A 228,432-nucleotide genomic window follows, 5' to 3' on the forward strand; every position below is an offset into this window, starting at 1 on the left:
CGCTTGAACAACCCCCCCACGCCAATGGCCGCCGGCGTGTGGGGGTTGTTCAAGCGATGAGGCCTTCAAAAACACCACCAATGCCTCTAGGCTAGCCCCAGCCCATCTTGAGGAATGCCCATGTCCACCATGACCCTGTTCCACAACCCCGCCTCACCCTTCGTGCGCAAGGTTCGCGTCCTGCTGATCGAAACCGGCCAGCAGGACCGCGTGGTGCTTCAAGCTTCCCTGCCGACGCCGATCCAGCCCGACCAGCAGGTGGTGCAAGGCAACCCTGTGGGCAAGATTCCGGCCCTGCGCCTGGCCGACGGCTCGATGCTGCACGACAGCCGGGTGATCCTCGACTACCTCGACCACCAGCACGTCGGCAACCCGCTGATCCCCCGCGACGGCTCGGCCCGCTGGCGGCGCCTGACCCTGGCTTCACTGGCCGACGGCATCATGGACGCCGCCGTACTGGTGCGCTACGAGACCGCCATGCGTCCGGTGGAGAAGCATTGGGACCTGTGGCTCGATGAGCAGCGCAACAAGATCCGTCGCGCCCTCGCCGAGTTGGAAGCGGATGCGATTGCCGAGCTGACCAGCCACTTCGACATCGCCGCCATCAGCGTGGCGTGTGCGTTGGGTTATCTAGATTTTCGCCATCCGGATATGCAATGGCGGTTGGATAACCCCCAGCTTGCGGCCTGGTATGCCGAGGTCAGCGAACGTCCTTCGATGCAGCAGACCCAACCCCCGGCCTGAAGTCCACCACTGTCCACTGTGGGAGGGGGCTTGCCCCTCCCACAGTGGCCAACGATGTGGTTGAGATAGTCGACAAGACTGGCCTTCATCTGCTGATCCTCGCGCAACCCGATCATTGCACCGCCTCCAGATCAAACTGCAACGGCTCCACCGCCTTGCGCTTGCCCACGCCATACCAATCCAGTTTGCGCGTCAGCACCATCACCGTGCCGAGCAAACCGAACAGCAGCAGCGAGCCCATCAGCAACGCGTAATCCTCGGCACTCAACAGCCCATACAACAAGCCATACAACGCTGCCAACCCCGCCGAAAACCCTAGCCCGTGGCGGACGCTGCGCAGCACGTGGCACACATAGAAGCCAATCAACAACACACAGGCACTGGCGGAAATCAGATAGGCCAGGGCAAACCCGATGTGCTCGGACAGCGACAACAGCAGCAGGTAGAAGAACGCCAGCGCAAAACCCACCAGGGCGTACTGCACCGGGTGCACCGCCAGGTTCTTGAGCACTTCGAACAGGAAGAAGCCGGCAAACGTCAGGGCGATGAACAGCAGCGCGTATTTGATCGCGCGGTCGCTCTTGAGGTACTGGTCCACCGGGTCGATGAAATTGACGCCGAAGCTGCGGTTGTTGAAGTCGTTGCAGCCTTGCCCATCGAGGCAGGTCTGCAGCGCCTGTTCGAGGTTGGTGGAAAAGAACGAGGTCTGCCAGTTAGCGGTAAAACCGCTGTCGGTGATTTCACGCTTGGCCGGCAGGAAGTTGCCGATAAAGCTCGGATGCGGCCAGTTGGAGGCCAGTGACACCTGGCTGGTCTTGCCCACCGGCACCACTTGCAGCTGTTCGGTGCCTTGCAGGCGCAGGTCGAACGCGAAGTTCACGACGTAAGGTTTTTTGCTGTCCTGTACCGGCAGCGCCACGTGCACGCCCTCCCCCAGCCAGTCCACCTGGGAACCCGGTTCGAAGTCCAACTGCTGGCCGCCCAGTTCCAGCTTCAACGCGTTCTCGATGCCGCGAATATCGCTGATGCCCACTGCGAGGAACGCCGGTTCGAAACGGTAGTCGGCAAAGTCTTCGGTAATGCCCAGTTGCGCCGGCAACTCGAAATGCCCGCTGATGCGGTTGTCGGCATGGAACAGCCGCGCCTGGTAGATGCCCCGTGCCCGCAGTTCGGTCTGCACCTTGCCGTCGAGGGCAAAACTGTCCGGCAGGAAGTACAGACGGCCGCGCTCTTCACGGGTGACTTCATAGCGTTTGTTGAGCTTTTCATTGAGCTTCCACTCGCGCACCGTCTTGCGGTACGGCACCACCATCACCGGGCCGGTGAGGCGCTGGGCGTAACTGGAGCTGCGGGCGATGTCCATCAATACGCCGTCGCGCAGGGCCTGACGGTCGCTGATGATGCCGTTGATCATCAACAATGGAATCAGCAACAACACAATCAACAGCGCAATTGCGCCAAGTTTGAAAAGCAGACTGCGGTTCATGGGACTCTCCCTGTTTGGTTGCAGAGAGTCTGGGCAGCCTGTGTGGGCGGTTTATGTGGGCAATGTGGAGACTGTGTGGAGAAGCAGCACCACTTGCACACCGCCCGGCACGTTGCCGATACGCAATGTACCGCCATGCAGCTTGGCCACTTCCTCGACAAAATTGAGGCCCAGCCCCGTGCTTTTGCGCCCGCTGGCCGGCCGTGGCAGCGAGTAGAAGCGCTCGCTCAGGCGCGGCAGGGCGTAGTCGGGAATCGGTGAGGCCTGGTTGAACAGGGTCACCTCAACGTCGTTGTGCTGCGTGTGCGCGCTGAACGTCAAGGTGCCGCCGGGCGGAGTGAAATCCAATGCGTTGTCGAGCAGATTGCCCAGGGCCTGGCGCAGCAGGAACGGCTCGCCGAACACCTGCACTTCAGCACCGATCGCCTGTTCGACGTGCAAGCCTGCGCCCTCGACCCTCGCGCACTGAGCCTTGAGCACATCCTCGACCAGCGCCGCCAGCGGGATGCTCACCTGCTCTTCCAGGCCCTGACGTTGCTCCACTTGCGCCAGGTTCAGCAGGCGTTCGATCAATTGCTGCAGGCGCGCGCTTTCGCTGTCGATATTGCCGACGAATCGCTGCTGTTGCTCGTGGCTCATGTCGCCTTGCAACAATTCTGCCGCGCCGCGAATCGCCGCCAGCGGGCTTTTCAATTCGTGGGTCAGGGTGTGCACGTAATGCTCGACGTAAGCCTTCCCTTCCAACTGCGTGCGCATGTGCTCCACGGCGGTGGACAACTGCTTCAGCTCGCCGCCCCGGTAATGCGGCAACTCGGCGCGCCGCCCTTCGCTGACGGCCTCGGCGTAGGCCGTGAGCCTGCGCAGCGCCACGCTCAACCACCACGACAACAAGGCGCCGAGCAACAGGCCCAGCACCACCAGCCCAGCGCCGTACCACAGCAGGCGCCGCTCGGTGCGGTCGACGTAAGGCTGCAACGAACTGTTGGGCTTGGCCACGGTGACCACGCCGATGATCTGGCCGTTGTCACGGATCGGCGCGCCCACGTGCATCACCGAGGAGGTGGCATCCTCGGCATCGCTGCGGGTAGAGCGGGCGCCGTATTCGCCGCGCAACGTCAGGTACACGTCGTTCCACTTCGAATAGTCCTGGCCCACTGCTTCGCCCGTGGAGTCGAGCAATACGGTGCCCTTGGCGTCGGTCACGTAGATGCGGTGGTTGACCTGGTTCTTGGGCAGGCCCCAGATGGTCGCGCCTGGCTGGCGATTGCCGTAGGCCTTGAGCAGTTCGGGCCAGTGGCTTTGGCCCAGCGTGTTGTTCTTCACGTCATCGCGCAGGATCTCGGCCAGCAGGTTGGCAGTGTCCACCAGGGTTTCTTCAGTGGACTGGCGCACGCCGGGGCGGATCTCCTTCATCACGGTGCTGAGCACGAAATAGCCGGTGAGGCCGATAAACAGCGCGTACACCAGGAAGATCCGCAGCCCCAGGCGCATCAGCTGCTGCCCGGGCTGTAGCTGTAGCCGAGGCCGCGATGGGTCTGGATGGGCTCGGCATCGGCGGCCACGCTGCGTAACTTGGCGCGCAGGCTCTTGATATGGCTATCGATATTGCGCTCGTAGCCGGCATCCGCCGCCACCCCCACCGCATCCAGCAGTTGCTCGCGGCTGAAGACACGCTCGGGCTGCTCCAGCAGGTTTTGCAGCAAGCGGAATTCGTGACGCGTGAGGCTCAGGGGCTGGCCGCGATAGGTGATCTGCATGCGCTCCAGGTCCACCTGGAACACCGAAGGGGCAACGCCCGGGCCAATGCGCTTGAGGATCGCCCGCACCCGCGCCGTCACTTCCCGTGGGCTGAACGGCTTGACCACATAGTCGTCGGCGCCGATCTCCAGCCCCACCACGCGGTCGATCTCGCCATCGCGGGCGCTGAGGAACATCACCGGCACTTCGCTGAACCGGCGCAGCTGCTTGCAGGTTTCAAACCCGGTGATGTCCGGCAGGCCGATGTCGAGGATGATCAAATCGGCCGGCGTCTGGCGCTGATGGGCCAGCGCCTCCTGGCCAAGACTCAGCCAGGTGGTGGTGAAGCCTTCGCCTTGCAGGGCGAATATCAGCGTGTCGGCGATGGCCGCTTCGTCTTCGACAATCAGGATGTGGGGCATGGGGCTCTGTCAGCAGTCCGGTTTGTCGGCAGTGTAACGGCGGGCCGGGTTTACCGCTGCGCCGAATTCACGCAGGGCCTTGGCGCCGATCAACAACGGGTAGTTGAAGCTGCTGCGGTCGGTGAGGTTGACCTCGACGGTGCGCTTGACGTCGCCCAGGCACATCTCCAGGTCGATCACTGGGCGCTTGGCCACGGCGGGTTCGTCCTTCTCGTCGTCTTCGTCGGCGCGGCTCTTGATCTTGCTGATGCGCGCCACCTTGTGTTCGTAGACCTTGTTGGACGCGTCCTTGCCGCCAAGGCGGAAGCGCACCCAGTCGTCGCCGTCACGGGTGAACGTCTCGATGTCGCGGGCCGACAGCGAGGCCGTGAGGGCGCCGGTGTCCATCTTGGCCTTGAAGGTTTCGCCGATCTCCGGCAACTGGATGTATTCATAGCGACCGTAGAGGGTCGGCTCGGCGGCCATGACGGGCAAGGCAGCCAGGGCGAGGGAGGCTAATAGCAGTTTCACGAAGTGATTTCCTCGGAAAGAAGTAGGCGGATTCTAGACCGCAAAGGCAGCGCTTAGTTAGCTCACCCCAGCATAACCGGCACATTGTGAAACATTCGTCCGGCGAATTCGGATTTGGCCTCTAGACTCAAGCTGCTTATCATGACCCGCCCACAGGATTCCAAGAGTTACTTATGCGCCGCCTGCTCACCGGCTGTTTTGTCTCACTGCTATTGTTGCTCAACACCCTGGTCCTGATCGGGCCGTTGATGGTGTTTGCCCTGCTCAAGCTGGTCGCGCCCGGACGGTACCGTGACTACATGTCCTGGGCGGTGATGTGGATCGCCGAGACCTGGGCCGAGATCGACAAGCTCATCTTTGCCCTGTGTATCCCCACCCAGTGGGACATTCGCGGCGGCGAAGACCTGCGCGGCGACACCTCCTACCTGGTGATCAGCAACCACCAATCCTGGGTCGACATTCCCGCGCTGATCCAGGCGCTCAACCGGCGCACGCCGTTCTTCAAGTTCTTCCTGAAAAAAGAGCTGATCTGGGTGCCGTTCCTCGGCCTGGCGTGGTGGGCGCTGGATTACCCGTTCATGAAGCGCTACACCAAGGCGTTCCTGGCCAAGCACCCGGAGCTGGCGGGGCAGGATCTGAAGATCACCCGGCAAGCCTGCGAACTGTTCAAGCGCCAGCCCGTGACGGTGGTGAACTACCTGGAAGGCACACGGTTCAGCGAGGCCAAACGCACGCAGCAGCAGTCACCGTTCTCACGGTTGCTCAGGCCCAAGGCGGGTGGCGTGGCGTTTGTATTGGCGGCGATGGGTGAACAGCTGGATGCGATCCTGGATGTCACCGTGGTGTATCCACAGGCGAGGATTCCGGGCTTCTGGGACTTGATCAGCGGCGCGGTGCCGAAGGTGATCATCGATATCCGCACCCGCGAGCTGGACCCGGCGTTGTGGCGGGGGGATTACGAGAACGATCCGGCGTTTCGCCAGACCGTCCAGAACTGGGTCAACCAGCTCTGGATGGAGAAAGATGCGCGCATCGAACACCTGCGCGCAGAGCAGGCTTAGCTGCCGGTGCCCCAGGCCTGGGCCAATTTGCCCAGCACCGAACTGCTGGCCCCCTCGCCGCCCAGGTATTGCAGGATCACCGGCGCAAACTGGCCGATCATGCCGCTGTCCATGCCCAGGGCACTGAACGCGGTGTTCAAATCATTGGTGTCCTTTACGTTACCCAGCAGGCCGTCCAGGCCGCTGGTCTTGCTGCCGCCGGTCTGGCCGAGCATGCCGCTCAAGGCGCCGAGGCTGCCCAACGCGTTGTTGCCCGACAATTGGTCGAGGCCCGGCACGCTGTTGCCCAGTTGCGAGTAGTCATTGCCGCTCAGCTTGTTCTTGGCCAGGCCCAACATGGCGCCGGTGCCGCCAATGGCTTGCTCTGGGGTGATATTGAGTTGTGAGGTCAGCGCGCCTAGCAGGCCGGCCGTCTCTGACGACGGCGCGGCGGCAGCGGCTTTGTTGCTGCCACCCTGCATGCCGGAGATGGCATTGGCGGCGTCGCCAAGGCTGAAACCTGCGGCGAACGCCGGGCCGGCCGCCAGGGTCATCAGGCAGGAAAGGGCGAAACCGCGTGAAATCTTCATTGGAACAACCTCTGGGAATAGGTGCGAAAGCAGGCGTTGGACTGAGTATCCAGCACATTGTTCCGGGGCTTGCGAGGAACCCGATGCCCGGGTCGCAGTCCATGAAAGGCTTTCAATTTCTGCCAGGAACCACCCCATGAGCGCCACCCGCCACACCGTGCCCGAGCCAAAGCCGCCGTTCTGGAACCCGCCCCGCGTATTCATCGGGGTGTGCCTCGCCATCGTCGCCGGCCTCGGCGGTGCGCTCTACACCCAAGACAACGTCAAGTCCGCCGCGACGCTGGTGACAACCGCCCAGCAACCGGCCGCGCAGTTGATGGCGCACAAGGATTACCTGGAAGTTGAACCTATTGCGACCACTGCGCCAGAGCCGGATCGCAGCCTGGAACTGTGGGCAATGCCCGAAGGCAAGGCGCCGGTGTCACTGGGACTGTTGCCGGAGGACGGCAAAGGCATCATCGGTTTGAACCCGCGCCAGCAGGAATCCATCAGCAAGCCGGTGGAGTTGATGGTGAGTTCGGAAACCAAGGGTGGGTCGGTGAGCAAGCAACCGACGGGGCCGACGGTGTATCAAGGCGCGCTGGCCTACCGTTGATCCTCCAGACGCCAAAAAACAATGTGGGAGGGGGGCAAGCCCACTCCCACACTTGGATCTCTGTGTATCCGGGATTTATGCAGCGCTGAAGAGCTTGTGCGGATCGATCACAAATTTCTTCGGCACGCCGGCATCGAACTCGCCGTAGCCTTTTGGCGCATCGTCCAGGCTGATCACTTGCACGCCCACGATCTCGGCGATGTTGATACGGTCCCACATGATCGCTTGCATCAGCGCGCGGTTGTATTTCATTACCGGGGTCTGGCCGGTGTGGAAGCTGTGGGATTTGGCCCAGCCAAGGCCGAAGCGGATGCTCAGGCTACCCATCTTGGCGGCAGCGTCGACGGCGCCCGGGTCTTCGGTGACGTAGAGGCCCGGAATACCGATCTTGCCTGCAACACGCACCACCCCCATCAACGAGTTGAGTACGGTGGCCGGGGCTTCGGCCTTGACGCCGTCGTGCCCGTGACCGCGAGCTTCGAAACCTACGCAGTCAACTGCGCAGTCCACTTCAGGCTCGCCCAGCAGTGCAGCGATCTGTTCGTGCAGCGGCGTGTCCTGGGACAGGTCGACCACCTCGAAACCCTGGGCCTTGGCGTGGGCCAGGCGGACCGTGTTGACGTCGCCGATGATCACCACCGCCGCGCCCAACAGGCGTGCCGAAGCCGCCGCTGCCAGGCCGACCGGGCCCGCACCCGCGATGTACACCGTGCTGCCAGGGCCAACGCCCGCCGTGACGGCGCCGTGGTAACCGGTTGGGAGAATGTCCGAGAGGCAGGTCAGGTCACGGATTTTCTCCATGGCCTTGTCGCGGTCCGGCAGCTTGAGCAGGTTGAAGTCGGCGTAGGGCACCAGCACGTATTCGGCCTGGCCGCCGGTCCAGTCGCCCATGTCGACGTAGCCGTAGGCGCCACCGGCACGCGCCGGGTTGACGGTCAGGCACACGCCGGTGTGTTGCTCCTTGCACGAGCGGCAGCGGCCGCAGGCGACGTTGAAAGGGACGGAAACCAGATCGCCGATCTTCAGGTTCTCGACGTCGCTGCCCTTCTCGATCACCTCACCGGTAATTTCGTGACCGAGCACCAGGCCGGTCTGGGCAGTGGTACGGCCGCGCACCATGTGTTGGTCGGAGCCGCAGATGTTGGTGGAGACCACGCGCAGGATGACGCCGTGCTCGATCTTCCTGCCACGGGGGTCCTGCATTTTGGGATAGTCGATTTTCTGTACTTCGACCTTGCCGTTGCCGAGATACACGACACCACGATTACCAGACATGCTTTCACCTCGCTGTTGTTTTTATGGACCCGCGCTGCCCTTGGGTGGGTAGCGCGTTAAATGCTCGGGTACAGATGCTGTTTCTTGTGTTGTTTGTCAGGGCCTCATCGGGGGTAAGCCCCCTCCCACATTTTGACCGCGCCGCCAATCACGTGTGGGAGGGGGCTTGCCCCCGATGGCGTCACGTCAGTCAGAGCACCACCGTTCTATTGGCGTTCAGGAACACCCTTCGCTCAATGTGATACCCCACCGCCCGGGCCAGTGTCAGCCCTTCGATATCGCGCCCCTTGGCAATCAAATCCTCGGGGTAGTGGCTGTGATCCACCACCTCCACGCCCTGGGCGATGATCGGGCCTTCGTCCAGGTCGTTGTTGATGTAATGCGCCGTGGCGCCGACCAGTTTCACACCCTTGTTGTACGCCTGGTGATACGGCTTGGCGCCCTTGAACCCTGGCAACAGCGAGTGGTGAATATTGATGGCCTTGCCATCCAGCTTGCGGCACAACTCCGGCGACAGCACTTGCATGTAACGCGCAAGGATCACCAGTTCCGCACCGGTGTCTTCCACCACCTGCCACACCTGACGCTCTTGCGCCGGTTTGTCATTGGGGTCGAGGGGGAAATGGTAGTAGGGAATCTGGTGCCAGTCGGCCAACGGTTTCAAATCGGGGTGGTTGGACACCACCGCGACCACGTCCATCGACAGTTGCCCGATGCGCTGGCGGTACAGCAGGTCGTTGAGGCAGTGATCGGCCTTGGAGACCATGATCACCACTTTTGGCCGGTAGTTCGGCGCCGTCAGTTCGAAGATCATGCCAAAGGCTTCTCCGCGCGTGGCCAGGCCATCGCGGAAACCTTGCTCGTCGAAACCGTCGGGCTGACGGAATTCCACGCGGATGAAAAACCGGCCGGACAGCCGATCATCGAACGAGTGGTGTTCGGTGACGTAGCAGCCCTGCTCGAACAGGTAGCGGGTGACCGCGTCCACCGTGCCGAGCACGCTGGGGCAGTCGGCGGTCAAAATCCATGTATCGGGTGCGCGGCTCATGGGTCACTCCTCAGGCTTGGACACTCAGGCCGAATTCGGCAGACGCATCCTGCAACCACAACCACCAGTAGTCCGAGAAGCTGCGACGAATCAGCAGTTCCCAGGTGTCTTCAGCCGTGTGGCGGATCACCAGTTGCGACTTGGCGAACACCGTGCCCACGGCCTTGCCCACCGGGAAGTTGTCGGGGTGCACGTCGTAGCTGGTGGATTTCATCAGCACGTCGCGCACGTTCGGGCCGCTGAGTTCGAGAATCTGCTGGCCGCCGCTTACATTGACGACCTGGATATGCAACTCACCCAGGGCTTCGCGCAGGCTTTTCTCGGCGGCGAATTCTTCACCGCTCGGCACGATCAGCAACCACTCATCCGGGCCAAGCCACTGCAGGCTGGTTTCACCCTTGACGATCACTTGCAAAGCGCCCGGCAGTTCGATGCCCAGCGCCTTGTGCACGCCGGCGGCGAACGCCGCGTCATGGCCGTCACCCCGAAGGGTCAGGTGGCCGAGGAGTTTCTTTTCACGCACGGTCACGCCGGCGTTCTTGCGGCCCTTGCCGACCAGGCTGGCGAGGTCGGCATGGTGCAGCGACGACTCGGCCTTGGCGCCGGTGGTTGGGCGTTGTTGGTAAACATTGGCTGCTGTCATAAAGCACCTGTTCTGAATTCGGTGGTGTCTGTTCTGGCCTCATCGGGGGCAAGTCCCCTCCCACATTGACTGCATTTACACATGTTGATTTGTGAACACATTCAAGTGTGGGAGGGGCTTGCCCCCGATGCAGGCGACTCGGTCCATCAGATGTTCTGGCGATCGCCTTTCGGGTCAAAGAACACCGAGGACACAATCTCCGCCTCGATCACGCTGCCATCCGCTTGCGGTGAAAACACCCGCTCGCCGATGCGCTTCAAGCCACCCTTCACCACGCCCATCGCAAATGAATAGCCGAGGGAGTTGTGGGCATAGCTGGACGTGACGTGACCGACCATCTTCATCGGGATCGACTGCTTCGGATCCAGTACCAACTGCGCACCCTCCGGCAGCCACACCTTCGGATCGATCGGCTTCAAGCCCACCAGTTGCTTGCGTTCTTCACGCACGCAGTCTTCACGGTTCATGCCGCGCCAGCCGATCCACGAGAACGGCTTGGTACGACCGACGCACCAGCCCATATTCAGGTCGTCCGGGGTCATCGAGCCGTCGGTGTCCTGGCCGACGATGATGAAGCCCTTCTCGGCCCGCAGCACGTGCATGGTTTCGGTGCCATACGGGGTCAGGTTGTACTGCTTGCCGGCGTCGACGATTTTTTCCAGCACGCCCATGGCGTAGTCGGCCTGCACGTTGACTTCGTAAGACAGCTCACCCGTAAACGAAATCCGGAACACACGGGCCGGTACGCCGCCCACCAGGCCTTCTTTCCAGGTCATGAACGGGAAGCCGTCCTTGTCCAGGTCGATGTCGGTGACTTCCGCCAGCAGCTTGCGGCTGTTGGGGCCGGACAGGGTCATCGTGGCCCAGTGGTCGGTGACCGAGGTGAAATACACCTTGAGGTCAGGCCATTCGGTCTGCTGGTAGATTTCCAGCCACTGCAGCACACGCGCGGCGCCGCCGGTGGTGGTGGTCATCAGGAAGTGGTTGTCGGCGAGGCAGGCGGTTACGCCGTCATCGAAGACCATGCCGTCTTCCTTGCACATCAGGCCGTAGCGCGCCTTGCCCACGTCGAGCTTGGTCCAGGCGTTGGTGTAGATGCGGTTGAGGAACTCACGGGCGTCCGGGCCCTGGATGTCGATCTTGCCGAGGGTGGACGCGTCCAGCAGGCCGACGCTGTCGCGCACGGCCAGGCATTCACGTTTCACCGCGGCGTGCAGGTCTTCACCGTTGCGTGGGAAATACCACGGGCGTTTCCACTGGCCGACGTCTTCAAATTCGGCACCGTTCTTCACGTGCCAGGCTTGCAAAGCGGTGTAGCGCACCGGCTCGAAGATGTGCCCAACGTGACGGCCCGCAATCGCGCCGAAGGTCACCGGCGTGTAGTTGGGGCGGAACATGGTGGTGCCCATCTGCGGGATGGTCACGTTCAGCGAACGGGCGGCAATCGCCAGGCCGTTGACGTTGCCAAGCTTGCCCTGATCAGTGCCGAAGCCCAGCGCGGTGTAGCGCTTGACGTGCTCGACCGACTCGAAACCTTCGCGGGTGGCCAGTTCGATGGCTGCCGCGGTGACGTCGTTCTGCAGGTCGACGAACTGCTTCGGCGCCCGTGCGGTTGGTTTGTCGTGGGGCACCTGATACACCGCCAGCGTCGGCTCTTCCAGGCGGCTCAAGGCTTTTGGCAAGGTGCCTTCCACCGGTGCAAAACCGGCTTCGCTGGCGGCGCGCACGCCACCTTCAAAACCATCGGCCAGGGAATCACCCAGGCTGTAGACGCCGTTGATGCCACCGACACACACGCGTTTCTGCGGCGCTTCACCCGGTACAAACCCGAGGATGTCTTCGCGCCAGGTAGGCTTGCCGCCCAGGTGCGAGGCCAAGTGGACCACCGGGCTGTAGCCGCCGGAGCTGGCCACCAAGTCGCAGTCCAGCCACTCGCCCGGGCTGGTGACTTTGTGCGCTTTCAGATCGACCGCCGCCACACGGGCAGCGGTGACGTGCTTGCTGCCACGGGCCTCGATCACGGCGCTGCCGGTGAGGATGCGAATGCCTTTGGCGCGAGCCTCTTCAACCAGCGCGCCGCGTGGGTTGTGGCGTACATCGGCCACGGCCACGACTTGCAGGCCGGCATCGAGCCAGTCCAGCGCAACGCGGTAGGCGTGGTCGTTATTGGTGGAGAGCACCAGTTTCTTGCCCGGTGCCACGCCATAGCGGCGCACGTAGGTGGAGACCGCGCCCGCCAGCATGTTGCCCGGCACATCGTTGTTGCCGTAGACCAGCGGGCGCTCGCACGCGCCGGTGGCCAGCACCACACGCTTGGCGCGCACACGGTGGATACGCTGGCGCACCACGCCGATCGGCGCACGGTCACCGAGGTGATCGGTGAGACGCTCGTGGATGGTCAGGAAGTTATGGTCGTGGTAGCCGTTGACGGTGGCGCGGGGCAGCAGCACCACGTCAGGCAGGGCCTTGAGTTCAGCGATCACGCTGGCGACCCATTCCGCGGCCGGTTTCCCGTCGAGGCTCTCACGGGAATCGAGCAACGAACCGCCGAACTCTTCCTGCTCGTCGGCAATGATCACACGGGCACCGCTGCGTGCAGCCGCCAATGCCGCGGCGAGACCCGCTGGGCCTGCGCCGACCACCAGCACATCGCAGTGACGGTTGAAGTTGTCGTAGGTGTCCGGATCGTTCTCGGTCGGCGAGCGGCCAAGACCGGCGGCCTTGCGAATGTACTTCTCGTAGGTCATCCAGAACGATTGCGGGTACATGAAGGTTTTGTAGTAGAAACCCGGCGGCATCAGTTTGCCGCCCACCTTGCCGAGAATGCCCATCACGTCGGTGTTGACGTTCGGCCAGCCGTTGGTGCTGGTGGCGACCAGGCCTTGGTACAGCGCCTGTTGGGTGGCACGCACGTTGGGAATCTGGGTCGCTTCGGTGGCGCCGATCTGCAGCACCGCGTTGGGCTCTTCGGCACCGGCGGCGAAGATGCCGCGCGGACGCGAATACTTGAAGCTGCGGCCGATCACGTCAACGCCGTTGGCCAGCAGGGCTGCGGCCAGGGTGTCGCCTTCGAAGCCCTTGTAGCTCTGGCCGTTGAAGGTGAACGTGAGGACTTTGTTACGGTCGATCCGGCCACCGTTGGACAGGCGATTGGTCTGGCTCATACCTTCTCTCCAGCAGCCTTGGCGGTGAATTGCGGCTTCTCGCCGATCTTGTAGGTTTCAAGAATTTCGTAGGTCAGGGTGTCGCGGGTCGCGTTGAAGTACTGGCGGCAACCGGCGGCGTGAATCCACAATTCGTGGTGCAGGCCGCGTGGGTTGTCGCGGAAGAACATGTAGTCGCCCCACTGTTCGTCGGTGCAGGTATTCGGGTCCAGCGGGCGCGGGATGTGCGCTTGGCCGGATGCATGGAATTCCTCTTCGGAGCGCAGTTCGCCACAGTGAGGACAGAAGATATGCAACATAGGAAATTTCTCCTGTTAGTGGGCGACGGCCGCAGCGCCGTGTTCATCGATCAACGCACCGTTGTGGAAACGGTCGATGGAGAAAGGAGCGGCCAATGGGTGCATTTCACCCTTGGCCAGGCTGGCGGCAAACACGTTGCCTGAGCCCGGCGTGGCCTTGAAGCCACCGGTGCCCCAACCGCAGTTGAAGAACATGTTCGGTACCGGGGTCTTGGAGATGATCGGGCACGCATCCGGCGTGGTGTCGACGATGCCGCCCCACTGGCGGTTCATGCGCACGCGCGACAGCACCGGGAACATCTCGACGATGGCCTGGATGGTGTGCTCGATCACCGGGTACGAACCACGCTGGCCGTAGCCGTTGTAGCCGTCGATACCGGCGCCGATCACCAGGTCGCCCTTGTCGGACTGGCTGATGTAGCCGTGCACGGCGTTGGACATGATCACGCTGTCGATAATCGGCTTGATCGGCTCAGACACCAACGCTTGCAGCGGGTGGGATTCGACCGGCAGGCGGAAACCAGCCAGCGAGGCCATGTGGCCGGAGTTACCGGCGGTGACCACACCGACGCGCTTGGCGCCGATAAAGCCCTTGTTGGTTTCCACACCGATGCACACGCCGTTTTCCTTGCGGAAGCCGATCACTTCGGTCTGCTGGATCAAGTCCACACCAAGGGCATCGGCGGCGCGGGCAAAGCCCCAGGCCACGGCATCGTGACGGGCGACGCCGCCGCGACGTTGCACAGTGGCGCCGAGTACCGGGTAGCGGGTGTTTTTCGAGCAGTCGAGGTACGGGATCTCGTCGGCCACCTGCTGGGCGTTGAGCAGCTCGCCGTCCACGCCGTTGAGGCGGTTGGCGCTGACACGACGCTCGGAGTCACGGATGTCTTGCAGGGTATGGCACAGGTTGTAGACGCCGCGCTGGGAGAACATCACGTTGTAGTTCAGGTCCTGGGACAGGCCTTCCCACAGTTTCATCGCGTGTTCATACAGGTGCGCCGACTCGTCCCACAGGTAGTTGGAACGCACGATAGTGGTGTTGCGCGCAGTGTTACCGCCGCCCAGCCAGCCTTTCTCGACCACGGCCACATTGGTGATGCCGTGTTCCTTGGCCAGGTAGTAGGCGGTCGCGAGACCATGCCCGCCGCCGCCGACGATGACCACGTCGTAGACCTTCTTAGGCGTGGGCGTGCGCCACATTTTCTGCCAGTTTTCGTGGTGGCTGAGGGAGTGCTTGAAGAGGCCGAAGCCTGAGTAGCGTTGCATAGTCATTTACTCCAAAACCGCGCTCAGCGATAAACCGGGAAATCAGCGCACAGGGCAGACACGTGCTTGGCGACGTTGGCCTCGACATCGGCGTCGCCGAGGTTGTCGAGGATGTCGCAGATCCAGCCGGCCAGTTCGATGCACTGCGGCACTTTGAAACCACGGGTGGTCACCGCCGGGGTACCGATGCGCAGGCCCGAGGTCACAAACGGCGACTGTGGGTCATTCGGCACGGCGTTCTTGTTGACGGTGATGTGGGCGCGGCCCAAAGCGGCGTCCGCCTCTTTGCCGGTGAGGCCCTGACGGATCAGGCTGACCAGGAACAGGTGGTTATCGGTGCCGCCGGACACCACGTCGTAGCCGCGCTTGATGAACACCTCGGCCATCGCCTGGGCATTGTCGATCACTTGTTGCTGGTACGCCTTGAAGCCTGGCTCCAGCGCTTCCTTGAAGCACACGGCCTTGCCGGCGATGACGTGCATCAGCGGGCCGCCCTGGGCGCCCGGGAACACAGCAGCGTTGAGTTTCTTTTCGATTTCTTCGTTGGACCTGGCCAGGATCAGGCCGCCCCGTGGACCGCGCAGGGTCTTGTGGGTGGTGGTGGTGACCACATCGGCGTACGGCAGCGGGTTCGGGTACAAGCCAGCAGCAACCAGACCGGCGACGTGAGCCATGTCGACGAACAGCAGCGCACCGACCTTATCGGCGATAGCGCGGAAACGTGGGAAATCCAGGGTCTTGGAGTAGGCGGAGAAACCGGCCACCACCATTTTCGGCTTGTGCTCCACCGCCAGGCGCTCGACTTCGTCGTAGTCGATCAGGCCGGTGTCGGTGTTGATGCCGTATTGCACCGCGTTGTACAGCTTGCCCGAGGACGACACCTTGGCGCCGTGGGTCAGGTGGCCGCCGTGGGCCAGGCTCATGCCCAGGATGGTGTCGCCGGCTTGCAGCAGGGCCAGGTACACCGCGCTGTTGGCGGACGAACCGGAGTGCGGCTGCACGTTGGCGTAATCGGCACCGAACAATTGCTTGGCGCGCTCGATGGCCAGGGCTTCAACCTTGTCGACGTGCTCGCAGCCACCGTAGTAGCGCTTGCCCGGGTAGCCTTCGGCGTATTTGTTGGTGAGGCCGCTGCCTTGAGCTTCCATCACACGCTTGCTGGTGTAGTTCTCTGACGCGATCAGCTCGATATGGTCTTCCTGACGCTGCTCTTCGGCATTCATGGCCGCCAGCAGTGCGTCGTCATATCCCTGAATCTGGTCTTGTTTGCTGAACATCGCGTCTCTCCCAGCCTTTCGTATTGTTAAGGCCCGTGCAGGGCCCTTTGATGCGATGGTAGGGCTGGCGCCGCTGGATCAAATGCCTACGCACGCCACGCAAAGGTGCGTTTACGACATAGCAGGAACAACACTGGATAAATGTGGGAGGGGGTTTAGGGGATGGCCTGTCGGACGAGTAGCAACAGCAGGAAATGCAGGGGGTACAAGGTATAGGCCCATCGGCGCATAGGTAGTGGAGAGACGTTTTTGGCATGTCGCAGTAAGACAAGGCCGGCCAATGGCGCGATCAGGCATGTCGCCAGGCCCAACCGAGCCACCAGCGTGTCGTTATTGAGCAGAATCTGCCACTGGTTGGCAGCCACACAGACCAGCCCAGGCAACAGGCTGAAATACCAGGGCCTTGTGAACACCAGCAGCATCGCCAACGGCAACAACACACCAAAAAACCCGAACATCAAATGCGAAGAAAAAACAGCGGCGACAGTGACAGCAATCAACGCCAACCCCCGATCAACCGCGGCCTTCTGCTGCCATCCTCGCGCAACCAGCAGCCCCAGCGCCAAGGTCGGCAACACATTCAACGTATCGGCATCCTCGATAAACAGCCGATAGGGCACTTCGCTGATCACACTGAACAGCAGCAACCAGCCCAGGTAACGTCCGTTGAACGGGGTCTTGCCCACCCGGTGCAGATTCGCCGCGATTGCCAGGCAAAACCAGGGAAACGCCAGGCGCCCCGGCACGTACAGGCCATCCAGGCTCAAACCGACGTAACGCAGGTGATCGAGCACCATGCACAACAGCGCCAGCCACTTGAGCAAGTCCAGGGCGCCGTCTCGGACAGGTCCGACAGGCAAGGTGTGAGTCCCGTGCATAATTCCTCAACGACTTTGCATTTACAGTACGTGCGCAGGGCCAACATTCTTGGTTACAGTGCGCACCAATATCGACCACAGGAACGGGCCATGACCGACAAGAGCCAACAATTCGCCAGTGACAACTATTCCGGTATCTGCCCGGAAGCCTGGGCCGCCATGGAACAAGCCAATCAGGGCCATCAACGCGCCTACGGCGATGATGAATGGACCCACCGCGCCGCCGACGGTTTCCGCAATCTGTTCGAAACCGACTGCGAAGTGTTCTTCGCCTTCAACGGTACCGCCGCCAACTCCCTGGCATTGTCGTCCTTGTGCCAGAGCTACCATAGCGTGATTTGCTCGGAAACCGCCCACGTCGAGACCGACGAATGCGGCGCGCCGGAGTTTTTCTCCAACGGTTCCAAGCTGCTCGTGGCCCGGACCGAGAACGGCAAGCTCACCCCGGAGTCGATCCGCGAGATCGCCCTCAAGCGCCAGGACATCCACTACCCCAAGCCGCGCGTAGTCACCCTGACCCAGGCCACCGAAGTCGGCAGCGTGTACACCCCGGATGAAATCCGCGCCATCAGCGTCACGTGCAAGGAGTTGGGCTTGAACCTGCACATGGACGGCGCGCGTTTCTCCAACGCCTGCGCGTTCCTGGGCTGCTCGCCCGCCGACCTGACCTGGAAAGCCGGCGTAGACGTGCTGTGCTTTGGCGGCACCAAGAACGGCATGGCCGTGGGTGAAGCCATCCTGTTCTTCAACCACAAGCTGGCCGAAGACTTCGACTACCGCTGCAAACAGGCCGGCCAGCTGGCGTCGAAAATGCGCTTCCTCTCTGCCCCCTGGGTCGGGCTATTGGAGAACGACGCCTGGCTCAAGCACGCACGCCACGCCAACCACTGCGCGCAGTTGCTGAGCAGCCTGGTGGCGGATATTCCTGGCGTGGAGTTGATGTTCCCGGTGCAGGCCAACGGCGTGTTCCTGCAACTCTCGGAACCGGCGATTGCCGCGCTGACCGCCAAGGGCTGGCGTTTCTATACCTTTATCGGCAAAGGCGGCGCACGCTTCATGTGTGCGTGGGACACCGAGGAAGAACGTGTAAGAGAGTTGGCGGCGGATATTCGGAAAGTGATGGAAGCCTGAAAACACGGGCCTTCCAGCGCATTTTCAGAGACTGTTTGTACGTATTTCTGACAGTATCTATCTACCCCCTGCCTTGGATAGGATCTCGTCACCCCGAACACACGGACGCGTTTGTTCGGGGCTGACTGCCTGCCGAATTGTCGGCTGGAAAAGGACATCCTATAGAGGGCAACACTATGGAAATTCAGCGCTATACCACTGATTCGCAACTCCGGGACGACACCAACGCCACACTCGTCAACCTGGACGACCTGAGGAAGCTGGCAAATGTCGGCGACACCATCGTCGAGCCTTCCAGGCTCTTTACCGTCACCGGCAAAGAGTTTGAAATGACAGCATCCGGCGCGTACATCATCAACCTGTTTGTGCGCTAAGCAGTGAATGTGGGAGGGGCTTGCCCCCTCCCACATTTAGATCGGCGCTGTTAGTCAGAACTCGATGCGCACATCACCCTTCGGCACGCTGCAGCACGACAGGATGTAGCCCTCGGCTTCGTCCTCTTCGGTAATGCCGCCGTTGTGTTCCATCTCCACCTCCCCGCCCAGCTTCATCACCTTGCACGTGCCACAGATGCCCATGCCGCAGGCTTTCGGGATCATCAAGCCGAGCTTGGCTGCTGCTGCGTGCACGGTTTCGCCCGGTACCACGCGGATGCTTTTGCCCGAGGCAATGAATTCCACTTGATGCAAATCCGCCAGGTCGACTTCAGGCGCATCCGCCGCTTGTTCGGCTTGCTCCACCGCATCGGCACGGGCTTCTGGTGGCGTCGCACCGAAGGATTCTTCGTGATAACGCGTCATGTCGAACCCTGCCACTTCCAGCAGGCGCTTCACGGCATTCATGTAGGGTGTCGGGCCGCAGCAGAACACTTCGCGCTCGAGGAAGTCCGGCACCATCAGTTCGAGCATCTTGTGGTTCAGGTAGCCGCGATAGCCTGCCCAAGGTTCGCCCAGGCCGTGCTTCTCGCAGATCAGGTGCAAGCTGAAGTTGTCGATCCGCGACGCCATGTGTTCCAGCTCGCGGTGGTAGATGATGTCCTTGGGTGAGCGGGCGCTGTGGATGAACGTCATGTCGACATTGGCGTTGGTGTCGTAGAACCAACGCGCCATGGACATCACCGGCGTGATGCCGACGCCGCCGCTGAGGTACAGCACCTTCGGGCTTGGGAAGTCGATGGCATTGAACAGCCCCACCGGCCCGTGCACCGCCAGTTCCTGGCCTTCGTGCAGCGTGTCGTGCAACCAGTTGGACACCTTGCCGCCCGGCACGCGCTTGATGGTCACCGAGAAGCTGTACGGTACCGACGGCGAACTGGAGATGGTGTACGAGCGCATGATCGGCTGGCCTTCGATTTCCAGCTCCAGGGTGACGAACTGCCCGGGCTTGAAAAAGAACAGGATGGGTTGGTCGGCCATGAAACAAAAGGTGCGCACGTCCCAGGTTTCCTGGATGACTTTGACGCAACGGACGATGTGCCGACCATTGGCCCAGGTCTGGGTGGTTACCGGATTCAGGAAGCTGTTGGACATGCTGGTTCTCCACTGCCGATGTTCGGCTTTATGGTGGCGATTCTGCGTAACGCCGCAAACGCCCATTTACCTATCTGCGACATTCACATACTTATCGCGACCAGCCCCCAGGGACATAGGGTTGGGCGTCGGGAACAGATTGGGCCATGTCGCCCATGGATAAGGTTCGGCGCATCGGCGGCCCCACACTCGCTCCCAACACAGACGCTTTCTTTACGCCTTGCTGCAAACCTGATTAGCCACTTATCTCGGCCACACAGAATGGCCATGAGGACACACACGATGGACGTCACCGCAACCTTAAGCTTGGGCGATCCGCTGGAACCCGCACGCAAGGCCACCGCGCAAATGCTGCAAGAGCGCGAGCGTACCTTTTCGCTGCCGCAGCCGTTCTACTCTGATGAGCGGCTGTTTGATATCGATATGCAGGAAATCTTCCAGAAAGAGTGGTTGATCGCCGGCATGACCTGCGAGATCCCCACCAAGGGCAACTACATCACCCTGCAAATCGGCAAGAACCCGATCATCGTGATCCGTGGTGCCGACGGCGTGGTGCATGCGTTCCACAACGTCTGCCGCCACCGTGGCTCGCGCCTGTGCACCAGCGACAAGGGCAAGGTGGCCAAACTGGTCTGCCATTACCACCAGTGGACCTACGAGCTAGACGGTCGCCTGCTGTTCGCCGGCACCGAGATGGGCGCCGACTTCGACATGAAGCAGTACGGCCTCAAGCCGGTTAACGTGAAGACCGCGGGCGGCTACATCTTCATCAGCCTGGCTGAGAACCCGCCAGCCATCGATGATTTCCTGTCGACGCTGAACCATTACATGGAACCCTACGACATGGAGAACACCAAGGTGGCGATTACTACCACCTTGATGGAGAAAGCCAACTGGAAGCTGGTGCTGGAAAACAACCGCGAGTGCTACCACTGCAACGCCTCCCACCCGGAGCTGCTGAAAACCCTGCTGGAATGGGACGATGTCACCGACCCGCGTGCCGACCAGGCGTTCAAGGACCACGTGGCGGCGTCCGCTGCCGCCTGGGATGCCGAGAAGATCCCGTATGCCCACGCCAGCTTTGGCCTGCGTAACCGCATCGTGCGCATGCCGCTGCTCAAGGGCACCGTGTCGATGACCCTGGACGGCAAGCAAGGCTGCGCCAAACTGATGGGCCGCATCAAGAACCCGGACCTGGGCTCGATGCGCATCCTGCACCTGCCCCACTCGTGGAACCACTGCATGGGCGACCACATCATCGTGTTCACCGTGTGGCCGATCAGCGCGCAGGAGACCATGGTCACCACCAAGTGGCTGGTGCACAAGGACGCCGTCGAAGGCGTGGACTACGACGTCGAGCGCATGCGCCAGGTGTGGGACGCCACCAACGACCAGGACCGTCGCCTGGCCGAAGAAAACCAGCGCGGCATCAACTCCACGGCCTACCAGCCGGGCCCGTACTCCAAGACCTATGAGTTCGGCGTGGTGAACTTCGTTGACTGGTACAGCGAGCGCATGCTCAACAACCTCGGTGCCGCGCCAGCGCCGTACCTCAAGGGTGTGGCTGCGCACGAATAAATGCCCGCTTCAATCAAACGGTAAATGCAGGTGTGTGTGGGAGGGGGCTTGCCCCCTCCCACATTTAGAGCTGCACACTGTTCAAAATTTGAGCAACTGCCACCCAACCCTCCAAACCCCTGCCCTCCAGCCTTTCCCCAACAACTTATCCACAAAGCCACCCACAGCAAATGTGGGCAAGTACGCTGCCGTGTCGAAATTAAACCAAGAAAATCCGTGACTTATTCAACTTCACCGATTTGACCTATACCTGATCAATTATTGACCACATCTCTACACACCATGTGTTTCGTGGCCTGCAGCGGTACGCAAACACCTTATCCACAGAACCGCCAACAGAGTTTGGGTGTAACTTCGCCAGCGCTGTGGAAAACCCAGTCAAACCTTCACAAACCGGGGGTTTCAGCGCCTTTATGCTGTTTTCAGGGTGATTTGATTAATTTTTGATCAATCCTTTGCAAGCCTTAATTAACGTGGCCTGCAGACGATAGCAAACATCTTATCCACAGAAGCGCCAACAGACTTTGGGGGCAACTTTGCCTCACACCAACCCCTTATCCACACGAAAACTCGCGTGAAAACCGTGACTTAGCCTGGTTGTTTTTCGTACAAGGCTGCGCGAGCCTGTAAACACGTGGCCTGTGGACAACCACGAACACCTTATCCACAGCCTGGCTCACAGCGAATGTGGGTAACACCAACGACTGTACAAAAAACAACCTGCATCTACACTCACCTTTGCAATCAATTTCACTAGCCTGGGTTAATGCGGAAGTCCTTGGCGGGATGACAGGAGATAAAAAGGTGATGTGGCCGGCCAACCCCAGCCATCACTGCGCCAAAGGTTTTACGCTGATTGAATTGCTACTGACGCTGGCCCTGCTGGCCACACTCGCGACAGTCGCTTATCCGCTGACAGCGCTGATGGGTAAACGCGATCGGGAACTCGACTTGCAACGCTCGTTGCGGGAGATCCGTCGCGCCATTGATGCCTACAAAGAAGCCTCCGACGACGGTCGCATCGAAAAGAGCGTTACCGACAGCGGTTATCCACCCAACTTGAAAAGCCTAGTGGAGGGCGTGACGGATAAGACCGACCTGCAAGGCAACAAACTCTATTTTCTACGGCGCATCCCTCGCGATCCGGTATGCGAGTGCCCTGAACGTGCGTCCGAAAAGACCTGGCAACTGCGCAGCTACAAGAGCACTGCCGACAACCCACAAGAGGGAGAAGATGTATTCGACGTTTCATCCCGCAGCCCCCGGGAGAGTTTGAATGGAACGTTATACAGCCACTGGTAATCGGGGTTTTACCCTGATCGAGTTGCTGGTGGTCATGGCCATTATCGCCACCCTCATGACCCTGGTCACCCCACAATACTTTCGCCAGCACAGCAAGGCTCAGGAAACCGTGCTGCGTCATAACCTCTCGACCATTCGCCAGGCACTGGACCAATACCGCGAAGACCATGGCGCCAACCCCGAGTCCCTTCAAACCCTGGTAGATAAACGTTATCTGCGCGAAGTACCAAAAGATCCGGTCACCGGCAGCCGTGACACCTGGCAACTGCAAGCTTCCGACGAACAAGGCCTGGGCGACATACGCAGTGGCGCACCTGGAAATGCCCGTGACGGGAGCGCCTATGCAGACTGGTAAACAATGCCAGCACGGCTCGGTGTTCATGGGCATGTTGGTGACCGTGGCCGTGGTGGCCGTGATGCTGATGGAAGCAGGCACACTGTGGTCCAGCGTGCTGCAGCGCGAGCGTGAACTGGAGTTGTTGGCGCGGGGCAATGAGATTCGCCGGGCGATCGGGCTTTATTACGCAGAGGGCAACACCTTTCCCAAGAAACTCGAAGACCTGGTGCTCGATCGGCGCAAACCGACGATCAAGCGCTACCTGCGCAAAGTCTACGACGACCCGCTCACCGGCACCGCCGATTGGGGCGTGGTCGCAGGGCCGGGTGAAACCTTCATGGGTGTGTTCAGCAAAGCCAAGGGCACGCCATTCAAACAAGGCAACTTTGCCGTCATCAATCAAGGATTTACAGGGCAAGGCAGTTATCAAGGGTGGGTGTTTCTGCATGGCTCTGTGCAGAGTAATCCTGCAACCCGCATCGCTCCCGTGGGAGATCAACTGACCAATGACGGCAATTGAATAATCACCCTGATCGTTCCAGCAGTTCGGAACTTGTTTATCTGAATTGAAGGTGGACTAGAGCATGAAGAACTTACAGTTGTATGTGAAAAACTTGATCACTGGGATGCTGGCGGCGATGCTCCTGAGCCCTGCCTTGGGATGGGCACATGGGGCATTGGACTTCCCGCCAACCCGCGCGGTGAATTGCCAGGTAACCGGCGGCTACTGGAACCCTCCGATTGTCGATAAAGGTTGCCGAGAGTCGGCAAAAATATTTACTACCGATGCCGAAAAATCCTACCCCGCACAACAATGGAATGAGGTCGCCCACATTCCCTTTATTAACAATCCAACGCTGACACAGATACAAGCAATCATCAAAGACGGCCAGATTTGCTCCGCCAACGACCCCAAAAAGGCCAGTTTGGATCTCGCGTTACCTGACTGGACAAAAACCTCCGTGATTTCGGGCCAGCCGCTGACTATGCGGCTCATCGGGACAGCGCCCCACGTGCCCAGCAAGCTTTTCGCATTCATAACCAGGCCGGGTTTCAACACCGCCACGGACACGTTGAAATGGAGCGATCTGGTGCCCTTGGGGGGCGCGGAATCACTCACCGTCGCCAAGACAGTCTATCCACCCAATAACCCTCCTAAAATCTCTGGGGCCTGGGGCTACTTTGAAATCACGAGAACCATCCCGAGTGGCCTTTCGGGCAACGGTCTGATCGTGACTATCTGGGTCAGGAGCGACCCGGATGGAGAGTTCTTCATCGGCTGCTCTGATTCGAAATTCCAAGGCGGAGGGACGCCCGATCCGCTCACGCCCATCGGTCAATTCATCGGCACAGAGATGCAAGCGCTTAAACCGGACGACAAGGTGCACTACCGAATCTTTGACGGTGGCGGTGCCAGAACCGAGCTTGTCGATATCACTCATTTGATCACCGACAAAAATTTGGGCCCAGGCCAATGGGGCAAAGAACTTGCCGAAAAGGTCGATCGTTCAATCGCACAAGTAGGCGAGTTGCAATCTGATGGGACTGTAAAGTTCAACGCTGTAAATGCGTTGATGAATACCGTCTATGCCACGAGCCCGAGTTACACCGATGCAATGTCGATTATTGCAGGAGGAGGCCCGAGCCCAATTGATCCAACACCGCCCACCGCTCATATCACGGGGCCAACGTCTGTTAAATCCGGACAGGCCATTACCTTTAGCGGGGCTGGATCGTCCGCGAAAAATGGCACGCCGTTGTTTCAATGGACGTTCCCAGTACTACAAGGTCCGCAAGACGGAACTACCGCGAGCGGTACTGCTTTGACGGTCAACGCGCCCACCAAATTCCAGGCACGCCTCAATGTGCGTGATCCGAAAAACGGTAAAACCGATCAAGCAGCGTTTGAGTTCACCGTGACGCCTGCCAGCGGTGGAACCCACCCCGACTACGAAGAAGGCGCCCCCTACAAAGACGGCGATATCGTCACCCACAACGGCAAGAACTATAAATGCAAACCTCACCCTTTCACCGCCTGGTGCAGCGGTGCGGCGTGGGCCTATGCCCCTGGCGCAGGGACTGCGTGGCAACAAGCCTGGGAGCTGGTGCCCTGAAACAATGATGTACCCACGCATATTCACTTAGTGGATGTGCGTTAGCGCCAAACGTTATAGGGCGCCTTACGGCGCCTTATATCGAGCAACGCTACAGTTGAAGAGGTACTGGTTCCAACGCAGTTCTACCGGCGGTGCCCGTCTAAACAGCGGGCCGGGAGAGTTATACACAACCGCCTTACCTTGGCACTCCCACAGGGTATTTCCATGCGCGCTCGTACACTTGTCCACAGCACTCAACGCGGCTTCACCTTGCTGGAGCTGCTGGTCGTTCTGCTCATCATCGCCCTCCTTGCCGGCTACGTCGGCCCCAAGATGTTCGATCGCCTCGAACTGGCCAAAGTCCAAACCGCTCAGGGCCAGATGAAATCCCTCGCGGATGCCTTGAACCAGTACCGCCTGGACAACGGCAACTACCCCGACGAAACCCTCGGGCTGAACGCCCTCATCGCCCGCCCCGCCAACGCCGGCAACTGGCAGGGCCCCTACCTGAAGTCCCTGCCGCCAGACCCCTGGGGCAACCCGTATCTGTTCAAAAACCCCGGTGCACCGCCCAATGACGCAGACATCATTTCCCTGGGCCGTGACGGCAAGGCCGGCGGAGTGAACACCTACGCCGACATCGTCTACGGACTCTGACGTGCACACCCTGCGGCTGGCCCTGACCCTGTTGTGCCTTTCGGGCACCGTGCAGGCAACGTGCTGGCAGTCGGCGGCCAACCGCTATCACATCGACCCGCTGTTGCTATATGCCATTGCCAAGGTCGAATCGAACCTCTACCCCCACGCACGCAATATCAACAGCGATGGCAGCCAGGACATCGGCCTGATGCAGATCAACAGCCGCCACTTGCCCGCCCTTGCCCAATTCGGCATCACCGAACAGCACCTGATGACCCAGCCCTGTACCAGCGTGATGGTGGGCGCGTGGATTCTTGCCGGGTTCATTCGGGAAAAGGGCTACGGCTGGCAAGCAGTCGGCGCCTACAACGCTGGGGCAAAACCGGGGCGGGACCAACGCCGCGCACGTTATGCGAGGGCGGTGTGGCGCTACTACGGCGAGTTACTGCAACAGCGTCAGCGGCTGGCAAGGCAAACCCCATGATCGACATCGATGCCCGCATTATCCGCGACGGTCACCTGCAAACCCTGCGCTTGCAAGCATCGGACCTCACACAGGCGCGCCAACAGCTGATGGCCGACGGTGCCCAAATAATCTCGCTGAAGGCACGCCGCCAGTTCAGGTTGCCCAGCCGCCGCGCCACGTTCGCGCTGGGCCTGTTCATCCAGGAACTGGTGGTGTTGCTGGACGCCGGCCTGGTGCTGGTGGAGGCCGTGGAAACCCTGCGCGACAAGGCGCCTCCCGGTATCAACCGGCAAGTCATGAGCGACTTGCTGGTGTCGATGTACGAAGGCAACTCACTGTCCAGGGCCATGCAGCTCAAGCCGCAGACCTTCCCGTCGCTGCTGATCGCCACCGTGGCCTCCTCCGAACACAGCGGTCAACTGGCGGTGGCCCTGCGTCGCTACCACCATTTCGAAACGCATCTGGAAGCGGTGAAAAAACGCGTCAGCGGCGCGCTGATGTACCCCATGGTGGTGCTCAGCGTCGGCGCGGTGATCTTGCTGTTCCTGCTGTTTTTCGTGATCCCGCGCTTCGCCTCGGTCTTCGATGCCGTGGCCGAGTTGCCCGCCACCGCGCGGTTCATGGTGTGGTGGGGCGCGCTGGTGGACATTCGCGGCACCGAGCTGCTGATCGGCCTGGTACTGGCGATTGTCGCCCTGGTCCTGCTGTTTCGCAGCGCAGGGTTCAAGCGACGCGCCGCCGACCTGTTCTGGAAAATTCCCAGCCTGGGCACCCAGCGCACCTTGTTTATTCTCGCGCGGTTCTACCGCACCGCCGGGATGCTGCTGATGGGCGGGATGCCGGTGGTCACGGCGGTGGAGTTGTCCGGCGCGTTGCTGCCGCCCGAGCGTCAAGCCGACCTGCATCGCGCCATGACTGATATCCAGGCCGGCCAGCCGCTGTCGACGTCCCTGGCCCGCTATCAACTGACCACCGCAGTCGCCGAACGCCTGCTGCGGGTCGGCGAGCAAAGCGGCGAACTGGCGGCCATGTGCGAGCGCATCGCGCAGTTTCATGATGAAGCGTTGGAGCGGGCCATCGAGCTGTTCAGCAAGGTCTTCGAGCCCGTGCTGATGCTGGTGGTGGGCGGGTTGATCGGCTTGATCGTGTTCATGTTGTACATGCCGATTTTCGAGCTGGCGGGGTCTATCCAGGGGTAGCACATGAGCGAGCAGACACGCCAGTGGCAGGCGCTGGCAGCGCAACGGGGCATGAGCCTTCCCGAGTATTTGCTGGAGGTTCTGCGCAAGGCACCCGAGCAATTGGGCATCATCGCCCAGCCGTTGGGCCTGATCGCCATCGCCCCCGAATACCTGGGCGAGCACTGGCGGTTCGACCTGCTGCCCCTGCCCCAGGCCTTGATCCATAACGTGCTGCCCGTGGAGCACCGGGGCCAGGCGTGCCTCGTGCTGGGCGATCCCTTTACCTTGGCCAGCCGCTACTGGCTGCAATCGTCCAAGCTCTTGCGCCCGCTACCGCTGGCGATGAGCCTGCCGGATGCAGTCAAGGCCCAATTGAGCCTGGCCGAAGCCAGTCAGCGGGTCATGCAACCCTTTGGTGAAGAAGACGAAAACGCCCGTGTCGGCCACAGCGCCCAGGAAATTTCCCTGAGCAGCATCGCCCGCGACGACAACCCGGTGGTGCGCCTGGTCAACTCCATGCTGTTCGATGCGTTGCAGAGTCGCGCCAGTGATATTCACGTAGAGACCAACCCGGAAGGCCTGGAGATCAAGTACCGCATTGACGGTGTCTTGCAGAAGATGGGCAAGGCCAATGGCCTGGACATGGCCGAACAGGCACTGTCGCGCATCAAAGTGTTGTCTGAGCTGGACATCGGCGAACGTCGGGTGCCGCAGGATGGGCGTTTCAAAATGAAGATCCAGGGACGCGAGGTGGATTTTCGCGTATCGATCATGCCCAGCATCCATGGTGAAGATGCGGTGCTGCGGATTCTCGACAAGTCCCAACGGGGCGAGTCCCTGAGCCTGATGAACCTGGGGCTGAGCGCGGGTGTCATCGAGCAGATTCGTGTCTTGGCCGGCGAGCCTCACGGCATGCTGCTGGTGACCGGCCCCACCGGTAGCGGCAAATCCACCACGTTGTACGCCGCCCTGTCGGAGACCAACACCGGTGAGAAAAAAATCATCACCATAGAAGACCCGGTGGAATACGAACTGCCGGGGGTGCTTCAAATCCCAGTCAACGACAAAAAAGGCCTGACCTTCGCCCGCGGCCTGCGCTCGATCCTTCGCCATGACCCGGACACGATCCTGGTGGGCGAAATCCGTGACGCCGAGACCGCAGGCATTGCCGTACAGGCCGCGTTGACCGGGCATTTAGTGCTGTCAACGCTGCATGCCAACGATGTGTTCAGTGTGATGGCGCGCTTCCTTCACATGGAGGTCGACCCCCGCAGTTTTGTCGAAGCCTTGATAGGCGTGGTTGCCCAGCGCCTGGTCCGGCGGGTGTGCCCGGACTGTGCGGTCGACGCCCCGCCCGACCCGCAAATCGTCCGGTTGGCCAACCTGCCTGACGCCCTGTTCAAACAGGCGCGTTTGCGTCTGGGCACCGGTTGTGATGCCTGCCGCAACACCGGTTACAAGGGCCGACTGGCGTTGGCGGAAGTGCTCAGCGTCAACGACGCGATGAAGGAAGGGTTAATCAACCGCAGTTCCGCTGCAGCCCTGCGCGCGATTGCGTTGGGAAGCGGTCATCGATTCATGCGTGACATCGCCCTGGACGAAGTGATCAAGGGCCACACCACCCTCAAGGAGGTCCACCGTGTCATTTCCCTTTATTGAGCATGTGGTGTGGCTGCACAGCAGCGGTGCCGAATGGGCGGCACGCCAGCGTTGGCGCGGGGCAACGGTGTGGCAAGCGCAGCAATCCGGCGCCCCCTTGGGCGCGTGTGCCCAACTGCTGGAACAGGCGCCTCGGGGCCGCGTGGGTTTTCTCGACCGGGCCACGGTGTTGCTGGGTTTTCCCCATGTGCACTACCTGATGCTGCCGTGGCAGGGCGGCCTGAACCACGCCGCTGACTGGCAAGGCTTTGCCGAGGCCACGTTCAGTGACCAGGCCGGCGTCGACCCAGACCAGTACCACGTGCAGATCGCCAACAGCCGCTTCGGCCACGAACGCCTGGCGGTGGCGGTCTCACGCGAACTGCTGCAGGACCTGCGTGAGCTGTTCAAGCTGCACCACCTGCCACTGGTGACGTGCGAGCCGCTACTGACCGCTGTGGCACAGCGGTACTGGCGTCACTTGCCTGAGGAGTGCGTACTGGCCGTACTGGAAACGGAAGGCCTCAGTTGCCTCTACCAGCAACACGGGCAGCCCCATCGAGTCTGTGTGTTACCCACCCAACCCGGTAGTGATCTGGACGACAATTTGTTCACCGCCGACCTGCTGGCGCAGCAATGTTCGCCCACCACCCTGATTGTCGCCAATCGCCAGACCGAGCACTGGCTCGGCCCACTGCATCCGTGGCTGGGGGAGACGCCGGTATGACATTCGCCTGGCGCCAGCTGCGCGCACCTCGTGCACCTGCCGTGGATCTGCAGCACCCCGGCAAGGCTCATCGCCCGTTGGTGGCCGCGCTGTGGGCGATCGCCGTCGGGGTGTTGTTCATCACCTGGCAGCACTGGCAGCGCATGGAGCACCAGCAACAGCAGACCGATGTGCTTGAGCAGCAATTTATCCAACTGACCCGCCGTCAGGAACAACTGATCCAGGCCGCCATCCGACTATCGCCCCATCAAAAACAACAGATGGCCGCTTTCGCCCAGCAAACAGCCACGCCTTTTTCGTTGATGGACGCCGTGGGTAGGGCGTGGTCTGGCGAAGTCGCGCTGACGCGCGTCGAGGTGAACACCCTGGCCGGGCGGCTGCAACTGGAGCTGGAGGCCAAGCAACTGGGTGACGCGTTTCGCTTCGTGGAGCGGCTCAAGGCCCAACCCGGCGTGCACGTGAACCTGCAACAAAGCGCCCGCAAGGCCAACGACCCGCAGCACCCGGTGCACGTCACACTCACCGTTGGCGCGGGGTAGCCGAAATTGGACACCTTCACTCGTCACGTGCCCCGTTTGCGTTGGCAACTGATGCAATGGCAACAGCGCCTGGGTTTCTGGGGCCTGCTGGCGTTGGGGGCGATGGCGCTAGCGTTGCTCGTTGAAGTGGCGGTGATCCACCCCGCCAAGGTCGCCGACCATCAGCGCCGCCTTGAACTGGAAACGGGCATTGGCGAACAGCCGCAGGACGTGCACGTGACCGAGCCGGCCATGGTGGAAAACCTTCCGGCCGCGCACGACTTCCCGGCACGCCTGGAAAAGCTGCTCGCCGTTTTGACTCGGCGTGGTTTCATCATTGAGCAGACCACCCTCACCTACTCCGCGCCGGCCGATACCGGCCTGCAGCGACTGGATGTAGAGATCCCACTCGCCGGGCCCTACGTGCTGTTGCGCGACGCTTTGACCGATGCCGCGCCAGAACCAGCCGTGCGCATCGAAAGCCTGACGCTGGAGCGCAAGGACATCACCAGTGGCATGCTGACCATCAACCTCAAACTGAGCGTACTGGGGGTGGTGGAATGAAGCTGCCCTTGTACTTGCGCGTGTTGTTGCTGGTCACCCTGATCGGTTGCGGCTGGCTGTTCTGGCAAGACACACCCGAAAGCCCCACCCCTCTGCCCACGCCGGCGATCGCCAAACCCGATCCGCCCGCACCGAGGGCGACGCCCGAACCCGCACCGGTCGCCGTGACCGACCTGTTTCCCGCGCAAACCTGGACACCTCCACCGCCACCAGCACCGGTGGATAATTCGCCGCCAAAACCACCGCCGCTGCCCTTCACCGTCAGCGCGCAATGGCGCTACGAGCACCAGGCCAACATCGTGGTGCTCAACGGTAACGGCCGCCAGTACACCCTGTGCAACCGCTGCTCGGTGCCCGGCCGCATCGTCCCGGGCAAGATGCTCGACGCTCATTACCGCCTGGACAAACTCACCGACACCGCCGTGGTGCTGACCTACATGCCGCTCAAGCATGCCAGCACCCTGCGCCTCGACAAACGCTGACGCAGGAAGGACAGGATCATGACGCTACGCACGCTGATGCCCCTGAGCCTCGTCCTGCTGACGGCCAGCGGATGCGAAACCCAACGGGCGATCCAGGAGAGTGATGAACTGCGCCTCAAAGGCGACATCGTGCGTTCGGTGGAGGTGCTGCAAGCCGAAGCCAAGGACGATCCTGATGATGTTCAATTGCGCACCGCCCAGTTCAGCAAGCTCGAGCTGCTGGTCGCCCAATACAGCCGTGAAGCCAGTACCGCACTGATGCGCGGTGACGATGCTGCCGCCATCCGCGCCTTGGAAATCATCCTCAAATACGACCCCAGCAACCTCGGTGCCCGCCAGGAAATCCAGAGCATCCAGGCAATGAAGCAATTGCGCCCACAGCTGGCGCGGGCCTACGAAATGAAACGCACCCACCCGGTGGAAGCGCTGAACCTGGTGCGCCAGATCATCGCCCAGAAACCCAACTACCGGGAGGCCCTGGACTTTCGCAACACGTTGACCCGCGAACTGGTGAGTGCCGACTACCTCAGCGCGGACCTTTCCGATGCCATGCGCAAACCCTTGAGCCTGGAGTTCAGCGCCCAAAGCCTGAGCACCATCTTCGAGACCATCGCGCGCTTGTCGGGGGTCAATTTTGTCATCGACAAGGACGTCAATCCCAGTGCCGCCGCCAGCATGACGGCAAGCCGTACCACGGCTGAGGATGCGCTGAACCTGCTATTGACCACCCAGGGACTGGACAAGAAAATCCTCAACCAGAACACCATTCTGATCTACCCCCGGCGTCCGGACAAAGAGCGCGAGTACCGCGAACTGGCGGTGCGCACGTTTTACCTTAGCCATGGCGACGCCAAGATCGTGGCCGCCGAGATCAAGCAGATGCTCAAACCCAAGGAAGTGCTGGTGGACGAGCGCCTCAATGCAGTGCTCGTGCGTGATGGGTTGAGCACCTTGAGCGCCGTGGAAAAAATGGTCGAAGCCATTGATATTGCGCAATCAGAAGTGACCATTGATATTCAGGTGCTGGAGGTCAGCCTGGCAGACGAACAAAATCTCGGGATTCAGCTCCCGGAAAGCATCGGTGTGTCGGTGGGTAATCTCGGCCCTGGGATTGCGGGCACCCCGATCAGTGCATTGCGCGGAATCAACGGCGACAACATCCTGCTGGATACAGGCAGCACCTCGGCACGCATCAACATCCTGCAACGCAGCGGCAATACCGTGACGCTCGCCAACCCACGGGTGCGGGTGCGCAATCGCGAAGAAGCCCAGGTCAATATTGGTGACAAGATACCGGTGGTCAAGACCACCACCGCCAACCAGGTAACCTCCTCGGCAGTTGATTTTTACGATGTGGGCCTGAAGATCATCGTCCAGCCCACGATCAGTCTCAGTGATGAAGTCAATATGAAGTTGAAGGTGGAGATGAGCCACATCACCAAGCGGATTCCCGGCACAGAAAACGTGCCCGCCACGTTTGAGCTGGGAACACGGTCCACCGATACCTTGCTCACCGCGAGGAACAATGAGACTCAAATTGTCTCAGGGCTGATCCGCACGGCCGACATAGAGGAAGGTTCCGGGCTGCCGTGGCTGAGCAAGATTCCGTGGATCGGCAAGAAACTGTTCGGCACCCAGCAAAGCACTCAGCAGAAAACCGAAATTATCCTGCTGCTGACGCCAAGGATCGAACGCAACCTGGACTTGCCGATTTCGCAGATCAGCACCTTCCACAGCGGCACCGAGGCACGTAGTTCGACCGAGGGTATGATTTTGCGCGATACGACCGAGAAGATGATCCTCAAGCCCACCGGCGGCGACCCGACGCCAGCGATACCACCGCCAATGAACCCAACCGGGCAATGGGACCCGCTGCCACCGCCGCTACCGGATTTGGTGCCAAAGCCTGCGCCCGCAGCGTCAACCCAGACACCCCAGACACAATGAAGCCACCTCCCACAGTTAGGTTTTGTGGTGGTTTTTGAGTCAGCGCACTACGCCTTCCTCAACCAATAACTTGAGAATCGCCTGCGCGCCCTCCTCCGGGCTCACACCCTTGAGCACCTGCCCACCACCGCCACTGGCCTTGGCCGTCGCCGCCTTCATCCGGTCCGCGCCACTCTTGGCCTTGATCACCTTCAAACGCTTGGGCCGAGGCTTGGCCGGTTGCAGCACGGCGCCGGTGAATAACTCATCCTCTTCGACCTCCACCTCGTGGGCCGCCAACTCACCGCGCTGCCCAGGGCCGTAGGCACTTTGCCGTGGCTTGGGCGCGGCGTTGTCCACCGTCGCCAGAAACGGCAGACGCACCTTCAAGCGCCGTCGCTGCCCACGTGGCAAGGCTTGCAGCACCTGGGCCACGCCCGCATCGATGGACTCCACCTGCGCCAGCCCGACCACCAACGGCCAACCCAGTTGTTCGGCCAGCAGGTACGGCAACATGCCCGAACCTTCGCCGGTTTCCGCCTGGCTGCCGGCGAGCACCACCTGGGCGCCGGCGTCACGCAGGTACTCACTGAGCACCGGCAACGCATCGCTGCCTGCCGGTTGCTCCAGCACATGCAGTTGCGGCAGGCCCATGCCCAAATAGCTGCGCAGGGTCGGCTCGGCGATGTTGCCGGCGTGCAGCACCTGCAACCTGTCCCCGGCCATCTGCAAACCCAACTCGACGGCGCGCGCGTCCTGTTCGGCGCGGCGCGGGCGACCAGAAGTCGGGTGGGCGCCGATGGACACCAAGCTGATTACATTCGTGGTCATGGCCATCTCCTCAGGCGGCATCGCGCTTGGCGCCGTGGCGGAAGGTCTCGACCGCCGCGATCAGGGCTTGCAGAATCTCGGCGCTGTCGCCGATCACCGACAGGTCGGCACGCTTGATCATGTCGCAACCCGGGTCGAGGTTGATCGCCACCACCTTGTCGCAGGCACCGATACCTTGCAGGTGCTGAATCGCCCCGGAAATGCCAACGGCCACATAGACCCGCGCCGTGACCCAGATACCGCTGGCGCCGACCTGGCGATCACGGGCCATGAAGCCATCGTCCACCGCCACCCGCGAGGCGCCTTCAGTGGCGCCCAACGCAGCAGCCGTCTGGTGGAACAGCGCCCAGTCCTTCACGCCATTGCCGCCGGAGAAAATGAACTCGGCCTCGGCCATCGGAATCGCCGCCGGGTCCACGGCCACTGCGCCGAGGTCCTCGATACGCGGCAAACTGCGGGCCAGGGGTGTGGATAACTCCACCGGCAGGACTTCGTGTCGGGTGTCGCTGACCGGCTCGGCGCACTCTGCGGCGGCAAGGATCAGGCGCGACAACGGCCGCGCCAAGTCTTGCTGACCGGCGCCGGCACGGCCGATGCACTCGTCACCCTTGATCTGCCATACACGGGTGGCCGGGCGCTCCTTGAGGCTTGCGGCGAAGCGCCGCCCCAACTCACCGCCACCGCTGCGGCTGTCCGGCAGCAGCCAGTGGCGCGGGTTGAACTGCTGATCCACCGCCCGCAAACCTTGCACGCGTTGCTCCGGTGAATAACCGTCGAATGCCTGGCCTTCCAGCACCAGCAGGCGATCGACGCCGGCCGTGGCAAACGCGCTTTCCTTATGCTCGCCGAACACCACCGCCAGCACCGCGCCGTCGCTGCCGGCCAGTTGCCGGGCCAGGCCGAGCAGGTCGCGGTCGTGACTGCTCAAACGGCCGCCGACCATGTCCGGTACCACATTGATGTAGAACGCCGGCGCAGGCACCTGGTGCAGCGGCAGCTGCACGTCCACCGCTGCCGTGCGCTTGGCCGCGCCACCCTGCTGGGCGCCGCTGCGGTCGATGCGCTTGATGCCGTTGGGGCCGATAAAACCAACGCCATGCACGTTCTTGCGGATGACGCCGTTGGGGCCCATCCAGCTGTGTTGCACCGGTTGCATGGCCGCATGCAGCGGGTGCAAGCGGTTACGGGCGATCCACTCGGCGCGGGGATCGCGGCGGATAATGTCGCTCATCAGTGCACCTCCGCAGGTTCACGTTGGGTCGGGGCCTTGGCGGGCGCAGCGTCTTCAAGCAACGCGTCGGCCACCAGCTCGGCGATGTCCTTGATCAACGGACGCGGCTCAACCACGCCTTCGAGCATCGCCGTGCACTGCGGACAACCCACGGCTACCAGCTCGGCGCCGGTTTCGCGGATGTCTTCCATGCGCATGTCCGGGATCCGCTGCTTGCCGGGAATGTCGGTGATCGGCGCCCCGCCGCCACCGCCGCAGCAGCGTGAACGGAAGCCCGAACGTTGCATCTCCTTGACCTCGATGCCCAACGCCCGCAGCACGTGGCGCGGCGCCTCGTACTCGCCGTTGTAGCGGCCCAGGTAGCACGGGTCGTGATAGGTCACGCTGCTGCCCTTGTGCTGGCCCAGGTTCAGCGCGCCCTCGTCGATCAGCTCGGCCATGAAGGTGCTGTGATGCTGCACGAGGTAGTTGCCGTTGAAGGCGCCGTACTCGTTTTTCAACACATGGAAGCTGTGGGGATCGCAGGTCACGATGCGTTTGAAACTGTACTTGGCCAGGGTCTGGATATTGCGCGAGGCCAACAGCTGGAACGTGGCTTCATCGCCCAGGCGACGGGCCACGTCACCGCTGTCGCGTTCTTCCAGGCCAAGCACCGCGAAGTCCACACCGGCGGCCTTGAGTACTTTGACGAACGCGCGCAGGGTGCGTTGGTTGCGCATGTCGAACGCGCCGTCGCCGACCCAGAACAGCACGTCGGTGCTGCCCTTGTCGCTGAGCAACGGCAGGTTCAAGTCCGCCGCCCAGTTCAAGCGCCCGCCCGGTGCGAAACCGCCGGGGTTGTCGGTGGCGATCAGGTTTTCGAGGACTTCGGCGCCCTTGTTCGGGGTGGCGCCTTTTTCCAGGGTCAGATGGCGACGCATGTCGACGATGGCGTCCACGTGCTCGATCATCATCGGACACTCTTCCACGCAGGCGCGGCAGGTGGTGCACGACCACAGGGTCTCGGCGTCCACCAGGCCGTTGACGATGGGCTGATGCGGGTTCCCGCTGTGCTCGCCGATCGGTTTGCCTGGATAGGGGCTGCCGGCGAACTTGGCATCGGTGCCACCGGCCAGGCCGACAACCATGTCCTGGATCAGCTTTTTCGGGTTCAGCGGCTGGCCGGCGGCAAACGCCGGGCACGCGGCTTCGCATTTGCCGCACTGCACGCAGGCGTCAAACCCGAGCAGTTGGTTCCAGGTGAAATCCTTGGGTTTTTCAACACCCAGCGGCGCGGTCTTGTCGCTGAGGTCCAGCGGTTTCAACCCGGTGGAACGACCGCCGCCAAAGCGCTCGGCGCGACGGTGCCAGGCCAGGTGCAGGGCACCGGCGAAGGCGTGCTTCATCGGCCCGCCCCAGGTCATGCCGAAGAACATTTCGCTGACGCCCCACAGCACGCCCACGCCCAGTAGTGCAGCGAGCAACCAGCCGCCGAAGTCCGCCGGCAGGATCCCGGCCACCGGCAGGGTCACCAGGAAGAAGCTCACCGAAAACGCCATCAGGCTTTTCGGCAGGCGCATCCACGGGCCTTTGGACAGGCGTGACGGTGGGTTGCGACGGCGCAGGTAGACGAACGTGGCGCCGACAAACATCAACACCGAGGCCAGCAGCAAGGCGTAGCCGAGGATGCGGCTTTGCAGGCCGAAGCCGTGGACCAGGATGGCGAGCGCCGCCGACAGCACAAAGCCCAGCGCCGTAGCGACGTGGGTGTTGGCGATGTATTTGTCGCGGGCGACCACGTGGTGCAGGTCGACCATGTAGCGCTTGGGCATGGCCAGCAGGCCGCCCAGCAGGTCGACCTTGGACGCGCGGCCACGGCGCCACATGGCGACACGTCGCAGTGCGCCAAGGACGGCAAGGCCCAAGGCGGCAAACAGGAGAATAGGCAGCAAGGTGTTCAACATGGTGAAGCTCCCACAGACCACACAGGTCTACTGTGAAACTGGCCAGAACATGTGGGAGGGGGCTTGCCCCCGATGGCTGAGTGTCAGTTGATACAGCTGTAGCTGACCCACCGCTATCGGGGGCAAGCCCCCTCCCACATTTGGACCGAGTACACATTGGTTCAAGGCTGAGTCAGAAATCCTTGCACAGGCGCAGGGCGTCATAGATCGCGGCGTGGGTGTTGCGCTGCGCCACGCAGTCGCCGATGCGGAACAGCAAGTAGCCGTCACCCGCCTCGCTCAGGCACGGTTGTGGCTTGATCGCGAACAGCGCTTCAACGTCCATCTGGCCCTTGTTGCGCGAGCCTTCCTTGAGGGCGTAGTAGATCGCTTCGTCAGGACGCACACCGTTCTCGACCACGACCTGATCCACCACCCGCTCCTCTTTGGCGCCGGTGTATTCGTTCTCCAGCACCGCCACCAGCTTGTCGCCTTCGCGGTAGACCTTTTCCAGCATCATGTCGCCGGTCATGATCACTTCTTTCGGGTACATGCTGCGGTAGTAAGTCGGGAACGACGTACCGCCGATGGCCACGCCGGGCTTGATGTCGTCGGTGACGATCTCGACCTGGCTGCCTTTGTCCGCAAGGAAATCCGCCACCGACATGCCGGTGAATTCGCAGATGGTGTCGTACACCAGCACGTTCTTGCCCGGCGCCACCTTGCCGTCGAGCACGTCCCAGCTGCTGACCACCAGGCCTTCAGCCGCGCCCCAGTGTTCGTTCTGCTCCAGGAACGGATGCCCGCCTACAGCCAGCACCACGACGTCCGGACGCAGGTCCAGGACAGTGGCGGCATCGGCGGCCACGCCCAGGCGCAGGTCGACGTTCAGGCGTGCCAGTTCCAGCTGGAACCAGCGGGTGATGCCGGCGATCTGGTCACGCTGCGGCGCCTTGGACGCCGTGGTGATCTGCCCGCCGATAAATTCCTTCTTTTCGAACAGGGTCACATCGTGGCCACGTTCGGCGGCCACGCGTGCGGCTTCCATCCCGGCCGGGCCGGCCCCCACCACCACGACCTTGCGTTTGACCCCGGTGGTCTTTTCGATGATGTGCGGCACGCCCATGTATTCACGGGAGGTTGCGGCGTTCTGGATGCACAGCACATCCAGCCCCTGGTACTGGCGGTCGATGCAGTAGTTGGCGCCGACGCACTGTTTGATCTGATCGATCTGGCCCATCTTGATCTTGGCGATCAGGTGCGGGTCGGCCATGTGGGCACGGGTCATGCCGACCATGTCCACGTAGCCGCCTTCCAGAATGCGCGTGGCCTGGTTCGGGTCCTTGATGTTCTGCGCGTGCAGCACCGGGGCCTTGACCACTTCCTTGATACCGGCGGCCAAATGCAGGAACGGCTCCGGTGGGTAACTCATGTTCGGGATAACGTTGGCCAGGGTGTTGTGGGTATCACAGCCTGAACCCACGACGCCGATGAAATCGAGCATGCCGGTGTCGTCGTAGTACTTGGCGATCTGCTTCATGTCCTCGTGGGACAGGCCGTCCGGGTGGAACTCGTCGCCGCACAGGCGGATGCCCACGCAGAAATCCGGGCCGACTTCCTTGCGCACGGCCTTGAGCACTTCCAGGCCGAAACGCATGCGGTTTTCGAAGCTGCCGCCCCATTCGTCAGTCCGCTTGTTGACCCGCGGGCTCCAGAACTGGTCGATCATGTGCTGGTGCACCGCCGACAGTTCCACGCCGTCCAGGCCACCGGCCTTGGCACGCGCAGCGGCGCTGGCGTAGTTGCCGATAACCCGCCAGATTTCTTCCGGTTCGATGGTCTTGCAGGTGGCGCGGTGCACCGGCTCACGCACGCCGGACGGCGACATCAGCGTCGGCCAGTTGAAGCCGTCCCAGCGCGAGCGACGGCCCATGTGGGTAATCTGGATCATGATCTTGGCGCCATGCTTGTGCATGGCGTCGGCCAGGTTCTGGAAGTGCGGGATGATGCGGTCGGTGGACAGGTTCACCGAGCTCCACCATTCCTGCGGGCTGTCGATGGCCACCACCGAGGAGCCGCCACAGATTGCCAGGCCAATGCCGCCCTTGGCTTTCTCTTCGTAGTACTTCACGTAGCGGTCAGTGGTCATCCCGCCGTCGGTGGCATACACCTCGGCGTGAGCGGTACTGAGCACGCGGTTGCGAATGGTCAGTTTGCCGATCTGGATCGGCTGGAACATTGCTTCGAAAGCCATGGCACGGTCCTCGGCTTACAACGGCTTGACGGTGAACAAACCGTCATCGTGGCCCTCTTCGGAGCCTCCGTAGACTTGTTCGGCGACGGTGCGGATCTGGCTTCCACGCGCCTCAAGAATCTGGTCCATGGCGCCGGCGAACCAGCCGGTGAACATGTAGTCCACCTTGCGCCCGACCTTGCCGTACACGTACACAAAAGCCGAGTGCTCGAGCTTGACGCTGGCGGTGCCTTTGTCGAGGTCGATGTCCTGGATCTTGAACAGGCCCCAGCCGCGTTGCGACAGACGCTTCATGTAGTGTTCGAATACCGCGACACCTTCCAGGCCGTGGCATTCAGCTTCTTTCTCGCACCAGTGCCAGGCGGATTTGTAGCCGGCCTTGTAAAGGATCTCGGCGTAGGCGTCGGCGCCCAATACGTCTTCAATCCCCATGTGGTTGTTGACGAAGAAATGGCGCGGCACGTACAGCATCGGCAGGGCGTCGGAGGTCCAGATACCGGTTTCGCTGTCGACTTCGATAGGCAATTGCGGGGCGATCTTGGCCATGGAAACTTAACTCCAGAAAAATTCTTGGTAATGCCCCGGCCCGTCAGGCCAGGGTGGAAGATGCGGTGGCGGTGACTTACTCGCCCCAGACGTCCTTGAGGACGTTGACCCAGTTCTCACCCATGATCTTGCGCACCACGCGCTCGCTGTGGCCGCGCTTGAGCAGGGTCTCGGTGAGGTTGGGGAACTCGCCCACGGTGCGGATGCCCAGCGGGTTGATGATCTTGCCGAAGCTGGTCAGGCGGCGGGCGTAGCCCTTGTCATGGGTCAGCATTTCAAAGAAATCCTGGCCATGGCCCTGGGTAAAGTCGGTACCGATGCCGATGGCGTCTTCGCCGACGATGTTCATGGTGTATTCGATGGCTTCGGCGTAGTCGTCGATGGTCGAATCGATGCCCTTGGCCAGGAACGGCGCGAACATGGTCACGCCGACAAAACCGCCGTGGTCGGCAATGAACTTGAGTTCTTCATCGGACTTGTTGCGCGGGTGCTCTTTCAGGCCGGACGGCAGGCAGTGGGAGTAGCACACCGGCTTTTTCGATTCGAGGATGACTTCTTCGGAGGTCTTGGAGCCGACGTGGGACAGGTCGCACATGATCCCGACACGGTTCATCTCGCCGACGATCTCACGGCCAAACCCCGACAGGCCGCCATCGCGCTCGTAGCAGCCGGTGCCGACCAGGTTCTGGGTGTTGTAGCACATCTGCACCACACCGACGCCGAGCTGCTTGAAGATCTCGACGTAGCCAAGCTGGTCTTCGAACGCGTGGGCATTCTGGAAACCGAAGATGATGCCGGTCTTGCCCTGCTCTTTGGCGCGACGGATGTCGGCGGTGGTTTTCACCGGGATCACCAGGTCGCTGTTTTCACGGATCAGGGTCTGGCTGGCCACGATGTTATTGATGGTGGCCTGGAACCCTTCCCACACCGACACGGTGCAGTTGGCAGCGGTGAGGCCGCCTTTGCGCATGTCCTCGAACAGGTCGCGGTTCCACTTGGCAATAATCAGCCCGTCGATAACGATGCTGTCGGCGTGCAATTCGGCTGGGCTCATCAGGCGTCCCCTTATTGGCGATTCATGCGCCGAATCGTCTGCCGGCGCTTTGGGGCCAGCATATGCCCAGGGACATCCCGAGCCGGGTGCAAAAACGACAAGGGAATTGCCGAAAGCGTCAATCCACGACAAAGGCTGTTAAGACAGGTCTGACTCGTGGCTGTTCTTTGTCCTACTCTTGAGCCAGAATTCGGCCATCACCTGATATGAGACGGCGCAATGAAATCGATTTTCCTGGCTTTGGCACTCATCGCAACCGGCGCCCATGCGGCCGAAGACACCGACAGCACGCCGTGCGACGGCATTGAAAACGACAAGCAAACCCTGGAATGCGCCTCTTACAACAAAACCACCGCTGAGCAGCTGCTCAAGGACAACTACCAAGGCCTGCTTGAGCGAATGGCGTCCACCTACGGCAGCGACAAGACCCAACTGGCGGACATTACCGCCCGTCTGAAGGATGCCCAGCAGAAGTGGGAAAAACTGCGCGATGCCGATTGCGCCGTCGACACCTTCCCGGCGGTGAATGGCACCAAGGCCTATGCGATTGCGCAGAATGATTGCCTGGCGCGGATGAGTGATGAGCGGTCGGAGTTTTTGGAGTCGATCGGGCAGGAATAAGCGACAATCCCGGGCACTTTCTTTTTGAACCAAGGCCACTCATGACTATCTGCGGCATCGAAATCAAAGGCAGCGAAGCCATCATCGCCCTTGCCTCCCTGGACAACCAGGCGCTGACCCACGTCGCCCTGGCCACCAAGAAAATCGCCCTCGAAGACGACGACGAAGCGGCCAACGTCAAAGCCTTCGCCGCGCAGGTGAAGGCGTTTGTGCAGGCCAACGCCATCGAGCGTATCGCGATCAAGAAGCGCAGCAAGAAAGGCGAGTTCGCCGGTGGGCCGACCACGTTCAAAATCGAGGGTGTGTTTCAGCTGCTTGAAGGTGTGGAGGTGACGCTGCTGTCGCCGCAGACCATCAATGCGCAGAACAAGAAGCACAACTTCGAACTGCCGGCGACGCTGAACAAGTACCAGCATGAAGCCTACAAAGCCGCCTGCTCGGCCCTGCTGAAAAAATAAGCCACGCTGCAACCCTATGTGGGAGGGGGCTTGCCCCGATGGCGGACTGTCAGCTGATATAGGTGTAGCTGACCCACCGCAATTGGGGAAAGCCGATCAAACCAGCTCCCGTCGCCGGTCCTCCCGCGGACACTTCGCAAACCTCGCCCGATAGCTGCGGGTGAAATACGACGGCGATTCAAACCCGCACGCAATACTCACTTCCAGCACGCTCATGTCGCTCTGGCGCAACAGCTGCCGGGCCTTTTCCAGGCGCAGGCCGAGGTAGAAGTTGCTCGGGGTGTCGTTCAGGTGCAGGCGAAACAGGCGCTCCAGTTGGCGGCGCGTCACCTTGATCGCTTCGGCCAGGGCCAGGGTGGTCAGGGGTGGTTCGGTGTGTTGTTCCATCTCGCCGATCACGTGCACGAGTTTCTTGTTGCTGATGCCGTAGCGCGTGGCGATCTGCATGCGCTGGTGGTCTTTGCGTGGACGGATGCGGCCGAGCACGAATTGTTCGGAAACCTGCACCGCCAGTTCGGCACCGTGGGCCTGAGCGATCAGGTCGAGCATCAGGTCGATGGAGGCGGTGCCGCCGGCGCAGGTGATGCGGCGGCGGTCGATCTCGAACAGCTCCTGGGTCACGGTGAGCTGTGGATAAGATTCCTTGAACGCGTCGATGGCTTCCCAGTGCAGGGTCAGGCGATGACCGTCGAGCAGGCCCGCTTCCGCCAGCACACAGGCGCCAGTGTCGATGGCGCCGAGGGTGACGCCATCGTGATCGAGGCGGCGCAACCAGTGTTCCAGCGCGGGCGTGGTGAACTTCAACGGCTCGAAACCGGCGACCACCAATAACGTCGCCCCCTTCTTCAACGGCTCCAGCGCCGCGTCGGCATTCACTGACATGCCATTGCTTGCCAGCACTGCGCCGCCATCGGCACTCAGCACATGCCAGCGATACAGCTCGCCGCGAAAGCGGTTGGCCACGCGCAGCGGCTCCAGCGCAGAGATGAAGCCGATGGCCGAGAACCCCGGCATCAGCAAGAAGTAGAAATCCTGGGACATGGTGGCGCTCTCGTCGGGCGGGCAGCGTGGCACTGTGATACTCCCGTTCGCGGGTGGATTCAAGAGGACAGGTCGCTGCAGTGCAAGAGTCGGTCGCCGCCGTGCGTTTTGTCGCCGCTCAAGCTGCGTACCTTGGCTGCACGGTGCACAAAGACACCGGCACCCCACAATAACGACCTGCCGAGGGAACCACCATGAAACGACTGATGCTCGCACTCAGCGCCAGCGCACTCTTGAGCACCAACGCGATGGCGGCCGACGCGGCGTCCTGCCAGAACGTGCGCATGGGCGTGGTGAATTGGACCGACGTCATCGCCACCAGCGCCATGACCCAAGTGTTGCTCGACGGCCTCGGCTACAAGACCAAACAGACCAGCGCCTCCCAGCAGATCATCTTCGCCGGCATTCGCGACCAGCGCCTGGACTTGTTCCTGGGCTACTGGAACCCGCTGATGACCCAGACGATCACGCCGTTCGTCGACGCCAAGCAGGTCAAGGTTCTCGACAAACCGAGCCTGGAAGATGCACGCGCTACCCTCGCCGTGCCGACTTACCTGGCGGACAAGGGCCTGAAAAATTTCGCCGACATCGCCAAGTTCGAAAAGGAACTGGGCGGCAAGATCTACGGCATTGAGCCAGGCTCGGGCGCCAATACCCAGATCAAGGCGATGATCGCCAAGAACCAATTCGGCCTGGGCAAATTCCAGCTCGTCGAGTCCAGCGAAGCCGGCATGCTCGCCGCCGTTGACCGCGCTGTGCGCCGCAAAGAGGCCGTGGTGTTCTTCGGCTGGGCGCCACACCCGATGAACGTCAACGTCGCCATGACCTACCTCGGCGGCAGCGAGGACGCCCTGGGCCCGAACGAAGGCATGGCGACCGTATGGACTGTCACCGCGCCGACCTACGCCGAACAGTGCCCCAACGTGCACAAGTTGCTGACCAACCTCACCTTCACTGCTGCTGACGAGAGCCGGATGATGCAACCGCTGCTGGATCACAAGGACGCCCTCGAGTCCGCCAGGCAGTGGCTCAAGGACCACCCGCAAGACCAGGCGCGCTGGCTCGAAGGGGTGACCACCTTTGACGGCAAGCCCGCGGCGGCCAACCTGCAACTGACCCGCAAGTAACCCACTTCCAACCACCGTTTCGCGGTCGCTGTCGACCGCGAACGGCATCACCACGCCTGTAAGGAACCGCCCCATGAACCATGACGTCATCATCACCTGCGCACTCACCGGTGCTGGCGACACGACCAGCCGCAGCCCACACGTGCCGGTCACCCCCAAGCAAATCGCCGCCGCCGCGGTGGAAGCCGCCAAGGCCGGTGCCACCGTGGTGCACTGCCACGTGCGTGATCCCGAAACCGGCAAGTTCAGCCGCGACGTGGCCCTGTACCGCGAAGTGATGGAGCGCATCCGCGAGGCCGACATCGACATCATCGTCAACCTCACCGCCGGCATGGGTGGCGACCTGGAGATCGGCGGCGGCGAGAACCCGATGGCGTTCGGTCCCAACACTGACCTGGTCGGCCCCCTGACCCGCCTGGCCCACGTCGAAGCGCTGCTGCCGGAAATCTGCACGCTCGATTGCGGCACCCTGAACTTTGGCGATGGCGACACCATTTACGTGTCCACCCCAGCCCAGCTGCGCGCCGGCGCCAAGCGCATCCAGGAACTGGGTGTGAAGGCCGAACTGGAAATCTTCGACACCGGCCACCTGTGGTTCGCCAAGCAGATGATCAAGGAAGGCCTGCTGGACAACCCGCTGTTCCAACTGTGCTTGGGCATCCCGTGGGGCGCGCCGGCAGATACCACTACCATGAAGGCCATGGTCGACAACCTGCCTGCCGATGCGGTGTGGGCCGGCTTCGGCATTGGGCGCATGCAGATGCCGATGGCCGCGCAGGCGGTGCTGCTGGGGGGCAACGTGCGGGTCGGGCTGGAAGACAACCTGTGGCTGGACAAGGGCGTGCTGGCCACCAACGGCCAACTGGTGGAGCGCGCCAGCGAAATCCTCAGCCGCCTGGGTGCACGGGTCATGACCCCCGCAGAGGGCCGGGCAAAGATGGGCCTGACCCAACGCCGCTGATCAACAGGTGGGAGGGCGCAAACCTCCTCCCACAGGGGTACATCACATTATTCAGGATTTTCGCCAATGAGCTTTATCACCGAAATCAAAACCTTCGCCGCCCTCGGCAGCGGTGTCATCGGCAGCGGCTGGGTATCCCGCGCCCTCGCCCATGGCCTGGATGTGGTCGCCTGGGACCCGGCCCCCGGCGCCGAAGCCGCGCTGCGCAAACGGGTTGCCAACGCCTGGGGCGCCCTGGAAAAACAAGGCCTGGCGCCAGGTGCGTCGCAGGACCGCCTGCGCTTTGTCGCCACCATTGAAGAGTGCGTGAAAGACGCCGACTTCATCCAGGAAAGCGCGCCGGAACGCCTGGAAGTGAAACTGGAATTGCACAGCAAGATCAGCGCCGCTGCCAAGCCCAACGCACTGATCGGCTCAAGCACTTCGGGCCTGCTGCCCAGTGAGTTCTACGAGAGCTCAACCCACCCGGAACGCTGCGTGGTCGGCCACCCGTTCAACCCGGTCTACCTGCTGCCGCTGGTGGAAGTCGTCGGCGGCAAAAACACTGCGCCAGAGGCCATTCAAGCAGCGATCAACGTGTACGAATCCCTCGGCATGCGCCCACTGCATGTACGCAAGGAAGTCCCCGGTTTTATCGCCGACCGCCTGCTCGAAGCGCTGTGGCGTGAAGCGCTGCACCTGGTCAACGACGGCGTGGCCACCACCGGCGAAATCGACGACGCCATCCGCTTTGGCGCGGGGCTGCGCTGGTCGTTCATGGGCACTTTCCTCACCTACACCCTGGCAGGCGGCGATGCCGGCATGCGCCACTTCATGGCCCAGTTCGGCCCGGCACTGCAGTTGCCGTGGACGTATCTGCCAGCGCCGGAGCTGACTGAAAAATTGATTGATGATGTGGTGGATGGCACGAGCGATCAGTTGGGTACACACAGCATTTCGGCGCTTGAGCGCTATCGTGATGATTGCCTGTTGGCGGTGCTGGAAGCGGTAAAGACCACCAAGGAAAAACACGGTATGACGTTCGCCGAATGAACCAATGAGGGAGGGGCAAGCCCCCTCCCTCATTTTTGACCGAGTACACGCCATGCCTGCATTGACTACTTACACCACCAACATCCACCCCGACTGGGTCGACTACAACGGTCATCTGCGCGATGCGTTCTACTTGCTGATCTTCAGCTACGCCACCGACGCGCTGATGGACACGCTCGGCCTGGACAGCCAGAACCGCGAAGCCAGCGGCCATTCGCTGTTTACCCTGGAGCTGCACCTCAACTACCTGCACGAGGTGAAACTGGGTGCCGAGGTCGAGGTGCGCACCCAACTCATCGCCCATGATGCCAAGCGCCTGCACCTCTATCACAGCTTGCACCTGGCTGGCGGCGAGAAGGAACTGGCGGGCAATGAACAGATGCTGCTGCATGTGGACCTGGCGGGGCCGCAGTCGGCACCGTTTACCGAGGCGACCCTGCAACGGCTCGACGCCATCACGGCCGAACAAACCGACCTGCCGCGCCCCGCCCTGCTCGGCCGCGTCATCGGCATAAAAAAAGCCCCGATCAAGCCGTGACAGGATCGGGGCAGAGGAGGTTGTGTGAGCCTTGCTTCGTGAGGGTGACCAAACCTTCAGGTCGCTTGCTGGTGTTCAGTGTGCCCATTCGCGAGGCACGTAAATGGCCCGAAAACGACATGCCCATAGCCATCTGAGGCATTCCGGCGATCGGCTCTTGCCGACCGCTCGGGCGGCTACCAGAATCCAGATCAAACCCCGCTTCCCTAACAAGGATAAACGTCATGATGCACGCGGATTTGATTGACCAGGACGACCTGCTGAGCCAGCTGCGCTCCCTGGGTTTCGAAGTATCCAGCGGCGCCACGGCCGAGCAGGCTTGCGAGTGCGCGGTACGCGGCTTGAGCGCGGCGCGGGCCAAGGCGCTCAAGGGCATGGTGGAGCAGATGTACACCGGCAGCGCGACGATTTTGCCGGCGGTAAGGCAGGCGATCGATAAGCAGCTGTTGCCGGCGTTGGTGCAGTTCAAGCAGAGCTCTGGCGCCTGATAGAGTGCTATCGGGGGCAAGCCCCCTCCCACAGTTTGACCGCGTTCTCATGTTGACACTCGGTCAACGGTGGGAGGGGGCTTGCCCCCGATGCAGCCGACTCGGTCTAGAGCCTCACACTGGCAAAAGTCGACTCATTGCGCGCCTGGCTCAACGCGGACAGCGGCCCCGCCAACGGTGACAACACCAACGCCTGCGGAATCGGCATCATCGCCACTTGTTGCGTGGTGTTGGACCCGACGCGCTCATCCCGTGGCGGAATGCCGAAGTATTCGCGGTAGCATTTGGAGAAGTGCGGTGTGGAGACGAACCCGCACACCGACGCCACTTCGATGATCGACATCGGCGTTTGCTTGAGCAATTGCCGTGCACGGATAAGGCGCAACTTGAGGTAGTAGCGCGACGGCGAACAATGCAGGTATTTCTGGAACAAACGCTCCAGCTGGCGACGGGACACGGCGACGTACACCGCCAGTTCGTCCAGGTCGATCGGCTCTTCCAGGTTGGCCTCCATCAGCGCGACGATTTCCTGCAACTTGGGCTGGTTGGTGCCGAGCATGTGCTTGAGCGGCACGCGCTGGTGATCCTGTTCATTGCGGATGCGTTCGTACACAAACATCTCGGAGATCGCGGCGGACAGCTCACGCCCGTGATCGCGGCTGATCAGGTGCAGCATCATGTCCAGCGGCGCGGTGCCACCGGAGCTGGTGAAGCGGTTGCGGTCGAGGGTGAACAAGCGTGTGCTCATCGCCACGCGCGGGAAGGCTTCCTGCATCGACGCCAGGCATTCCCAGTGCACGCTGCAATCGAACCCATCGAGCAAACCGGCGCACGCCAGGGCCCAGCTGCCAGTGCACACCGCGCCGAGGCGACGGGACTGGCGCGCCTGGCTTTGCAGCCACGACACATGTTCACGGGTGACGGTACGCTGGATGCCCACGCCGCCGCACACGATCACCGTGTCCAGGACCGGGGCCTTGTGCATGGAAGCATCGGGGGTGATTTGCAGACCGTCGCTGGCCCATACCTGATTGCCGTCGACGCTCAGCGTGGTCCAGCGATACAGCTCGCGGCCGGACAGCTGGTTGGCCATCCGCAGGGGTTCAACAGCGGACGCCAGGGAAATCAGCGTGAAATTGTCCAGCAGCAAAAAGCCGATGGATTGAGGCGCACGGTTCTGGGGTTGGGCCCCGGAGTTGAACGACGTCATCGCGGTATCTCCTCACACAAGCGGGTGATGGCCTCAGGCGAGGCTCTTGTTATTGCGCTCTTCATCCCTGCCTGTGAAAACGCTGAGCGAGAGGCTTTGAATTGATAGAGCAATTGCCATGCCTAAAATTGAATGGCCAATCAATAAATCCTGAAAACGACCTATTGGGCTGTCTATCTGTGCGCGCAAGAGTCGCGCGGACAGGCCCGGAATCAGACGTAGGAATCGCACCGCTCGCGGGGTGTGAGCAGAACGGTAGCACTTGTGGGAAGGCGCTTTGCGGATGTAGGAGAAGTCTGTCACCCAGCGCACGGGCGACGGAAGGTCAGGCGGAAAATCGTTTGGGAGCTACTTATCTGTTTGCGACGCGCTAAAAGGTGGCGCTTTTGGTTTTGGTGTGCATTTTATGAGCAGTGGTGACTGGGCAATTGCTATCGGGGGCAAGCCCCCTCCCACATTTTGACCGCACTCTCATGCTGGAACTCGGTCAAGTATGGGAGGGGGCTTGCCCCCTCCTACATTTTGACCGCTCTCTCATGCTGGAACTCGGTCAAGTATGGGAGGGGGCTTGCCCCCTCCTACATTTTGACCGCTCTCTCATGCTGGAACTCGGTCAAGTATGGGAGGGGGCTTGCCCCCTCCTACATTTTGACCGCTCTCTCATGCTGGAACTCGGTCAAGTATGGGAGGGGGCTTGCCCCCTCCTACATTTTGACCGCTCTCTCATGCTGGAACTCGGTCAAGTGTGGGAGGGGGCTTGCCCCCGATAGCGGTGTCACTGACTCAACACTCCACGGCACTCACCGCCAACCCACCCCGCGATGTCTCTTTGTACTTGTCATGCATATCCGCCCCGGTATCGCGCATGGTGCGAATCACCCGGTCCAGCGAGATAAAGTGCTGGCCATCGCCACGCAACGCCATCTGCGCCGCGTTGATCGCCTTCACTGCTGCGATAGCGTTGCGCTCAATACAGGGCACCTGCACCAACCCGCCCACCGGGTCGCAGGTAAGGCCCAGGTTATGTTCCAGGCCAATCTCGGCGGCGTTGCACAGTTGTTCCGGCGTGGCACCAAGGATCTCTGCCAGTCCGGCAGCCGCCATGGCACAGGCTGACCCCACCTCACCCTGGCAACCGACTTCGGCACCCGAGATCGATGCGTTCTTCTTGCACAGGATGCCTACCGCCGCTGCGCCGAGCAGGTAGTCGACCACGTTGGCTTCGGTAACGTCTTCGCTGAACTTCATGAAGTAATGCAGCACCGCCGGAATGATCCCCGCCGCACCATTGGTGGGCGCAGTGACCATGCGCCCACCGGCGGCGTTTTCTTCGTTGACCGCCAGGGCGAACAGGTTCACCCATTCCATCGCGCTCAAGGTCGAGCCAATCACGTTAGGCTTGTTCAGCTCCTGCAGGCTGCGGTGCAACTTGGCCGCCCGGCGCCGCACGTTGAGGCCGCCGGGCAGGATGCCTTCGTGCTTGAGCCCCTGCTCCACACAATCCTGCATGGCGTGCCAGAGTGTGAGCAGGCCGCTGCGGATTTCTTCTTCGCTGCGCCAGACCTTTTCATTGGCCAGCATCAACTCGGCCACGCGCAGGTTGTGGGTCTTGCACAGCTGCAACAGCTCGGCAGCGCTGGAAAAATCATAGGGCAGCTCGGTGCGGTCCATGTCAGCCACACCGCTTTGCGCCTGGGCCTCATCCACCACAAAACCGCCGCCGACCGAATAGTAGGTGTAGCGGTACACCTCACCGTCATCGCCGAACACCACCAGGGTCATGGCGTTGGGGTGAAAGGGCAGGTTTTCGTCGAGCAGGCGCATGTCCCGCGCCCAGACAAACGGCACCGGCAAACGCCCGTCCAGCAGCAACGTGTCGGTTTCGCGCAGGGTGCTGATGCGGATACCGATCTGCGACGGATCGATCGCGTCGGGCCATTCGCCCATCAGGCCCATGATGGTCGCGGTGTCGCTGCCGTGACCGATGCCGGTGGCGGACAGAGAGCCGTAGAGCTGAACTTCGACGCGCCGCACTTGCTCCAACAATTCGCGTTCACGCAACCCTTGAACGAACAACGCCGCGGCGCGCATGGGGCCGACGGTGTGAGAACTCGAAGGCCCGATGCCGATCTTGAACAGGTCGAAAACGCTGATAGCCATTGCGGTAGAACTCCTCGATAAGCACGGCCAGGCTTGAACGAGGTGCTACGCTCAGATCGCCCAGATGGCCGCATCATCTAGCTTTTGGCGGCCCTCCCGGCGTCTCACACCGACGCACCCATGCTCACCAGCGTCGCTCCCGTGCGATGAGGCGTTTCGGCCGTTTTTTGCGGTGCAGATCGCGTGAAACACGCGATTTAAGCGTCAGGAAATCTGTAAGCGACGTCACCAACACTGGATACGACCATCCCTGTACTGGTTACGACGCCCCCTGTAGGCGTCAGATTTTCACTGGTACATGATCAGTCCCGACTCGTTTGCAAGGCACCGTGCCGCCGCTTGATCGCACGCTCCAACCGCAACACGCATAAAGCGCGGCGAATGCCGCCAGAAAAAACACAGGAGTCTAGCCCCATGAAAGCTTCATCCTCGTTGTTGTTGGCCGCCATGCTGAGTCTGCCAGCCCTGGCACACGCTGCTGAACCGGAACAATGCAAGACCGTCAATTTCTCCGATGTTGGCTGGACCGACATCACCGTCACTACCGCAACCACCAGTGAGATCCTCAAGGGCCTGGGCTACAAGCCACGCACCACGATGATCTCGGTACCGGTGACCTACAAGTCCCTGGCTGACGGCAAGAACATGGACATCTTCCTCGGCAACTGGATGCCGACCATGGAAAACGACATCAAGCAGTACCGAGATGCCGGCACCGTGGAAACCATTCGCGCCAACCTGGAGAACGCCAAATACACCCTGGCAGTGCCCGAGGCACTGTATGACAAAGGCCTGAAAGACTTCGCCGACATCGCCAAATTCAAGGATGAGCTGGGCGGCAAGATCTACGGCATCGAGCCGGGCAATGACGGTAACCGCACCATCCAGACGCTGATCGACAAAGACGCCTTCGGCCTCAAAACCGCTGGTTTCAAAGTGGTCGAATCCAGCGAAGCGGGGATGCTCTCCCAAGTCGAACGCGCCTCCAAGCGCAACCAGGCCATCGTGTTCCTCGGCTGGGAACCGCACCCGATGAACACCCGCTTCAAGATGAAGTACCTGACTGGCGGTGACGACTCGTTCGGCCCCAACTACGGCCAGGCCACCATCTACACCAACACCCGCAAGGGCTACACCCAGGAATGCAGCAACGTGGGCCAGTTGCTGAAAAACCTGGTGTTCACCCTCGACATGGAAAGCACCCTGATGGGCAAAGTCCTGGACGACAAACAGAAGCCGGACGCCGCCGCCAAAGCCTGGCTGAAAGCCAACCCGCAAGTCCTCGACACCTGGCTCGCCGGTGTCACCACCGTTGATGGCAAACCAGGAATCGACGCCGTTAAAGCCTACCTCGCCAAGTAATCCGCTATCCCCGGGGCGGTGCGCTGCCCCGGGATGTTTTCCCTCTTCGCATGTGGACATTCACTACCATGCTGACTGAACAGAAAATCCCACTAGGCCAGTACATCGCTGCCTTCGTCGATTGGTTGACCCAACACGGTGCCAACTACTTCGACGCAATCGCATCGACCCTGGAAACGATGATCCACGGCGTGACGTTCGCGCTGACCTGGTTCAATCCGCTGGCATTGATCGGTCTGATTGCGCTGCTGGCTCACTTCATTCAACGCAAATGGGGCCTGACGGTGTTTGTCATCGCCTCCTTCCTGCTGATCCTCAACCTGGGGTACTGGCAGGAAACCATGGAGACCCTGGCGCAGGTAATGTTCGCCACCCTGGTCTGCGTGGTCATCGGCGTGCCGCTGGGCATTGTTGCCGCGCACAAGCCGATGTTCTACACCATGATGCGGCCGGTGCTCGACCTGATGCAGACCGTACCGACCTTCGTCTACCTCATCCCTACCCTGACCCTCTTCGGGCTGGGTGTGGTGCCTGGGCTGATTTCCACGGTGGTGTTCGCGATTGCCGCGCCGATCCGCCTGACTTACCTGGGTATCCGCGATGTACCGCAAGAGTTGATGGACGCCGGCAAGGCCTTTGGCTGCTCGCGCCGTCAGTTGCTCTCGCGCATCGAACTGCCCCACGCCATGCCGAGCATCGCCGCCGGCATTACCCAATGCATCATGCTGTCGTTGTCGATGGTGGTGATCGCGGCCCTGGTGGGCGCCGACGGCCTCGGCAAACCCGTGGTCAACGCACTCAACACCGCCGACATTGCCCTGGGCTTTGAAGCCGGCCTGGCAATCGTATTGCTGGCCATCATGCTCGACCGCATCTGCAAACAACCCGACGCCAAAGTAGGGGGTGATGCATGAGCATTATCCGATTCGACAATGTCGACGTAATCTTCTCCAAAGACCCACGCGAAGCACTCAAGCTGCTGGACCAGGGCATGAGCCGTAACGAGATCCTGAAAAAGACCGGGCAGATTGTCGGCGTCGAGAAGGCCAGCCTGGACATTGAGAAAGGCGAGATCTGCGTGCTGATGGGCCTGTCGGGCTCGGGCAAGTCGAGCCTGCTGCGCTGCATCAACGGCCTCAACACTGTCAGCCGTGGCCAGTTGTTCGTGGAGCATGAAGGTCGCCAGATCGATATCGCTTCGTGCACGCCGGCCGAACTGAAAATGATGCGCACCAAGCGCATCGCCATGGTGTTCCAGAAGTTCGCCCTGATGCCTTGGCTAACGGTGCGCGAAAACATCAGCTTCGGCCTGGAGATGCAGGGCCGCCCGGAGAAAGACCGACGCAAGCTGGTGGATGAAAAACTCGAGCTGGTGGGCCTGACCCAATGGCGCAACAAGAAGCCGGACGAACTTTCCGGCGGCATGCAGCAGCGCGTCGGCCTGGCCCGTGCGTTGGCGATGGACGCCGATATCCTGCTGATGGACGAACCCTTTTCCGCCCTCGATCCGCTGATCCGCCAGGGCCTTCAGGATGAGTTGCTGGAGCTGCAGCGCAAGCTCAGCAAGACCATCGTGTTCGTGAGCCACGACCTCGACGAGGCGCTCAAACTGGGCAGCCGTATCGCGATCATGAAAGACGGCAAGATCATCCAGTACAGCGTGCCGGAAGAAATCGTGCTGAACCCGGCAGACGACTATGTGCGCACCTTCGTCGCCCACACCAACCCGCTGAACGTACTGTGCGGCCGCAGCCTGATGCGCACCCTGGACAACTGCAAGCGCGTGAACGGTTCGGTGTGCCTGGACCCAGGTGGCGACTCGTGGCTGGACCTGGCCGAAGGCAACACCATCCAGGGCGCGCGCCAGAATGGCGTGGTGATGAACCTGCAGAACTGGGCACCGGGGCAAGCGGTGGAAGGTTTGGGCCGGGTACCGACACTGGTGGACTCCAATATCGGCATGCGCGATGCGCTGCAGATTCGTTATCACACCGGCAACAAGCTGGTGTTGCATGACAACAACAAGGTGGTGGGGATCTTGGGCGACAGCGAGCTCTACCATGCCCTTCTAGGCAAGAACCTGGGCTGACAGACACTGCAAATCAAATGTGGGAGAGGGCTTGCCCCCTCCCACACTTAAAGCACTACCAGGCTTCAGCTATAGACCCGGCCAAGGAGCTGCCGATGGCTTTCAAACTGATCGAGCACATCCCGGGTGATCTGTTCCTGGGTGAAGCCCATCAGGTCGTATTCCTGAGGACCGTTGTGCAGGTAGACCTCAGCGCGGTAGTAACGGGTGCGCTCTTCCTCGGGCAGGTCGCTCGGTGCCGACGAGTAGGCATCCAGGCTCACTTCGTAGACAAACGGGTTACCCTCTTCCATCTCGATCCGCACGCCGATGCAGCGCTTGGACTTACCGAGCAAGGTCTGCACTTCCAGCCCTTGGTCCCGCAGCGTCACCGCTGCTTCTTCCAACGCCGGCGTTACGTGCTTGTCCATGAAACGCTGCACCGTGCCCTGGCTCGGTTGCAGGTCCAGTGCAGTCAAGCGCTCGCTGAACCCACGACGGCCACGCTCGGCCAATTGCGCCTGCTCCTGTTCGATCGCCGCATCCTGGCGCATGGCCTTGTGCAGGCCGAACATGAAGCACACCAGCACCACCGAGAACGGCAGCCCTGCCAACACCACCATAGTTTGCATGGCCTGGAAGTTACCCGCGAACAGCAGGCCGATGGTCACCAGCGTGATCACCGCCGACCAGAAGATCCGCAGCCAGTGCGGCGCATCTTCATCCACGTTGCCGCCCTTGCAGGAAAGGTTGGCCATCATCACCGCGCCGGAATCCGCCGGGGTCAGGAACAGCACGAAGCCCACAAAGATCGACACCCCGATGACGATTTTCGACGCCGGGTAGTACTCAAGCAATTGGTAGATGGCCATCGACGGTTGTTCCAGTGCCGTCTTGCCCAACTCCACCGCGCCCTGGTTCAGCACCAGGTCCAGCGCCGAGTTACCGAAGATCGACAGCCACGCCAGGGTAAAGCCCAGCGGGATCAGCAGTACGCCGGCCACCAGTTCACGCACCGAACGGCCACGGGAAATACGCGCGATGAACATGCCCACGAATGGCGCCCAGGAAATCCACCAGGCCCAGTAGAACAGGGTCCACAGGCCCATCCAGCCTTCGGTCTTGGCCGCATCGCCTTCATACACATACAGGTCGAAGGTCTTCAGCACGATACCGTTGAGGTAGTCACCGGTGTTCTGCACCAGGCCGTTGAGCAGGTGCAGGGTCGGGCCAAACAACAGCACGAAGATCAGCAAGCCACTGAACAGCACAATGTTGAGGTTGGACAGGCGACGAATGCCGTTCTCCACACCCGACACGGCGGCGATGGTTGCCACGGTGCTCATCACGATGATCACGATCAGCAGGTTGGTGTTGTTGTGCGCCATGCCGAACAGGTTTTCCAGCCCGGACGACACTTGCATCGCGCCAATCCCCAGGTTGGTCACCAGGCCCAGCAGGGTCACGAACATGCCAAAACCGTCCACCGCGTGGCCGGCCGCGCCCTTCACCCAGCGCTCGCCCACCAGCGGGTACAGCGCCGAACGCAAGGCCAGCGGCTGGTTGTGACGGTAGGCGAAGTACGCCACGGCCAGGCCGACCAAGGCGTAGATCGCCCAGCCGTGCAGGCCCCAGTGCAGGAACGTCAGTTGCAGCGCCTGGCGTGCAGCCATGTTGCTGGCGGCGGCGCCTTCGGGCGGGTTGAAGTAGTGGTCCAACGGCTCCGAGGCGCCGAAATACAACAGCGAGATGCCGATACCCGACGAGAACAGCATGCCGGCCCAGGCGCCGTAGCTGAAGTCCGGGGTGTCGTCCTTGCTGCCCAGCTTCAACTTGCCGTAGGACGAAAACGCCAGGCCCACCACGAACACCAGGTAGGCGGCAATGACCACCATGTAGTACCAGCCAAAGCTTTTCGACAGCCAGGCTTGCGCGACACCGAGCAGGCGCCCGGCCTCCTGCGGGGCGATGATCAGGATGGCGGTCAACAACAGAATCAACGCGGTGGAGGTGTAGAACACCCAACCGTTGACCCGCACCTTTTCTGGCGGGGTCTTTATGAGAGAGGCAGAACTCATGGCGCAGATGCTCCGGGCAGTGCGAAAGAGAAACACAAGGCAACGGTTATCCCGGGACATCGATTTTTCGGCAGTCGACGGACGGGTGTTATAAAGACACCCCGAAAATCCTTGGGCCCCGACGCAAGCGGTACACGGGGGGTTTCAAGGGTTTTTGCAGGTGTCAGATGCCACCGCCTATTTGTAGGAAATACCTGTAGGCAGCGACCATTTGTCGCAGAGCTTATTCTTTGTTGATTGAACGTTCAATCAAAACAAAATAGACTGGCCATCAAGCCGACGGACGTTTACGCCAGTCGGATGGCCTAAGGAGAGGTGCTACATGCCCAAGGTCGGTATGCAACCCATACGCCGCCAGCAGTTGATCGAAGCCACGATGACGGCCATCGATCAGGTCGGGATGGGAGATGCCAGCATTGCGCTGATCGCCCGTTTGGCCGGCGTCTCGAACGGCATCATCAGTCACTACTTCAAGGACAAGAACGGCCTTATTGCAGCGACGATGCGCTATTTGATGAACGCGCTGATCGACAACGTCCACGAACGCAGGCGTGCGCTGACGGACGACAGCCCACGGGCACATCTTCAGGTGATCATCGAGGGCAACTTCGACGCCAGCCAGGTCAACGGACCGGCAATGAAAACCTGGCTGGCCTTCTGGGCCACCAGCATGCACCACCCGTCATTGCACAGGTTGCAGCGGATCAACGATCAACGTCTGTATTCCAACCTGTGCTGCCAGTTCCGCCGAGTGCTGCCGCTGCCGCACGCACGCAAAGCAGCCCGAGGCCTGGCGGCCCTGATCGACGGTTTGTGGTTGCGCGGCGCCCTGTCGGGAGACGCTTTCGACACGGCGCAGGCGCAACGGATCGCTTACGAATACATGGATTTCCAATTGGCCAAGCAGGTGAGTTAGAGCACACATAACCGCTCAACCCCTGAACTGCTGTCGCTCAGTGTTGCCACACCCTTATGGCCCACTGTTCGGCGGTCAACGCCAACCACTTATGCACTTGCGAGGACTTTATGGCCCGTTTCGAACTGCAAAAACTCTACATTGACGGCGGCTACAGCGACGCTGGCAGCGATGCCACCTTCGAAGCCATCAACCCGGCTAACGGTGAAGTTCTCGCCCAAGTGCAACGCGCTACGAAAGAAGACGTTGAACGTGCCGTGGTCAGCGCTGAAAAAGGCCAGAAAATCTGGGCCGCCATGACCGCCATGGAGCGTTCGCGCATCCTGCGTCGTGCCGTCGACATCCTGCGCGAGCGCAACGACGAGCTGGCGGCCCTGGAAACCCTGGACACCGGTAAAGCCTTCTCCGAAACCAAATACGTCGACATCGTCACCGGCGCCGACGTGCTGGAATACTACGCCGGCCTGGTGCCGGCCATCGAAGGCGAGCAGATCCCGCTGCGCGACACGTCGTTCGTCTACACCCGCCGCGAGCCGCTGGGTGTGGTCGCCGGTATCGGCGCGTGGAACTACCCGATCCAGATCGCCCTGTGGAAATCCGCACCGGCCCTGGCCGCGGGTAACGCGATGATCTTCAAGCCAAGCGAAGTCACCTCGCTGACCACTCTGAAACTGGCCGAGATCTACACCGAAGCCGGCGTACCAGCAGGCGTGTTCAACGTATTGACCGGCAGCGGCCGTGAAGTCGGCACCTGGCTGACCGAGCACCCGCGCATCGAGAAAATCTCGTTCACCGGCGGCACCGACACCGGCAAGAAAGTCATGGCCAGCGCCTCGAGCTCCTCGCTCAAAGACGTGACCATGGAACTGGGCGGCAAGTCCCCGCTGATCATCTTCGACGACGCCGACCTGGATCGCGCCGCCGACACCGCGATGATGGCCAACTTCTACAGCTCCGGCCAGGTCTGCACCAACGGCACCCGCGTGTTCGTGCCCAAGCACCTGCAAGCGGCGTTCGAAGCCAAGATCGTCGAGCGTGTCGCGCGTATTCGCATCGGCAACCCGGAAGACGAAAACACCAACTTCGGCCCGCTGGTCAGCTTCGCCCACATGGAAAGCGTGCTCGGCTACATCGCCAAGGGCAAAGAGCAAGGCGCCCGCCTGCTGTGCGGCGGCGACCGCCTGACCGATGGCGACTTCGCCAACGGTGCCTTCGTGGCCCCGACCGTGTTCACCGACTGCACCGACGACATGGTCATCGTGCGTGAAGAAATCTTCGGTCCAGTCATGGCGATCCTGACCTACGAAACCGAAGAAGAAGTGATCCGCCGCGCCAACGACACCGACTTCGGCCTGGCTGCCGGCCTGGTGACCAAGGACCTGAACCGCGCCCACCGCGTGATTCATCAGCTGGAAGCCGGTATCTGCTGGATCAACGCCTGGGGCGAATCCGACGCGAAGATGCCGGTCGGTGGCTACAAGCAATCGGGTGTAGGTCGTGAGAACGGTATCAGCTCGCTGAACAACTTCACTCGCATCAAATCGGTACAGGTTGAGCTGGGCGATTACGCCTCGGTGTTCTAAGAGCCGAGTCTTGTATTGCCTGTGAGTGCCCTATCGCAGGCAAGCCAGCTCCCACATTTGACTGTGTGAACCCGATCAAATGTGGGAGGGGGCTTGCCCCCGATGAGGCCCTACCTGACCACACTTCAAAGAGGGTGCATCCAATGTCCCAAGAATACGATTACATCATTGTGGGTGCCGGCTCCGCCGGTAACACCCTGGCGACCCGTCTGACCGAAGACGAAGGCGTCACCGTTTTGCTGCTGGAAGCCGGCGGCCCGGACTACCGTCTCGATTTCCGTACCCAGATGCCCGCCGCACTGGCCTTCCCGCTGCAAGGGCGCCGCTACAACTGGGCCTACGAGACCGATCCAGAGCCACACATGGACGGCCGCCGCATGGAATGTGGTCGTGGCAAGGGCCTGGGCGGTTCCTCGCTGATCAACGGCATGTGCTACATCCGTGGCAACGCGATGGACTACGACGGCTGGTCGAAACTGCCAGGCCTGGAAGACTGGACCTACCTGGATTGCCTGCCCTATTTCAGAAAAGCTGAAACCCGGGACATCGGCCCCAACGATTGGCACGGCGGCGATGGCCCGGTCAGCGTGACCACGCCTAAAGCCGGCAACAACCCGCTGTTCCACGCCATGGTGGAAGCCGGCGTACAGGCCGGTTACCCGCGCACCGAAGACTTGAACGGCTACCAGCAGGAAGGCTTCGGCCCGATGGACCGTACCGTCACGCCGAATGGCCGTCGCGCCAGCACCGCGCGCGGTTACCTGGACACTGCCAAGAAGCGCTCGACGCTGACCATCGTCACCCACGCCCTCACCGACAAAGTGCTGTTCGAAGGCAAGCGTGCGGTTGGCGTGCGTTACCTGATCGGCGCTGCCGAAGAGCGCGTTGAAGCCCGTGCCCGCAAGGAAGTACTGGTGTGCAGCGGCGCAATCGCTTCGCCGCAACTGCTGCAACGTTCCGGTGTCGGCCCGGCCAAACTGCTGGAAAGCCTCGACATCCCGGTGGTCCACGACCTGCCCGGCGTCGGTGAAAACCTGCAGGATCACCTTGAGCTGTACCTGCAATATGCGTGCACCCAACCGGTGTCGCTGTACCCGTCGCTGCTCTGGTACAACCAGCCGGCCATTGGTGCAGAGTGGCTGTTCAATGGCACCGGCATCGGCGCCAGCAACCAGTTCGAAGCGGGCGGTTTTATCCGTACCCGTGAAGAGTTCGAGTGGCCGAACATCCAGTACCACTTCCTGCCAGTGGCGATTAACTACAACGGCAGCAACGGTGTGAAAGAGCACGGTTTCCAGGCGCACATGGGCTCCATGCGCTCGCCGAGCCGTGGTCGCATCCAACTCAAGTCGAAGAACCCGCGGGACTACCCGAGCATCCTCTTCAACTACATGGCCTCCGAGCAGGACTGGCAGGAATTCCGCGACGGCATTCGCCTGACCCGTGAAATCATGCAACAGCCGGCCCTGGACCCGTACCGTGGCCGCGAAATCAGCCCAGGTATTGAAGTGCAAACCGATGAGCAGCTCGACACGTTCATCCGCGAGCACGCCGAGACCGCGTTCCACCCGTCCTGCTCGTGCAAGATGGGCACCGACGAGATGGCGGTAGTGGACGCTGAAGGCCGCGTGCATGGCATGCAGGGGCTGCGCGTTGTGGATGCGTCGATCATGCCGATCATCACCACGGGTAACCTGAACGCGCCGACGATCATGATCGCCGAGAAAATCGCCGACAAGATCCGTGGCCGCCAGCCGCTGCCGCGCAGCACCGCCGACTACTACGTGGCAGGCACCGCGCCAGTGCGTGGCAAGCCGCTGCGTGAAGTGGGCCCGACCGCGCAGTAACTGATAGACCGCCATCGGGGGCAAGCCCCCTCCGACACTTGATCGGGTTCACACGGTCAAAAATGTGGGAGGGGGCTTGCCCCCGATGAGGCCCGAGCAGTCAATGCAAAATCCCTCCTTGATCAGCTACTCTGTCCGCCTGCCCGCGACGAGCCGCCCACAAGGAAGGCCCCATGTTCGATAAACACTCCATCCTCAAACAGCACTTCAGTGCCCTGCGCACCCGCGCCGAATTCTTCTCCCTGCGCTACGTGCGCGAATCCGGCCAACACCTGGCCGTACGCAAGAACGTCGCCGAACCGCCGCACCTGAGCCACGACGAAGGCGCCATGCTCACCGTGCGCCTCAACGGTGTGGAAGCCTACGCCGCGACCCACGATATTTCCCTTGCCGGCCTGCAAGCCGCCCTCGAGCGCGCCGAGCAGCAAGCCCGGCAGATCTTGCCCCACGCCCTCCTCGACCTGCGCGACCAGCCCGTTTCCAGCGATGTGGCCGATTACCTGTCGCCCAACCTCGAGCAGCCCTTCCCGTCCTTGAGCGACTGCTACCAGTTGCTCGGCAGCGAATCGGCCGCCGTGCCCAAGGACGAGCGCCTGGTGAACTGGGAAGTCAGCCTGGGCCTGACCCACGTCGAGCAAATCTACTTCAACACCGCCGGCGCAGAACTGCGCCAGGCCCAGCGCTTTGTGTTCCCCGGTGTCAATGTCACGGCCTACGACGGCAACGACAGCCAGACCCGCACCCTGGGCGGCAGCAATTTCGGCCAGCAAGGCGGTTTCGATGTGCTCAGCCGTTTCGGCCTGGCCGGTGCCGCGCCGCGCGTTGCCGACGAAGCCCTGCAACTGCTGCTCGCGCCAAATACCCCGAACGGCCCGCGCGACCTGTTGCTGATGCCCGACCAGATGATCCTGCAGATCCACGAGTCCATCGGCCATCCCCTGGAGCTGGACCGCATCCTCGGTGACGAACGCAACTACGCCGGCACCAGCTTCGTGAAGGCCAGCGACTTTGGCCACCTGCAATACGGCTCGCCGCTGCTCAACGTGACCTTCGACCCGGAGATCCCGGAGCAGCTCGCCAGCTACAGCCATGACGACGATGGCACCGCCGCCAGCAAGCAATTCCTGATCCGCGAAGGGCGGCTGCTCAAGCCGCTGGGCGGGGCGTTGTCGCAGTTTCGTTCGGGCATGAGCGGCGTGGCCAACAGCCGTGCCAGCAGTTGGAACCGCGCGCCCATCGACCGCATGGCCAACCTGAATATCGAGGCCGGCGACAAACGCCTCGATCAACTGATTGGCGGCATCGAACGCGGCGTCCTGATGTCCACCAACCGTTCGTGGTCCATCGACGATGCGCGCAACAAGTTCCAGTTCGGCTGCGAATGGGGCCAGTTGATCGAGAACGGCGAGCTCAAAGGCGTGGTCAAGAACCCCAACTACCGGGCTATTTCCGCGCAGTTCTGGCGCAACCTCAGCGCGGTCGGCGATGCCAGCACCTTCAAGGTACTGGGCACGCCAAACTGCGGCAAAGGCGAACCCAACCAAGTGATCCGGGTCGGCCATGCGTCGCCGGCCTGTGTGTTCAGCAACGTGGATGTATTCGGGGGAGATGCCTGATGAACACCTTCAAGGCATTGGTGGAGTGGCTCAAGCAGGCCATCACCGACAGTGAACAATTTCACCTGGGCTATGCGGCGGAATCATCGGAATTCGTGCGCTTCAACCACGCCCGGGTGCGCCAGGCCGGGCAGGTGCAGCAGGCCAGCCTCACCCTCAAGCTGATCAACGAAGGGCGCCACGCCGACCTGAGCATCACCCTGGCCGGCGAGCCGGAACTGGACCGCCAGCGCCTGGCCGACGGCCTGCAACAGTTGCGCGAAACCTTGCCGCTGCTGCCCCAGGACCCGTACCTGCTGCTCAATCACAACGCCTGGCAGAGCAACAACGAACAGGCGCAGCCGCTGCCGGAACTGTCCCGAGTACTCGAAGACATCAGCCAGGCCGCCGCTGGCGTGGACCTGGTCGGCTTCTACGCCGCCGGGCCGATCAGCCGTGGGTTTGCCAGTTCGTCGGGGGCGTTTGGCTGGCACCAGGCCAACAGCTTCAACTTTGATTTCAGCCTGTTCCACGCCAACGGCGAAGCGGTCAAGGCCAGCTACGCCGGGAGCACGTGGGACAGCGCCGAATTCGCCACGCGTTTCCAGCAGGCCCGCGAGCAGCTGGAGTTCCTCGGCCGTGCGCTGCACCCATTGGCGCCGGGGCAGTACCGCGCCTACCTCGCCCCGGCGGCAATGGAAGAAATCATCAGCATCATCACGTGGGGCGGATTTTCCGCCCAAGCCATCGCGAGCAAAGGCAGTTCGCTGCAAAAACTGTATGCCGGCGAGCAGTCCCTGAGCCCCTTGGTAACGGTCAGCGAGCAGGTCAGCGGCTCGCTGAGCGAAGCGTTTTCCGGCGAAGGTTACCCACGCGGCGACGTCACGCTGATCGACGCGGGCAAGGCAGCGGGCGAGTTGATCAACTCCCGCAGCGCCGCCGAATACGGCTTGAGCACCAACGGCGCCAGCAGTGACGAAGCGCCGAGCGCGCTGCAGATGGCCGCAGGCAGCCTGGCCCAGGCCGATATCCTCAAGCAGTTGGGCACCGGGCTGTACATCAGCAACCTGTGGTACCTGAACTACTCCGACCTGCCAGCCGCACGCCTCACCGGCATGACGCGGTTTGCCACATTCTGGGTGGAGGATGGCGTGATCAAAGCGCCAGTCAGCACGATGCGCTTTGATGACAGCGTGTACAGCCTGCTGGGTTCGCAGCTCGAAGCGCTGACGGCGGAGCGGGAGTTGCTGCTGTCGGCCAGTACGTATGGGCAGCGCAATACCTCGTCCAATCTGCTCCCCGGCGCCCTGATCAAACGCCTGACACTGACCCTCTAACTCTAAATCCAATGTGGGAGGGAGCTTGCCCCCTCCCAAGACACGTTGGGCACTGCCGCCGCCGACGCGGTGCACCGTGAATTGCTGGATTACCTGGTGGGAAAAGGCACGGCGGTTGGCGCATAATCGCCAACACATAGCCTGCTAACCAAAAGGGTTTCCATGCCGAATCGCGTCCCGCTCGATGCCAAAACCGCCCGCTGGCTCCCTTGGGTGGTGGCGATTGCCTTCTTCATGCAGTCGCTGGACGGGACGATCCTCAACACCGCATTGCCGGCCATGGCCCGAGACCTCGCGGAAAACCCGCTGCGCATGCAAGGCGTGGTGATTGCCTACATGCTCACCGTCGCCCTGCTGATCCCGGCGTCGGGCTGGATCGCCGACCGCTTCGGCACCAAGAAAATCTTTTTCGGCGCGATCATGCTGTTCAGCATCGGGTCGCTGCTGTGTGCGCTGTCCAGCAGCCTGAGCATGCTGATCGGCGCGCGGGTGGTGCAGGGCCTGGGCGGTGCGTTGATGCTGCCGGTCGGGCGACTGGTGGTACTGCGCGCCTACCCGCGTTCGGAGCTGGTGCGCATCATGGGCTTCATCACCATCCCCGGCCTGCTCGGCCCGCTGCTCGGCCCGACCATGGGCGGCTGGATGGTGCAATACCTGACCTGGCACTGGATCTTCCTGATCAACCTGCCGGTGGGCATGGTCGGTTGCTACGCCGTGTGGAAACTCATCCCCGACCTGCGCGGCAGCGAGCGCACGCGATTTGACAGCGTCGGCTTCCTGCTGTTTGGCGCGGCGATGGTGCTGATCACCATCGCCATGGAAGGCCTGGGCGAGTTGCATCTGCCGCACCTGCGGGTGATGTTGCTGCTGTTTGGCGGGTTGGCGTGTCTCGCGGCGTACTGGCTGCGGGCCGGGCATATCGATAACCCGCTGTTTTCGCCGGTGCTGTTCAAGACCCGCACCTTTGCCGTGGGCATCCTCGGCAACCTGTTCGCGCGCTTGGGCAGCGGCGCATTGCCGTTCCTGGTGCCGCTGCTGTTGCAGGTGGCGCTGGGCTATTCACCGTCGGAAGCCGGGATGAGCATGCTGCCGCTGGCGGCGGCGGCGATGTTTGCCAAGTCCGTGGCAAGGCCGTTGATCGAGCGCCTCGGCTATCGCGTCGTGCTCACCGGCAACACCTTGGCCCTGGGCCTCATGCTGGCCAGCATGGGGCTGGTCACGGAGCACACGCCCTACCCGCTGCTGCTGGGCATGCTCGCGGTGCTGGGGGCGATCAACTCCCTGCAATTTACGGCGATGAACACCGTGACCCTCATCGACCTGGACGACGCCCAGGCCAGCAGCGGCAACAGTTTGCTGTCGGTGGTGGCGCAATTGTCCTTGAGCCTCGGGGTGGCCTGCGCTGGTGCGCTGCTGGGCGGGTTCACTGCGCAAACCGGCAACGATGGCGTGGAAAGCATCCTCGGCGCGTTCCAGCTGACGTTTCTTACCGTGGGCATCATGGCCATGCTGGCGGCAGCGATCTTCCTGCAATTGTCGCCAAAAGACGGCAAACGGGTGGTCAGCCGCGAGCACGATATCGAGCACTGAGGCGGCTTCCCGTCTAGAACTTGCAAGGAAAGTCCTGCGAGACTGGTACACTGCGCAACATTTTGTTTTGCAGAGCCAGTCCCGTGACTACCATCGCCACCGCTTTTAATACTTTGCCCCTGTCCGCCGCCATGCTGGCTAACCTCGACTCGCTGGGTTATGTCGAGATGACGCAGATCCAGGCGCAAAGCTTGCCGGTGATCCTCAAGGGGCTGGACCTGATCGCCCAGGCCAAGACCGGCAGCGGCAAGACTGCCGCCTTCGGCATCGGCCTGTTGAACCCGATCAACCCGCGTTACTTCGGCTGCCAGGCCCTGGTGATGTGCCCGACCCGTGAGCTGGCTGACCAGGTCGCCAAGGAAATCCGTCGCCTGGCCCGTGCCGAAGACAACATCAAGGTACTGACCCTGTGCGGCGGCGTGTCCCTTGGCCCGCAGATCGCCTCGCTGGAACACGGCGCGCACGTCATCGTCGGCACCCCGGGCCGCATCCAGCAGCACCTGCGCAAGGGTTCGCTGGTGCTGGATGGCTTGAACACGCTGATCCTCGACGAAGCCGACCGCATGCTCGACATGGGCTTCTACGACGCTATCGAAGACATCATCAGCAAGACCCCGCCACGCCGCCAGACCCTGCTGTTCTCGGCCACCTACCCGGTGAGCATCAAGCAGCTGGCGTCCAAATTCATGCGTGCGCCGCAGCAGGTGAAGGCCGAAGCGTTCCACTCCGACGACCAGATCGAGCAGCGTTTCTACGAGATCTCGCCGGACGAGCGCATGGCCGCAGTGACCAAAGTACTGGCGCACTTCCGCCCGGCCTCCTGCGTGGCGTTCTGCTTTACCAAGCAGCAAGTGCAGGAAACCGTCGATCACCTGACCGCCAAAGGCATTTCCGCCGTCGGCCTGCATGGCGATCTGGAACAGCGCGACCGTGACCAGGTGCTGGCGATGTTTGCCAACCGCAGTACGTCGGTGCTGGTAGCGACCGACGTGGCGGCCCGCGGCCTCGACATCGACTCGCTGGACATGGTGATCAACGTCGAATTGGCCCGCGACTCGGAAATCCACATCCACCGCGTGGGCCGTACCGGCCGTGCCGGCGAGACCGGCTTGGCGATCAGCCTGGTCGCACCGTCCGAAGCGCACCGCGCCCAGGCGATCGAGCAGTTGCAGAAGACCCCGCTGAACTGGGACCAACTGGACAACCTCAAGCCACAAGGTGGCGGCCCGCTGCTGCCGCAGATGAGCACCCTGTGCATCGCGGCTGGCCGCAAGGACAAGGTTCGCCCGGGTGACATCCTCGGCGCACTGACGGGTGAAGCCGGAATTCCGGGCGCCCAGGTCGGCAAGATTGCGATCTTCGACTTCCAGGCGTTTGTGGCGGTTGAGCGTGGCATCGCCAAGCAGGCGCTGCAGCGCTTGAACGACGGCAAGATCAAAGGCCGGTCGTTGCGGGTACGTATCCTGTAACACGATCTCCAATTCATCGGAGATCCCATGTGGGAGGGGGCTTGCCCCCGATAGCGGTGTATCAGTAACAGGTGTACTGACTGACACACTGCTATCGGGGGCAAGCCCCCTCCCACATTTGATTGCATTTCAGATCAATATTTTTGTGAGGACACCGTTTTGCGCTCGACCGAAGTTGTGATCATTGGCGCCGGCGCCGCAGGCTTGATGTGCGCACTGACTGCTGCCGGGCGTGGGCGCAAGGTGATGTTGATCGACCACGCGAACAAGGCCGGCAAGAAGATCCTGATGTCCGGCGGTGGCCGCTGCAATTTCACCAATATGTACACCGAGCCGGCCAACTTCCTGTCGCACAACGCGCACTTCTGCAAATCCGCCCTGGCCCGCTATACCCAGTGGGACTTTATCGGGCTGGTGGCCAAGCACGGCGTGCCGTACCACGAGAAGAAACTCGGCCAGCTGTTCTGCGACAACAAGTCCAGCGACATTCTTGGGATGCTGCTCGACGAGTGCATCCAGAGCGGTGTGAGCCTGCACCTGGACACCTCGATCCAGGAAATCGCCAAAGTCGATGGCGGCTACCAGCTGCAGACCACCTTGGGTGAACTGCGCTGTGAATCCCTGGTGATCGCCACCGGCGGCCTGTCGATCCCAACCCTGGGTGCCACCGGATTTGGCTATCAAGTGGCCAGGCAATTCGGCCATGAACTGCTGCCAACCCGCGCCGGGCTGGTGCCGTTCACCATCACCGACCAGCTCAAGGATTTGTGCGGCGAACTGTCCGGCACTTCGGTGGATTGCCTGGTGAGCTGCAACGGCCAGAGCTTTCGCGAGAACATCCTGTTTACCCATCGCGGCCTGAGCGGGCCGGCGATCTTGCAGATTTCGTCGTATTGGGAATCCGGCGACACGGTGGAGATCAACCTGCTGCCCGACCATGACGCCCACGAATGGCTGCAACAGCAACAGGCCGAACGCCCCAACAGCGAGTTGAAAACCCTGCTGGGTGAGATCTTCACCAAGAAGATGGCCAATCTGCTGGCGGACACCTGGTTCGCGTCCAAGCCGATGAAGCAGTACACCCATGCCGAAATCGCCGACATCGCTTCCAAGCTGGGCAACTGGCAATTGGTGCCGGCGGGGACCGAGGGCTATCGCACGGCAGAGGTGACGCTGGGCGGAGTGGACACGCGAGAAGTGTCGTCCAAGACCATGGAGTCGCTGAAAAGCCCGGGCTTGTACTTTATCGGCGAGGTGCTGGATGTGACCGGTCACCTGGGCGGCTTCAACTTCCAGTGGGCGTGGGCCTCAGGCTACGCGGCCGCGCAATATGCCTGACTGAAGGATGCACCCGGTCAAAATGTGGGAGAGGGCACGCCCCCTCCCACAGTTGGTTTGGGGTGTATCTGGGCGATATTTTGCGAATTGATGTGATCACCACCCTTGCCGTGGCGTCCTTGATAGCTCAATTTAGCGGCATCGTCCCGGAAGACTCCAGCCTTCATGTCATCGACCTCGTTCAAGCAGTCCCTGCGCCGCCTCTGGGCGCTGGACAAGTTCAGCTACAGCATTCGGGTGTTCATCGCCCTCACCGGCAGCATGGCGCTGTGCTGGTATCAGGATGAGATGACCCTGCTGATCCCGCTGTTCCTGGGGATTATCGCCAGCGCGCTGGCCGAGACCGATGACAGTTGGCAAGGCCGCCTCAACGCCCTGGCGGTGACGCTGGTGTGTTTCAGCATTGCCGCATTGTCGGTGGAACTGCTGTTTCCCTACCCCTGGATCTTTGCGATCTCCCTGGCCCTGGCCACCTTCTGCCTGACCATGCTCGGCGCCCTCGGCGAACGTTATGGGGCGATTGCCTCGGCGACCCTGATCCTGTCGGTGTACACCATGATCGGCGTGGACCAGCGCGGCGGCGCGGTCAGCGATTTCTGGCACGAACCGCTGCTGCTGGTAGCCGGCGCCGCCTGGTACGGCGTGCTGTCGGTGCTGTGGCAGGCGCTGTTTTCCAACCAGCCGGTGCAACAGAGTCTGGCGCGGTTGTTCCGGGAGTTGGGGCGCTACCTCAAGCTTAAATCCTCGCTGTTCGAGCCGATCCGCCAGTTGGACGTGGAAGCGCGCCGCCTGGAACTGGCCCAGCAAAACGGCCGGGTGGTCGCCGCGCTGAACGCCGCGAAGGAAATCATCCTGCACCGCGTGGGCAATGGCCGGCCAGGCTCGAAGGTCAGCCGCTACCTCAAGCTGTACTTCCTGGCGCAGGACATCCACGAGCGGGCCAGTTCGTCCCACTACCCCTACAACGCCCTCGCCGACGCGTTCTTCCACAGCGACGTGCTGTTCCGCTGCCAGCGCCTGCTGCGCCAGCAAGGCAAGGCCTGCCAGGCGCTGGCCGAGTCGATCCAACTGCGCCAGCCGTTCATCTATGACGACAGTTTTGCCGAAGCCCTGGGTGACCTGAACGCGTCCCTGGAACACCTGCGCATCCAGAGCAACCCGGCGTGGCGGGGCCTGCTGCGTTCGTTGCGCGCCCTGGCGGCCAACCTGTCGACCCTCGACCGCCTGCTGGGTGACGCCAGCAACCCCGACAGCCTGGCCGATGCCACCGACAGCAACCTGCTGGACCGCGCCCCGCGCAACCTCAGGGAAATGTGGTCGCGCCTGCGGACCCAACTGACGCCAACCTCGCTGCTGTTCCGCCACGCCTTGCGCCTGTCCCTGGCGCTGACCGTCGGCTACGCCACCTTGCATGCGATTCACGCGTCCCAGGGCTACTGGATCATCCTGACCACGCTGTTCGTGTGCCAGCCCAACTACGGCGCCACCCGCCGCAAGCTCGGCCAGCGGATCATCGGCACGGCGATTGGCCTCACCGTGGCGTGGGCGTTGTTCGACCTGTTCCCGAGCCCGCTGGTGCAGTCGATGTTCGCCATCGCCGCCGGCATGGTGTTCTTTATCAACCGTACCACCCGCTACACCCTGGCCACGGCCGCCATCACCCTGATGGTGCTGTTCTGCTTCAATCAGGTCGGCGATGGCTACGGGCTATTCCTGCCACGCCTGTTCGATACCTTGCTGGGCAGCCTGATTGCCGGCCTGGCGGTGTTCCTGTTCCTGCCGGACTGGCAAGGCCGACGCCTGAACAAGGTGCTGGCCAATACCCTGACCTGCAACAGCATCTACCTGCGCCAGATCATGCAGCAATACGCCGCCGGCAAGAGCGACGACCTGGCCTACCGCCTCGCCCGGCGCAATGCGCACAACGCCGATGCAGCGCTGTCGACCACCCTGGCGAACATGCTGATGGAGCCGGGGCACTTCCGTAAGGAGGCCGATGTGGGCTTCCGCTTCCTGGTGCTGTCGCACACCTTGCTCAGCTACTTGTCCGGGCTCGGCGCACACCGCGATACCCAACTGCCGGCCGAAGTGCGCGAGCACTTGATCGACGGCGCGGGCAACACGTTGGCGGCGAGTATCGACGAGATCGCCAGCGGCTTGGCGAACAAACAGTCGATCGCGATCCAGAGTGATGCCGAGGAAGCGTTGGCAGCGGACCTGGAGCAGATGCCCGATGAGATCGATGAGGGGCAGCGCCTGGTGCAGACGCAGTTGGCGTTGATTTGCCGGCAGCTGGGGCCGTTACGGACGTTGGCGGCCCATCTGATCAAAGATACCAGCGCTGGATAGATCGCTATCGGGGGCAAGCACCCTCCCCCATTCTGGATGTGTGAACACTGTCTAATTGTAGGAGGGGGCTTGCCCGCGATGAGGCCCGCAAGACCGCTACAAACCGTGCTGTTTCAGCAACCGCGCATAACTGCCATCCGCCTTCATCCGGCCAATCTCCCGATCAAAGCCGGCCACAATCTGCGCATGCTCCGGGTTCTTGAGGCTCACCAGAATGTGCAGGCTGTTCTCGCTCAACGGCTTGGGCAGGAACTCGACCGCATTGCGCACGTGGGGTGATTCCCGCGCCAGGTAATAACGCGCCACGTATTCATCCTCCACCGTCAGCCGCACCCGCTGCGCCGCCAGCATGCGCACGGCCATGGCGAAGCTGTGCACCGGGACTTTCTGCAACTGCGTGTCGGCATCGAACGGTGGCGAGTACACATAGCCGCGCACCACGGCGATGGGGTATTCGTGCAGTTGCTGCAGGTTCTGAAACTCGATGGGGTCGTCGCGGCGCTTGATGAAGCGCACGCGATTGAGCAGGTACTCGCCGGAAAATTGCCCCAGCTGGGTGCGCGCGTCATCGAACCAGGCATTGACCAGCACGTCATAACGCCCGTCGCCCACGCCCATCAGCGCACGGGCCCAGGGCACCTGCTCGAAATCACTGGCATAGCCCGCGCGGGCCAGGGCGGTGCTGACAATGTCGGTGGCCAGGCCACCGTTGACCAGGGTGGCATCGGTAAACGGTGGCCATGCATCCGCGACCAGGCGCAAGCGCTGTGCAAGGGCAGGCTGGGACAGCAGCAACACTCCAATCAAAGCAACGGCACGAGCAAATCGCGGCATGCTTAATATCCTTGGCGGGCACCGAGGCTCTAACAGTAGTCCAGATTACACAAAGAATCGGGCGGTGCCTGCAGCCAATGATGGCAAATTGACTTCAGTCACACAATTTACCACTTTAGACACCAGCACCGGCCGGGCTTACTATCCAGCACCGGCATTCAGAAGAGAACACACCATGACAGTTGAATGGGTCTGCAAACACCACACGGACCTGGGCAAGGAACAGCTCTATGCCATCCTGCGCTTGCGCGGCGAGGTGTTTGTCGTCGAGCAGAAATGCGTCTACCAGGACATCGACGGCCAAGACCTGGCAGGCGATACCCACCACCTGATGGCCTGGCAAGGCGACGAACTGGTGGCTTACCTGCGCCTGCTGGACCCGGACACCCAGGGCGGTGACGTGGTAGTTGGCCGCGTGATCGTCGCTCCGGCTGCGCGCGGCACCGGGCTGGGGCATCAGATGATGGAAGAAACGCTGCGGCAGATTGCAGACATCTGGCCAGAGACGCCGATATTCCTGTCAGCCCAGGCGCATCTGCAAGGCTATTACGGGCGGTATGGGTTTACGGTTGAGGGCGAGGAATACCTGGAAGACGATATTCCACACATCGGTATGCGTCGGGCTTGAGACCGTCATCGGGGGCAAGCCCCCTCCCACACTCGATGCGTTTACCCATCAAAAGTGGGAGGCGGCTGGCACCCACCCCGTTCAGGGGTACCCCAACACCTGCTTGATCGACGCCAGGTTTGCCTCGATCCACCTCCGATCAATCGCCCCCCAATTGCGAATCTGATAATGCCCGGCATGGTTGCGGGCACCGTCCTCTTGCTCGAACTCACAGACGATATCCAGGTCAGCCAACGCCGCAATCGTGTCCTGCGCCGTGCGCCGGGGCATGCCGGTGGCGTCGGTCAGCGCCGGCACGCTGCTGGCCTGGCCGCTGTCGATCAGGTAGGCCACGTACAGTCGGCGGTAGAAGCTGCTCTTGGTCTTGCTCACATCCATGGTCATTGGCCTTGTGCGATCAGGGTTTGCCCTGCAGGTCGCGATACGTGAGGTACACCCGCAGGTCGAATTCCACCTGATGGTAGCCCGGCATCATGTATTCGCAGAGTTTGTAGAACGCCTTGTTGTGGTCCGACTCCTTGAAGTGCGCCAGTTCGTGCACCACGATCATGCGCAGAAATTGCGGTGCGGCTTCCTTGAACAGCGCCGCAATGCGGATCTCTTTCTTGGACTTGAGGTTGCCACCCTGCACCCGCGAGATCGTGGTGTGCAGGCCGAGGGCGCGGTGGGTCAAGTCCAGGCGGTTGTCGAACAGCACTTTGTCGATGGCCGGCGCATTGCGCAGGTGCTCCTGCTTCAGGGCCAGGGCATAGGCATACAGCGCCTTGTCACTCTGCACGGCGTGGCGTTCGGGGTAGCGCTGCTCCAGGTAGGCACCCAACTGGTCCTTGGCGATCAGTTGGCGCACTTGTTCCTGAAGGGCAGCGGGATAGGCCTGGAGGTATTTCAGCGCGGTCATGGGGTCTGCAACAGGGTTTGGATGGGCGCCAGTGTAGCGAATTCAACGCACCCGGGCGCGGGCCCAGTCGCCCATTTCCTCGGCGGTCAGCGGCGATGACGCCAACGGCCCCTGGATGAACGCGCAACCATTGGCCTTGAGCCACTGGGCCTGCTCGGGTGTTTGCACACCCTCGGCCACTACCTGAACCTCAAAATGCCCGCACAATTCGATGATGCTGCGCGCCATCGCTGCGTCCCTTGGCGAGCCCGGCAGGCGTGCCACCAGTTGCGGGTCGAGCTTGAGCGTGTCGAACGCCAGGTCACGCAGATGAGCGAGGGAGCAGTTGCCCGAACCAAAGTCATCCAGGGCAATCCGCACGCCGATCTCGCGCAACAGCTTGAGCTGCTTGGCGGACTCTTCCAGGTTGCTCATCAGGCTGTCTTCGCTGATCTCCACTTCCAACTGGCGCCCCTGCAACCCATGTCGCTCAAGCACCTGCTGCAGTTGGTAGACGAGGTTGGGCATCGTGAACTGGTTGCTGCTCAGGCTCACGCTCAACACCCAATCTTCATCAAAGGTGCCACACCATGCCTGCCGCTGAGCCGCGGCCTGCTGGTAGATCCAGGTGCTCAACTGGCTGATCAGCCGCGCTTCCTCCAGCAACGGCAAGAACAACCCCGGCGGCACGTCCCCCACACTGGGGTGCTGCCAGCGCAACAGCGCCTCGACGCCGCGCAGGCTGCCGTCGTCCAGGGCGATCTGTGGCTGGTACACGAGCGTGAAATCCTTGTTCTGGATCGCCGTGCGCACGCTGTCTTCGAGCATCAGACGTGAACGGGCGCGGCCGTTCATTTCCTGGTCGTAATAGCGATACTGCTGACGGCCGGCGCGCTTGGCTTCGTACATGGCGATGTCAGCTGCGCGCAGCAAACCGTTCAAATCCGCGCCGCAATCGGGAAAGGTGGCGATGCCGATGCTGACGCCGAGCACCACATCCAGACCGTCTACCTGCTGGCAAACCGACACGCGTTCGATCAGTTTTTCCGAAATCTTCGCTGCCTGCTCCGGGAATTCCAGCTCCAGCAACGCAGTGAATTCATCGCCGCCCATGCGCCCGAGAATGTCACCCGAGCCCAGACAACCCTGCAATTGGTCCGAGACCCACCGCAACACCCGGTCACCGGCGTCATGCCCCAGGGAATCGTTGACCCGTTTGAAGCCATCCAGGTCCAGATACAGCAGCACCCAAGACTGCTCACCCCGCTCGCTGCGCAGCAAAGTGTTCTCCACCGCCTGGTAGAACCCGCGTCGATTGAGCAAGCCCGTCAATGGGTCGGTGACCGCCTGGAACTCCAGTTGCTGATGCAGGTGGCGCACTTCGGACATGTCCAGCACGGTCACCACCATCGCCTTCTGCTCGGACGGCAAAGGAGCACAGGACAAGGCCACCGGGACCTGCTGGCCACGCCCGGTGCGCAAGATCGCGTCATGCAGGCGCCAGGTTTCAGTCTGGCGGTAACTCGCGTACATCTGTGAATCCAGCCACACCGGCACGTGGGGCTTCTGCAGGAAACCGAGGAATTCCTGACCCTGCAACTCGTCCGTCGTGGCATTGAGCAGGCGCGAGATTGCTGGGTTGGCGTACTGGATCACCCCATCTTCGCCCACCACCAGGATGCCTTCGGCCGCGTTGTCCAGCACCGAAGCGTTGAAGGCGCGGGCCGACTCCAGGTCATGGCTCAAGCGCTGCAAGGCTCGGCGATTGCGCTGATGCTCCAGCAATGCCTGGACCTTGGGCTTGAGAATATGCGGGTCGAAGGGCTTGAACAGGTAATCGATGGCGCCGCTGGCATAGCCTTCCAGCACGGCAGCGGGCGATTGGGCGTTGGCACTGAGAAAAATGATTGGCGTCATTCGCGTGCGTTGGCTGCCGCGCATCAGTCGGGCCACTTCAAAGCCGTCCATGCCGGGCATCTTCACGTCCAGCAGAACCAGGTCGACTTCATGCTGGAGCAGCAGGTCGAGGGCCTCCAGCCCTGAGCCGGCGGTGACCACGTGCCAGTCTTCGCGCTGCAAAAGCGCGCGCATGCTGAGCAGGTTTTCCGGGTAGTCATCAACCACCAGAAGAACCGATCTGCCATCGCCGTTGTGTGGAGCGCATTCCATGCTACGTCTCTTCCTTGGGAGTTACCGGTCACTTTTGGGAGAAAATCCGGCCAAACTCTGAGGCAACACTCTAGCCCTGCTTCTTGAAAATCAGAAGTCACGTCGATGCCATCATCACGCCAAACTTCAGGAAGCCGACTAACGGTCAGTCTCTACAGCCCACGATTCACGGGCAACATGGCTTTTTGACATTCATTTGGCGCCAAGAAATTGCCAGCAAATATTTAACAAGACAGTTAACACCCCCTATAAAGAACCTGTCTGGCCCACGGGCCAAAGCCTTCACCTTCTGTAAAAAAGGCACCTGCCATGATCGACCTTTCCACCTGGAACCTGAGCATCCCCGTTGGCTCGCCCCCGGCAACCATCGACACCCCCAGGCTGCTGAGCGGCTTCAACGACCAATACTTCCAGGCCGAAGGCAGCGACGTACAGTTCTGGACCCCCGTCACCGGCACCCGCACCGAAAACGCCATTTACCCGCGCAGCGAATTGCGCGAAACCTACGCAGATGGTCGCCTGCGCAATTGGACGTATCCGGACGCAGACAACTTTCTGCGGGCGACCCTGGCGGTCAATCAAGTGCCGTCCACCGGCAAGATCGTGATCGGCCAGATCCACGCCTACGACAGCCAGAAACCGTTGATCAAGCTCGAGTATCAGTTCAAGGAAAAAACCCAGACCGGCAACCTCGTCGCCAAGGTCCGCATGCGCCCCGACGACAGTGAAAGCCGGGTGATCATCGTCGCCTCCAATGTGCCGCTGGAGAAGCGCTTCACCTATGTCATCAACCTCAACAAAGCCGGGCTGCTGAGCGTCTATGCCGCGGACGGCGAATGGAACGAGCGCATCGGCGCGGCGTGGGGCGCCAAACCGCTGTATTTCAAGGCCGGGGCGTATGTGCAGGACAACAGCGGGAATACCAAGGAAGGCGCGCGGGTGACGTTTGCCAAGTTGGATATTGATCACGATTGAACATCGTGTAGGGCTTGCCCGCGATTGAACACCGAGGTTTTGATACGCCCAACGCCGCCTGATCAAACCCCACACACAAAAAAGCCCGCATCTCTGCGGGCTTCTTGTTTGAACAGCCAGGGCCTTAGTTGACCTTGGCGTTCAACTCACCTTTCAGGTAGCGCTGGTACATCGCTTCCAGCGAGATCGGCTTGATCTTCGAACCGTTACCGGCAGTGCCGAACGCTTCGTAACGCGCGATGCACACGTCGCGCATGGCCGTTACGGTGGCGCCGAAGAATTTACGCGGGTCGAATTCGCTTGGGTTGGTGGCCATCAGGCGACGCATTGCGCCGGTGGACGCCAGGCGCAGGTCGGTGTCGATGTTGACCTTGCGCACGCCGTGCTTGATGCCTTCGACGATTTCTTCAACCGGTACGCCGTAGGTTTCTTTGATGTCGCCGCCGTACTGGTTGATGATCGCCAGCCACTCTTGCGGTACCGAGGAAGAACCGTGCATCACCAGGTGAGTGTTGGGGATGCGCTTGTGGATTTCCTTGATGCGGTCGATGGCCAGCACGTCGCCGGTCGGTGGCTTGGTGAACTTGTAGGCGCCGTGGCTGGTGCCGATGGCGATGGCCAGTGCGTCAACCTGGGTCTTCTTGACGAAGTCGGCGGCTTCTTCAGGGTCGGTCAGCATCTGGCTGTGGTCGAGCACGCCTTCTGCGCCGATACCGTCTTCTTCACCGGCCATACCGGTTTCCAGCGAGCCCAGGCAGCCCAGTTCGCCTTCAACCGACACGCCGCAGGCGTGCGCCAGGGCGACAGTTTGCTGGGTTACGCGGACGTTGTACTCGTAGTCGGTCGGCGTCTTGCCGTCTTCGCCGAGGGAGCCGTCCATCATCACCGAGCTGAAGCCCAGTTGGATGGAGCGCTGGCACACGTCAGGGCTGGTACCGTGGTCCTGGTGCATGCACACCGGGATGTGCGGGAATTCTTCGATTGCCGCGAGGATCAGGTGACGCAGGAAAGGGGCGCCAGCGTATTTGCGGGCACCGGCCGAAGCCTGAACGATCACGGGGGAGTCGGTCTTGTCAGCGGCTTCCATGATGGCGCGCATCTGCTCAAGGTTGTTGACGTTAAAGGCTGGAACGCCGTAGCCGAACTCGGCTGCGTGGTCCAGCATTTGACGCATGCTGATAAGTGCCATTGTGTTGTCTCTCCCGGTCGAGGGTCGTTAATCGTGCAAGCCTGCCGTAGCGGCGGCTGCTATTCAAGTTATTGCAAGCCAGGTGATGCTTACCTGGCTTGCTGAATCGTTATTGCAGTATCCGGCTCAAAACTTATGTCACTTTGGAGCCCGATTTCATGTGGGAGGGGGCTTGCCCCCGATGACAGTGAATCAGCCAGTACACAGGTGTCTGACAGACCGCTATCGGGAGCAAGCCCTCTCCCACATTTGGATCTCGTTTATCTCGAGATCGTGTTCGTCTCACTGGGCTTTGCAGCCACGGCCAATCAGGTCGTCGGTGGCCACCCAGTAAACCAGGCCTTCCTCGCCTTTTGTGTGAAACGCCAATTGGTCGTTGGCGTACAGCACACCGGAGGCGGCCACCTCTTGCTTAAGCCGGTAAACCTGGTCGGAACCGCCGAGGCGCACATCCACCTCCGATTTGGCCGGGTTGGCAAAGCGCCAGTTGACCTCGGCCTTGCTGTCGCAGGTCCAGGTGGTCCACTTGTCGGCAGGCTCTGCCTGGCGACTAAACATGTTCATGCTGCTGCAACCGGCCAACAGAGCCAATGCAGCCAGGGCGAAAACGCCTTTCATTGCCAATCCTCGTGAGGCGGCCCGTGGCCGCCAGTTGATCAGACCCGTCAAGGGCAACCCTGTTCCTGACCGTTGGGCGCGGCGTCGTATTTCTCCAGCCGCTCATTGCCGATGCGCTTGTTGATCACCGGCATGGTCTCGGCTTGCCAGTCAGCCTGATAGCAGCTTTTTTTCTGCTGCACCCCAGGCTTTCCAGGTTCCGGCGTCGCGCTTGGCGTGCTGCCGCAGCCGGCCAGCAGGCCCGCTGCAATCACCAGTGCCAACGACTTGATCATGGGAATGCTCCTTTTCCTGATCATCGCGAGCCTCAGCCCTTGGCTCGGCTTTCCAACACTTCAACGGCGGGCAGCACTTTGCCCTCGACGAACTCGAGGAACGCGCCGCCACCGGTAGAAATGTAGGAGATCTGATCAGCCACGCCATATTTATCGATGGCTGCCAGGGTGTCGCCACCGCCGGCGATGGAGAACGCCGAGCTGTCAGCGATGGCCTTGGCCAGCACTTTGGTGCCGTTGCCGAACTGGTCGAATTCAAACACGCCGACCGGGCCGTTCCACAGGATGGTCTGGGAGGCCTTCAGCAGTTCGGCGAAGTTGGCTGCAGTTTGCGGGCCAATGTCGAGGATCATGTCGTCCGCCGCCACATCAGCGATCAGCTTGACGGTGGCCTCGGCACTCTCGGCAAATTCCTTGGCCACCACCACGTCCACCGGCAATGGCACGCTGACCTTGGCGGCAATGGCGCGAGCAGTGTCCAGCAGGTCCGGTTCGTACAGGGACTTGCCCACCGGGTGGCCAGCTGCGGCCAGGAAGGTGTTGGCAATGCCGCCGCCGACGATCAGCTGGTTGCAGATCTGGCTGAGGCTGTTGAGCACGTCGAGTTTGGTGGACACCTTGGAACCGGCCACGATGGCGGCCATCGGTTGGGCCGGAGCACCCAGGGCCTTGCCCAGTGCGTCCAGTTCAGCGGCCAGCAGCGGGCCAGCGGCGGCAACCTTGGCGAACTTGGCTACGCCATGGGTGGAGCCTTCAGCGCGGTGGGCGGTGCCGAACGCGTCCATCACGAACACGTCGCACAGCGCAGCGTATTGCTGGGCCAATTCGTCGCTGTTCTTTTTCTCGCCTTTGTTGAAACGCACGTTTTCAAACAGCACGATGTCGCCCGCTTTCACGTCAACACCGCCCAGGTAGTCAGCCACCAGCGGCACGTCGCGGCCCAGGGCCTTGCTGAGGTAATCGGCCACAGGCTTGAGGCTGTTTTCGGCGGAGAACTCACCTTCGGTCGGACGACCCAGGTGGGAGCAGACCATCACGGCCGCGCCTTTTTCCAGGGCCAGCTTGATGGTCGGCAGCGAGGCCAGGATTCGCGCATCGCTGGTGACAACACCGTCCTTGACTGGGACGTTGAGGTCTTCGCGGATCAGTACGCGCTTACCTTGCAGATCGAGGTCGGTCATCTTCAACACGGTCATGGGTCGCAGTTCCTGAATTACTGTTGAGGTTGTTTAGAGGCGATGTGCAGATAATGTTCCGCAACATCCAGCATTCGGTTGGCAAAACCCCATTCGTTGTCGAACCAGGCCAGGATGTTCACCAGCCGAGGGCCGGATACGCGGGTCTGGCTGGCATCGACGATCGCCGAATGCGGGTCATGGTTGAAATCGCAACTGGCGTGCGGCAACTCGGTGTAGGCCAGCAGGCCTTTGAGCGGGCCGTGGGTGGCGGCGTCGCGCAAAATCCGGTTGACCTCCACCGCGTCGGTGTCGCTGACGGTCTGCATGGTGATGTCCAGGCAGGACACGTTCACCGTCGGCACCCGTACCGCTTTGGCCTGGATTCGCCCGGCAAGTTCCGGCAACAGTCGCTCGATACCCCGCGCCAGGCCCGTGGACACCGGAATCACGGACTGGAACGCCGAGCGTGTACGGCGCAGGTCTTCGTGGTGGTAGGCGTCGATCACCGGCTGGTCGTTCATGGCCGAGTGAATCGTGGTGATCGACACGTAGTCCAGGCCGATCGCCTGATCGAGCAGGCGCAACAGCGGCACGCTGCAGTTGGTGGTACAGGAAGCATTGGACACCAGCAGCTCATCGCCGGTCAGGCAGTTCTGGTTGATGCCATAGACGATGGTGGCGTCGACGTCCGCCTCGCTGGCCATCGGTTGGGAAAACAGCACACGCGGTGCACCGGCGTCGAGAAAACGCTGGCCATCGGCACGGGTGTGGTAGACACCGGAACATTCCAGCACCAGGTCGACGCCCAGTGCCTGCCAGTCGATGCCTTCGGGGGTGGCACTGCGCAACACGTGCACGCAGTTGCCATTGATATGCAGACAATCGCCCTCGACCCGCACTTCGCCGGGGAACCGGCCGTGGGTGGAGTCAAAGCGTGTCAGGTATTCGATGCTGGCCATGTCGGCCAAATCATTGATCGCGACAATTTCAAACCCGGCCGCCGCCCCTCGCTCGAACAGAGCACGCAAGACGCAACGACCAATGCGGCCGTAGCCGTTGAGTGCAACTTTGAAGGGACGGGGTTGAGGCATGGGGTTCTCGCATTATGGGCGACACAAACCATTGTAGGAGCTGGCTTGCCAGCGATGAGGCCATCAGCTTCAACAGGGATGTTGGCTGGACGGACGCCATCGCTGGCAAGCCAGCTCCTACAAGGCATGCGGCGGCCAGTTGACCACCGCGTTCGCGCTTTAGTCTTCCAGCAGCTCTTCAGCCTGACCCAGGATGTTTTCCAGGGTGAAACCGAACTCTTCGAACAACGCTGGCGCCGGCGCCGACTCACCGTAGGTGGTCATGCCGATCACGCGGCCTTCCAGGCCCACGTACTTGTACCAGTAGTCCGCGTGAGCCGCTTCGATGGCAATCCGCGCGCTGACCTGCAGCGGCAGCACCGATTGCTTGTAGCTGGCGTCCTGGGCTTCGAACACGCTGGTGCACGGGATCGACACCACACGCACCTTGCGGCCTTGCTCGGTCAGCTTGTCGTAGGCCTGAACGGTCAGGCCGACTTCGGAACCGGTGGAGATCAGGATCAGCTCCGGCTCGCCGTCGCAGTCTTTGAGCACGTAACCGCCACGGGCGATGTCGGCGATCTGCGCATCGGTGCGCACTTGGTGCTGCAGGTTCTGACGCGAGAAGATCAGCGCCGAAGGGCCGTCCTTGCGCTCGATCGCATGTTTCCAGGCCACGGCGGATTCCACCGCGTCGGCTGGGCGCCAGGTATCCAGGTTCGGCGTGGTACGCAGGCTGGTCAGTTGCTCGACCGGCTGGTGCGTCGGGCCGTCTTCACCGAGGCCGATGGAGTCGTGGGTGTAGACATGGATCACACGCTTCTTCATCAGCGCGGCCATGCGCACGGCGTTGCGTGCGTATTCCATGAACATCAGGAAGGTCGCGCCGTAAGGCACCAGGCCGCCGTGCAGGGACACGCCGTTCATGATGGCGCTCATGCCGAACTCACGGACACCGTAGTACATGTAGTTGCCGCTGGCGTCTTCGGCGGTGACGCCTTTGCAGCCTTTCCACAGGGTCAGGTTGGAACCGGCCAGGTCAGCCGAGCCGCCCAGCACTTCCGGCAACAGCGGGCCGAAGGCGTTCAGGGTGTTCTGGCTGGCTTTACGGCTGGCGATGGTCTCGCCCTTGGCCGCGACTTCGGCGATGTAGGCCGAGGCTTTTTCCGAGAAGTCGGCAGGCAGGTCACCGGCCAGACGACGGACCAGCTCGTTGGCCAGCTCCGGGAACTCGGCGGAGTAGGCCGCGAAACGCTGGTCCCACTCGGCTTCGGCGGCCAGGCCTTTTTCCTTGGCATCCCACTCGGCATAGATGTCGGCCGGGATTTCGAACGGGCCGTAGGTCCACTTCAGCGCTTCACGGGTCAGGGCGATTTCCGCGTCACCCAGTGGGGCGCCGTGGCAGTCTTCTTTGCCCTGCTTGTTCGGCGAACCGAAGCCGATGGTGGTCTTGCAGCAGATCAGGGTCGGCTGCGCGCTCTTGCGGGCGGTCTCGATGGCGGTCTTGATCTCTTCAGGATCGTGGCCGTCGACGTTGCGGATCACCTGCCAGTTGTAGGCTTCGAAACGCTTCGGGGTGTCATCGGTGAACCAGCCTTCGACTTCGCCGTCGATGGAGATGCCGTTGTCATCGTAGAAGGCGATCAGCTTGCCCAGGCCCAGGGTACCGGCCAGGGAAGCGACTTCGTGGGAAATGCCTTCCATCATGCAGCCATCACCCAGGAATACGTAGGTGTAGTGATCGACGATGTCGTGGCCAGGACGGTTGAACTGCGCGCCCAGGACTTTTTCAGCCAGCGCGAAGCCCACGGCGTTGGCCAGGCCTTGGCCCAGGGGACCGGTGGTGGTCTCGACGCCTGGGGTGTAGCCGAATTCCGGGTGGCCCGGGGTACGGCTGTGCAACTGACGGAAGCTTTTCAGGTCGTCGATGGTGACGTCGTAGCCGGTCAGGTGCAGCAGCGAATAGATCAACATCGAGCCGTGGCCGTTGGACAGCACGAAGCGGTCACGGTCGGCGAACGATGGATTGGTCGGGTTGTGTTTCAGGTAGTCACGCCAAAGCACCTCGGCGATATCCGCCATGCCCATCGGGGCACCGGGATGGCCGCTGTTGGCTTTTTGCACGGCATCCATGCTGAGGGCACGAATGGCGTTGGCACGCTCACGACGGCTGGGCATCGCTGATCTCCTGGGGGTTGCTTAAAAGAAACGGAAAAAAGGACCGGCATTTTCCCTCAGCCACCGCCTGCGGGCAATGACAGATAGTCACTCGGAGGTGTTTTTCCTGCCGTTTGCGGCGCAATGCCTTGCAGATAAGGCCAACGAGTTCGTCTAAAGGTTATAGCCGCTGCTTATAACCGCCACTTATCGATCAATATCAAAACTTTTTGATATTGGCCTTGCGATGGCTCCCACCCGTCTCTAGACTGCTGGCCTTATGAACTTACCCGTGCCCTCCCTGCGTCCCGACGACGGCGATGAACTGGCAGCCTTGTGCAAGGCCGCTGGCGATCCGTTGCGCTTGAACGTATTGCGCGCACTGGCCAACGACTCGTTTGGCGTACTGGAACTGGCGCAGATCTTCGCCATCGGCCAGTCCGGCATGAGCCACCATTTGAAGGTATTGGCCCAGGCCGACCTGGTGGCTACCCGCCGCGAAGGCAACGCGATTTTCTATCGCCGCGCCCTGCCCCACACCGAGCTGCTGGGCGGCAAGCTGCACGCCGCGCTGCTTGAAGAAGTCGACGGCCTGGCCCTGCCCAATGCTGTGCAAGCGCGCATCGGCCAGGTCCACGGGCAACGTGCGGCGGCAAGCCAGGATTTCTTCGCACGGGTCGCCGAGAAGTTTCGCGCCCAGCAGGACCTGATCGCCGGGCTGGCCCAGTACCGCGACAGCGTATTGGCCCTGCTGGACAAGCTGAGCTTCAGTGATCAGGCCACGGCCCTGGAAATCGGGCCGGGCGACGGCGGCTTCCTCCCGGACCTGGCACGGCGTTTTCATCAGGTCATCGCGCTGGACAACAGCCCGGCGATGCTCGAACTGGCGCGCCAGCTCTGCGAGCGCGAAGCCTTGGGCAACGTGCGCCTGCAGTTGGCCGACGCGCTCAATGGCACGCCTGTGCAGGCCGACTGCGTGGTGCTGAACATGGTCTTGCACCATTTCGCCGCCCCTGCCGACGCCCTCAAACACATGGCCGGGTTGCTGCACCCCGGCGGTAGCCTGTTGGTTACAGATTTATGCAGCCATAACCAGAATTGGGCCAGGGAGGCCTGCGGTGATCTCTGGTTGGGTTTTGAACAGGACGATCTGGCCCGTTGGGCCACCGCTGCGGGACTCGTTCCCGGGGAAAGCCTCTATGTAGGTTTACGTAATGGTTTCCAGATCCAGGTCCGCCATTTTCAGCGACCGGCTGGCGACACTCACCATCGGTAAAATCAGGAAAACATCGAGATGAGCGAATACTCCCTTTTCACCTCCGAGTCCGTGTCTGAAGGGCATCCGGACAAAATCGCCGACCAGATTTCTGATGCGGTGCTGGACGCCATCATTGCTGAAGACAAGTTCGCCCGCGTGGCGTGCGAGACTCTGGTGAAAACCGGTGTAGCGATCATCGCTGGCGAAGTGACCACGACTGCCTGGGTTGACCTGGAGCAGATCGTCCGTGACGTGATCACCGACATCGGCTACACCAGCTCCGACGTCGGCTTCGACGGCGCCACCTGCGGCGTGATGAACATCATCGGCAAGCAGTCCCCCGACATCAACCAGGGTGTGGACCGCGCCAAGCCGGAAGACCAGGGCGCCGGCGACCAGGGCCTGATGTTCGGCTACGCCAGCAACGAAACCGACGTGCTGATGCCAGCGCCGATCACCTTCTCGCACCAGTTGGTGCAGCGTCAGGCCGAAGCACGCAAGTCCGGCCTGTTGCCGTGGCTGCGCCCGGACGCCAAGTCCCAGGTGACCTGCCGTTACGAAGGCGGCAAGGTCGTTGGTATCGACGCCGTTGTGCTGTCGACCCAGCACAACCCGGACGTGTCCTACGCCGACCTGCGTGAAGGCGTGATGGAGCTGATCGTCAAGCACGTGCTGCCGGCCGAACTGCTGAGCAAGGACACCCAGTTCCACATCAACCCGACCGGCCAGTTCATCATCGGTGGCCCAGTGGGCGACTGCGGCCTGACTGGCCGCAAGATCATCGTCGACAGCTACGGCGGCATGGCCCGTCACGGCGGCGGCGCATTCTCGGGCAAAGACCCGTCCAAGGTTGACCGTTCGGCCGCCTACGCCGGTCGTTACGTGGCCAAGAACATCGTCGCGGCTGGCCTGGCCGAGCGTTGCGAGATCCAGGTTTCCTACGCAATCGGTGTGGCTCAGCCTACGTCGATCTCGCTGAATACCTTCGGCACCGGCAAGATCAGCGATGACAAGATCGTGAAACTGGTGCGTGAAGTGTTCGACCTGCGTCCCTACGCCATCACCACCATGCTCGACCTGCTGCACCCGATGTACCAGGAAACCGCAGCCTACGGCCACTTCGGCCGTACCCCTGCGCAGAAGACCGTCGGCGACGACACCTTCACCACCTTCACCTGGGAAAAAACCGACCGCGCCAACGACCTGCGTATCGCTGCCGGCCTGTAATCGCGCGCAACACCCAAAGCCCTGCCGGGTCCGCCCGGCAGGGCTTTTTAATGCCCGCGTTTTTTTGCGCGACAACCTTCACGTTTTTTGGATCCAAACCTTGCAGGCAAAATGATGGCCCTCTAGAATCCGCGCCCTCTCGGGCCCGTCACCTACTTGGATATTGCCCTGCGCCAGCCCGGGAGCCACAAGCGCGCAGGCAATCGAACATTGAGGTTTTTAATGCGTATCTCCACGCTCGCCCCTGCCGCCCTTCTGCTCAGCCTGTTTGCCCTGCCAGCCCACGCGGCCGACCTGAGCGCATTGAGTGGTGCCCTGAGCTCCAAACTGGGTGGCGGCAACGCCGGCGACTGCCAGAAGCAGGCCAGCGACCTGCAAGCCAAGATCGATGCAGCCGAGGCCGAGAAAGACACGTTGAAAGTGAAGGCCTATAAAGCCGCACAAGACCAGATCAACAAAGGCTGTAACAAACTTGCCGAGTCCCAGGCCAAGGCCGACACCCAGGAGGCCAAGGCCGATAAACCTGACGCGGTGAAAGCGTTGGGCGGTCTGTTCAAGTAAGCCGAAACACCCGGTAAAAAGCCCCGCCATGCCGGGGCTTTTTTGTGGCCGCATGGATCCTTTAGGCTGGGCATCCTTTCCGAGCAAGGATGCTCATGATGCGTTTATGCCTGGTCCTTTTACTCAGTACACTCGCGCCTTTCTCATGGGCTGAAAACTGCCCCGACGAGGCCCGCACGCAAGTCGCCACCCTGGCCGCGCACATCAGCCAGTGGGACGACACCTACCACCGTCTCGGCCAGTCGCCGGTCAGCGACGAACTCTACGACCAGGCCCGCCAACGCCTGGCGCATTGGCGCGAATGCGTGCCAACCCTCATTGAAGCACCAGACAACCCACTGGCGACGTCACGGGGTACCCTGCCTCATCCGGTCGCCCACACCGGCCTGGAAAAACTGCTGGACGAGCCGGCGGTCGCGGCCTGGCTGGGCACCCGTCAGGACGTATGGATTCAGCCCAAGGTCGACGGCGTGGCCGTGACCCTGGTGTATCGCCAGGGTCGCCTGAGCCAGGTGATCAGCCGCGGCGACGGTTTGCTGGGCCAGGACTGGTCCGCCTCGGCGCGCAAGATTCCCGGCATCGTCCAGCAGTTGCCTGAGGCCATCGACCTGGTGCTGCAAGGCGAGCTGTACTGGCGCCTCGATGATCATGTGCAATCGGCACACGGCGGGCTCAATGCCCGCGGCAAGGTGGCCGGGCTGATGAATCGCAAGCGCCTGGACGACCACGACGCCGCCGGCATCGGCCTGTTCGTATGGGCCTGGCCCGACGGCCCCGGGGGGTTCACCGAGCGTCTGGCCACCCTGGCAGGTTGGGGCTTCGCAGACAGCCAACGTTTCAGCCAGCCCATCCAGACCCTCAGCGAAGCCGCCCACTGGCGCACGTATTGGTACACCCATCCGCTGCCGTTCGCCAGCGACGGGGTGGTGCTGCACCAGGCCTCACGCACGCCCGCCACACGCTGGCAGGTCGGCGCGCCGTATTGGGCGGCGGCGTGGAAGTACCCGGCCGCCAGCGCCCTGGCGCTGGTACGCAAGGTGACGTTCACGATCGGCCGCACCGGGCGTATCACGCCGATGCTGGAGCTTGCGCCGGTGCGGCTGGACGACCGCCAGATCAGCCGCGTCAGCGTCGGCTCCTTGAAGCGCTGGCAAACGCTGGACATCCGCCCTGGTGACCAAGTGTCCATCAGCCTGGCAGGACAAGTGATCCCCCGTCTGGACGAGGTCATCCTGCGCAACTCCACCCGGCAGGACGTACAGGAACCCGACCCGCGCAACTTCCACGCGCTGAGTTGCTGGCAACTGGACCCCGATTGCGAAGACCAGCTACTGGCACGTCTTACCTGGCTGAGCGGCAACCAGGGCCTGGCCCTGCCCCATATGGGCCGAGAAACCTGGAACGAATTGATCCAGGCCGGTCTAATCGCGGGCTTGCTCGATTGGTTGACCCTGGATGCGGCAGAGCTTGCTACCATTGATGGCTTGGGTGACCGCAGCCGGGATCGAGTGCTAGCCAGCCTCCAAAGCGCTCGGCAACGACCCTTTGCACAATGGCTCAAGGCCTTGGGCGTTCCGCCTGCGGCACGTAACAACCTGGAAGGTGACTGGCAGGCGCTGGTCGCTCGAGACACCCAGGCCTGGCTGGCCATCGATGGCATTGGCCCGGGACGCGCGGCGCACCTCAGCGCTTTTTTCCGCGACCCGCAAGTACAGGCCCTGGCTGAAACTTTACACGTGGCGGGCATCGACGGATTTTGACCCCTTCGCCCCCACCATCAGATTGCGACCCTGGAGCCCCACATGAAATTTCTAGCCCCTTTTGCCCTGCTGACCGTCGCAAGCTTCATGGCCACCCCCCTGCTGGCCGACGAGCAGGCGCCCCAACTCACAGGCTGCGCCGCCAAGCGCCAGGCCATCAGCCTTCAGATCGAGCAGGCCAAGGCCCACGGCAACAGTGCCCAGCAAGCCGGCCTGGAAAAAGCCCTCAGCGAAGTCACCACCCACTGCACCGACGCGTCCTTGAAAAAAGAGCGTGAAAACAAGGTGCTCGACGCCAAGCACGAAGTCAGCCGCCGTCAGGCCGACCTCGACAAGGCGATGAAAAAAGGTGACGCCGAGAAGATCAACAAGCGTAAAGACAAGCTCGCCGAGTCCCGCAAGGAGCTGCAGGAAGCCGTGGAAGAACTCGACCAGTAAAACCGGTCAGTGGTCCCGGAACTGTTTATGGCAGGCGCTGCAGGCATCTTCAACGTTCTGCACCGCAGGCCCCAGGTTGCTGGCCGTGTAGGGCTGGACCTGGCTGGCGGTCACCAATTGCGCGGTGGCCGCTTCCAGGTTGCGCGCCAATTGCTGGAATTGCGCCTGTTTCTGCCAGACATCATCCTTGGCGCTGGTGTGATCCTCTTCGCGCACACTCGGAAAATGCTTCCACGGCTCGTGGGACAACGCGTCCAGCTTGACCGCGCCTTCGGCGAATCTAGCGCCGTCGAACGGGATACGCCCGCGCAACATGCCGCCCAGGTCTTCGCCGGTCTTGAGCATTTGCTTGAAGATCGCCTTGCGCTGGCCCAGGGGCGAATTCGGGTCAACACCGCCACAGGCGGACAGGGTCAGGCAGGCCAGCAGTACAACGGTGAGTCGTTTGAAAGTCATGGTGGCTTCGAGGTCACGGGAAACGGCGGCCAGTATCCTCGCCCCGCCCGCAAAGACCAATAGCCCTATTAATAATAAGGATTGCCTGCAGACGCTACGGCGCGGGCAATCGCTTCAGGAAATGCTTGCATGAATGTCATCTCGAAACACTGGAGCCGCCGCCTGGTCTGGGCGCTGCCGATGATCGCGCTGCTGGCCGGTTGTGACGCGGGCAAGGATGCCGACACACCGGCACTCAAGCCCGAACCAGAGAAACCCCACGCCGTCGCCACCTACGTGAGCGCGCCATGGGAAGCCTTGCCGGCAGTGTCCGACGCCGACCTGCTGGCCGGCTTCGGTTCCTGGCGCAGCGCCTGCCAGCGCCTCAAGGCCGATCCAGTCTGGGGCGCGACCTGTGCCGCCGCGGCCACGGTGCCGGCCAATGCTCCCGCCGTGCGTGGGTTTCTCAAGGAGCGCCTGGATGTGTTTGGCCTGCGCTCGGCCGACAACACGCCGAACGGCCTGATCACCGGTTACTACGAACCTGTCTACCCCGGCAGCCTGACCCGCACCGCCAAAGCCAATGTGCCGGTGTACGGCGTGCCGGACGACATGATCATCGTCAACCTGGAAAGCATTTACCCAGAACTCAAGGGCAAGCGCCTGCGCGGTCGCCTGGAAGGTCGTGTACTCAAGCCCTACGATGACGCCGGCACCATCAACGGCCAGGGCTCCAGCGCCAAACCGATTGCCTGGCTCACCGACCCGATGGACCTGCAGTTCCTGCAAATCCAGGGCTCGGGCCGCATTCAACTGGCCGGCGGGCGCCAACTGCGCGTCGGATATGGCGACCAGAACGGCCACCCCTATCGCCCTATCGGCCGCTGGCTGGTGGAACAAGGCGAACTGAAGAAAGAAGACGTGACCATGGGCGCCATCAGCGCCTGGGCCAAGGCGCACCCGCAACGCATCCCGGAACTGTTGGCGAGCAACCCCAGCTATGTATTTTTCAGCGCGCGCCCCGACAGCAACGAAGGCCCGCGCGGCTCGCTGAACGTGCCACTGACGGCCGGCTACAGCGTGGCGGTGGATCGCAAGGTAATCCCATTGGGCAGCCTGTTGTGGTTGTCCACGACCAAACCTGATGGTTCACCGATTGCACGGCCCGTCGCGGCGCAGGACACCGGCGGCGCCATCACCGGCGAAGTCCGCGCGGACTTGTTCTGGGGCACCGGCAATGCCGCGGGAGAACTGGCGGGGAACATGAAGCAACAAGGCCAGATCTGGATGCTGTGGCCAAAAGGCACGGCATTGCCGCAAGTGCCGGATGCACCTGTAGGAAGCTGAAGAATAATGTCGAGCGGGTGTGGGAGCCGGCTCGACAACCTTCAGATCGAGACGAAGAAGAAACTCGCAATCAACACCATGCCCGCGAACCACACCAGCGACCGCAGGATCGCCCAATCGGCCACGTAACAGATGATGTACAACAGGCGGCTGGTGATAAACAGCACGGCCAACACATTGATGGTCACCAGTTCGGCTTCACCGGCCAGGTGCGCGATAATCACCGCCGCCGCAAAGGCTGGGGTGACCTCGAAGCTGTTGAGCTGGGCGTTGTGCGCACGGCGGGCGAACCCGTCGAGGTTGTCCAGGAATGCCCGCGGGTCATGATTCTGCCGGGGCCCGAACTTGCCGCCGCTGAACTTGGCCAGACCTGTGCACAGGTAAGGCAGGAAAATTGCGATCAACACACACCAGAAGGCCACCGTCATCACTGATTCCTTTTTTAGTTTTTAAACAGAAATTAGAGTTTTAGCACTAAACCTCACACGCCGCACCCACCGCTATGAACCGCTGCACGCCCAAAGGTTCTACCGGTCTTTTGCCCTGCGCCCTGCAACCTCGCGCCGTGGCTGCGGTCCACCCACCCGTTAATGATCCATCCCCCCCCAACTTCCAAGGACCCCGGATGCTTGAACTTGTCGCCGCTTTCATCTGCCTCACCACCCTGCTCACCTATGTGAACTTCCGTTTCATCGGCCTGCCACCCACCATCGGCGTGATGGTCACGGCCCTGGTGTTTTCCCTGATCCTGCAAGGCTTGAGCGTGCTCGGTTACCCGGGCCTGGAAGAGCGCATCCAGCAATTGATCGGCCAGATCGACTTCGGCGACCTGCTGATGAACTGGATGCTGTCGTTCCTGTTATTCGCCGGCGCCTTGCACGTCAACCTCAATGACCTGCGCAGCTACCGCTGGCCGATCGGCCTGCTGGCGACCTTTGGCGTGTTGATCGCCACCGTGGTGATCGGCAGCCTGGCGTATTACATCTTTGCCCTGTTCGGCTGGCATGTAAGCTTCCTGTACTGCCTGTTGTTCGGCGCGCTGATCTCGCCCACCGACCCCATCGCAGTACTCGGCGTGCTGCGTACTGCCAACGCCTCCAAGCCATTGAAGACCACCATCGTGGGCGAGTCGCTGTTCAACGACGGCACCGCCGTGGTGGTGTTTACCGTCTTGCTGGGTATCGCCCAGCTGGGTGAAACCCCCACCGTCGGCGCAACCGCCATGCTGTTCGCCCATGAAGCCATTGGTGGCGTGGTGTTCGGCGGGCTCATCGGCTACCTGGTGTACCTGATGATCAAGAGCATCGAGCAGCACCAGATCGAAGTGATGCTGACCCTTGCCCTGGTGATCGGCGGCTCGGCGATGGCCACCGAGCTGCATGTCTCGGCGCCGATTGCGATGGTGGTCGCGGGCCTGATCATCGGCAACCTGGGCCGCAAGCTGGCGATGAACGACATGACCCGCCGCTACCTGGACGGTTTCTGGGAGTTGCTCGATGACATGCTCAACGCCCTGCTGTTCGCGCTGATCGGCATGGAACTGCTGCTGTTGCCGTTCAACTGGCTGCACGTGTTCGCCGCCAGCCTGCTGGCGGTCGCCATCCTGTTGTCACGCCTGCTGACGGTAGCCCCGGCGATCCTGTTGCTGCGCCGCTGGCGGACGGTGCCGCGCGGCACCATCCGCATCCTCACCTGGGGCGGTTTGCGGGGCGGGGTGTCTGTGGCGCTCGCCTTGGCACTGCCATTGGGCCCGGAACGTGACCTGCTGCTGAGCATCACCTACATCGTGGTGCTGTCGTCGATCCTGTTGCAGGGGTTGAGTATCGGCAAGCTGGTCAAGCGTGTGACCCGGGACGAGCCCCAGGCCGCACCTGAACCTCACTGATCCTTGTCGAGGGACTGCGGATGCCGTGGGTCCGCAGTCTTCTTGCCCGGCAGGCTGCTTTCGCTGCGAATCTGCGCGTGGCTGATCAACGCGAAGATAAAACTGCCGCCGATGATATTGCCCGCCAGGGTCGGCCCGGCGAACACCAGCCAGAAATCCTTCCACGGCAACTCGCCGGCAAACACCAGGTAGGACACTTCCGCCGAACCGACGACGATGTGGGTGAAATCCCCCAGCGCCATCAGGTAGGTGATGAGGATAATGATCCACATCTTGGCGCTCTCCATGGACGGGATCATCCACACCATGGTGGCAATCATCCAGCCGGAAATGATGCCTTTGGCGAACATCTGGCCGGCGTCGTTTTCCATGATCTTGCGTCCGATCTCCAGAAAGGCCAGGTCGGTCTTGGTGTCGAAGATCGGCAGGTGCAACATCACATAGGCCACCAGCAAGGTGCCGCAAAGGTTACCCACCAGCACCACCGACCATAACCGCAGCAGTCGCCCCGCATTGTTCAGGGTGGGTTTGCTCATGACCGGCAGCACGGCGGTCAGGGTGTTTTCGGTGAACAGTTGCTGGCGCGCGAGGATCACCGCCAGAAAGCCCGCGCAGTACCCGAAGCTGGCAATCACTTTGAACCCTTCGCCCTCCGGCAACCTGGAGTTGAGCAACCCCATCGCCATCAACGACAGGCCCATGGTCAGCCCGGCCGCCAGTGCCGACCACCACAGCGCAGCGACACTGCGCTCCAGCTCCTGATCGCCCTGGGTGCGGATGATTTCATGCAGCACGGCCGCACGGGGTGGCTGATTCTTGTCCACATCCTGTTGCTCTTCCTGCGACAGGTTGGGGGTCTTGCCGTCTTCTTGAGTGGCCATGATTGATCAGAGTCCGAGAGGTGCCTGTAGCTACGACACGCCGCGACATTAGCTGTTCAATGGCCACGTATTTAAACCGGAATGCGCCAAGCCTTGGCCATTTCCACAGTCGTGGAGCTGAACGCGGTGTTCCACGGTTTATTGCGCGCCTTGTAGTGTTGAATGAGGTGGTCAAGCCCGGCATTGAACGCGTCTGGCGTGGTGGCTGCGGCCAGCTTGCGCTCGACATGTTGCAACAACTCCACGTTGGATGCCGGCTGGCCCGGCCGGAAAAGCGACGGATAAATCACCTCGCGGGTGAAATTCTCGGCCTTCACAGCAATGTCGCGCCGTTTCATTTCCGCCACGCCGCTGGCCATTACCCTGGACAGAGGCAAAGCCTCCGCCTCCTTGGCCGCCACCTGCAGCAATTGCTGGAAATTGGGAAATCCCGCCGCATTGAGACGTCGCCCCAGCCACTCGATCCGCTCAGGACTGCGGGCGAGTGCGTCCAGGTTGCGCAGTGCTGCGGCGAGTTTCGGTGTGATTGTCAGTGAATCGCTGGCTTGATTGGCATCGGCAATCGCAGCGTCCAGGGCCTTCAGCGCGTGCAGCGCATCCCTGCGAAACATCAGCACGTCCGCCGCAGCCGGGTCTTTGCGCAGCGGGTCCTGCACGCCGGCGAGCAGTTCATCGTCCATGGCCAGCACCGCTGCATCCAGGGAGTCAAACGGGTGGCTTTCAAGCGCCTGACTGCGCGCACTCAAGTGGGTCGCCACGGTTTTCTGGGCTTGTGCCTGCAAATGCAGTTTCTGCTCGGCGGTCATGGAGAAATTGAGGGTGCCGTTAAGCATGCCGCGAAAATCACCTTTTTCCGTGTTCAGCGGCAAAGTCACCTTCTGGTCGCTCAACGCTTCGAGCCGCTGCGTTTGATAGGCATTGGCCGCCGAGTGCGGTGTACCGGTAAGGGTGTCGACAATGGCGCTGAAAAAATCGCCGCTTGCCTTCGACGTTCCCTGCTCCGCCTCGAACTGGACGATCAGCGCCTCTGGCCGGCTTAGCGGGCTCGGCACAAACGAGCGCTCAATCGCACCCGGTGCAGGCGTATTCGCGAACAACCCACCGTCCTGGAAGCCCGTGACTTCGGCCAGCGCCTGAAACCCTAAGCCTTGCTCCTGCGGGCTCTTGAACAACACCGGCAGTGAACTTGAAATACGCGCAGCACGGGCGATGTCCATATCAGGGGTCAGGCTGGCATTGAACACCACCAACTGCGGACGGCCATCGAACATGCCTGTACCGGTGATGTTGAGTTGCTTGATCGCAGGGATATGTCGACTTAACACCTCAAGGTCACGAAACGTCGGTGCCGCTCCAGCGCTCAGCTTGTCGGCAATGTTCATGACGTCGGCGGGCCGGCGGGCCCTGGGCGTGTCCGCAATATGGGCAAGGATCGATTGGCGCGACTCGTTGCTCATCATCTCTTCGAGGAGCGTCGCCTCGGTCTGCAAGCGCGGCAATAGCGTCAACAATAATTGCGAGACACTGCCGGCTTGACCTGGCAGGTGCCCGGCCAGCTGGCCGAGCTGGGCGCTGATCGTTTGCAGCCAGGCTGTCACCGGGTCTTTGCTGTTGAGCAACGCTGGCATGTCGATGCTGTTGGACAGTTCGCCAAACGATTTGGCCCCCAGTCCACTGGCCAGCAACGCGGCAGAAATCGCCCCGGCGGACGAGCCGGAAATAACCTTCACGCCCTGCAGTTTCTCGCCCTCCTCCAGCGCCTGCACCACGCCAGGAAAGGCAATGCCCTTGGCACCACCGCCGCTGAGCACCAGGTGATGGGGCGGCGGCGGCGACAGGGTCACCTCCACGCGCCCATCGCTATTGCGCTGCAGGCTCAACTTTCGCGGGCCCACACCTGCGACCAGAGGCGTGTTCACGTCCTGGGGGGCAGTTTGCGGTGGCCGTGAAAGACCCTGAACAACCGAACTTGTTATTTTCATTGGCGAGGCGCTCTCTACAGGACGTAATCCTGAGTGATGAGAGAACCTCGGAAAGATCCACGCAGAATGATTTGGCAATGCAAATCATCCTGCGGCGCCGGTTATTCCTCTTGGAACTGGTCCTTCACGTACTTGATCTCGGTACGCCCGTGTGGCGCCGGCAGGCCGTCTTCGCCGAGATTGACGAAGACCATTTTTTCCACGGTGAGGATGCTTTTGCGGGTGATTTTGTTGCGCACTTCACACGTCAGGGTGATGGAGGTGCGGCCGAACTCAGTGGCGGTAATGCCCAGCTCGATGATGTCGCCCTGGCGCGAGGCGCTGACGAAGTTGATCTCGGAGATGTACTTGGTAACAACGCGCTGGTTGCCCAACTGGACAATCGCGTAGATCGCCGCTTCTTCGTCGATCCAGCGCAGCAGGCTGCCGCCGAACAGGGTGCCGTTGGGGTTGAGGTCTTCAGGTTTTACCCATTTGCGGGTGTGGAAGTTCATGGTCACTCCAAAGCGTCTTGCCGAATGATGGGCAACATCATGGCAGAGCCCGGGCCCAAGCTCTATGCGGCATTGCCTATCAGCCCCATGAACGATCTTCATCTGGCCGACAGAAAGGCTTGGGATGTGTGCCGCACACGGCTATAATCGGCGCCGTTTCAAAACGGTCATATCCACTTGTTACCGTTTTCCCGCCACCTGTCCGAGGGGCGCTGCAGCAGGTTCAACCTGTCAGGCTCGGATGGGGCGTTGTCCGGCCTGGTCCACCTGGCCTGATACTAAACGCACAACGGCGCCCATTCGCACACTACGAATGGAGGCTCTTCATGAGCGCTGTCAACACGCCTGCAGATTTCAACGACTACAAAGTCGCCGACATGTCCCTCGCTGCCTGGGGCCGTCGCGAAACCTTTATCGCCGAATCCGAAATGCCAGCCCTGATGGGCCTGCGTCGCAAGTATTCGGCTGAGCAACCGCTCAAGGGCGCGAAGATCCTCGGCTGCATCCACATGACCATCCAGACCGCCGTGCTGATCGAAACCCTGGTTGCCCTGGGTGCCGAAGTGCGTTGGTCGTCCTGCAACATCTTCTCGACTCAAGACCAGGCCGCTGCCGCAATCGCTGCTGCCGGTATCCCGGTATTCGCCTGGAAAGGCGAGACCGAAGAAGAGTACGAGTGGTGCCTGGAGCAAACTATCCTGAAGGACGGCGCGCCTTGGGATGCCAACATGATCCTCGACGACGGCGGCGACCTGACCGAGCTGCTGCACAAGAAATACCCAGCGATCCTCGACCGCGTCCACGGCGTGACCGAAGAAACCACCACCGGCGTGCACCGTCTGCTGGACATGTTGGCCAAGGGCGAGCTGAAAATCCCGGCCATCAACGTCAACGACTCGGTGACCAAGAGCAAGAACGACAACAAGTACGGCTGCCGTCACAGCCTGAACGACGCCATCAAGCGCGGCACCGACCACCTGCTGTCGGGCAAGCAAGCGCTGGTGATCGGCTACGGTGACGTGGGTAAGGGTTCGTCCCAGTCCCTGCGTCAGGAAGGCATGATTGTTAAAGTCTCCGAAGTTGACCCGATCTGCGCCATGCAAGCCTGCATGGACGGTTTCGAAGTGGTTTCGCCGTTCATCGACGGCCAGAACGACGGCACCGAAGCGAGCATCGACAAAGCGCTGCTGGGCAAGATCGACCTGATCGTGACCACCACCGGCAACGTGAATGTCTGTGATGCGAACATGCTCAAGGCCCTGAAGAAGCGCGCTGTTGTCTGCAACATCGGCCACTTCGACAACGAGATCGACACCGCTTTCATGCGCAAAAACTGGGCATGGGAAGAAGTGAAGCCACAGGTGCACAAGGTTCACCGCACCGGCGCAGGCGATTTTGACCCGCAGAACGATGACTACCTGATCCTGCTGGCCGAAGGCCGCCTGGTAAACCTGGGCAACGCCACCGGCCACCCAAGCCGCATCATGGACGGCTCGTTCGCCAACCAGGTACTGGCGCAGATCTTCCTGTTCGAGCAGAAATACGCCGACCTGTCGCCTGCCCAGAAAGCCGAGCGCCTGACCGTTGAAGTACTGCCGAAGAAACTCGACGAAGAAGTGGCCCTGGAAATGGTCCGCGGCTTCGGCGGCGTGGTGACTCAACTGACCAAGACCCAGGCCGACTACATCGGCGTGACCGTCGAAGGTCCGTTCAAGCCGCACGCTTACCGCTACTGATCGACCTGCAGTTGCCGGCTTCTGTGGGAGCCGGCAACTGCATCGATTGTGTATGCCTTCCAGGCTTTTGAGTTTCAAAGGGTATGACCATGTCCCAAGACCGTCGCTACAGCTTCGAGTTCTTCCCCACCAAGACCGATGCTGGGCATGAAAAACTGATGGCGACTGCCAAGCAGTTGGCCAGCTACAACCCCGACTTCTTCTCCTGCACCTACGGCGCCGGCGGCTCGACCCGTGACCGCACGATCAACACCGTGTTGCAGCTGGAAAGCGAAGTCAAAGTTCCCGCCGCTCCGCACTTGTCGTGCGTGGGCGACAGCAAGGACGACCTGCGCGGCCTGCTGACTCAATACAAGCAAGCCGGCATCAAGCGCATCGTCGCCCTGCGCGGCGACCTGCCATCCGGCATGGGCATGGCCAGCGGTGAGCTGCGCTACGCCAGCGACCTGGTGAGCTTCATCCGCGAAGAAAGCGGCGATCATTTCCACATCGAAGTCGCGGCCTACCCGGAAATGCACCCCCAGGCGCGCAATTTCGAGCACGACCTGCAGAACTTCGTGCACAAGGCCAACGCCGGTGCCGACAGCGCGATCACCCAGTACTTCTTCAACGCCGACAGCTACTTCTACTTCGTCGAGCGTGTACGGGCGATGGGCGTGAACATCCCGATCGTGCCGGGCATCATGCCGATCACCAACTACAGCAAGCTGGCGCGCTTCTCCGACGCCTGCGGCGCCGAGATCCCACGCTGGGTGCGCAAGCAACTGGAAGCTTACGGCGACGACGTCAAGAGCATTCAGGCGTTCGGCGAGCAGGTCATCAGCGAAATGTGCGAACGCCTGCTGCAAGGCGGCGCGCCAGGGTTGCACTTCTATACCTTGAACCAGTCCGAGCCGAGCCTGGCTATCTGGAACAACCTCAAGCTGCCACGCTAACGCGTCACTTGCGGTACCAAGGCCCTCGCCCGTGCGCGGGCCTTTTCGTTTCCAAGGCGCGTGCCAGAGCTTCTCTTTAAGGCACGAGCATCGTAACCTCAGGGCATGCCCGTCCTCCTGAAGCTGTTGACTGCCGCCCTCTTTGCTTGCCTGAGCCTGGCCGCTCACGGCGAGAAGTTGCGCATTGTCACCGAGCCCTGGGCACCCTATGTGTATGAAGAACAGGGCGTCATGCGCGGCCTCGACTATGAAACCACGGTGATCGTGTTCGAACGCCTGGGCGTGGAAGTGCAATGGCAATTCCTGCCGTGGAAACGCTGCCTGGCCATGCTCGACCAGGGCCAGGCCGATGGAGCACTGGATATTTTCCACAGCCACGACCGCGATGCCCTGCTGCTGTACCCCAGCGAACCCTTGTCGGATGTGGAGTTCGTGCTGTTCTACGCCAATGAGCGCCCGCACCCGGCCCAGACCCTGGACGACGCCCGCGGCCTCACCGTTGGCACCTCGCCGGGCTACCTGTATGGCCCCGAATTCAGCAATTCACCCCTGTTCAAGCGCGAACCGGCGCCCAGCCACGACGCCAACTTCGGCAAATTGCTGCTGGGCCGCGTCGACCTGGTGATCACCGACCGCCGGGTGGGCCAGCACGTGATCAAGGCAATGGGCCTGGAAGGCAAGGTCAGCCAGGCGCCGGCGGTGGTCAGCCGCCAACAGCAGTTCCTCGCGGTGCGCCGTGGGGCGGGCATGGACCTGCTGGTGCAGCGCTTTGCTGCCGAGCTCAAGCGCTTCAAACAGGAACCGGCCTACACCGCATTGAGCGCCAAATATGGTGGAATCCAGGCAAATACGGCCTCGGGAGGCACCGTTGAGCACCACGAAAGCAGCGCGCAGTGATTGCTCTGTTATACTCCGGCCTTTCCGCCAGGCTCACGCCCGGCCGCTGAGGTCTTGAAAAAGGCACCCAACCCCGCTACAGCGCAGCTTTCAGCCCGCGCGAGCCGGTGGAGTGCCCGCCAGACGCAGCAGGACCGGACGGGGTTGCGCTCCCCTAAGCGCCATTCACGCCCGGCAAGATTATCCCTTTGGGCCAAGCCCTAACTAAAACAGGATTACTCATGTCCTTTGCTTCCCTCGGTCTCTCCGAGGCTTTAGTCCGCGCCATCGAGGCAGCGGGCTATACCGAGCCTACTCCGGTGCAACAGCGGGCCATTCCCGCCGTGTTGCAAGGTCGCGACCTGATGGTTGCGGCACAGACAGGTACTGGTAAAACCGGCGGCTTCGCCCTCCCGATTCTGGAGCGGTTGTTCCCCAACGGTCACCCGGACAAATCCCAGCGTCACGGCCCGCGCCAACCGCGCGTACTGGTCCTGACCCCCACCCGCGAACTCGCCGCCCAGGTGCACGACAGCTTCAAGCTGTATGCCCGCGACTTGAAGTTCGTCAGTGCCTGCATCTTCGGCGGCGTTGGCATGAACCCACAGGTTCAGGCCATGTCCCGTGGCGTCGACGTACTGGTGGCATGCCCTGGCCGTTTGCTCGACCTGTGCGGCCAAGGCAGCGTCGATCTGTCCCACGTAGAAATCCTCGTGCTGGACGAAGCCGACCGCATGCTCGACATGGGCTTTGTCCATGACGTGAAAAAGGTCCTCGCGCGCCTGCCGGCCAAACGTCAGAACCTGCTGTTCTCGGCAACGTTCTCCCAGGACATCACCGCCCTGGCTGGCAAGCTGCTGCATAACCCGGAACGTATCGAAGTCACGCCGCCGAACACCACGGTCGAGCGTATCGAGCAGCGCGTGTTCCGCCTGGCGGCCAGCCACAAGCGTGCGCTGCTGGCGCACCTGATCACCGCCGGCGCCTGGGAACAAGTGCTGGTGTTCACCCGCACCAAGCACGGCGCCAACCGCCTGGCCGAGTACCTGGACAAGCACGGCCTCACCGCCGTCGCCATCCACGGCAACAAGAGCCAGAACGCACGCACCAAGGCCCTGGCTGACTTCAAAGCCGGCACTGTACGCATCCTGGTCGCCACCGATATCGCCGCCCGCGGCCTGGATATCGACCAGTTGCCACACGTGGTCAACTTCGAGCTGCCTAACGTCGATGAAGACTACGTGCACCGTATCGGCCGTACCGGTCGTGCCGGTCGTTCGGGTGAAGCCATCTCCCTGGTTGCACCGGACGAAGAAAAACTGCTGAAAAGCATCGAGCGCATGACCAAGCAGAAAATCGCCGACGGCGACCTGATGGGCTTCGATGCCAGCGCCGTGGAGGCCGAGAAGCCAGAAGCGCGCGAGCGTCCGGACGTGCGCAACCCGCGCAACCCACGTGGTCCGAAGGGCGATGGCCCGAACGGCGGCGGTGGTGGCGGTGGTCGTCGCGACAAGGGCAAAGACAAAGGCGGCAAGGAAAAAGCGCCTACCAACGGTCGTGGCGAACGCCCGGCCCGCGAGCAGAAACCCCGTGAAGGCACCCCGGCCCGCGAACAGCGCCAGCCGAGCCAGCCGCCACGCGCTGCTGCCGACCGCGCGCCGGACGAGTTCCTCGACGACGACGTGGATAACTTCGGTAACCGCGTCGACTATGTGCCGCAGGCCAAACCGGCTCAAGGCCGTGGCCGTCGTCCAGGTGCCCCGGCACAGGGCGCAGGCGCAGGCGCTCCACGTGGCGGTCAGCCACAAGGTGGTCGTCAGAATGGTCCACGCAACAGCAGCGGCGGCACCACCGGTACCCCGCCTGCCAAGCGCAACGGCCCGCGCAGTGGTGCACCACGTGATGGCCAGGCCCGCCGCGAAGACTCGCGCAGCAACAATCGTCGCCCAGCCCGCGATGACCAGCCGCGTTCGTCCGAGCCAGCGGTGCAAAACCCGCGTGGCGGCCCGGCGCCGAAGATCATCCACAAGGAGTCGAAGGCTGATCGCTTCCCGACACCTGAGCAACTGGATCAGTTGCCAGGCCGTCCTCGTGGTGAAAAACCAGCGTTGCTGACCCGCAACCGCTGAGTCTTTGTAGCCCATAAAAAATGCCCCGCCTCTTTCGAGCCGGGGCATTTTTTTTGACTCAACACAAATTACTTCTGCTTGACGCCTTCCAGCGAGATGTCCAGGTCAACGGTCTGCGACGTCGGGCCTGGGCCTTTGACGCCGAAATCGTTCAGGTTGACGGTGGTCTTGGCGTTGAAGCCAGCACGTTCGCCACCCCATGGATCCTTGCCTTCACCGTTGAAGGTAGCCTTGAAGACCACTGGCTTGGTCACGCCGTGGAAGGTCAGGTCGCCGGTCACGTCAGCGGTGTCTTTACCGGTGGATTTAACCGCGGTGGAGACGAACTTGGCGTCGGCAAACTTGGCAACGTCCAGGAAGTCTTTGCTGGCGATGTGCTTGTCACGCTCTGCGTGGTTGGACCACAGGCTGGCGGTTTTCACGTCGACCGCGATTTTGCTGGCCTCAGGCTTGGCGGCATCCCAGCTGAACGAGCCATCCCAGTCCTTGAAGGTACCGTGGATGAAGCTGTAGCCCAGGTGGCTGATTTTCCAGTCGATGAAGGCGTGCTGGCCTTCCTTGTCGATCTTGTAGTCAGCCGCCATTACCTGACCTGCAGACAGCAGGGCCGTACCGATTGCCAGAGCGGCGAGGGTCTTTTTCAACATGCTTTCTATTCCTTGTGAGTCGAGGTTGAACATCAGGCTTTGCGCCCCAGCATTCGCAGCAGGGTCACATCACGATCAATGAAGTGGTGTTTCAACGCAGCCACGCCGTGCAAGCCGGCGAAGACCACCAACACCCAGGCCAGGTACAGGTGCACCAGGCCCGCGTTGTCTGCCTGGTCCGGTAGCCCGGAAACCACGGCAGGAATATCGAACAGACCAAATACCGGGATACCGACACCGTCTGCGGTGGAAATCAGGTAACCGGCGATCATCACGGCGAACAGCCCGAGATACAGGAACCCGTGGCCCAACGCAGCCCCCAGTCGGGTCATGCGGCTGTAGCTCGCCAGCGGCGGCGGCGGCGGGCTGAGCAGGCGCCAGACAATACGCACCAGCATGATGGCGAACAGCGTGATGCCAATGCTCTTGTGCAGGTCCGGCGCGTCTTTGCGCCACGCGCTGTAGTAGTCGAGGCCGACCATCCACAGCCCCAGGGCGAACAACCCAAACACCACCAGGGCCACGCCCCAGTGCAAGACGATGCTGACCCAACCATAGCGGGCCGACGAATTTCGTAATTGCATGTTCCAAATCCCGTAAGAACTGCGCCCAAGACTAGCGATTTACCTATCGAATTAAAGCGCAAATTTTCGCTTTGAAATATCGAGAAATATGATCAAGAGACTATGCACAATAAGTTAACCAAGGATTAAGGACTATTCCCTGGAAACGTGACAGACCGTCCTGCCTTTACCCCCATTCACCGGTAATAGCTTGTGACACAGCCCACCATTGCATAGGCTTGCGCGATTGTTTTACCTGCGCCCCGCCGCAGGACCGCTTCGAGGAGAGAACCGATGGGCCTGAACAACCAGTGGATGCAGCGCGACCTGGCGGTGCTGTGGCATCCCTGCACCCAGATGAAAGACCACCAGCAACTGCCGCTGGTGCCGATCAAGCGCGGCGAAGGCGTGTGGCTGGAAGATTTCGAAGGCAAGCGCTACCTCGACGCTGTCAGTTCCTGGTGGGTCAACGTCTTCGGCCACGCCAACCCGCGCATCAACCAGCGCATCAAAGACCAGGTCGACCAGTTGGAGCACGTGATCCTCGCCGGCTTCAGCCACCAGCCGGTCATCGAGTTGTCCGAGCGCCTGGTGCAGATGACGCCCGAAGGCCTGACGCGGTGTTTCTACGCCGATAACGGGTCGTCCTGCATCGAAGTCGCGCTGAAAATGAGCTTTCACTATTGGCTCAACCGTGGCCTGCCGAACAAGAAGCGCTTCGTCACCCTGACCAACAGCTACCACGGCGAAACCATCGCCGCGATGTCGGTGGGCGACGTGCCGCTGTTTACCGAAACCTACAAGGCGCTGCTGCTCGACACCCTCAAGGTGCCAAGCCCGGACTGCTACCTGCGCCCCGAGGGCATGAGCTGGGAAGAACATTCGCGCAACATGTTCCTGGCCATGGAGCAGACCCTGGCGGAAAACCACGACACGGTCGCCGCTGTGATCATCGAGCCGTTGATCCAGGGCGCCGGCGGCATGCGCATGTACCACCCGGTGTACCTCAAGTTGCTGCGCGACGCCTGCGATCGCTACGGCGTGCACCTGATCCACGACGAAATCGCCGTGGGCTTCGGTCGCACCGGCAGCATGTTCGCCTGCGAACAGGCCGGCATCCGCCCGGACTTCCTGTGCCTGTCCAAAGCCCTCACCGGCGGCTACCTGCCGCTGGCGGCGGTAGTCACCACCGATGACGTCTACAACGCCTTCTACGACGACTACCCGACCCTGCGTGCCTTCCTGCATTCCCACAGCTACACCGGCAACCCGCTGGCGTGCGCGGCGGCATTGGCGACCCTGGATATCTTCGAAGAAGACAACGTCATCGAGAACAACAAGGCCCTGGCCCAGCGCATGGCGACGGCCACCGCACACCTGGTGGACCATCCCCACGTCTCGGAAGTGCGCCAGACCGGCATGGTGCTGGCTATCGAGATGGTCCAGGACAAGGCCACCAAGACCGCCTACCCGTGGCAGGAACGCAGGGGCCTGAAGGTGTTCGAGCACGCCTTGGCGCGTGGCGCACTGTTGCGGCCGCTGGGCAGCGTGGTGTATTTCCTGCCGCCTTATGTGATTACGCCGGAGCAGATCGACTTCCTCGCCGACGTGGCCAGCGAAGGCATCGATATCGCCACCCACAGCAGTGTCAGCGTTGCCGTGCCGAAAGATTTCCACCCAGGCTTTCGTGATCCGGGCTGATGGCCCGCACCCTTTTTTCAGAGAACAGAAATGAGATTGTCCCGTTTTTTCACCGACACCCCGCTGAGCATTGGCGATCACGAATTGCCCGAAGCCCAGGCACACTACATCAGCCGCGTATTGCGCATGGCCGAAGGTGACGCCGTGCAATTGTTCGACGGCTCCGGCCAGGAGTTTCTCGGCAGTCTGCTGGAGGTCGGCAAGAAACGCGTCACCGTGCAACTGACCGAAAGCTTTGCCGGCCAGGCCGAGTCGCTACTGCACATCCACCTCGGCCAGGGCCTGTCCCGGGGCGAGCGCATGGACTGGGCGATCCAGAAAGCCACAGAGCTGGGGGTCAACGCGATCACACCGATTTTCAGCGACCGCTGCGAAGTGCGCCTGAAAGACGAACGCGCCGACAAACGCCTGCTGCACTGGCGCCAGGTAGCGATCAGCGCGTGCGAGCAATGCGGGCGTTCAACGGTACCGGTGATTCACCCGCCGCTGCTGCTGGCGGAGTGGTTGAAGCAGACCGAAGCGGACTTGAAGCTGGTGCTGCACCCGGTGGCCGAGCCCATGGTCAGTCACGCCAAGCCTTCCAGCCTGGCGTTTCTGATCGGCCCTGAAGGCGGGCTGACCGACAACGAAGTCGACACCGCCCAAGCCGCCGGCTACCACGCCGCCCGCCTTGGTCCGCGCGTGTTGCGCACCGAGACAGCGCCGGTGGTAGCGTTGGCAGTCGCCCAACAGTTGTGGGGCGATTTCTAACGCCCTTCCGCTGCAACCCCAATCGACACTGAGGGAGCTGGCTTGCCTGCTCCCACTTGTTGAATGGGGTGATGATTTCATTACTCGACCGGGTCGCTCGTCGGCTCGGCAATGATCGCCTTCAACTCGCTGGTCATCGGGAATTCCAGGTTCAGCCCCTTGGGTGGAATCGGTGATTCAAACCAGCGCTGGTAGATCCCATTGATCTCTCCAGTGCGATACAGGTCGCCGAGCGTCTCGTTAACCACCGCCAGGAACTGCGGGTCATCCTTGCGCAGCATGCAGCTGTAGATTTCCCGCGACTGCTCCTGACCCACCACCACCCAGTTGTGCGGGTCGCGGGCCTTGGCGCGTTCGCCGTAGAGCAGCGCATCGTCCATGTAGAACGCCACTGCGCGGCCGGTCTCCAGCATCTTGAAGGCCTCGCCGTGATCCTTGGCACTGATCACCGAGATGTTGGCCTTTTGCTCCACGTTGTAGCTTTTGAGATAACGCTCATTGGTGGTGCCAGCGGTGGTTACCACGGTCTTGCCGTTGAGATCACTAAAGCCTTGGACACCGCTGCCTTTGGCCGTCAGCAACTGGCCTTTCACGTAGATGAATCCGTAGGAAAACGCCACCTGCTTCTGCCGCTCGGCGGTCACCCCGGTGGAGCCGCATTCCAGGTCCACGGTGCCGTTCTGCACCAGCGGGATACGCGTCTGGGAGGTCACCAGGTTGTACTTCACCCGCAGGTTGGCCACCCCGGTTTTCTGCTGGATGCGCTCGACGATCTTGTTCGCCAGGTCCACCGAATAGCCCATGGGCTTGCCGCTGTGGTCGCCCACGTAGGAAAATGGCACCGACGCATCGCGGTAGCCCAGGGTGATGGACTTCGTGCTGGCGATCTTGCCCAACACGCCTTCCGTCGCATGGGCCTGAGCCCCCAACAGAAGCCCCAGGGTGCAGCCAGTCAACAGGATTTTTTTCATTGTTATGCTCCGTTGGTTGATGACGCTTCAAGCAGCGCGGGGCGACAGGCCCTGCATATCGATGGAAGGTGCGCGCTGGCCGATCAGCTCGGCCAACAGTTGGCCACTGCCGCAGGCCAGGGTAAAGCCGAGGGCGCCGTGGCCCAGGTTCAGCCACAGGTTGCGATACACACTGGCGCCGATCAACGGCACACCGGTGGGGGTCGCAGGCCGCATGCCGGCCCATTCCACGGCCTGGGCGTAGTCGCCAGCCGCAGGAAATGTCTCCAGCGCCTGGCGCTTCATCAGCGCCAGGCGCTTGGGGTCAAGGCTGGCGTCGTAGCCGACGATGTCCACCATCGCGGCCACCCGCAGCTGCTCGCCGATGCGCGCGTAGACGATCTTGCGATCGTAATCGGTGATGCTCACGTTCGGCGCCTGATGCGGCGTGCTCACCGGCACGCTGAGGCTGTAGCCTTTGAGCGGGTACAACGGCAGCGACACGCCCAACTCGGCACTGCGATAGCCAGCCGCCAGGACCAACTGCTCGACCGGCATTACGTCATCCCCCAGCGCGATGGCCCGTACCGCACCGTCGAGGTGATGAATACCGGTAACCTGCCGCCCCAGTAAAAAGGTGCAACGCCCTGAAGACGCGAGGCGCGCCGCCAGGCGTTGGCAGAAGGCGTGACAGTCGGCCACTTCTTCATTGGGTGTGTAGATGCCGCCGACAAAACCATCCTGCGCCAGCGCCGGTTCAAGGCCCGCGCAATCTGCCGCCGTCAGCACCTGCTGCTGCACAAAATCGGTCACTTTGCTGCGCGCCCGCGCGAACGTGCCCGCGCTGCGAAAGGTCACCAACTTGCCGTTGCGGCGCCAGTCGAAGCCGTCGAGGTGATCGTCCTCGCGCCATTGCTGCAAGGTGTGCTGGCTCAAGGCGGCCAGGCGCAGCAAGTGGGCGGCATTGCGCTGGTTCACCGAGCCACGGCAGGCGCCGACGAAAGCCGCCATCCAGCGCCACTGCCGAGGGTCCAGCCGAGGGCGCAACTTGAGCGGCGACTCACCGCGCAGCAGCCAGCCAATCGCTTGCAGCGGCACACCTGCATCGGCCAACGGCGCGACGTAGCGGTACGACAATTGCCCGCCATTGGCGAAGCTGGTTTCACTGCCCAGGCTGTCGCGCGCATCGATCACCGTCACCTCATGGCCGGCCCGCACCAACGCATAGGCGCTGGTCAACCCGATCACCCCACCGCCAATGATGCACACCATCGCCGCCACCGCCGTTCCATTGAGAGGGCTCCAGCCTAGGGGCAGGTGACAGGCCGACGACAATGAATAAAGATGGCTCACCCATAAACAAAGGTTATGGACTTGCCATGCGCTTGCGTCATATCGAAATCTTCCAGGCCATTCGCCAGACCGGCTCCATCAGCGCTGCGGCGCAGTTGCTGCACGTCTCCCAGCCGGCAGTGACCAAAGTGTTGCAGCATGCCGAGTTACAGCTGGGCTTTCCGCTGTTCCTGCGGGTGCGCGGCAAATTGCAGCCCACGCCGGAAGCCCTGGCGCTGGAAAGCGAAGTCGAGAAAGTGACCGAGAGCCTGCAAGGTGTGCGGCGCCTGGCCAAGAGTTTGCGCCGCGCGCCGGGCCAAAGCGTGCGCATCGGCGCGATCCCGGCCCTGGCGTTGTCGCTGCTGCCGCCGGCGATCCTGGAGTGGAAACGCGATTACCCGGACATGGCCTGCGAGCTCTCCAGCGATCACAGCCGCGAGCTGGTGCACAAACTGTTGATGCGCGAGATCGACCTCGCACTGACCCTCAGCCTCTCCGGCCACCCGGGCTTGACCACCCAAGTGCTGGCCGACGGCGTGCTGGTGGCGCTAGCCTCGAAGGGTTATTGGCCCGACCCGGACCTGAGCAAGCCCTTGGCCCTGAGCGAGCTGGCGGGCGCGCCATTGATCGGCCTCTCCAGCGCCGACCCCTTGGCCGCCAAGCTCGACAGCTACCTGGAAAACGTCGACCCTGCGCCCCGAGTGACCATCAGCGTACAAACCTACTCCCTGGCTCGTGCGATGGTGGAGTCCGGCGCCGGCCTCACAGTGATCGACCCCTTCACCGCCCTCGGCGCCTCGACAGCCACCACGTGCATTCGCACGCTCACGCCGCCACTGCCAATCACCCTGTACGCCCTGACCCGCGCGGACGAGCCACCGCCGCATATGCTTGCAACGTTGCTGCAAATCCTCGGGCAGCGCGCACGAGAGCTGCTGGAGCGTTTATAGGCGGGAGCTGGCTTGCCTGCGATAGCATCGCCTCGGTTCTGCAGAAACATCGAGTCGCTTGCCTCGCAGGCAAGCCACACAGGGTTACAGCACGTAATGCATGACTGCCACAAAGTGCAGCAAACTCCCGCCGATCACAAACAAATGCCAGATCCCGTGGGAATGCCGCAACCGATCTTCCAGTGCGAAGAAGATGATGCCCACGGTATACAGGACCCCGCCGGCCGCCAGCCAGGTGAACCCGGCGGTGCCCAGCGCAGCCATCAGCGGCTTGACCGCCACCAGCACGATCCAACCCATCACCGCATAGATCACGATGGACAGGATGCGCGCCTCGGAACGCGGTTTGATTTCCTGCAATATGCCGATCACCGCCAGCCCCCACACGATCCCGAACAGCGTCCAGCCCCAAGGCCCGCGCAGGCTCACCAGGCAAAACGGCGTGTAGCTGCCGGCGATCAGCAGGTAGATTGAAAAGTGGTCGACCTTCTGCATGATCTCTTTTCGGCGCCCACGCACGCTGTGGTACACCGTGGACGCGCTGTACAGCACCAGCAGCGTAAAACCATAAATCGCCACGCTGACGATCTTCCAGGGGCTGCCATCCAGGCTCGCCACCACCAGCATCCACACCGCGCCCGCAAAGGCTGCGACGGCCCCGAGCAAGTGGCTCCAGGCGTTGAATCGTTCCCCGTGGTACATCTTTCCTCGACCTCCTGTGTCCGACATGGGCGGGCGGGTAAGCGTCCCGCCTTGCGCATAAGAGTGCAAGGGGCTTATGACGTTCCGAGGACGCCGGGCGGTTTTGCGGGCACAATCGACAGCCTTCGAACAAGAGCCCACGGCCATGCTGATCGACGAAGAGTTCACCCTCAAGAAGCTCGAAATCTTCCTGGCGTTCATGCGCACCGGTAACCTGGGCCGCGCTGCCGCCGAGTTGCAAACCAGTAACGTCAGCGTGCACCGCGCCATTCATTCTCTGGAAAACGCGCTGCGCTGCCCGCTGTTCAAACACGAAGGGCGCAACCTCACGCCGCTGGAAAGCGCCTACGTGTTGGAAGAACGCGCGCAGAAGCTGGTGGCTGATGTGGTCGACAGTGTACGCCTCACCCGCGAAGCGGCCGGCTTCTCCGCCGAACGCTTCAAGCTCGGCTCGCTGTATTCGCTCACGGTAAAGACCGTACCGCAGTTGATCATGGGCCTGAAGATCCGCCGCAGCGAGCTCAACATCGACCTCATCCTGGGCTCCAACTTCGACCTGCTCTACAAGCTCAAGAACATGGAGGTGGACGCGATCCTCATCTCCCTCGACGAGCACGCCAACGACCCGGACTGCGAACAGATTGCCTTGTTCTCCGATGACATCTTCCTCGCCACACCGGCGGATTCACCGTTTGACCGCGATCAGCAAATTGATCTGGCGGACGTACGCGACGCGACCTTCATCACCCTCACCCAGGGCTTCGCCACTCACCAGGATGGCAATCGCGTGTTCAAGCAGGCGGGGTTCGAGCCGAAGGTGGCGATGCAGGTGAACGACATTTTCACGCTGCTGAGCATGGTCAGCTCAGGCGTGGGCTATGCGCTGCTGCCGGGCAGGATCGCGGCGGTGTATGAGAACCGCGTGAAGTTGATACCGCTGCAACCCAGGTATCGGTTGCAGCAGCACATTGGCGTGGTGTTCTTGAAGGCCAAGGAGCGTGATCCCAACTTGCTGGCGTTGTTGGCGGAGTGCCGGATGTATGCCAATCGGCAGGTGCAAGCCTGACACACCGCCATCGGGGGCAAGCCCCCTCCCACACTGGATACGATTCCACGCCTGCATTTGGAATGCAGTCAAATGTGGGAGGGGCTTGCCCCCGATAGCGTCAGACCAAGCACCGCGAAAACTAACCGACCAACCCGCGCACGATGAAATAGAGCAACGAAGGCCCGAGCAAGCAACCCAACCCGGTATGGAACGTCGCCGTCAGCGCGCCATACGGCACCAACCGCCGATCCGTCGCAGCCAAGCCAGCAGTCACGCCGCTCACCGTGCCGGCCAACCCGCCAAACACCATCGCCGAACGCGGGTTATCCAGGCCCATCCAGCGCGCAGCGACCGGTGTGCCGACCATCACCAGGATCGCCTTGATCAACCCGGTGGCAATGGACAGCGCCATCACGTCCGACGTCGCGCCGATGGCTGCGCCGGTCACGGGGCCGACGATGTAGGTCACGGCGCCGGCACCGATGGTGGTCATGCTGATTGCATCGCGATAACCGAACGCCCAGGCCATGCACGCGCCGACGATAAACGGCAGGATCGTGCCCAGCAGCAGCGCAATCACGCCAATCATGCCGGCCTTGCGCGCCTCGGTGGCTTGCACTTCGAACGCCGTGGCGACAATGGCGAAGTCGCGCAACATCGCGCCGCCCATCAGGCCGATGCCGGAGAACAGCGCCAGGTCTGCCAGGCCTTTCTGGCCTCCCGTCACGGTGCCGCCGACCCAGGCCAATACCAGGCCGATAACGATCGCAATCGCCGAACCGTGGATGCGCCCGAAGGTCAGGCGTTTGGACAGCACCACGGAAATCCACATGACCACGCCCACGAAGGCAAACGCGGTGATCAGGCCGTTATGTTCCAAACCTTTTTCGATGAGCGCCCACATATCAGCGACCTCCCACTGGGGCAATCAGCGGCTCTTCATCGGGCAACGGTTCACCCCTGTGAGTGCGGCTGATCAGGGCGATGGTGCAACCACACACGACCACCGAACCAATCGCGGCGAGCACCGCCACCGGGCCACCGTGCAGCGCGGTTACCACGTTCTGCTGCGCAGCCATGGCGACCACCACGGGAATGTACATCGCACCCCAGAAGCCCACACCCATTTCGCATTCCTTGGTCATGCCGCCGCGCTTTTGCATCCACAGCCGCGCGCAGATCAGCAGGATCATCGCGATCCCCACCCCGCCCACGTTGGACTTTACGCCCAGCAACACACCGAGCATGTCGCCCATGATCACGCCCGCGAGCGTGCAGATCGCTAGCAATGCCACACCGTAAATTATCATTGTTGTTGTCCTCAAAGTGCTCGATCGAAATTGTTGTTTTTGTGCTTCGAAAGCCTTGGGTGAAGCTCTATCGGTGGCGGTTTTCCTCCTCTTGCAGCAGGGCCTGCAAGGTATCCAGGCGTGCGCCTTCACAGGCGATCACCGTGCCGTGTTCAAACACCCGGCGTGACAGGCCGGTGAGCACGGCGCCGGGTGGCAGTTCGATCTGCAGGCGCACACCGCGCTCGTAGGCGCTTTGCACGGTGCCGCGCCAGTCGACGATGCGGCACATGTTGAAGGCCAGGTCGTCGCGCAATTGTTCAGGGTTGTGGATCGGCCGCGCACGGGTGCTGCTCAGGTAGGTGATACGCGGCGCCTTGAGCGAGACGAAGGCTTGCGCCAGCGCCTGGGCCGGTTGCTCCAGCAATGCGCAGTGGGACGGCACGCTGACGGCCAGGCGCTTGGCGATGCCATTGCCCTTGATGCGGTGGGCGATGAGCTTCATGGCCTGATCGCTGCCGGCGATCACGGTCTGGTTGTCGGCGTTGATATTGGCCAGGTACACCGGAGTTTCGGGGCTGTGGATTTCGGCCAGTAGGCTTTCGACGGTGGATAACTCCGGGCCGATGATCGCGGTCATACCGTAGCCCTGTGGATAAGCATTTTGCATCAGCTCGCCGCGCAGACTGACCAGTTTGACGGCGTCGGCGAAATCCAGCGCACCGGCAATCACTGCCGCCGGGTAGGCACCGATGGACAATCCCGCGACGTAATCCGGGCGGTGTTGCAGCAGGCGGGCGTGGGCCACGCCGGCGATCAACAGGCAAAGCTGTACGGCGCGGGTGCTCGCCAGGGCGTGCGCCGAATCCAACGCGCGAACGTCTTCACCCAAGGCATCGCTGGCGTGTTCCAACACATCGGCCGGCAACGCCTGGAGCATGCCCGGCCGCTGGGCGCCCTGCCCCGGGAACACCAGAAGGCTGCTCATGCCACCGCCTGCCAAGGATCAACAACGAGGTGCGCACCGCTGGCGGTTTTCAATAGCACCCGCCGCGATGGACCGGCCCATTCGCGCAGGGCGATAGCGCCGAAAGGGGTTTGCAGTTGCATATCCACGGCGCACGCGGCTTTGTCCAAGGTTGCCAGCAAGTCGCGTGAATCGTTGCGATCCAGCGGCCCGGGCGTGTGCAGAATCAGGTCCAGATCGCTCTGGGCGTGCAGCGCTTCGATGCCCGTTGCCAGCTCAAAACCCGCGCTGCCGGTGACGCCCCAGTTCAATGCCGCCAGCACTGGGCGCAACTGTTCGAGTGCCTGCAAAGCCGGTAGATCGCGCATCGAGACCACGTCACGCAGCGCTTGCGGTATGACTCGCCGCTGCACAGCGGCAATCGGCATTTGGACGGCTAAACGCTGCTCGCGAAAACGCCCGCGCACGCCCACCGCGACCTGGCCCGGCGCGACGATTGCGCGTCGCACCACCACCGTGCCAATCGCCTCCACCGCCCACGCCGGAGCGTCAGCAGGCAGATGCGCCGGGGTCATGCCCCAGAGCAGGTCGTGGGCGTTCACCACTGTTCCCGCAGCAGTTGGCGCACATGGCTGGAAGCGGCGCGATGGGTCGCACCCAGGCGGCTGCTCAAGTCGGTGCTGCCAATATCCTTGATCGCACTGACCAGGCAATCGCTGACCCGCGCCACATCCTCCGGCGTGGGTTGTTCAATCTGGCTCACCGACAAGGTTTCCCACAACAAGCCCAGGCTGGCGTAGCTGTCGATGTCATAGGCCATGGGCGGCACGCTGGCGGCCAGGGCTTCCAATTCTTCGACGCTGCGCAGGGTCACCCGCGCGGCGGAGGCTTTGCCCATGGCATGCACCATCACGCCGGGGTCGCGCAGGGCGATCAGGCGGTTGGCTTGATACCCATGCGCGAGAAACGCGCCAGACATCGCCTTGCCGACCAACAGGGCGATCACCGGGTGCCCGGCCAGTCGAGCACGGGCGTAGCTGTCGGCGGCGGCGGCCAGTGCCTGGTGGATACCGAGTGCTTCTTCGCGACGGCCATAGGCTTGGCTCGGCACATCGACGATGGCGATGATCGGGCGCTTGTCGCCACGGGCGATGGCTTCATCGACGGCTTTCGCCAGACCCCAACCTTCCAGCAGGCCGACTTCGCCATGGCGTGCGCGGGGGAAGCGGTTTTGCGCGTCGGTGACCACGGCGATATAGCGCACGGGCTGTTCACCCAGCACACCATCAGCGGCCTTCAGCGAGTTTGGCAAACCCTCAACGGCTGTCGCTCCGCCGCTCAACGCATTGAACCACTGCAAACCTCTCATGAGCGTTCTCCTTGATACAGCTCGCGTACCGTTGCCGGGTCAATTTGTGGCGTAGCGTCCAGTTCGGCCAGGCGCGCCAGATAGTGGTCGGCCTGACGGCTGCGTTGTTGAGTGGGCAAGCCCTGCTCCAACAATGCGCCGACGGTCTGTTGAATCTCGGCCACATCATCAGCCACATAGCGGTCGGCCAAGCCGCTGTTGAAACGTTGCTCGCCGCCGGTGAGGCTCCAGATGAAAGGGCGGTCGCGGGAGTCGTACTCTTCCAGGCCAGCCTCTTGCTCGATCACTTGCGGGCCGTTCAACCCCAGGCGTGCTTCGCGGGTGACGACAAGGTAACTGCACAAACCTGCCGCGATGGACATGCCACCAAAGCAGCCGACACTGCCCGCCACCACACCGATCACTGGCTGGTACTGGCGCAGATCGACAATCGCCGCATGAATATCAGCGATGGCCGCCAGGCCCAGGTTGGCTTCTTGCAGGCGCACACCGCCGGTCTCCAACAGCAAGACGGCGCGGGTGGCAATGCCGTTACGGTTGTCTTCGGCCGCCAACTCCAGGGCGCCGGCGATTTTTGCACCGCCAACTTCACCCAGGCTGCCGCCCTGGAAGTTGCCTTCGATGGCGGCAATCACCACAGGCTTTGCATCGATGCTGCCCTTGGCAATCACCACACCGTCATCGGCCTGGGGCACCACGCCCTGGCGGCTTAGCCACGGCGACATGACGCGCTGGAACGGGTCGATCAATTCGCGGTAGGAACCGGCGTCCAGCAAGGCCTTGGCCCGTTGCCGCGCGCCCAATTCAACGAAGCTGTGCCTGGCGAGTAAGTCAGTCATGGCCGATCTCCTCGAAACCCTGTTCCAGACGCAAGCGCACCACGCCGGGGGTGGCGCCGAAGTCGTGGATATCAATGTTCAAGGCCGGTGGGGTCTGCTCCTGGAAGATCCGCTCGAACAGATGCTGCCAGCGTTGTTCGGCGCCATTCACCGAGGTCTGCACCCGAATGGTCAGCGTGCCCGGCGTGCCCGGTTCCAGCAGCACTTCCAGGTCACCCGAGCCAACGCAACCCACCAGCGCACGGCCTCTTGGCGGCTGCCCGGCGGGGAATTCAAAGGATAAGGTTTCCATCACAACGCTCCGTCGAGGCGGTCGATAAACAGGCAGGCGGCCAACAGGTCGGCGGCGCCGCCGGGGGAGGCATTCAGGGCCAGCAGTTGAAGGTCTAACGCATGCAGTTGGCGACGCCCGGCCAGCGTTGCGCTGCCACCGGCATCGAGTACCGCTTGAGCGCCCTGCTGCATCGCCAGCAACCCTTCGGGACCGGCGCGGTAAAGCACGCAGGTGTCGGCCAGCTCAGTCATGATGGCCAGCAAGGCATCCAGGCGTGCGTTCTGCTCACCGGCGTTTTGCTGGCGGCTTCTGTGCAACTGCGGCAGGCCGCGTTGCACCACCGAAGGGAAGCCAAGCTGGGCTTCCTCACGAGCACCACGAGCACCATAACGTTGTGCAACCTGAGCGCCGTGGCTCATGGGCTGTGGCGCGTAGCGGTCGTTGAGCAGCGCCAACCTGGCTGCATTCAGCGTGACGGCCCGCGGCTCCAGGGCGGCGGCAGCGGTCAGCAAGCCAAGGGCCCAGATCGCGCCGCGATGGGTATTCACGCCGTGGGTGGTGACGAGCATTGTTTGCTCACCTTCACGGCCTATGCGCCCCAGCGCTTCGCGCAGGGGCAGGCCGACTTCACCGAATTCAATCGCCGCCTCGGCCATCTCCTTGAACATCGGCCACAGCGACAGCGCCGAGGCGTGCATCAGGCCCAGGTGCAAATCGCTATGGGCGCCGCTGCCCCGTCGGTCGACCAACGCCGGTTTTGGCGACAAGTCCGCCTCGTCGATCAGCGCATCGACGGCCATGTCCGCCAGGCGATCTGCGAGGGTGAGTTCATGCAGTTTGAGGGCGCGCATTTACCAGCTCCTGAATTTGGCGGGCGGGTTGTACAAGCCATCGGACCAGTCCACCAGGTCGGCCACGCTTTTAGCGGCCAACCATTCGCGGGTGGCGTCGGTCCGGCGAATGCCCAAGTCTTCGGGCAAAGCGATCAAGCCTTCGCGGCGCATGCGCGCAGTGTCCTTGGGGTTATGACGCAGGCCGATGGCGGTCACCCCGGCGACAGCGGCGATCATCGCCTGGCGCTCTTCCAGGGAGCGCGCCTTGTACAGGTAGGCGATGCCTTCTTCGGTGAGCAAGTGGGTGACGTCGTCGCCGTAGATCATGATCGGCGCCAGCGGCATGCCGCTTTTGCGTGCGACTTCCACGGCGTCGAGGGTGTCGACGAAGGTGGGTTTGCCGCCTTCCTGGAAGGTCTCGACCATCTGCACCACGAGCTTTTTACCGCGTTCAAGCAGAGCCTGCGGCGCATCGTCGTGGCGCATATCCAGCCAGGCCGGCGTGCCATGGCGACGACCGCGGGGGTCATGCCCCATGTTCGGTGCACCGCCGAAACCGGCGAGGCGACCGCGGGTCACGGTGGAGGAATGGCCATCGCCGTCCACCTGCAGCGTGGCACCGATAAACAGGTCCACCGCGTACTGGCCGGCAAGCTGGCAGAACATCCGGTTGGAACGCATCGAGCCGTCGCGGCCGGTGAAGAACACATCGGGCCGTGCGGCGATGTAGTTCTCCATCCCCAGTTCGGTACCGAAGCAATGCACGCTTTCGACCCAGCCGCTTTCGATGGCAGGGATCAGCGTGGGGTGTGGGTTGAGGGTCCAGTTGCGGCAGATCTTGCCCTTGAGGCCGAGGGACTCGCCGTAGGTGGGCAGGATCAATTCGATGGCGGCGGTGTTGAAACCGATGCCATGGTTGAGCGACTGCACGTTGTGTTTTTCGTAGATGCCACGGATCGCCATCATCGCCATCAACACATGCACCGGCTTGATATGGCGCGGATCGCGGGTGAACAACGGCTCGATGTAGAACGGTTTGTCGGCCACCACCACGAAGTCCACCCAACTCGCCGGGATGTCCACGCGGGGCAAATCGGTGACGTCGCCCACCAACTGGTTGACCTGCACGATCACGATGCCATCGCTGAACGCGGCAGGCTCGATCAGCGCCGGGGTGTCTTCGGTGCTCGCGCCGGTGTAGATATTGCCGGCGCGGTCGGCCATGAAACCGGCGGAAAGCACCACGTTGGGGATCAGGTCCACCACCAGCCGCGCATAGAGTTCGATGTAGGTGTGGATCGCACCGATTTCCAGCAGGCCGTCTTCGAGCAACTGGCTGATGCGCAGGGATTGAGTGCCGGCGAAGGAAAAGTCCAACTTGCGCGCGATGCCTTTTTCAAACAGGTCCAGGTGCTCGGAACGGCCGACACTGGGCATGATCATGTGCAAATCGTGAAGCTTGGCGGGGTCGATGTTGGCCAGGGAGCGGGAGAGAAAATCCGCCTGTTTCTGGTTGTTGCCTTCCAGTACGACACGGTCGCCGGGCAGGATCAGCGCCTCAAGCGCCTCGACGATCTTGTCACTGGGCAACACCGCCCCGTCGGCATACTGCTTGACCAGCCCGAGCCGCCGCTGCTTCTCGTCGCGCCGCCGCGTCCAGCGAGAGTCGGGGGTGATTGTTGTTGTCATGGTCGCTCCACGGGTTTGCTGTCGTGGGGCTTACCTTAGGAGTGATTGAGGGGGCCATCAATCAAGCTGGGCGGTGGATCGTTACGGCTGGAGTAACAGAACACCAGCAAATGCTGGTTTTGACCGAATGAAGATCAAAATGTGGGAGCGTGGTGTTCAAACCAGCCGAGCTATCTTCACTCATGAACAGCAAACAAATTTTCCACTCTTGCGATCCGGCGGCTCAGCCTTCAAGCCGCCGCTACGTTGCAGATTCTCCAGGTTTGTCTTGTTGTCCATCCGTGGATTCCAGGGGGTCGCTCCCCATCAGGTTGATCTTGTCCTGCTGCACGACCCGCTGCACAAAACTGTTCCCGGCATTCCATTTGCCGATCCAGTCTTCAGGGGACGATCAAGTTTTAAGCCACTGGTGAAGGGGAAATCTGTTCCAGGGCCCGATCCACTAATAGCTGCCCCAACTCCGCCATTTGCTGAATCCCGAGCATGATCGCGCGCTGGGAGGTGTCCAGGTCGAACGCGAGATTGCAGGTCAGTGCGTTGAGGGAGGACAGGGTTTCGCTGGCGTTGACCAGCAGGAGCAGCCGGTGATTGAGCGGTTCGCGCGGATTGATTGAGGTTTACGGATTGTGGGAGGGGGCTTGCCCCCGATTGCGGTGGTTCAGGTATAGAAGTATCAACTGACAGTCAGCCATCGGGGGCAAGCCCCCTCCCACATCTTGATAGTCACTGGGATTGAGCATGAGGGGTCAGGCCAGGCCGGATTCGACCAATAGCGCTTCCAGCCCCATCAGGTCCGGCACCTTCGCCACATGCTCCCCCACCTGCACCGCCGCCAGTTCCAGCGGGCACAGCGGCACGTCGACATAACTCAACTCACTGTCGAGCTTGTACGACCGGGGAATCCCCTGAATCACCAGCGCAATAAACTTCAACGTCGACCGTCCACCCAATGCATTCAGCACCACGATGCGAGAGCGCTCGCCGGTCACGCTGGCCTCGCCGCACACCGCTTCAAAGCTGATCAGCGGGATTTGCCGATCGCGCCACGTCACCTGCCGCAAATACCACGGCGGTGCATCGCTGGCCGGCTCGCCGCGCTGGAAGTCGATCAGCTCGGCGATGGCCACGTTGGGCAGCACCAGGTGGCGGTCGGCCAGCGGCAGCAGCAGGCCGGTGAGTTGGCTGGTGCGGTGGTCAAGCATGGGACTTGCTCCAGTAGGCGATGCTTTCCAGCAGCACCGACTCTTGATACGGCTTGCCGAGGTAGTCATTCACACCAATGGCCATGGCGCGGTCACGGTGTTTCTGGCCGGTGCGCGAGGTGATCATGATGATCGGCAGCCGCATCAGCCGGGGGTCGTTGCGGATTTGCGTGGCGACTTCAAAGCCATCCATGCGCGGCATCTCGATGTCGAGCAGCATCAGGTCCGGCGTGTGTTCTTCCAGCACGGCAAGGGCGTCGATGCCGTCCTTGGCGGTGAGCACGTTCATGCCGTTGCGCTCCAGCAGGCGGCTGGTGACTTTGCGCACGGTGACCGAATCGTCCACCACCAATACCAGCAGCGGACGCTTCTTCAGCGGGTCGTTGAGGATCAGCGGCGCATCGGCCAACTGGGCTGGCAAGGCGGGTTGGCGCGCACGGATATGCGCCAGCAAGTCGATGATCAACACCACGCGCCCATCCCCCAGGATGGTCGCGCCCGACAGCCCCTGCACCCCGGCAAACTGCGGCCCCAGGCCCTTGACCACAATCTCCCGCGTCCCCGCCATGCCATCCACATGCACCGCCACGCGGCGTTCGTTGCACTGCACCAGCAGCACCGGCACCGGCACCGGCTGGTACTGGCCGAGCAATTTCGGCCGGCTCACGGTGTGCAGCAAATCGCCCAGATAAAACAATTCATAACGCTGGCCGGCGTACTCGTAACACGGCGGGTCCTGCTGATAATGCCCGGCCAACTCATGGGGCAGCACCCGCACCAGTCCTTCGATGGTGTTGAGAGGAATCGCGTATTGATCATCCGCGCACTGCACCATCAACGCACGGTTGACCGACACGGTAAACGGCAGGCGAATGCGAAAATGCACGCCGGCGCCCGGCGTCGAGTCGATAAACATCGAGCCGCCGAGCTGGCGCACCTCTTCGTGCACCACATCCATGCCCACGCCGCGCCCGGAAATCTGAGTGATTTTTTCCGCCGTGGAAAACCCCGGCTGCAGGATGAACTGCAGCACGTCGCGGTCGCTGATCTCTTGATTGGGGTCGAGCAAACCGCGCTTGATCGCCTTGCGCCGCACCGCGTCCAGCGGTACACCGGCGCCGTCGTCACGCATGTCGAAGACGATGTCGCCGCCTTCGTGGGTCAGGTCCAGGGTGATGCGGCCCTTCTCCGGCTTGCCCGCCAGCAGCCGCGCCTCGCGGGACTCCAGGCCGTGGTCGACGGCGTTGCGCAGCATGTGCTCCAGCGGCGCCGCCATGCGCTCCAGCACATTGCGGTCCATCTCGCCTTCGGCGTTGCCGACGATGAACTCGACGTCCTTGCCCAGCTCACCCGCCACTTGCCGCACGATGCGCTTGAGGCGCGGCAGCATGCGTTCGAACGGCACCATGCGCGTGCGCATCAAGCCTTGCTGCAATTCAGTATTGATTCGTGCCTGTTGCTGCATCAGGTCGTGGGCAGCCTGGTTGCGGCTGTCTAGCGTGTCCTTGAGGTCCAAAAGGTCCGACACCGATTCGGACAAGGCGCGAGACAGTTGCTGCAACTGGGAATGGCGGTCCATTTCCAGCGGGTCGAATTCTTCATACCCCAGGCGCTCGGCCTCGGCCTGCTGGCGGCTGAGGATGCGGCCCTGGGTTTCGCTGTCGAGGCGACGCAGTTGGTCGCGCATGCGTTCGAGCGTGGTTTCCATCTCGCTGAGGGCGATGCGTGCGTCGTTGACTTGCTGCTCGATACGGCCACGGAAGATCGAGGTTTCACCGGCCAGGTTGACCAGGTCGTCCAGCAGCTCGGCGGAAATCTTGACCATGTCGGCAGCCGGGTCGACCACCGTGTCCGCCTTGCCCGCTGGCAACGCCACCGGCAACACCGCCTCGTCGCTGGGGTGCACCAGGCTTTTGATGCGCTCGATCAGCTTGTCCACCGACCCTACCGGCACACCCTCCGCCACCGCGTCGATCATCTGCGCGAGGCGGTCGTGACAGCCCTGCAACAGCGCGAACAGTTCGGCGGACGGCGCCAGCAAGCCAGCGGACAACCCCTCGTAGAGAAACTCCAGTTCATGCGCCAGGTCGCCAATCGGCCCGATTTCCACCATGCGCGCGCCGCCCTTGAGGGTGTGCAGGTCGCGCAGCAGGGTTTCGACTTCCTGGCGGTTGCCGGGCTCGGCCTGCCAACGCGCCAGCGCGGCACTGGAGCTGTCGAGAATGTCGGCGGCTTCTTCCAGGAAGATATCCAGCAACTCGGGGTCGGCGCCTTGGGTGTGTGCGGGCGCAGCCGGGGCAGCCGGCGTGGTGTTCTGGCGCAGGGCTCGCACCTTGGCGACCAGTTCGGCGCTGTCGCTGAGGGGCTGCTGGTTCTGCAGTTCTTCGAGCTGCAGGGCCAGTTGTTCATGGCTGGCCATCAGCACCTGGGACAACTCGGCGGAGTAGCTGAAACGCCGGTCGACCAAGCCCTCGTACAGGCACTCCAATTCATGGGCCAACGCCGCCACCGGGCCAATTTCAGCCATGCGCGCGCCGCCCTTGAGGGTGTGCAGATCGCGCTGCAGCGACGACAGCGGCGCCGCGTTTTCGGGCTCCAGCAACCAGCGTTTGAGGGACTGCCCGGCGCTGTCGAGGATGTCCACGGCTTCTTCGAGGAAGATCTCGACGATCTCATCGTCCATCGCCGTTTCGTGACCCAACTGCGCCGTGGCCGCGCCTAGCTCGGAAATACTCAACGCGCGGCTGCCGTCACTCTTGATCAGGCCGGTGGCGGAGGGGTCCAGCGCTTCGTCCAGCAGCTCGCGCAGGGCTTCGACCCGCGTTGGCGCCGGGCTGATTTCCTGGCCGGCGGCCAGTTGGTCGAGCATGTTGATGAGTGCTTCATGGGCCTGTTCGGCCTCATGGAAGAAACGTTCGCTCACCGCCAGGCTGCTTTCTTCGACAGCGCCATACAGGTCAAGCAGGGCTTCACAGAGCTCGTCGATGGGGAGCAGGTCGGCGATGTGCGCGCCCTCCCCCAGGGTGGTCAGTTCATCCAGCAGTGCGGTGAGTTCCTGGCGCTCGCCGGGGTGCTGTTGCCAACGATGCAGCAGGCTGTCGGCGTCGAGCAGGATATCCATGCCCTGGGCCAGGAAGTTGGCGATCAGTTGCGGGTCGCGCTTGACCCGCAGGCCGGTGTTGGGCGCGTCGAGCAGCATGGCCAACTGCTGATCCAGCAGGGTCTGGGCGCGGTTGATCAGGTCTTTCGCGCCGTCGATAGGCGCCAGGGGGTCGCTGTCCAGCTGCCGCAGACCGCGCTGGAACAGCGCTTCGGCTTCCAGCAACACCTCCAGTTCGTCCAGGTCCAGTGCCAGGCGGTGCGCCTTGTACTCGCGGGTCAGGTGATCGAGTGGCCGCGCCAGCTCGGCGATGGGCAACACGCCGGCCATGTAGGCACTGCCCTTGAGGGTGTGCAGGGCGCGTTGCAGTTCATCGCTGACGTGCAGCGGCACGTGTTCGGCAGCCTGCTGCAGGAAGTGGTTGAGGCTGTCCAGGTGGCTCTGGGCTTCATTGCGGAAGATCTCCAGCAGCATCGGGTCGTGGGGTTCGGCGCCGCTGGCCAGGGCATGGGCGCGGGCGGCCAGGGCATCGACTTCGTCCCGCTGGCGCTGGTCGTCGGTGGCGAAATCGGCGATCAGTTCCGGCAACAGCGCCACGGCCTCATCCAGCACCTGCTGCACCTCAGGGCCTGGGGTGACGCTGCGTTCCAGCACCCGGTTGAGCAGGTTTTCCACCGCCCAGGCCAGCTCGGCCAGCACCAACGCGCGCACCATGCGGCCGCTGCCCTTGAGGGTGTGAAAGGCCCGGCGCATTTCGCCCTGGGCGGTCTTGTCGGCGCTGTCAGGCAGGTAGCGACGCAGGACGTCGAGGACTTCGTCGGTTTCTTCAAGGAAGACTTCGCGCAACTCGTCGTCGATGGGCGCTTCGTCCGCCGGTGGCGGCAGCAGGCTGCCGGGGCGTTGCAGGGCCGGCGGGTTCAGGCGCGAGGTCGGGCTGGCCAGGGCATCGAACTGGGATTGGCTGGGCGCGGTCTCACCGGACAGCGCGCCGTCCGGGGCCACCAGCGCCTGGCGCCAGGGTTTCTCGGCAGGCAGGTAGCCCAGCGCTGCCAGGCCTTGGGTAGCCCGTTCCAACACCCGCTCGCCCACCGCGTCCGGGTCCTGGAGCATGCGCTCCAGGTAGTATTCCAGGCTGCAGATCACATCGGCGAAGTGCGCCAGGTGCATCTGCGAAGGCGGCACATCGTCGACCATCAACACGTCATCGACGTAGTCGGTGCACCCGCGCATCAGGCTCGCTGCGCGGGGCAGCGGGATCATCGCCAACGCGCCGCGAACCTGGCTCAGCAGCTCGGGCAGGGACTCCAGGCGCTGGCGGTCCCAGTCGGCTTCGAGGCAGTCGATGACCAATTCCTTGGCCTGCTTCAAGCACTGGCAGGATTCGCGGATCACCAACTGATGAATCTGGGTCAGGTCGGTGGTGGGCAAGCGACTGTCTTCGCGACTTTCCGGTTCGACGGTGCCGACCATCCCCGCCAGCGTGGCTTCGACGTAGAGCAAGGCCCCGGCCACGTCCATCAGCACCGCGTCGTTGGGTTCGCGCTGGCCCTGGGCCAGGCTCAGCACCACGGCGAGCTGATCGATGATGACCTTGCGCGGCTGGCCAAAGCCCAGCACCGCCAGGGTATCGGCGATCTGCCGCAGCGGCGCGAGCAGGGTTTCCAGGTCGCGGGTGTGCTGGCGGTCGCTGCGCACGAACAGGTCGAGGCGCTCCTTGACCCGCACCAGCTCCTCACATAATGCGCCCAGCACCGAGCCCATGGCATTGCGATCCGGCCCGGCCAGCCGCGCGCGCTCGGCGTCGACCACCGCGCTGTCGGGCAAGGCTTCGTCCAGGCCGTAGCGCTCTTTCAAACTTTGCATGCGCGGTGTCGGGCGGGTGACCTTGGCGACGTAGAACAGCAGGCTCTTGAGCAACTCATCCGGCGCCGCTTGGTTGATCCCGCCAATGCCTTGGGCCAACAGGCGTTTGAGCTGCTTGCCACTGGCCTTGAGCAAACTGCGCAGCGCCGGACTGTTGGCGATCACGCCGGTGAGCATGCCTTCGACCAGCGCCGAGGTGACTTGCCACAGCGGCAATAACGGCGCGCCCTGGCACAGGGCCTCGAGACGTGCGAACACCCGTGCCATGTCTTCGAGGTTGCTGGGGCCGTGGTCTTCACGCAGCAACCCGGCCAGGGCCTGTTGCAAGAGCGTGTGCCACAGACGCAACTGTTCGTGCAGGTCGCGCGTGGCGCGCTGGGCCAGGGCTTCATCGGGCAGCGGCGCAATGGACAGCAATTGCGGGCTGAACAGGCTGGTTTCCGACAGCAGGCTTTCGCCGCGCGCGCTGCGCAGGTCGTTGAGCAGCGGCAGCACCACCAGCGGCAGGTCACGGCGGGCGCTGTGCACGCGGTCCAGGTACAGCGGCAGTTGGTTGAGGGCCTGTTGCAGCAGGCGGATGCCTTCGTCGCGCTGGCTGACGCCGCCGGCTTGCAGGGCCTGCGCCAGCTCTTCGATTTCCTCAGCCAGCAGGGCTGCGCCATAGAACTCGACCATTTGCAGCGCGCCATGCACTTGATGGACACACGCCAGGCACTCGCCGATGGCATCGCCGTCTGAGGTTTCGACATACGCATCGAGCGCCGAACGGGCCTGTTTCAGGGTTTCGGCAATGTCGCCCTTGACCCATTCGAGGGCCACGTAGTCGTGCCGGTCAACCATAACTGCTCCGCTTGGAATTCGTGGGTTGCTGGTGGTGCGAGATATCAAGACAGATAGAGGTCAAATGTGGGAGGGGGCTTGCCCCCGATGGCGGTGCATCAGTCAACGATTGGGTGACTGACCTACTGCTATCGGGGGCAAGCCACCTCCCACAGGTGGACTGCATTTCAATCATCAGCCTGTTTAACCGCTGGCAAGGTGAACCCCGACACCGACCTGCGCAACTGGCTGGCCATTTTCGCCAGGTTGCCGATGCTTTCTGCGGTGGCCGTAGAGCCCGACGAGGTCTGCGTGGTGATCTGCTGGATCACGTTCATGGTCAGGGAGATCTGCCCCGCCGAAGACGTCTGTTGCTGCGCCGCATTCGAGATGCTCTGGATCAGCGCCGCCAATGTCTTCGATACGCCTTCGATTTCTTCCAGCGCCACGCCTGCATCCTGCGCCAACCGTGCGCCGCGTACCACTTCGGTGGTGGTCTGCTCCATCGAAATCACGGCTTCATTGGTGTCGGCCTGGATCGCCCGCACCAGGGTTTCGATCTGCCGCGTGGCCGCCGACGAGCGCTCGGCCAGGCGTTGCACCTCGTCGGCCACCACCGCAAAGCCGCGGCCGGCGTCCCCGGCCATGCTGGCCTGGATCGCTGCGTTGAGAGCGAGGATATTGGTCTGGTCGGCGATGTCGTCGATCAGGCTGACGATGTCACCGATCTCCTGGGATGACTCGCCCAGGCGCTTGATGCGCTTGGCGGTGTCCTGGATCTGCTCGCGAATGTTGTCCATGCCGTGGATGGTGTTGTGCACCACCTCGTTGCCCTTGTTGGCAATCTCCACCGAACGCTCCGCCACCGCCGAGGATTCGGCCGCATTGGCCGACACCTGGTCGATGGACTGGGCCATCTGGTTGATCGCGGTGGACGCTTCGGCAATCTGCTGCGCCTGATGCTCCGAGGCCTGCGCCAGGTGCATCGCGGTGGCCTGGGTGTCCTGCACCGCACCGGCGACTTGCCCGGCGGTGAGGTTGATCGTGGCGACCAGGTCGCGCAACTGGTCGACGGAATAGTTGATGGAGTCGGCGATGGTGCCGGTGAAGTCTTCGGTCACCGAGGCCGTGACCGTCAGGTCGCCGTCGGCCAGGTCTTCGATTTCATCCAGCAGGCGCATGATCGCGTTCTGGTTACGCTCGTTCTTCTCGGCGGTTTCGTGCAGTTGACGATTGGTCTCGCGCACCATCACCAGGCCGATCAGGATGATCGACGCCAGCGCCAGCAGGCCCAGCACGTAGCCGCCAATGGTATCCAGGCTGCGCCCGCTGGCGAGGTTCTCGAACCCGGTGGCCAGGTGCGAGGCTTCGTCCAACAGGGTTTGCGACAGGTTGAAGATATTGCTCGCCGACGCCCGCACCTGGAACAGCTGCGGCGAGGTTTCGAGGATTTCATCCACGGAGCCTGAGACAAACTCGAACAGCTCGGCGATTTCCGCCAGCCGTGCGCGGGCGTCGCGGTCCTCGACCTGAGTGATGCGCAGCCCAGGGTTGCCGTTGAGCATGCCGTTGAGCACCTGGCCAAAGCGGTTGGCGTCGCGGCCAAAGGCATCGGCGGCTTGCACGGCGGTTTCGTCGCCGGCCAGCACGGTGTTCACCGCGCCCAGAATTCGCTCGGCCAGCAACGACTGGCGCTGGGCCAACGCCACCTGGCTGGCCGGCGCGCCGCGTTGCAGCAGGATGTCGACGACCTTCTCCGACTCCAACTGCAATTGCGGCACGGTTTCGGCGAGGGTCGCAGCCACTTGGTGCAGCGACAACACGGTCTGTTCGCTGGCAAGGATGGCGTCGGTGTTTTTCAGCAGGGCTTCCCAGTCGGTCTGCACCGCGCGCATTTCCGCGCGCACGGCACTGGGTGCGGCCGGCAGCCCGGTTTGCGAGTCACCTTTTTTCAGGTAGCCCCAGCGCTGGGCGAAGTCATTGCGCGCGTCCCCCAGCAACTTGAAGGCGGCGGCCTTGCCGGCGGCGGCTTCGGTGGCGTTCTTGGCGATGCGCTGGGACAGCACACGCAACTCACCGGCGTGGCCGATGTACTGCTTGTCGTAGGTGGACTGGGTGTTGAGGTACGCGAAGTTGGCGAACAGCAGCATGATGAACACAATCAACGCAATGAACAGCACGATGATCTGCGAGCGGCTGCGCGAGCCCGCCTGGGTCTTGGACGGGGTGACAGTGGTCATGCGGCGACATCCATGAAGCCTGGAGCCTGGGCCAGGGCGAAGGGGCTGAAGACCTGCCATTGCGGGTCACCGTCGAAGCAGCCCTGGATAAACGGCGCGGCTGGGGCGTCGCTGGGCAACAGTGCGTCTTGTGCAAAATGCTGCATGCCCATCACCTCATCCACCAGCAGCCCGACAAACAAGTCGTTGTATTCCACCACCAGCACGCGCCGTTGCTTGCGCGCGCGGGACAATGCCAGGCCGAGGAACGCACCCAGGTCCATCACCGGCAGCAGGCGCCCGCGCAGGTTGGCCACGCCCTTGACCCAGGCCTTGACCCCCGGCATCAAGGTGCAATGCGGTTCATGCAGGACTTCGGCGACTTCGCCCATGGGCGCCACGTACCAATGCTGGCCCAGGCGAAAACCGATGCCGCTCCAGCGTTGCTGGCGGGTTTCCTGGGACGGCAGGTCGGCGGCCAGCAGGCGACAGCGGCGGTCGATATCCAGCAGCAACTCGAAGGCGGTCTGCGACTCGCTCATGATGGCCTGCCGTCAGCCGGCCAGCACCTTGTTCAGCGTGGCGATCAGGGTGTCTTCGTCCACCGGTTTGGTCAGGTAGTCCTTGGCGCCCTGGCGCGCGCCCCAGATCTTGTCGGTTTCCTGGTCCTTGGTGGTGATGATGATGATCGGGATACCGTTGGTTTCCGGTTCCTTGGACAGCTGACGGGTAGCCTGGAAGCCATTGAGGCCCGGCATCACGATGTCCATCAGCACGGCATCGGGTTTTTCCTGACGGGCCAGGGCCACGCCGTCTGCGCCGTTTTCGGCCTTGAGGACCTGGTGGCCATGCTTTTCCAGCATGCCGGTGAGTTTGTACATTTCGGTCGGCGAATCGTCGACGATCAGAACACGTGCCATGGTTTTCCCCACTACTTTGGTAAACGCCGGCCCTTGTGAGGCGGCGTCAGTGTGCTTGTTCTGCTGCGGCGAACGCAGGCACGTAGGCCTTGATCGCGCCCAGCAGTTCTTCCTTGCTGAAAGGCTTGGTCAAAAACTGATCGACACCCACGATTCGGCCCTTGGCCTTGTCGAACAGGCCGTCCTTGGAGGACAGCATGATCACCGGGATCGACTTGAACGCCGGGTTGTTCTTCACCAGCGCGCAGGTCTGATAGCCATCCAGGCGCGGCATCATGATGTCGACAAAGATAATGTGCGGGTGATGGTCAACGATACGGGCCAGGGCATCGAAACCGTCGATGGCCGTGATGACGTCGCACCCCACGTTCTTCAACAAGGTCTCGGCGGTGCGGCGGATCGTCTTTGAGTCGTCGATCACCATCACCCTCAAGGCGTTGGAATGCTGTTCCATATCTGCTCTACCATCGCCACAGCGAATCGGTTTTCGGTGTGTACTGCCTGATGTTGCCCGGGACGAGCCCGCAAGCCTTGGAATTCAAAGGCTGCTGCGCCGTGGCAGTCTTTTTAGCACAGTCTCGGGGAGCAATCTATCGAGGCACCCGCCCGGTGGTTTTTCCTTGACCCACAACAGCCGCAGCGCCACTCTGACGCCACTTTTATGCGCCCCAATTTGCTAGAGGAAATCCCCCATGAGCGTTCGCGTCGGCATTGTCATGGACCCTATCGCCAGCATTTCCTATAAAAAGGACAGTTCGCTGGCCATGCTCCTGGCCGCCCAGGCCCGTGGCTGGAGCCTGTTCTACATGGAACAGCGCGACCTGTACCAGGGCGAAGGCCAGGCCCGCGCGCGCATGCGCCCGCTGCAGGTGTTCGCCAACCCTGAGAAATGGTTTGAACTGCAGGATGAAATCGACAGCCCGTTGAGCGACCTCGATGTGATCCTGATGCGCAAGGATCCGCCATTCGACATGGAGTTCGTCTACTCCACCTACCTGCTGGAGCAAGCCGAAGCCGCTGGTGTACTGATCGTCAACAAGCCGCAAAGCCTGCGCGACTGCAACGAAAAGCTGTTCGCCACCCTGTTCCCACAGTGCACGCCGCCGACCGTGGTCAGCCGCCGCGCCGATGTGCTGCGTGAATTCGCCGCCAAGCACGGTGACGTGATCCTCAAGCCGCTGGACGGCATGGGCGGCACCTCGATCTTCCGTCACCGCGCCGGCGACCCGAACCTGTCGGTGATCCTGGAAACCCTGACCGCACTGGGCACCCAGCAGATCATGGGCCAGGCCTACCTGCCAGCGATCAAGGACGGCGACAAGCGCATCCTGATGATCGACGGCGAGCCGGTGGATTACTGCCTGGCACGTATCCCGGCGGCGGGCGAGACCCGGGGCAACCTGGCGGCCGGTGGTCGCGGTGAAGCGCGCCCCTTGTCGGAGAAAGACCGCTGGATTGCCGCTCAGGTTGGCCCGACCCTGCGGGAAAAGGGCTTGTTGTTTGTAGGACTTGATGTAATTGGTGAGCACCTCACCGAAATCAACGTCACCAGCCCTACTTGCATCCGCGAGATAGACAACGCGTTTGGCACCAACATCGGCGACATGCTGATGGCGGCCATCGAGCGCAAGCTACAAGCCAAGTGACATAGAACAGCCGGACACAAACCAACATTGCGTTATCATGCGCCACCTGTGAAACGCGCGATGTTGGTTCCTTTGTCATGACACTCCCGTCCGATCTGCCCCCCGAACTCTCCCACAGCGGCGTGCGCCCGGCTGATCGGCTCGGATTTACCCTGTTCCTGGCCGCACTGGTTCACCTGGCCTTGATTCTCGGCCTGGGCTTCACCATGGTCGAGCCCAAGCAGATCAGCAAAACCCTGGAAATCACCCTGGCCACCTTCAAGAGCGAGAAGAAGCCCGAGAAGGCGGATTTCCTTGCCCAGGAAAACCAGCAGGGCAGCGGCACCCTGGACAAGAAGGCCGTGCCCAAGACCACCGAAGTGGCGCCGTTCCAGGACAACAAGGTCAACAAGGTCACTCCGCCGCCAGCACCCAAGCCCGAAGTCCGGCAGGCCGCGCCCAAGGCTGCCGTGACCACCGTCGCGCCCAAGCCGCAGAAAGCCCCGACCCAGCGCGAAAAGACCAAGACCGAACCCAAACCCGAGCCGGTCAAGCCGGCGCCGACCTTCGACAGTTCGACACTGACCGATGAAATTTCCAGCCTGGAGGCCGAACTGGCCCAGGAACAACAGCTCTATGCCAAGCGCCCGCGCATCTACCGGCTGAACGCGGCCTCCACCATGCGCGACAAAGGCGCCTGGTATAAGGACGAGTGGCGCAAAAAGGTCGAGCGCATCGGTAACCTCAACTACCCCGAAGAGGCACGGCGCCAACAGATCTATGGCAATTTGCGCCTGTTGGTGTCGATCAACCGCGATGGTTCGTTATATGAGGTGCTGGTACTCGAGTCATCCGGCCAGCCGCTGCTGGACCAGGCCGCCCAGCGCATCGTGCGCCTGGCCGCGCCTTTTGCGCCGTTCACCGGTGACCTGAACGACGTCGACCGCCTGGAAATCATCCGCACCTGGAAATTCGCCAAGGGTGATCGGCTTTCCAGCAATTGATGACAATTTGCCCGGGGCAGCACATCCCCAGCTTGTCAGTTCGCCCCTCCAACGCCACACTAGCGGACATGAAAAACGTCAGCCCGACCTACCTCAAGCACCAATTCCTGATCGCCATGCCCCATATGGCCGACCCGAACTTTGCGCAGACCTTGACCTACATCGTCGAGCACACTGCCAACGGTGCCATGGGGTTGGTGGTCAACCGCCCGCAAGAGCTGAGCCTGGCGGATATCCTTGAGCAGCTGCGCCCCGAAATCGACCCACCGGCCCGTTGCCAGGGCGTGCCCATCTATATAGGCGGGCCGGTACAGACCGATCGCGGGTTTGTGCTGCACCCCACCGGGCCGAAGTTCCAGGCCACGGTTGACCTGGAGGGCGTGTCGCTGTCCACCTCCCAGGACGTGCTGTTCGCCATCGCCGACGGCGTGGGGCCCGAGCAAAGCGTAATCACCCTCGGCTACGCCGGTTGGGAAGCAGGCCAGCTGGAGGCCGAACTGGCCAGCAATGCCTGGCTGACGTGCCCATTCGATGCCGACATCCTCTTCAATACCGCCAGTGAACAGCGCCTGGAAGCGGCCGCCGCCAAGCTGCGGGTCAACCTCAGTCTGTTGACCAGCCAGGCGGGGCACGCCTGATGGCTTTGCGTCTGATATTGGGTTTTGACTACGGCACCAAACAGATCGGCGTAGCAGTTGGCCAGGTCATCACCGGCCAGGCCCGCGAGTTGTGCACCTTGAAAGCCCAGAACGGCATTCCGGACTGGAACCAGGTCGAGGCCCTCATTAAAGAGTGGAAACCCGACGCCGTCGTGGTCGGCCTGCCGCTGAACATGGACGGCACCCCCAGCGACATGTGCCTGCGCGCTGAAAAGTTCGCCCGCCGCCTCAATGGCCGCTACAACCTGCCCTTCTATACCCACGACGAGCGCCTCACCACCTTTGAAGCCAAAGGTGAGCGCCGTGACCGGGGCGGGCAGAAAGGCAGCTACCGCGACAATCCTGTGGACGCCATCGCCGCCGCCCTGTTGTTGCAGGGATGGCTGGATGAAAACACCGCTTTATTTGAATCCTGAATTGCCGCATTGCTTTTTGCAGGAGCGAGCTTGCTCGCGAAAAACGTCAACGATTACGCGCGCATCCAGTGATGCACGCGGCGCCTGTGAGTTCTTCGCGAGCAAGCTCGCTCCTGCAGTGTCTTTTACGTTTGAGCCCGGACCTTGCCTGCGCCAAGGTCCTGAAGGAGCCACCATGAGCCTGCCGAACCCCGCCGAACTGATCAGCCAGATGGCCACCCGCCTCACGGCCCATCTGCAACACCGCAACATCAGCGAGCCGCGCTTCATCGGCATTCGCACCGGCGGTGTGTGGGTCGCCCAGGCGCTGCTGGAAGCATTGGGCAGCGATTCGCCCCTCGGCACCCTCGACGTGTCCTTTTACCGTGACGATTTCAGCCAGAACGGCCTGCATCCGCAAGTGCGCCCCTCGGCCCTGCCGTTCGAGATCGAAGGCCAGCACCTGGTACTGATCGACGACGTGCTGATGAGCGGCCGCACCATCCGCGCCGCCCTGAACGAACTGTTCGACTACGGCCGTCCGGCCAGCGTGACCCTGGTGTGCCTGCTGGACCTGGACGCCGGCGAATTGCCGATCAGCCCGGATGTGGTCGGCGCAACGCTGTCGCTTGCGCCCCACCAGCGGGTAAAATTGTCCGGTCCCACGCCGCTCGTACTCGAACTGCAAGACCTCGCCCTTTAAACCGCCTTGTAAAGAGTCCCCGCGATGACGCCTCTAGATGCCAAGCGCCCGCTGCAGCTCAATGCTCAGGGTCAGTTGCAACACTTCTTGTCCCTCGACGGTTTGCCCCGCGAACTGCTCACCGAAATCCTCGACACCGCCGACTCGTTCCTGGAAGTCGGTGGCCGCGCGGTGAAGAAGGTCCCGCTGCTGCGCGGCAAGACCATCTGCAATGTGTTCTTCGAGAACTCCACCCGCACCCGCACCACCTTTGAGCTCGCTGCCCAGCGGCTGTCGGCCGACGTGATCACGTTGAACGTGTCCACGTCGTCGGCGAGCAAGGGCGAGACCCTGCTCGACACCCTGCGCAACCTGGAAGCCATGGCCGCCGACATGTTCGTGGTGCGTCACGGCGACTCTGGCGCCGCGCACTTCATCGCCGAGCACGTGTGCCCGCAGGTGGCGATCATCAACGGCGGCGACGGCCGTCACGCCCACCCGACCCAGGGCATGCTCGACATGCTCACCATCCGTCGGCACAAGGGCAGCTTCGAAAACCTCTCGGTGGCCATTGTCGGCGACATCCTGCATTCGCGGGTTGCGCGCTCGAACATGCTGGCCCTGAAAACCCTGGGTTGCCCGGACATCCGAGTGATCGCACCGAAAACCCTGCTGCCGATCGGCATCGAGCAGTACGGCGTGAAGGTCTACACCGACATGGCTGAAGGCCTCAAGGATGTGGACGTGGTGATCATGCTGCGCCTGCAACGCGAGCGCATGGCCGGAGGCCTGTTGCCGAGCGAGGGCGAGTTCTACCGCCTGTTCGGCCTGACCACCGCGCGCCTGGCCGGCGCCAAGCCGGACGCCATCGTCATGCACCCGGGCCCGATCAACCGTGGCGTGGAGATTGAGTCGGCGGTGGCCGACGGCAGCCAGTCGGTGATTCTCAACCAGGTTACCTACGGCATCGCCGTCCGCATGGCCGTATTGTCCATGGCCATGAGCGGGCAAACCGCCCAACGTCAATTCGAGCAGGAGAACGCCCAGTGAAGCTCAGCATCCTCGGCGCCCGCGTTATCGATCCGGCCAGTGGCCTGGACCACGTCACCGATCTGCATCTGGAAGCCGGCAAGATCATCGCCCTCGGCGCTGCACCCGTTGGTTTCAGCGCGCTGGACACCATCGACGCCCAAGGCCTGGTGGCCGCGCCCGGGCTGGTGGACCTGAACGTCGCCCTGCGCGAGCCGGGCTACAGCCGCAAAGGCAGCATCACCAGCGAAACCCGCGCCGCTGCCGCCGGTGGCGTGACCAGCCTGTGCTGCCCGCCGCACACCAAGCCGATCCTGGACACCTCGGCCGTGACCGAGCTGATCCTAGACCGCGCCCGTGAAGCCGGCAACTGCAAGGTGTTCCCCATCGGCGCCCTGAGCAAAGGCCTGGAAGGCGAACAACTCGCCGAACTGATCGCCTTGCGTGACGCGGGCTGCGTAGCGTTCGGCAACGGCCTGGAAAGCTTTCGCAGCACCCGCACGTTGTTGCGCGCGCTGGAATACGCAGCCACGTTCGACCTGACAGTAATCTTCAATTCCCAGGACCGCGACCTGGCCGAAGGTGGCCTGGCCCATGAAGGCGCCGTGGCCAGCTTCCTCGGTTTGCCGGGCATTCCGGAAACCGCCGAGACCGTGGCCCTGGCCCGCGACCTGCTGCTGGTGGAACAAAGCGGCGTGCGCGCGCACTTCAGCCAGTTGACCAGCGCACGCGGTGTCGCCCTGATCGCCCAGGCTCAAGCCCGTGGTCTGCCGGTGACGGCGGATGTGGCGTTGTATCAGCTGATTCTGACGGATGAAGCGCTGATCGACTTTTCCAGCCTGTACCACGTGCAGCCGCCGCTGCGCACCCTGGGCGACCGCGACGGTTTGCGTGCGGCGGTCAAGTCCGGTGTGGTCTCGGCGATTTCCAGCCATCACCAGCCCCATGAACGCGATGCCAAGCTGGCACCGTTTGGCGCGACAGAGCCGGGCATCAGCAGTGTCGAACTGTTGCTGCCGCTGGCGATGACGTTGGTGGAAGATGGTTTGCTCGACTTGCCAACGTTGCTGGCACGCCTGAGCGCCGGCCCGGCCGAGGCCCTGCGTCTGCCGGCGGGTAAATTGGCGGTGGGTGCGGCGGCGGATCTGGTGCTGTTTGACCCGGCCAGCTCCACGGTTGCCGGAGAGCAGTGGCTGTCCAAAGGTGAGAACTGCCCGTTCATCGGGCATAGCCTGCCGGCGACGGTACGCTACACCTTGGTCGACGGACGCATCAGCTACCAGGCCTGATGCTATCAACACTGTAGGAGCGAGCTTGCTCGCGAAGAACGGATAGGCAACGCGGGCTACCTGATAGCGCTGCGTTATCGTTAACGTTCTTCGCGAGCAAGCTCGCTCCTACAGGTTATTTACCGCCCGTTATTGCGCTCGGCATTGCGGATCGAAATCTGCGTATTCAACGTCCAGAAGTCATACAGCACCCCCACCAGGAACAAACCGCCGGTCAGCAGGTAGATCAGGCCGGTGATCCATTTGCCTTGGTACATGCGGTGCACGCCAAACACACCGAGAAATGCCAACAAGACCCAGGCCACGTTGTATTCAATGGGCCCGGCGGTAAAACGCAGGTCGGCTTCACGGTCCATGGCCGGGATCAGGAAAAAGTCGATCAACCAGCCAATACCCAGCAAACCCAGCGTGAAGAACCAGATCGTGCCGGTGACGGGCTTGCCGTAATAGAAGCGATGCGCCCCGGTAAAACCGAAAATCCAGAGCAGGTAACCGATCACCTTGCTGTGAGTGTCTTGCTGCGGACCAATCTGCTGATAGGTGTTCATCGCGTACCTCTTTTGCCTCGATAGATAAATTTTTTCACTTTCTTTGTGACTTTTTTACGGGCGCCCGACGTACGGCAAATGGTATCTTCCCTGCCCTGAAAGCCTTATGCCACCTGACTTGTGTAGGACAATTCCGGCGATTCGTCGCGTTTTTCCTGATTTTGACGTCAAGGTTCAGTCGACAAACGGCCTGAGAACGACACAAAAAGCTGTTATAAAGTTGCGCGCAACCCACAAGAGCCACGCCTAATGCGACCATTTTTCAAGACATGGCTAACCATTTGCCTATTAATGCCACTGGCCGCCCACGCCACCAATCGTGAGCAACGACTTCCAAACGTCAACGGTTTCACCCCCAAGGTTCACAGCACCCCAGGCACCGCCAAAGCGGTGAAGCTGACCGTCAACCGCCCGACTCAACTGAGCAAGGCCCACAACGGCAAAGCAGTTTCCAGCCTGGTCGGCGTCAACACCAAGCAAAGCAGCAACGTCCTCAGCCGCGCCGTCAACGTGCTCGGTACTCCTTATCGTTGGGGCGGCAGCAGCCCAAGTAAAGGGTTCGATTGCAGCGGCTTGGTAAAATATGCGTTTAATGATGTTGCAGCAGTAGACCTGCCACGCACCTCCAACGCCATGGCTGCCGGCCACGGGCAGAAGGTTGATCGCAAGGATCTGAAGCCGGGCGACCTGTTGTTCTTCAAACTGAAGAGCCGCCAGGTGAATCACGTTGCTATCTACCTGGGCAACGACCGCTTCATCCACGCACCGCGCCGTGGCAAGTCGGTGAGCATCGACACGCTGAAGAAGCCGTTCTGGGACAAGAACTACGTGATTGCCAAGCGGGTACTGCCTAAAGAGCAGAATAACCTGCGAGTAGTCCAGCGCTGATTCCAAGCTGTAATGCGGTAAAAATATGGGAGGAGGCAAGCCCCCTCCCACATTTAATTGCAGGGTTCTTGAGCGTTATAGATCACCCGGCACCCTCGCCTTCTCCAGGGCGTCCTCCCGACTGACCACCCCCGCCCCGACCAAGCCCTTCAAACTCATATCCAACGTCTTCATCCCCAGCGCCCCGCCGGTCTGGATCGCCGTGACCATCTGCGCCACCTTGTCCTCGCGAATCAGATTCCGAATGGCCGGCGTGCCCAGCATGATTTCATGGGCCGCCACCCTTCCGCCGCCGATCTTCTTCACCAGTACCTGCGATACCACCGCCTGCAACGACTCCGACAACATTGAGCGGACCATCGCTTTTTCCCCCGCCGCAAACACATCCACCAACCGGTCCACGGTTTTGGCTGCCGATGAAGTGTGCAGCGTACCGAACACCAGATGACCGGTTTCTGCCGCCGTCAGCGCCAGGCGGATGGTATCCAGGTCACGTAACTCGCCCACCAGGATCACATCCGGGTCTTCCCGCAGCGCCGAGCGCAGGGCGGTGGCAAAACTATGGGTGTCGCGGTACACCTGGCGCTGGTTGACCAGTGCGGTTTTCGGCCTGTGGATAAATTCGATGGGGTCTTCCAGGGTGAGGATGTGCTGGCGCCGGTGTTGGTTGAGATGGTCGATCATCGCCGCGAGCGTGGTGGACTTGCCCGAACCGGTCGGCCCGGTGACCAGCACCAGGCCGCGGGGCAGTTGCGCGATACGCTGGAACACCTCGCCCAGTCCCAGGTTTTCGAGGCTTTGGACCTCGGAGGGGATCGTGCGGAACACCGCCCCCATGCCGCGGTCCTGACGGAAGACATTCGCGCGGAACCGCCCCACACCCGGCAGTTCGAAGGCAAAGTCTGTATCAAGAGATGTTTCGAAATCCTTTTGCTGGTGCTGATTGAGCAAAGGGCTCAACAAGTCCGCCACTTGCGGTGCTGAAAGCACCGGCCAATCCAGCGGCCAGACCTCGCCATCGACCCGCAGCATCGGCGCCAGACCGGCAGATAAATGCAGGTCGGAGGCGCCACGGCGCACGCTGGCCGTCAGCAGTTCAGTGATATCCATAGGGCTTTCCATTTCCAGTAGAATGCCGCGGACTCCATATCCACGGGCGCATCTTGAATGTCGACGATAGCAGACAACATCGACCTGGTTAGCCAGCGCATCCGCGCCGCAGCCGACGCCGTGCAACGTGACGCCAGCAGCATCCACCTGCTGGCCGTGAGCAAGACCAAGCCTGCACAGGCCGTGCGAGAAGCCTTCGCCGCAGGGGCCCGTGACTTTGGCGAAAACTACCTGCAGGAAGCCTTGGGCAAACAGGCCGAATTAACCGACCTGCCCTTGAGTTGGCACTTTATCGGCCCCATTCAATCGAACAAGACGCGCGCTATCGCCGAGAACTTCGACTGGGTGCATTCCGTGGATCGCCTCAAAATTGCACAACGCCTGTCCGAGCAACGCCCGGCCGACCTGCCACCGCTGAACATCTGCATCCAGGTCAACGTCAGTGGCGAAGCCAGCAAGTCCGGCTGCTCACCCGCCGACCTGCCGGCCTTGGCCGATGCCATCAGCGCCCTGCCGCGCCTGACGCTGCGTGGCCTGATGGCAATCCCCGAGCCAACGGACGATCGCGCCGAGCAAGATGCAGCGTTCGCCACGGTGCGCGTGTTGCAAGCCGGTTTGAACCTGCCGCTGGACACACTTTCCATGGGCATGAGCCATGACCTTGAGTCGGCCATTGCCCAAGGCGCCACGTGGGTGCGGATCGGTACCGCGCTGTTTGGCGCCCGCGATTACGGCCAGCCAGCAAATGGCTGACTTTTCACTGAATAAGGACCTGTCATGAGCAACACGCGTATTGCCTTTATCGGCGCCGGTAACATGGCGGCCAGCCTGATCGGCGGCCTGCGGGCCAAGGGCCTGGACGCCGCGCAGATCCGCGCCAGCGACCCGGGCGCCGAGACCCGTGCCCGCGTCAGCGCCGAGCACGGCATTGAAACCTTTGCCGACAACGCCGAGGCCATCCAGGGCGTCGATGTGATCGTGCTGGCGGTGAAGCCCCAGGCCATGAAGGCCGTGTGCGAAAGCCTGCGCCCGAGCCTGCAGCCGCACCAGTTGGTGGTGTCCATCGCCGCCGGCATTACCTGTGCCAGCATGAACAACTGGCTCGGCGCCCAGCCAATCGTGCGCTGCATGCCCAACACCCCGTCGCTGCTGCGCAAGGGTGTGAGCGGCCTGTTCGCGACTGAGCAGGTCAGCGCCGCACAACGTGATCAGGCTCAGGAGCTGCTGTCCGCCGTGGGTATCGCCCTGTGGCTGGAACAGGAACAGCAACTGGACGCGGTCACCGCGGTGTCGGGCAGCGGCCCGGCATATTTCTTCCTGCTGATCGAGGCCATGACCGCCGCCGGCGTAAAGCTGGGCCTGTCCAAGGACGTCGCCGAGCAACTGGCCGAGCAAACCGCCCTGGGCGCCGCGCACATGGCGGTGTCCAGTGAGGTGGATGCGGCCGAGCTGCGCCGTCGCGTAACCTCCCCGGGCGGCACCACCCAGGCCGCCATCGAATCGTTCCAGGCCGGGGGCTTTGAAGCCCTGGTGGAAACCGCACTGAGTGCCGCGGCGCATCGTTCGGCCGAAATGGCTGAGCAGTTGGGCAAATAGTCGTCCCTACAAGGAATCAAACATGCTTGGAATCAATGACGCTGCCGTATTCATCATCCAGACCCTGGGCAGCCTGTACCTGCTGATCGTGCTGATGCGCTTTATCCTGCAATTGGTGCGGGCGAACTTCTACAACCCGCTGTGCCAGTTCGTGGTCAAGGCCACCCAGCCACTGCTCAAGCCACTGCGCCGCGTGATCCCGAGCCTGTTTGGCCTGGACATGTCGTCGCTGGTACTGGCGCTGCTGCTGCAGATCCTGTTGTTCGTGGTGATCCTGATGCTCAACGGCTACCAGGCCTTCACCGTGCTGCTGTTGCCATGGGCGCTGATCGGGATCTTCTCGCTGTTCCTGAAGATCATTTTCTGGTCGATGATCATCAGCGTGATCCTGTCCTGGGTCGCCCCCGGCAGCCGCAGCCCTGGCGCCGAACTGGTCTACCAGATTACCGAGCCGGTGCTGGCACCGTTCCGTCGCCTGATCCCCAATCTGGGCGGCCTGGATATTTCGCCGATCTTCGCGTTCATAGCGATCCAGTTGGTGCAGAGCTGGGTGATTCCGCGACTGGCGTTCTATGCGTTCATGCCAAAAGAACTGTTTGGCCTGATCTGATTCACCGCGGTAAAAATGTGGGAGGGGGGGCAAGCCTCCTCCCACATTTTGTATCTGCTCACTGAAGCAGGCCTTTGCTTGCCGCTAGCGGCCCCGCTCTTTAGACTTACGCCTCATTTAAACGAGAGCAGGGTCGATGCCAGCTGCCTTTCCCCCCGATTCTGTTGGACTGGTCGTGCCCCACGTGGCGCACTTCAGCGAACCGCTGGCCCTGGCCTGCGGCCGTTCGCTGCCTGCCTATGACCTGATTTACGAAACCTACGGCCAACTGAACGCCACGGCGAGCAACGCCGTGCTGATCTGTCACGCCCTCTCCGGCCATCATCACGCCGCCGGTTTCCACTCGGCCGACGACCGCAAGCCCGGTTGGTGGGACAGCTGCATCGGCCCCGGCAAGCCCATCGACACCAACAGGTTCTTTGTGGTCAGCCTCAACAACCTTGGCGGTTGCAACGGTTCCACCGGTCCCAGCAGCCTCAACCCGGAAACCGGCAAGCCGTTCGGCGCCGACTTCCCGGTGCTCACCGTGGAAGACTGGGTGCACAGCCAGGCGCGTCTCGCCGATCTGCTGGGCATCAACCAATGGGCTGCCGTGATCGGTGGCAGCCTGGGCGGCATGCAAGCGCTGCAATGGACCATCACCTACCCGGACCGCGTGCGTCATTGCCTGGCCATCGCCTCGGCGCCGAAGCTGTCGGCGCAGAACATCGCCTTCAACGAAGTGGCGCGCCAGGCGATCCTCACCGATCCCGAGTTCCACGGCGGTTCGTTCCAGGAAGCCGGGGTGATCCCCAAGCGCGGCCTGATGCTGGCGCGGATGGTGGGGCATATCACCTACCTGTCCGATGACTCCATGGGCGAGAAATTCGGCCGTGGGCTCAAGAGCGAAAAGCTCAACTACGATTTCCACAGCGTCGAGTTCCAGGTGGAAAGCTACTTGCGCTATCAGGGTGAGGAGTTCTCCGGGCGTTTCGATGCCAATACCTACCTGCTGATGACCAAGGCCCTGGACTACTTCGACCCGGCCGCCAACCACAACGACGACCTGGCCAAGACTTTCGAAGGCGCCACGGCCAAGTTCTGCGTGATGTCCTTCACCACCGACTGGCGCTTCTCGCCGGCGCGTTCGCGCGAACTGGTGGATGCGCTGATGGCTGCACGCAAAGACGTCTGCTACCTGGAGATCGACGCTCCGCAGGGCCACGATGCCTTCCTGATCCCGATCCCGCGCTACCTGCAAGCGTTCAGCAACTACATGAACCGAATTACTTTGTGAGAACGCCATGAGAGCCGACCTGGACATCATCCAAGAATGGATCCCCGCCGGCAGCCGCGTGCTCGACCTGGGCTGCGGCGATGGCGAACTGCTGAGCTGGCTGCGGGACAACAAGCAAGTCACCGGCTATGGCCTGGAAAACGACCCGGACAACATCGCCCAGTGCGTGGCCAAGGGCATCAACGTGATCGAACAGGACCTGGACAAGGGCTTGGGCAACTTTGCCAGCAACAGCTTCGACATCGTGGTGATGACCCAGGCCCTGCAAGCGGTGCACTACCCGGACCGGATTCTCGACGAAATGCTGCGCGTCGGCCGCCAGTGCATCATTACCTTCCCGAACTTCGGGCACTGGCGCTGCCGCTGGTACCTGGCGACCAAGGGTCGCATGCCGGTGTCGGACTTCCTGCCGTACACCTGGTACAACACGCCGAACATCCACTTCTGCACCTTCGAAGACTTCGAAGCGCTGTGTGGCGAGCGTGAAGCCAAGGTGATCAACCGCCTCGCCGTCGATCAGCAGCACCGCCACGGCTGGGCGAGTAAACTATGGCCCAACCTGTTGGGCGAAATCGGGATTTACCGGGTCAGCAGTCCTGGCCTGACCGACCACAAGATTGCCGTCTAATCATCTTCACGAGGGACGTTCATGAGTCGTTTGGCTATTTTTCTACTGACTGCCTGCCTGGGCGCAAGCGCCATGGCCGCGGACACTATCGACGCTAATCGCAAGAAAGACTTCGGCGACATCACCGTTCACTACAACACCTTCACGTCCAGCTTCCTGCAACCGGAAACCGCCCAGGCCGTCGGCGTGGTGCGCAGCAAGAACAAGGGGTTGATCAACGTGACGGTGATCAAGGGCGTCACTCCGGTGGCCGCGCAAGTGACCGGCACCATCAAGGACCTGGGCGGCAAGAGCGAGATCCTGACCTTCAAGCAGATCAACGAGAAAGGCGGGATCAATTACCTCGCGCCCTACTCCGTCACGCAGCGTGAATACAAGACGTTTACCATCAACGTTGAAACCGGCGGCAAAGCCCATAGCTTCCAATTCAACCAAGAACTGTTCCCGGCCGAATAATGAACCTCACCCAACTCGTATTGGCCAGCCATAACGCCGGCAAACTCAAAGAACTCCAGGCCATGCTCGGCGACTCCGTGCAACTGCGCTCGATTGGCGAGTTCAGCCAGGTCGAGCCGGAAGAGACCGGCCTGTCGTTCGTCGAGAACGCCATCCTCAAGGCGCGCAATGCCGCACGCATCTCCGGCCTGCCGGCGCTGGCGGACGACTCGGGCCTGGCGGTGGACTTCCTTGGCGGCGCCCCTGGCATCTATTCGGCGCGTTATGCCGACGGCAAAGGCGACGCGGCCAACAACGCCAAGTTGCTGGAGGCCCTCAAGGACGTGCCGGACGCCGAGCGCGGCGCGCAGTTCGTCTGCGTGCTGGCATTGGTGAGGCATGCCGATGACCCGTTGCCAATCCTCTGCGAAGGCCTGTGGCACGGGCGCATCCTGCATGCGGCCAGCGGTGAGCATGGCTTTGGCTATGACCCGCTGTTCTGGGTGCCTGAGCGCAATGTGTCCAGCGCCGAACTGAGCCCGGCCGACAAGAACCAGATCAGCCACCGCGCCCGCGCAATGGATTTGCTGCGCCAACGCCTGAGCCTGAAATGACCCAGAACACCTCTGCGCAGCCGCTGATCCACGGCGGCGCGCAAACGCCGCGGGCGCCCCTGACTGTGTTGCCGCCCCTGGCGCTGTACATCCACATCCCGTGGTGTGTGCGTAAATGCCCTTACTGCGACTTCAACTCCCATACCGCCAGCAAGGTGCTGCCGGAAGACGAGTATGTGGACGCATTGCTGGCCGACCTCGATCAGGACCTGCATGCGGTGTATGGCCGCGAGCTGAGTTCGATCTTCTTCGGTGGCGGCACGCCGAGCCTGTTCAGCGCCGCTGCCCTGGGCCGCCTGCTCAAGGGTGTGGAAGCGCGCATCCCGTTTGCCAGTGATATCGAGATCACCCTGGAAGCCAACCCCGGTACGTTCGAGCAAGAGAAGTTCGTGGCGTACCGCAAGCTGGGGATCAACCGCCTGTCCATCGGCATCCAGAGCTTCCAGCAGCAGAAGCTTGAAGCCCTGGGGCGTATCCACAATGGCGACGAAGCCGTGCGTGCTGCCGGCATGGCACGCCAGGCCGGGTTCGACAACTTCAACCTGGACTTGATGCACGGCTTGCCCGATCAGTCCCTGGACGACGCTCTGAGCGACCTGCGCCAGGCCATCGCACTCAAGCCGACGCACTTGTCGTGGTATCAACTGACCCTGGAACCCAACACCGTGTTCTGGAACCAGCCGCCGGCGCTGCCGGAGGACGACACCTTGTGGGACATCCAGGAAGCCGGGCAAGCGCTGCTGGCCGAGCACGGTTACGCGCAATACGAAGTGTCGGCCTACGCCCAGCCCGGTCGCCCGGCGCGGCATAACCTGAACTACTGGAGCTTCGGCGACTTCATCGGCATCGGTGCCGGCGCCCACGGCAAGCTCAGCCACCCGGACGGGCGCATCGTGCGCTCCTGGAAGACACGGGCACCGAAGGACTACCTCAACCCGGCCAAAAGCTTTCAGGCCGGTGCGAAGGCGCTGACCAACGAAGAACTGCCGTTTGAGTTCCTGATGAATGCCCTGCGCCTCACCGATGGCGTTGACGCCACGCTGTACGCCGAACGCACCGGGCTGGACCTGGCCAGCCTGGACGAAGGCCGCCGCGACGCAGAACAAAGTGGCTTGATGCAGGTCGAACCGTCACGCCTGGCGGCGACCGACCGCGGGCAACTCTTTCTCAATGACCTGTTGCAGAAGTTTTTGAGCTGATCGCTCTAAGGAAATCGAATGGATTTGGTACTCGACCTGCTCGCCACCGTATCCCGCTGGAGCCGTAGCAACCTGTCGGAAATCTCACTGGCACTCGTGGGCTGCCTGCTGGTGCTGTTTGGCGCCGACATCAAGGGCTGGGTGGAAGCGCGCCTGGGCAGCATCGCGGGTGCGTTGCGCGTACCGCTGATGGCGCTGGTGTGCATGATTGGCAGCGGCGCGGCGCTGATCTACGCCACGCCGTGGATTGTGCGCGGGTTGAGCCAATTCAATAACTACAGCCTGGCGCCGGTGTTGGTGGTCGTATTGGTACTGATTGGCGTAGTAGCAGACCGCCGCTAACCCCAACTACACCACAAAACAAATGTGGGAGGGGGCAAGCCCCCTCCCACATTTTTGACCGCGTACTGTCAGTCGACTTTCTCGAATTTCAAATCCCACACCCCGTGCCCGAGTCGCTCGCCACGACGTTCGAACTTGGTGATCGGGCGCTCTGCCGGGCGTGGTACGCATTGGCCGTCTTCGGCCAGGTTGCGGTAACCAGGAGCGACGTTCATCACTTCCAGCATGTACTCGGCATACGGTTCCCAGTCGGTGGCCATGTGCAGGATACCGCCCACCTTCAGCTTGCTGCGTACCAGTTCCGCGAAGGAGGCCTGGACGATGCGGCGCTTGTGGTGACGGGCTTTGTGCCACGGGTCGGGGAAGAACAGCATCAGGCGGTCGAGGCTATTGTCGGCGATGCAGCGGTTGAGCACTTCGATCGCGTCGCAGTCGTACACGCGCAGGTTGGTCAGGCCTTGGGTCAGCACGCCGTTGAGCAGCGCACCCACACCTGGGCGGTGCACTTCCACGCCGATGAAATCCTGCTCCGGCGCAGCGGCAGCCATCTCCAGCAGGGAGTGGCCCATGCCGAAGCCAATTTCCAGGGAACGCGGGGCCGAACGGCCGAACACCTGGTCGTAGTCCACCGGCGCATCAGCCAGGGGCAGCACGAACAGCGGCGTACCTTGCTCCAGGCCTTTTTGCTGGCCTTCGGTCATGCGACCGGCGCGCATCACAAAACTCTTGATGCGGCGGTGCTTGGACTCGTCGCCTTCTTCTACGGTGTTCGGCGTTTCGTTTGATTCAGTCATCAATAGCTCTTACTTGATCAGACCATCCAGCGGCGAAGAGGCGCTGGCATAGAGTTTTTTCGGCATGCGACCGGCGAGGTACGCGAGGCGGCCCGCGACGATGGCATGTTGCATGGCTTGGGCCATCATGACCGGCTGTTGGGCATGGGCAATGGCCGAGTTCATCAGCACCGCGTCGCAGCCCAGTTCCATCGCGATGGTCGCGTCGGAGGCCGTGCCCACGCCCGCATCCACCAGCACCGGAATCTTGGCTTCTTCGAGGATGATCTGCAGGTTGTACGGATTGCAGATACCCAGGCCGGAACCGATCAGACCGGCCAGCGGCATGACCGCGATGCAGCCGATTTCCGCCAACTGGCGGGCGATGATCGGGTCATCGCTGGTGTAGACCATCACGTCGAAGCCTTCCTTGACCAGGGTTTCGGCGGCCTTGAGGGTTTCGATCACGTTGGGGAACAGGGTTTTCTGGTCGGCCAGCACTTCCAGCTTCACCAGGTTGTGGCCGTCGAGCAGCTCACGGGCCAGGCGGCAGGTGCGCACGGCTTCGATGGCGTCGTAGCAACCAGCGGTGTTCGGCAGGAAGGTGTAGCGGTCCGGCGACAACACTTCGAGCAGGTTCGGTTCGCCTTCGATCTGGCCCAGGTTGGTGCGGCGCACGGCGAAGGTGACGATCTCGGCGCCCGAGGCTTCGATGGCCAGGCGGGTTTCTTCCATGTCGCGGTACTTGCCAGTGCCGACCAGCAGACGGGACTGGTAGGTACGACCGGCCAGGACGAAGGGCTTGTCGCTACGAACGATGCTCATGGGAAATCCTCGAAATGGGGTGAGGTTCTGCAGAATTCAGAAAGCTGCGCGACTAGCCGCCGCCGATGGCGTGGACCACTTCGACCTGGTCGCCTTCGGTGAGCGCGGTCTGTGCATGCAGGCTACGCGGGACGATATCCAGGTTGAGTTCCACTGCGACGCGACGCCCGGTCAGGTCCAGACGGGTCAGCAGGGCCGCAACGGTTTCACCGTCGGGCAGTTCAAAGGATTCGCCGTTCAACTGAATGCGCATGCCACGGGCCGCCATCGTTTTTAGGGGCCCGCATTCTAGCCCGATTGACGTTGCCGGCCCAAGCCCCTTGGTCAGGCAGCCTGCAGGCGCCATGCCGCCAGGCCGAGGAAAAACCAACCCAGCAGGAACGCCAGCCCGCCGAAGGGTGTGATGATCCCGAGCTTGCTGAAACCTGTCAGCGTCAACACATACAGGCTGCCGGAGAACAGCAGGATACCGACGGCAAACGAAATACCCGCCCAATTGACCAACCGGCCAGGAATATGGGCCGCCAGCAGCGCCACGCCGAACAGCGCCAGGGCGTGCACCAGTTGATAAGTGACGCCGGTGTGGAAGATCGCCAGATAGTCGGCGCTCAGGCGGTTTTTCAGGCCATGGGCGGCGAACGCGCCAAGGGCCACGCCGGTGAAGCCGAAAAAGGCCGCCAACATCAGAAAGCCACGCAACATAAGGAACTCCAGTCAGACTCAAGGGGCCGGGTCTGTATAATGGCCCGCTCAACGGGTTCGGCCAAGCCATCTCTATGCTGCGTCTCCTCTTCAAACGCTTTCTCAACGTCGTGAAATGGTTTGCCATCGGCAGTGTGCTGCTGGTGCTGCTATTGCGTGTCGTCCCGCCGCCGTTCACGGCGCTGATGGTGGAACGCAAGGTCGAATCCTGGTTCGACGGCGAGCCCATCGACCTGCAACGCAGCTGGGTGCCGTGGGACCAGATCTCCGACGACCTCAAGGTGGCGGTGATGGCCGGTGAAGACCAGCGCTTTCCGCAACACTGGGGCTTTGATTTCGGCGCGATCCAGGCAGCCATCCTGCACAACGAGCGCGGTGGGTCGATTCGCGGTGCCAGTACGTTAAGCCAGCAGGTGTCGAAAAACCTCTTCCTGTGGGCCGGCCGCAGTTATTTGCGCAAAGGGCTGGAAGCCTGGTTTACCGGTTTGATCGAGGTGTTGTGGCCCAAGCAGCGGATTCTTGAGGTGTACCTCAATAGCGTGGAATGGGACGAAGGCGTGTTTGGCGCAGAAGCGGCGGCGCGGCATCACTTCGGGGTGAGTGCCAAGGGGCTTTCGCGGCAGCAGGCGAGTTACCTGGCGGCGGTGTTGCCTAACCCTCGGGTATGGAGTGCCAGTCATCCCACCGCGTATGTGGCGCGGCGCGCGGCGTGGATTCGCCAGCAGATGAGTCAACTCGGTGGGGATGGCTATCTCGTCGAACTGAACAACACCCGCAAAGCGCCCTGGTCAGACTGAAACAACGCAGAAACAAATGTGGGAGGGGGCAAGCCCCCTCCCACATGTTTGACCCAGTGTTGCCGGTTGGGTCAGGCAGCGATCGACAACTTCAGCTTGTTCATCGCGCTTTTCTCAAGCTGACGAATCCGCTCGGCCGACACGTTGTACTTCTGCGCCAGGTCGTGCAGCGTGGCTTTTTCTTCCGCCAGCCAGCGCTGGTAGAGAATGTCACGGCTGCGGTCGTCCAGCACTTCCAGCGCTTCGTGCAGGTTGTGGTTGGAGTTGTCGCTCCAGTCCGCATCCTCCAGTTGACGCGCCGGGTCATACCGGTGGTCTTCCAGGTAATTGGCTGGCGATTGGAAGGCGCTGTCGTCGTCCGCTTCGGCGGCCGGGTCGAAGGCCATGTCATGGCCGGTCAGGCGGCTTTCCATCTCGCGCACTTCACGGGGCTCCACGCCGAGGCTTTCGGCCACGCGGTGGACTTCCTCGTTGTTCAGCCACGCCAGGCGTTTTTTCTGGCTGCGCAGGTTGAAGAACAGTTTGCGCTGGGCCTTGGTGGTCGCCACTTTCACGATGCGCCAGTTGCGCAGGATGAACTCGTGGATTTCCGCCTTGATCCAGTGCACGGCAAACGACACCAAACGCACACCCATCTCAGGGTTGAAGCGTTTAACGGCCTTCATCAGGCCAACGTTGCCTTCCTGGATCAGGTCAGCCTGCGCCAAGCCGTAGCCGCTATAGCTACGGGCAATGTGTACGACAAAACGCAGGTGGGCGAGCACCATCTGCCGAGCCGCCCCCAAATCCTGCTCATAATAGAGACTCTCGGCCAGTTCACGCTCCTGCTCGGGCGTCAGCAATGGAATGCTGTTGACCGTGTGCACATACGCCTCCAGGTTTGCACCCGGGACCAGAGCATAAGCAGGTTGCAAAGAAGTGGTCATACGAAACCTCCGACTTACATAACTCGTGCAGTTCAGCACTGCGAAAATTGACCGGGAACCGTAGGACAAGTTCCCTAAACCACTGATACGGTCAATACAAACGAAACCACATTAAACTGACATTAACTACTTCGGCGCCAACTCACGTAAATGACGTGCCACCGCAATCCAGGCACCGATATAACCCAACAATACCGCGCCAAGCAAGAGACTCAGACCATCGGCTACCGGCACGCCGGCCAGGGCAAAATCACTGCCGTAGAGCCCGGCCAGCCCGACCACCGCATCGTTCAGCCAATCAAGGCCAAACGCCAGCACTCCCCAGGACAAAATCCCTGCACCGAAGCCATAGAGCGCGCCCATGTAGAGAAAGGGCCTACGCACATAGCTGTCCGTGCCGCCGACCAGTTTAATCACTTCTATCTCGGTGCGGCGGTTTTCAATATGAAGACGAATGGTATTGCCTATCACCAAAAGTAATGCAGACACCAACAGCACCGTCAACCCGAACACGAAGCGGTCGCCGAGCTTGAGGATCGCCGCCAGGCGCTCCACCCAGACGAGGTCCAACTGGGCCTGTTGCACCTTGGGCATCTCTGCGAGTTTTTGACGCAGGGCTTCCAGTGCGGGCTTGTCGACTTCATTCGGGGTCACCAGCACCACGCCCGGCAGTGGGTTCTCTGGCAACTCCTTGAGCGCTTCGCCCAGGCCGGATTGCTGCTGGAACTCTTCAAGGGCCTGGTCGCGGCTGATGTACTCGGCATCGGCCACGCCCGGCAGGTTCTTGATGTCATCGCGCAGCGACTCACCGTCCTTGGCGCTGGCGTCGATGTTCAGGTACAGGGAAATCTGCGCCGCGCGCTGCCAGGAACCGCCCAGGCGCTCGACATTATTGAGCAGCAACGACAAGCCCATCGGCAAGCTCAGCGCGACAGCCATCACCAGGCAGGTGAAAAAGCTGCCGATGGGCTGCTTGCCCAGGCGACGCAGGCTGTCGAGCAGGCTGGCGCGATGGCTTTCGATCCAGGCGCGCAACAGGGTGCTGAAGTCCGGGCCATCGTCATCGTGATCGTGTTTTTTCTTCTGCGGTTGCGGGTCGGCCGGTTTCGGCGCCACGCGTTCGGAGACTTTAGGGCTGCGTGTCGCACTCATACCCCGGCCTCCCCGTCACCGATCAGGCGGCCGCGTTGCAGGGTCAGCATGCGGTGGCGCATGCGGGCGATCAGCGCCAGGTCGTGACTGGCGATCAATACGCTGGTACCGAGCCGGTTGATGTCTTCAAACACCCCCATGATCTCGGCCGCCAGGCGCGGGTCGAGGTTACCGGTGGGTTCGTCCGCCAGCAGCAGGGCCGGGCGGTGCACGATGGCGCGGGCGATGCCGACGCGCTGTTGCTGGCCGGTGGACAGGTCGCCGGGGTAGAGATCGGTCTTGTCCGACAGCGCCACGCGCTCCAGGGCAGAATCGACACGCTTGGCGATCTCGGCCTTGGACAGCCCGAGGATCTGCAGCGGCAGGGCGACGTTATTGAACACGGTGCGATCGAACAGCAACTGATGGTTCTGGAACACCACGCCGATCTGGCGGCGCAGGTAAGGAATCTGCGCATTGCTGATGGTGGCCAGGTCCTGGCCCGCCAGCAGCAATTTGCCGGTGGTTGGGCGCTCCATGGCCAGCAGCAGGCGCAACAAGGTACTTTTGCCAGCCCCGGAGTGGCCGGTTACGAACAAGAATTCGCCGCGACGCACTCGAAAGCTCAGCTCATGCAAGCCCACATGCCCGTTGGCATAGCGTTTACCGACCTGTTCGAATCGAATCATGAACGCTCCCGCTCGGCGAAAAGTGCCTGTACAAAGGGTTCGGCTTCAAAGGTGCGCAAGTCGTCGATGCCTTCACCCACACCGATGTAACGAATCGGCAACCCGAACTGTTTGGCCAGGGCGAAGATCACGCCGCCCTTGGCCGTGCCGTCGAGCTTAGTCAATGCCAGGCCGGTGAGTTGCACCGTCTGGTTGAATTGCTTGGCCTGGCTGATGGCGTTCTGGCCGGTGCCGGCATCCAGCACCAGCAGAACCTCATGCGGGGCGTCTGCGTCAAGCTTGCCGATCACGCGGCGGACTTTCTTCAGCTCTTCCATCAGATTGTCTTTGGTGTGCAGGCGACCGGCGGTATCGGCGATCAGTACGTCGATGTTACGGGCCTTGGCGGCTTGCACGGCGTCGAAGATCACCGAAGCGGAATCGGCGCCGGTGTGCTGGGCGATCACCGGGATCTTGTTGCGCTCGCCCCAGACCTGCAACTGCTCAACCGCAGCGGCGCGGAAGGTGTCGCCGGCGGCCAGCATGACTTTCTTGCCCTCGGACTGCAGCTTCTTGGCCAGCTTGCCGATGGTGGTGGTCTTGCCGGCGCCGTTGACGCCCACTACCAGGATCACGAACGGCTTGTTCGGGGTGATCACCAGCGGCGCTTCCACGGGCTTGAGCATCGCGGCCAGTTCGGCCTGCAGGGATTTGTAGAGCGCATCGGCGTCGGTCAGTTGCTTACGCGCGACCTTCTGGGTCAGGCTCTGGATGATCACGGCGGTGGCTTCGACGCCCACGTCGGCGGTGAGCAGGCGGGTTTCGATGTCTTCCAGCAGTTCGTCATCGATGACTTTCTTGCCGAGGAACAGGCTGGCCATGCCTTCGCCGATGCTGGCGCTGGTCTTGCTCAGGCCTTGCTTGAGGCGGGCGAAGAAGCCGGTCTTGCTGGTTTCGACCGCCGCAACGGCAACAGGCTCGGGCTCGGGCTCGATAACCGCCGGCACAGGGGCTTCGGTCACCACGGCCACCGGCTCGACCAAGGCAGGAATCGGCGGGGCGATATGCTCGGCCTGCACGTCTTCAACCAGCGCCACCGGCTCTTCGGCCACTGGCAGTTCCAGCCATGGTTTAGGTTCTGGTTCTGGTGCTTGCTCGATTTCTGGCTCTGGCTCTGGCTCTGGCACAGCCTCGACCACCGGCTGCAACACCGGCTCGGCCATCGGCAACACCACCGGGGCCGGGGTTTCGGCAACCGGTTCGGCTTCTACTATTGGCTCAGGCGTCGGCTCAGGCTGAACCGGCGGCTGTTCCTCGACGGTTTCCTGCGGCTTTTTGCGCAGCCATCCGAACAGGCCTTTTTTCTCGCCAGCCGCAGCTGGGGTCTTCTTGTCGTCGTTGGAACCAAACATGGAGACGGCTATCTCAAGGTAGCGACGCGCCAGCAGGCGCGTCGGTAAATAAAATTCGATGCGTAACAGACTGTTTTTTAGCCAGCTCGTTCATGCGCAACATTTTGTAAGGCCTAAATAGGGCCCCGACAAGACTGCCGCAGTGGCCGTCCGTAAATCCGACCAGTATCCTAGCACCTCCTCGCCCGCCTACGCTAAGACCAAGCGGGCAGCCCAACAGGTTAAAAAACGAATGAATGCTCTAGCCCGCCGCGCCGCAGGCCTGCTGTTCAGCACAGTTTGTCTGCCTCTTTCAGCTTTGGCTGCCGACCCACAACCCACCCATGAATTCACCCTCGACAACGGCCTCAAGGTGGTCGTGCGCGAAGACCATCGCGCGCCGGTGGTGGTTTCACAGGTGTGGTACAAGGTCGGGTCGAGCTACGAAACCCCGGGCCAGACCGGTTTGTCCCACGCCCTGGAGCACATGATGTTCAAGGGCAGCGCCAAGGTCGGGCCCGGCGAAGCCTCGCTGATCCTGCGCGACCTCGGCGCCGAAGAGAACGCCTTCACCAGCGACGACTACACCGCCTATTATCAGGTGCTGGCCCGAGACCGCCTGGGCGTGGCCTTCGAGCTGGAAGCCGACCGCATGGCCAGCCTGCGCCTGCCGGCCGACGAGTTCAGCCGCGAAATCGAGGTCATCAAGGAAGAACGCCGCCTGCGCACCGACGACAACCCCATGTCCAAGGCCTACGAGCGCTTCAAGGCCATGGCGTTCCCGGCCAGCGGTTACCACACGCCGACCATCGGCTGGATGGCCGACCTGGACCGCATGAAGGTCGAAGAACTGCGCCACTGGTACCAATCCTGGTACGTGCCCAACAACGCCACCCTGGTGGTGGTCGGCGACGTCACCCCGGACGAGGTGAAAACCCTGGCCCAGCGCTACTTTGGCCCGATCCAGAAGCGTGACGTCCCACCCGCCAAGATTCCGATGGAACTGGCCGAGCCCGGCGAGCGCCTGCTGACCCTGCACGTGCAGACCCAATTGCCGAGCGTGATCCTGGGCTTCAACGTGCCGGGCCTCGCGACCGCCGAAGACAAACGCTCGGTCCAGGCCCTGCGCCTGCTCTCGGCGTTGCTGGACGGCGGCTACAGCGCGCGCATCTCCGAGCAACTCGAACGCGGTGAAGAGCTGGTTTCCGCCGCCTCCACCAACTACGACGCCTACACCCGTGGCGACACGCTGTTCATGCTCAGCGCCACCCCCAACCAGCAGAAAAAGAAAACCATCGCCCAAGCCGAAGCCGGCCTGTGGCGCCTGCTGGATGAGCTGAAAGCCAAGCCGCCAACGGCCGAAGAACTGGAACGCATCCGCGCCCAGGTCATCGCCGGCCTGGTCTACCAGCGTGATTCCATCACCAGCCAGGCCACGGCCATCGGCTCGCTGGAAACGGTCGGCCTGTCCTGGAAGCTGATGGACACCGAGCTCGCCGACCTGCAAAGCGTGACTCCGGAAGATATTCAGAAGGCCGCGCGCACCTACTTTACCCGCGAACGTCTCAGCGTCGCCCATGTCCTGCCCCAGGAGACCGCTCATGAGTGATCGCAACAGCAGCCGCCTGATTTTCCCCGGTCTCATCGCCGTGACCCTGATGGCCGCCAGCGCCGTGTATTTCCTGCGCCCGAGCGAGTCCGTCGCCAGCCCGGCGCTGGACAAGGCCAATAAACTGCAATCCCTCGCGGAGCTGGACGGCAAGGCGCCGACCAACCGCAAGCTCGACGTGCAGACCTGGACCACCGCCGAAGGCGCCAAGGTGCTGTTCGTCGAAGCCCACGAGCTGCCGATGTTCGACATGCGCATCCTGTTCGCCGCCGGCAGCAGCCAGGACGGCGACGTGCCCGGCCTGGCGCTGATGACCAACGCCATGCTCAACGAAGGTGTACCGGGCAAGGACGTGAGCCAGATCGCCCGCGACTTCGAAGGCCTGGGCGCGGATTTCGGCAATGGCGCCTACCGCGACATGGCGCTGGTGTCCCTGCGCAGCCTGAGCGCCGGCGACAAGCGCGACGCGGCCCTGAAGCTGTTTGACGAGGTGATCGGCAAGCCGACCTTCCCCGCCGACTCGCTCGCGCGGATCAAGAACCAGATCCTCGCCGGTTTCGAATACCAGAAGCAGAACCCGGGCAAGCTGGCCAGCCTCGAGTTGTTCAAGCGCTTGTACGGCGATCATCCTTACGCGCACCCGAGCGAAGGCACGCCAGAAAGTGTGCCGAAGATCTCCCTCGCGCAGATGCAGGCGTTTCATGCCAAAGCCTATGCCGCCGGTAACGCGGTCATTGCGGTGGTGGGTGACCTCAGCCGCGCCGAAGCCGAGGCCATGACGGCCAAGGTGTCGGCATCGCTGCCCAAGGGCCCGGCACTGGCGAAGATCGCCCAACCGACCGAACCGAAAGCCGGCCTGAGCCATATCGAGTTTCCGTCCAAGCAGACGCACCTGCTGTTTGCCCAACTGGGTATCGACCGCGCCGACCCCGACTACGCAGCCTTGTCCCTGGGCAACCAGATCCTCGGCGGCGGCGGTTTCGGCACGCGCCTGATGAGTGAAGTGCGCGAGAAACGCGGCCTGACCTACGGCGTGTACTCCGGTTTCTCGCCGATGCAGGTGCGTGGCCCGTTCATGGTCCAGTTGCAGACCCGCGCGGAAATGAGCGGCGGCACCCTGCGCCTGGTGGAAGACGTGGTGGCCGACTACCTCAAGACTGGCCCGACGCAAAAGGAACTGGATGACGCCAAGCGCGAACTGGCCGGCAGCTTCCCGCTGTCCACGGCGAGCAACGCCGATATCGTCGGGCAGTTGGGGGCGATGGGGTTCTACAACCTTCCGCTGACCTATCTGGAAGATTTCATGAAACAATCCCAGGCCCTGACCGTAGAGCAGGTCAAGGCTGCCTTGAACAAACACTTGAGCGCCGACAAGATGGTCATCGTGACCGCCGGCCCGACGACTGCGCAAAAGCCACTACCGCCCCCCACTGATAAACCCGCCGAGCAGCCGCTCGGGGTTCCGGAGCATTAATGGCCAGTTCATCTCGCCCGAAAAAACCCGTCCACAACGTCCACAACGGTGTGGGCCAGCTGCGCATCATTGGCGGCGAATGGCGCAGCCGCAAGCTGAGCTTCCCCGACGTAGTGGGCCTGCGCCCGACGCCAGACCGCGTGCGTGAAACCCTGTTCAACTGGCTCGCGCCCTACATCGCCGGCGCCAAGGTGCTGGACCCGTTCGCGGGCAGCGGCGCGCTGTTCCTGGAGGCGCTGTCCCGTGGCGCCGCCCTGGGACAGGCGCTGGACGCCAGCAACGTGGCGGTTTCCAGCCTCAAGGAACACTTGGGCACGCTGCGTTGCACCACCGGCCAGGTACAGACCGCCGACGCGCTGCGCTACCTGGAAACCCAGCCGGCCAGTGAGTTCGACGTGGTGTTCCTGGACCCACCGTTCAACCAGAACCTGCTCCCCACCGTGTGTGCCCTGCTGGAAGAACGCCAATGGCTGGCGCCCGACTCGTGGATCTACACTGAAAGCGAGACCGCCCCGTCCACCCTCGGCCTCCCGGCAACATGGCGCCTGCATCGGGAACAGAAGTCCGGGCGAGTGTATTACGCGCTGTGGCAGCGCTCGGTCGAAAGCGCCGCTTAACCTGTGGTGAGGGAACGTGCTCCCGCTGGGGCCGCTGCGCCACCAGCGCGGGACAAGCCCGCTCACCACGACAGGCCCGCCATAGCACCGAGAGTTACATGAAGCCCTCCACCCCGCTGTTCACTCCGGCCTTCGGCCTCGGCAACCCCCACCTGCAAACACTGTGGGGGCCGCTGTGGCGCGCGACCACCCACCTCGAGCGCCAGCGTGAACGCCTGTGGCTGGACGACGGCGATTTCCTCGACCTCGACTGGCACGGTCCTCACGATGCGCAAGCGCCGTTGGTGCTGGTGCTGCACGGGCTGACCGGCTCTTCCAACTCGCCCTATGTCGCCGGCCTGCAAAAAGCCCTCGCCGCCCAGGGTTGGGCCAGTGCTGCGCTGAACTGGCGGGGCTGTTCGGGCGAACCGAACCTGTTGGCACGCAGCTATCACTCGGGCGCCAGCGAAGACCTGGCGTCAGCGATTGCCCATCTGCGTGCCAAGCGGCCGTTGGCGCCGCTGTATGCCGTGGGTTACTCGCTGGGCGGCAATGTGCTGCTCAAACACCTGGGTGAAACCGGGGCGGCATCGGGGTTGCAAGGTGCGGCGGCAGTGTCGGTGCCGTTTCGTCTGGATCAGTGCGCGGACCGCATCGGGCTGGGCTTTTCGCGGGTTTATCAGAAGCACTTCATGCGTGAGATGCTGGCGTATATCCGCGTCAAGCAGAGCCGTTTCCTACAGGACGGCCGCGCGGACGGGCTAAAAACGCTGGAAGCTCTGGGCTCGCTGGAGAAAATGCGCACGTTCTGGGATTTCGATGGGAGGGTGACAGCGCCGCTGCACGGTTTCCTCAATGCCGAAGACTATTACCGCCGTGCGTCCAGCCGCTATTACCTGGGCAGTATCCGCACGCCCACCCTGATCATCCACGCCGCCGATGACCCGTTCGTGTTCGCCCACAGCCTGCCTGAGCCAGTTGAGTTGTCGGAGTGCACTGAATTTGAGCTGACAGCCAAGGGCGGACATGTCGGGTTTGTCGATGGAACCTTAAAGCGCCCCGGTTATTACCTGGAGCGCCGCATTCCCGCGTGGTTGCTCAGTCACCGGTAGCGATGGCCCGCGCGGGATCGGTAATCCACTCACTCCACGACCCCGCATACAACTTGCCCAACGGATAACCCGCCAAGCTCAGGGCAAAGAGGTTGTGGCACGCGGTCACGCCCGAGCCGCAGTACGCCACCAGTTCATCCGGCGAGCGCCCTTGCAAGTGAGCGGCGAAACGCTGCTTGAGCTGATCGGCCGGCAAGAATCGCCCGTCGCTGCCCAGGTTCTCGTTGAACGCCGCACATTGCGCCCCGGGGATATGCCCGGCGACTGGATCAATCGGCTCCACTTCGCCGCGAAAACGCGGCTGGGCGCGAGCATCGATCAGCGTCAGCCCCGGCTGGCCCAAGCGCTTTTGCAGGTGCTCCGCGTCCAGCAGCAGGTGGTTGTCCGGTGTACCCGCCAAGGTACCGACCTCCACCAGCGGCGCGTCCAGGCTTAACGGGAAACCTGCGGCATGCCAGGCCTTGAGGCCGCCATCGAGGATAAACACGCCCTCCCGCTTGCCCAGCCACGCCAGCAACCACCACGCCCGGGCGGCAAACGCGCCGGGGCCATCGTCATACAACACCACGTCGGTATCGTCGCTGATGCCCCACGCCCGCAATTGCTGAACCAAGGTATCTGCCGCCGGCAACGGATGACGACCGGTCACGCCTTTGGTCACTGGTCCACTGAGATGTCGCTCCAGGTCGGCGTATTGCGCACCGTCAATATGCCCTTCGGCATAGCTGCAACGCCCGTAGTCCGGGTCTTCCAAGGCAAATCGGCAATCCAGGATCACCAACCCGCCGGCCTTCTGGCGTTCGGCCAATTGCGTAGGGCTGATCAGTTGGGCAAGCGGCATGACGGACTCCTGTGGATAAATTCGGGAAAGGTCCTACTTCACTTCTTCCAGTGCCTGACTCAACGGCACGTAAAACTCTTTGAACAGCGCGTCAACTGCGTCCTTGGCCTGGGGGGTGACAAACCCCGCTTCCAGCACGAGGACCTGATACACCCCGCGCTTGATCGCTTCGGCGCTCAAGTGCGCGGAGTTTTCATTGGTGGTGCACAAAAAGCGCACCCACGAGGTGAGGATGATCCACGCGTTGAGGGTGAGGGCTTCGGTTTGGATCGGGTCCATATTGAGGATGCCCGCATCGACAAAACCTCGATAAATGGCATTGCCCTGGGTCAGGCAGCGCTGGGAAAAACGCCGGTAGCCGGTGGCCAGTTCCGGGTCGCTCTCCAGCAAGTGTTCGAGATCGCGGTGCAGGAAGCGATAGCGCCACATGCCCGCCAGCAGGGCCTGCAGGTAGAAACGCTTGTCCTGGACCGTGGCTGCACGCCCCTCGGGTGGGCGCAGGAAACTGTCCACCAAGGCTTCGTATTCACGGAACAGCACGGCGATGATCGCCTGCTTGTTGGGGAAGTGGTAGTACAGGTTGCCCGGTGAAATTTCCATATGGGCAGCGATATGGTTGGTGCTCACACTGCGCTCTCCCTGCTGGTTAAAAAGCTCCAGGCTGGTTTGCACAATGCGCTCGCTGGTCTTTACTCGTGGTGCCATAGGGGAATCAGCTTCTATACACGTGAAGGGGCATCTTACGGCCTATCCCGGCCGGGATAAAACAGCATGTTGCTGCAATGATATTTGACAACTTAGAGTAATAACTCTAAAAATCCAGGCAGACCTATAACAATCGGGAACTGCGCCATGTCTGCCAACATTGCCTACCTGCAAGATTCCCAGGCGCTGGATCAACTCCAGGACCTGTTCGACGCCCAGCGCCACGCCTACGCGGCCAATCCCATGCCGCCTGCAGCCCAGCGCCAGCAATGGCTCAAGGCGCTGCGCGAATTGCTCAGCGATGAACGCCAGGCACTCATCAGCGCGATCAGCCAGGACTTCAGCCACCGCAGCGCCGACGAAACGCTGTTCGCCGAACTGATGCCGAGCCTGCATGGCATCCACTACGCCAGCAAACACCTCAAGGGCTGGATGAAACCTTCGCGCCGCGCTGTAGGCATTGCCTTCCAGCCGGCGTCCGCCAAGGTCATCTATCAGCCGTTGGGCGTGGTCGGCGTGATCGTGCCATGGAACTACCCGCTGTACCTGGCCATCGGCCCGCTGGTCGGTGCGTTGGCGGCGGGTAACCGGGTGATGCTCAAGCTCAGCGAATCCACCCCGGCCACCGGCGAATTGCTTAAAAAGCTGCTGGCAAAGATCTTCCCCGAAGACCTGGTGTGCGTGGTCTTGGGCGAAGCCGAAGTGGGCATGGCGTTTTCCAGACTGCGTTTCGACCATCTGCTCTTCACCGGCGCTACCAGCATTGGCAAACATGTGATGCGCGCGGCGGCCGAGCACTTGACCCCGGTCACCCTGGAATTGGGCGGCAAGTCGCCGGCCATCGTCTCGGCCGATGTGCCCCTCAAGGACGCCGCCGAACGCATCGCCTTCGGTAAAGCGCTGAACGCCGGGCAAACCTGTGTGGCGCCGGACTATGTGTTGGTGCCGGAAGAGCGCGTGGACGCCTTCGTCGAGGCCTACACCCAGGCCGTGCGCGGGTTTTACCCCACGCTCGCCGACAACCCGGACTACACGGCCATCATCAACGAGCGGCAATTGGCGCGCCTGAATGCCTACATCAAGGACGCCATCGACAAAGGCGCCACGCTGGTTCCGCTATACGATCAAGGCCAGGCCCGGCGCATGGCCCACAGCCTGCTGCTGAATGTCAGCGATGACATGACGGTGATGCAGGACGAGATCTTCGGCCCGGTGCTGCCCATCGTGCCCTATCGCGGCATCGACCAGGCGTTTGCCTACGTCAACCAGCGCCCTCGCCCGTTGGCCCTTTACTACTTCGGCTACAACAAGGGCGAGCAGAACCGCGTGCTGCACGAGACCCATTCCGGCGGCGTATGCCTGAACGACACGCTGCTGCACGTGGCCCAGGACGATATGCCTTTCGGCGGTATCGGCCCTTCAGGCATGGGCCACTACCACGGGCATGAAGGCTTTCTCACTTTCAGCAAGGCCAAGGGTGTGCTGGTCAAGCAGCGCTTGAATGCGGCGAAGTTGATCTACCCGCCCTACGGAAAATCGATCCAGAAGCTGATCCAGAAGCTGTTTATCCGTTGATATCGCCACTCTCGGGACAATAAAAACAATGAACCCCAGCCTGACTGATACACCCGCGCTGTCACGGCGCGGCGTCCTGAAAATCGGCCTGTGCGCCAGCGCCTTCCTGGCCACCGCCGGGTTGGGCGCCAGCCTCAGCGGCTGTTCCAGCAGCACGCCGGCCAGCGGATTTGCGATGTTGCGCAGCAGTGACCTGCCGTTCCTGCGCGCGGTGATCCCGGTGCTGCTGGAAGGTGTCGCGAGCACCGAGGCAGTCGCCAGCGGAATCGAGGGCACGCTGAAAAAACTCGACTTCAGCCTGCAGCACCTGTCGCCAGAAATGTTCAAGCTTACCCAGCAATTGTTTGACGTGCTCGGCATGGGCATTACCCGAGGCCCGTTGACCGGGATCTGGGGCAGCTGGGAAAACGCCGAGCCCGAGCAGATCCGCAACTTCCTGCACCGCTGGGAGAACAGCTACCTGAACCTGCTGCGCATGGGCCAGGGCTCGCTGCTCAAGCTGGTGATCATGGCGTGGTATTTCCAGCCGGCATCGTGGGCCCACTGTGGCTATCCCGGCCCACCGAAGATCTAGCCTTGAAAACCTAATCAAATGTGGGAGGGGGCTTGCCCCGGATGGCGGTGTATCAGAAAAAATTTATTGCCTGACCCTCCGCTTTCGGGGGCAACCCCCCTCCCACATTGGCTGCCTATAACAACAAGAGTGCACACCTATGCCCGTACCCGATCTGTTCCGCGAGGGCCTGGCCCGCGGCTGGAAAACCCACAACGGCGCCGCCCTCGACAGCGACCTGACCCTGGAAGCCGACGTTGCCATCATTGGCAGTGGCGCGGGTGGCGGTACAACGGCTGAAATCCTCAGCGCCGCTGGCTACAAGGTGCTGCTGATCGAAGAAGGCCCGCTCAAGACCAGCAGCGACTTCAAACTGCTCGAAGACGAGGCCTACACCAGCCTCTATCAGGAGGGTATCGGGCGCATGAGCAAGGACGGTGCGATTACCATCCTGCAAGGCAGGGCGGTGGGCGGCACCACCTTGATCAACTGGACGTCGAGCTTTCGCACGCCCGACGCCACCCTTTCCCACTGGGCCAGCGAATACGCGGTGAAAGGCCATAGCAGTGCCGAAATGGCCCCCTGGTTCGAAAAGATGGAGCAACGCCTCGGCATCGCGCCCTGGGCCCTGCCACCCAACCCCAACAACGATGTCATCCGCAAAGGCTGCGAACAGCTCGGCTACAGCTGGCACGTGATCCCGCGCAACGTGCGTGGCTGCTTCAACCTGGGGTATTGCGGCATGGGCTGCCCGGTCAATGCCAAACAGTCGATGCTGGTGACCACCATTCCCTCCACCCTGGAAAAAGGCGGCGAGCTGCTTTACCTCGCCCGCGCTGATCGCCTCAGGTACAGCGGCGACACCATCAGTAGCCTCGAATGCGTGGCGATGGACGAACGATGTGTAGCGCCCACCGGTCGCAAGATCACGGTAAAGGCCAAGCATTACGTACTCTCCGGCGGCGGCATCAACAGCCCGGCGTTGCTGATGCGTTCGGACGCCCCCGACCCGCACTCGCGCGTTGGCAAGCGCACCTTCCTGCACCTGGTGAATTTCTCCGCCGGACTGTTCGACGAGGTCATCAACCCGTTCTACGGCGCGCCGCAGTCGATCTATTCGGACCATTTCCAATGGCAAGACGGCACCACCGGAAAAATGTCTTACAAGCTGGAGGCTCCGCCCTTACATCCAGCGCTGGCCAGCACCTTGCTCGGCGGATACGGCGCGCAGAACGCCCTGGACATGAGCCAATTGCCCAACACCCACGCCATGCTGGCCCTGCTGCGCGATGGCTTTCACCCGGACAGCGTCGGCGGCACTGTGGAACTGCGTGGCGATGGCACGCCGGTGCTCGACTATCAGGTCTCGGCTTACGCCTGGGACGGCCTGCGTCGCGCCTTCCACAGCATGGCCGAGATCCAGTTCGCCGCTGGCGCGCAGTCAGTCAAGCCACTGCACCACGACGCGCGCTACGTGAAAACCCTGGGTGAGGCCCGCGCGATGATCGATGGCCTGAACCTTGAGCTGCATCGAACCTGCCTGGGCAGTGCTCATGTGATGGGCGGTTGTGCGATGGGTGAAGACCCCAAAAATGCGGTGGCCGACAGCCTGGGTCGTCATCACCAGTTACGCAACCTGTCGATCCACGATGGCTCCCTGTTCCCCACCAGTATTGGCGCCAACCCACAATTATCCGTGTATGGATTAACCGCCCAACTGGCGACAGCATTGGCCGAACGTCTGAAAACGGCATGAAAAAACCCGGTCTATCGAGGCTTCTTCTGCATAAGTTGACTTGGCCGACAGGGATGGCTGCGATACCATCCGGTTCCCCAACGGACTCCGCCAGGACGACGCGATGAACCGAGTGTTGTACCCAGGTACCTTCGACCCGATTACCAAAGGCCATGGCGATTTGGTCGAACGCGCCTCTCGCTTGTTCGACCATGTGATCATCGCGGTCGCGGCCAGCCCCAAGAAAAACCCGCTGTTTCCACTGGAACAGCGCGTGGAGCTGGCGCGAGAGGTCACCAAGCACCTGCCCAACGTGGAGGTGGTGGGGTTTTCCACGCTGCTCGCCCACTTTGCCAAGGAACAGAATGCCAATGTGTTCCTGCGCGGGCTGCGCGCGGTGTCGGACTTCGAATACGAGTTCCAGCTGGCCAACATGAACCGCCAACTGGCGCCGGACGTGGAAAGCCTGTTCCTTACTCCGTCGGAGCGTTATTCGTTCATTTCCTCGACGTTGGTGCGTGAAATTGCCGCTTTGGGCGGCGATATCACCAAGTTCGTGCACCCGGCTGTGGCGGATGCGCTGACCCTGCGCTTCAAGAAGTAACCCCGCTCGATCGGCGCCCGCTCGCACTGCGGGCGCCAATGCGGCACAATTGCGCGCATTAGTTTTCCAGATGCCTTGGCTGACAGCCCTGGCAGGAGTTTCCATGTCCCTGATCATCACCGACGATTGCATCAACTGCGACGTCTGCGAACCCGAGTGCCCGAACGCTGCGATTTCCCAAGGTGAGGAGATCTATGTGATCGACCCGAACCTGTGCACCCAGTGCGTGGGCCACTACGACGAACCTCAGTGCCAGCAGGTCTGCCCGGTGGATTGCATTCCGCTGGACGAAGCCCATCCGGAGTCGGAAGAGCAACTGATGGAGAAGTACCGCAAGATTACTGGCAAGGCTTGAGGGCCTCATCGGGGGCAAGCCCCCTCCCACATTTGACCGGGTTCACAGCTAGCTGTTGGTGAATACAGTCAGTGTGGGAGGGGCTTGCCCCGGTAGCAATCTCAGCCCTCACACAGCAATCAGCGCTGGCACTTGGGGCAAAACACACTCGCCCGCTGCCCCAGCACCACATTGCGCAGTTCAGTCCCGCAGACCTTGCAGCCATCGCCCCCACGGCCGTACACGAACAGCTCCTGCTGGAAGTATCCCGGCTGCCCGTCGCCACCGATAAAGTCCCGCAACGTGGTACCGCCACGCTCAATGGCCGCCGCCAGTACCCGTTTGATCTCGATCGCCAGCTTCAAATAACGCGCCCGTGAAATGCCGCCTGCTGCGCGACGTGGGTCGATCCCCGCCGCAAACAGGGCTTCGGTCGCGTAGATATTGCCCACGCCCACCACCACCGCGTTGTCCATGATGAATGGTTTCACCGCCATCGACTTCCCACGGGACAGCTGGAACAGCCGCTCGCCATCGAATAGGTCGGTCAACGGCTCCGGCCCCAGGCGAATCAGCAGCTCATGGTTGTGCGGGTCCTGGCTCCAGAGCATCGCGCCAAAGCGTCGCGGGTCGGTGTAGCGCAGGGCCAGGCCCGACTCCAGTTCGATGTCCACATGCTCATGCTTGGCCGCCGGCAACCCGGCTTCCACCAGGCGCAGGTTGCCGGACATGCCCAAGTGGCTGATCAAGGTGCCCACTTCGGCATTGATCAACAAATACTTGGCCCGCCGCTCCACCAGCACGATGCGCTGCCCGGACAGGCGCACATCCAGGTCTTCCGGGATCGGCCAGCGCAGGCGCCGCTCTCGCACCACCACGCGGCTGACGCGCTGGCCTTCCAGATGCGGGGCAATGCCGCGTCGGGTGGTTTCGACTTCGGGTAACTCGGGCATGCATACCTCGTGTAGGAAGGGTCAGTGGGCGCCCAGTTCGCGGATCGACAGCTTCATGCTTTCGAAGTCGTAATCCGACAGGCCCACGTAGTCCAGCACCAGATGGCTGATGGCGTTCCACTCATGGTCCACCGCCTGGTTGCCCAGTACGCGGTAGGACGAGCAGATATGCTCGGCCATTTTCAGCATCGCCAGCAGGTTTTTCAGCTGCGGGTTGCGCGACGATTCATCGCTGAAGATCGCCAGGGCGTTGTGGTGGTTGGCGATGGCGTCGGTCACGTGTTCCGGCAGGCGCCAGGACTTGGCGGTGTAGTAGCCGACCACCGCATGGTTGGTGTTGAACGCGCGGTTCTCGGTGTCGACCACCCGGCAGTCAGGGCCGGCATTGGCGTAGGCTTCTTCGAGCACCGCCATGTAATTGGGGAAGCGCTTGAGCATCAGCGGCACGCCGCAGTCGTGGAACAGGCCCAAGGCATAGGCTTCGTCCACGGCCTGGGAGCCGGTGCGCTTGGCCAGGGTGAGGCAGGTCATGGCCACATCCTGGGCGGTGTCCCAGAAGCGGTTGAGGGTGACGATGGTGTCGTCGCTCATCTCGCCCTTGATCGACTGCGCGTTGATCAGGTTGATGATCGAGCGGCTGCCTAACAGGTTCACGGCGCGCTGGATCGAGGCGATCTTGTTGCTCAGGCCGTAGTACGGCGAGTTGACGATCTTCAGCAACGCGCCGGACAGGCCCGGGTCCTGGGCGATCAGCCGCGCGATCACTTCCAGGTCCGGATCGGGCATGTACTGCTCCATCTGCAAATCCACCATGATTTGCGGTTGGGGCGGCACGCTGATGCCTTGCAGGGCCTGTTGGATCTGTTCGGCGGATAGCTCTTGGGACATAAGTACTTACTCTGGACTAGGGTGCGATTCTACCCTCTTAGCAAACCTGACCGACACCTCAAAAACCCGAACGAAATAGGATCAAATGTGGAAGCGGGCTTGCCTGCAACAGCATCACCGCCGTACGTCTGATACACCGCGCCGTCTGCATCGCGGGCAAGTCCGCTCCCACATGAACCGCGCCGCAACAGGTATACTCCCGCTCTTTTTTCCGGAGCGACGTCATGTCCCTGCCAAGCCTGCGTCTCAAAGCCAACGCCGATCGTCGTTTGCGCAACGGCCACCTGTGGGTCTACAGCAACGAAATCGACGTGGCCGCCACCCCACTCCACGGCTTCCAGGCGGGCGACCAGGCTATCCTGGAAGCGGCCGGCGGCAAGACCCTGGGCATCGTGGCCATGAGCCCGAACAACCTGATCTGCGCGCGCCTGCTGTCGCGCGACATCAAGTTGCCGCTGGACAAGTCGCTGCTGGTGCATCGCCTGAACGTCGCCCTGTCCCTGCGTGATCGCCTGTTCGACAAGCCGTTCTACCGCCTGGTCTACGGTGATTCCGACCTGTTGCCAGGCCTGGTGGTCGACCGTTTCGGCGACATCCTGGTGGTGCAGATCGCCTCGGCGACCATGGAAGCCCATAAAGAAGACGTGATCGCAGCGCTGACCCAGGTGCTCAAGCCAAGCGGCATCCTGTTCAAGAACGACTCCGCCGCGCGCGACGCCGAAGGCCTCAACCGCTACGTCGAGACCGTGTTCGGCCTGGTGCCGGAGTGGGTTGCACTGGAAGAAAACGGCGTGAAATTCGAAGCCCCGGTGATCCAGGGCCAGAAGACCGGCTGGTTCTACGACCACCGCATGAACCGCGCCCGCCTGGCCCCGTATGCCAAAGGCAAGCGCGTGCTCGACCTGTACAGCTACATTGGCGGCTGGGGCGTGCAGGCTGCTGCCTTCGGCGCCAGTGAAGTGTTCTGCGTCGACGCCTCCGCCTTCGCCCTCGACGGCGTCGAGCGCAACGCCGCGCTGAACGGCTTTGCCGAGAAGATGACCTGCATCGAAGGCGACGTGTTCGAAGCGCTCAAAGAGCTCAAAGCCAGCGAAGAACGCTTCGACGTGATCGTCGCCGACCCACCGGCCTTCATCAAGCGCAAGAAAGACATGAAGAACGGCGAAGGCGCCTACCGCCGCCTGAACGAGCAAGCCATGCGCCTGCTCAGCAAGGACGGCATCCTGGTCAGCGCGTCGTGCTCCATGCACCTGCCGGAAGACGACCTGCAAAACATCCTGCTGACCAGCGCCCGCCACCTGGACCGCAACATCCAGATGCTGGAGCGTGGCGGCCAGGGCCCGGATCATCCGGTGCACCCGGCGATTGCCGAGACGCGCTACATCAAGAGCATTACGTGCCGTCTGCTGCCCAATAGCTAACCGACACCTGTAGGAGCGAGCTTGCTCGCGAAAAACGTATCGACGACTCGGGCTAACTGACAGCGCTGCGTCATCGTTGGCGATTTTCGCGAGCAAGCTCGCTCCTACAACCAGTGTTCGGGACATAGCTGAAAACACTGTTTAAGCGCCTATAAACGCCTAAGACTTCTACCGTTCTTCTTCCATCAGAAGAAGGGGACGAAGGAATGTCCAGCCAGCAAAACGCGCATCGGCTCCGTACCGGACGTTACTCCGAGACGGACCGGATTTACCTACTCACCGCCGTCACTCATCAACGCCTGCCAATCTTCAAGGATTGGCGTACCGGGCGCCTGCTTGTCAGCCAATTCAAAAATGCCCAGGAAGAAGGCGAGGCAACGTCTTTGGCCTGGGTGGTCATGCCAGACCATTTCCACTGGCTGGTGCAATTGCATAACGGCGATCTGCCAAGGCTAATGCGAATCACCAAGTCACGAAGTGCTCGTGCCATCAACCAGGCGAGGCACTCCTTCGGGACTATTTGGCAAAAAGGCTACTTCGACCAAGCACTACGCAAAGAGGATGACTTGAAGGCCATGGCCCGCTATATCGTGGCCAACCCGTTGCGAGCCGGCCTGGTGGAGCATATCGGCCAATACCCGCTGTGGGACGCAAGCTGGCTGTAGGAGCGAGCTTGCTCGCGAAGCACTCACAGGCAACGCGGGCTACCTGATAGCACTGCGTTATCGTTGACGATCTTCGCGAGCAAGCTCGCTCCTACAGGAAGACGGTGTAGAATCGGGCTATTCATCGCCAGTCATCCCCCGGCGGGTTTATGAGCTCAAGGCCAATGCGCACGGCGATCCCGTAACGTTTGCGGCAACTTCCGGACACCAGGGCCATTTTTCGGGTGCTCCAGACGTCAATAGAAGCTCACTCCCCTTTGCACCTGATTAGTAAGTGATTAGCCGCCCGGAGTGCTCCATGCCAGATTACCGCTCGAAAACATCCACCCACGGCCGCAACATGGCCGGCGCGCGCGCACTGTGGCGTGCCACGGGGATGAAAGATGACGACTTCAAGAAGCCGATCATCGCGATTGCCAACTCGTTCACCCAGTTCGTACCGGGCCACGTCCACCTCAAGGACCTGGGCCAACTGGTAGCCCGCGAGATCGAACGCGCTGGCGGCGTCGCCAAGGAATTCAACACCATCGCCGTGGATGACGGCATCGCCATGGGCCATGACGGCATGCTGTATTCCCTGCCGAGCCGCGAGATCATCGCCGACTCCGTGGAATACATGGTCAACGCCCACTGCGCCGACGCCATCGTGTGCATCTCGAACTGCGACAAGATCACCCCCGGCATGCTGATGGCCGCTCTGCGCCTGAACATCCCGGTGATCTTCGTCTCCGGCGGCCCGATGGAAGCCGGCAAGACCAAGCTCGCCTCCCACGGCCTCGACCTGGTCGACGCCATGGTCATCGCCGCCGATTCCAGCGCTTCTGACGAGAAGGTCGCGGAATACGAGCGCAGCGCCTGCCCGACCTGCGGTTCGTGCTCCGGCATGTTCACCGCCAACTCGATGAACTGCCTGGTGGAAGCCCTGGGCCTGGCATTGCCAGGCAACGGTTCCACCCTGGCCACCCACAGCGACCGCGAGCAGTTGTTCCTGCAGGCTGGCCGCACCATCGTCGAGCTGTGCAAGCGTTACTACACCGAGAACGATGAGTCGGTGTTGCCGCGCAACATCGCCAACTTCAAGGCGTTCGAAAACGCCATGACCCTGGACATCGCCATGGGCGGTTCCACCAACACCATCCTGCACTTGCTGGCTGCCGCCCAGGAAGCCGAGATCGATTTCGACCTGCGCGACATCGACCGTCTGTCCCGTCACGTACCGCAACTGTGCAAAGTCGCGCCGAACATCCAGAAGTACCACATGGAAGACGTGCACCGCGCCGGCGGGATCTTCTCGATCCTCGGCTCCCTGGCCCGTGGCGGCCTGCTGCACACCGACCTGCCGACCGTGCACAGCAAGTCCATCGCCGAAGGCATCGCCAAGTGGGACATCACCCAGACTGACGATGAAGCCGTGCACACCTTCTTCAAGGCCGGCCCGGCGGGCATCCCGACGCAAACCGCGTTCAGCCAGTCGACCCGTTGGGACACCCTGGACGACGACCGTGAAAACGGCTGCATCCGCAGCGTTGAGCATGCCTACTCGCAAGAAGGCGGCCTTGCCGTGCTGTACGGCAACATCGCCCTCGACGGCTGCGTGGTGAAAACCGCCGGTGTGGATGAATCCATCCACGTCTTCGAAGGTCGTGCCAAGATCTACGAAAGCCAGGACAGCTCGGTTCGCGGCATCCTCGCCGACGAAGTGAAGGAAGGCGACATCGTGATCATCCGCTACGAAGGCCCGAAAGGCGGCCCGGGTATGCAGGAGATGCTCTACCCGACGTCCTACCTGAAATCCAAGGGTCTGGGCAAAGCCTGCGCGCTGCTGACCGACGGCCGTTTCTCCGGCGGTACGTCGGGCCTGTCCATCGGCCACGCTTCGCCAGAAGCCGCTGCCGGCGGCGCGATTGGCCTGGTACAGGATGGCGACAAGGTGCTGATCGACATTCCGAACCGCTCGATCAACCTGTTGATCAGCGACGAAGAACTGGCTGCGCGCCGGGTCGAGCAGGACAAGAAAGGCTGGAAACCGGTGGAGAAGCGTCCGCGCAAAGTCACCACCGCGCTGAAAGCCTACGCCCTGCTGGCCACCAGTGCCGACAAGGGTGCGGTGCGTAACAAGGCCATGCTCGACGGCCTGTAAGCCCCGCCCATAAAAATGCCCCGCCCTGTGCGGGGCATTTTTTTGCCTGGCCCAACCCCCTGGAACACTGAAGTCAAATGTGGGAGGGGCGGTGCGACGTTTCGACTTGCCCACGATAGCAATGTGTCAGCCAACTAATCATGTGCTGATACACCGCCATCGGGGGCAAGCCCCCTCCCACAGTTGGCTGGGTTCACACATTTGTATCTGTGAACGCGGTCGCTGTGGGAGGGGGCTTGCCCCCGATGCGGTGTTACTGAATATCCTCTGGCTTGACGATCACCCAGTTCTTGTCCGCCGTCACCGGCAACCCTTCCTTGGCCTGCGCTGCCGCGTGCTTGGCCATCATGCCGTTGAGCTGGGTCATGTATTTGTCTTTGCGGTTGATCCACAGGTGCACGCCGCCCTTGGCCACGTCCACATCGTGGAACAGCATGTAGCCGTCACTGGTGGGGGTATCGCCGCCGACAATCACTGGTTTTTTCCATTCGTCGATGTAGGTGAGGATTGCCGCGTGCTTGCCGGCCATCCAGGTCGCCGGGGTCCACAGGTACGGGGTGAGTTCCAGGCCGAGGTTGGCCTTTTCGTCATACTTGCCGACGCTGATTTGCTTGCGCGCGGTGGTCAGTTCGCCGGTGGTGCGGTCCTTGAGCAGGGTGGTCACGCCGATGACGTTTTCGGGTTTGACGTTATAGCCGTACTTCGGGTCGGCGGCGACCATGCGCACCAGCTCTTCCGACGCGGCGGTCATTACGTACACCTCGATGCCGTTTTCCATCAGCTTGTTGTACAGCTCCTGCTGGCCCGTGAAAATTTTCGGCGGCTGCACTTCGGATTTCTTCACCGCATCGCCTTCGTAATAGCTGACCGGCACCGGCTTGCCGGACGCCATCAGCTCATCCACCTGGACCTTGAGCTCCTTGAGGGTGAAACCGGAAAACACCTGGGCGACCCACGGATAGCAGACCATGTCGTCCACTTCGCACAGGCGATAGTAATAGCTGAACAGGCTTTCTTTATGGTCGGCGGTGTCTTTGAACGGCATCAGCTTGAGCGAAGGGTCGAGGCTGTCGCGGGTGATCAGGCCCTTGTTTTCCATGAAGGGCAGCAGGGATTCTTCGAGGTCGTAGCGGTAACTGGTGTTGTCCATGTCGAACACCGCGAAGTTACCCTTGTTGGCGTTGGCGGCGATCATCGCGTTCAGTTGCTTGGCGGCCGGCGCTGGCCAGTGTTTCAACTCGGTGGCGGCCATGGTTTGACCGGCAAGGCCCAGGCACAGCGCGGCGGTGAACAGTTTCGAAGCGAGCTTCATCAGCGTTTCTCCCTGAGTGAAAGACACCGACGCTAACAAATCTGGATGACCATGACCTCCCGAGCGCGACCGCTTGCATCGTGATAACGCCAATGTCATACGCCTGGGCGCCAGTCGCTTATTCCAAAAACGACGGTCACCATTCCATCTTGTTATTAATTCATTAGATATCAAGCTGTTAGGCTTTCCGGTTCGCAATCGCCGGCTCACGCGATTGGCAGCCTCTGACGGAGCTTCAATGAATCTGCCCCTGATTCTCAACTTACTGGTGTTCGCGGCCCTGTTACTGGGCCTGGCACAAACTCGCCACACAAACTGGAGCCTCGCCAAGAAGGTCTTGTTCGCTCTGGTCCTGGGTGTCGCATTTGGCGTAGCCCTGCATACCCTCTACGGCGCTGGCAACCCGGTGCTCAAGGCCTCCATCGCTTGGTTCGACCTGGTCGGCAACGGCTATGTGCAATTGCTGCAAATGATCGTCATCCCGCTGGTATTTGCCTCGATCCTAAGTGCCGTGGCCCGCCTGCATAACGCCTCGTCCTTGGGCAAGATCAGCTTCCTGACCATCGGCACGCTGCTGTTCACGACGGCAATTGCGGCGCTGATCGGCATCGGCCTGACCAACCTGTTCGGCCTCACCGCCGAAGGCCTGGTGGCCGGCACTCAGGAAATGGCGCGCCTGCAAGTGATCCAGAATGATTACGCGGGCAAGGTCGCCGACCTGAATATCCCGCAGTTGCTGCTGTCGTTCGTGCCGGCCAACCCGTTTGCCGACCTGGCGCGCGCCAAGCCAACGTCGATCATCAGCGTGGTGATTTTCGCCGCCTTCCTGGGGGTTGCCGCGCTGCAACTGCTCAAGGATGACGTGGAAAAAGGCCAGAAAGTCCTTAACGCCATCGATACCCTGCAAGCCTGGGTGATGCGCCTGGTGCGCCTGGTGATGAAGCTCACGCCCTACGGCGTATTGGCGCTGATGACCAAGGTAGTCGCCGGTTCCAACCTGCAGGACATCATCAAGCTCGGCAGTTTCGTGGTGGTGTCGTACCTGGCCCTGGGCCTGATGTTTATGGTGCACGGCCTGCTGCTGTCGCTGGCCGGGATCAACCCGCTGCGCTTCTTCCGCAAGGTGTGGCCAGTGCTGACGTTTGCCTTCACCAGCCGCTCCAGCGCGGCGGCGATTCCGCTGAGCATTGAAGCGCAGACCCGTCGCCTGGGTATCCCGCAGTCCATCGCCGGTTTCGCCGCCTCGTTTGGCGCGACCATCGGCCAGAACGGTTGCGCCGGTCTCTACCCGGCCATGTTGGCGGTGATGGTGGCGCCCACCGTGGGCATCAACCCGCTGGACCCGCTGTGGATCGCGACCCTGGTAGCGATTGTGACTTTGAGTTCGGCCGGTGTGGCTGGTGTGGGCGGCGGTGCGACCTTTGCCGCGCTGATCGTGCTGCCGGCGATGGGCTTGCCGGTGTCACTGGTGGCGTTGCTGATTTCCGTGGAGCCGCTGATCGACATGGGCCGCACGGCGCTGAACGTGAACGGTTCGATGACGGCCGGGGCAATTACCAGCCAGGTCATGGGGCAGACGGATAAGGCGTTGTTGGATGCCGATGAGCATGCTGAATTAGCGCAGGCCTGAAGCCGAATCAACTGTAGGAGCGAGCTTGCTCGCGAAGAACGTCAACGATGACGCGGGCATGCTGAATGAACGCGGCGCCCTCAGGTTTTTCGCGAGCAAGCTCGCTCCTACAATCAGTTCCGTTCCCAGACTTCGAAGTGGTACGCCGGCTTGTCACCTTCAGCTGGATTCTCCAGATTGGAAACCAGCTTCCACTGGCCCCGATCAAACTCCGGAAACCACGCATCCCCTTCCGGACTCAACGCCACCCGCGTCAAATACAGGCGATCCGCCTGTTCCAACCCCTGCGCATACAACTGCGCGCCGCCGATCAGCATCAGCTCATCCACGCCCTGCCCCCGCGCCCATGCTTCGGCTCGCTCAACGGCGGCCTCCAGCGACGGAAAAACTTCCGCACCTTCCAGCACAAGATGGGTCTGACGGCTGACCACGATGTTCAAGCGCCCCGGCAGCGGTCGGCCCAGGGAATCCCAGGTCTTGCGCCCCATGATGATCGGCTTGCCAAGCGTGGTGGCCTTGAAATATTTGAAATCCCCCGGCAAATGCCAGGGCATGCTGTTGTCGACGCCGATCACGCGGTTTTCACCGAGGGCTGCGATCAGGCTTAAAGGGAGAGTTTTTTTCATGCCGACGAGAATACCAGAGCCCCGAGCCAGGGGTTATGCTCCAGGCTCACAAACACAACAGGACGGCGCGTGACTGCACTGAACCCCTTGCACAGACTCTGGCTGACGGAAACCGTGCGCCTGCGCGAAGAACACGCAGGCCCTCTGGAAGACCTGGAAGCCAACCGCCTGGCCCGCGCCGCTGGTGGCGACTTGCCCACGCGCATCCAGCAGCGTGCCCTGCACCTGGCCGAGCGCGATGGTCTCACTGCCGCCCTCACCCGCTGGCTGCAAGGTGCGCGACTGGCACTGGTGCTGCTGGCGATCGTGGCGGTGTTCAGCGGCGCCGGCCTGGCATTGGCTGCGCTGGGCAACGGCCTGACCCCAGTGAATGTGTTCTGGGCATTGGGCAGCCTGCTCGGCCTGAACCTGATCCTGCTGATCAGCTGGGCCCTGGGCCTGCTGTTCGCCGGGGAACACAGCGCCAGCCTGGGACGCCTGTGGTTGTGGCTCAGCGAAAAGCTCGCCCGCGACGCCAAGGCGGCCCAACTGGCACCGGCACTTTTAGTCTTGCTGCAACGCCAGAAGCTCAACCGCTGGGCCGTCGGCGTGCTGGTAAACGGCCTGTGGCTGCTCGCATTGCTCAGTGCCCTCGTGATTCTGCTGACGCTGCTCGCCACGCACCGCTACGGCTTTGTGTGGGAAACCACCATCCTCAGCGCAGACACGTTTGTCGCCGCGACCCAGGCACTGGGCAGCCTGCCGGCGCTGCTGGGCTTCAGCGTGCCGACCGTCGACATGATCCGCGCCAGCGGCGACGCCGCGCTGAATATCGAAAGCGCCCGCCAGGCATGGGCTGCCTGGCTGGTAGGCGTGCTGCTGGTGTACGGCCTGCTGCCGCGCCTGATCCTCGCGCTGTTGTGCCTGTGGCGCTGGAAACGCGGGCGCGCCGCCCTGCGCCTGGACCTCAACCTTCCCGGCTACAGCCCCTTGCGCGAACGCCTGATGCCCAGCAGCGAACGCCTTGGAGTCAACGACGCCGCACCCGAACAGTTGCACCACGTCACGGGCGGCGTCAGCGAATTGCACAGCGACGGCGCATTGCTGGTCGCTATCGAGCTGGACGACCAACACCCCTGGCCACCGAAATTGCCGGCCGGCGTCAACAACGCTGGCGTCCTCGACAGCCGCGAATCGCGCAACAGGCTGCTGGAACAACTCACCCGCTTCCCACCGGCACGCCTGTTGATCGCCTGCGACCCGCGCCGCTCGCCGGATCGCGGCAGCCTCGCGCTGATCGCCGAACTGGCCCGCAGCGCCACCGCCACTCGCGTGTGGCTGCTGCAAGCGCCGCCCGGCCAGGCGCTGGACGCCGAACGCCTGGGGGATTGGCACACCGCGCTGCAACAGCTGGAATTGCCTTTCGCCGACTGCGCGCCGCTGAACTGGCTGGAGACCGGTCATGACTAAACCGCTGAAACTCGCTGTGGTCGGCCATACCAATGTGGGCAAGACCTCGCTGCTGCGCACCCTGACCCGCGACGTGGGCTTCGGCGAAGTCTCCCATCGCCCCAGCACCACGCGGCATGTAGAGGGCGCCCGGTTATCCGTGGACGGCGAAGCCTTGCTGGAGCTGTACGACACGCCGGGACTTGAAGATGCCATCGCCCTGCTCGATTACCTCGAGCGCCTGGACCGCCCTGGCGAACGCCTCGACGGCCCGGCCCGCTTGGCACGGTTCCTCGACGGCAGCGAAGCACGCCAGCGTTTCGAACAGGAGGCGAAGGTGCTGCGCCAGTTGCTGGCGTCGGATGCGGGCCTGTATGTGATCGACGCCCGCGAGCCGGTGCTGGCCAAATACCGCGACGAGCTGCAAGTGCTGGCCAGTTGCGGCAAACCGTTGCTGCCGGTGCTCAATTTCGTCAGCAGCAGCGACCACCGCGAGCCGGACTGGCGCGAAGCCCTGGCGCGCCTGGGCCTGCACGCGCTGGTGCGCTTCGACAGCGTCGCGCCGCCGGAAGATGGCGAACGCCGGCTGTATGAAAGCCTTGCGCTGTTGCTGGAAAATGCCCGGCCGCAGTTGGAACGGCTGATTCTCGATCAGGAGGCTCAGCGCCAGGCCCGCCAGCACAGCGCCGCGCGGTTGATCGCCGAGCTGTTGATCGACTGCGCTGCCTGCCGCCGCAGTGTGCTCACCGAAGATGAACAACACGCCATCGGCGACCTGCGCAAAGCCGTGCGTCAACGCGAACAGAAATGCGTGGAAGCCCTGCTCAAACTCTTCGGCTTCCGCCCCCAGGACGCCGCCGCCAGCGACCTGCCTTTGCTCGACGGGCGTTGGGGCGATGACCTGTTCAACCCGGAAACCCTCAAGCAACTCGGCGTGCGCGTTGGCGGCGGCATCGCCGCAGGCGCAGCGGCCGGTGCGGGGGTGGATTTGCTGGTCGGTGGATTAACGCTGGGCGCCGCCGCCATCGCCGGTGCGATTGCCGGTGGCGCGCTGCAAACCGCCCGCAGTTACGGCAGCCGGTTGCTGGGCAAAATCAAAGGCCAGCGAGAGTTGACAGTCGACGACAGCGTGTTGCGCCTGCTTGCCCTGCGCCAGCGCCAGTTGCTCAAGGCCCTGAACCTGCGCGGGCATGCGGCGATGCACAGCATCAAGGTCGACACGCCGCAGGACAAGACCTGGCGCGAAGGCAAGTTGCCGGACGCCCTGCACAAGGCCCGCGCCCATCCGCAATGGTCGTCCCTCAACCCTCACGCCAGGTTGAGCCAGGCCGAGCGCCAGGAACAGGTCGAAGCCCTGGCCCAGCGCCTCGACGAAACCTAAGCCGCCAACACCTGCCGCGCCTTGGCCTTGAGGACCTCCAGGTCGAGCAGCGGCACGTGCATAGCCTTGGCCTGCTCGTCCCAATGACGCAGGCGCAGGCTCACCGCACACAGCGGGTCCTGTTCGAAGGCGTGGGCTTCTTCGGCGCTCATCACGCCGCCCTGATAGCCCAAGGTGCGGCGGCTGGCTTCGCTCAAACGCGCGTAGTAGTCCGGCTGGCAGAACGTCAGGTAGCGCTTGGCTTGCACGTGATATTCCACCAGCCTGGCCACACGCTCGCTGAAACCTGCGCGGCGCAGATAATCGGCCCCCAGGCGTTCATGGCTGACCACGCCATAACCGCCCATGTTCTCGTGGCCATCGCCGCACAGATGCCCGATATCGTGGAAGAATGCCGCCAGCACCACTTCATCGTCAAAGCCCTCGGCCATCGCGCACTGCGCGGCCTGGGACATGTGCTCGATCTGCGACACCGGCTCGCCGATGTAATCCGCCGCCCCGTAGCGCTCGTACAGGCCGAACACCTCGGCAATCGCGTGCTCGGGGCTGATCATGCCGCGCCCCACAATGCGTTGATATTGCGCTCGGCCAGCGCCGGCCCGACGCTCATGCCCACGCCGGTGTGCATCAACGCCGCGCTCACCCCCGGCGCGACACGCAGGAACGAAAACGGCCCCGGCCCGCGTGAGCCGTACACACCCTGCCAGCGCTCAACGACCTGAATGTTGCAACCCAGGGTCTGCTCGGCCAGTTCGATCATCCAGTCATCGACGTGCTCGGCGTTGAACGGCGACGCATCGCGGCCGTAATCGTGGGAATCGCCGATGATCAGATCGCCATGGGGCGTCGGGCTGATCAGCAGGTGAATGCCGTGTTCGTGCAGGTGCGGGGCTTCGCGCAGGATCTGTGCCTGCACCGGTGCAGCCTCGGGCAAATCGGCGAACGCGCCGTAATGCACGCAGCTGAGACCGGTGAGCAAGGCGTGTTGCAGGTTCAAGTTGACGGTGGGCCGCGCACGCAGCATTTGCAGGCGACAAATACTCGGGTTGAGTTCGGCCATCGCCTCGGCCAGCAGGGTTTGATAGTCGTGGCCGGAGCACACGATGATTTGCCCGCCGCGAAAGCTGCCCGCCGTGCTGTGCACCAGGCCCGGCTCGACGTCGCGCACCAGGGTGGAGAAATGAAACTCCACGTTCAATTCACTGCTCAGGTAGCTGATCAGCGCCGGGATCGCTTCGCGCGAATACAGCTGCTGGTCGTCCTTGCCGTGCAACGCAGCGCGATGATGGCGGAACTGGCCGCCATACAGATCCTTCATCGCCGCGCCTTGCAGCAGCTCGACGTTGTAGCCGTGCTCTTGGGCGCGACCGGCGCAGAATGCTTCGAGCAGGTGCTCTTCGGCTTCGGTGCGCGCGAACAGGTAGGCACCATTACGCTTGAGCTGCAGGCCGGCGACCTGGGCCCAATGGCCCCAGATGGCACGGCTTTCACGCGCCAGGTCGAGCATGGGTCCCGGTGGCTGGCCGGTGACCAGGGCCTGGCCGAAGTTGCGGACCGAGGCGCCGAGCGGCGTGGCGCTGCGTTCGAAGACCTTGACCTTGAGGCCGCGTTTGGCGGCGGCAAAGGCGTGGGACAGGCCGAGGATGCCGGCGCCGATGATCAGTAGGTCACTCTGTTGCGTCATGGATTGATGCTCTCCCCTGTAGGAGCGAGCTTGCTCGCGAAGCACTCAAGAACACCGCGTTTAACCAGACAGCACGCGTTATCGTTGACGTTTTTCGCGAGCAAGCTCGCTCCTACAGTGACGGTGATGAAGGTTATTGTTTTTCCGACTTGCCGTCATAGCGCTTGCGCCACTCAGCCAGAATGCTGTCGCGGTTCTTCGAGGCCCAGGCAAAGTCGTTCTTGATCAGGCGCTGCTCATAGTCCGCCGGCAATTCGGTCTGCGGCTTGGCGATGCCCGGCTGGGCGAGCACGGCAAAGTTGTCCTTGTACAGGTCCATCGCGGCGGCGCTGGCGGAGAAGTCCGCGAGTTTTTTCGCTGCGTCGACGTGGGCGGTGCCTTTCATCACCGCCGTCGCTTCGATATCCCAACCCAGGCCTTCCTTCGGCAGGATGATGTCCAGCGGCGCGCCCTGGCGCTTGAGCTGTACGGCCGGGTATTCGAACGAAATCCCGATCGGGAACTCGCCCGACGCCGCCAACTTGCACGGCTTGGAACCGGAATGCACGTACTGGCCGATGTTCTGGTGCAGGTCGTCCATGTACTGCCAGCCCTGCTTTTCGCCGTAGGTCTGCAACCAGGCGCTGACGTCCAGGAAACCGGTGCCGGACGAAGCCGGGTTGGGCATCACGATCTTGCCCTTGTACTCAGGCTTGGTCAGGTCCTGCCAGCTCACCGGCTTGGTCAGGCCCTGTTTTTCGGCTTCGACGGTGTTGAAGCAGATGGTCGCGGCCCACACGTCCATGCCGACCCAGGCCGGGGGGTTGGCAGGGTCACGGTAGTTCTTGCCGATCTTGTCCAGATCCTTGGGGGCGTAGTTGTCCAACATGCCTTGCTGATCGAGGATCGCCAGGCTGGAAGCGGCCAGCCCCCACACCGCGTCGGCCTGCGGACGGTCTTTCTCGGCCAGCAGCTTGGCGGTGATGATGCCGGTGGAGTCACGCACCCACTTGATCTCGATGTTCGGGTTGGCTTGTTCGAAAGCCTTTTTGTAGCTCTTCAACTGCTCGGCTTCGAGGGCCGTGTACACGGTGAGCTCGGTCTTGGCGAAGGCATTCAGGCTGAATGCGGTGAGTACGGCAGCGACCAGCGCCAGGGGCTTGAACATCTAACACCTCCTTCAAGGATGATTTATTGGCCTGGCGCGCTCTGGCGCCAGGCTTGGGAGCGGCGCAGCGCGCCACGTGAGGCCCACGCCAGCAGCAGCGAGACGCCGGCCGATGTGAACAGGATCAGGGTCGACATGGCCGCCGCGCCGCCGACGTTGCCGGCGTCGTCCATGTTCAGCACGGCGACGGCGGCGAGGATGGTGTCGGGGCTGTAGAGGAAGATCGCGGCGGACACGGTGGTCATCGCCGACACGAACAGGTAGCGCAGGATGTCCAGCAGCGCCGGCAGGCAAATCGGCACCGTCACCTTCAGGAAATGCCGGTAAAGCGGCGCCTTGAGGGACAGCGCAGCGGCTTCGAACTCGGCGTCCAGCTGGCGCAGGGCGGTGGTGGCGGTCATCTGCGCGGTGGTCAAATAGTGAGCAATGGTGCACACAACCAGCAGGGTCATGCTCCCGTAGAACACGTGCAGCGGGTTGCCGTTGAGGTTGAAAAAGAACACGTAGCCCAACCCCAGCACCAACCCCGGCACGGCCATCGGCACGAAACTGAGCAGGCGCAACGCCAGGTTGAGGCCTTTCTGGCCCTTGGTCTTCTCCATCAGGTAGGCGCCGGTGAAGATCAGCACGCTGCCGATCAACGCGGTGCACACGGCCAGCGTCAGGCTGTTGCGATAGGCCAACCAACCGCCGCCGGCGGTGTCTTCAAACTGATAGTGGTTCAGCGACAGCGACAGGTTGTACGGCCAGAACTTCACCAGCGAGGAATACACCGCCATGCCGAACACCAGCAGCAACACCGCGCAGATCAACAGCACGATGGCCAGGTAGCAGGCGTCCCTCGACCGCGACGGCAGCGGTTGGAAGACCTGGGCACGGCCGCTCATCGAACCGCCCTGGCGGCGGCGCAACCACGCATCCACGCCAAAGCTGAACAGCGCCGGTAGCAGCAAGACCATGCCGATCAACGCACCGCGGCCGAACTGTTGCTGGCCCACCACGGCTTTATAGGCTTCGAGCGCCAGCACCTGGTAATCACCGCCGACCACCACGGGCACGCCGAAGTCGGTGATGGTCAGGGTAAACACCAGGCAAAACGCGGCGAATACCGCCTGGCGCGTGGCCGGCCAGGTGATGCTGCGAAACGCTCGGGCCGGGCTGGCGCCCATGCTTGAGGCCGCGTCGAACAATCGCGCATCCGCCAGGGACAGCGCCGACAGCAGAATCATCAAGGCGTGTGGGAAGGTGTAGATCACCTCACCCAGCACAATGCCCCAGAAGCCGTAGATATTCTCCGAAAGCAGCCCGCGCAGCATGCCCTGGTTGCCGAACAGGTAGACCAGCGCAATGCCCGGCAACATCGACGGCGCCATCAACGGCAACAACGACAGGCCACGCCAGATAGGCTTGCCGGGGATCAGCGTGCGCTGCAAGGCGTAGGCGAACAGGTAGGCCAGCGGTACGACGATGGCCGCGACGCTGAGGGACACTTTCAGGCTGTTGCCGAGCAGCCAGTGGAAGTTGGCGCTGGTGATCAATGCCTGTGCGGCGACCAGCCCTCCGCCCTGCCCGGCTTCACTGCTGAAGCCGCGCCAGAAGATCGCCAGCAAAGGCAGCAACACCGCAAGGCCCAGCAACAACAGCCAGAGCACTTTGCCACCGACCACGAACACGCGGTCGCCCCATTCAGCGCGGGACACCGGACGTGCGGCAGGCAATGTCATGACCGCGGCCATCTCAGGCAAACACCTGCAGGCTGCGCGGCGGCAGGGCCACCCAGATGTCCTGGGCGCCCAGGCGTGGCATGGCTTCCGGGGCCAGTTCGGCCAACAGCGCGTGACCGGGCAGGTGCTCCAGCTCAAAACTCATGCGGCAGCGGTTGCCGAGAAAGGTGATCTCGCGGACCTTGGCCGGGAACAGGTTTTCCTCATGCACCGGCGGGTTGACGCTGATGGCTTCCGGGCGGCAAAAGAGACGCCCGGAGCTGGCCACGCCGGCATCGTCGGCCAGGCGCATGTTCATCCCGCCGACCTGGGCGTGACTGGCACTGTTGCGGCTGAACGGCAACCAATTGCCCTGGCCGACAAACTCGGCCACGAACGGTGTGGCTGGGCGGTCGTAGATTTCCTGGGGCGTGGCATATTGCTCGACCTTGCCGTTGTTCATCACCGCAATACGGTCGGCCATCAACATGGCTTCGTCCTGGTTGTGGGTGACCATCAGCGTGGTAATGCCCAGGCGACGTTGCAGTTGGCGCAGTTCGGTACACAGGTGCTCACGCACGCGGGCGTCGAGGGCCGACATCGGTTCATCCAGCAGCAACAACGACGGCGCGGGCGCCAGTGCGCGGGCCAGGGCGACCCGTTGCTGCTGGCCGCCGGAGAGTTGGCCGGGGTACTTCTTTTCGCTGCCGACCAGGCCGACCAGTTCCAGCATCTGGCCGACACGCTGGCGTACTTCATCGCGACCGTTGCCGATGAGGCCGTAGGCGATGTTCGCTTCGACGCTCAGGTTGGGAAACAGCGCGTAGGACTGGAACAGAATGCCGTAGTCCCGCGCCTGGGGTGGCAGTCGGGAAACGTCGCGGTTGCCCAAGTACAGCTCACCGCTGTCCTGGCGCTCCAGGCCGGCAATGCAGCGCAACAAGGTGGTCTTGCCACAGCCGGACGGACCCAGCAGGCACACCAACTCGCCGGCGGCGACGTCCAGGGACACGTTGTCCAGCGCAGTGAAGGCGCCGAAGCGCTTCTGCACGTTGCGCACCTTCATCGGCGCGCCGGGTTGGGTCAGGGCTGTGTTCATGGGGACACCTCATCAAACGAATGAGGGCCATGCTAGGGAGGGAATGCGTCGAGGGTGTGGCAGGAAGGCAAAAGGCAGTGATAGTGGTATTTGTGGATTTGGGTTGAGGTCACAAAGGTGTGGTGTGTGGACTACCGCTATCGGGGGCAAGCCCCCTCCCACATTTGACCGAGTTCCCACAGGGGAATGGGGTCAAAAGGTGGGAGGGGGCTTGCCCCCGATGAGGCCCGGAAGGCCACCCACCCCTTCAGATCGGCGACATTTCCTGCGCCAACCCCAGAAACGCCGCTGGCAGCCGCGCCGACTTTCGTTCTTTCAAGCAGTACAGATATTCCGCAATCTGCGGCGCATTTTCGATGGTCAACACCCTTAACTGTGGGTCATGGGGCACTTCCTGGCGGGCGATGATGCTGATCCCTATGTTGCGCAAAACCGCCTCACGGATTGACTCGCGGCTGCCGATTTCCAGCAACGGGCCGTAGCTCACGTTGGCGCTTTGCAAGAGCTCTTCGGTCAGGCGTCGCGTGGTTGAGCCTGCTTCGCGCATCAGCAGGGTGTGCCCGGCCAGCGCCCCCAGCGGCACGTGATCCAGCTTGGCCAACGGGTGATTGCGGTGCACCGCCAGCACCAGGGGATCGGTGCCTAATACACGGCGGATCAAGCGCGGGTCTTCCAGCAGTTGGGAGGACGCGGCGACATCGACGCGATAATCGTCCAGCGCCTCGAGCACCTGCTGGGAGTTGCCGATTTCCACCGACACTTCCACCTGCGGCAGGCGCTCGCGGAAGGCTTTGACCAGGTCGAGGATGTAATACGGCGCCGTCGCGGCAATCCTCAATGCGCCCTGGACCTGGCCGTTGTTGCGCAGGAAAAACTCGATGTCCGCTTCCTGCTGCAACAGTGCCTTGACCATCGGCAGCAGCCGCGCGCCTTCGTCGCTGACGGTGAGGCGGCGTCCGCCACGGTAGAACAATTCAACCCCGTACTGGCTTTCGAGGTTGCGAATCTGGGTAGTGACCGTGGGCTGGCTGAGGCCGAGTTTTTTCGCCGCCTGGGTAATGCTGCCCAGGCGCGCGACCATGAAAAAAGCCTTCAACTCGGCACTCAGCACACCCGTTCCTCATCGTCTATTTGCGCAACAGGCGCAGGCCATTGAACACCACCAACAGGCTCACGCCCATGTCCGCAAACACCGCCATCCACATGGTGGCCATGCCCAGAAAGGTGACGGCCAGGAAGATCGCCTTGATCACCAGCGCCAGGGCGATGTTCTGCTTGAGGATACTCGACGTTTGCCGCGACAGCCGAATGAATGCCGGGATCTTGCGCAAATCATCGTCCATCAGCGCGACGTCAGCGGTCTCGATGGCGGTGTCGGTACCGGCCGCAGCCATGGCAAACCCGATCTCGGCGCGGGCCAGGGCCGGGGCGTCGTTGATGCCGTCGCCCACCATGCCGACGCGGTAGCCCTGGGCGTAGAGGCTTTCGATGGCTTGCAGCTTGTCGGCGGGCAGCAGGTCGCCCCGGGCCTGATCGATACCGACCTGGGCCGCAATCGCCTCGGCGGTGTGGGTGTTGTCGCCGGTGAGCATCAGGGTCTTGATCCCCAACTCATGCAATTGTGCGATGGCTTCGCGGCTGCTGTCCTTGACCGTGTCGGCCACGGCGAACAGCGCCAGCGGGCCGGATTTGTCGAGCAGCAGCACCACGGACTTGCCCTGTTTCTCCAGGGCGAAGAGCTTGTCTTCCAGCGCCGGCGAGCACAGGCCGAGGTCTTCCACCAAGCGGTGATTACCCAGGTAGTAGGTGTCGCCGTTGATGTCGCCACGCACACCACGGCCGGGCAACGCCTCGAAGTTATCCACAGCGTGGTCAGCCAGGTTTTTATCCACAGCCGCGTTGGCAATCGCCACGGACACCGGGTGATCGGAACGCCCGGCCAAACTGGCGGCCAGGGCCGGCGCGCTGTCTTGCACGTTGGGGAACAGTGCCAGGTAATCGGTTTGCACCGGCTTGCCGTGGGTCAGGGTGCCGGTCTTGTCGAGGGCCAGGTAGTCGAGCTTGTAACCCCCTTCCAGGTACACGCCACCCTTGATCAGAATACCTTTGCGCGCCGCCGCCGCGAGGCCGCTGACGATGGTCACCGGGGTGGAAATCACCAGCGCACAGGGGCATGCAACCACCAGCAACACCAGGGCGCGGTAGATCCAGTCAAACCATGCGCCAGCCATGAACAGCGGCGGGATCACGGCCACGCCGAGGGCAAACAGGAACACCGCCGGGGTGTAGATTTTCGAGAAACTGTCGACAAAACGCTGGGTCGGGGCGCGTGCGCCTTGGGCCTGTTCCACCGCGTGGATGATCCGGGCCAAGGTGGAATGGTTGGCCGCCGCGGTCACTTTGAATTCCAGGGAGCCCGACTGATTGATCGTACCGGCGAAGACTTTATCGCCCAGGGTCTTTTCAATCGGCAGGCTTTCACCGGTGATCGGCGCCTGGTCGATAGTGGACTGGCCGGCACTGACTTCGCCGTCCAGGCCGATGCGCTCGCCGGGCCTGACTCGGACGATGGCGCCAATATCGATGTTTTTGACTTCAACTTCGCTCCACGACCCATCGGCCTGCTTCACCGTGGCTTGCTCGGGCGTCATCTGCATCAGACCGCTGATGGCATTGCGCGCGCGGTCCAGGGATTTGGCTTCGATCAATTCGGCGACGGTGAACAGGAACATCACCATCGCGGCTTCCGGCCATTGGCCAATCAACACAGCGCCGGTCACCGCGATGCTCATCAGCGCATTGATGTTCAGGTTGAGGTTTTTCAGGGCAATCCAGCCCTTTTTATAGGTGGTGAGGCCACCGCTGAGGATCGACACCAGTGCCACCAGGGCAATCACCCAGGTCGGCGCCGCATCGGTGAAGTGCAGCACTTCGGCGACCAACGCACCGACACCGGACAGCACCAGCGGCCACACGTGTTTCTTGGCGGGTGACGCGGCGGCTGGAGCGCCTTCTTCAAGAGGATCGGCTTGCATGCCGATGGACTTGATCGCTTCGATGATCGGCGCGGTGCTCGGCAGGTCGTGGGTGACGCCGAGGATGCGGTTGATCAGGTTGAATTCCAGCTGCTGGATACCGGCGAGCTTGCCCAGTTTGTTCTGGATCAGCGTCTGTTCGGTGGGGCAATCCATGGCGTCGATGCGAAAGGTGCTCACGCGCGAGCCGGCGGTCGGGGCTTCGCTCAGTTGCACCACCGCAGGGGTCGGGCTGCCGGAACAGCAGGAGCCCGCGTGGCAGTGGTTATGCACAGGGGTCAGTTTTAGCGGGGAATCACTCATCAGGTCGCGTCCGTAAGGTGCCTGTTGCCAAGTAAAGACCCTGTAGCCACTATAGGGTCAAGCACCCATTTGGAGATTGCTGCGATGAAGATCGGCGAATTGGCGAAACTGACCGACTGTCAGGTGGAAACCATCCGGTATTACGAGAAGGAGGGCCTGCTGCCACCCCCGGCACGCACCGAGGCCAATTACCGCGTATACACCCAGACACATACCGAGCGGCTGATCTTTATCCGCAATTGCCGCAGCCTGGACATGACGCTCGAAGAGATTCGCAGCCTGCTGGGGTTGCGCGACAGCCCCCAGGACCAGTGCGAAAGCGTGAATGCGTTGATCGACGAGCATATCCACCATGTGAAAGCGCGGATCGATGGGTTGCTGGCGTTGCAGGAACAATTGCTGGACCTGCGCCAGCGCTGTGGTGGCGGGCCGGAATGCGGGATTCTGCAGCGGTTGGAGGTCAGCGGGAGTGTGACCCATGATGCCGAGCCTTCACACGTGGGCAGAAGCCACGGCCATTAACCCAAGCGAACATGGACTAACTGTGGGAGGGGACTTGCCCCCTCCCATACAAGCCCACACCTCTAGTCCTGAGGCGATCTTTAGATGGCAACGTCGGCCTTGATGCTTGGGTCGGCGTCGTAGCCCACGATTTCGAAGTCTTCGAACTTGTAGTCGTAGATCGACTCAGGCTTACGCTTGATCACCAACTCCGGCAGCTTCTTGGGCGTGCGCGCCAACTGGGTCTGGATCTGTTCCATATGGTTGCTGTACGCATGGGTGTCGCCTGTGGTGACGATGATCTCGTGAGGGATCAGGTCGCACTGCTGCGCCAGCATATGGGTGAGCAGCGCAAGCGCCGCGGTGTTGTAAGGCAGGCCGAGGAACACGTCGGAGCTGCGGATATACAACTGCATCGACAGGTGACCATCATGCACGAACGCCTGGTACAGCAGGTGGCACGGTGGCAGGGCTTGCTTGCCGTCGCGGGCGTTTTGCTGGGGGCTCTTGGTTTCGTCGGGCAGGTACTCGACGTTCCAGCCGTGGAACAGGATGCGGCGGCTGTTGGGGTTGGTCTTGAGCGTGTGGACCATGTAGTCGATCTGGTTGATCGTGCCGCCGTCCTTGGTCGGCCAGGCGGTCCACTGCTCGCCGTACACCGGGCCCAGGTCACCGTCTTCAGTGGCCCATTCGTCCCAGATCTTCACCCCGTTTTCATTCAGCCACTTGATGTTGGTGTTGCCACTCAACATCCAGATCAATTCGTTGGCGATGCTCTTGAAATGAAGCTTCTTGGTGGTGAGCAGCGGGAAGCCGTCGGCCAAGTTATGCCGATACTGACGGGCAAACACAGCCTTGGTGCCGGTGCCGGTGCGATCGCCCTTGGTCAATCCATTGGTCACGACGTCGTTCAGTAGTTCGAGATATTGCTTCATTTTTTTACCCGTATCGTTGAAGCCGAGGCGCGCAGGCCTCGGCATTCGTATTTAAAGCGCGGTGTTCTTCAGCGGCTGCGGGCGATTGTACGCCCACCACAACAGGCCCAGGCCCACGAGAATCATCGGAATACTGAGGATCTGACCCATGGTCACCCAACCCCACGCCAGGTAACCCAGCTGTGCATCCGGCACGCGCACGAACTCGACGATGAAGCGGAAGATCCCATAGAACAACGCGAACATGCCTGACACCGCCATGGTGGGGCGTGGCTTGCGCGAGAAGAGGTAAAGGATAAGGAACAGCGCCACGCCTTCCAACGCAAACTGGTAGAGCTGCGACGGATGGCGCGGCAGTTGCGCCGGGTCGCTGAATGGCGGGAACACCATGGCCCACGGCACGTCGGTCGGCTTGCCCCACAGCTCGGCATTGATGAAGTTGCCGATGCGACCGGCGCCCAGGCCGATCGGCACCAGAGGCGCCACGAAGTCCATCAGTTGGAAGAACGACTTGCCGTTGCGACGGCCGAACCACCAGGCCGCGACCATCACGCCGATAAAGCCACCGTGGAACGCCATGCCGCCCTTCCACACTTCGAAGATCAGCGTCGGGTTGGCGATGTACGCCGACAGATCGTAGAACAGCACGTAGCCGAGTCGCCCGCCGACGATCACCCCCATCGACAGCCAGAAGACCATGTCGGAGAGTTTCTCCTTGGTCCAGGTCGGGTCGAAACGGTTCAAGCGCCGGGAGGCCAGCAGCCAGGCGCCGCCGATGCCGATCAGGTACATCAACCCGTACCAGTGGATTTTCAGCGGACCGATGGCCAGGGCCACCGGGTCGATCTGCGGGTAAGGCAGCATTGCGACTCCTCGTTAAATCATTCGTTATAGCGACCGGACCATGCCGGGGCGCGATTAAGGCTGCATTACAGTAAAAAATTCAAACCGACGCAAAACAGCAAGGCGGCAAACAACCGCTTGAGCAAGCGCGGCGACAACCTGTGCGCCAGCCGTGCACCAAATCGGGCAAACACCATGCTGGTAAGGGCGATGCCCAGCAGCGCCGGCAAATACACGAACCCTAGACTATGAGCGGGTAGCAGCGGGTCATGCCAGCCCAGAATCATGAAACTTAATGCACTGGCCAGCGCAATCGGCAAGCCGCAGGCAGATGAAGTGGCCACCGCCTGCTGCATCGGCACACTGCGCCAGGTCAGGAACGGCACAGTCAGCGAGCCGCCGCCGATGCCGAAAATCGCCGAGGCCCAGCCGATCACGCTGCCGGCCAGTGTCAGGCCGACCTTGCCCGGCACGGTGCGACTGGCCTTGGGCTTGACCTCCAGGGCCAGCTGCACGGCAATCAGCAGGGCAAACACACCGATGACTTTCTGCAGATGCGGGCCGGAGATGGCCTCGGCGGTCAGCGCGCCGAAACCGGCGCCGATCAGGATACCCACGGTCATCCACACAAAGATCGGCCACCGCACTGCGCCACGCCGGTGGTGCTCGCGCACGGCGTTGATCGAGGTAAAGATGATGGTCGCCAGGGAGGTGCCCACGGCCAGGTGCGTCAGTACCTGCGGGTCGAAGCCTTGCAGGGTGAAGCTGAACACCAGCACCGGCACGATGATGATCCCGCCGCCCACGCCGAACAGCCCGGCGAGCACACCCGCACACGCGCCCAGCAGCAAATACAGCAGAAATTCCATGGCAGCCCCCGAATCAAGTCCGGCATGTTAACGGATGGAAGGCATGCGACCCAACTGGAGACGATGGAACGTGCCTGCCCGAGTGGGTAGAGTGGGGAAAACCACAAAAGGGATCGCCTGATGTGCCTGATTGTTTTCGCCTGGCGGCCGGGGCATGCCCAGCCGCTGATCGTTGCGGCCAACCGCGATGAATTCTACGCCCGCCCTAGCCTGCCATTGGCCCAGTGGCTGGATGCGCCCGAGGTCTACGCGGGCCGCGATCAGGAAGCCGGCGGCACCTGGCTGGGGGTGAATGCCGGAGGGCGCTTTGCCGCGCTGACCAATATTCGCGACCCGCACCAACCGCCGGCGCGCAAGTCCCGAGGCGAATTGGTCGCGCGTTTTCTCAACGGTTCGCTGCCGATTGACCAGTATTTGGCCGACGTTAACGGCCGATCGATTGAGTATGCCGGGTTCAACCTGTTGCTGGGCACGGGGGATGAGCTATGGCATTACAACGCCAACCACACCGAGCCGACGCGATTGGCTGCCGGGGTGTATGGGTTATCCAACGCCGGGCTGGATACGCCGTGGCCCAAATTGCTCAAGGCCAAGGCGGCATTGAGCGCGGCGCTGGAGGATCCGCAGCCGGAGGCGTTGTTGGCGATTCTGAGTGACCCGCAGACGGCGCCGTTTGCAGACCTGCCGGATACCGGGGTGGGGTTGGCGACGGAGAGTCTGCTATCGAGCGTGTTTATCGCCAGCCCCAGTTATGGAACGCGGGCGAGTACGGCATTGATTGTGAATGCGGATGGAACGCGGCGGATGGTGGAGCGCAGTTTTGGGCCCCATGGTGGGCGGTTGGGTGAGGTCGAACTCAACCTGTAGGAGCGAGCTTGCTCGCGAAAAACCTGAGAGCGCTGCGGGGAACCAGATACCCCGCGTTATCGTTAACGTTTTTCGCGAGCAACCTCGCTCCTACAAGGTTTTGGCGGAGGCCGGGTTGATCATCCGCGTCAGCCCCAGGTTTTTCAGCGCCAGCTGCAGCGAGCTGTGGATAACTTGCGGGTTGTCGATGGTCATCAACTGCGCCAGCAGATCCTTGGCCATGCCCAGGTCCACCTGGCGCAACATCCACTTCACCTTTGGCAAGTTGGTGGCGTTCATCGACAGGCTGTCAAAGCCCATCGCCATCAGCAGCACCGCCGCCGCCGGGTCGCCGGCCATTTCGCCGCAGATACTCACCGGCTTGCCTTCGGCATGGGCGTCGCGCACCACGTGTTGCAGCGCTTGCAACACTGCCGGGTGCAGGTAGTCGTAGAGGTCGGCCACCCGTGGGTTGTTGCGGTCCACGGCCAGCAGGTATTGGGTCAGGTCGTTGGAGCCCACCGACAGGAAGTCCACCTGCCGCGCCAGCTCTTTGGCCTGGTACACCGCCGCCGGGATTTCGATCATCACGCCAATCGGCGGCATCGGCACGTCGGCGCCTTCGTCACGCACTTCGCCCCACGCACGGTGAATCAGGTGCAGCGCCTCTTCCAGCTCATGGGTGCCGGAGATCATCGGCAGCAGAATGCGCAGGTTGTTCAGGCCCTCGCTGGCCTTGAGCATGGCGCGGGTCTGCACCAGGAAAATCTCGGGATGGTCGAGGGTCACGCGGATACCGCGCCAGCCAAGGAAGGGGTTATCTTCCTTGATCGGGAAATACGACAGTGACTTGTCGCCGCCGATGTCGAGGCTGCGCATGGTCACCGGCAGCGGGTGGAAGGCCTGCAGTTGCTCGCGATAAATCGCCAGTTGCTCCTTCTCGCTCGGGAAACGCTGGTTGATCATGAACGGCACTTCGGTGCGATACAGCCCCACACCCTCAGCACCGCGCTGTTGTGCACGGGCCACGTCGGCCAGCAGGCCGGTGTTGACCAACAGCGGCACACGGTGACCATCGGTGGTCACGCACGGCAGCTCGCGCAAGGAATCCAGGCCCAGCGCCAGTTGTTTCTCTTCTTCAACCACCTCGGCGTATTGCTTGCGCAGTACTTCGCTGGGGTTGGTGAACACTTCACCGCGATGGCCATCGACGATCATGCCGATGCCGTCGACCTTGGCGTATGGCAGGTCGACCAGGCCCATCACCGTCGGGATGCCCATGGCGCGGGCCAGGATCGCGACGTGGGAGTTGCCCGAACCCAGTACCGAAACCAGGCCCACCAACTTGCCCTCTGGCACTTCGCCGAGCATGGTGGCGGTCAGTTCTTCACTGATCAGGATGGTGTTGTCGGGATAAACCAGGTTGGTGGTGCGGTCTTCCTGCAGCTTGGCCAGCAGACGGCGACCAAGGTCGCGCACATCCGAGGCCCGCTCACGCAGGTAGTCGTCATCCATCATTTCGAAGCGATTGACGTGATCGGTGACCACCTGGCGCAGCGCGCCCTGGGCCCACTGGCCGGTCTTGATCACGGTCTTGACTTCGTTACCCAGAGACGCGTCATCGAGCATCATCTGGTAAACGTCGAACAGCGCGCGCTCTTCAGGGCGCAACTGCGTGGCCAGCTTGTTCGACAGGTTGCGCATGTCGGCGCGCACGCCTTCGAGGGCCGTCTTGAACAGTTTGATTTCAGCGTCGATGTCGCTGACGGTCTTGTCCGGCACCACATCCAGATCCGCCGGCGGCAACATGACCACCGCCGTACCGACCGCAGCGCCCGGTGAGCCCGGCACGCCGACGAACTTGGCTTCCTGGATGCCCTTGCCTTCACGCCCCAGGCCGCGGATCGAGCCCGTGGCTTCAGCGTGGGCAATAACCCCGGCGAGCTGCGCGCTCATGGTCACGAGGAAGGCTTCTTCGCCCTCATCGAACTGACGGCGTTCTTTTTGCTGGATGACCAACACGCCGACGACGCGGCGGTGGTGAATGATCGGCGCACCGAGGAACGAGGCATAACGCTCTTCACCGGTTTCGGCAAAGTAGCGATAACGCGGGTGATCGGCCGCATTTTCGAGGTTGAGGGGTTCTTCACGCGTCCCCACCAGGCCCACCAGACCTTCATTGGGCGCCATGCTGACCTTGCCGATGGAGCGCTTGTTCAAGCCCTCGGTGGCCATCAGCACAAAACGGTTGGTCTCGGGGTCCAGCAGGTAAACCGAGCAGACCTGGCTGCCCATGGCTTCCTTGACGCGCAACACAATAATCCCCAACGCCGCCTTGAGATCCTTGGCGGAGTTAACTTCCTGGACGATCTTGCGCAGCGTATTGAGCATGGCTCGGGGTCGAACTCCGTCGTCAGTCGCGCGCTAAAAGGCGCGGGGCAAGCTCTTTGAGCGCGCGACGATAAACCTCGCGCTTGAATGTCACCACCTGGCCCAACGGGTACCAATAGCTGACCCAGCGCCAACCATCGAACTCCGGTTTACCGGTCAAATCCATCCGCACCCGCTGCTCGTTGGAGATCAGGCGCAGGAGAAACCATTTCTGTTTCTGGCCGATGCACAGCGGTTGGCTGTGGGTACGCACCAGGCGTTGCGGCAAACGATAGCGCAACCAGCCACGGGTACAGGCCAGAATCTGCACATCTTCGCGCTCAAGGCCGACTTCTTCGTTCAACTCACGGTACAAGGCGTCTTCAGGGGTTTCATCGGGGTTGATCCCGCCTTGAGGAAACTGCCAGGCATCTTGGTTGATTCGGCGAGCCCATAGCACCTGTCCGGCATCATTCGTAAGAATAATCCCGACATTAGGACGGAAACCATCGGGGTCGATCACGGCAACAACCTCGCAAACGCATGTCGTCGCATTGTTCCACAAAGCTTGCGCAAGCGGCAACGAGGCTTCTTACCTTATGTGCACTCTTGTGAAAAGACCGTATTCTGGACGCCTTTTTACAGACTTTTCAGCGAGTAACTGCAATGCGCCTGGCTTTATTCGACTTGGACAACACCCTCCTCGGCGGTGACAGCGATCACGCCTGGGGCGATTACCTCTGTGAACGCGAGATTCTCGACCCGGTGGCCTACAAGGCTCGCAACGACGAGTTCTACCAGGACTACCTGGCTGGCAAGCTCGATAACGCTGCCTACCTGAACTTCTGCCTGGAAATCCTCGGCCGCACCGAGATGGCCCAGTTGGACGAATGGCACCGCGACTTCATGCGCGACTGCATCGAACCGCTGATGCTGCCGCTGGCCGTGGAATTGCTGGCCAAGCACCGTGCCGCTGGCGACAAGCTGGTGATCATCACGGCCACCAACCGCTTCGTCACCGGGCCGATTGCCGAGCGCCTGGGGGTGGAAACCCTGATCGCGACCGAATGCGAGATGGAAAACGGCCGCTACACCGGGCGTAGCACAGATGTGCCGTGCTTCCGTGAGGGCAAGGTGACGCGCTTGAACCGTTGGCTGGAAGAGACGGGGTATAGCCTGGAAGACAGCTACTTCTATAGCGATTCGATGAATGATTTGCCGCTGTTGGAGCAAGTGACTCACCCGGTGGCGGTGGATCCGGATCCGAATCTGCGGGCTGAAGCCGAGAAGCGTGGCTGGCCGGTGATTACACTGCGCGGCTGAGAAAGCTATCGGGGGCAAGCCCCCTCCCACACTTGCCCGGGTTCACACGGTCAAAATGTGGGAGGGGGCTTGCCCCCGATGCAGACGACTCGGTCTAAAGCTCTACACTGGCTTGGCACCCATGAGCCCCGCAATCGCCACAAACCCCATCAGGCTCACTACCGCGAGCACCAAGGTGAAGTTCAGGCTACCGCCCTCGCCCTTGCGCAGGCGATTGAGCCGCGCCACCAGCCAGAACCAGGCCAGCGCCGCCACGGTGTAGAGGATGCTGGAGCCCAGAATCCAGGTCTGCCCCAACGGCCAGCCGACCAGGTGCACCAGCCACCAGCCGGTAAAGGGCATGCTCACCACGCAAACCCCCATCAGCAACCACACAAACACCCACGGGCGCTGCACGGTGACCGCCGGCCCGGCGCTGCGTTTGCGCCAGGCCAACAGCGCCATGCCCAAGCCGCTGAGCAGCAGCACCACTGTGGCCGCGATGTGGATGACTTTCAGGGTGATCAGGGTTTCCATGCTTCGTATTCCTCAAAGGCCGCCCCATCAGCGTAGTCGCTCAACCGAGGAACAGTGTGTAGGCCGGGTTATCGCTTTCATCCCAGTACGGGTAGCCAATGGCTTCCAGGGCGGCGGGCACCAGGTGACGCTCGTTCGCCGGCACTTGCAGGCCGGCGACAACACGACCGTCAGCGGCGCCGTGGTTGCGATAGTGGAACATGGAGATGTTCCAGCGCCCGCCCAATTTGTTAAGAAAGTTGAACAAAGCCCCCGGGCGCTCGGGGAACTCGAAGCGAAACACCACTTCATTGCTCACCTGCGCCGCGTGGCCGCCGACCATATGACGGATGTGCAACTTGGCCAGTTCGTTTTCGGTCAGGTCCAGCACCGGGAAACCCTGCTCGGTCAGGCTGGCGATCAAGGCGCTGCGCGGGTCGGTGTCGGGGTGGGTCTGCACACCGACAAAGATGTGCGCCTCGCTGCCGGAGTGGAAGCGGTAATTGAACTCGGTGATCTGGCGCTTCCCCACGGCCTCGCAGAACGCCTTGAAGCTGCCCGGCTTCTCCGGAATGGTCACGGCGATGATGGCTTCGCGGCCCTCACCCAGCTCGGCGCGCTCGGCCACGTGGCGCAGGCGGTCGAAGTTGACGTTGGCGCCGGAATCGATGGCCACCAGGGTCTGCCCGGTGACGCCTCGGGTCTCCACATATTTCTTGATGCCCGCCACGCCCAACGCGCCTGCCGGCTCGGTGATGGAGCGGGTGTCGTCGTAGATGTCCTTGATCGCCGCACAGATTTCATCGGTGCTGACGGTGATCACTTCATCCACATAGTGCTTGCAGATGTCGAAGGTATGCTGGCCGATCTGCGCCACCGCCACGCCATCGGCAAAGATCCCGACAGCCGGCAGCACGACGCGCTCGCCCGCCGCCATGGCAGCTTGCAGGCAGTTGGAGTCATCCGGTTCGACGCCAATGATCTTGATCTCCGGGCGCAGGTATTTCACATACGCCGCAATACCCGCGATCAGCCCGCCGCCGCCTACCGGTACGAAGATCGCGTCCAGCGGCCCCGGGTGCTGGCGCAGGATTTCCATCGCCACGGTGCCCTGCCCGGCAATGGTGTGCGGATCATCGTAGGGGTGGATATAGACGTAGCCTTTCTCGTCGACCAGCTTCAGCGAATACGCCAACGCTTCCGGGAAGGAGTCGCCGTGCAGCACGACTTTGCCGCCACGGGAGCGCACGCCCTCGACCTTGATTTCCGGGGTGGTCTTGGGCATCACGATGGTGGCTTTCACCCCCAGCACCTTCGCCGCCAGGGCCAGGCCCTGGGCGTGGTTGCCCGCCGACGCCGTGACGACGCCCCGCGCACGTTCTTCTGCGGTCAGCTGCGTCAGCTTGTTGTAGGCGCCGCGGATCTTGAACGAGAACACCGGCTGCAAGTCTTCACGCTTGAGCCAGACGTTGTTGCCCAGCCGCTCGGAGAGCTGGCGGGCGGTCTGCAAGGGGGTTTCTACGGCAACGTCGTAAACGCGCGAGGTGAGGATCTTTTTGACGTACTGTTCGAGCATCTTCGCAAATCACCGGGCGGTTTGGGCAGGGCCAAGGAGTCTAACCCAGCGTTTGGCCGGGCGACCACACGAATCCAGAGGTTTTGTTGGGTTATACTCGCGCCCCTCTTTACTCCCCGCCCGTTCCGGAGCCCGCATGACCCAGGATCAACTCAAACAGGCAGTGGCCCAGGCCGCCGTCGATTTAATCCTTCCTAAACTCGACGATAAAAGCATCGTCGGTGTCGGCACCGGCTCCACTGCCAACTGCTTTATCGACGCGCTGGCGCTGCACAAGGGCGCATTCGACGGCGCCGTGGCCAGCTCCGAGGCCACTGCCGCGCGCCTCAAGGGCCACGGCATCCCGGTGTATGAGCTCAACACCGTGAGCGATCTGGAGTTCTACATCGACGGCGCCGATGAAAGCGACGAACACCTGAACCTGATCAAGGGCGGCGGCGCAGCCCTGACCCGCGAGAAGATCGTCGCGGCCGTGGCCAAGACCTTCATCTGCATCGCCGACGCCAGCAAGCTGGTACCGGTGCTCGGCGCATTCCCGCTGCCGGTGGAAGTGATCCCGATGGCCCGCAGCCACGTGGCCCGCGAGCTGGTGAAGCTGGGCGGCGACCCGGTCTACCGTGAAGGCGTGCTGACCGACAACGGCAACATCATCCTGGATGTGTTCAACATGCAGATTACCAACCCGGTCGAACTGGAAACCCAGATCAATGCCATCGTTGGCGTGGTGACCAATGGTTTGTTCGCGGCGCGCCCGGCGGATGTGCTGTTGCTGGGCACCCCGGAAGGCGTCAAGACCCTGAAGGCTTCTTGAAGACATAGAACAGGTTGGGCTCGCTGACGAGGTACAACGCGCCCTCGTCATCCATCGCGATCCCTTCGGCCTGCGGCACCCGCTTGGTCAGGCCATGGCGGCCGTTGAGCAGTGACAGGCTGCTCAATGGCCGACCGTTGATATCCAGTTCCAACACCAGAAACGACTCATCCGACAGCGCCAGCAAATGGCCGCTGCGTTCGTCGTACTGCAAGCTCGAGAGGTCACGCACGAACAACCCGGCATCGCGCTTGGGGTTGTTGATCACGTGCACCGAGTAGGTTTTTTCCGGTTTGTAGTGTGGAAAGCCATGGACCTCGTAGATCAGCATCGGGTCGCGCTCCTTGGCCACGAACAGGCGTTTGCCCACCGAGTCGTAGGCCAGGCCCTCAAAGCCCTTGTTCCCTCCCACGTGCAGGCCCAGGGTCATTTGCTCGGCGTCGGCGGCATCGAGGAAGGTGGTCTGGTCGTCCACATGCACCTTGATCAACCGCTGCTGGCGTTCGTCGGTGATGACATAGATGTTGTCGCTGATGAATTCCACCGCTTCGGCATCGCCGAACCCTATCAAGGGAATGCGCCGCAGGATCTTGCCCTCAAGGGACAACTCGATCAGCTCGGCGTTTTTATTGGTGACCGTGAACAGGCTTTTGCGCACCGGGTCGTAGGTGAGCGCCGAGACGTCATCGTCCAACCCCTCGATCACCTTGGCTTCCAGCACAACCTGGTAGTCCCCCAGGCCAATGGAGCGTTCATCGGCGGGCTGACGCCAGGTCTGGAAGTTGAACCAGGCGCGCTCGAACAGGCGGAAGTGCTGCGCAACGGCGCCAGCACCGATCAGGGCGATCAGCGCAAGAATCAACAGCATGGGTTTGGGACGGGCTATTCGTCGCATCGGGCGGGCTCAAAATCAAAAGTGGCGAATGAATATCACGCCTGTCTGAATTTAAACTTAAACGCGCCCTGTTGTCTGGCGAATGCCGCTCATAGAGACAAATCCGACGTAATCGGTCAGTTACTTCTGCTTTTCAAAACGATAGAACAAGTTGGGCTCACTGACGATATACAGCGTGCCGTTCTCGTCCATGGTCACCCCTTCCGCTCGTGGAATGGTGTCCTTGAGGCCGTTGAAGCCGCCGAGTAGGGTCATGAAGCTGACTTGCTCGCCCTTTTCATCCAGTTCCAGCAGCAGGTGAGAGTCGGCCGACAGCGCCAGCAGGTGGCCGGTGCGAGGGTCCACCGCCAAGGCTGAGAGGTTGCGCATGTCCAACTCGGTGCTGGTGAGTTTCTGCTTGTTACCGGTGAGGGCCTGGCTGCCGTCGCTTTTCCAGGTGAACAACGCCGGTGGGCGCTCTTCGCCCAATACGATCTGCTGGTTGCGCTTGTCCCAGGCGACGGCCTCGAAGGCTTTGTTCTGGTCCTTGGACGGCCCCAGGTCGTATTCAGGGAAATCGGCGCGGTTCAATTCCTGGGTGGCGGCGTCCACCTTGACCATGGTCAGTGTGTGCTCACGCTCATCCACCACCGCCAGCAGCCCATTTTCCAGCACCGTCACCCCCTCCGGGTTGCTCCAGCCCTTGAGCGGCATCTTGCGCAGTACATCACCCTGCAGGCTCAACTCGACGAGAAACGGGTTTTTGCCCATCACGGAAAACAGGGTTTTGCTCTGCGGGTTGTAGGAGACGTCCGAGGCTTCGTCCTTTTCCATGCCGGGCAAGCGCTTGCCATCGATGACCGCATGGTAGTCCGGCAACCACACGCTCTCCTGGCGTTCAGCAGGGCTTTCGAAGCGCTCCGCGATCCACAGCGCGCCGCGATCATCCCAATGCATGGCCCAGGCGACGCCGTACACAATCACGCCGGCCAACAACAGCCAGGAGTACCAACGCAGGGCAAAGCGGGAACGCGGCTTGGGGGTAGTGGAAGGCAGGGACACGGCCATGGGGCGCTTTTTCCGGGAAGTCAGCGGTAGTTGATAGCACAGGAAGGGCATGCCTGTGTGCTTGAGGCTGGGGATTATCCGGATGGTGTGTGAAAAAAATGCAAAACCCGATACTTGGAGATACACACGAACCCCTGTGGGCGCTGGCGTGCCAGCGCCCACATTTGGATGGCGTGCAGCCTTTCAAGCCGGGTTTAGCGCACGCTGCTTTCGAAGCGGTTCACGCCCGACAGTTCCAGCACCAACTCGTCGCCCACGTTCAGCGGGCCCACGCCGGCCGGGGTGCCGGTGAGGATCACGTCGCCCGCCTGCAGCGAGAAGCAGCCGGCCATGTACTGGATCATCGGAACGATCGGGTTGAGCATGATCGCGCTGTTGCCGTCCTGGCGCACTTCGCCGTTGATGGTCAGGCGGATGCCGATGTCGGTCACGTCCGGGAAGGTGCTGCTCACCACGAACGGAGCGATCACGGCGGCGCCGTCGAACGACTTGGCGATTTCCCACGGCAAGCCCTTGGCTTTCAACTCGGCCTGCTTGTCGCGCAGCGTCAGGTCCAGGGCCGGGGCGAAGCCGGAGATGGCGTCCAGCACTTCTTCACGGCTCGGCTTGGTCGACAACGGCTTGCCGATCAATACCGCGATTTCCGCCTCGTAGTGCACCGAACCGCGTTCGGTCGGAATGGCGAAACCACCTTCCAGCGCCACCACGCAACTGCCTGGCTTGATGAACAGCAACGGCTCGGTCGGCACCGGGTTGTCGAGTTCCTTGGCATGTTCGGCGTAGTTACGCCCAATGCACACCACTTTCCCTACCGGAAAGTGAATGTGGGTGCCGTCTACATACTTGTGCTGGTAGCTCATGGACCGACTCCTTCAGGGGGCAATTAAACAGCGAAGATCTTGCCTGGGTTCATGATCCCGTTGGGGTCGAACACCGCCTTCACTGCTTTCATGTATTCGATTTCGACCGGCGAGCGGCTGTAGGTCAGGTAATCGCGCTTGGTCATACCCACCCCGTGTTCGGCGGAGATCGAGCCGTTGTACTTCTCGACGGTTTCGAACACCCACTTGTTCACGGTGGCGCACTTGGCGAAGAACTCGTCCTTGCTCAGGTCTTCCGGCTTGAGGATGTTCAAGTGCAGGTTGCCGTCGCCGATGTGGCCGAACCAGACGATTTCGAAATCCGGGTAGTGTTCGCCGACAATGGCGTCGATTTCTTTCAAGAACGCCGGCACTTTGGAGACAGTGACCGAAATGTCGTTCTTGTACGGGGTCCAGTGGGAAATGGTCTCGGAGATGTACTCGCGCAGTTTCCACAGGTTGTGCAGTTGGGTTTCGCTCTGGCTCATCACGCCGTCCAGCACCCAGCCCTGCTCGACGCAGTGCTCGAAGGTTTCCAGCGCGTGGTTGGCGACTTCTTCGGTGGTGGCTTCGAATTCCAGCAGTGCGTAGAACGGGCACTCGGTTTCGAATGGCGCCGGCACGTCGCCACGCCCCATGACCTTGGCCAGGGCCTTGTCGGAGAAGAACTCGAAGGCGGTCAGGTCGAGCTTGCTCTGGAACGCGTGCAACACCGGCATGATCGAGTCGAAATCGGTGGTGCCCAGCACCATCGCGGTGAGGTTTTTCGGCGCACGGTCCAGGCGCATGGTGGCTTCGACCACAAAGCCCAGGGTGCCTTCGGCGCCGATGAACAGCTGGCGCATGTCATAGCCGGTGGCGTTCTTGATCAGGTCGCGGTTCAGCTCCAGCACATCGCCCTTGCCGGTGACGACTTTCATGCCAGCCACCCAGTTACGGGTCATGCCGTAGCGAATCACCTTGATCCCGCCGGCATTGGTGCCGATATTGCCGCCAATCTGGCTCGAACCGGATGAGGCGAAGTCCACCGGGTAGTACAGGCCTTTTTCTTCGGCGACGTTCTGCAATTGCTTGGTGACCACGCCCGGCTGGCACACGGCAGTGCGGTCGGTGAGGTTCACGTCGAGGATCTGGTTCATATAGTCGAACGACACCACCACTTCGCCATTGGCGGCCACGGCGGCTGCCGACAGGCCGGTGCGCCCGCCCGAAGGCACCAGTGCGACCTTGTGGGTGTTGGCCCAACGCACAATGGCCTGGACCTGCTCGATGGTCTTGGGGAAGACAATGGCGGTCGGCGCAGGCGCGAAATGCTTGGTCCAGTCCTTGCCGTAAGCCTCCAGGGAGTCTGCATCGGTCAGGACTTTGCCAGGCTCAACCAGGGTCTTTAGCTCATCAATCAGGGCAGGATGGGTCATCGACAGAACTCTCGAACAATTCATGGTCATCCTGAGAACGCTTCACGTCGCAGGAATGAGTGTTTGCGGGGCGCGTATGCTAGCATACCGCCCCCGCAGGACAGAGCCCAAAGGCGTTTCTGCGGCGACGGCTTTCCTGCCGTCCGGGTCAGCTTAGGTGATCCGATTCCCTGCCATTTTTCTCCGGGATACAGGTTTACGCAGATGAGCAAGACTTCTCTCGATAAGAGCAAGATCAAGTTCCTTCTTCTGGAAGGCGTCCACCCATCGGCTGTCGACGTTCTGAAAGCCGCCGGGTACACCAGCATTGAGTACATCACCAGTTCTCTGCCGGAAGCCCAGCTCAAGGAAAAGATCGCCGACGCGCACTTCATCGGCATTCGCTCCCGCACTCAGCTGACCGAAGAAATCTTCGATCACGCCAAGAAGCTCGTGGCAGTCGGCTGTTTCTGCATCGGCACCAACCAGGTCGACCTCAACGCAGCGCGCGAGCGCGGTATCGCGGTGTTCAACGCTCCGTACTCCAACACCCGTTCCGTTGCGGAGCTGGTGCTGGCCGAGGCGATCCTGCTGTTGCGCGGCATTCCAGAGAAGAACGCTTCCTGCCACCGTGGCGGCTGGATCAAGAGCGCAGCCAACTCCTTCGAAATCCGCGGCAAAAAGCTGGGCATCGTCGGTTACGGCTCCATTGGTACCCAGCTGTCGGTACTGGCTGAAGGCCTGGGCATGCAGGTGTTCTTCTACGACACCCTGACCAAGCTGCCATTGGGCAACGCCACCCAAGTGGCCAGCCTGACCGAGCTGCTGGGCATGTCCGACATCGTGACCCTGCACGTGCCGGAAACCGCTGAGACCCAGTGGATGATCGGCGAGAAGGAAATCCGCGCCATCAAGAAAGGCGGCATCCTGATCAACGCTGCACGCGGCACCGTGGTCGAGCTGGACGCCCTGGCCGACGCGATCAAGGACAAGCACCTGATCGGCGCCGCCATCGATGTGTTCCCGGTAGAGCCGCGCTCCAACGACGACATCTTCGAAAGCCCGCTGCGTGGCCTGGACAACGTAATCCTGACCCCGCACATCGGCGGCTCCACCGCTGAAGCCCAAGCCAACATCGGCCTGGAAGTGTCGGAGAAGCTGGTCAAGTACAGCGACAACGGTACCTCGGTATCGTCCGTGAACTTCCCGGAAGTGGCCCTGCCAGCTCACCCTGGCAAGCACCGTCTGCTGCACATCCACCAGAACATCCCTGGCGTGATGATGGAGATCAACAAGGTCTTCGCGGAAAACGGCATCAACATCTCCGGTCAGTTCCTGCAGACCAACGAGAAGGTCGGCTACGTGGTAATCGACGTCGACGCCGAGTACTCGGACCTGGCGCAAGAGAAGCTGCAGCACATCAAAGGCACGATTCGTAGCCGCGTACTGTTCTAAGGTTTCCACTGCACCACGAAAAAGGGAGCCCCTCAAGGGCTCCCTTTTTTGCACCTGAACAACGCTTACTTGACGTTAACCGTGATCACTTTCGAGGCTACAGTAGGCTCGAATTGGCGGTGCATATTGTCGCCGGCCACCAATTGCAGCGTGTGCTTGCCCGGGGTCAGGGTCAGCTCGGTTTCGGTTTGCGCCTTGCCGAAGTGGATCGACGTGGCATCAGCCGGAATGGCTTCGTCGGCTTTGAGCGACTGCACGTCCCGGTCTACCAACAGATGGTGGTGACCCGCGCCGGCCACTTGTTTGTCGATCGGTTCCAGGTCCAGGCCCTTGACGCCGAATTTGACGGTGAAGGTCTTGTCGACGGTCGCGCCGTCTTTAGGCGAGACGATAAATACTTCGGCGCCTTGAGGCGCCGGGGTGCGTGGCAGGTCGGCGGCGCTGGCCAACAGCGAGGTACCCAGCAGCAGGCTGGCAATCGTTGCACGGGACAAAAAGGCTTTCATTCACTTCTCCAGTTTTTCGATGAAATCTGTAGGGTTATGACAACTTCGCGATAAATTGCTGTCCAAGGCACTCGACACCATAGCAAAGCGATGCTGAACGGCGCCTCGCACATAAAAATTCTTTAGGAGTGACCATGCGCTTTTCGCCTGGCCTGTTACTGCTGCTTCCCCTTCTGAGCCCCATGGCGCATGCCGAACTGCTCGATGATGTATTTGACCGAGGCGAATTGCGCATCGCACTCGTGGCCGAAAACCCGCCCTACAGTTTCAAGGAAGGTAACAAACTCACCGGCTTGGAAGTGGAACTCGGCGAGCAACTGGCCAAGGAGATGGACGTGCGCGCATCGTTCATCACCACCGATGCGGCTGACCTGCTGCCGGGAGTGGAAACCGGCAAGTACGACGTGGCGATGAACCATATCGCTGTGACTCCCGAATTGCAGGATCGGTTCGATTTCAGTGAGCCTTACGGCGAATCCCGTGGGCGCATGACAGGCCCGTCGACCCTCTATGCAATGCCGATGCAGAAAGGCAACCCGGCGTTCAAGACTAGCCTGAACAACGCACTGCAACGGCTCAAGTCCGACGATCGATTCAGGCAGCTGTTGCAGAAGTGGCTGGTCGATTACCCCAACCGTCCGACGGCTCAGGCTCAATAATCGCCAGTGTTCAATGCGTGAGCTGCCTGCACCAATTCCAGCTCACTGAACACCTGCACGCCGTGGCGTTTGAGCAGCGCCGCCGTCACGCCTTCGCCGCTGACCTTTACGCCGGTGAACGTGCCGTCATAAGTCAGCAGGTTGCCGCAGGACGGGCTATGGGCCTTGAGCACGGCGATGCGGATGCCGTGGCGCTGCACCAGCGCCAAGGCCTGACGGGCGCCGTCGAGGAAGGCGGCGCTGACGTCTTCGCCCTCGGCGGTCAGTACCCTGGCGCGGCCCTCCCATACCTCCACGCCCTGCCCGCCCTGCCCGCCCGGGATTTCGGCGGGTGGGCGTGGCGTCGGCAAGCCGCCCGCGACTTCCGGGCAAATCGCAACCACCCGGCCCTCGGCCTGCCACACTGCCAATTGATCGAACGGCCCGCTGGCCCCACCGTCGTAGCGCACCTTGTGGCCGAGCAGGCAGCGGCTGATCAGAATCTTTTCCATGTTTAAAACGGCTCGTTGCCTCGTCGGCGAAACCAGCCGGTCAGGGACAGGCGTTCGCGCGTGGCGGGCATGACTTCGTGGGGCACTTCGCCCGACAGGAACACCACCAGGCAACCGCCGGCGGGGTCCACATCGTATTCGACGCCGTCCTTGAGGTACATGCGCAACTGGCCGCCATGCTCAGGCAGCCAGGCGTCATTCAGGTAGACCACCGCCGAGACCATGCGCCGGTCGTCGTCGCGAAAACGGTCGAGGTGCTTGAGGTAGAACGCCCCCGGCGGGTACATCGCGAAATGGCTTTCGAAGTCTTCCAGGCCCAGGAACAGGCTGCGGTTCATCGCCAGGCGCAGGCCGTCCATCAACGCCATGTACGTCTCGCAGACCGGCGCATCGCCTTCTTCCAGCCACTGGATATGGTCACCGCGAATGCCCTCGCGAATCTCCTGGGCCGGCCCGCGCCCGACCGCCGCCGGCGCCAGTTCCCCTTCGGCTGCACGTTTACGGCACTCAGCCGCCAGTTCCAGGGTCAGAGCCTGGGGCAGGAAGCCGTTTTGCCGGGACCAGCCCTTTTCGGCCAGGTCGTCGACAATACGTTGCAGCAGCGGGTGATCGAGGGGTATTTGCATGCCGCGCATAGTATCCATACGTCTCCAAATCCGACAGCGCCGTCGAGCGTCTGAATACACTTTAGTCAGGTGACTGATAGGACTTCTCGACAAATCCTACGCCCGACACGGACAATAGTGGCCGACTGACAGGAGTCCCCAATGCGTCGTTTGTTTTTATCCTTGCTGATGTTCTGCGTTTTGCCCGCCTGGGCAGACGGCCATGACCAGTTGTACAAGGTCGCCGGCTGGGCCGAACAACGTGCGCATTTCAATGACGCCCTCAGCGCCGCCCAGCAACGCTACCGCAACAGCCTGCCCCCGGCGGTGTTCCAGGCCTTGGTGGACAACAGCAACAAGCGCTTTGCCGCCCAGGCCATGGACCAGCGTGCCGAGGCGCAGTTGCGCAAGAACCTGGCCGACCCGAAACCCGCGCTGGCGTTTTTCCAGTCGCCGCTTGGCCGCAAGATCGTCGCTGCCGAGTTGCTGGCCACCCGCCGCGATCAGTTGGCAAAGAATGCCCAGGGCTTGCCAAAAATTCAGGCCGACGCCACCCGCAGCTTGATCATTGGTCACTTGGCCCAGGCATTGCCCGCGCGTGAAGCGGGCGCGGAAGTCAGCCTGGCGATTGCCGGCGTGGCGGCCGACAGCCTTAGCCAGATGATCCCCGGCCTGCTCGGCGGCGGTCAGGCGCAAGGCATGCTCAATGGCCAGCGTGAGCGGCTGATGCAGCAGATCGACAAGGACCTGAACAACACCTTGCTGTATGTCTATCGGGAGTTGTCTGACCCGGAGCTGGAGGAGTTCGCGACGTTTGCCGAATCCGCTGAAGGCAAGGCGTATTACCAGGCGGCGCTGGCGGCCATTCGCGCAGGTCTTGCGGTCGGCCAAACCCTGTAGGAGCGAGCTTGCTCGCGAAGACCGTCAACGATTACGCGGGGCACCTGAGTCAACGCGGTGCACTTGCGTTTTTCGCGAGCAAGCTGGCTCCTACAGATGGTCCGTCAAATACTTGAAGTATTCCTGGCGAATCTCCGGAATCTCATTCGCCAGGTGATGCCTGCCCCGCTTGAGCATCAACACCTCAGGCTGATCGAACTTGCCCCGCAGCACGTTCAAGTTGTGCTGCCAGTCCACCGTCATGTCCTCCTCACCCTGCACAATCACCGGCCGCCGCGCGCTGCGCGGAGCGGCTTCGACGCGCTTGATCCAGCGCGCCAGCGCGCCGACCCAGGCGGTGGGCAGTTGGCGCGGCTGCAGTGGGTCGGCTTCAAGGAACGGCTTGAATTCAGGGTCGTGGGTGTTCTCGCTGAACCGCCGGGCGATGCCTTTGACGAATGGGCGCAGCAAGTAATAGCTGGCCTGCGACCAGTTCCACGCCCGCGGCCGCACCAGCGGCGAGAGCAGGAACGTCTTGCCCTGCGCCGGGCTGTCGGCGCCATGGTGGAGCACGTGGTCCACCACCACCGCCCCGCCGGTGCTTTGCCCGAACAGGTGCCAGGGCTGTGGCAAATGCAGCGACTGCGCCTGGGCGAACAGCGCCTGCACCACCTGCTGGTACACCGCAAAGTCATCGATGCTGGCCCGTGCGCCGCTGGACAGGCCGTGGCCGGGCAAGTCGCAGGCAATCACCACGAAGCCCTGCGCCAAGGCCCACTCCACCACATGACGGTACAGCCCCATGTGGTCATAGAAGCCATGGAACATGAACATCGTCGCCACCGGCGCAGGCGGCCACCACACCTGCGCGACCACGTCGAAGCCACCCACCTCGAAACGTCCCAGCCGGCTGACGCCCTGGTCCAGCCCGTAGAAACGCTGGTAGACCCGCGCTTCGGCGCTGAGCGGTTGCGCATCCACCAGGGCACGCAGACTGTCGCGCAGGTGATCGGGGTCAAAGGTGACGGGCATAAAGGCTTCCAGACTTGCGGTGAAGATGAATATCGAGCTGCGATATTCATCTGTCAGGACAAGCATGGCAAGCTACGCGACCTTCGAGGATTGATCAGAATGCGACAGCCGCACCGCACCGCCCTCATCGCCAGCCTGATCCTGGTCATCTGCGCCAGCGTGCTGTGGGCGGCATATGACTGGTTCCAGGGCCGCTACCTGCGGGCCTTCAGCGAACATACGGCGGTGTTTTCCGGCGACGCCCTGCGCCTGCCAGCTGAACTCAGTGGCCCCGGACCAATCCGCCTGGTGCACTTCTGGGACCCGGCCTGCCCCTGCAACGTCGGCAACCAGCAGCACCTGGGCGAACTGATCGAGCAGTACGCGCCCAAGGGCGTGGCGTTCTATGCCCTGCAAAAACCCGGCAGCCACGGCCAGTTGCCCGACAACCTGCGCCAGATGAAAACCCTCAGCGCCCTGCCCGGCTCTACTCAGGTACCCGCCAGCCCCGCCGTAGGTATCTGGGACCGCAACGGCAAGCTCGCGTATTTCGGGCCCTACAGCGAAGGCCTCACGTGCAACGCGAGCAACAGTTTCATCGAACCGATCCTGAAGGCCCTTGAAGCCGGCCGCGACGTGAATGCCACGCACACCCTGGCGGTGGGCTGCTATTGTTCGTGGCCTACAGGTTCGTAACCCCGGCTAAGGAAAGTTCATGAAGCGCGTCTTGCAGGTTCTCGCGGTGCTGCTGGTGCTGGTCGCCCTGGGCGCCGGCGTGTACGTCTACAGCAAGCAACCGAGCCGCCAGGGCACGGTGACGCTGGCCAACCTGCAAAGCTCGGTCACCGTGCGCTACGACGACCGTGGCGTGCCGCACATCCGCGCCGAGAACGAGGCCGACCTGTACCGCGCGCTCGGCTACGTGCATGCCCAGGATCGGTTGTTCCAGATGGAAATCATGCGCCGCCTGGCCCGTGGCGAACTGGCCGAGGTACTGGGGCCCAAGGTGCTGGAAACCGACAAACTGTTCCGCAGCCTGCGCATCCGCGACCGCGCCGCGACCTACGTGGCGCAACTTGACCGCGAGTCGGCGCACTGGAAAGCCCTGCAAGCCTATCTGGGCGGTATCAACCAGTATCAGGACAGCCACGCCAGCCCGATGGAGTTCGACGTGCTGGGGATCCCCAAGCGGCCGTTTACCGCCGAGGACACCATCAGCGTCGCCGGGTACATGGCCTACAGCTTCGCCGCCGCATTTCGTACAGAACCTTTGCTGACGTTCGTCCGCGACCAACTGGGCAGCGACTACCTGAAGGTCTTCGACCTGGACTGGCAACCCAAGGGCGCCCTCAACCTGGCCGCCAGCGACTGGCAAACCCTTGGTGCCCTCGCCTCCCTGAGCGAGCAGGCGCTGGCCGACAACGGTCTGCCACAGTTCGAAGGCAGCAACGCCTGGGCCATCAGTGGCAATCGCACCCAGAGCGGCAAGCCGTTGCTGGCGGGTGACCCGCATATCCGCTTCTCGGTGCCGTCGGTGTGGTACGAGGCGCAGCTGTCGGCACCCGGCTTCGAGCTGTATGGCTATCACAACGCGCTGGTACCGGTGGCGTTCCTGGGGCACAACCTGGATTTCGGCTGGAGCCTGACCATGTTCCAGAACGACGACCTCGACCTGATCGCCGAGAAGGTCAACCCGGACAACCCCAACCAGGTCTGGTATCGCGGCCAGTGGGTGGACATGACACGCAGCGAGCAACAGATTCAGGTCAAGGGCCAGGCACCGGTCAGCCTGACCCTGCGCCAATCGCCCCACGGCCCGATCGTCAATGACGTGCTCGGTGGCAACGCTGGCACCACGCCGATTGCGATGTGGTGGGCGTTTCTCGACACGCAAAACCCGATCCTCGAAGGCTTCTACCAGCTCAACCGCGCCGACACCCTGGTCAAGGCCCGAGCCGCGGCGTCCAAGGTGTCGGCGCCGGGGCTGAACATCGTGTGGGCCAATGCCAAGGGCGATATCGGCTGGTGGGCGGCGGCGCAGTTGCCGATTCGTCCTGCGGGGGTCAATGCCGGTTTCATCCTCGACGGCAGCAGCACCCAGGCGGACAAGTTAGGTTTCTACCCATTCAGCGCCAACCCCCAGGAAGAGAATCCCGCGCGTGGCTATGTGGTCTCGGCCAATGCCCAGCCCGTGTCGCCCACCGGCATGGAGGTCCCCGGTTATTACAACCTGGCCGACCGTGGCCAGCAGTTGAACCTGCAACTGAGCGACAACAGCGTGAAGTGGGACGTGAACAACAGCCAGGCCCTGCAGCTGGGCACCACCACCGCGTTTGGTCCACGCCTGCTGGCGCCGTTGTTGCCGGTGCTGCGCGAAGAGGTCAAGGACCCGGCGCAGTTGAAGCTGCTGGAGCAATTGGCGGCGTGGAAAGGCGATTACCCACTGGATTCCACCAGTGCCACGCTGTTCAACCAGTTCCTCTTCAACCTGGCCGACGCGGCGTTCCGCCCCAAACTCGGCGATGCCCTGTTCAAGACCCTGCTTAGCACCCGGGTGATCGACGCCGCCCTGCCACGGCTGGCCGCCACGCCGGAGTCACTGTGGTGGGACGGCAAGCGCGCCGACACCGTCAAGCTGGCCTGGGACAACAGCCTCGCCCACCTCAAGGTCACCTTCGGCGACGACCCGACACAATGGCAGTGGGGCCAGGCGCACACCCTGACCCACGGCCATCCGCTGGGCATGCAGAAACCCTTGGACAGGGTGTTCAACGTCGGCCCGTTCCCGGCGCCCGGCAGCCACGAAGTGCCGAACAACCAATCGGCCAACATCGGCCCGGCGCCGTGGCCGGTGACTTATGGGCCCTCGACGCGACGCCTGATCGACTTCGCCGATGCCGCCCACGCCCTGACCATCAACCCGGTCGGCCAAAGCGGCGTGCCGTTTGACCGGCACTACGGCGATCAGGCGCAGACGTACATCGAAGGCGGTTATGAACAGGCACATTTCAGCGAAGAGGAAGTGACGGCCAATACACGCGGCACGCTGACGTTACTGCCATCGCGAAAATAGCACTGATTGCATGCCTTAGATCGGCGCAGCGAAATTGAGCCGGAACTGTTGCGGTGTTACGCCCAGCCGGCGGTTGAACACACTGCGCATGTGCTGGGCGTCGCGAAAGCCGCATTGCCAGGCCACGGTCTTGAGCGGTGCAGCGCTGCTTTCGAGCATCACCCGCGCCGCGTCCACACGCGCCCGCTCGACGAATTCCGCCGGCGTGATCCGCGCCTCCCGGGCAAACACCCGAGAGAAGTTGCGCGCGCTCATGTTGGCCGCCCTGGCCAGGTCGGCAATGCCCAAATCCCCCGTCAGGTTCGCCAACACGTACATCTGCACCAGCGCCACCGCGGAGGTGCTTTCGGCGTGAGGCGTAAGAAACGGGCTGAACTGCGACTGACCGCCTGAACGCTGGGTGAACACCACCAGGCGCTTGGCCACGCTCAGGGCGACTTCCGGGCCGTGATCCTGGGCCAGCAAATACAGCGACAGATCAATACCCGCCGTGACCCCGGCCGAGGTGTAGAGGTTGCCGTCCTGCACGTAGAGGCGGTCGGCGTCGACCCGGGCCGATGGGCACAGGCGCGCCAGGTCGGCGGCGTCGCTCCAGTGGGTGGTGACGGTCTTGCCATCCAGCAGGCCGGCTCTCGCGAGCATGAAGGCGCCATTGCAGATGGAGCCAAAGCGTTGCGCGCGCTGCGTCGCGCCGCGTAGCCAGTCATCGAACGAGGCGCCGAAGTCCTCGAACGGCAGCTGCGGGCCGCCGGCCACCAGCAGCAGGTCGTAGGCTTGCAGGGCATCGCTGTAGTGCCGGTGGGCCTGCAATGCCAAGCCATTGGAGGCGGCGATATTACCGTGGCCGGAGCCGATCACGTCCAGCCGGTAATGGTCTTGCGGCGGCAGAAACCGGTTGGCCTCGCAGAACACGTCCATGGGCCCGGTCACGTCCAGTGACTGGACGCCGGGGAAGATCAGGATGGCGACGGTTTTATGCATGGGTAAACCTTTATGTCCGGGTGAACGCAAAAAAACCCTGTGGGCGCTGGCGTGTCGGATCGCCGCATCGCTGCGATGCAAGCGACTCGGTTCATCAGGCATACCGAGGTGATGATATCGCAGCGATGCGGCGATCCGACAAGTCAGCCACATTAGACCGTGCCTGGGGCTGGCACGATGTGAAGGCACATTGGCCGGGATCGCTCCCTCGCCGCCATAGCCCCTTCGCGGGCGCGCGACCAGACTGGAACCTTTCCCAAGGAGCACTCCCATGACCACCAGCATCGCCGGCATCAAGATTCCCGACAGCGCCCTCGCCAAGGCCACCACCGACTACATCCGCGACGTCGAATCCGACCTGCTCTATCACCATTCTCGCCGGGTGTTCCTGTTCGGCGCATTGAGCGGTGAACGCCAACAGCTCGCCTATAACCCGGAGCTGCTCTACGTCGGCGCGATGTTCCACGACCTCGGCCTGGTAGCAGGCCATCGCAGTGACAATGAGCGATTTGAAGTGGACGGCGCCAATGCCGCCGCGGCGTTTCTCAAGCCTTACGGGCTGAGCGATGACGATATCGAACAGGTGTGGTTGTCCATCGCCCTGCACACCACGCCAGGCGTACCGCAGCATCTGCGCCCGACCGTCGCGCTGGTCACTGCTGGCGTGGAGATGGACGTGCTGGGCATGGACTACGCCGCGTTTTCCAGCGTGCAGCGCGAAGCGGTGGTGCATGCGCATCCACGGGGGGAAGGGTTCAAGGAGTGCATTATCTGTGCGTTTGCCGACGGCTTGCGCCATCGCCCGCAGACCACGTTCGGCAACGTGAAGACCGATGTGCTGGCGGATCAGGAGCCGGGGTTCAGGCCGATGAATTTTGTTGAAGTGATCCGCAAATCGCCGTGGGTCGCATAGTTGACTTGAAATGCAATCACATGTGGGAGGGGGCGTGCCCCCGATAGCGGAGCATCAGCCACATATCCATTGGCTGACACACTGTCATCGGGGGCAAGCCCCCTCCCACATTTGGACCGCACACGGTTTTAGACCGGTGCAGCTGCCCGGCGCTTGTCCGGCTGCTGCCAGCCATCGGCAGCGGCTTCTTCAATCGCTTGCTGAATGGCTTTCTTGCGGTGCTCTTCAGCGCGACGGCTGAAGAACCACACCAGGAAGGTCACCAGCGACACCGCCAGCAGAATCAGGCTGGCCACGGCATTGATCTCGGGTTTGACCCCCAGGCGTACCGCAGAGAACACTTCCATCGGCAACGTCGTGGAGCCAGGCCCGGACACGAAGCTGGCCAGTACCAGGTCGTCCAGTGACAACGCGAACGACATCATGCCGCCCGCCGCCAGCGACGGCGCGATCATCGGGATGGTGATCAGGAAGAACACCTTCCACGGCCGTGCGCCCAGGTCCATCGCGGCTTCTTCGATCGACAGGTCCAGCTCACGCAAGCGCGCCGACACCACCACCGCCACATACGCCGCACAGAACGTAGTGTGGGCGATCCAGATGGTGACAATGCCCCGCTCCTGCGGCCAGCCGATCAGCTGCGCCATGGCCACGAACAGCAGCAACAGCGACAGGCCGGTGATCACTTCAGGCATCACCAACGGCGCGGTCACCAGGCCGCCGAATAGCGTGCGGCCCTTGAACTGGCTGATGCGCGTCAGCACGAACGCCGCCAAGGTACCCAGCGCCACCGCCGCCACCGCCGTGTAGCAGGCGATTTCCAGGGAGCGCGCCACCGAGCCCATCAGCTGGGTGTTGTCCAGCAGGCCCACGTACCACTTGATCGACCAACCGCCCCACACCGTCACCAGTTTGGATTCGTTGAACGAGTAGATCACCAGGATCAGCATCGGCAGGTAGATGAACAACAACCCCACCACCAGCATGAAACTCGAGAAACTGAAGCGCTTCATATCTTGCCCTCCAATTCTTTGGCTTGGCTGCGGTTGAACAGGATGATCGGCACGATCAGGATCGCCAGCATCACCACCGCCAGGGCAGACGCCACCGGCCAGTCACGGTTGTTGAAGAATTCTTGCCACAACACTTTACCGATCATCAGGGTTTCCGGGCCGCCCAGCAGTTCCGGGATCACGAACTCGCCCACTACCGGAATGAACACCAGCATGCAGCCGGCGATGATGCCGTTCTTGGACAACGGCACGGTGATTTTCCAGAAGCTGTTGAAGGTACTCGAGCCCAGGTCAGACGCAGCTTCCAGCAGGCTCTGGTCGTGCTTCACCAGGTTGGCGTACAGCGGCAGGATCATGAACGGCAGGTACGAATAGACCACGCCGATGTACACCGCAATGTTGGTGTTGAGGATCTGCAACGGCTCGCTGATCAGCCCCATGGACATCAGGAAGCCATTGAGCAACCCGTTGTTGCTGAGAATGCCCATCCACGCATACACGCGGATCAGGATCGCAGTCCAGGTCGGCATCATGATCAGCAGCACCAGCACGGTCTGCATTTCCTTGCGCGCACTGGCAATGGCATAGGCCATCGGGTAGCCGATCAACAGGCACAGCAGCGTGCTGAAGAACGCCATCTTCAGCGAGCCCAGGTACGCGGAGATGTAGAGGTCGTCGCCGGCCAGCAACTGGTAGTTGGCCAGGTTCAGCACCACTTGCAGCTTCTGCTCGACGTAGGTGTAGATCTCGGTATACGGCGGGATCGCCACGTCGGCTTCGGCGAAGCTGATCTTGAGCACGATGAAGAACGGCAACGCAAAAAACAGGAACAGCCACAGGAACGGAATCCCGATGACCACCTGCTTGCCGCTGGGGACGATGCGCTGCAAGCGGCGCTTGAGCTTTTTTGTGTTCATGAGCGCAGTACCACGCCGCTGTCGTCTTCCCACCACACGTAGACCTGGTCACCCCAGGTCGGACGCTGGCCACGGCGCTCGGCGTTGGCGACGAAAGACTGCACCAGCTTGCCGCTCGGCAGCTCCACGTAGAACACCGAGTGGCCGCCGAGGTAGGCAATGTCGTGGACCTTGCCGCTGGACCAGTTGTGCTCGCAGGTCGGCATCTCGGAGGTGACCAACAGTTTTTCCGGGCGGATCGCGTAGGTCACCGACTTGTCTTCCACCGAGGTCGCGATGCCGTAGCCCACGTAGATGTCGCGGTCCAGGTCCGGGCACTTGAGCACCGCGTGGCCTTCGGCGTCATCCACCACCTGGGTTTCGAAGATGTTGACGTTGCCGATGAACTCGCACACCAGGCGGCTGGTCGGCGTCTCGTAGATGTCCACCGGGCTGCCGATCTGGGCGATCCAGCCCAGGTGCATGATCGCAATGCGCTCGGCCATGGTCATGGCCTCTTCCTGGTCGTGGGTCACCATCACGCAGGTCACGCCGACGCGCTCGATGATCTCCACCAGTTCCAGCTGCATCTGCGAACGCAGCTTCTTGTCGAGGGCGCCCATGGGCTCATCGAGCAGCAGCAGTTTCGGGCGCTTGGCCAGGGAGCGAGCCAGGGCCACGCGTTGACGCTGGCCGCCGGACAACTGGTGCGGCTTGCGCTTGGCGTACTGGCTCATCTGCACCAGCTTGAGCATCTCGGCCACACGGGCGTCGACCTCGGCCTTGGGGATCTTGTCCTGCTGCAGGCCAAACGCGATATTCTGCGCCACGGTCATGTGCGGGAACAGGGCGTAGGACTGGAACATCATGTTGATCGGCCGCTCGTAAGGCGGCATGTCGGTGATGTCCACACCGTCGAGGTAGATGCGCCCTTCGGTCGGGCGCTCGAACCCTGCGAGCATGCGCAGCAAGGTGGACTTGCCCGAACCCGAGCCGCCGAGCAAGGCGAAGATCTCGCCTTTCTTGATTTCCAGGGACACGTCGTCCACGGCAATCGTCTCGTCGAACTTCTTCGTGACCCGATCGATCTTGACCAGCACCTTCTTCGGTGTCTGGTCCCCTTCGAGGGCTTTCTTATAGGCGCCGGAGGCAACTGCCATTTACGAAACTCCCAACAAAAATGTCTGTTCGCCCGAGGCAGGCGAACCTTGGATAGTTTGGGCTTTACTTGCCCGTCTTGACCTTGGTCCAGCTACGGGTCATCAAGCGCTGCACTTTCGGGGGTAGCTCGAAGTTGACGAATGTCCGGTCGAGAACCGCCTGCGGTGGGTACACCGCTTCGTCGGTGCGTATCGATTGCTCCATCAGTTTGTCCGACCCTGGATTGGGATTGGCATAACCGACGTAATCACTGACCTGGGCGATCACCTCAGGTTGCAGCAAATAATTGATGAAGGCGTGGGCTTCATTGACATTGACGGCATCCTTGGGGATCGCCAGCACGTCAAACCACAGGTTGCCGCCTTCTTTCGGAATGGCGTAGGCGATGTTCACACCCTTGCCCGCCTCCGCCGCGCGGGCCTTGGCCTGGAACACGTCGCCAGAGAACCCGGCGGCCACGCAGATGTTGCCGTTGGCCAGGTCGGAGATGTATTTGGAGGAGTGGAAGTAGGTCACGTAAGGCCGCACCTTGAGCAGCTTGGCTTCGGCCTTCTTGTAGTCTTCGGGGTTCTCGCTGTTAGGGTCCAGGCCCATGTAGTTGAGCACCGCCGGCAGCATTTCGTCCGCAGAGTCCATGAACGATACGCCGCAGGTCGCGAGTTTCTTCATGTTCTCCGGCTCGAACAGCATGGCCCAGGAGTCGATCTTGTCGACACCCAGCACTTCCTTGACCTTGTCGACGTTGTAACCAATCCCGTTGGTGCCCCACAGGTACGGCACGGCGTACTGGTTGCCCGGGTCATTCTTTTCCAGGCGCTTGAGCAGCGCCGGGTCAAGGTTGGCGTAGTTCGTCAGCAGCGACTTGTCGATCTTCTGGAACGCCCCGGCCTTGATCTGCTTGCCGAGGAAGTGGTTGGACGGCACGACCACGTCGTAGCCCGTGCGCCCGGCCAGCAACTTGCCTTCCAGGGTTTCATTGGAGTCGAACACGTCATACACGGGCTTGATGCCGCTGGCCTTTTCAAAGTTGGCCAGGGTGTCCGGGCCGATGTAGTCCGACCAGTTATAAATATGCACCGTCGGTGCGGCCTGCACGCTCACTGTCAGCGTGATACCTGCACCCACCAGCATGGCTTTGCGAAATAAAGAAATTGGCAAGTGGAGGTCCTCTTAAATAGTTGGGCCTTGGAGTTGTTGCCGGGCAACAAAACCGGCGCGCAACTTACCTTCGATAAACCGATCCGGCAAAACTTTTGTCATTTATTTTCTGCACGGTTGCCGCTGTTTGTAGGAGCGAGCTTGCTCGCGAAGAACTCACAGGCAACGCGGGCTATCCGAGGCCCCGCGTTATCGTTGACGATTTTCGCGAGCGAGCTCGCTCCTACAGGTTCCTAGGGTTATTTGCCGGATTTGATCTTGGTCCAGCTGCGTGTCATTTCACGCTGGGTCGCGGCTGGCAGGTCGGCAATCGCGTACAGCTTGGCCTGCACATCCGCTGGCGGGTAGATGCCCGGGTCGTTGGTGATGTCTTTGTCGACCAGGGACGTCGCCGCGCTGTTGCCGTTAGGGAAACGCACGGCGTTGGTGATGCTGGCCATCACTTCCGGCTTGAGCAGGTAGTTCAGGAACTTGTAGGCGGCGTCGACGTTTTCGGCATCTTTAGGGATGGCGAGCATGTCGAAGAAGCTGCCCGCACCTTCTTTCGGAATGTCATAGGCCACCTTGACCTTGCCACCGGCTTCAGCCGCGCGGGACTTGGCCTGCTGGATGTCACCCGAGTAACCCACGGCGACGCAGATGTTGCCGTTGGCCAGGTCCGAGATGTACTTGGAGGAGTGGAAATAGCCGATCGAAGGACGGATCTTGAGGAACAGCTCTTCGGCTTTCTTCAGCTCGTCTTTCTTCTGGGTGTCGGTCGGCAGGCCCAGGTAATGCAGGGCAATCGGCAGCATTTCGGTGGGCGAATCGAGGAAGCTCACACCGCAGCTCTTGAGCTTGGCGATGTTCTCAGGCTTGAGCAGCACGTCCCAGGAATCGATCTTGTCCACGCCCAGCGCGGCCTTGACCTTCTCCGGGTTGTAGCCGATGCCGATCGAGCCCCACATGTACGGGAAGGCGTGCTTGTTGTCCGGGTCGCTGACCGACACGGCCTTGAGCAGGGATTTGTTCAGGTTGCTGTAGTTGGACAGCTTGGACGTATCCAGCTCCTGGTACACACCGGCCTTGATCTGCTTGGCGAGGAAGTTGTTCGACGGCACGACCACGTCGTAGCCGGACTTGCCTGCCAGCAACTTGGCTTCCAGGGTTTCGTTGCTGTCGAAAACGTCGTACACCACCTTGATGCCCGACTCTTTTTCAAAGTTGGCGATGGTGTCCGGGGCGATATAGTCGGACCAGTTGTACACGTGCAGCACTTTATCGTCTGCCTGGGCCGCGCCCGCCATTGCGCCCATGAGGGACAAGGCAAGGAGGGTCTTGCCAGCGTTCTTCAAACCTAATGCCTTCATTTGGTGATGCTCCAATTTTTTCTTTTTGGGCCGCAGTTCTTTGTTGTTCCGGGGCCCTTCCAAAGGGCAACAAAACAGGGCGACAGTCTGGCAAGTTAAGGGGCCGGCTTTCAACCAAAGCCCCCCTATTTATAACCGCCCGGAGTCAGCGCCGACAGCCACTGCCCCCAGAGCCTAGCACTTAGCCCTGCAGCGCTGCCAAAGTCAGGTCCAGACAGTGGCGAGCCTTGGTGACCAACTCGTCGATTTCAGCCTTGCTGATCACCAGCGGCGGCGAAATGATCATGGTATCGCCCACGGCGCGCATGATCAGGCCATTGTTGAAACAGAAGTTGCGGCAGATCATGCCCACGCCCTTGCCTTCATAACGCTTGCGGGTGGCTTTGTCCTGTACCAGCTCGATCGCCCCCAGCATGCCCAGGCCGCGCACTTCACCCACCAACGGGTGATCCGCCAGCTCGCGCAGACGTTTCTGCAAATACGGTGCCGTTTCGTCGTGCACACGCTCAACGATTTTTTCGTCGCGCATGATGCGGATGTTTTCCAGCGCCACCGCCGCGGCCACCGGGTGACCGGAGTAGGTGAAACCGTGGTTGAAATCGCCGCCTTCGTTGAGCACCTCCACCACCTCATCGCGCACGATCAGGCCGCCCATGGGCACGTAGCCCGAAGTCAGGCCCTTGGCAATGGTCATCATGTGGGGCTTGAGGTCGTAGAAGTCGCTACCGAACCACTCACCGGTACGGCCGAAACCGCAGATCACTTCGTCGGCGACAAACAGGATGTCGTACTTGGCGAGGATTTCCTTGATGCGCGGCCAGTAAGTGGCCGGCGGCACGATGACACCGCCAGCGCCCTGGATCGGCTCGGCAATGAAGGCACCGACGTTGTCCACGCCCAGTTCCAGAATCTTTTCTTCCAACTGGTTGGCGGCCCACACGCCGAATTCTTCAGGGCTCATGTCGCCGCCTTCGCCGAACCAGTACGGCTGGGCGATGTGGGTGATGCCCGGGATCGGCAAGTCACCTTGCTCGTGCATATAGGTCATGCCGCCCAGGCTGGCGCCGGCCACGGTGGAGCCGTGGTAGCCATTCTTGCGGCTGATGATGGTTTTCTTGTTCGGCTGGCCCTTGATCGCCCAGTAGTGGCGGACCATGCGCAACATGGTGTCGTTGCCTTCGGAGCCGGAGCCGGTGAAGAACACGTGGTTCATACCGGCGGGTGCGATGTCGGAAATGGCCTTGGCCAACTCCAGCACCGGCGGGTGAGCGGTCTGGAAGAACAGGTTGTAGTACGGCAGTTCTTTCATCTGCTTGGCGGCGGCGTCAGCCAGTTCGTCGCGACCGTAGCCGATCGCCACGCACCACAGGCCGGCCATGCCGTCGAGGATCTTGTTGCCTTCGCTGTCCCACAGGTAAACGCCGTGGGCTTTGGTGATGATCCGAGGGCCTTTCTCTTTCAACTGCTTGAAGTCGCTGAACGGCGCCAGGTGGTGATCATTGCTCAAGGCTTGCCATTCACGGGTGTGCGGGTTGTTGCTGGACATACCAATCTCCTAGACTTTTCAGTAAAGGGCGCGCGGGTTGCCCCGTGCGCCCGGCGCATCAGACGGCGAAGAGCAGGAATTCCCGCTCCCACGAACTGATCACGCGCTTGAAGTTTTCATGCTCGGCCCGCTTGACCGCGACGTAGCCTGTGATGAATTTCTGACCCAGGTATTTCTCGATGGTCTTGCTGTTTTCCATGCGTTCCAGGGCGTCTTCGATGGTCAACGGCAGGCGCAGGTTGCGTCGCTCGTAACCACGGCCGACCACCGGCGCGCTCGGGTTGTGGCCCTCGACCATGCCGATGAAACCGCACAGCAAGCTGGCGGCGATCGCCAGGTACGGGTTGGCGTCGGCGCCCGGCAGGCGGTTTTCCACGCGACGGTTCTGCGGGCCGGCATCCGGTACACGCAGGCCGACGGTGCGGTTTTCTTCGCCCCACTCCACGTTCACGGGCGCCGAGGTATCCGGCAGGAAGCGGCGGAAGGAGTTCACGTTGGGGGCGAACAGCGGCAGCAATTCAGGGATGAATTTCTGCAGGCCGCCAATGTGGTTGAGGAACAGCTGGCTCATGCTCCCGTCTTCATTGGAGAAGACGTTCTTGCCGGTGGCGATGTCGATGATGCTCTGGTGCAGGTGCATCGCGCTGCCGGGCTCGCCGGTCATGGGCTTGGCCATGAACGTGGCGGCCACGTCATGCTTGAGCGCGGCTTCACGCATGGTGCGCTTGAACACCAGAATCTGGTCGGCCAGGGACAGCGCGTCGCCGTGACGGAAGTTGATTTCCATCTGCGCGGTGCCGTCTTCGTGGATCAGGGTGTCGAGGTCCAGCTCCTGCAGCTCGCACCAGTCGTAGACGTCTTCGAACAACGGGTCGAACTCGTTGGCCGCCTCTATAGAGAAGGACTGGCGACCGGTCTCAGGGCGCCCGGAACGACCAATCGGCGGTTGCAGCGGAAAGTCAGGGTCTTCGCAGCGCTTGGTCAGGTAGAACTCCATCTCCGGCGCCACGATAGGCTGCCAGCCGCGATCGGCGTAGAGCTTGAGGACTTTCTTGAGCACGTTGCGCGGCGACAGCTCGATGGGGTTGCCTTGCTTGTCGTAGGTGTCGTGGATCACCTGGGCGGTGGGCTCGATGGCCCAGGGCACCAGGAATACCGCGTTCTGATCGGGGCGGCAGATCATGTCGATGTCGGCCGGGTCGAGCAATTCGTAGTAGATGTCGTCTTCGACATAGTCGCCGGTCACGGTCTGCAACAGAACGCTTTCGGGCAGGCGCATGCCTTTTTCGGCGATGAACTTGTTGGTCGGCGAGATCTTGCCCCGGGTGATACCGGTGAGGTCGCCAATCATGCATTCGACTTCTGTGATCTTGTGGTCTTTCAACCAATCGGTGAGCTGGTCGAGGTTGTTACTCATAAATGCCTCTGGGCTGGGTTTCCTGGCATCCATTAAAGACCAGGCGTTGGTGGACGCAGCATCCGCGTCGTTTGTTCATTCAGGGCAAGAGCTTACCTGCCATTTGTGGCGCTGTAGCATTACTCAAGCAAAAGCCGTGCAGAATCATGAGCGGCACCTTTTGAGGAACGCTTCTTCGGGCAGGCAAGGGAGTCGCGAGGCGGTCAAGACGCAGGCTGTTGAACCGTCAAGAATATTGACCGGTACACCCGCAAGGGCATAGGAAATGTGGGTAGTGGAACGGGCCTGTCGAACGCAGGCAACGACGCCAAGTGGAGGCAGGCGACACATGAAGCACCCCGGTATTATTGCTGTTATGGGTTTGAATCGAGCTTAGCCTTGTTCATTTTTTTACACAACACCCCCGTAAAAAATACAACACGGCCCGCTCAAGCCCGCGAGTCCCCTGCGCTTCAAAGCGGAAAAACCGCCCCAAAAAGCCCCAAAAAAGCCGCAGCAGCGCTTTTTTAGGGCAAAAAAGGCCTCGCTTGACTTCGGCATGCCGTTCGGGTTGACTGAAACCAGAAAAGATCAATGATTGATATTTTTAACAACAAAGGTGTTGCATCATGTCGGTACCCCCGCGTGCCGTTCAGCTTAACGAAGCGAACGCGTTCCTTAAGGATCATCCTGAGGTTCTGTACGTAGACCTTCTAATTGCGGATATGAATGGTGTGGTGCGCGGCAAGCGCATTGAACGTACCAGCCTCCACAAGGTTTACGAGAAGGGCATTAACCTGCCTGCCTCTCTATTTGCCCTGGATATCAACGGCTCGACGGTGGAAAGCACCGGCCTGGGCCTGGACATCGGTGATGCTGACCGAATCTGTTATCCGATCCCCGACACCCTGTGCAATGAACCCTGGCAAAAGCGCCCTACCGCGCAACTGCTGATGACCATGCACGAACTCGAAGGTGAACCTTTCTTCGCCGATCCACGCGAAGTCCTCCGTCAAGTTGTTACCAAGTTTGACGACCTGGGCCTGACCATCTGCGCCGCTTTCGAACTCGAGTTCTACCTGATCGACCAGGAGAACGTGAACGGCCGCCCACAACCGCCCCGCTCGCCGATCTCCGGCAAACGCCCGCACTCGACACAGGTCTACCTGATCGACGACCTCGACGAATACGTCGACTGCCTCCAGGACATTCTGGAAGGTGCCAAGGAGCAAGGCATCCCGGCCGACGCCATCGTCAAGGAAAGCGCCCCGGCGCAGTTCGAAGTGAACCTGCACCACGTCGCCGACCCGATCAAGGCCTGCGACTACGCCGTACTGCTCAAGCGCCTGATCAAGAACATCGCCTACGACCATGAGATGGACACCACCTTCATGGCCAAGCCTTACCCGGGCCAGGCAGGCAACGGGTTGCACGTGCACATTTCGATCCTGGACAAAGACGGCAAGAACATCTTTGCCAGCGAGGATCCCGAGCAGAACGCCGCATTGCGTCACGCGATCGGCGGTGTGCTCGAGACCCTGCCCGCCCAAATGGCGTTCCTGTGCCCCAACGTCAACTCCTACCGTCGTTTCGGCGCACAGTTCTACGTGCCGAACTCGCCGTGCTGGGGCCTGGACAACCGCACCGTGGCGATTCGCGTACCGACCGGCTCGTCCGACGCGGTGCGTATCGAACACCGCGTGGCCGGCGCCGACGCCAACCCTTACCTGCTGATGGCTTCGGTCCTGGCAGGCGTGCACCATGGCCTGACCAACAAGATCGAGCCAAACGCACCAGTGGAAGGCAACAGCTACGAACAGAACGAACAGAGCCTGCCGAACAACCTGCGCGATGCCCTGCGCGAGTTGGACGACAGCGAGGTGATGGCCAAGTACATCGATCCCAAATACATCGATATCTTCGTCGCCTGCAAGGAAAGCGAGCTGGAGGAGTTTGAACACTCCATCTCCGACCTTGAGTACAACTGGTACCTGCATACCGTCTAAATGGCGGCTGCATTGAAAGAACGCTGCAGGCTTTTGTCTGTGGCGTTTTTTTATGGTTTTTTCCGGGAAACCGAGGTGGCCTTATCGGGGGCAAGCGCCCTCCCACACGTGACTGCATTCCAAAGTCGGAATTCGGTCAAGGGTGGGAGGGCGCCTGCTCCCGATGGCGGCCTTGAAGACAACACCGATTCCTGCTCATACAATGCCCGCTGCCTTGTAGGAGACTTCCATGCCCACCCGCCCCGCCACGCCTCGCAAACCCCGCGCCCGCAGCCAGGCGCGGATCGACGCGATTCTCGATGCCGCCCGCACCTTGCTGGCCGCCGACGGCGTGGCCGGGTTGTCGATCTACAGCGTGGCCGAGCGGGCGCAGATCCCGCCGTCCTCGGTCTACCATTTTTTCGCCAGCGTGCCGGCGCTCCTGGAAGCGCTGACAGCGGATGTCCATGCCGCATTCCGCGCGGCCATCGAGGCGCCCATCGAGCATGACGCACTCAAGCACTGGCGCGACCTGTCCTGCATCGTCGAGCAACGCATGCTTGCCATCTACGACCACGACGCTGCTGCACGCCAACTGATCCTGGCGCAGCACGGGCTGACCGAGGTGACCCAGGCCGACCGCCAGCACGACCTCGAACTGGGCGACCTGATGCTCGCCGTGTTCAACCGTCATTTTGAAGTGCCGACCTTGCCGAAGGATGTGGATGTGTTTGCGCTGGCGCTGGAACTGAGCGACCGCGTGTATGCACGCTCGGTGCATCAGCATGGGCTGATCACACCGCGCATGGCGGAGGAAGGGATGCGGGTATTTGATGCGTATGTGGGGCTCTACCTGCCAGCCTATTTACCCAAACGCTGACCGCTGGCCCGGCCTCATCGGGGGCAAGCCCCCTCCCACCTTTGACCGAATTCTCACTGTGGAATGCAATCAACTGTGGAAGGGGGCTTGCCCCCGATGGTGGCCTCAAACGCAATCACAACTTGGCGATCGACACCTCAGTCGATTTAACGAAGGCAATCACTTCACTGCCGATCACCAATTCCAGCTCTTTGACCGAGCGCGTCGTGATCACCGAGGTGACGATGCCGGACGCCGTCTGCACGTCGATTTCCGACAGCACGTCGCCTTCGACGATTTCCTTGATGGTGCCTTTGAACTGGTTACGCACGTTGATGGCTTTAATAGTCATGGTCTTCTTCCTGTATGGGACAAGTGAGTTATTGAGCCCAACGCAATTGCGTAGGCAGCGGTGAAACAGGTTCAGGGTCCGGTGGAGTCCCCGGCAGCGACAGCACACGGTTGAGCACTTCAGCTTCCAGCGCGGCCAGGCGGTACGAGCCACGGGCCCGCGGGCGAGGCAGGTCGACGTGCAGGTCGAGGCCGATTTCGCCGTCTTCGATCAGGATCACCCGGTCGGCAATCGCCACGGCTTCGCTGACATCGTGGGTCACCAGCAACACGGTAAAGCCGTGCTTTTGCCAGAGATTTTCGATCAATTGCTGCATCTCGATGCGCGTCAGGGCATCCAGGGCGCCCAGTGGCTCGTCAAGCAACAGCAAACGCGGCTGATGGATCAACGCGCGCGCCAGGGCCACGCGCTGCTTCTGGCCACCGGACAAGGCCGCTGGCCACTCATTGGCGCGCTCAGCCAGGCCGACCGCCTCCAGGGCTTCCAGCGCTTTGGGGCGCCAATTGCCTTTCAGGCCGAGCCCCACGTTATCGATGATCTTTTTCCACGGCAGCAGGCGCGCTTCCTGGAACATCAGCCGCGTGTCTTCCAGCGCTTCGCTCAGCGGCGCTGAACCCGCCAGCAGCTCGCCACCGCTGGCCTTGTCCAGACCCGCAAGCAGGCGCAACAGGGTACTTTTGCCGCAACCGCTGCGACCGACCACGGCCACGAACTGGCCGGCGGGGATATGCAGATCAATTTCTTTGAGTACTTCACGCGCGCCGAAGGCCTTGCGCAACTTGCGCACCGCCAGCGGAATGCCTTTACGCAGGCGCGGAGGTTGTTGAGCCGTCATGCCGCACCTCCTTTAGTCACTTGATAAGCCGGGTGCCAGCGCAGCCACACACGCTCCAGGCCGCGGGCGGCGAGGTCGGCAAGTTTGCCGAGGATCGCGTACATGACGATGGCCAGTACCACCACGTCGGTTTGCAGGAACTCACGCGCGTTCATCGCCAGGTAGCCGATGCCCGAGCTGGCGGAAATGGTTTCGGCCACGATCAGCGTCAACCACATGAAGCCCAGGGCAAAGCGCACGCCCACCAGGATCGACGGCAGTGCGCCCGGCAGGATGACCTGGCGGAACAGGCTGAAGCCGGACAAGCCATAGCTGCGGGACATTTCCACCAGCGCCGGGTCGACGTTGCGGATACCGTGGTAAGTGTTCAGGTAGATCGGGAACAGCGTGCCGAGGGCCACCAGGAAAATCTTCGCGGTCTCGTCGATGCCGAACCACAGGATCACCAGCGGAATCAGCGCCAGGTGCGGCACGTTGCGGATCATCTGCACCGAGCTGTCCAACAGCCGCTCGCCCCATTTCGACAGGCCGGTGATAAAGCCCAGGGCCAGGCCGATGCTGCCACCGATCACAAAGCCCAGGCCGGCACGCCAGCCGCTGATGGCCAGGTGTGTCCAGATTTCACCGCTGGCGATCAGGTTGACACCGGCTTCGATCACCGCGCTCGGCGCCGGCAGGATGCGGGTCGACAACCAGCCCGCCGACACCGACAACTGCCACACCGCGAGCAACAGAATCGGCAGCACCCAAGGCGCGACGCGATGGCTTAATTTTTCATAGTTCATAGGCTGCCTCAGCTCGCCGACGCAGCTTTGGGAAGGATATCGTTGGCGACCATCTCGCCGAACGGGCTGACATATCCGGCGCCCTTGGGCACCTCGGGACGCTCGACATCCAGATGGGGGAACAGCAACTCGGCGACCCGATACGATTCCTCCAGGTGTGGGTAGCCGGAGAAGATAAAGGTGTCGATGCCCAGCGCCGCGTACTCCTTCACGCGCGCAGCCACGGTTGGGCCATCGCCCACCAGCGCCGTGCCCGCGCCGCCACGCACCAGGCCGACGCCAGCCCACAGGTTGGGGCTGACTTCGAGGTTGTCGCGGCTGCCGCCGTGCAAGGCGGCCATGCGTTGCTGGCCCACCGAGTCGAAGCGCGACAGCGATGCCTGGGCGCGGGCGATGGTGTCATTGTCCACGTGGGAGATCAGTTTGTCGGCGGCTTGCCAGGCTTCGGCGTTGGTTTCACGCACAATCACATGCAGGCGAATGCCAAAGCGCACGGTGCGCCCCAGCTTGGCGGCCTTGGCCCGCACCTGTTCGATTTTCTCGGCAACGGCCGCGGGCGGCTCGCCCCAGGTCAGCACCATTTCCACCTGTTCGGCCGCCAGGTCCTGGGCCGCCTCGGAGGAACCGCCGAAGTACAGCGGCGGACGCGGTTGCTGGATGGGCGGGTAGAGCAACTTGGCGCCTTTGACGCTGATGTGCTCGCCGTCGTAATCCACGGTTTCGCCTTCCAGTACGCGGCGCCAGATGCGGGTGAACTCCACCGACGCCTGGTAGCGCTCTTCGTGGCTCAGGAACAAACCGTCGCCTGCCAATTCGTCCGGATCACCACCGGTCACCAGATTGAACAACGCCCGGCCGCCGGACAGGCGATCGAGGGTCGCGGCCTGACGCGCGGCCACCGTCGGGGAAATGATCCCGGGGCGCAGGGCGACAAGGAATTTCAAACGCTGGGTCACCGGAATCAGCGACGCCGCCACCAGCCACGAATCTTCGCAGGAGCGGCCGGTGGGGATCAGCACACCGCCGAAGCCCAGCCGGTCAGCGGCCTGGGCCACTTGCTGCAGATAACCGTGGTCAACGGCGCGAGCGCCTTCGGCGGTGCCAAGGTAATGGCCGTCGCCGTGGGTAGGTAGAAACCAGAAAATATTGAGGCTCATGGAGTTGTCTCCTGAAGAAATCAGATTACGGCGCTTTGGCAACGGCGGCGGGTGGTGTCCAGATCACGTCCTTGATGCTCAAGGGTTTGGGGATCAATTTGAGTTGGTAGAAGCTGTCGGCGATTTTCTGCTGGGCCGCGACGACCTCCGGGGTCAGGAACAACGCGCCGTAGCCTTGGCGTTTCACCGAGGTCAGGGTGATGTCAGCCGGCAGGCCAAGCAGCGGTGCCACTTGCTCAGTGACTTCCTGCGGGTTGGCCTTGGACCACTCGCCCACCGCGCGCACTTCTTCGATCAGCGCCGTGATCACTTGCGGATGCTGTTCGGTGTACGGCTTGGTGGCCAGGTAGAACTGGTGGTTGTCGGCGATGCCGGTACCGTCACGCAGGGTGCGCGCTTGCAGCTGTTTCTCGGCGGCGGCCTGATACGGGTCCCAGATCACCCAGGCATCCACGCTGCCACGCTCGAACGCGGCACGGGCATCGGCGGGCGGCAGGAACACGGTCTGCACGTCGGTGTATTTGAGGCCGGCGTCTTCCAGCGCACGCACCAGCAGGTAATGCACGTTGGAGCCTTTGTTGAGGACGATTTTCTTGCCCTTGAGCTCGGCCACGGACTTGATCGTCGAATCCTTCGGCACCAGGATCGCTTCGCTGGTCGGCGCGGGTGGCTCGTAGGCGACGTAGAGCAAGTCGGCACCGGCGGCCTGGGCGAAAACCGGCGGGGTTTCACCGGTGACACCGAAGTCGATGGAGCCGACGTTGAGGCCTTCGAGCAACTGCGGGCCACCGGGGAACTCAGTCCATTGCACGTTCACGCCTTGTGCAGCGAGGCGCTTTTCCAGCGTGCCCTTGGCCTTGAGCAGCACCAGGGTGCCGTACTTCTGATAACCGATCCGCAGGGTCTCGGCGGCTTGAGCTTGAACAATGGCGCCGAAGGACACAGCCGCAGCAAACAGTGCGACCAGACCACGACGCAAGATGACAGTGCGCATGGCGCTCTCTCCAAAAATGCGATGAGGGGGTTGGCTGCACCTGCTTGGCCGTTGGCGGCTGAGTAAGGTGAGTACTTCGAAGAATCGGTGTGGCTCAAATGCTCCAGCGAGCACTCAACAAACGTTCGTTCAACACAGTGGGGTCCAGCGGTTTCGGGCGACGGGCCATTGCGCCGTAGAGCGTTTCCAGGGCCTCGTGCAAACGGTGTTCAAGTACCGGCACCAACTGCGCCTGGACGCTGCCTTCGCCGTAGGCGATCTGGCTGTCTTCGGCAAAGATACCGTGGAGCAATTCCTGGGCCTTGAGCGCCGACAACACAGGCTTCAGGGCGTAGTCCACCGCCAGCATGTGGGCGATGCTGCCGCCGGTAGCCATTGGCAACACGATCTTGTGAGCCAGGGCGCGCTCGGGCAGCAGGTCCAGCACGGTCTTCAGCGCACCGGAAAACGATGCCTTGTACACCGGCGTGGCGATTACCAGGCCATCTGCGTTGGCCACTTGTTGCAACAGGTCGATGACCTTTGGGCTGTCGAAGCGGGCGTGCAGCAAGTCTTCGGCCGGGAAGTCCCGTACCTGGTAACTCACCACTTCCACACCTTTGTCTTGCAACCACTGACGGGTTTTTTCCAGCAAGACCCCGGAGCGGGAGCGCTGGCTGGGGCTGCCTCCAAGTGTTACGACCAACATGCAGGAATTCCTTGAGCTAGTGCCGGCGGTTCGCTGTGTGGCGATGGCGCCAAGATGGAACAGACCATATCAGCAGATTTATATATCTATAAATCTTATTTTTTCATTTGTTTATTCTTAAATTGCATATGAGGGCTATTTTTCTCCAGGCGAAAAAAAAGGCCGCTGATACGGCCTGAAAACCCTTGCTGTGTGATTCGGTTCTCACTCAAAGCCTGTGGTGACGCCATCGCGGGCACGCCCGGCTCCCACCGGGGAATGCGGTCAACTGTGGGAGCCGGGCTTGCCCGCGATGGCGATATCGGTATCAACGATTAGGCTGGGGAGTCAGGCGCAGGTAAGGCTTCACCGCGCGATAGCCCTTTGGAAAGCGTTTCTTGATCTCTTCCTCGTCCTTGAGCGACGGCACGATCACCACGTCATCACCGTCCTGCCAGTTGGCCGGAGTGGCGACCTTGTGGCTGTCGGTCAATTGCAACGAGTCGATGACCCGCAGGATTTCGTGGAAGTTGCGCCCGGTGCTCGCCGGGTAGGTGATGGTCAGCCGCACCTTCTTGTTCGGGTCGATCACGAACAGGGAACGCACGGTGAGGGTGTCGCTGGCATTCGGGTGGATCAGGTCATACAGGTCCGAAACCTTGCGGTCGGCGTCGGCCAGGATCGGGAAATTGACGGTGGTGTTCTGGGTTTCGTTGATATCTTCGATCCACTTGTGGTGCGAATCCACCGGGTCTACCGACAGTGCGATGGCCTTGACGCCGCGCTGGGCGAACTCGTCCTTGAGCTTGGCGGTGAAGCCCAGCTCGGTGGTGCACACGGGCGTGAAGTCCGCAGGGTGGGAGAACAACACACCCCAGCTATCGCCCAGCCATTCGTGGAAACGAATCGTGCCGGCGCTGGAATCCTGTTCGAAGTCGGGGGCGATATCGCCCAGTCTTAGGCTCATGGGTATGGCTCCTGGTGAGTGCTTATGGAGCCCACTGTGCATGGAATTGCTGTTATTTAAAAAGAATAAATATCGATTTATCTAGACGATAAAGGAATATTAAAATTGTGTTCACTGGACCTGGCGACGCGCGAAAGCCAACATCGGCTTCGAGGTTCGAGAAGGCCTTGAGACGCTGTAAAAAGAGGGAATTCAGGAAGGGCTTGCGGGGGTTGAGCCCGACTTGAAAGCAAGACACCTTGCCCGGCTTTGCGCCGGGCAAGGTTTTACAGTCTTACAACAACTTCACACTACTAGAACAGTGGGATCGAGTAGCTGACGATCACACGGTTTTCGTCCTGGGAGCGGGTGCTCGCCAGGTCGGTGCGCCACATAGCGTTTTTCCAGGCTACGCCCAGGTTTTTCAGCGGACCTTCCGGAATCACGTAGGCAACAGTGATGTCACGCTCCCACTCGGACTGGCCGGTGGTTTCGGCACGGCCATTGTTGTTGGCGATGGTGTCGATGTCAGTACCTTTCAGGTACACGACGCCAGCGGTCAGGCCAGGTACGCCAACCTTGGCGAAGTCATAGGAGTAGCGAGCTTGCCAGGTACGCTCGCCAGCGCGGGCGAACTTCTGGATTTGCATGTCGGTAGTGATGTAAGCCGACGAACCATCACCCTGGTTCAACCAAGGGAAATCGCTGCTGCCGTTGCTGACCTGATAACCACCACCGAAGGTGTGACCACCCAGGGTGTACAGGAACAGGCCGCTGTACAGGTTGTTGTCAACCTTGCCTTTGCCGGCGTTGAACGTGTTGTAGTTGCCGTTGGTGAAGTAAGCTGCGGTGTCGCCGTTTTTACCATCGTCAGAACTGTTGAAATAACGCAGGTCGGATTTCAACACGCCCGGACCGATGGCCCAGTTGTGGGTCAGACCCAGGAAGTGCTGTTTGTAGAAGTCTTCCAGATTGCCGTAGTAGTACTGGGCAGTCAGGTCTTTGGTGATTTTATAGTCGCCACCAGCGTAGTAAAACTTATTGCTGAATTTGCCTGTCTTGTAGTTCGAGCTGGCGTTGGCGCCTGCGATCGACAGGTTTTCGTTGTTGCTGGAGTTACGACCTTTGGTTTTTTCAACCTGGCCAGCGACCAGAGTCAAATCCTTGATGTCGTTGGTAGTGATCTGACCACCTTGGAACGTTTGCGGCAGCAAGCGACCATCGTTGGTCACGATAACTGGCAGCTTAGGCTGCAGGGTGCCCAGCTTCAGTTCGGTTTGGGAGATCTTGACCTTGCCGGTCACGCCCAGGCTAGCGAAATCATGGACAGCTTCGTTGCCATCGCTTGGGAACACGGTGCCGCCCGAAGCGGTGCCACTATAGTTACCATGGTTAGCTCGGCTCGAATCCAAACGCACGCCGTACAGGCCAATGGCATCAACACCAAATTGAACGGTGCCTTGGGTGTAACCAGAAATGAAACGCAGATCGAAGCCTTGGCCCCATTCAGCGTTTTTGTTACGCGTGGTAGCGCCAGGCGCGCCATCACGGTTATCAGTGTTGATGTAGAAGTTACGCAGGCCCAGAGTGGCCTTGCTGTCTTCGATGAAACCAGCGGCGCTTACCTGCTGGGCAATGCCAGCGACGGCTACAGCCAACGCCAGGGTGGACTTCTTCATGTACCGCTCCTCTCATTTCTAATTTTTGTAGTTCTTTGGTCTCGGGTCTGACGCCCTCGATCCACAGATGCGCGATTAGCACCGGATAGTGACCACCAAGTCAATCGTAACCTTGTGTGTCTACTACCTTCGTCTAATCACAGTTGATTTGGTCCTTGCAGGGTAATGAGTTTTTCATACACCCAAAAAGAATTGTTTCATCCTTTTTCATACCATTTAGGAATAAGCCTTCCCATAGCGCGATCAGTCACGAAAGACCACCCGCTCCATAAGCTAATTCCTAAAAGGTATTTATTGCGGCTTTTTTAGATCGTTTAGTGTCGACGCAAGGTTGCATACGTCACTCACGATCAAAAAGGCGACGCCATCATGGCCAAACGCACATCCTCCCGTCAATTTGTTACAGTTTTTGTGTCACTAATACTTTCTTTTGGTGTCAAAGCCGCCGATTTGACGGTGGGCTATCAAACCGGCATCGACCCCAGCAAGGTTCCTCAAGCGGACGGCCTCTATGAGAAAGCCATTGGCGAGAAGATCGCGTGGCGCCGGTTCAACAGCGGGCCGGAAGTCGTCACCGCCATTGCGTCCGGCGATGTGCAGATCGGCAACCTGGGTTCCAGCCCCCTTGCCGCCGCCGCTTCACGCAACCTGCCAATCGTGGCGTTTATCGTATCGGCGCAGATCAACAGTTCTGAAGCCCTGGTGGTCCGCAACGGCAGCGGCATCGACAAACCCGAAGACCTGATCGGCAAGACCATCGCCACACCTTTCGTTTCAACCTCTCATTACAGCCTGCTCGGTGCGCTGAAGCACTGGGGCTTGGATACCCGGAAAGTCAAAGTGGTGAACCTGCAACCGGCCGAAATCGCCGCCGCCTGGAAGCGCGGCGACATCGACGGCGCCTTCGTGTGGTCGCCCGCCCTGGGCGAGATCCGCAAGACCGGCAAGACCCTGACAGACGCAGCGCAGGTCGGCCAATGGGGCGCGCCGACGTTCGAAGTGTGGGTCGCCCGCAAGGACTTCGCGGAGAAACATCCTGAAGTCGTGGCCAAGTTTGCCAAGGTCACCCTGGACTCGTTCGCTGACTACGCGGCGCACAAAGACAGCTGGACGGTCGAGTCGGAGCCGGTGCAGAAAATCGCCAAACTGACAGGCTCGAACGCTGCCGACATTCCTGAATTGCTCGCCGGCACGACCTTCCCTGACGCGAAGGCGCAGCAAACCGACGCGCTGCTCCAGGGCGGCACGGCGAAGGCGATTGGGGAGACGGCGAAGTTCTTGAAGGAACAGGGCAAGGTTGAATCGGTGCTGCCGGATTACTCGGCGTTCGTCACCGATAAATTCATCAAGCAATAACGGCAGTTCCTTGTGGGAACTGGCTTGCCTGCGATGCAGGCACCCCGGTCTGTCGTCGTACCGAGGTGCTGCCATCGCAGGCAAGCCCGCTTCCACGCAAGCCAGCGTTGCGTTGAATCAGAGGGCCTTTTCGAAGATTTTCGAATTGCGCTGGTAGTTGTACAGCGACGCCCGCGCCGACGGCAGGCGGTCGACGCTGCTCGGCACGAAGCCACGCTCACGGAACCAGTGGGCCGTGCGGGTGGTGAGGACGAACAGGGTCTTCAAGCCCTGCGCCCGGGCACGGGTCTGGATGCGTTCGAGTAACACATCGCCCCGCGCGCCATGGCGGTATTCCGGATTCACCGCCAGGCACGCCAGCTCACCGGCATCCGAATCCGCAATCTGATACAGCGCCGCACAGGCGATGATCATGCCTTCGCGCTCCACCACGCTGAACTGCTCGATCTCACGCTCCAGCACTTCCCGCGAGCGACGCACCAGGATGCCCTGCTCTTCCAGCGGGCTGATCAAGTCCAGCAAACCGCCCACGTCCTCAATCGCCGCTTCGCGCACCAGCTCGAACTGCTCCTGGGCCACCAGCGTACCGCCGCCATCGCGGGTGAACAGCTCGGTCAGCAGCGCTCCGTCTTCGGCGTAGCTGACGATATGGCTACGGCCAACGCCGCCACGGCAGGCTTCGGCGGCGGCATCGAGCAACTCGGCCTGGTAGTTGCTGCTGCCCAGACGTTGCAAGTGCGCCGGCACTTGTTGCGGACGCAGCTCACGTACCAGACGACCGTTTTCATCGATCAGGCCCATGTCGGCGCCGAACAGCAGCAGCTTGTCGGCGCCCAGGTCGATGGCGGCGCGGGTGGCGACGTCTTCGCAGGCCAGGTTGAAGATCTCGCCAGTCGGTGAATACCCCAGCGGCGACAGCAATACGATGGAGCGCTCGTCCAACAGACGGTTGATGCCTTTGCGATCGACGCGGCGCACTTCGCCGGTGTGGTGGTAGTCGACGCCTTCGAGCACGCCGATCGGCCGTGCGGTCACCAGGTTGCCGCTGGCCACCCGCAGGCGCGAGCCCTGCATTGGCGATGACGCCATGTCCATCGACAAGCGCGCTTCGATGGCGATACGCAACTGGCCAACCGCGTCGATCACGCATTCCAGCGTCGTCGCATCGGTGATGCGCAGGCCTTCGTGGTAGGCCGGGGTGAGACCGCGTGCTTCAAGGCGCGCTTCG

The 228,432-nt window shown here is 61.9% G+C and carries 216 protein-coding genes, 3 pseudogenes and 1 riboswitch (1 of these 220 only partly in view); of the genes and pseudogenes, 103 read left to right on the plus strand and 116 right to left on the minus strand.

Annotated features, from left to right (window positions below; all coding sequences use genetic code 11):
* The first annotated feature begins 114 nt into the window (after positions 1–114).
* Complete coding sequence (locus CQ041_RS02705; protein ID WP_105520975.1) at positions 115–744, plus strand: glutathione S-transferase family protein; 630 nt, start codon at positions 115–117, stop codon at positions 742–744.
* 112 nt (positions 745–856) lie between these two features.
* Here CQ041_RS02705 and creD read toward each other — a convergent pair whose 3' ends face one another.
* The 4 genes from creD to CQ041_RS02725 are packed head-to-tail and all read right to left on the minus strand — an operon-like array spanning position 857 to position 4,899.
* The gene (creD, locus tag CQ041_RS02710) at positions 857–2,230 is read right to left on the minus strand and encodes a cell envelope integrity protein CreD (RefSeq protein ID WP_105520976.1); all 1,374 of its coding nucleotides are present in this window, start codon (positions 2,228–2,230) and stop codon (positions 857–859) included.
* A gap of 51 nt (positions 2,231–2,281) precedes the next feature.
* Positions 2,282–3,721: a two-component system sensor histidine kinase CreC gene (creC, locus tag CQ041_RS02715; RefSeq protein WP_105520977.1), complete on the minus strand. Its 1,440-nt coding sequence runs from the start codon at positions 3,719–3,721 to the stop codon at positions 2,282–2,284.
* On the minus strand, positions 3,721–4,389 hold the full coding sequence (gene creB / locus CQ041_RS02720) for a two-component system response regulator CreB (RefSeq protein WP_105520978.1): 669 nt from the start codon (positions 4,387–4,389) through the stop codon (positions 3,721–3,723). The genes creC and creB overlap by 1 nt, the downstream gene beginning before the upstream one ends.
* Positions 4,390–4,398: 9 nt before the next feature.
* Entirely contained in the window at positions 4,399–4,899 is a 501-nt protein-coding gene (locus CQ041_RS02725) for an ATP-dependent zinc protease (RefSeq protein WP_105520979.1), read from the minus strand.
* 173 nt (positions 4,900–5,072) lie between these two features.
* Here CQ041_RS02725 and CQ041_RS02730 point away from each other — a divergent pair, with 173 nt between their 5' ends.
* Complete coding sequence (locus CQ041_RS02730; RefSeq protein WP_105520980.1) at positions 5,073–5,960, plus strand: acyltransferase; 888 nt, start codon at positions 5,073–5,075, stop codon at positions 5,958–5,960.
* Here the strand turns inward: CQ041_RS02730 and CQ041_RS02735 are convergent.
* Entirely contained in the window at positions 5,957–6,529 is a 573-nt protein-coding gene (locus CQ041_RS02735; protein WP_105520981.1) for a DUF2780 domain-containing protein, read from the minus strand. The two genes, CQ041_RS02730 and CQ041_RS02735, sit on opposite strands and share 4 nt — an antisense overlap.
* A gap of 136 nt (positions 6,530–6,665) precedes the next feature.
* Between CQ041_RS02735 and CQ041_RS02740 the strand changes: the two genes are divergently transcribed.
* On the plus strand, positions 6,666–7,124 hold the full coding sequence (locus CQ041_RS02740; RefSeq protein ID WP_240995206.1) for an anti-sigma factor domain-containing protein: 459 nt from the start codon (positions 6,666–6,668) through the stop codon (positions 7,122–7,124).
* Positions 7,125–7,199: 75 nt separating this feature from the next.
* Here CQ041_RS02740 and fdhA read toward each other — a convergent pair whose 3' ends face one another.
* From fdhA to CQ041_RS02780, 8 genes are all read right to left on the minus strand, one after another.
* On the minus strand, positions 7,200–8,399 hold the full coding sequence (fdhA, locus tag CQ041_RS02745) for a formaldehyde dehydrogenase, glutathione-independent (RefSeq protein ID WP_105520982.1): 1,200 nt from the start codon (positions 8,397–8,399) through the stop codon (positions 7,200–7,202).
* Between the two features lie 190 nt (positions 8,400–8,589).
* Positions 8,590–9,447 (minus strand): formyltetrahydrofolate deformylase, encoded by an 858-nt coding sequence (purU, locus tag CQ041_RS02750; RefSeq protein ID WP_105520983.1) that lies wholly within the window; start codon positions 9,445–9,447, stop codon positions 8,590–8,592.
* Between the two features lie 10 nt (positions 9,448–9,457).
* A complete protein-coding gene (locus CQ041_RS02755) occupies positions 9,458–10,090 on the minus strand; it encodes a sarcosine oxidase subunit gamma (RefSeq protein ID WP_105520984.1) in 633 nt (210 codons plus the stop codon).
* Between the two features lie 146 nt (positions 10,091–10,236).
* Positions 10,237–13,254 carry a sarcosine oxidase subunit alpha gene (locus CQ041_RS02760; protein WP_105520985.1) on the minus strand — a complete coding sequence of 1,006 codons (3,018 nt, stop codon included), beginning with the start codon at positions 13,252–13,254 and terminating at the stop codon, positions 10,237–10,239.
* The gene (locus CQ041_RS02765) at positions 13,251–13,553 is read right to left on the minus strand and encodes a sarcosine oxidase subunit delta (protein ID WP_105520986.1); all 303 of its coding nucleotides are present in this window, start codon (positions 13,551–13,553) and stop codon (positions 13,251–13,253) included. Before CQ041_RS02765 ends, CQ041_RS02760 begins: the two co-directional genes overlap by 4 nt.
* A gap of 15 nt (positions 13,554–13,568) precedes the next feature.
* Positions 13,569–14,819 (minus strand): sarcosine oxidase subunit beta, encoded by a 1,251-nt coding sequence (locus tag CQ041_RS02770; RefSeq protein ID WP_105520987.1) that lies wholly within the window; start codon positions 14,817–14,819, stop codon positions 13,569–13,571.
* 23 nt (positions 14,820–14,842) lie between these two features.
* Positions 14,843–16,096 (minus strand): serine hydroxymethyltransferase, encoded by a 1,254-nt coding sequence (gene glyA, locus CQ041_RS02775; protein WP_105520988.1) that lies wholly within the window; start codon positions 16,094–16,096, stop codon positions 14,843–14,845.
* Positions 16,097–16,251: 155 nt separating this feature from the next.
* Positions 16,252–16,974, minus strand: coding sequence for a TraX family protein (locus CQ041_RS02780; protein ID WP_105520989.1), 723 nt, complete (start codon positions 16,972–16,974; stop codon positions 16,252–16,254).
* 90 nt (positions 16,975–17,064) lie between these two features.
* Between CQ041_RS02780 and CQ041_RS02785 the strand changes: the two genes are divergently transcribed.
* Both CQ041_RS02785 and CQ041_RS02790 read left to right on the plus strand, forming a co-directional pair.
* Complete coding sequence (locus tag CQ041_RS02785; protein WP_105520990.1) at positions 17,065–18,105, plus strand: low specificity L-threonine aldolase; 1,041 nt, start codon at positions 17,065–17,067, stop codon at positions 18,103–18,105.
* Between the two features lie 176 nt (positions 18,106–18,281).
* Positions 18,282–18,479 carry a hypothetical protein gene (locus CQ041_RS02790; protein WP_105520991.1) on the plus strand — a complete coding sequence of 66 codons (198 nt, stop codon included), beginning with the start codon at positions 18,282–18,284 and terminating at the stop codon, positions 18,477–18,479.
* A 54-nt stretch (positions 18,480–18,533) separates the two neighbouring features.
* On the opposite strand, the gene gbcB is transcribed toward CQ041_RS02790, so the two are convergent.
* Positions 18,534–19,634 carry a glycine-betaine demethylase subunit GbcB gene (gene gbcB / locus CQ041_RS02795; protein WP_105520992.1) on the minus strand — a complete coding sequence of 367 codons (1,101 nt, stop codon included), beginning with the start codon at positions 19,632–19,634 and terminating at the stop codon, positions 18,534–18,536.
* 282 nt (positions 19,635–19,916) lie between these two features.
* Here gbcB and gbcA point away from each other — a divergent pair, with 282 nt between their 5' ends.
* The 14 genes from gbcA (at position 19,917) to CQ041_RS02865 (ending at position 33,109) form a co-directional block, all read left to right on the plus strand.
* Positions 19,917–21,212 (plus strand): glycine-betaine demethylase subunit GbcA, encoded by a 1,296-nt coding sequence (gene gbcA, locus CQ041_RS02800; RefSeq protein WP_105520993.1) that lies wholly within the window; start codon positions 19,917–19,919, stop codon positions 21,210–21,212.
* Positions 21,213–22,019: 807 nt separating this feature from the next.
* Complete coding sequence (locus tag CQ041_RS02805; protein WP_105520994.1) at positions 22,020–22,514, plus strand: prepilin-type N-terminal cleavage/methylation domain-containing protein; 495 nt, start codon at positions 22,020–22,022, stop codon at positions 22,512–22,514.
* A complete protein-coding gene (locus tag CQ041_RS02810) occupies positions 22,489–22,869 on the plus strand; it encodes a type II secretion system protein (RefSeq protein ID WP_105520995.1) in 381 nt (126 codons plus the stop codon). The genes CQ041_RS02805 and CQ041_RS02810 overlap by 26 nt, the downstream gene beginning before the upstream one ends.
* Complete coding sequence (locus tag CQ041_RS02815) at positions 22,856–23,371, plus strand: type II secretion system protein (protein ID WP_177429349.1); 516 nt, start codon at positions 22,856–22,858, stop codon at positions 23,369–23,371. Before CQ041_RS02810 ends, CQ041_RS02815 begins: the two co-directional genes overlap by 14 nt.
* A 64-nt stretch (positions 23,372–23,435) precedes the next feature.
* Positions 23,436–24,965 carry a lytic polysaccharide monooxygenase gene (locus CQ041_RS02820; protein ID WP_105520996.1) on the plus strand — a complete coding sequence of 510 codons (1,530 nt, stop codon included), beginning with the start codon at positions 23,436–23,438 and terminating at the stop codon, positions 24,963–24,965.
* Positions 24,966–25,172: 207 nt separating this feature from the next.
* Positions 25,173–25,604, plus strand: coding sequence for a type II secretion system major pseudopilin GspG (gene gspG / locus CQ041_RS02825; protein ID WP_105520997.1), 432 nt, complete (start codon positions 25,173–25,175; stop codon positions 25,602–25,604).
* A gap of 1 nt (position 25,605) precedes the next feature.
* Positions 25,606–26,070 carry a transglycosylase SLT domain-containing protein gene (locus CQ041_RS02830; protein ID WP_105520998.1) on the plus strand — a complete coding sequence of 155 codons (465 nt, stop codon included), beginning with the start codon at positions 25,606–25,608 and terminating at the stop codon, positions 26,068–26,070.
* Positions 26,067–27,251, plus strand: coding sequence for a type II secretion system F family protein (locus CQ041_RS02835; RefSeq protein WP_105520999.1), 1,185 nt, complete (start codon positions 26,067–26,069; stop codon positions 27,249–27,251). Before CQ041_RS02830 ends, CQ041_RS02835 begins: the two co-directional genes overlap by 4 nt.
* Before the next feature lie 3 nt (positions 27,252–27,254).
* Positions 27,255–28,892, plus strand: a complete 1,638-nt coding sequence (locus CQ041_RS02840) for a GspE/PulE family protein (protein WP_105521000.1) — start codon at positions 27,255–27,257, stop codon at positions 28,890–28,892.
* Positions 28,873–29,598 (plus strand): hypothetical protein, encoded by a 726-nt coding sequence (locus tag CQ041_RS02845; protein ID WP_231501148.1) that lies wholly within the window; start codon positions 28,873–28,875, stop codon positions 29,596–29,598. The genes CQ041_RS02840 and CQ041_RS02845 overlap by 20 nt, the downstream gene beginning before the upstream one ends.
* A complete protein-coding gene (locus tag CQ041_RS02850) occupies positions 29,595–30,137 on the plus strand; it encodes a hypothetical protein (RefSeq protein WP_105521002.1) in 543 nt (180 codons plus the stop codon). The genes CQ041_RS02845 and CQ041_RS02850 overlap by 4 nt, the downstream gene beginning before the upstream one ends.
* A gap of 6 nt (positions 30,138–30,143) precedes the next feature.
* Positions 30,144–30,680, plus strand: a complete 537-nt coding sequence (locus tag CQ041_RS02855; RefSeq protein ID WP_105521003.1) for a hypothetical protein — start codon at positions 30,144–30,146, stop codon at positions 30,678–30,680.
* Positions 30,677–31,162, plus strand: a complete 486-nt coding sequence (locus CQ041_RS02860; RefSeq protein ID WP_105521004.1) for a hypothetical protein — start codon at positions 30,677–30,679, stop codon at positions 31,160–31,162. The genes CQ041_RS02855 and CQ041_RS02860 overlap by 4 nt, the downstream gene beginning before the upstream one ends.
* Positions 31,163–31,180: 18 nt before the next feature.
* Positions 31,181–33,109 carry a secretin N-terminal domain-containing protein gene (locus CQ041_RS02865; RefSeq protein ID WP_105521005.1) on the plus strand — a complete coding sequence of 643 codons (1,929 nt, stop codon included), beginning with the start codon at positions 31,181–31,183 and terminating at the stop codon, positions 33,107–33,109.
* 39 nt (positions 33,110–33,148) lie between these two features.
* Here the strand turns inward: CQ041_RS02865 and CQ041_RS02870 are convergent, their stop codons facing one another.
* The 6 genes from CQ041_RS02870 to CQ041_RS02895 all read right to left on the minus strand — a co-directional run bounded on the left by CQ041_RS02870 (position 33,149) and on the right by CQ041_RS02895 (position 40,926).
* Complete coding sequence (locus tag CQ041_RS02870; protein ID WP_105521465.1) at positions 33,149–33,919, minus strand: electron transfer flavoprotein subunit beta; 771 nt, start codon at positions 33,917–33,919, stop codon at positions 33,149–33,151.
* 10 nt (positions 33,920–33,929) lie between these two features.
* On the minus strand, positions 33,930–35,150 hold the full coding sequence (locus CQ041_RS02875) for an electron transfer flavoprotein subunit alpha/FixB family protein (RefSeq protein WP_105521006.1): 1,221 nt from the start codon (positions 35,148–35,150) through the stop codon (positions 33,930–33,932).
* Positions 35,150–37,093 carry a dimethylglycine demethylation protein DgcB gene (dgcB, locus tag CQ041_RS02880; protein ID WP_105521007.1) on the minus strand — a complete coding sequence of 648 codons (1,944 nt, stop codon included), beginning with the start codon at positions 37,091–37,093 and terminating at the stop codon, positions 35,150–35,152. Before dgcB ends, CQ041_RS02875 begins: the two co-directional genes overlap by 1 nt.
* Positions 37,094–37,265: 172 nt before the next feature.
* The gene (gene dgcA / locus CQ041_RS02885) at positions 37,266–39,326 is read right to left on the minus strand and encodes a dimethylglycine demethylation protein DgcA (protein ID WP_105521008.1); all 2,061 of its coding nucleotides are present in this window, start codon (positions 39,324–39,326) and stop codon (positions 37,266–37,268) included.
* A gap of 15 nt (positions 39,327–39,341) precedes the next feature.
* Positions 39,342–39,872: a 4-vinyl reductase gene (locus CQ041_RS02890; protein ID WP_105521009.1), complete on the minus strand. Its 531-nt coding sequence runs from the start codon at positions 39,870–39,872 to the stop codon at positions 39,342–39,344.
* 76 nt (positions 39,873–39,948) lie between these two features.
* Complete coding sequence (locus CQ041_RS02895) at positions 39,949–40,926, minus strand: dipeptidase (RefSeq protein ID WP_014720245.1); 978 nt, start codon at positions 40,924–40,926, stop codon at positions 39,949–39,951.
* Positions 40,927–41,145: 219 nt separating this feature from the next.
* Here CQ041_RS02895 and CQ041_RS02900 point away from each other — a divergent pair, with 219 nt between their 5' ends.
* Positions 41,146–41,547 (plus strand): lysozyme inhibitor LprI family protein, encoded by a 402-nt coding sequence (locus CQ041_RS02900; RefSeq protein WP_105521010.1) that lies wholly within the window; start codon positions 41,146–41,148, stop codon positions 41,545–41,547.
* A 41-nt stretch (positions 41,548–41,588) separates the two neighbouring features.
* The gene (locus tag CQ041_RS02905; RefSeq protein WP_105521011.1) at positions 41,589–42,005 is read left to right on the plus strand and encodes a DUF3010 family protein; all 417 of its coding nucleotides are present in this window, start codon (positions 41,589–41,591) and stop codon (positions 42,003–42,005) included.
* A gap of 96 nt (positions 42,006–42,101) precedes the next feature.
* Here the strand turns inward: CQ041_RS02905 and CQ041_RS02910 are convergent, their stop codons facing one another.
* Entirely contained in the window at positions 42,102–43,046 is a 945-nt protein-coding gene (locus CQ041_RS02910; RefSeq protein ID WP_163001954.1) for a GlxA family transcriptional regulator, read from the minus strand.
* 194 nt (positions 43,047–43,240) lie between these two features.
* On the opposite strand from CQ041_RS02910, the gene CQ041_RS02915 reads away from it, so the two are divergent.
* The 5 genes from CQ041_RS02915 to CQ041_RS02935 all read left to right on the plus strand — a co-directional run bounded on the left by CQ041_RS02915 (position 43,241) and on the right by CQ041_RS02935 (position 47,192).
* Positions 43,241–44,173: a choline ABC transporter substrate-binding protein gene (locus tag CQ041_RS02915; RefSeq protein ID WP_105521013.1), complete on the plus strand. Its 933-nt coding sequence runs from the start codon at positions 43,241–43,243 to the stop codon at positions 44,171–44,173.
* 73 nt (positions 44,174–44,246) lie between these two features.
* The gene (locus CQ041_RS02920; RefSeq protein WP_105521014.1) at positions 44,247–45,134 is read left to right on the plus strand and encodes a 3-keto-5-aminohexanoate cleavage protein; all 888 of its coding nucleotides are present in this window, start codon (positions 44,247–44,249) and stop codon (positions 45,132–45,134) included.
* Positions 45,135–45,200: 66 nt separating this feature from the next.
* Positions 45,201–46,166 carry an L-carnitine dehydrogenase gene (locus CQ041_RS02925; RefSeq protein WP_105521015.1) on the plus strand — a complete coding sequence of 322 codons (966 nt, stop codon included), beginning with the start codon at positions 45,201–45,203 and terminating at the stop codon, positions 46,164–46,166.
* A 52-nt stretch (positions 46,167–46,218) separates the two neighbouring features.
* Complete coding sequence (locus tag CQ041_RS02930) at positions 46,219–46,704, plus strand: thioesterase family protein (RefSeq protein ID WP_105521016.1); 486 nt, start codon at positions 46,219–46,221, stop codon at positions 46,702–46,704.
* A gap of 224 nt (positions 46,705–46,928) precedes the next feature.
* Positions 46,929–47,192 (plus strand): hypothetical protein, encoded by a 264-nt coding sequence (locus CQ041_RS02935; protein WP_105521017.1) that lies wholly within the window; start codon positions 46,929–46,931, stop codon positions 47,190–47,192.
* A 106-nt stretch (positions 47,193–47,298) separates the two neighbouring features.
* Here CQ041_RS02935 and CQ041_RS02940 read toward each other — a convergent pair whose 3' ends face one another.
* A complete protein-coding gene (locus tag CQ041_RS02940) occupies positions 47,299–48,402 on the minus strand; it encodes a GlxA family transcriptional regulator (protein ID WP_105521018.1) in 1,104 nt (367 codons plus the stop codon).
* Positions 48,403–49,185: 783 nt separating this feature from the next.
* Positions 49,186–50,562: an L-serine ammonia-lyase gene (locus tag CQ041_RS02950; RefSeq protein WP_105521019.1), complete on the minus strand. Its 1,377-nt coding sequence runs from the start codon at positions 50,560–50,562 to the stop codon at positions 49,186–49,188.
* A 414-nt stretch (positions 50,563–50,976) separates the two neighbouring features.
* Here CQ041_RS02950 and CQ041_RS02955 point away from each other — a divergent pair, with 414 nt between their 5' ends.
* The 3 genes from CQ041_RS02955 (at position 50,977) to choV (ending at position 54,013) form a co-directional block, all read left to right on the plus strand.
* Positions 50,977–51,924 (plus strand): choline ABC transporter substrate-binding protein, encoded by a 948-nt coding sequence (locus CQ041_RS02955; RefSeq protein WP_105521020.1) that lies wholly within the window; start codon positions 50,977–50,979, stop codon positions 51,922–51,924.
* A 68-nt stretch (positions 51,925–51,992) separates the two neighbouring features.
* The gene (choW, locus tag CQ041_RS02960) at positions 51,993–52,838 is read left to right on the plus strand and encodes a choline ABC transporter permease subunit (RefSeq protein ID WP_105521021.1); all 846 of its coding nucleotides are present in this window, start codon (positions 51,993–51,995) and stop codon (positions 52,836–52,838) included.
* On the plus strand, positions 52,835–54,013 hold the full coding sequence (gene choV, locus CQ041_RS02965) for a choline ABC transporter ATP-binding protein (RefSeq protein ID WP_105521022.1): 1,179 nt from the start codon (positions 52,835–52,837) through the stop codon (positions 54,011–54,013). Before choW ends, choV begins: the two co-directional genes overlap by 4 nt.
* Positions 54,014–54,078: 65 nt before the next feature.
* Here the strand turns inward: choV and CQ041_RS02970 are convergent, their stop codons facing one another.
* Complete coding sequence (locus CQ041_RS02970; protein WP_231501151.1) at positions 54,079–56,013, minus strand: BCCT family transporter; 1,935 nt, start codon at positions 56,011–56,013, stop codon at positions 54,079–54,081.
* Between the two features lie 379 nt (positions 56,014–56,392).
* Between CQ041_RS02970 and betI the strand changes: the two genes are divergently transcribed.
* The 9 genes from betI to yccS all read left to right on the plus strand — a co-directional run bounded on the left by betI (position 56,393) and on the right by yccS (position 70,094).
* Positions 56,393–56,986, plus strand: coding sequence for a transcriptional regulator BetI (betI, locus tag CQ041_RS02975; RefSeq protein ID WP_105521024.1), 594 nt, complete (start codon positions 56,393–56,395; stop codon positions 56,984–56,986).
* A 110-nt stretch (positions 56,987–57,096) separates the two neighbouring features.
* Positions 57,097–58,569 carry a betaine-aldehyde dehydrogenase gene (gene betB / locus CQ041_RS02980; protein WP_105521025.1) on the plus strand — a complete coding sequence of 491 codons (1,473 nt, stop codon included), beginning with the start codon at positions 57,097–57,099 and terminating at the stop codon, positions 58,567–58,569.
* 143 nt (positions 58,570–58,712) lie between these two features.
* Positions 58,713–60,416 carry a choline dehydrogenase gene (gene betA, locus CQ041_RS02985; protein WP_105521026.1) on the plus strand — a complete coding sequence of 568 codons (1,704 nt, stop codon included), beginning with the start codon at positions 58,713–58,715 and terminating at the stop codon, positions 60,414–60,416.
* Positions 60,417–60,589: 173 nt separating this feature from the next.
* Complete coding sequence (locus CQ041_RS02990; protein ID WP_105521027.1) at positions 60,590–62,032, plus strand: TldD/PmbA family protein; 1,443 nt, start codon at positions 60,590–60,592, stop codon at positions 62,030–62,032.
* Positions 62,032–63,348 carry a TldD/PmbA family protein gene (locus CQ041_RS02995; protein WP_105521028.1) on the plus strand — a complete coding sequence of 439 codons (1,317 nt, stop codon included), beginning with the start codon at positions 62,032–62,034 and terminating at the stop codon, positions 63,346–63,348. The genes CQ041_RS02990 and CQ041_RS02995 overlap by 1 nt, the downstream gene beginning before the upstream one ends.
* 162 nt (positions 63,349–63,510) lie before the next feature.
* Positions 63,511–64,938: a multidrug transporter subunit MdtD gene (gene mdtD / locus CQ041_RS03000; protein WP_105521029.1), complete on the plus strand. Its 1,428-nt coding sequence runs from the start codon at positions 63,511–63,513 to the stop codon at positions 64,936–64,938.
* Between the two features lie 131 nt (positions 64,939–65,069).
* Positions 65,070–66,407, plus strand: a complete 1,338-nt coding sequence (dbpA, locus tag CQ041_RS03005; RefSeq protein WP_231501150.1) for an ATP-dependent RNA helicase DbpA — start codon at positions 65,070–65,072, stop codon at positions 66,405–66,407.
* Positions 66,408–66,566: 159 nt separating this feature from the next.
* A complete protein-coding gene (locus CQ041_RS03010) occupies positions 66,567–67,745 on the plus strand; it encodes an NAD(P)/FAD-dependent oxidoreductase (protein WP_105521031.1) in 1,179 nt (392 codons plus the stop codon).
* A gap of 165 nt (positions 67,746–67,910) precedes the next feature.
* Positions 67,911–70,094 carry a YccS family putative transporter gene (gene yccS, locus CQ041_RS03015; RefSeq protein WP_105521032.1) on the plus strand — a complete coding sequence of 728 codons (2,184 nt, stop codon included), beginning with the start codon at positions 67,911–67,913 and terminating at the stop codon, positions 70,092–70,094.
* Positions 70,095–70,190: 96 nt separating this feature from the next.
* Here yccS and CQ041_RS03020 read toward each other — a convergent pair whose 3' ends face one another.
* Complete coding sequence (locus CQ041_RS03020; RefSeq protein ID WP_105521033.1) at positions 70,191–70,928, minus strand: ABC transporter substrate-binding protein; 738 nt, start codon at positions 70,926–70,928, stop codon at positions 70,191–70,193.
* 175 nt (positions 70,929–71,103) lie between these two features.
* On the opposite strand from CQ041_RS03020, the gene CQ041_RS03025 reads away from it, so the two are divergent.
* Positions 71,104–71,556: a GNAT family N-acetyltransferase gene (locus CQ041_RS03025; RefSeq protein ID WP_105521034.1), complete on the plus strand. Its 453-nt coding sequence runs from the start codon at positions 71,104–71,106 to the stop codon at positions 71,554–71,556.
* Positions 71,557–71,637: 81 nt separating this feature from the next.
* Here the strand turns inward: CQ041_RS03025 and CQ041_RS03030 are convergent, their stop codons facing one another.
* Genes CQ041_RS03030 through CQ041_RS03040 form a run of 3 tightly spaced genes read right to left on the minus strand, consistent with a single transcriptional unit; the run spans position 71,638 to position 74,602 of the window.
* A complete protein-coding gene (locus CQ041_RS03030) occupies positions 71,638–71,934 on the minus strand; it encodes a helix-turn-helix domain-containing protein (RefSeq protein ID WP_105521035.1) in 297 nt (98 codons plus the stop codon).
* Between the two features lie 19 nt (positions 71,935–71,953).
* The gene (locus tag CQ041_RS03035) at positions 71,954–72,454 is read right to left on the minus strand and encodes a M48 family metallopeptidase (protein ID WP_069077183.1); all 501 of its coding nucleotides are present in this window, start codon (positions 72,452–72,454) and stop codon (positions 71,954–71,956) included.
* 42 nt (positions 72,455–72,496) lie between these two features.
* Positions 72,497–74,602 carry a bifunctional diguanylate cyclase/phosphodiesterase gene (locus CQ041_RS03040; protein WP_105521036.1) on the minus strand — a complete coding sequence of 702 codons (2,106 nt, stop codon included), beginning with the start codon at positions 74,600–74,602 and terminating at the stop codon, positions 72,497–72,499.
* 309 nt (positions 74,603–74,911) lie between these two features.
* On the opposite strand from CQ041_RS03040, the gene CQ041_RS03045 reads away from it, so the two are divergent.
* Complete coding sequence (locus CQ041_RS03045) at positions 74,912–75,577, plus strand: polysaccharide lyase family 7 protein (RefSeq protein WP_105521037.1); 666 nt, start codon at positions 74,912–74,914, stop codon at positions 75,575–75,577.
* A 124-nt stretch (positions 75,578–75,701) separates the two neighbouring features.
* Here CQ041_RS03045 and fba read toward each other — a convergent pair whose 3' ends face one another.
* From fba to tkt, 6 genes are all read right to left on the minus strand, one after another.
* Positions 75,702–76,766, minus strand: a complete 1,065-nt coding sequence (gene fba / locus CQ041_RS03050; protein ID WP_032884050.1) for a class II fructose-bisphosphate aldolase — start codon at positions 76,764–76,766, stop codon at positions 75,702–75,704.
* A gap of 282 nt (positions 76,767–77,048) precedes the next feature.
* A complete protein-coding gene (locus CQ041_RS03055; RefSeq protein WP_105521038.1) occupies positions 77,049–77,384 on the minus strand; it encodes an MliC family protein in 336 nt (111 codons plus the stop codon).
* A gap of 47 nt (positions 77,385–77,431) precedes the next feature.
* Positions 77,432–77,659 carry a hypothetical protein gene (locus CQ041_RS03060; RefSeq protein ID WP_105521039.1) on the minus strand — a complete coding sequence of 76 codons (228 nt, stop codon included), beginning with the start codon at positions 77,657–77,659 and terminating at the stop codon, positions 77,432–77,434.
* Between the two features lie 32 nt (positions 77,660–77,691).
* The gene (locus CQ041_RS03065) at positions 77,692–78,855 is read right to left on the minus strand and encodes a phosphoglycerate kinase (protein ID WP_105521040.1); all 1,164 of its coding nucleotides are present in this window, start codon (positions 78,853–78,855) and stop codon (positions 77,692–77,694) included.
* A gap of 17 nt (positions 78,856–78,872) precedes the next feature.
* Entirely contained in the window at positions 78,873–79,928 is a 1,056-nt protein-coding gene (gene epd, locus CQ041_RS03070; protein WP_105521041.1) for an erythrose-4-phosphate dehydrogenase, read from the minus strand.
* Between the two features lie 159 nt (positions 79,929–80,087).
* Complete coding sequence (tkt, locus tag CQ041_RS03075) at positions 80,088–82,085, minus strand: transketolase (protein ID WP_105521042.1); 1,998 nt, start codon at positions 82,083–82,085, stop codon at positions 80,088–80,090.
* A 259-nt stretch (positions 82,086–82,344) separates the two neighbouring features.
* Between tkt and CQ041_RS03080 the strand changes: the two genes are divergently transcribed.
* The 5 genes from CQ041_RS03080 to CQ041_RS03100 all read left to right on the plus strand — a co-directional run bounded on the left by CQ041_RS03080 (position 82,345) and on the right by CQ041_RS03100 (position 87,308).
* Positions 82,345–83,340: a metalloregulator ArsR/SmtB family transcription factor gene (locus CQ041_RS03080; protein ID WP_105521043.1), complete on the plus strand. Its 996-nt coding sequence runs from the start codon at positions 82,345–82,347 to the stop codon at positions 83,338–83,340.
* A gap of 18 nt (positions 83,341–83,358) precedes the next feature.
* On the plus strand, positions 83,359–84,549 hold the full coding sequence (gene metK, locus CQ041_RS03085; RefSeq protein ID WP_105521044.1) for a methionine adenosyltransferase: 1,191 nt from the start codon (positions 83,359–83,361) through the stop codon (positions 84,547–84,549).
* 222 nt (positions 84,550–84,771) lie between these two features.
* Complete coding sequence (locus CQ041_RS03090; protein ID WP_105521045.1) at positions 84,772–85,110, plus strand: hypothetical protein; 339 nt, start codon at positions 84,772–84,774, stop codon at positions 85,108–85,110.
* Positions 85,111–85,205: 95 nt separating this feature from the next.
* Positions 85,206–86,870 carry an NAD-dependent DNA ligase LigB gene (gene ligB, locus CQ041_RS03095; RefSeq protein WP_105521046.1) on the plus strand — a complete coding sequence of 555 codons (1,665 nt, stop codon included), beginning with the start codon at positions 85,206–85,208 and terminating at the stop codon, positions 86,868–86,870.
* A gap of 42 nt (positions 86,871–86,912) precedes the next feature.
* Positions 86,913–87,308 carry a DUF1090 domain-containing protein gene (locus CQ041_RS03100; protein ID WP_105521047.1) on the plus strand — a complete coding sequence of 132 codons (396 nt, stop codon included), beginning with the start codon at positions 86,913–86,915 and terminating at the stop codon, positions 87,306–87,308.
* Positions 87,309–87,314: 6 nt separating this feature from the next.
* Here CQ041_RS03100 and CQ041_RS03105 read toward each other — a convergent pair whose 3' ends face one another.
* Entirely contained in the window at positions 87,315–87,764 is a 450-nt protein-coding gene (locus CQ041_RS03105; protein WP_105521048.1) for a cytochrome c, read from the minus strand.
* A 129-nt stretch (positions 87,765–87,893) separates the two neighbouring features.
* Here CQ041_RS03105 and CQ041_RS03110 point away from each other — a divergent pair, with 129 nt between their 5' ends.
* The gene (locus tag CQ041_RS03110) at positions 87,894–89,090 is read left to right on the plus strand and encodes a murein transglycosylase A (RefSeq protein WP_105521049.1); all 1,197 of its coding nucleotides are present in this window, start codon (positions 87,894–87,896) and stop codon (positions 89,088–89,090) included.
* 41 nt (positions 89,091–89,131) lie between these two features.
* Here CQ041_RS03110 and CQ041_RS03115 read toward each other — a convergent pair whose 3' ends face one another.
* Positions 89,132–89,518, minus strand: a complete 387-nt coding sequence (locus CQ041_RS03115; RefSeq protein ID WP_105521050.1) for an MAPEG family protein — start codon at positions 89,516–89,518, stop codon at positions 89,132–89,134.
* 197 nt (positions 89,519–89,715) lie between these two features.
* Here CQ041_RS03115 and CQ041_RS03120 point away from each other — a divergent pair, with 197 nt between their 5' ends.
* A complete protein-coding gene (locus CQ041_RS03120; protein WP_105521051.1) occupies positions 89,716–90,975 on the plus strand; it encodes a sodium:proton antiporter in 1,260 nt (419 codons plus the stop codon).
* Here the strand turns inward: CQ041_RS03120 and CQ041_RS03125 are convergent.
* From CQ041_RS03125 to CQ041_RS03135, 3 genes are all read right to left on the minus strand, one after another.
* Positions 90,969–91,856: a formate/nitrite transporter family protein gene (locus tag CQ041_RS03125; RefSeq protein WP_105521052.1), complete on the minus strand. Its 888-nt coding sequence runs from the start codon at positions 91,854–91,856 to the stop codon at positions 90,969–90,971. The two genes, CQ041_RS03120 and CQ041_RS03125, sit on opposite strands and share 7 nt — an antisense overlap.
* A 71-nt stretch (positions 91,857–91,927) precedes the next feature.
* On the minus strand, positions 91,928–93,838 hold the full coding sequence (locus CQ041_RS03130; protein ID WP_105521053.1) for a patatin-like phospholipase family protein: 1,911 nt from the start codon (positions 93,836–93,838) through the stop codon (positions 91,928–91,930).
* 101 nt (positions 93,839–93,939) lie between these two features.
* Positions 93,940–94,332, minus strand: coding sequence for an acyl-CoA thioesterase (locus CQ041_RS03135; RefSeq protein WP_105521054.1), 393 nt, complete (start codon positions 94,330–94,332; stop codon positions 93,940–93,942).
* Positions 94,333–94,530: 198 nt separating this feature from the next.
* A riboswitch (S-adenosyl-L-homocysteine riboswitch) is annotated at positions 94,531–94,637 on the plus strand.
* A gap of 21 nt (positions 94,638–94,658) precedes the next feature.
* On the opposite strand from CQ041_RS03135, the gene ahcY reads away from it, so the two are divergent.
* The 4 genes from ahcY (at position 94,659) to CQ041_RS03155 (ending at position 100,008) form a co-directional block, all read left to right on the plus strand.
* Positions 94,659–96,068, plus strand: coding sequence for an adenosylhomocysteinase (ahcY, locus tag CQ041_RS03140; protein ID WP_105521055.1), 1,410 nt, complete (start codon positions 94,659–94,661; stop codon positions 96,066–96,068).
* 89 nt (positions 96,069–96,157) lie between these two features.
* A complete protein-coding gene (metF, locus tag CQ041_RS03145; protein WP_105521466.1) occupies positions 96,158–97,003 on the plus strand; it encodes a methylenetetrahydrofolate reductase [NAD(P)H] in 846 nt (281 codons plus the stop codon).
* 105 nt (positions 97,004–97,108) lie between these two features.
* Positions 97,109–97,900, plus strand: a complete 792-nt coding sequence (locus CQ041_RS03150; RefSeq protein ID WP_105521056.1) for an ABC transporter substrate-binding protein — start codon at positions 97,109–97,111, stop codon at positions 97,898–97,900.
* A gap of 221 nt (positions 97,901–98,121) precedes the next feature.
* Complete coding sequence (locus CQ041_RS03155) at positions 98,122–100,008, plus strand: DEAD/DEAH box helicase (protein ID WP_105521057.1); 1,887 nt, start codon at positions 98,122–98,124, stop codon at positions 100,006–100,008.
* 68 nt (positions 100,009–100,076) lie between these two features.
* Here CQ041_RS03155 and CQ041_RS03160 read toward each other — a convergent pair whose 3' ends face one another.
* Positions 100,077–100,655 (minus strand): YceI family protein, encoded by a 579-nt coding sequence (locus tag CQ041_RS03160; RefSeq protein WP_105521058.1) that lies wholly within the window; start codon positions 100,653–100,655, stop codon positions 100,077–100,079.
* 32 nt (positions 100,656–100,687) lie between these two features.
* On the minus strand, positions 100,688–101,239 hold the full coding sequence (locus CQ041_RS03165) for a cytochrome b (protein ID WP_105521059.1): 552 nt from the start codon (positions 101,237–101,239) through the stop codon (positions 100,688–100,690).
* Between the two features lie 273 nt (positions 101,240–101,512).
* Between CQ041_RS03165 and CQ041_RS03170 the strand changes: the two genes are divergently transcribed.
* Together CQ041_RS03170 and CQ041_RS03175 are read left to right on the plus strand one after the other, a co-directional pair.
* Positions 101,513–102,919 carry an adenosylmethionine--8-amino-7-oxononanoate transaminase gene (locus CQ041_RS03170; RefSeq protein WP_105521060.1) on the plus strand — a complete coding sequence of 469 codons (1,407 nt, stop codon included), beginning with the start codon at positions 101,513–101,515 and terminating at the stop codon, positions 102,917–102,919.
* Between the two features lie 30 nt (positions 102,920–102,949).
* Positions 102,950–103,669, plus strand: a complete 720-nt coding sequence (locus CQ041_RS03175; protein ID WP_105521061.1) for a 16S rRNA (uracil(1498)-N(3))-methyltransferase — start codon at positions 102,950–102,952, stop codon at positions 103,667–103,669.
* An 80-nt stretch (positions 103,670–103,749) separates the two neighbouring features.
* Here CQ041_RS03175 and CQ041_RS03180 read toward each other — a convergent pair whose 3' ends face one another.
* On the minus strand, positions 103,750–104,640 hold the full coding sequence (locus tag CQ041_RS03180; protein ID WP_105521062.1) for a transporter substrate-binding domain-containing protein: 891 nt from the start codon (positions 104,638–104,640) through the stop codon (positions 103,750–103,752).
* Between the two features lie 27 nt (positions 104,641–104,667).
* A complete protein-coding gene (locus CQ041_RS03185) occupies positions 104,668–105,936 on the minus strand; it encodes a D-amino acid dehydrogenase (RefSeq protein ID WP_122427347.1) in 1,269 nt (422 codons plus the stop codon).
* A gap of 62 nt (positions 105,937–105,998) precedes the next feature.
* On the opposite strand from CQ041_RS03185, the gene CQ041_RS03190 reads away from it, so the two are divergent.
* A complete protein-coding gene (locus CQ041_RS03190; RefSeq protein WP_105521064.1) occupies positions 105,999–106,901 on the plus strand; it encodes a LysR family transcriptional regulator in 903 nt (300 codons plus the stop codon).
* Positions 106,902–106,985: 84 nt separating this feature from the next.
* On the opposite strand, the gene CQ041_RS03195 is transcribed toward CQ041_RS03190, so the two are convergent.
* Positions 106,986–107,603: a hemolysin III family protein gene (locus CQ041_RS03195; protein WP_105521065.1), complete on the minus strand. Its 618-nt coding sequence runs from the start codon at positions 107,601–107,603 to the stop codon at positions 106,986–106,988.
* Between the two features lie 145 nt (positions 107,604–107,748).
* On the opposite strand from CQ041_RS03195, the gene CQ041_RS03200 reads away from it, so the two are divergent.
* Positions 107,749–108,669 carry a LysR substrate-binding domain-containing protein gene (locus CQ041_RS03200; RefSeq protein WP_105521066.1) on the plus strand — a complete coding sequence of 307 codons (921 nt, stop codon included), beginning with the start codon at positions 107,749–107,751 and terminating at the stop codon, positions 108,667–108,669.
* Positions 108,670–108,790: 121 nt separating this feature from the next.
* On the opposite strand, the gene madM is transcribed toward CQ041_RS03200, so the two are convergent.
* From madM to pilG, 17 genes and pseudogenes are all read right to left on the minus strand, one after another.
* Complete coding sequence (gene madM / locus CQ041_RS03205; protein ID WP_105521067.1) at positions 108,791–109,555, minus strand: malonate transporter subunit MadM; 765 nt, start codon at positions 109,553–109,555, stop codon at positions 108,791–108,793.
* Position 109,556: 1 nt separating this feature from the next.
* On the minus strand, positions 109,557–109,961 hold the full coding sequence (madL, locus tag CQ041_RS03210; RefSeq protein WP_105521068.1) for a malonate transporter subunit MadL: 405 nt from the start codon (positions 109,959–109,961) through the stop codon (positions 109,557–109,559).
* 67 nt (positions 109,962–110,028) lie between these two features.
* On the minus strand, positions 110,029–110,928 hold the full coding sequence (gene mdcH / locus CQ041_RS03215) for a malonate decarboxylase subunit epsilon (RefSeq protein WP_105521069.1): 900 nt from the start codon (positions 110,926–110,928) through the stop codon (positions 110,029–110,031).
* Positions 110,925–111,512: a malonate decarboxylase holo-ACP synthase gene (locus CQ041_RS03220; RefSeq protein WP_105521070.1), complete on the minus strand. Its 588-nt coding sequence runs from the start codon at positions 111,510–111,512 to the stop codon at positions 110,925–110,927. The genes mdcH and CQ041_RS03220 overlap by 4 nt, the downstream gene beginning before the upstream one ends.
* Positions 111,506–112,276 (minus strand): biotin-independent malonate decarboxylase subunit gamma, encoded by a 771-nt coding sequence (mdcE, locus tag CQ041_RS03225; RefSeq protein ID WP_105521071.1) that lies wholly within the window; start codon positions 112,274–112,276, stop codon positions 111,506–111,508. The genes CQ041_RS03220 and mdcE overlap by 7 nt, the downstream gene beginning before the upstream one ends.
* Positions 112,273–113,115: a biotin-independent malonate decarboxylase subunit beta gene (locus CQ041_RS03230; protein WP_105521072.1), complete on the minus strand. Its 843-nt coding sequence runs from the start codon at positions 113,113–113,115 to the stop codon at positions 112,273–112,275. Before CQ041_RS03230 ends, mdcE begins: the two co-directional genes overlap by 4 nt.
* Entirely contained in the window at positions 113,108–113,407 is a 300-nt protein-coding gene (locus CQ041_RS03235; RefSeq protein WP_105521073.1) for a malonate decarboxylase subunit delta, read from the minus strand. The genes CQ041_RS03230 and CQ041_RS03235 overlap by 8 nt, the downstream gene beginning before the upstream one ends.
* Positions 113,407–114,240, minus strand: coding sequence for a triphosphoribosyl-dephospho-CoA synthase (locus CQ041_RS03240; protein ID WP_105521074.1), 834 nt, complete (start codon positions 114,238–114,240; stop codon positions 113,407–113,409). The genes CQ041_RS03235 and CQ041_RS03240 overlap by 1 nt, the downstream gene beginning before the upstream one ends.
* On the minus strand, positions 114,241–115,911 hold the full coding sequence (gene mdcA, locus CQ041_RS03245; RefSeq protein ID WP_105521075.1) for a malonate decarboxylase subunit alpha: 1,671 nt from the start codon (positions 115,909–115,911) through the stop codon (positions 114,241–114,243).
* Between the two features lie 241 nt (positions 115,912–116,152).
* Positions 116,153–116,299 (minus strand): annotated as a pseudogene (locus CQ041_RS26485) (transcriptional regulator); the annotation flags it as partial.
* 10 nt (positions 116,300–116,309) lie between these two features.
* Positions 116,310–116,522, minus strand: coding sequence for a DUF6124 family protein (locus CQ041_RS26490; RefSeq protein WP_105521076.1), 213 nt, complete (start codon positions 116,520–116,522; stop codon positions 116,310–116,312).
* 135 nt (positions 116,523–116,657) lie between these two features.
* The gene (locus tag CQ041_RS03260; RefSeq protein WP_016976051.1) at positions 116,658–117,113 is read right to left on the minus strand and encodes a chemotaxis protein CheW; all 456 of its coding nucleotides are present in this window, start codon (positions 117,111–117,113) and stop codon (positions 116,658–116,660) included.
* Positions 117,106–122,916, minus strand: a complete 5,811-nt coding sequence (locus CQ041_RS03265) for an Hpt domain-containing protein (protein ID WP_105521077.1) — start codon at positions 122,914–122,916, stop codon at positions 117,106–117,108. Before CQ041_RS03265 ends, CQ041_RS03260 begins: the two co-directional genes overlap by 8 nt.
* A 167-nt stretch (positions 122,917–123,083) precedes the next feature.
* Positions 123,084–125,135, minus strand: coding sequence for a methyl-accepting chemotaxis protein (locus CQ041_RS03270; protein ID WP_105521078.1), 2,052 nt, complete (start codon positions 125,133–125,135; stop codon positions 123,084–123,086).
* A complete protein-coding gene (locus tag CQ041_RS03275; protein WP_105521079.1) occupies positions 125,132–125,656 on the minus strand; it encodes a chemotaxis protein CheW in 525 nt (174 codons plus the stop codon). Before CQ041_RS03275 ends, CQ041_RS03270 begins: the two co-directional genes overlap by 4 nt.
* Positions 125,657–125,668: 12 nt before the next feature.
* The gene (gene pilH / locus CQ041_RS03280) at positions 125,669–126,034 is read right to left on the minus strand and encodes a twitching motility response regulator PilH (RefSeq protein ID WP_003234583.1); all 366 of its coding nucleotides are present in this window, start codon (positions 126,032–126,034) and stop codon (positions 125,669–125,671) included.
* A 46-nt stretch (positions 126,035–126,080) separates the two neighbouring features.
* Entirely contained in the window at positions 126,081–126,488 is a 408-nt protein-coding gene (gene pilG, locus CQ041_RS03285; protein WP_105521080.1) for a twitching motility response regulator PilG, read from the minus strand.
* Positions 126,489–126,726: 238 nt separating this feature from the next.
* Here pilG and gshB point away from each other — a divergent pair, with 238 nt between their 5' ends.
* The 7 genes from gshB (at position 126,727) to CQ041_RS03320 (ending at position 132,717) form a co-directional block, all read left to right on the plus strand.
* Positions 126,727–127,680, plus strand: a complete 954-nt coding sequence (gene gshB, locus CQ041_RS03290) for a glutathione synthase (protein WP_105521081.1) — start codon at positions 126,727–126,729, stop codon at positions 127,678–127,680.
* 77 nt (positions 127,681–127,757) lie between these two features.
* The gene (locus CQ041_RS03295; RefSeq protein ID WP_105521082.1) at positions 127,758–128,663 is read left to right on the plus strand and encodes an energy transducer TonB; all 906 of its coding nucleotides are present in this window, start codon (positions 127,758–127,760) and stop codon (positions 128,661–128,663) included.
* A gap of 68 nt (positions 128,664–128,731) precedes the next feature.
* Entirely contained in the window at positions 128,732–129,301 is a 570-nt protein-coding gene (locus CQ041_RS03300) for a YqgE/AlgH family protein (protein WP_105521083.1), read from the plus strand.
* Entirely contained in the window at positions 129,301–129,738 is a 438-nt protein-coding gene (gene ruvX, locus CQ041_RS03305) for a Holliday junction resolvase RuvX (protein ID WP_005792259.1), read from the plus strand. The genes CQ041_RS03300 and ruvX overlap by 1 nt, the downstream gene beginning before the upstream one ends.
* A gap of 175 nt (positions 129,739–129,913) precedes the next feature.
* A complete protein-coding gene (pyrR, locus tag CQ041_RS03310) occupies positions 129,914–130,420 on the plus strand; it encodes a bifunctional pyr operon transcriptional regulator/uracil phosphoribosyltransferase PyrR (protein WP_105521084.1) in 507 nt (168 codons plus the stop codon).
* A 24-nt stretch (positions 130,421–130,444) separates the two neighbouring features.
* Entirely contained in the window at positions 130,445–131,449 is a 1,005-nt protein-coding gene (locus tag CQ041_RS03315; protein ID WP_105521085.1) for an aspartate carbamoyltransferase catalytic subunit, read from the plus strand.
* A complete protein-coding gene (locus CQ041_RS03320; RefSeq protein WP_105521086.1) occupies positions 131,446–132,717 on the plus strand; it encodes a dihydroorotase in 1,272 nt (423 codons plus the stop codon). The genes CQ041_RS03315 and CQ041_RS03320 overlap by 4 nt, the downstream gene beginning before the upstream one ends.
* Positions 132,718–132,836: 119 nt before the next feature.
* On the opposite strand, the gene CQ041_RS03325 is transcribed toward CQ041_RS03320, so the two are convergent.
* Positions 132,837–133,265 carry a TM2 domain-containing protein gene (locus CQ041_RS03325; protein WP_105521087.1) on the minus strand — a complete coding sequence of 143 codons (429 nt, stop codon included), beginning with the start codon at positions 133,263–133,265 and terminating at the stop codon, positions 132,837–132,839.
* 249 nt (positions 133,266–133,514) lie between these two features.
* Between CQ041_RS03325 and CQ041_RS03330 the strand changes: the two genes are divergently transcribed.
* Positions 133,515–134,153, plus strand: a complete 639-nt coding sequence (locus CQ041_RS03330) for a C40 family peptidase (RefSeq protein ID WP_105521088.1) — start codon at positions 133,515–133,517, stop codon at positions 134,151–134,153.
* Between the two features lie 75 nt (positions 134,154–134,228).
* Here the strand turns inward: CQ041_RS03330 and CQ041_RS03335 are convergent, their stop codons facing one another.
* Positions 134,229–135,263 (minus strand): type IV pilus twitching motility protein PilT, encoded by a 1,035-nt coding sequence (locus CQ041_RS03335; protein ID WP_105521089.1) that lies wholly within the window; start codon positions 135,261–135,263, stop codon positions 134,229–134,231.
* 57 nt (positions 135,264–135,320) lie between these two features.
* Between CQ041_RS03335 and CQ041_RS03340 the strand changes: the two genes are divergently transcribed.
* The 9 genes from CQ041_RS03340 to CQ041_RS03380 all read left to right on the plus strand — a co-directional run bounded on the left by CQ041_RS03340 (position 135,321) and on the right by CQ041_RS03380 (position 141,963).
* Entirely contained in the window at positions 135,321–136,016 is a 696-nt protein-coding gene (locus CQ041_RS03340) for a YggS family pyridoxal phosphate-dependent enzyme (RefSeq protein WP_105521090.1), read from the plus strand.
* A gap of 24 nt (positions 136,017–136,040) precedes the next feature.
* The gene (gene proC / locus CQ041_RS03345) at positions 136,041–136,859 is read left to right on the plus strand and encodes a pyrroline-5-carboxylate reductase (RefSeq protein ID WP_105521091.1); all 819 of its coding nucleotides are present in this window, start codon (positions 136,041–136,043) and stop codon (positions 136,857–136,859) included.
* A 22-nt stretch (positions 136,860–136,881) separates the two neighbouring features.
* Entirely contained in the window at positions 136,882–137,469 is a 588-nt protein-coding gene (locus CQ041_RS03350; RefSeq protein ID WP_105521092.1) for a YggT family protein, read from the plus strand.
* A gap of 136 nt (positions 137,470–137,605) precedes the next feature.
* Entirely contained in the window at positions 137,606–138,745 is a 1,140-nt protein-coding gene (locus CQ041_RS03355) for a homoserine O-acetyltransferase (protein WP_105521093.1), read from the plus strand.
* Positions 138,746–138,752: 7 nt separating this feature from the next.
* Positions 138,753–139,373 carry a methionine biosynthesis protein MetW gene (metW, locus tag CQ041_RS03360; protein WP_105521094.1) on the plus strand — a complete coding sequence of 207 codons (621 nt, stop codon included), beginning with the start codon at positions 138,753–138,755 and terminating at the stop codon, positions 139,371–139,373.
* A 21-nt stretch (positions 139,374–139,394) separates the two neighbouring features.
* The gene (locus CQ041_RS03365) at positions 139,395–139,829 is read left to right on the plus strand and encodes a DUF4426 domain-containing protein (protein ID WP_105521095.1); all 435 of its coding nucleotides are present in this window, start codon (positions 139,395–139,397) and stop codon (positions 139,827–139,829) included.
* Complete coding sequence (gene rdgB, locus CQ041_RS03370; protein WP_105521096.1) at positions 139,826–140,422, plus strand: RdgB/HAM1 family non-canonical purine NTP pyrophosphatase; 597 nt, start codon at positions 139,826–139,828, stop codon at positions 140,420–140,422. Before CQ041_RS03365 ends, rdgB begins: the two co-directional genes overlap by 4 nt.
* Complete coding sequence (gene hemW / locus CQ041_RS03375) at positions 140,419–141,621, plus strand: radical SAM family heme chaperone HemW (RefSeq protein WP_105521097.1); 1,203 nt, start codon at positions 140,419–140,421, stop codon at positions 141,619–141,621. The genes rdgB and hemW overlap by 4 nt, the downstream gene beginning before the upstream one ends.
* An 18-nt stretch (positions 141,622–141,639) precedes the next feature.
* Entirely contained in the window at positions 141,640–141,963 is a 324-nt protein-coding gene (locus CQ041_RS03380) for a DUF3392 domain-containing protein (RefSeq protein ID WP_016972961.1), read from the plus strand.
* Positions 141,964–142,031: 68 nt separating this feature from the next.
* Here CQ041_RS03380 and trmB read toward each other — a convergent pair whose 3' ends face one another.
* From trmB to CQ041_RS03400, 4 genes are all read right to left on the minus strand, one after another.
* On the minus strand, positions 142,032–142,757 hold the full coding sequence (trmB, locus tag CQ041_RS03385) for a tRNA (guanosine(46)-N7)-methyltransferase TrmB (protein WP_105521098.1): 726 nt from the start codon (positions 142,755–142,757) through the stop codon (positions 142,032–142,034).
* A gap of 9 nt (positions 142,758–142,766) precedes the next feature.
* A complete protein-coding gene (locus tag CQ041_RS03390; RefSeq protein ID WP_105521099.1) occupies positions 142,767–143,561 on the minus strand; it encodes a thiazole synthase in 795 nt (264 codons plus the stop codon).
* A gap of 52 nt (positions 143,562–143,613) precedes the next feature.
* The gene (gene thiS, locus CQ041_RS03395; protein WP_163001955.1) at positions 143,614–143,814 is read right to left on the minus strand and encodes a sulfur carrier protein ThiS; all 201 of its coding nucleotides are present in this window, start codon (positions 143,812–143,814) and stop codon (positions 143,614–143,616) included.
* A 71-nt stretch (positions 143,815–143,885) separates the two neighbouring features.
* Positions 143,886–144,263: a DUF423 domain-containing protein gene (locus CQ041_RS03400; protein WP_105521101.1), complete on the minus strand. Its 378-nt coding sequence runs from the start codon at positions 144,261–144,263 to the stop codon at positions 143,886–143,888.
* A 74-nt stretch (positions 144,264–144,337) separates the two neighbouring features.
* On the opposite strand from CQ041_RS03400, the gene mtgA reads away from it, so the two are divergent.
* Positions 144,338–145,060, plus strand: coding sequence for a monofunctional biosynthetic peptidoglycan transglycosylase (mtgA, locus tag CQ041_RS03405; RefSeq protein WP_105521102.1), 723 nt, complete (start codon positions 144,338–144,340; stop codon positions 145,058–145,060).
* A 71-nt stretch (positions 145,061–145,131) separates the two neighbouring features.
* Here mtgA and rpoH read toward each other — a convergent pair whose 3' ends face one another.
* From rpoH to ftsY, 4 genes are all read right to left on the minus strand, one after another.
* Positions 145,132–145,986: an RNA polymerase sigma factor RpoH gene (gene rpoH, locus CQ041_RS03410; protein ID WP_003176698.1), complete on the minus strand. Its 855-nt coding sequence runs from the start codon at positions 145,984–145,986 to the stop codon at positions 145,132–145,134.
* A 126-nt stretch (positions 145,987–146,112) separates the two neighbouring features.
* Entirely contained in the window at positions 146,113–147,138 is a 1,026-nt protein-coding gene (gene ftsX / locus CQ041_RS03415; protein WP_105521103.1) for a permease-like cell division protein FtsX, read from the minus strand.
* Complete coding sequence (gene ftsE / locus CQ041_RS03420) at positions 147,135–147,806, minus strand: cell division ATP-binding protein FtsE (protein WP_105521104.1); 672 nt, start codon at positions 147,804–147,806, stop codon at positions 147,135–147,137. The genes ftsX and ftsE overlap by 4 nt, the downstream gene beginning before the upstream one ends.
* Positions 147,803–149,197, minus strand: a complete 1,395-nt coding sequence (gene ftsY, locus CQ041_RS03425; protein ID WP_105521105.1) for a signal recognition particle-docking protein FtsY — start codon at positions 149,195–149,197, stop codon at positions 147,803–147,805. The genes ftsE and ftsY overlap by 4 nt, the downstream gene beginning before the upstream one ends.
* A gap of 232 nt (positions 149,198–149,429) precedes the next feature.
* Between ftsY and CQ041_RS03430 the strand changes: the two genes are divergently transcribed.
* The 4 genes from CQ041_RS03430 (at position 149,430) to CQ041_RS03445 (ending at position 153,967) form a co-directional block, all read left to right on the plus strand.
* The gene (locus CQ041_RS03430; RefSeq protein ID WP_105521106.1) at positions 149,430–150,785 is read left to right on the plus strand and encodes a pitrilysin family protein; all 1,356 of its coding nucleotides are present in this window, start codon (positions 149,430–149,432) and stop codon (positions 150,783–150,785) included.
* Entirely contained in the window at positions 150,778–152,259 is a 1,482-nt protein-coding gene (locus CQ041_RS03435) for a pitrilysin family protein (RefSeq protein ID WP_105521107.1), read from the plus strand. The genes CQ041_RS03430 and CQ041_RS03435 overlap by 8 nt, the downstream gene beginning before the upstream one ends.
* Positions 152,259–152,876 carry a 16S rRNA (guanine(966)-N(2))-methyltransferase RsmD gene (rsmD, locus tag CQ041_RS03440; protein WP_105521108.1) on the plus strand — a complete coding sequence of 206 codons (618 nt, stop codon included), beginning with the start codon at positions 152,259–152,261 and terminating at the stop codon, positions 152,874–152,876. Before CQ041_RS03435 ends, rsmD begins: the two co-directional genes overlap by 1 nt.
* A 98-nt stretch (positions 152,877–152,974) precedes the next feature.
* On the plus strand, positions 152,975–153,967 hold the full coding sequence (locus CQ041_RS03445) for a hydrolase (protein ID WP_105521109.1): 993 nt from the start codon (positions 152,975–152,977) through the stop codon (positions 153,965–153,967).
* Here CQ041_RS03445 and CQ041_RS03450 read toward each other — a convergent pair.
* Together CQ041_RS03450 and CQ041_RS03455 are read right to left on the minus strand one after the other, a co-directional pair.
* Entirely contained in the window at positions 153,954–154,808 is an 855-nt protein-coding gene (locus CQ041_RS03450) for a sulfurtransferase (protein WP_105521110.1), read from the minus strand. The genes CQ041_RS03445 and CQ041_RS03450 overlap by 14 nt on opposite strands.
* A 33-nt stretch (positions 154,809–154,841) precedes the next feature.
* Positions 154,842–155,513 carry a TetR/AcrR family transcriptional regulator gene (locus CQ041_RS03455; protein WP_105521111.1) on the minus strand — a complete coding sequence of 224 codons (672 nt, stop codon included), beginning with the start codon at positions 155,511–155,513 and terminating at the stop codon, positions 154,842–154,844.
* Positions 155,514–155,660: 147 nt separating this feature from the next.
* Here CQ041_RS03455 and CQ041_RS03460 point away from each other — a divergent pair, with 147 nt between their 5' ends.
* The 5 genes from CQ041_RS03460 to CQ041_RS03480 all read left to right on the plus strand — a co-directional run bounded on the left by CQ041_RS03460 (position 155,661) and on the right by CQ041_RS03480 (position 160,335).
* Positions 155,661–157,088, plus strand: a complete 1,428-nt coding sequence (locus tag CQ041_RS03460) for a coniferyl aldehyde dehydrogenase (protein WP_105521112.1) — start codon at positions 155,661–155,663, stop codon at positions 157,086–157,088.
* Positions 157,089–157,116: 28 nt separating this feature from the next.
* Positions 157,117–157,662, plus strand: a complete 546-nt coding sequence (locus CQ041_RS03465; RefSeq protein ID WP_105521113.1) for a twin-arginine translocation pathway signal protein — start codon at positions 157,117–157,119, stop codon at positions 157,660–157,662.
* Positions 157,663–157,801: 139 nt separating this feature from the next.
* Positions 157,802–159,397: a GMC family oxidoreductase gene (locus CQ041_RS03470; protein ID WP_105521114.1), complete on the plus strand. Its 1,596-nt coding sequence runs from the start codon at positions 157,802–157,804 to the stop codon at positions 159,395–159,397.
* 103 nt (positions 159,398–159,500) lie between these two features.
* Positions 159,501–159,980, plus strand: coding sequence for a pantetheine-phosphate adenylyltransferase (coaD, locus tag CQ041_RS03475; protein ID WP_003176711.1), 480 nt, complete (start codon positions 159,501–159,503; stop codon positions 159,978–159,980).
* Positions 159,981–160,083: 103 nt separating this feature from the next.
* Positions 160,084–160,335, plus strand: a complete 252-nt coding sequence (locus CQ041_RS03480) for a YfhL family 4Fe-4S dicluster ferredoxin (RefSeq protein ID WP_008364838.1) — start codon at positions 160,084–160,086, stop codon at positions 160,333–160,335.
* A 119-nt stretch (positions 160,336–160,454) separates the two neighbouring features.
* On the opposite strand, the gene mutM is transcribed toward CQ041_RS03480, so the two are convergent.
* The gene (gene mutM / locus CQ041_RS03485) at positions 160,455–161,267 is read right to left on the minus strand and encodes a bifunctional DNA-formamidopyrimidine glycosylase/DNA-(apurinic or apyrimidinic site) lyase (protein WP_105521115.1); all 813 of its coding nucleotides are present in this window, start codon (positions 161,265–161,267) and stop codon (positions 160,455–160,457) included.
* A gap of 21 nt (positions 161,268–161,288) precedes the next feature.
* On the minus strand, positions 161,289–162,101 hold the full coding sequence (locus CQ041_RS03490; RefSeq protein ID WP_177429352.1) for an HDOD domain-containing protein: 813 nt from the start codon (positions 162,099–162,101) through the stop codon (positions 161,289–161,291).
* 278 nt (positions 162,102–162,379) lie between these two features.
* Here CQ041_RS03490 and CQ041_RS03495 point away from each other — a divergent pair, with 278 nt between their 5' ends.
* From CQ041_RS03495 to ilvD, 3 genes are all read left to right on the plus strand, one after another.
* Positions 162,380–163,576, plus strand: coding sequence for a class I SAM-dependent rRNA methyltransferase (locus CQ041_RS03495; RefSeq protein WP_003195152.1), 1,197 nt, complete (start codon positions 162,380–162,382; stop codon positions 163,574–163,576).
* A 206-nt stretch (positions 163,577–163,782) separates the two neighbouring features.
* Positions 163,783–164,241 carry a transposase gene (locus CQ041_RS03500; RefSeq protein ID WP_105521117.1) on the plus strand — a complete coding sequence of 153 codons (459 nt, stop codon included), beginning with the start codon at positions 163,783–163,785 and terminating at the stop codon, positions 164,239–164,241.
* A 298-nt stretch (positions 164,242–164,539) separates the two neighbouring features.
* A complete protein-coding gene (gene ilvD / locus CQ041_RS03505) occupies positions 164,540–166,381 on the plus strand; it encodes a dihydroxy-acid dehydratase (protein ID WP_010167756.1) in 1,842 nt (613 codons plus the stop codon).
* Positions 166,382–166,634: 253 nt separating this feature from the next.
* On the opposite strand, the gene CQ041_RS03510 is transcribed toward ilvD, so the two are convergent.
* Positions 166,635–167,693, minus strand: coding sequence for a phosphorylcholine phosphatase (locus tag CQ041_RS03510; protein WP_105521118.1), 1,059 nt, complete (start codon positions 167,691–167,693; stop codon positions 166,635–166,637).
* A 238-nt stretch (positions 167,694–167,931) separates the two neighbouring features.
* Between CQ041_RS03510 and CQ041_RS03515 the strand changes: the two genes are divergently transcribed.
* Together CQ041_RS03515 and CQ041_RS26715 are read left to right on the plus strand one after the other, a co-directional pair.
* Positions 167,932–169,323, plus strand: coding sequence for an L-cystine transporter (locus CQ041_RS03515; protein ID WP_105521119.1), 1,392 nt, complete (start codon positions 167,932–167,934; stop codon positions 169,321–169,323).
* 25 nt (positions 169,324–169,348) lie between these two features.
* Positions 169,349–169,447: pseudogene (locus CQ041_RS26715) on the plus strand (outer membrane lipoprotein carrier protein LolA); the annotation flags it as partial.
* Here CQ041_RS26715 and CQ041_RS03520 read toward each other — a convergent pair.
* On the minus strand, positions 169,437–169,949 hold the full coding sequence (locus CQ041_RS03520; protein ID WP_105521120.1) for a dihydrofolate reductase: 513 nt from the start codon (positions 169,947–169,949) through the stop codon (positions 169,437–169,439). The pseudogene CQ041_RS26715 and the gene CQ041_RS03520 overlap by 11 nt on opposite strands.
* Positions 169,950–170,018: 69 nt before the next feature.
* Between CQ041_RS03520 and CQ041_RS03525 the strand changes: the two genes are divergently transcribed.
* Positions 170,019–171,398 (plus strand): DUF2868 domain-containing protein, encoded by a 1,380-nt coding sequence (locus CQ041_RS03525; RefSeq protein ID WP_105521121.1) that lies wholly within the window; start codon positions 170,019–170,021, stop codon positions 171,396–171,398.
* Positions 171,391–172,758, plus strand: a complete 1,368-nt coding sequence (locus tag CQ041_RS03530) for a DUF3482 domain-containing protein (RefSeq protein WP_105521122.1) — start codon at positions 171,391–171,393, stop codon at positions 172,756–172,758. The genes CQ041_RS03525 and CQ041_RS03530 overlap by 8 nt, the downstream gene beginning before the upstream one ends.
* Here CQ041_RS03530 and CQ041_RS03535 read toward each other — a convergent pair.
* From CQ041_RS03535 to CQ041_RS03565, 7 genes are all read right to left on the minus strand, one after another.
* The gene (locus CQ041_RS03535; protein WP_105521467.1) at positions 172,755–173,309 is read right to left on the minus strand and encodes a phosphonate degradation HD-domain oxygenase; all 555 of its coding nucleotides are present in this window, start codon (positions 173,307–173,309) and stop codon (positions 172,755–172,757) included. The two genes, CQ041_RS03530 and CQ041_RS03535, sit on opposite strands and share 4 nt — an antisense overlap.
* Entirely contained in the window at positions 173,309–174,442 is a 1,134-nt protein-coding gene (locus tag CQ041_RS03540) for a TIGR03364 family FAD-dependent oxidoreductase (protein ID WP_105521123.1), read from the minus strand. The genes CQ041_RS03535 and CQ041_RS03540 overlap by 1 nt, the downstream gene beginning before the upstream one ends.
* Before the next feature lie 133 nt (positions 174,443–174,575).
* Positions 174,576–175,589 carry a putative 2-aminoethylphosphonate ABC transporter substrate-binding protein gene (locus CQ041_RS03545; protein WP_105521124.1) on the minus strand — a complete coding sequence of 338 codons (1,014 nt, stop codon included), beginning with the start codon at positions 175,587–175,589 and terminating at the stop codon, positions 174,576–174,578.
* A gap of 23 nt (positions 175,590–175,612) precedes the next feature.
* Positions 175,613–177,325, minus strand: coding sequence for a putative 2-aminoethylphosphonate ABC transporter permease subunit (locus CQ041_RS03550; protein ID WP_105521125.1), 1,713 nt, complete (start codon positions 177,323–177,325; stop codon positions 175,613–175,615).
* Position 177,326: 1 nt separating this feature from the next.
* Entirely contained in the window at positions 177,327–178,391 is a 1,065-nt protein-coding gene (locus CQ041_RS03555; protein WP_105521126.1) for a putative 2-aminoethylphosphonate ABC transporter ATP-binding protein, read from the minus strand.
* Between the two features lie 247 nt (positions 178,392–178,638).
* A complete protein-coding gene (locus tag CQ041_RS03560) occupies positions 178,639–179,502 on the minus strand; it encodes a LysR family transcriptional regulator (RefSeq protein WP_105521127.1) in 864 nt (287 codons plus the stop codon).
* A 16-nt stretch (positions 179,503–179,518) separates the two neighbouring features.
* A complete protein-coding gene (locus CQ041_RS03565) occupies positions 179,519–181,729 on the minus strand; it encodes a heavy metal translocating P-type ATPase (RefSeq protein WP_105521128.1) in 2,211 nt (736 codons plus the stop codon).
* Between the two features lie 84 nt (positions 181,730–181,813).
* Between CQ041_RS03565 and cadR the strand changes: the two genes are divergently transcribed.
* A complete protein-coding gene (cadR, locus tag CQ041_RS03570) occupies positions 181,814–182,251 on the plus strand; it encodes a Cd(II)/Pb(II)-responsive transcriptional regulator (protein WP_105521129.1) in 438 nt (145 codons plus the stop codon).
* Between the two features lie 80 nt (positions 182,252–182,331).
* Here cadR and CQ041_RS03575 read toward each other — a convergent pair whose 3' ends face one another.
* The 3 genes from CQ041_RS03575 to CQ041_RS03585 all read right to left on the minus strand — a co-directional run bounded on the left by CQ041_RS03575 (position 182,332) and on the right by CQ041_RS03585 (position 184,877).
* Entirely contained in the window at positions 182,332–183,165 is an 834-nt protein-coding gene (locus CQ041_RS03575) for a thymidylate synthase (protein WP_105521130.1), read from the minus strand.
* A 51-nt stretch (positions 183,166–183,216) separates the two neighbouring features.
* On the minus strand, positions 183,217–184,029 hold the full coding sequence (gene lgt / locus CQ041_RS03580; protein ID WP_105521131.1) for a prolipoprotein diacylglyceryl transferase: 813 nt from the start codon (positions 184,027–184,029) through the stop codon (positions 183,217–183,219).
* Between the two features lie 65 nt (positions 184,030–184,094).
* Entirely contained in the window at positions 184,095–184,877 is a 783-nt protein-coding gene (locus tag CQ041_RS03585) for a sulfite exporter TauE/SafE family protein (RefSeq protein ID WP_105521132.1), read from the minus strand.
* A gap of 120 nt (positions 184,878–184,997) precedes the next feature.
* On the opposite strand from CQ041_RS03585, the gene CQ041_RS03590 reads away from it, so the two are divergent.
* Positions 184,998–185,744: an NRDE family protein gene (locus tag CQ041_RS03590; protein WP_105521133.1), complete on the plus strand. Its 747-nt coding sequence runs from the start codon at positions 184,998–185,000 to the stop codon at positions 185,742–185,744.
* A 90-nt stretch (positions 185,745–185,834) separates the two neighbouring features.
* Here the strand turns inward: CQ041_RS03590 and ptsP are convergent, their stop codons facing one another.
* Together ptsP and CQ041_RS03600 are read right to left on the minus strand one after the other, a co-directional pair.
* Positions 185,835–188,114, minus strand: coding sequence for a phosphoenolpyruvate--protein phosphotransferase (gene ptsP, locus CQ041_RS03595; RefSeq protein WP_105521134.1), 2,280 nt, complete (start codon positions 188,112–188,114; stop codon positions 185,835–185,837).
* A gap of 22 nt (positions 188,115–188,136) precedes the next feature.
* Complete coding sequence (locus CQ041_RS03600) at positions 188,137–188,616, minus strand: RNA pyrophosphohydrolase (RefSeq protein ID WP_003176750.1); 480 nt, start codon at positions 188,614–188,616, stop codon at positions 188,137–188,139.
* Between the two features lie 143 nt (positions 188,617–188,759).
* Between CQ041_RS03600 and CQ041_RS03605 the strand changes: the two genes are divergently transcribed.
* Positions 188,760–189,416: an HAD family phosphatase gene (locus CQ041_RS03605; RefSeq protein WP_105521135.1), complete on the plus strand. Its 657-nt coding sequence runs from the start codon at positions 188,760–188,762 to the stop codon at positions 189,414–189,416.
* A gap of 102 nt (positions 189,417–189,518) precedes the next feature.
* Here the strand turns inward: CQ041_RS03605 and CQ041_RS03610 are convergent, their stop codons facing one another.
* Positions 189,519–189,932 carry a DUF2269 family protein gene (locus CQ041_RS03610; RefSeq protein WP_105521136.1) on the minus strand — a complete coding sequence of 138 codons (414 nt, stop codon included), beginning with the start codon at positions 189,930–189,932 and terminating at the stop codon, positions 189,519–189,521.
* 40 nt (positions 189,933–189,972) lie between these two features.
* Positions 189,973–191,487, minus strand: coding sequence for a threonine ammonia-lyase, biosynthetic (gene ilvA / locus CQ041_RS03615; protein ID WP_105521137.1), 1,515 nt, complete (start codon positions 191,485–191,487; stop codon positions 189,973–189,975).
* Between the two features lie 136 nt (positions 191,488–191,623).
* On the opposite strand from ilvA, the gene rpiA reads away from it, so the two are divergent.
* A complete protein-coding gene (rpiA, locus tag CQ041_RS03620) occupies positions 191,624–192,298 on the plus strand; it encodes a ribose-5-phosphate isomerase RpiA (RefSeq protein ID WP_105521138.1) in 675 nt (224 codons plus the stop codon).
* Here rpiA and CQ041_RS03625 read toward each other — a convergent pair.
* The 4 genes from CQ041_RS03625 to CQ041_RS03640 all read right to left on the minus strand — a co-directional run bounded on the left by CQ041_RS03625 (position 192,276) and on the right by CQ041_RS03640 (position 196,518).
* On the minus strand, positions 192,276–193,193 hold the full coding sequence (locus CQ041_RS03625) for an SdiA-regulated domain-containing protein (RefSeq protein ID WP_105521139.1): 918 nt from the start codon (positions 193,191–193,193) through the stop codon (positions 192,276–192,278). The two genes, rpiA and CQ041_RS03625, sit on opposite strands and share 23 nt — an antisense overlap.
* Before the next feature lie 120 nt (positions 193,194–193,313).
* Positions 193,314–194,240 (minus strand): SdiA-regulated domain-containing protein, encoded by a 927-nt coding sequence (locus CQ041_RS03630; RefSeq protein WP_105521140.1) that lies wholly within the window; start codon positions 194,238–194,240, stop codon positions 193,314–193,316.
* Positions 194,241–194,434: 194 nt separating this feature from the next.
* A complete protein-coding gene (locus CQ041_RS03635; protein WP_105521141.1) occupies positions 194,435–195,100 on the minus strand; it encodes a fumarylacetoacetate hydrolase family protein in 666 nt (221 codons plus the stop codon).
* Between the two features lie 23 nt (positions 195,101–195,123).
* Positions 195,124–196,518 carry an FAD-binding oxidoreductase gene (locus CQ041_RS03640; protein WP_105521142.1) on the minus strand — a complete coding sequence of 465 codons (1,395 nt, stop codon included), beginning with the start codon at positions 196,516–196,518 and terminating at the stop codon, positions 195,124–195,126.
* Positions 196,519–196,722: 204 nt separating this feature from the next.
* Here CQ041_RS03640 and serA point away from each other — a divergent pair, with 204 nt between their 5' ends.
* Positions 196,723–197,952, plus strand: a complete 1,230-nt coding sequence (gene serA / locus CQ041_RS03650; protein WP_017736698.1) for a phosphoglycerate dehydrogenase — start codon at positions 196,723–196,725, stop codon at positions 197,950–197,952.
* 65 nt (positions 197,953–198,017) lie between these two features.
* Here serA and CQ041_RS03655 read toward each other — a convergent pair whose 3' ends face one another.
* On the minus strand, positions 198,018–198,458 hold the full coding sequence (locus CQ041_RS03655) for a DUF4399 domain-containing protein (RefSeq protein WP_105521143.1): 441 nt from the start codon (positions 198,456–198,458) through the stop codon (positions 198,018–198,020).
* Between the two features lie 134 nt (positions 198,459–198,592).
* On the opposite strand from CQ041_RS03655, the gene CQ041_RS03660 reads away from it, so the two are divergent.
* A complete protein-coding gene (locus CQ041_RS03660; RefSeq protein ID WP_105521144.1) occupies positions 198,593–199,117 on the plus strand; it encodes a transporter substrate-binding domain-containing protein in 525 nt (174 codons plus the stop codon).
* Here the strand turns inward: CQ041_RS03660 and CQ041_RS03665 are convergent.
* Positions 199,111–199,608: a DUF523 domain-containing protein gene (locus CQ041_RS03665; RefSeq protein WP_105521145.1), complete on the minus strand. Its 498-nt coding sequence runs from the start codon at positions 199,606–199,608 to the stop codon at positions 199,111–199,113. The genes CQ041_RS03660 and CQ041_RS03665 overlap by 7 nt on opposite strands.
* A gap of 2 nt (positions 199,609–199,610) precedes the next feature.
* The gene (locus CQ041_RS03670) at positions 199,611–200,243 is read right to left on the minus strand and encodes a 2OG-Fe(II) oxygenase (protein WP_105521146.1); all 633 of its coding nucleotides are present in this window, start codon (positions 200,241–200,243) and stop codon (positions 199,611–199,613) included.
* Between the two features lie 132 nt (positions 200,244–200,375).
* On the opposite strand from CQ041_RS03670, the gene CQ041_RS03675 reads away from it, so the two are divergent.
* Positions 200,376–201,113, plus strand: a complete 738-nt coding sequence (locus CQ041_RS03675) for a DUF2059 domain-containing protein (protein WP_105521147.1) — start codon at positions 200,376–200,378, stop codon at positions 201,111–201,113.
* Between the two features lie 8 nt (positions 201,114–201,121).
* Positions 201,122–201,208: pseudogene (locus CQ041_RS26495) on the plus strand (outer membrane lipoprotein carrier protein LolA); the annotation flags it as partial.
* On the opposite strand, the gene CQ041_RS03680 reads toward CQ041_RS26495, so the two are convergent.
* Positions 201,204–202,124 carry an alpha/beta hydrolase gene (locus CQ041_RS03680; protein ID WP_105521148.1) on the minus strand — a complete coding sequence of 307 codons (921 nt, stop codon included), beginning with the start codon at positions 202,122–202,124 and terminating at the stop codon, positions 201,204–201,206. The pseudogene CQ041_RS26495 and the gene CQ041_RS03680 sit on opposite strands and share 5 nt — an antisense overlap.
* A gap of 99 nt (positions 202,125–202,223) precedes the next feature.
* Between CQ041_RS03680 and CQ041_RS03685 the strand changes: the two genes are divergently transcribed.
* The gene (locus CQ041_RS03685; RefSeq protein WP_105521149.1) at positions 202,224–202,799 is read left to right on the plus strand and encodes a DUF6436 domain-containing protein; all 576 of its coding nucleotides are present in this window, start codon (positions 202,224–202,226) and stop codon (positions 202,797–202,799) included.
* A gap of 19 nt (positions 202,800–202,818) precedes the next feature.
* Positions 202,819–205,176, plus strand: coding sequence for a penicillin acylase family protein (locus CQ041_RS03690; RefSeq protein WP_105521150.1), 2,358 nt, complete (start codon positions 202,819–202,821; stop codon positions 205,174–205,176).
* A 15-nt stretch (positions 205,177–205,191) separates the two neighbouring features.
* Here the strand turns inward: CQ041_RS03690 and CQ041_RS03695 are convergent, their stop codons facing one another.
* On the minus strand, positions 205,192–206,157 hold the full coding sequence (locus CQ041_RS03695) for a GlxA family transcriptional regulator (RefSeq protein ID WP_105521151.1): 966 nt from the start codon (positions 206,155–206,157) through the stop codon (positions 205,192–205,194).
* A 271-nt stretch (positions 206,158–206,428) separates the two neighbouring features.
* Here CQ041_RS03695 and CQ041_RS03705 point away from each other — a divergent pair, with 271 nt between their 5' ends.
* The gene (locus tag CQ041_RS03705) at positions 206,429–207,070 is read left to right on the plus strand and encodes an HD domain-containing protein (RefSeq protein ID WP_105521152.1); all 642 of its coding nucleotides are present in this window, start codon (positions 206,429–206,431) and stop codon (positions 207,068–207,070) included.
* Positions 207,071–207,198: 128 nt separating this feature from the next.
* Here CQ041_RS03705 and CQ041_RS03715 read toward each other — a convergent pair whose 3' ends face one another.
* From CQ041_RS03715 to CQ041_RS03750, 7 genes are all read right to left on the minus strand, one after another.
* Positions 207,199–208,083: an ABC transporter permease subunit gene (locus CQ041_RS03715; RefSeq protein ID WP_105521154.1), complete on the minus strand. Its 885-nt coding sequence runs from the start codon at positions 208,081–208,083 to the stop codon at positions 207,199–207,201.
* Positions 208,080–209,000 carry an ABC transporter permease subunit gene (locus tag CQ041_RS03720; protein WP_105521155.1) on the minus strand — a complete coding sequence of 307 codons (921 nt, stop codon included), beginning with the start codon at positions 208,998–209,000 and terminating at the stop codon, positions 208,080–208,082. The genes CQ041_RS03715 and CQ041_RS03720 overlap by 4 nt, the downstream gene beginning before the upstream one ends.
* Positions 208,997–210,139: an ABC transporter ATP-binding protein gene (locus CQ041_RS03725; RefSeq protein WP_105521156.1), complete on the minus strand. Its 1,143-nt coding sequence runs from the start codon at positions 210,137–210,139 to the stop codon at positions 208,997–208,999. Before CQ041_RS03725 ends, CQ041_RS03720 begins: the two co-directional genes overlap by 4 nt.
* Before the next feature lie 64 nt (positions 210,140–210,203).
* On the minus strand, positions 210,204–211,298 hold the full coding sequence (locus CQ041_RS03730; protein ID WP_105521157.1) for a polyamine ABC transporter substrate-binding protein: 1,095 nt from the start codon (positions 211,296–211,298) through the stop codon (positions 210,204–210,206).
* A gap of 239 nt (positions 211,299–211,537) precedes the next feature.
* The gene (locus CQ041_RS03740) at positions 211,538–212,632 is read right to left on the minus strand and encodes a polyamine ABC transporter substrate-binding protein (RefSeq protein ID WP_105521468.1); all 1,095 of its coding nucleotides are present in this window, start codon (positions 212,630–212,632) and stop codon (positions 211,538–211,540) included.
* A gap of 196 nt (positions 212,633–212,828) precedes the next feature.
* Positions 212,829–214,193 carry an aspartate aminotransferase family protein gene (locus CQ041_RS03745; protein ID WP_105521159.1) on the minus strand — a complete coding sequence of 455 codons (1,365 nt, stop codon included), beginning with the start codon at positions 214,191–214,193 and terminating at the stop codon, positions 212,829–212,831.
* A gap of 58 nt (positions 214,194–214,251) precedes the next feature.
* Complete coding sequence (locus CQ041_RS03750) at positions 214,252–215,610, minus strand: glutamine synthetase family protein (RefSeq protein WP_105521160.1); 1,359 nt, start codon at positions 215,608–215,610, stop codon at positions 214,252–214,254.
* Positions 215,611–216,218: 608 nt separating this feature from the next.
* On the opposite strand from CQ041_RS03750, the gene CQ041_RS03755 reads away from it, so the two are divergent.
* Complete coding sequence (locus CQ041_RS03755; RefSeq protein WP_003195252.1) at positions 216,219–217,595, plus strand: glutamine synthetase family protein; 1,377 nt, start codon at positions 216,219–216,221, stop codon at positions 217,593–217,595.
* A 229-nt stretch (positions 217,596–217,824) separates the two neighbouring features.
* On the plus strand, positions 217,825–218,454 hold the full coding sequence (locus CQ041_RS03760) for a TetR/AcrR family transcriptional regulator (protein ID WP_105521161.1): 630 nt from the start codon (positions 217,825–217,827) through the stop codon (positions 218,452–218,454).
* A gap of 115 nt (positions 218,455–218,569) precedes the next feature.
* Here CQ041_RS03760 and CQ041_RS03765 read toward each other — a convergent pair whose 3' ends face one another.
* The 8 genes from CQ041_RS03765 to CQ041_RS03800 all read right to left on the minus strand — a co-directional run bounded on the left by CQ041_RS03765 (position 218,570) and on the right by CQ041_RS03800 (position 225,848).
* Positions 218,570–218,785 carry a molybdopterin-binding protein gene (locus CQ041_RS03765; protein ID WP_003213899.1) on the minus strand — a complete coding sequence of 72 codons (216 nt, stop codon included), beginning with the start codon at positions 218,783–218,785 and terminating at the stop codon, positions 218,570–218,572.
* 28 nt (positions 218,786–218,813) lie between these two features.
* The gene (gene ssuB / locus CQ041_RS03770) at positions 218,814–219,620 is read right to left on the minus strand and encodes an aliphatic sulfonates ABC transporter ATP-binding protein (RefSeq protein ID WP_105521162.1); all 807 of its coding nucleotides are present in this window, start codon (positions 219,618–219,620) and stop codon (positions 218,814–218,816) included.
* On the minus strand, positions 219,617–220,405 hold the full coding sequence (gene ssuC, locus CQ041_RS03775; RefSeq protein WP_105521163.1) for an aliphatic sulfonate ABC transporter permease SsuC: 789 nt from the start codon (positions 220,403–220,405) through the stop codon (positions 219,617–219,619). Before ssuC ends, ssuB begins: the two co-directional genes overlap by 4 nt.
* Before the next feature lie 8 nt (positions 220,406–220,413).
* Positions 220,414–221,562: an FMNH2-dependent alkanesulfonate monooxygenase gene (ssuD, locus tag CQ041_RS03780; protein WP_105521164.1), complete on the minus strand. Its 1,149-nt coding sequence runs from the start codon at positions 221,560–221,562 to the stop codon at positions 220,414–220,416.
* A gap of 25 nt (positions 221,563–221,587) precedes the next feature.
* Positions 221,588–222,556, minus strand: a complete 969-nt coding sequence (locus tag CQ041_RS03785; protein ID WP_105521165.1) for a sulfonate ABC transporter substrate-binding protein — start codon at positions 222,554–222,556, stop codon at positions 221,588–221,590.
* Between the two features lie 94 nt (positions 222,557–222,650).
* On the minus strand, positions 222,651–223,244 hold the full coding sequence (gene ssuE / locus CQ041_RS03790) for an NADPH-dependent FMN reductase (RefSeq protein ID WP_105521166.1): 594 nt from the start codon (positions 223,242–223,244) through the stop codon (positions 222,651–222,653).
* Between the two features lie 307 nt (positions 223,245–223,551).
* Entirely contained in the window at positions 223,552–224,190 is a 639-nt protein-coding gene (locus CQ041_RS03795; protein WP_105521167.1) for a peroxiredoxin, read from the minus strand.
* 293 nt (positions 224,191–224,483) lie between these two features.
* The gene (locus tag CQ041_RS03800) at positions 224,484–225,848 is read right to left on the minus strand and encodes an OprD family porin (RefSeq protein ID WP_105521168.1); all 1,365 of its coding nucleotides are present in this window, start codon (positions 225,846–225,848) and stop codon (positions 224,484–224,486) included.
* A gap of 369 nt (positions 225,849–226,217) precedes the next feature.
* Between CQ041_RS03800 and tauA the strand changes: the two genes are divergently transcribed.
* Positions 226,218–227,204 (plus strand): taurine ABC transporter substrate-binding protein, encoded by a 987-nt coding sequence (gene tauA, locus CQ041_RS03805; RefSeq protein ID WP_105521169.1) that lies wholly within the window; start codon positions 226,218–226,220, stop codon positions 227,202–227,204.
* Between the two features lie 117 nt (positions 227,205–227,321).
* Here tauA and argA read toward each other — a convergent pair whose 3' ends face one another.
* Positions 227,322–228,432 carry the 3' portion of an amino-acid N-acetyltransferase gene (gene argA, locus CQ041_RS03810; protein WP_105521170.1) on the minus strand. It continues 191 nt past the right edge of the window, so 1,111 of the gene's 1,302 nt are visible here — the last part of the coding sequence; the start codon falls outside the window, past its right edge; it ends in the stop codon at positions 227,322–227,324.

This window comes from Pseudomonas sp. MYb60 (assembly GCF_002979555.1).
In the GTDB taxonomy this organism is placed as follows: domain Bacteria; phylum Pseudomonadota; class Gammaproteobacteria; order Pseudomonadales; family Pseudomonadaceae; genus Aquipseudomonas.

Coding starts and splice junctions, on each gene's coding strand:
- CQ041_RS02705 (WP_105520975.1), top strand. CDS start 115: ATGCCCATGTCCACCATGACCCTGTTCCACAACCCCGCCTCACCCTTC.
- creD (WP_105520976.1), bottom strand. CDS start 2,230: ATGAACCGCAGTCTGCTTTTCAAACTTGGCGCAATTGCGCTGTTGATT.
- creC (WP_105520977.1), bottom strand. CDS start 3,721: ATGCGCCTGGGGCTGCGGATCTTCCTGGTGTACGCGCTGTTTATCGGC.
- creB (WP_105520978.1), bottom strand. CDS start 4,389: ATGCCCCACATCCTGATTGTCGAAGACGAAGCGGCCATCGCCGACACG.
- CQ041_RS02730 (WP_105520980.1), top strand. CDS start 5,073: ATGCGCCGCCTGCTCACCGGCTGTTTTGTCTCACTGCTATTGTTGCTC.
- CQ041_RS02735 (WP_105520981.1), bottom strand. CDS start 6,529: ATGAAGATTTCACGCGGTTTCGCCCTTTCCTGCCTGATGACCCTGGCG.
- CQ041_RS02740 (WP_240995206.1), top strand. CDS start 6,666: ATGAGCGCCACCCGCCACACCGTGCCCGAGCCAAAGCCGCCGTTCTGG.
- fdhA (WP_105520982.1), bottom strand. CDS start 8,399: ATGTCTGGTAATCGTGGTGTCGTGTATCTCGGCAACGGCAAGGTCGAA.
- purU (WP_105520983.1), bottom strand. CDS start 9,447: ATGAGCCGCGCACCCGATACATGGATTTTGACCGCCGACTGCCCCAGC.
- CQ041_RS02755 (WP_105520984.1), bottom strand. CDS start 10,090: ATGACAGCAGCCAATGTTTACCAACAACGCCCAACCACCGGCGCCAAG.
- CQ041_RS02760 (WP_105520985.1), bottom strand. CDS start 13,254: ATGAGCCAGACCAATCGCCTGTCCAACGGTGGCCGGATCGACCGTAAC.
- CQ041_RS02765 (WP_105520986.1), bottom strand. CDS start 13,553: ATGTTGCATATCTTCTGTCCTCACTGTGGCGAACTGCGCTCCGAAGAG.
- CQ041_RS02770 (WP_105520987.1), bottom strand. CDS start 14,819: ATGCAACGCTACTCAGGCTTCGGCCTCTTCAAGCACTCCCTCAGCCAC.
- glyA (WP_105520988.1), bottom strand. CDS start 16,096: ATGTTCAGCAAACAAGACCAGATTCAGGGATATGACGACGCACTGCTG.
- CQ041_RS02780 (WP_105520989.1), bottom strand. CDS start 16,974: ATGCACGGGACTCACACCTTGCCTGTCGGACCTGTCCGAGACGGCGCC.
- CQ041_RS02785 (WP_105520990.1), top strand. CDS start 17,065: ATGACCGACAAGAGCCAACAATTCGCCAGTGACAACTATTCCGGTATC.
- CQ041_RS02790 (WP_105520991.1), top strand. CDS start 18,282: ATGGAAATTCAGCGCTATACCACTGATTCGCAACTCCGGGACGACACC.
- gbcB (WP_105520992.1), bottom strand. CDS start 19,634: ATGTCCAACAGCTTCCTGAATCCGGTAACCACCCAGACCTGGGCCAAT.
- gbcA (WP_105520993.1), top strand. CDS start 19,917: ATGGACGTCACCGCAACCTTAAGCTTGGGCGATCCGCTGGAACCCGCA.
- CQ041_RS02805 (WP_105520994.1), top strand. CDS start 22,020: ATGTGGCCGGCCAACCCCAGCCATCACTGCGCCAAAGGTTTTACGCTG.
- CQ041_RS02810 (WP_105520995.1), top strand. CDS start 22,489: ATGGAACGTTATACAGCCACTGGTAATCGGGGTTTTACCCTGATCGAG.
- CQ041_RS02815 (WP_177429349.1), top strand. CDS start 22,856: ATGCAGACTGGTAAACAATGCCAGCACGGCTCGGTGTTCATGGGCATG.
- CQ041_RS02820 (WP_105520996.1), top strand. CDS start 23,436: ATGAAGAACTTACAGTTGTATGTGAAAAACTTGATCACTGGGATGCTG.
- gspG (WP_105520997.1), top strand. CDS start 25,173: ATGCGCGCTCGTACACTTGTCCACAGCACTCAACGCGGCTTCACCTTG.
- CQ041_RS02835 (WP_105520999.1), top strand. CDS start 26,067: ATGATCGACATCGATGCCCGCATTATCCGCGACGGTCACCTGCAAACC.
- CQ041_RS02840 (WP_105521000.1), top strand. CDS start 27,255: ATGAGCGAGCAGACACGCCAGTGGCAGGCGCTGGCAGCGCAACGGGGC.
- CQ041_RS02850 (WP_105521002.1), top strand. CDS start 29,595: ATGACATTCGCCTGGCGCCAGCTGCGCGCACCTCGTGCACCTGCCGTG.
- CQ041_RS02860 (WP_105521004.1), top strand. CDS start 30,677: ATGAAGCTGCCCTTGTACTTGCGCGTGTTGTTGCTGGTCACCCTGATC.
- CQ041_RS02865 (WP_105521005.1), top strand. CDS start 31,181: ATGACGCTACGCACGCTGATGCCCCTGAGCCTCGTCCTGCTGACGGCC.
- CQ041_RS02870 (WP_105521465.1), bottom strand. CDS start 33,919: ATGACCACGAATGTAATCAGCTTGGTGTCCATCGGCGCCCACCCGACT.
- CQ041_RS02875 (WP_105521006.1), bottom strand. CDS start 35,150: ATGAGCGACATTATCCGCCGCGATCCCCGCGCCGAGTGGATCGCCCGT.
- dgcB (WP_105521007.1), bottom strand. CDS start 37,093: ATGTTGAACACCTTGCTGCCTATTCTCCTGTTTGCCGCCTTGGGCCTT.
- dgcA (WP_105521008.1), bottom strand. CDS start 39,326: ATGGCTTTCGAAGCAATGTTCCAGCCGATCCAGATCGGCAAACTGACC.
- CQ041_RS02890 (WP_105521009.1), bottom strand. CDS start 39,872: ATGGCCAAGATCGCCCCGCAATTGCCTATCGAAGTCGACAGCGAAACC.
- CQ041_RS02895 (WP_014720245.1), bottom strand. CDS start 40,926: ATGAGCCCAGCCGAATTGCACGCCGACAGCATCGTTATCGACGGGCTG.
- CQ041_RS02900 (WP_105521010.1), top strand. CDS start 41,146: ATGAAATCGATTTTCCTGGCTTTGGCACTCATCGCAACCGGCGCCCAT.
- CQ041_RS02905 (WP_105521011.1), top strand. CDS start 41,589: ATGACTATCTGCGGCATCGAAATCAAAGGCAGCGAAGCCATCATCGCC.
- CQ041_RS02910 (WP_163001954.1), bottom strand. CDS start 43,046: ATGTCCCAGGATTTCTACTTCTTGCTGATGCCGGGGTTCTCGGCCATC.
- CQ041_RS02915 (WP_105521013.1), top strand. CDS start 43,241: ATGAAACGACTGATGCTCGCACTCAGCGCCAGCGCACTCTTGAGCACC.
- CQ041_RS02920 (WP_105521014.1), top strand. CDS start 44,247: ATGAACCATGACGTCATCATCACCTGCGCACTCACCGGTGCTGGCGAC.
- CQ041_RS02925 (WP_105521015.1), top strand. CDS start 45,201: ATGAGCTTTATCACCGAAATCAAAACCTTCGCCGCCCTCGGCAGCGGT.
- CQ041_RS02930 (WP_105521016.1), top strand. CDS start 46,219: ATGCCTGCATTGACTACTTACACCACCAACATCCACCCCGACTGGGTC.
- CQ041_RS02935 (WP_105521017.1), top strand. CDS start 46,929: ATGATGCACGCGGATTTGATTGACCAGGACGACCTGCTGAGCCAGCTG.
- CQ041_RS02940 (WP_105521018.1), bottom strand. CDS start 48,402: ATGACGTCGTTCAACTCCGGGGCCCAACCCCAGAACCGTGCGCCTCAA.
- CQ041_RS02950 (WP_105521019.1), bottom strand. CDS start 50,562: ATGGCTATCAGCGTTTTCGACCTGTTCAAGATCGGCATCGGGCCTTCG.
- CQ041_RS02955 (WP_105521020.1), top strand. CDS start 50,977: ATGAAAGCTTCATCCTCGTTGTTGTTGGCCGCCATGCTGAGTCTGCCA.
- choW (WP_105521021.1), top strand. CDS start 51,993: ATGCTGACTGAACAGAAAATCCCACTAGGCCAGTACATCGCTGCCTTC.
- choV (WP_105521022.1), top strand. CDS start 52,835: ATGAGCATTATCCGATTCGACAATGTCGACGTAATCTTCTCCAAAGAC.
- betI (WP_105521024.1), top strand. CDS start 56,393: ATGCCCAAGGTCGGTATGCAACCCATACGCCGCCAGCAGTTGATCGAA.
- betB (WP_105521025.1), top strand. CDS start 57,097: ATGGCCCGTTTCGAACTGCAAAAACTCTACATTGACGGCGGCTACAGC.
- betA (WP_105521026.1), top strand. CDS start 58,713: ATGTCCCAAGAATACGATTACATCATTGTGGGTGCCGGCTCCGCCGGT.
- CQ041_RS02990 (WP_105521027.1), top strand. CDS start 60,590: ATGTTCGATAAACACTCCATCCTCAAACAGCACTTCAGTGCCCTGCGC.
- CQ041_RS02995 (WP_105521028.1), top strand. CDS start 62,032: ATGAACACCTTCAAGGCATTGGTGGAGTGGCTCAAGCAGGCCATCACC.
- mdtD (WP_105521029.1), top strand. CDS start 63,511: ATGCCGAATCGCGTCCCGCTCGATGCCAAAACCGCCCGCTGGCTCCCT.
- dbpA (WP_231501150.1), top strand. CDS start 65,070: ATGCTGGCTAACCTCGACTCGCTGGGTTATGTCGAGATGACGCAGATC.
- yccS (WP_105521032.1), top strand. CDS start 67,911: ATGTCATCGACCTCGTTCAAGCAGTCCCTGCGCCGCCTCTGGGCGCTG.
- CQ041_RS03020 (WP_105521033.1), bottom strand. CDS start 70,928: ATGCCGCGATTTGCTCGTGCCGTTGCTTTGATTGGAGTGTTGCTGCTG.
- CQ041_RS03025 (WP_105521034.1), top strand. CDS start 71,104: ATGACAGTTGAATGGGTCTGCAAACACCACACGGACCTGGGCAAGGAA.
- CQ041_RS03030 (WP_105521035.1), bottom strand. CDS start 71,934: ATGGATGTGAGCAAGACCAAGAGCAGCTTCTACCGCCGACTGTACGTG.
- CQ041_RS03035 (WP_069077183.1), bottom strand. CDS start 72,454: ATGACCGCGCTGAAATACCTCCAGGCCTATCCCGCTGCCCTTCAGGAA.
- CQ041_RS03040 (WP_105521036.1), bottom strand. CDS start 74,602: ATGGAATGCGCTCCACACAACGGCGATGGCAGATCGGTTCTTCTGGTG.
- CQ041_RS03045 (WP_105521037.1), top strand. CDS start 74,912: ATGATCGACCTTTCCACCTGGAACCTGAGCATCCCCGTTGGCTCGCCC.
- fba (WP_032884050.1), bottom strand. CDS start 76,766: ATGGCACTTATCAGCATGCGTCAAATGCTGGACCACGCAGCCGAGTTC.
- CQ041_RS03055 (WP_105521038.1), bottom strand. CDS start 77,384: ATGAAAGGCGTTTTCGCCCTGGCTGCATTGGCTCTGTTGGCCGGTTGC.
- CQ041_RS03060 (WP_105521039.1), bottom strand. CDS start 77,659: ATGATCAAGTCGTTGGCACTGGTGATTGCAGCGGGCCTGCTGGCCGGC.
- CQ041_RS03065 (WP_105521040.1), bottom strand. CDS start 78,855: ATGACCGTGTTGAAGATGACCGACCTCGATCTGCAAGGTAAGCGCGTA.
- epd (WP_105521041.1), bottom strand. CDS start 79,928: ATGCCTCAACCCCGTCCCTTCAAAGTTGCACTCAACGGCTACGGCCGC.
- tkt (WP_105521042.1), bottom strand. CDS start 82,085: ATGCCCAGCCGTCGTGAGCGTGCCAACGCCATTCGTGCCCTCAGCATG.
- CQ041_RS03080 (WP_105521043.1), top strand. CDS start 82,345: ATGAACTTACCCGTGCCCTCCCTGCGTCCCGACGACGGCGATGAACTG.
- metK (WP_105521044.1), top strand. CDS start 83,359: ATGAGCGAATACTCCCTTTTCACCTCCGAGTCCGTGTCTGAAGGGCAT.
- CQ041_RS03090 (WP_105521045.1), top strand. CDS start 84,772: ATGCGTATCTCCACGCTCGCCCCTGCCGCCCTTCTGCTCAGCCTGTTT.
- ligB (WP_105521046.1), top strand. CDS start 85,206: ATGATGCGTTTATGCCTGGTCCTTTTACTCAGTACACTCGCGCCTTTC.
- CQ041_RS03100 (WP_105521047.1), top strand. CDS start 86,913: ATGAAATTTCTAGCCCCTTTTGCCCTGCTGACCGTCGCAAGCTTCATG.
- CQ041_RS03105 (WP_105521048.1), bottom strand. CDS start 87,764: ATGACTTTCAAACGACTCACCGTTGTACTGCTGGCCTGCCTGACCCTG.
- CQ041_RS03110 (WP_105521049.1), top strand. CDS start 87,894: ATGAATGTCATCTCGAAACACTGGAGCCGCCGCCTGGTCTGGGCGCTG.
- CQ041_RS03115 (WP_105521050.1), bottom strand. CDS start 89,518: ATGACGGTGGCCTTCTGGTGTGTGTTGATCGCAATTTTCCTGCCTTAC.
- CQ041_RS03120 (WP_105521051.1), top strand. CDS start 89,716: ATGCTTGAACTTGTCGCCGCTTTCATCTGCCTCACCACCCTGCTCACC.
- CQ041_RS03125 (WP_105521052.1), bottom strand. CDS start 91,856: ATGGCCACTCAAGAAGACGGCAAGACCCCCAACCTGTCGCAGGAAGAG.
- CQ041_RS03130 (WP_105521053.1), bottom strand. CDS start 93,838: ATGAAAATAACAAGTTCGGTTGTTCAGGGTCTTTCACGGCCACCGCAA.
- CQ041_RS03135 (WP_105521054.1), bottom strand. CDS start 94,332: ATGAACTTCCACACCCGCAAATGGGTAAAACCTGAAGACCTCAACCCC.
- ahcY (WP_105521055.1), top strand. CDS start 94,659: ATGAGCGCTGTCAACACGCCTGCAGATTTCAACGACTACAAAGTCGCC.
- metF (WP_105521466.1), top strand. CDS start 96,158: ATGTCCCAAGACCGTCGCTACAGCTTCGAGTTCTTCCCCACCAAGACC.
- CQ041_RS03150 (WP_105521056.1), top strand. CDS start 97,109: ATGCCCGTCCTCCTGAAGCTGTTGACTGCCGCCCTCTTTGCTTGCCTG.
- CQ041_RS03155 (WP_105521057.1), top strand. CDS start 98,122: ATGTCCTTTGCTTCCCTCGGTCTCTCCGAGGCTTTAGTCCGCGCCATC.
- CQ041_RS03160 (WP_105521058.1), bottom strand. CDS start 100,655: ATGTTGAAAAAGACCCTCGCCGCTCTGGCAATCGGTACGGCCCTGCTG.
- CQ041_RS03165 (WP_105521059.1), bottom strand. CDS start 101,239: ATGCAATTACGAAATTCGTCGGCCCGCTATGGTTGGGTCAGCATCGTC.
- CQ041_RS03170 (WP_105521060.1), top strand. CDS start 101,513: ATGGGCCTGAACAACCAGTGGATGCAGCGCGACCTGGCGGTGCTGTGG.
- CQ041_RS03175 (WP_105521061.1), top strand. CDS start 102,950: ATGAGATTGTCCCGTTTTTTCACCGACACCCCGCTGAGCATTGGCGAT.
- CQ041_RS03180 (WP_105521062.1), bottom strand. CDS start 104,640: ATGAAAAAAATCCTGTTGACTGGCTGCACCCTGGGGCTTCTGTTGGGG.
- CQ041_RS03190 (WP_105521064.1), top strand. CDS start 105,999: ATGCGCTTGCGTCATATCGAAATCTTCCAGGCCATTCGCCAGACCGGC.
- CQ041_RS03195 (WP_105521065.1), bottom strand. CDS start 107,603: ATGTACCACGGGGAACGATTCAACGCCTGGAGCCACTTGCTCGGGGCC.
- CQ041_RS03200 (WP_105521066.1), top strand. CDS start 107,749: ATGCTGATCGACGAAGAGTTCACCCTCAAGAAGCTCGAAATCTTCCTG.
- madM (WP_105521067.1), bottom strand. CDS start 109,555: ATGTGGGCGCTCATCGAAAAAGGTTTGGAACATAACGGCCTGATCACC.
- madL (WP_105521068.1), bottom strand. CDS start 109,961: ATGATAATTTACGGTGTGGCATTGCTAGCGATCTGCACGCTCGCGGGC.
- mdcH (WP_105521069.1), bottom strand. CDS start 110,928: ATGAGCAGCCTTCTGGTGTTCCCGGGGCAGGGCGCCCAGCGGCCGGGC.
- mdcE (WP_105521071.1), bottom strand. CDS start 112,276: ATGAGAGGTTTGCAGTGGTTCAATGCGTTGAGCGGCGGAGCGACAGCC.
- CQ041_RS03230 (WP_105521072.1), bottom strand. CDS start 113,115: ATGACTGACTTACTCGCCAGGCACAGCTTCGTTGAATTGGGCGCGCGG.
- CQ041_RS03235 (WP_105521073.1), bottom strand. CDS start 113,407: ATGGAAACCTTATCCTTTGAATTCCCCGCCGGGCAGCCGCCAAGAGGC.
- CQ041_RS03240 (WP_105521074.1), bottom strand. CDS start 114,240: ATGCGCGCCCTCAAACTGCATGAACTCACCCTCGCAGATCGCCTGGCG.
- mdcA (WP_105521075.1), bottom strand. CDS start 115,911: ATGACAACAACAATCACCCCCGACTCTCGCTGGACGCGGCGGCGCGAC.
- CQ041_RS03260 (WP_016976051.1), bottom strand. CDS start 117,113: ATGCTTGACCACCGCACCAGCCAACTCACCGGCCTGCTGCTGCCGCTG.
- CQ041_RS03265 (WP_105521077.1), bottom strand. CDS start 122,916: ATGGTTGACCGGCACGACTACGTGGCCCTCGAATGGGTCAAGGGCGAC.
- CQ041_RS03270 (WP_105521078.1), bottom strand. CDS start 125,135: ATGACCACTGTCACCCCGTCCAAGACCCAGGCGGGCTCGCGCAGCCGC.
- CQ041_RS03275 (WP_105521079.1), bottom strand. CDS start 125,656: ATGAGCGAGTCGCAGACCGCCTTCGAGTTGCTGCTGGATATCGACCGC.
- pilH (WP_003234583.1), bottom strand. CDS start 126,034: ATGGCACGTGTTCTGATCGTCGACGATTCGCCGACCGAAATGTACAAA.
- pilG (WP_105521080.1), bottom strand. CDS start 126,488: ATGGAACAGCATTCCAACGCCTTGAGGGTGATGGTGATCGACGACTCA.
- gshB (WP_105521081.1), top strand. CDS start 126,727: ATGAGCGTTCGCGTCGGCATTGTCATGGACCCTATCGCCAGCATTTCC.
- CQ041_RS03295 (WP_105521082.1), top strand. CDS start 127,758: ATGACACTCCCGTCCGATCTGCCCCCCGAACTCTCCCACAGCGGCGTG.
- CQ041_RS03300 (WP_105521083.1), top strand. CDS start 128,732: ATGAAAAACGTCAGCCCGACCTACCTCAAGCACCAATTCCTGATCGCC.
- ruvX (WP_005792259.1), top strand. CDS start 129,301: ATGGCTTTGCGTCTGATATTGGGTTTTGACTACGGCACCAAACAGATC.
- pyrR (WP_105521084.1), top strand. CDS start 129,914: ATGAGCCTGCCGAACCCCGCCGAACTGATCAGCCAGATGGCCACCCGC.
- CQ041_RS03315 (WP_105521085.1), top strand. CDS start 130,445: ATGACGCCTCTAGATGCCAAGCGCCCGCTGCAGCTCAATGCTCAGGGT.
- CQ041_RS03325 (WP_105521087.1), bottom strand. CDS start 133,265: ATGAACACCTATCAGCAGATTGGTCCGCAGCAAGACACTCACAGCAAG.
- CQ041_RS03330 (WP_105521088.1), top strand. CDS start 133,515: ATGCGACCATTTTTCAAGACATGGCTAACCATTTGCCTATTAATGCCA.
- CQ041_RS03335 (WP_105521089.1), bottom strand. CDS start 135,263: ATGGATATCACTGAACTGCTGACGGCCAGCGTGCGCCGTGGCGCCTCC.
- CQ041_RS03340 (WP_105521090.1), top strand. CDS start 135,321: ATGTCGACGATAGCAGACAACATCGACCTGGTTAGCCAGCGCATCCGC.
- proC (WP_105521091.1), top strand. CDS start 136,041: ATGAGCAACACGCGTATTGCCTTTATCGGCGCCGGTAACATGGCGGCC.
- CQ041_RS03350 (WP_105521092.1), top strand. CDS start 136,882: ATGCTTGGAATCAATGACGCTGCCGTATTCATCATCCAGACCCTGGGC.
- CQ041_RS03355 (WP_105521093.1), top strand. CDS start 137,606: ATGCCAGCTGCCTTTCCCCCCGATTCTGTTGGACTGGTCGTGCCCCAC.
- metW (WP_105521094.1), top strand. CDS start 138,753: ATGAGAGCCGACCTGGACATCATCCAAGAATGGATCCCCGCCGGCAGC.
- CQ041_RS03365 (WP_105521095.1), top strand. CDS start 139,395: ATGAGTCGTTTGGCTATTTTTCTACTGACTGCCTGCCTGGGCGCAAGC.
- hemW (WP_105521097.1), top strand. CDS start 140,419: ATGACCCAGAACACCTCTGCGCAGCCGCTGATCCACGGCGGCGCGCAA.
- CQ041_RS03380 (WP_016972961.1), top strand. CDS start 141,640: ATGGATTTGGTACTCGACCTGCTCGCCACCGTATCCCGCTGGAGCCGT.
- trmB (WP_105521098.1), bottom strand. CDS start 142,757: ATGACTGAATCAAACGAAACGCCGAACACCGTAGAAGAAGGCGACGAG.
- CQ041_RS03390 (WP_105521099.1), bottom strand. CDS start 143,561: ATGAGCATCGTTCGTAGCGACAAGCCCTTCGTCCTGGCCGGTCGTACC.
- thiS (WP_163001955.1), bottom strand. CDS start 143,814: ATGCGCATTCAGTTGAACGGCGAATCCTTTGAACTGCCCGACGGTGAA.
- CQ041_RS03400 (WP_105521101.1), bottom strand. CDS start 144,263: ATGTTGCGTGGCTTTCTGATGTTGGCGGCCTTTTTCGGCTTCACCGGC.
- mtgA (WP_105521102.1), top strand. CDS start 144,338: ATGCTGCGTCTCCTCTTCAAACGCTTTCTCAACGTCGTGAAATGGTTT.
- rpoH (WP_003176698.1), bottom strand. CDS start 145,986: ATGACCACTTCTTTGCAACCTGCTTATGCTCTGGTCCCGGGTGCAAAC.
- ftsX (WP_105521103.1), bottom strand. CDS start 147,138: ATGAGTGCGACACGCAGCCCTAAAGTCTCCGAACGCGTGGCGCCGAAA.
- ftsE (WP_105521104.1), bottom strand. CDS start 147,806: ATGATTCGATTCGAACAGGTCGGTAAACGCTATGCCAACGGGCATGTG.
- ftsY (WP_105521105.1), bottom strand. CDS start 149,197: ATGTTTGGTTCCAACGACGACAAGAAGACCCCAGCTGCGGCTGGCGAG.
- CQ041_RS03430 (WP_105521106.1), top strand. CDS start 149,430: ATGAATGCTCTAGCCCGCCGCGCCGCAGGCCTGCTGTTCAGCACAGTT.
- CQ041_RS03435 (WP_105521107.1), top strand. CDS start 150,778: ATGAGTGATCGCAACAGCAGCCGCCTGATTTTCCCCGGTCTCATCGCC.
- rsmD (WP_105521108.1), top strand. CDS start 152,259: ATGGCCAGTTCATCTCGCCCGAAAAAACCCGTCCACAACGTCCACAAC.
- CQ041_RS03445 (WP_105521109.1), top strand. CDS start 152,975: ATGAAGCCCTCCACCCCGCTGTTCACTCCGGCCTTCGGCCTCGGCAAC.
- CQ041_RS03450 (WP_105521110.1), bottom strand. CDS start 154,808: ATGCCGCTTGCCCAACTGATCAGCCCTACGCAATTGGCCGAACGCCAG.
- CQ041_RS03455 (WP_105521111.1), bottom strand. CDS start 155,513: ATGGCACCACGAGTAAAGACCAGCGAGCGCATTGTGCAAACCAGCCTG.
- CQ041_RS03460 (WP_105521112.1), top strand. CDS start 155,661: ATGTCTGCCAACATTGCCTACCTGCAAGATTCCCAGGCGCTGGATCAA.
- CQ041_RS03465 (WP_105521113.1), top strand. CDS start 157,117: ATGAACCCCAGCCTGACTGATACACCCGCGCTGTCACGGCGCGGCGTC.
- CQ041_RS03470 (WP_105521114.1), top strand. CDS start 157,802: ATGCCCGTACCCGATCTGTTCCGCGAGGGCCTGGCCCGCGGCTGGAAA.
- coaD (WP_003176711.1), top strand. CDS start 159,501: ATGAACCGAGTGTTGTACCCAGGTACCTTCGACCCGATTACCAAAGGC.
- CQ041_RS03480 (WP_008364838.1), top strand. CDS start 160,084: ATGTCCCTGATCATCACCGACGATTGCATCAACTGCGACGTCTGCGAA.
- mutM (WP_105521115.1), bottom strand. CDS start 161,267: ATGCCCGAGTTACCCGAAGTCGAAACCACCCGACGCGGCATTGCCCCG.
- CQ041_RS03495 (WP_003195152.1), top strand. CDS start 162,380: ATGTCCCTGCCAAGCCTGCGTCTCAAAGCCAACGCCGATCGTCGTTTG.
- CQ041_RS03500 (WP_105521117.1), top strand. CDS start 163,783: ATGTCCAGCCAGCAAAACGCGCATCGGCTCCGTACCGGACGTTACTCC.
- ilvD (WP_010167756.1), top strand. CDS start 164,540: ATGCCAGATTACCGCTCGAAAACATCCACCCACGGCCGCAACATGGCC.
- CQ041_RS03510 (WP_105521118.1), bottom strand. CDS start 167,693: ATGAAGCTCGCTTCGAAACTGTTCACCGCCGCGCTGTGCCTGGGCCTT.
- CQ041_RS03515 (WP_105521119.1), top strand. CDS start 167,932: ATGAATCTGCCCCTGATTCTCAACTTACTGGTGTTCGCGGCCCTGTTA.
- CQ041_RS03520 (WP_105521120.1), bottom strand. CDS start 169,949: ATGAAAAAAACTCTCCCTTTAAGCCTGATCGCAGCCCTCGGTGAAAAC.
- CQ041_RS03530 (WP_105521122.1), top strand. CDS start 171,391: ATGACTAAACCGCTGAAACTCGCTGTGGTCGGCCATACCAATGTGGGC.
- CQ041_RS03540 (WP_105521123.1), bottom strand. CDS start 174,442: ATGACGCAACAGAGTGACCTACTGATCATCGGCGCCGGCATCCTCGGC.
- CQ041_RS03545 (WP_105521124.1), bottom strand. CDS start 175,589: ATGTTCAAGCCCCTGGCGCTGGTCGCTGCCGTACTCACCGCATTCAGC.
- CQ041_RS03550 (WP_105521125.1), bottom strand. CDS start 177,325: ATGGCCGCGGTCATGACATTGCCTGCCGCACGTCCGGTGTCCCGCGCT.
- CQ041_RS03555 (WP_105521126.1), bottom strand. CDS start 178,391: ATGAACACAGCCCTGACCCAACCCGGCGCGCCGATGAAGGTGCGCAAC.
- CQ041_RS03565 (WP_105521128.1), bottom strand. CDS start 181,729: ATGAGTGATTCCCCGCTAAAACTGACCCCTGTGCATAACCACTGCCAC.
- cadR (WP_105521129.1), top strand. CDS start 181,814: ATGAAGATCGGCGAATTGGCGAAACTGACCGACTGTCAGGTGGAAACC.
- CQ041_RS03575 (WP_105521130.1), bottom strand. CDS start 183,165: ATGAAGCAATATCTCGAACTACTGAACGACGTCGTGACCAATGGATTG.
- lgt (WP_105521131.1), bottom strand. CDS start 184,029: ATGCTGCCTTACCCGCAGATCGACCCGGTGGCCCTGGCCATCGGTCCG.
- CQ041_RS03585 (WP_105521132.1), bottom strand. CDS start 184,877: ATGGAATTTCTGCTGTATTTGCTGCTGGGCGCGTGTGCGGGTGTGCTC.
- CQ041_RS03590 (WP_105521133.1), top strand. CDS start 184,998: ATGTGCCTGATTGTTTTCGCCTGGCGGCCGGGGCATGCCCAGCCGCTG.
- ptsP (WP_105521134.1), bottom strand. CDS start 188,114: ATGCTCAATACGCTGCGCAAGATCGTCCAGGAAGTTAACTCCGCCAAG.
- CQ041_RS03605 (WP_105521135.1), top strand. CDS start 188,760: ATGCGCCTGGCTTTATTCGACTTGGACAACACCCTCCTCGGCGGTGAC.
- CQ041_RS03610 (WP_105521136.1), bottom strand. CDS start 189,932: ATGGAAACCCTGATCACCCTGAAAGTCATCCACATCGCGGCCACAGTG.
- ilvA (WP_105521137.1), bottom strand. CDS start 191,487: ATGCTCGAACAGTACGTCAAAAAGATCCTCACCTCGCGCGTTTACGAC.
- rpiA (WP_105521138.1), top strand. CDS start 191,624: ATGACCCAGGATCAACTCAAACAGGCAGTGGCCCAGGCCGCCGTCGAT.
- CQ041_RS03625 (WP_105521139.1), bottom strand. CDS start 193,193: ATGCGACGAATAGCCCGTCCCAAACCCATGCTGTTGATTCTTGCGCTG.
- CQ041_RS03630 (WP_105521140.1), bottom strand. CDS start 194,240: ATGGCCGTGTCCCTGCCTTCCACTACCCCCAAGCCGCGTTCCCGCTTT.
- CQ041_RS03635 (WP_105521141.1), bottom strand. CDS start 195,100: ATGAGCTACCAGCACAAGTATGTAGACGGCACCCACATTCACTTTCCG.
- CQ041_RS03640 (WP_105521142.1), bottom strand. CDS start 196,518: ATGACCCATCCTGCCCTGATTGATGAGCTAAAGACCCTGGTTGAGCCT.
- serA (WP_017736698.1), top strand. CDS start 196,723: ATGAGCAAGACTTCTCTCGATAAGAGCAAGATCAAGTTCCTTCTTCTG.
- CQ041_RS03655 (WP_105521143.1), bottom strand. CDS start 198,458: ATGAAAGCCTTTTTGTCCCGTGCAACGATTGCCAGCCTGCTGCTGGGT.
- CQ041_RS03660 (WP_105521144.1), top strand. CDS start 198,593: ATGCGCTTTTCGCCTGGCCTGTTACTGCTGCTTCCCCTTCTGAGCCCC.
- CQ041_RS03665 (WP_105521145.1), bottom strand. CDS start 199,608: ATGGAAAAGATTCTGATCAGCCGCTGCCTGCTCGGCCACAAGGTGCGC.
- CQ041_RS03670 (WP_105521146.1), bottom strand. CDS start 200,243: ATGCGCGGCATGCAAATACCCCTCGATCACCCGCTGCTGCAACGTATT.
- CQ041_RS03675 (WP_105521147.1), top strand. CDS start 200,376: ATGCGTCGTTTGTTTTTATCCTTGCTGATGTTCTGCGTTTTGCCCGCC.
- CQ041_RS03680 (WP_105521148.1), bottom strand. CDS start 202,124: ATGCCCGTCACCTTTGACCCCGATCACCTGCGCGACAGTCTGCGTGCC.
- CQ041_RS03685 (WP_105521149.1), top strand. CDS start 202,224: ATGCGACAGCCGCACCGCACCGCCCTCATCGCCAGCCTGATCCTGGTC.
- CQ041_RS03690 (WP_105521150.1), top strand. CDS start 202,819: ATGAAGCGCGTCTTGCAGGTTCTCGCGGTGCTGCTGGTGCTGGTCGCC.
- CQ041_RS03695 (WP_105521151.1), bottom strand. CDS start 206,157: ATGCATAAAACCGTCGCCATCCTGATCTTCCCCGGCGTCCAGTCACTG.
- CQ041_RS03705 (WP_105521152.1), top strand. CDS start 206,429: ATGACCACCAGCATCGCCGGCATCAAGATTCCCGACAGCGCCCTCGCC.
- CQ041_RS03715 (WP_105521154.1), bottom strand. CDS start 208,083: ATGAAGCGCTTCAGTTTCTCGAGTTTCATGCTGGTGGTGGGGTTGTTG.
- CQ041_RS03720 (WP_105521155.1), bottom strand. CDS start 209,000: ATGAACACAAAAAAGCTCAAGCGCCGCTTGCAGCGCATCGTCCCCAGC.
- CQ041_RS03725 (WP_105521156.1), bottom strand. CDS start 210,139: ATGGCAGTTGCCTCCGGCGCCTATAAGAAAGCCCTCGAAGGGGACCAG.
- CQ041_RS03745 (WP_105521159.1), bottom strand. CDS start 214,193: ATGTCCAGCAACAACCCGCACACCCGTGAATGGCAAGCCTTGAGCAAT.
- CQ041_RS03750 (WP_105521160.1), bottom strand. CDS start 215,610: ATGAGTAACAACCTCGACCAGCTCACCGATTGGTTGAAAGACCACAAG.
- CQ041_RS03755 (WP_003195252.1), top strand. CDS start 216,219: ATGTCGGTACCCCCGCGTGCCGTTCAGCTTAACGAAGCGAACGCGTTC.
- CQ041_RS03760 (WP_105521161.1), top strand. CDS start 217,825: ATGCCCACCCGCCCCGCCACGCCTCGCAAACCCCGCGCCCGCAGCCAG.
- CQ041_RS03765 (WP_003213899.1), bottom strand. CDS start 218,785: ATGACTATTAAAGCCATCAACGTGCGTAACCAGTTCAAAGGCACCATC.
- ssuB (WP_105521162.1), bottom strand. CDS start 219,620: ATGACGGCTCAACAACCTCCGCGCCTGCGTAAAGGCATTCCGCTGGCG.
- ssuC (WP_105521163.1), bottom strand. CDS start 220,405: ATGAACTATGAAAAATTAAGCCATCGCGTCGCGCCTTGGGTGCTGCCG.
- ssuD (WP_105521164.1), bottom strand. CDS start 221,562: ATGAGCCTCAATATTTTCTGGTTTCTACCTACCCACGGCGACGGCCAT.
- CQ041_RS03785 (WP_105521165.1), bottom strand. CDS start 222,556: ATGCGCACTGTCATCTTGCGTCGTGGTCTGGTCGCACTGTTTGCTGCG.
- ssuE (WP_105521166.1), bottom strand. CDS start 223,244: ATGTTGGTCGTAACACTTGGAGGCAGCCCCAGCCAGCGCTCCCGCTCC.
- CQ041_RS03795 (WP_105521167.1), bottom strand. CDS start 224,190: ATGAGCCTAAGACTGGGCGATATCGCCCCCGACTTCGAACAGGATTCC.
- CQ041_RS03800 (WP_105521168.1), bottom strand. CDS start 225,848: ATGAAGAAGTCCACCCTGGCGTTGGCTGTAGCCGTCGCTGGCATTGCC.
- tauA (WP_105521169.1), top strand. CDS start 226,218: ATGGCCAAACGCACATCCTCCCGTCAATTTGTTACAGTTTTTGTGTCA.